The sequence below is a fragment of the Nonomuraea salmonea genome (genome assembly GCF_042428605.1).
Taxonomy (GTDB): domain Bacteria; phylum Actinomycetota; class Actinomycetes; order Streptosporangiales; family Streptosporangiaceae; genus Nonomuraea; species Nonomuraea salmonea.
In genome coordinates, this window is record NZ_JBHMCF010000038.1 from 279,273 (window position 1) to 487,096 (window position 207,824).

General features: G+C 71.3%; 184 protein-coding genes, 2 tRNA genes and 1 riboswitch. Of the genes, 71 read left to right on the forward strand and 115 right to left on the reverse strand.

Annotated features, from left to right (window positions below):
* Positions 1-573: 573 nt before the first annotated feature.
* Positions 574-2,055, reverse strand: coding sequence for a bifunctional lysylphosphatidylglycerol synthetase/lysine--tRNA ligase LysX (lysX, locus tag ACFFR3_RS33640; RefSeq protein WP_364367622.1), 1,482 nt, complete (start codon positions 2,053-2,055; stop codon positions 574-576).
* Positions 2,056-2,199: 144 nt separating this feature from the next.
* On the opposite strand from lysX, the gene ACFFR3_RS33645 reads away from it, so the two are divergent.
* Positions 2,200-2,682, forward strand: coding sequence for a hypothetical protein (locus tag ACFFR3_RS33645; protein ID WP_345392353.1), 483 nt, complete (start codon positions 2,200-2,202; stop codon positions 2,680-2,682).
* Between the two features lie 64 nt (positions 2,683-2,746).
* Here ACFFR3_RS33645 and ACFFR3_RS33650 read toward each other — a convergent pair whose 3' ends face one another.
* The 3 genes from ACFFR3_RS33650 to panC all read right to left on the reverse strand — a co-directional run bounded on the left by ACFFR3_RS33650 (position 2,747) and on the right by panC (position 6,983).
* Positions 2,747-3,529 carry a type III pantothenate kinase gene (locus tag ACFFR3_RS33650; RefSeq protein WP_364063997.1) on the reverse strand — a complete coding sequence of 261 codons (783 nt, stop codon included), beginning with the start codon at positions 3,527-3,529 and terminating at the stop codon, positions 2,747-2,749.
* A gap of 3 nt (positions 3,530-3,532) precedes the next feature.
* Positions 3,533-6,058, reverse strand: a complete 2,526-nt coding sequence (locus tag ACFFR3_RS33655) for an L-aspartate oxidase (protein WP_379484447.1) — start codon at positions 6,056-6,058, stop codon at positions 3,533-3,535.
* 76 nt (positions 6,059-6,134) lie between these two features.
* The gene (gene panC, locus ACFFR3_RS33660; protein WP_379484448.1) at positions 6,135-6,983 is read right to left on the reverse strand and encodes a pantoate--beta-alanine ligase; all 849 of its coding nucleotides are present in this window, start codon (positions 6,981-6,983) and stop codon (positions 6,135-6,137) included.
* A gap of 413 nt (positions 6,984-7,396) precedes the next feature.
* Between panC and ACFFR3_RS33665 the strand changes: the two genes are divergently transcribed.
* On the forward strand, positions 7,397-8,566 hold the full coding sequence (locus ACFFR3_RS33665; RefSeq protein WP_379484449.1) for an RNA-guided endonuclease InsQ/TnpB family protein: 1,170 nt from the start codon (positions 7,397-7,399) through the stop codon (positions 8,564-8,566).
* A 58-nt stretch (positions 8,567-8,624) separates the two neighbouring features.
* Here ACFFR3_RS33665 and ACFFR3_RS33670 read toward each other — a convergent pair whose 3' ends face one another.
* Positions 8,625-9,515: a Rossmann-like and DUF2520 domain-containing protein gene (locus tag ACFFR3_RS33670; protein WP_355412625.1), complete on the reverse strand. Its 891-nt coding sequence runs from the start codon at positions 9,513-9,515 to the stop codon at positions 8,625-8,627.
* A gap of 317 nt (positions 9,516-9,832) precedes the next feature.
* Positions 9,833-10,060, reverse strand: a complete 228-nt coding sequence (locus ACFFR3_RS33675) for a chaplin family protein (RefSeq protein WP_345392362.1) — start codon at positions 10,058-10,060, stop codon at positions 9,833-9,835.
* Positions 10,061-10,249: 189 nt separating this feature from the next.
* Between ACFFR3_RS33675 and ACFFR3_RS33680 the strand changes: the two genes are divergently transcribed.
* Positions 10,250-11,212, forward strand: coding sequence for an SAM-dependent methyltransferase (locus ACFFR3_RS33680; protein WP_379484450.1), 963 nt, complete (start codon positions 10,250-10,252; stop codon positions 11,210-11,212).
* 78 nt (positions 11,213-11,290) lie between these two features.
* Here ACFFR3_RS33680 and ACFFR3_RS33685 read toward each other — a convergent pair whose 3' ends face one another.
* Positions 11,291-12,487 (reverse strand): cytochrome P450, encoded by a 1,197-nt coding sequence (locus ACFFR3_RS33685; protein WP_364367641.1) that lies wholly within the window; start codon positions 12,485-12,487, stop codon positions 11,291-11,293.
* Positions 12,487-13,230, reverse strand: a complete 744-nt coding sequence (locus ACFFR3_RS33690) for a TerC family protein (RefSeq protein ID WP_364367644.1) — start codon at positions 13,228-13,230, stop codon at positions 12,487-12,489. Before ACFFR3_RS33690 ends, ACFFR3_RS33685 begins: the two co-directional genes overlap by 1 nt.
* 113 nt (positions 13,231-13,343) lie before the next feature.
* A riboswitch (SAM riboswitch) is annotated at positions 13,344-13,459 on the forward strand.
* Between the two features lie 44 nt (positions 13,460-13,503).
* Here ACFFR3_RS33690 and ACFFR3_RS33695 point away from each other — a divergent pair.
* On the forward strand, positions 13,504-14,799 hold the full coding sequence (locus tag ACFFR3_RS33695; RefSeq protein ID WP_345392372.1) for an aminotransferase class V-fold PLP-dependent enzyme: 1,296 nt from the start codon (positions 13,504-13,506) through the stop codon (positions 14,797-14,799).
* 102 nt (positions 14,800-14,901) lie between these two features.
* Here ACFFR3_RS33695 and ACFFR3_RS33700 read toward each other — a convergent pair whose 3' ends face one another.
* Entirely contained in the window at positions 14,902-15,588 is a 687-nt protein-coding gene (locus ACFFR3_RS33700) for a DoxX family protein (protein WP_345392374.1), read from the reverse strand.
* Positions 15,589-15,710: 122 nt separating this feature from the next.
* Between ACFFR3_RS33700 and ACFFR3_RS33705 the strand changes: the two genes are divergently transcribed.
* The 3 genes from ACFFR3_RS33705 to ACFFR3_RS33715 are packed head-to-tail and all read left to right on the forward strand — an operon-like array spanning position 15,711 to position 18,158.
* The gene (locus ACFFR3_RS33705) at positions 15,711-16,856 is read left to right on the forward strand and encodes an NADH-quinone oxidoreductase subunit D (RefSeq protein ID WP_364367650.1); all 1,146 of its coding nucleotides are present in this window, start codon (positions 15,711-15,713) and stop codon (positions 16,854-16,856) included.
* On the forward strand, positions 16,853-17,980 hold the full coding sequence (locus ACFFR3_RS33710) for an acyltransferase family protein (RefSeq protein WP_345392380.1): 1,128 nt from the start codon (positions 16,853-16,855) through the stop codon (positions 17,978-17,980). The genes ACFFR3_RS33705 and ACFFR3_RS33710 overlap by 4 nt, the downstream gene beginning before the upstream one ends.
* Positions 17,973-18,158: a hypothetical protein gene (locus tag ACFFR3_RS33715; protein WP_345392383.1), complete on the forward strand. Its 186-nt coding sequence runs from the start codon at positions 17,973-17,975 to the stop codon at positions 18,156-18,158. Before ACFFR3_RS33710 ends, ACFFR3_RS33715 begins: the two co-directional genes overlap by 8 nt.
* Here ACFFR3_RS33715 and ACFFR3_RS33720 read toward each other — a convergent pair.
* From ACFFR3_RS33720 to dacB, 11 genes are all read right to left on the reverse strand, one after another.
* A complete protein-coding gene (locus tag ACFFR3_RS33720) occupies positions 18,155-18,613 on the reverse strand; it encodes a DUF3180 domain-containing protein (protein ID WP_364367656.1) in 459 nt (152 codons plus the stop codon). The genes ACFFR3_RS33715 and ACFFR3_RS33720 overlap by 4 nt on opposite strands.
* Positions 18,610-19,113, reverse strand: a complete 504-nt coding sequence (gene folK / locus ACFFR3_RS33725; protein WP_345392386.1) for a 2-amino-4-hydroxy-6-hydroxymethyldihydropteridine diphosphokinase — start codon at positions 19,111-19,113, stop codon at positions 18,610-18,612. The genes ACFFR3_RS33720 and folK overlap by 4 nt, the downstream gene beginning before the upstream one ends.
* Positions 19,110-19,475, reverse strand: a complete 366-nt coding sequence (folB, locus tag ACFFR3_RS33730) for a dihydroneopterin aldolase (RefSeq protein ID WP_345392389.1) — start codon at positions 19,473-19,475, stop codon at positions 19,110-19,112. The genes folK and folB overlap by 4 nt, the downstream gene beginning before the upstream one ends.
* Complete coding sequence (locus ACFFR3_RS33735; protein WP_345392392.1) at positions 19,465-19,911, reverse strand: nuclear transport factor 2 family protein; 447 nt, start codon at positions 19,909-19,911, stop codon at positions 19,465-19,467. The genes folB and ACFFR3_RS33735 overlap by 11 nt, the downstream gene beginning before the upstream one ends.
* Positions 19,908-20,765: a dihydropteroate synthase gene (gene folP / locus ACFFR3_RS33740; protein WP_446686060.1), complete on the reverse strand. Its 858-nt coding sequence runs from the start codon at positions 20,763-20,765 to the stop codon at positions 19,908-19,910. The genes ACFFR3_RS33735 and folP overlap by 4 nt, the downstream gene beginning before the upstream one ends.
* 69 nt (positions 20,766-20,834) lie before the next feature.
* Entirely contained in the window at positions 20,835-21,413 is a 579-nt protein-coding gene (gene folE, locus ACFFR3_RS33745) for a GTP cyclohydrolase I FolE (RefSeq protein WP_345392395.1), read from the reverse strand.
* On the reverse strand, positions 21,410-23,404 hold the full coding sequence (ftsH, locus tag ACFFR3_RS33750; RefSeq protein ID WP_355412651.1) for an ATP-dependent zinc metalloprotease FtsH: 1,995 nt from the start codon (positions 23,402-23,404) through the stop codon (positions 21,410-21,412). The genes folE and ftsH overlap by 4 nt, the downstream gene beginning before the upstream one ends.
* A gap of 251 nt (positions 23,405-23,655) precedes the next feature.
* Entirely contained in the window at positions 23,656-24,207 is a 552-nt protein-coding gene (gene hpt / locus ACFFR3_RS33755; protein ID WP_364367661.1) for a hypoxanthine phosphoribosyltransferase, read from the reverse strand.
* A gap of 10 nt (positions 24,208-24,217) precedes the next feature.
* Positions 24,218-25,210, reverse strand: coding sequence for a tRNA lysidine(34) synthetase TilS (gene tilS / locus ACFFR3_RS33760; RefSeq protein ID WP_364367664.1), 993 nt, complete (start codon positions 25,208-25,210; stop codon positions 24,218-24,220).
* Positions 25,211-25,495: 285 nt separating this feature from the next.
* Complete coding sequence (locus ACFFR3_RS33765) at positions 25,496-26,572, reverse strand: Rv3626c family coenzyme F420 biosynthesis-associated protein (RefSeq protein WP_364367667.1); 1,077 nt, start codon at positions 26,570-26,572, stop codon at positions 25,496-25,498.
* 130 nt (positions 26,573-26,702) lie between these two features.
* Positions 26,703-28,127, reverse strand: a complete 1,425-nt coding sequence (dacB, locus tag ACFFR3_RS33770; RefSeq protein WP_364367670.1) for a D-alanyl-D-alanine carboxypeptidase/D-alanyl-D-alanine endopeptidase — start codon at positions 28,125-28,127, stop codon at positions 26,703-26,705.
* A gap of 84 nt (positions 28,128-28,211) precedes the next feature.
* On the opposite strand from dacB, the gene ACFFR3_RS33775 reads away from it, so the two are divergent.
* Complete coding sequence (locus ACFFR3_RS33775) at positions 28,212-28,703, forward strand: inorganic diphosphatase (protein WP_355412661.1); 492 nt, start codon at positions 28,212-28,214, stop codon at positions 28,701-28,703.
* Positions 28,704-28,710: 7 nt separating this feature from the next.
* On the opposite strand, the gene ACFFR3_RS33780 is transcribed toward ACFFR3_RS33775, so the two are convergent.
* The 4 genes from ACFFR3_RS33780 to ACFFR3_RS33795 form a co-directional block, all read right to left on the reverse strand.
* Positions 28,711-29,814: a C40 family peptidase gene (locus ACFFR3_RS33780; protein ID WP_379484451.1), complete on the reverse strand. Its 1,104-nt coding sequence runs from the start codon at positions 29,812-29,814 to the stop codon at positions 28,711-28,713.
* A gap of 115 nt (positions 29,815-29,929) precedes the next feature.
* Positions 29,930-31,447 carry an RNA polymerase sigma factor gene (locus tag ACFFR3_RS33785; RefSeq protein WP_379484452.1) on the reverse strand — a complete coding sequence of 506 codons (1,518 nt, stop codon included), beginning with the start codon at positions 31,445-31,447 and terminating at the stop codon, positions 29,930-29,932.
* A 135-nt stretch (positions 31,448-31,582) separates the two neighbouring features.
* Complete coding sequence (locus ACFFR3_RS33790; RefSeq protein ID WP_364367678.1) at positions 31,583-32,386, reverse strand: hypothetical protein; 804 nt, start codon at positions 32,384-32,386, stop codon at positions 31,583-31,585.
* Positions 32,387-32,463: 77 nt separating this feature from the next.
* Complete coding sequence (locus ACFFR3_RS33795) at positions 32,464-34,074, reverse strand: ABC-F family ATP-binding cassette domain-containing protein (protein WP_364367680.1); 1,611 nt, start codon at positions 34,072-34,074, stop codon at positions 32,464-32,466.
* Positions 34,075-34,199: 125 nt separating this feature from the next.
* On the opposite strand from ACFFR3_RS33795, the gene ACFFR3_RS33800 reads away from it, so the two are divergent.
* The 5 genes from ACFFR3_RS33800 (at position 34,200) to ACFFR3_RS33820 (ending at position 38,699) form a co-directional block, all read left to right on the forward strand.
* Positions 34,200-35,321: a DUF5005 domain-containing protein gene (locus tag ACFFR3_RS33800; RefSeq protein WP_364367683.1), complete on the forward strand. Its 1,122-nt coding sequence runs from the start codon at positions 34,200-34,202 to the stop codon at positions 35,319-35,321.
* Complete coding sequence (locus ACFFR3_RS33805) at positions 35,318-36,328, forward strand: DUF4432 family protein (RefSeq protein WP_364367686.1); 1,011 nt, start codon at positions 35,318-35,320, stop codon at positions 36,326-36,328. The genes ACFFR3_RS33800 and ACFFR3_RS33805 overlap by 4 nt, the downstream gene beginning before the upstream one ends.
* Entirely contained in the window at positions 36,325-37,095 is a 771-nt protein-coding gene (locus ACFFR3_RS33810) for an SDR family NAD(P)-dependent oxidoreductase (RefSeq protein ID WP_345392419.1), read from the forward strand. Before ACFFR3_RS33805 ends, ACFFR3_RS33810 begins: the two co-directional genes overlap by 4 nt.
* A gap of 270 nt (positions 37,096-37,365) precedes the next feature.
* Positions 37,366-37,785, forward strand: coding sequence for a peptidase inhibitor family I36 protein (locus ACFFR3_RS33815; RefSeq protein ID WP_364367689.1), 420 nt, complete (start codon positions 37,366-37,368; stop codon positions 37,783-37,785).
* Between the two features lie 71 nt (positions 37,786-37,856).
* Complete coding sequence (locus tag ACFFR3_RS33820) at positions 37,857-38,699, forward strand: hypothetical protein (RefSeq protein ID WP_364367692.1); 843 nt, start codon at positions 37,857-37,859, stop codon at positions 38,697-38,699.
* Here ACFFR3_RS33820 and ACFFR3_RS33825 read toward each other — a convergent pair.
* From ACFFR3_RS33825 to ACFFR3_RS33880, 12 genes are all read right to left on the reverse strand, one after another.
* Positions 38,658-40,094, reverse strand: coding sequence for a S10 family peptidase (locus ACFFR3_RS33825; protein ID WP_364367695.1), 1,437 nt, complete (start codon positions 40,092-40,094; stop codon positions 38,658-38,660). The two genes, ACFFR3_RS33820 and ACFFR3_RS33825, sit on opposite strands and share 42 nt — an antisense overlap.
* 9 nt (positions 40,095-40,103) lie before the next feature.
* Entirely contained in the window at positions 40,104-41,330 is a 1,227-nt protein-coding gene (locus ACFFR3_RS33830; RefSeq protein WP_379484453.1) for an enolase C-terminal domain-like protein, read from the reverse strand.
* The gene (locus ACFFR3_RS33835; RefSeq protein WP_364367701.1) at positions 41,327-44,263 is read right to left on the reverse strand and encodes a glycoside hydrolase family 38 N-terminal domain-containing protein; all 2,937 of its coding nucleotides are present in this window, start codon (positions 44,261-44,263) and stop codon (positions 41,327-41,329) included. The genes ACFFR3_RS33830 and ACFFR3_RS33835 overlap by 4 nt, the downstream gene beginning before the upstream one ends.
* The gene (locus ACFFR3_RS33840; protein ID WP_345392437.1) at positions 44,260-45,072 is read right to left on the reverse strand and encodes a carbohydrate ABC transporter permease; all 813 of its coding nucleotides are present in this window, start codon (positions 45,070-45,072) and stop codon (positions 44,260-44,262) included. The genes ACFFR3_RS33835 and ACFFR3_RS33840 overlap by 4 nt, the downstream gene beginning before the upstream one ends.
* Positions 45,069-45,920: a carbohydrate ABC transporter permease gene (locus tag ACFFR3_RS33845; protein ID WP_345392440.1), complete on the reverse strand. Its 852-nt coding sequence runs from the start codon at positions 45,918-45,920 to the stop codon at positions 45,069-45,071. The genes ACFFR3_RS33840 and ACFFR3_RS33845 overlap by 4 nt, the downstream gene beginning before the upstream one ends.
* Before the next feature lie 23 nt (positions 45,921-45,943).
* Entirely contained in the window at positions 45,944-47,194 is a 1,251-nt protein-coding gene (locus tag ACFFR3_RS33850; protein ID WP_379484454.1) for an ABC transporter substrate-binding protein, read from the reverse strand.
* 19 nt (positions 47,195-47,213) lie between these two features.
* Complete coding sequence (locus ACFFR3_RS33855; protein WP_364367713.1) at positions 47,214-47,912, reverse strand: FadR/GntR family transcriptional regulator; 699 nt, start codon at positions 47,910-47,912, stop codon at positions 47,214-47,216.
* Positions 47,913-47,990: 78 nt separating this feature from the next.
* The gene (locus tag ACFFR3_RS33860; protein WP_345392452.1) at positions 47,991-48,515 is read right to left on the reverse strand and encodes a DUF305 domain-containing protein; all 525 of its coding nucleotides are present in this window, start codon (positions 48,513-48,515) and stop codon (positions 47,991-47,993) included.
* Between the two features lie 19 nt (positions 48,516-48,534).
* A complete protein-coding gene (locus ACFFR3_RS33865; protein ID WP_379484455.1) occupies positions 48,535-49,521 on the reverse strand; it encodes a phosphotransferase in 987 nt (328 codons plus the stop codon).
* Entirely contained in the window at positions 49,518-49,997 is a 480-nt protein-coding gene (locus tag ACFFR3_RS33870) for a GNAT family N-acetyltransferase (RefSeq protein ID WP_345392458.1), read from the reverse strand. Before ACFFR3_RS33870 ends, ACFFR3_RS33865 begins: the two co-directional genes overlap by 4 nt.
* Positions 49,998-50,037: 40 nt before the next feature.
* Positions 50,038-50,751: a transglutaminase domain-containing protein gene (locus ACFFR3_RS33875; protein WP_379484456.1), complete on the reverse strand. Its 714-nt coding sequence runs from the start codon at positions 50,749-50,751 to the stop codon at positions 50,038-50,040.
* A gap of 572 nt (positions 50,752-51,323) precedes the next feature.
* Positions 51,324-51,977: a hypothetical protein gene (locus ACFFR3_RS33880; RefSeq protein WP_345392461.1), complete on the reverse strand. Its 654-nt coding sequence runs from the start codon at positions 51,975-51,977 to the stop codon at positions 51,324-51,326.
* A 360-nt stretch (positions 51,978-52,337) separates the two neighbouring features.
* Between ACFFR3_RS33880 and ACFFR3_RS33885 the strand changes: the two genes are divergently transcribed.
* Both ACFFR3_RS33885 and ACFFR3_RS33890 read left to right on the forward strand, forming a co-directional pair.
* Positions 52,338-52,700, forward strand: a complete 363-nt coding sequence (locus ACFFR3_RS33885; protein WP_379484457.1) for a peptidase inhibitor family I36 protein — start codon at positions 52,338-52,340, stop codon at positions 52,698-52,700.
* Positions 52,701-52,738: 38 nt separating this feature from the next.
* Positions 52,739-53,596, forward strand: coding sequence for a hypothetical protein (locus tag ACFFR3_RS33890; protein WP_379484458.1), 858 nt, complete (start codon positions 52,739-52,741; stop codon positions 53,594-53,596).
* A 100-nt stretch (positions 53,597-53,696) separates the two neighbouring features.
* Here the strand turns inward: ACFFR3_RS33890 and ACFFR3_RS33895 are convergent, their stop codons facing one another.
* The 10 genes from ACFFR3_RS33895 to topA form a co-directional block, all read right to left on the reverse strand.
* The gene (locus tag ACFFR3_RS33895; RefSeq protein WP_379484459.1) at positions 53,697-53,828 is read right to left on the reverse strand and encodes a hypothetical protein; all 132 of its coding nucleotides are present in this window, start codon (positions 53,826-53,828) and stop codon (positions 53,697-53,699) included.
* A 239-nt stretch (positions 53,829-54,067) separates the two neighbouring features.
* Positions 54,068-54,141, reverse strand: a tRNA-Thr gene (locus tag ACFFR3_RS33900).
* A gap of 158 nt (positions 54,142-54,299) precedes the next feature.
* Positions 54,300-55,130, reverse strand: coding sequence for a PSP1 domain-containing protein (locus ACFFR3_RS33905; RefSeq protein ID WP_379484460.1), 831 nt, complete (start codon positions 55,128-55,130; stop codon positions 54,300-54,302).
* Positions 55,131-55,434: 304 nt separating this feature from the next.
* On the reverse strand, positions 55,435-56,457 hold the full coding sequence (locus tag ACFFR3_RS33910; protein ID WP_379484461.1) for a permease-like cell division protein FtsX: 1,023 nt from the start codon (positions 56,455-56,457) through the stop codon (positions 55,435-55,437).
* Positions 56,454-56,981, reverse strand: a complete 528-nt coding sequence (locus ACFFR3_RS33915) for a SigE family RNA polymerase sigma factor (RefSeq protein ID WP_364367730.1) — start codon at positions 56,979-56,981, stop codon at positions 56,454-56,456. Before ACFFR3_RS33915 ends, ACFFR3_RS33910 begins: the two co-directional genes overlap by 4 nt.
* 53 nt (positions 56,982-57,034) lie before the next feature.
* Positions 57,035-58,207 (reverse strand): DNA polymerase III subunit delta', encoded by a 1,173-nt coding sequence (locus ACFFR3_RS33920; RefSeq protein WP_345392482.1) that lies wholly within the window; start codon positions 58,205-58,207, stop codon positions 57,035-57,037.
* A gap of 59 nt (positions 58,208-58,266) precedes the next feature.
* A complete protein-coding gene (gene tmk / locus ACFFR3_RS33925) occupies positions 58,267-60,309 on the reverse strand; it encodes a dTMP kinase (protein ID WP_379484462.1) in 2,043 nt (680 codons plus the stop codon).
* Between the two features lie 138 nt (positions 60,310-60,447).
* Positions 60,448-61,008 carry a helix-turn-helix transcriptional regulator gene (locus ACFFR3_RS33930; protein WP_345392485.1) on the reverse strand — a complete coding sequence of 187 codons (561 nt, stop codon included), beginning with the start codon at positions 61,006-61,008 and terminating at the stop codon, positions 60,448-60,450.
* 74 nt (positions 61,009-61,082) lie between these two features.
* Positions 61,083-62,426 (reverse strand): metallophosphoesterase, encoded by a 1,344-nt coding sequence (locus ACFFR3_RS33935; RefSeq protein WP_379484463.1) that lies wholly within the window; start codon positions 62,424-62,426, stop codon positions 61,083-61,085.
* A gap of 55 nt (positions 62,427-62,481) precedes the next feature.
* Complete coding sequence (topA, locus tag ACFFR3_RS33940; protein WP_345392491.1) at positions 62,482-65,172, reverse strand: type I DNA topoisomerase; 2,691 nt, start codon at positions 65,170-65,172, stop codon at positions 62,482-62,484.
* Between the two features lie 189 nt (positions 65,173-65,361).
* On the opposite strand from topA, the gene ACFFR3_RS33945 reads away from it, so the two are divergent.
* A complete protein-coding gene (locus ACFFR3_RS33945) occupies positions 65,362-65,547 on the forward strand; it encodes a DUF5703 family protein (protein ID WP_103957247.1) in 186 nt (61 codons plus the stop codon).
* A 107-nt stretch (positions 65,548-65,654) separates the two neighbouring features.
* Here the strand turns inward: ACFFR3_RS33945 and ACFFR3_RS33950 are convergent, their stop codons facing one another.
* On the reverse strand, positions 65,655-67,733 hold the full coding sequence (locus ACFFR3_RS33950) for a chaplin family protein (RefSeq protein WP_379484464.1): 2,079 nt from the start codon (positions 67,731-67,733) through the stop codon (positions 65,655-65,657).
* Positions 67,734-68,077: 344 nt separating this feature from the next.
* Positions 68,078-68,701 (reverse strand): hypothetical protein, encoded by a 624-nt coding sequence (locus ACFFR3_RS33955; RefSeq protein WP_364367749.1) that lies wholly within the window; start codon positions 68,699-68,701, stop codon positions 68,078-68,080.
* A 330-nt stretch (positions 68,702-69,031) separates the two neighbouring features.
* Here ACFFR3_RS33955 and ACFFR3_RS33960 point away from each other — a divergent pair.
* A tRNA-Leu gene (locus ACFFR3_RS33960) sits at positions 69,032-69,117 on the forward strand.
* A 26-nt stretch (positions 69,118-69,143) separates the two neighbouring features.
* On the opposite strand, the gene ACFFR3_RS33965 is transcribed toward ACFFR3_RS33960, so the two are convergent.
* Positions 69,144-70,493: a recombinase family protein gene (locus ACFFR3_RS33965; protein ID WP_345392497.1), complete on the reverse strand. Its 1,350-nt coding sequence runs from the start codon at positions 70,491-70,493 to the stop codon at positions 69,144-69,146.
* Between the two features lie 88 nt (positions 70,494-70,581).
* Here ACFFR3_RS33965 and ACFFR3_RS33970 point away from each other — a divergent pair, with 88 nt between their 5' ends.
* From ACFFR3_RS33970 to ACFFR3_RS33995, 6 genes are all read left to right on the forward strand, one after another.
* Positions 70,582-71,283 carry a DUF433 domain-containing protein gene (locus tag ACFFR3_RS33970; RefSeq protein WP_345409446.1) on the forward strand — a complete coding sequence of 234 codons (702 nt, stop codon included), beginning with the start codon at positions 70,582-70,584 and terminating at the stop codon, positions 71,281-71,283.
* Positions 71,258-71,674 carry a PIN-like domain-containing protein gene (locus tag ACFFR3_RS33975; protein ID WP_379484465.1) on the forward strand — a complete coding sequence of 139 codons (417 nt, stop codon included), beginning with the start codon at positions 71,258-71,260 and terminating at the stop codon, positions 71,672-71,674. The genes ACFFR3_RS33970 and ACFFR3_RS33975 overlap by 26 nt, the downstream gene beginning before the upstream one ends.
* 137 nt (positions 71,675-71,811) lie before the next feature.
* Positions 71,812-73,074 (forward strand): hypothetical protein, encoded by a 1,263-nt coding sequence (locus ACFFR3_RS33980; RefSeq protein ID WP_364367761.1) that lies wholly within the window; start codon positions 71,812-71,814, stop codon positions 73,072-73,074.
* 163 nt (positions 73,075-73,237) lie between these two features.
* Complete coding sequence (locus ACFFR3_RS33985) at positions 73,238-75,442, forward strand: 2OG-Fe(II) oxygenase (RefSeq protein WP_379484466.1); 2,205 nt, start codon at positions 73,238-73,240, stop codon at positions 75,440-75,442.
* Positions 75,443-75,526: 84 nt separating this feature from the next.
* Positions 75,527-75,916 carry a type II toxin-antitoxin system RelE/ParE family toxin gene (locus ACFFR3_RS33990; protein ID WP_345392509.1) on the forward strand — a complete coding sequence of 130 codons (390 nt, stop codon included), beginning with the start codon at positions 75,527-75,529 and terminating at the stop codon, positions 75,914-75,916.
* Positions 75,798-76,166, forward strand: a complete 369-nt coding sequence (locus ACFFR3_RS33995) for a helix-turn-helix domain-containing protein (RefSeq protein ID WP_345392512.1) — start codon at positions 75,798-75,800, stop codon at positions 76,164-76,166. The genes ACFFR3_RS33990 and ACFFR3_RS33995 overlap by 119 nt, the downstream gene beginning before the upstream one ends.
* Before the next feature lie 206 nt (positions 76,167-76,372).
* On the opposite strand, the gene ACFFR3_RS34000 is transcribed toward ACFFR3_RS33995, so the two are convergent.
* Together ACFFR3_RS34000 and ACFFR3_RS34005 are read right to left on the reverse strand one after the other, a co-directional pair.
* A complete protein-coding gene (locus tag ACFFR3_RS34000) occupies positions 76,373-76,789 on the reverse strand; it encodes a Dabb family protein (RefSeq protein ID WP_364367767.1) in 417 nt (138 codons plus the stop codon).
* Positions 76,786-77,142, reverse strand: a complete 357-nt coding sequence (locus tag ACFFR3_RS34005) for a hypothetical protein (protein WP_364367770.1) — start codon at positions 77,140-77,142, stop codon at positions 76,786-76,788. Before ACFFR3_RS34005 ends, ACFFR3_RS34000 begins: the two co-directional genes overlap by 4 nt.
* A 122-nt stretch (positions 77,143-77,264) precedes the next feature.
* On the opposite strand from ACFFR3_RS34005, the gene ACFFR3_RS34010 reads away from it, so the two are divergent.
* The gene (locus ACFFR3_RS34010; protein WP_379484467.1) at positions 77,265-79,910 is read left to right on the forward strand and encodes an ATP-binding protein; all 2,646 of its coding nucleotides are present in this window, start codon (positions 77,265-77,267) and stop codon (positions 79,908-79,910) included.
* Positions 79,911-80,092: 182 nt separating this feature from the next.
* Here ACFFR3_RS34010 and ACFFR3_RS34015 read toward each other — a convergent pair whose 3' ends face one another.
* The 3 genes from ACFFR3_RS34015 to ACFFR3_RS34025 all read right to left on the reverse strand — a co-directional run bounded on the left by ACFFR3_RS34015 (position 80,093) and on the right by ACFFR3_RS34025 (position 84,819).
* A complete protein-coding gene (locus ACFFR3_RS34015; RefSeq protein ID WP_379484468.1) occupies positions 80,093-82,306 on the reverse strand; it encodes an N-6 DNA methylase in 2,214 nt (737 codons plus the stop codon).
* Positions 82,303-82,947, reverse strand: coding sequence for a hypothetical protein (locus ACFFR3_RS34020; protein WP_364367779.1), 645 nt, complete (start codon positions 82,945-82,947; stop codon positions 82,303-82,305). The genes ACFFR3_RS34015 and ACFFR3_RS34020 overlap by 4 nt, the downstream gene beginning before the upstream one ends.
* Positions 82,948-83,286: 339 nt before the next feature.
* On the reverse strand, positions 83,287-84,819 hold the full coding sequence (locus ACFFR3_RS34025; RefSeq protein WP_379484469.1) for a hypothetical protein: 1,533 nt from the start codon (positions 84,817-84,819) through the stop codon (positions 83,287-83,289).
* 517 nt (positions 84,820-85,336) lie between these two features.
* On the opposite strand from ACFFR3_RS34025, the gene ACFFR3_RS34030 reads away from it, so the two are divergent.
* The gene (locus ACFFR3_RS34030; RefSeq protein WP_379484470.1) at positions 85,337-88,135 is read left to right on the forward strand and encodes an AfsR/SARP family transcriptional regulator; all 2,799 of its coding nucleotides are present in this window, start codon (positions 85,337-85,339) and stop codon (positions 88,133-88,135) included.
* A 167-nt stretch (positions 88,136-88,302) separates the two neighbouring features.
* On the opposite strand, the gene ACFFR3_RS34035 is transcribed toward ACFFR3_RS34030, so the two are convergent.
* The 16 genes from ACFFR3_RS34035 to ACFFR3_RS34110 all read right to left on the reverse strand — a co-directional run bounded on the left by ACFFR3_RS34035 (position 88,303) and on the right by ACFFR3_RS34110 (position 113,739).
* Positions 88,303-98,553: a hypothetical protein gene (locus tag ACFFR3_RS34035; protein WP_379484471.1), complete on the reverse strand. Its 10,251-nt coding sequence runs from the start codon at positions 98,551-98,553 to the stop codon at positions 88,303-88,305.
* A 16-nt stretch (positions 98,554-98,569) separates the two neighbouring features.
* Complete coding sequence (locus ACFFR3_RS34040; RefSeq protein ID WP_345392563.1) at positions 98,570-98,908, reverse strand: hypothetical protein; 339 nt, start codon at positions 98,906-98,908, stop codon at positions 98,570-98,572.
* Positions 98,905-99,306 carry a YbaB/EbfC family nucleoid-associated protein gene (locus ACFFR3_RS34045; RefSeq protein WP_364367791.1) on the reverse strand — a complete coding sequence of 134 codons (402 nt, stop codon included), beginning with the start codon at positions 99,304-99,306 and terminating at the stop codon, positions 98,905-98,907. The genes ACFFR3_RS34040 and ACFFR3_RS34045 overlap by 4 nt, the downstream gene beginning before the upstream one ends.
* Positions 99,307-99,357: 51 nt before the next feature.
* Positions 99,358-99,738, reverse strand: coding sequence for a UCP033725 family protein (locus ACFFR3_RS34050; protein WP_379484472.1), 381 nt, complete (start codon positions 99,736-99,738; stop codon positions 99,358-99,360).
* Positions 99,735-100,592, reverse strand: coding sequence for an SseB family protein (locus ACFFR3_RS34055; protein WP_345392572.1), 858 nt, complete (start codon positions 100,590-100,592; stop codon positions 99,735-99,737). The genes ACFFR3_RS34050 and ACFFR3_RS34055 overlap by 4 nt, the downstream gene beginning before the upstream one ends.
* Positions 100,593-100,616: 24 nt before the next feature.
* On the reverse strand, positions 100,617-101,795 hold the full coding sequence (locus ACFFR3_RS34060) for an ABC transporter permease (RefSeq protein ID WP_364367800.1): 1,179 nt from the start codon (positions 101,793-101,795) through the stop codon (positions 100,617-100,619).
* Positions 101,795-102,478, reverse strand: a complete 684-nt coding sequence (locus tag ACFFR3_RS34065) for an ABC transporter ATP-binding protein (protein WP_345392580.1) — start codon at positions 102,476-102,478, stop codon at positions 101,795-101,797. The genes ACFFR3_RS34060 and ACFFR3_RS34065 overlap by 1 nt, the downstream gene beginning before the upstream one ends.
* Positions 102,471-104,216, reverse strand: a complete 1,746-nt coding sequence (locus ACFFR3_RS34070) for a peptidoglycan-binding protein (protein WP_379484473.1) — start codon at positions 104,214-104,216, stop codon at positions 102,471-102,473. The genes ACFFR3_RS34065 and ACFFR3_RS34070 overlap by 8 nt, the downstream gene beginning before the upstream one ends.
* 7 nt (positions 104,217-104,223) lie before the next feature.
* Entirely contained in the window at positions 104,224-105,123 is a 900-nt protein-coding gene (locus ACFFR3_RS34075) for a hypothetical protein (protein WP_364367809.1), read from the reverse strand.
* A 34-nt stretch (positions 105,124-105,157) separates the two neighbouring features.
* The gene (locus ACFFR3_RS34080) at positions 105,158-106,213 is read right to left on the reverse strand and encodes a hypothetical protein (protein WP_364367812.1); all 1,056 of its coding nucleotides are present in this window, start codon (positions 106,211-106,213) and stop codon (positions 105,158-105,160) included.
* Positions 106,210-106,533: a PadR family transcriptional regulator gene (locus ACFFR3_RS34085; protein WP_345392595.1), complete on the reverse strand. Its 324-nt coding sequence runs from the start codon at positions 106,531-106,533 to the stop codon at positions 106,210-106,212. The genes ACFFR3_RS34080 and ACFFR3_RS34085 overlap by 4 nt, the downstream gene beginning before the upstream one ends.
* A gap of 38 nt (positions 106,534-106,571) precedes the next feature.
* Complete coding sequence (locus ACFFR3_RS34090) at positions 106,572-107,186, reverse strand: response regulator transcription factor (RefSeq protein WP_364367815.1); 615 nt, start codon at positions 107,184-107,186, stop codon at positions 106,572-106,574.
* Positions 107,187-107,252: 66 nt separating this feature from the next.
* Positions 107,253-109,502, reverse strand: coding sequence for a sensor histidine kinase (locus ACFFR3_RS34095; protein WP_364367818.1), 2,250 nt, complete (start codon positions 109,500-109,502; stop codon positions 107,253-107,255).
* A 336-nt stretch (positions 109,503-109,838) separates the two neighbouring features.
* A complete protein-coding gene (locus tag ACFFR3_RS34100; RefSeq protein WP_345392601.1) occupies positions 109,839-111,350 on the reverse strand; it encodes a SagB/ThcOx family dehydrogenase in 1,512 nt (503 codons plus the stop codon).
* 18 nt (positions 111,351-111,368) lie between these two features.
* Positions 111,369-113,555, reverse strand: coding sequence for a TOMM precursor leader peptide-binding protein (locus tag ACFFR3_RS34105; protein WP_379484474.1), 2,187 nt, complete (start codon positions 113,553-113,555; stop codon positions 111,369-111,371).
* Between the two features lie 7 nt (positions 113,556-113,562).
* Complete coding sequence (locus tag ACFFR3_RS34110; RefSeq protein ID WP_345392604.1) at positions 113,563-113,739, reverse strand: hypothetical protein; 177 nt, start codon at positions 113,737-113,739, stop codon at positions 113,563-113,565.
* A 280-nt stretch (positions 113,740-114,019) separates the two neighbouring features.
* Here ACFFR3_RS34110 and ACFFR3_RS34115 point away from each other — a divergent pair, with 280 nt between their 5' ends.
* Positions 114,020-114,268, forward strand: coding sequence for a hypothetical protein (locus ACFFR3_RS34115; protein WP_345392607.1), 249 nt, complete (start codon positions 114,020-114,022; stop codon positions 114,266-114,268).
* The gene (locus tag ACFFR3_RS34120; RefSeq protein WP_379484495.1) at positions 114,268-115,026 is read left to right on the forward strand and encodes an LmbU family transcriptional regulator; all 759 of its coding nucleotides are present in this window, start codon (positions 114,268-114,270) and stop codon (positions 115,024-115,026) included. The genes ACFFR3_RS34115 and ACFFR3_RS34120 overlap by 1 nt, the downstream gene beginning before the upstream one ends.
* A gap of 92 nt (positions 115,027-115,118) precedes the next feature.
* Here the strand turns inward: ACFFR3_RS34120 and ACFFR3_RS34125 are convergent, their stop codons facing one another.
* Genes ACFFR3_RS34125 through ACFFR3_RS34155 form a run of 7 tightly spaced genes read right to left on the reverse strand, consistent with a single transcriptional unit; the run spans position 115,119 to position 123,630 of the window.
* On the reverse strand, positions 115,119-116,306 hold the full coding sequence (locus ACFFR3_RS34125; RefSeq protein ID WP_345392613.1) for a cytochrome P450: 1,188 nt from the start codon (positions 116,304-116,306) through the stop codon (positions 115,119-115,121).
* A gap of 2 nt (positions 116,307-116,308) precedes the next feature.
* The gene (locus tag ACFFR3_RS34130) at positions 116,309-117,040 is read right to left on the reverse strand and encodes a thioesterase II family protein (protein ID WP_345392616.1); all 732 of its coding nucleotides are present in this window, start codon (positions 117,038-117,040) and stop codon (positions 116,309-116,311) included.
* Entirely contained in the window at positions 117,037-118,743 is a 1,707-nt protein-coding gene (locus tag ACFFR3_RS34135; RefSeq protein WP_379484475.1) for a non-ribosomal peptide synthetase, read from the reverse strand. Before ACFFR3_RS34135 ends, ACFFR3_RS34130 begins: the two co-directional genes overlap by 4 nt.
* Complete coding sequence (locus ACFFR3_RS34140; RefSeq protein WP_364367832.1) at positions 118,740-119,294, reverse strand: flavin reductase family protein; 555 nt, start codon at positions 119,292-119,294, stop codon at positions 118,740-118,742. Before ACFFR3_RS34140 ends, ACFFR3_RS34135 begins: the two co-directional genes overlap by 4 nt.
* Positions 119,294-120,892, reverse strand: a complete 1,599-nt coding sequence (locus tag ACFFR3_RS34145; protein ID WP_345392625.1) for a tryptophan halogenase family protein — start codon at positions 120,890-120,892, stop codon at positions 119,294-119,296. Before ACFFR3_RS34145 ends, ACFFR3_RS34140 begins: the two co-directional genes overlap by 1 nt.
* 24 nt (positions 120,893-120,916) lie before the next feature.
* Complete coding sequence (locus ACFFR3_RS34150) at positions 120,917-122,395, reverse strand: aldehyde dehydrogenase family protein (protein WP_364367835.1); 1,479 nt, start codon at positions 122,393-122,395, stop codon at positions 120,917-120,919.
* Positions 122,396-122,397: 2 nt separating this feature from the next.
* A complete protein-coding gene (locus ACFFR3_RS34155) occupies positions 122,398-123,630 on the reverse strand; it encodes a cytochrome P450 (protein ID WP_345392631.1) in 1,233 nt (410 codons plus the stop codon).
* A 98-nt stretch (positions 123,631-123,728) separates the two neighbouring features.
* On the opposite strand from ACFFR3_RS34155, the gene ACFFR3_RS34160 reads away from it, so the two are divergent.
* From ACFFR3_RS34160 to ACFFR3_RS34185, 6 genes are all read left to right on the forward strand, one after another.
* A complete protein-coding gene (locus ACFFR3_RS34160) occupies positions 123,729-125,153 on the forward strand; it encodes an MFS transporter (RefSeq protein ID WP_364367841.1) in 1,425 nt (474 codons plus the stop codon).
* Between the two features lie 14 nt (positions 125,154-125,167).
* Positions 125,168-126,256: an LLM class flavin-dependent oxidoreductase gene (locus ACFFR3_RS34165; protein ID WP_364367844.1), complete on the forward strand. Its 1,089-nt coding sequence runs from the start codon at positions 125,168-125,170 to the stop codon at positions 126,254-126,256.
* Positions 126,257-126,259: 3 nt separating this feature from the next.
* The gene (gene asnB / locus ACFFR3_RS34170; protein WP_364367847.1) at positions 126,260-128,095 is read left to right on the forward strand and encodes an asparagine synthase (glutamine-hydrolyzing); all 1,836 of its coding nucleotides are present in this window, start codon (positions 126,260-126,262) and stop codon (positions 128,093-128,095) included.
* Positions 128,096-128,186: 91 nt separating this feature from the next.
* Positions 128,187-128,381 carry an MbtH family protein gene (locus ACFFR3_RS34175; protein WP_345392643.1) on the forward strand — a complete coding sequence of 65 codons (195 nt, stop codon included), beginning with the start codon at positions 128,187-128,189 and terminating at the stop codon, positions 128,379-128,381.
* 22 nt (positions 128,382-128,403) lie between these two features.
* On the forward strand, positions 128,404-129,039 hold the full coding sequence (locus tag ACFFR3_RS34180; RefSeq protein ID WP_364367850.1) for a DUF2461 family protein: 636 nt from the start codon (positions 128,404-128,406) through the stop codon (positions 129,037-129,039).
* Position 129,040: 1 nt separating this feature from the next.
* Positions 129,041-129,865, forward strand: coding sequence for a class I SAM-dependent methyltransferase (locus tag ACFFR3_RS34185; protein ID WP_364367853.1), 825 nt, complete (start codon positions 129,041-129,043; stop codon positions 129,863-129,865).
* Between the two features lie 68 nt (positions 129,866-129,933).
* On the opposite strand, the gene ACFFR3_RS34190 is transcribed toward ACFFR3_RS34185, so the two are convergent.
* The 3 genes from ACFFR3_RS34190 to ACFFR3_RS34200 are packed head-to-tail and all read right to left on the reverse strand — an operon-like array spanning position 129,934 to position 134,439.
* Entirely contained in the window at positions 129,934-131,307 is a 1,374-nt protein-coding gene (locus ACFFR3_RS34190; RefSeq protein ID WP_345392652.1) for an FAD-dependent oxidoreductase, read from the reverse strand.
* Positions 131,255-133,255 (reverse strand): molybdopterin oxidoreductase family protein, encoded by a 2,001-nt coding sequence (locus tag ACFFR3_RS34195; protein ID WP_379484476.1) that lies wholly within the window; start codon positions 133,253-133,255, stop codon positions 131,255-131,257. Before ACFFR3_RS34195 ends, ACFFR3_RS34190 begins: the two co-directional genes overlap by 53 nt.
* Entirely contained in the window at positions 133,252-134,439 is a 1,188-nt protein-coding gene (locus ACFFR3_RS34200) for an MFS transporter (protein WP_379484477.1), read from the reverse strand. Before ACFFR3_RS34200 ends, ACFFR3_RS34195 begins: the two co-directional genes overlap by 4 nt.
* Before the next feature lie 221 nt (positions 134,440-134,660).
* Between ACFFR3_RS34200 and ACFFR3_RS34205 the strand changes: the two genes are divergently transcribed.
* The 11 genes from ACFFR3_RS34205 (at position 134,661) to ACFFR3_RS34255 (ending at position 152,622) form a co-directional block, all read left to right on the forward strand.
* Positions 134,661-135,902 (forward strand): cation:proton antiporter, encoded by a 1,242-nt coding sequence (locus ACFFR3_RS34205; protein ID WP_379484478.1) that lies wholly within the window; start codon positions 134,661-134,663, stop codon positions 135,900-135,902.
* A 57-nt stretch (positions 135,903-135,959) separates the two neighbouring features.
* Entirely contained in the window at positions 135,960-136,976 is a 1,017-nt protein-coding gene (locus ACFFR3_RS34210) for an LLM class flavin-dependent oxidoreductase (RefSeq protein ID WP_345392661.1), read from the forward strand.
* A gap of 41 nt (positions 136,977-137,017) precedes the next feature.
* Positions 137,018-137,206, forward strand: coding sequence for a tautomerase family protein (locus ACFFR3_RS34215; RefSeq protein ID WP_345392664.1), 189 nt, complete (start codon positions 137,018-137,020; stop codon positions 137,204-137,206).
* Positions 137,207-137,211: 5 nt separating this feature from the next.
* Complete coding sequence (locus tag ACFFR3_RS34220; protein WP_379484479.1) at positions 137,212-143,448, forward strand: non-ribosomal peptide synthetase; 6,237 nt, start codon at positions 137,212-137,214, stop codon at positions 143,446-143,448.
* Positions 143,445-145,907, forward strand: coding sequence for an AMP-binding protein (locus tag ACFFR3_RS34225; RefSeq protein ID WP_364367872.1), 2,463 nt, complete (start codon positions 143,445-143,447; stop codon positions 145,905-145,907). The genes ACFFR3_RS34220 and ACFFR3_RS34225 overlap by 4 nt, the downstream gene beginning before the upstream one ends.
* Positions 145,904-146,704 (forward strand): alpha/beta fold hydrolase, encoded by an 801-nt coding sequence (locus ACFFR3_RS34230; RefSeq protein WP_345392676.1) that lies wholly within the window; start codon positions 145,904-145,906, stop codon positions 146,702-146,704. Before ACFFR3_RS34225 ends, ACFFR3_RS34230 begins: the two co-directional genes overlap by 4 nt.
* On the forward strand, positions 146,685-147,080 hold the full coding sequence (locus tag ACFFR3_RS34235; RefSeq protein ID WP_345392679.1) for a RidA family protein: 396 nt from the start codon (positions 146,685-146,687) through the stop codon (positions 147,078-147,080). Before ACFFR3_RS34230 ends, ACFFR3_RS34235 begins: the two co-directional genes overlap by 20 nt.
* Entirely contained in the window at positions 147,077-148,252 is a 1,176-nt protein-coding gene (locus ACFFR3_RS34240) for a SagB family peptide dehydrogenase (RefSeq protein ID WP_364367875.1), read from the forward strand. The genes ACFFR3_RS34235 and ACFFR3_RS34240 overlap by 4 nt, the downstream gene beginning before the upstream one ends.
* On the forward strand, positions 148,252-149,286 hold the full coding sequence (locus tag ACFFR3_RS34245) for a zinc-binding dehydrogenase (protein WP_364367878.1): 1,035 nt from the start codon (positions 148,252-148,254) through the stop codon (positions 149,284-149,286). Before ACFFR3_RS34240 ends, ACFFR3_RS34245 begins: the two co-directional genes overlap by 1 nt.
* A gap of 124 nt (positions 149,287-149,410) precedes the next feature.
* Positions 149,411-150,895, forward strand: coding sequence for a DHA2 family efflux MFS transporter permease subunit (locus ACFFR3_RS34250; protein WP_364367881.1), 1,485 nt, complete (start codon positions 149,411-149,413; stop codon positions 150,893-150,895).
* A 437-nt stretch (positions 150,896-151,332) separates the two neighbouring features.
* Complete coding sequence (locus ACFFR3_RS34255; RefSeq protein ID WP_379484480.1) at positions 151,333-152,622, forward strand: MFS transporter; 1,290 nt, start codon at positions 151,333-151,335, stop codon at positions 152,620-152,622.
* Here ACFFR3_RS34255 and ACFFR3_RS34260 read toward each other — a convergent pair.
* Both ACFFR3_RS34260 and ACFFR3_RS34265 read right to left on the reverse strand, forming a co-directional pair.
* On the reverse strand, positions 152,583-153,743 hold the full coding sequence (locus ACFFR3_RS34260; RefSeq protein ID WP_364367887.1) for a globin domain-containing protein: 1,161 nt from the start codon (positions 153,741-153,743) through the stop codon (positions 152,583-152,585). The genes ACFFR3_RS34255 and ACFFR3_RS34260 overlap by 40 nt on opposite strands.
* Positions 153,744-153,882: 139 nt before the next feature.
* Entirely contained in the window at positions 153,883-154,320 is a 438-nt protein-coding gene (locus ACFFR3_RS34265; RefSeq protein ID WP_345392700.1) for a hypothetical protein, read from the reverse strand.
* A gap of 281 nt (positions 154,321-154,601) precedes the next feature.
* Between ACFFR3_RS34265 and ACFFR3_RS34270 the strand changes: the two genes are divergently transcribed.
* Genes ACFFR3_RS34270 through hypF form a run of 5 tightly spaced genes read left to right on the forward strand, consistent with a single transcriptional unit; the run spans position 154,602 to position 158,812 of the window.
* Positions 154,602-155,036, forward strand: coding sequence for a PadR family transcriptional regulator (locus ACFFR3_RS34270; RefSeq protein WP_345392703.1), 435 nt, complete (start codon positions 154,602-154,604; stop codon positions 155,034-155,036).
* On the forward strand, positions 155,033-155,599 hold the full coding sequence (locus tag ACFFR3_RS34275; RefSeq protein ID WP_345392706.1) for a D-sedoheptulose-7-phosphate isomerase: 567 nt from the start codon (positions 155,033-155,035) through the stop codon (positions 155,597-155,599). The genes ACFFR3_RS34270 and ACFFR3_RS34275 overlap by 4 nt, the downstream gene beginning before the upstream one ends.
* On the forward strand, positions 155,596-155,805 hold the full coding sequence (locus ACFFR3_RS34280) for a HypC/HybG/HupF family hydrogenase formation chaperone (protein WP_345392709.1): 210 nt from the start codon (positions 155,596-155,598) through the stop codon (positions 155,803-155,805). The genes ACFFR3_RS34275 and ACFFR3_RS34280 overlap by 4 nt, the downstream gene beginning before the upstream one ends.
* A complete protein-coding gene (locus ACFFR3_RS34285) occupies positions 155,802-156,530 on the forward strand; it encodes a D-sedoheptulose-7-phosphate isomerase (RefSeq protein ID WP_379484481.1) in 729 nt (242 codons plus the stop codon). The genes ACFFR3_RS34280 and ACFFR3_RS34285 overlap by 4 nt, the downstream gene beginning before the upstream one ends.
* 5 nt (positions 156,531-156,535) lie before the next feature.
* Positions 156,536-158,812, forward strand: coding sequence for a carbamoyltransferase HypF (gene hypF, locus ACFFR3_RS34290; protein ID WP_379484482.1), 2,277 nt, complete (start codon positions 156,536-156,538; stop codon positions 158,810-158,812).
* A 107-nt stretch (positions 158,813-158,919) separates the two neighbouring features.
* On the opposite strand, the gene hypE is transcribed toward hypF, so the two are convergent.
* The 13 genes from hypE to ACFFR3_RS34355 form a co-directional block, all read right to left on the reverse strand.
* Positions 158,920-160,005 (reverse strand): hydrogenase expression/formation protein HypE, encoded by a 1,086-nt coding sequence (gene hypE, locus ACFFR3_RS34295; protein WP_364367902.1) that lies wholly within the window; start codon positions 160,003-160,005, stop codon positions 158,920-158,922.
* The gene (hypD, locus tag ACFFR3_RS34300) at positions 160,002-161,141 is read right to left on the reverse strand and encodes a hydrogenase formation protein HypD (protein ID WP_345392730.1); all 1,140 of its coding nucleotides are present in this window, start codon (positions 161,139-161,141) and stop codon (positions 160,002-160,004) included. The genes hypE and hypD overlap by 4 nt, the downstream gene beginning before the upstream one ends.
* Before the next feature lie 11 nt (positions 161,142-161,152).
* A complete protein-coding gene (locus ACFFR3_RS34305) occupies positions 161,153-161,425 on the reverse strand; it encodes a HypC/HybG/HupF family hydrogenase formation chaperone (RefSeq protein WP_345392733.1) in 273 nt (90 codons plus the stop codon).
* Between the two features lie 17 nt (positions 161,426-161,442).
* The gene (locus ACFFR3_RS34310; protein WP_379484483.1) at positions 161,443-161,553 is read right to left on the reverse strand and encodes a DUF6893 family small protein; all 111 of its coding nucleotides are present in this window, start codon (positions 161,551-161,553) and stop codon (positions 161,443-161,445) included.
* 25 nt (positions 161,554-161,578) lie between these two features.
* Complete coding sequence (locus ACFFR3_RS34315; RefSeq protein WP_345392736.1) at positions 161,579-161,788, reverse strand: hypothetical protein; 210 nt, start codon at positions 161,786-161,788, stop codon at positions 161,579-161,581.
* Between the two features lie 10 nt (positions 161,789-161,798).
* Positions 161,799-162,395 carry a DUF5947 family protein gene (locus ACFFR3_RS34320; RefSeq protein WP_364367909.1) on the reverse strand — a complete coding sequence of 199 codons (597 nt, stop codon included), beginning with the start codon at positions 162,393-162,395 and terminating at the stop codon, positions 161,799-161,801.
* Between the two features lie 104 nt (positions 162,396-162,499).
* A complete protein-coding gene (locus ACFFR3_RS34325; RefSeq protein ID WP_345392742.1) occupies positions 162,500-162,883 on the reverse strand; it encodes a NifU-related iron-sulfur-binding protein in 384 nt (127 codons plus the stop codon).
* A complete protein-coding gene (locus ACFFR3_RS34330) occupies positions 162,876-164,669 on the reverse strand; it encodes a nickel-dependent hydrogenase large subunit (protein ID WP_345392745.1) in 1,794 nt (597 codons plus the stop codon). Before ACFFR3_RS34330 ends, ACFFR3_RS34325 begins: the two co-directional genes overlap by 8 nt.
* 36 nt (positions 164,670-164,705) lie before the next feature.
* Positions 164,706-165,764 carry an NADH-quinone oxidoreductase subunit B family protein gene (locus ACFFR3_RS34335; RefSeq protein ID WP_364367912.1) on the reverse strand — a complete coding sequence of 353 codons (1,059 nt, stop codon included), beginning with the start codon at positions 165,762-165,764 and terminating at the stop codon, positions 164,706-164,708.
* Complete coding sequence (locus ACFFR3_RS34340) at positions 165,761-166,120, reverse strand: hydrogenase maturation nickel metallochaperone HypA/HybF (RefSeq protein ID WP_345392751.1); 360 nt, start codon at positions 166,118-166,120, stop codon at positions 165,761-165,763. The genes ACFFR3_RS34335 and ACFFR3_RS34340 overlap by 4 nt, the downstream gene beginning before the upstream one ends.
* Complete coding sequence (locus ACFFR3_RS34345; RefSeq protein ID WP_345392754.1) at positions 166,113-166,607, reverse strand: hydrogenase maturation protease; 495 nt, start codon at positions 166,605-166,607, stop codon at positions 166,113-166,115. The genes ACFFR3_RS34340 and ACFFR3_RS34345 overlap by 8 nt, the downstream gene beginning before the upstream one ends.
* Positions 166,604-167,908, reverse strand: coding sequence for a hypothetical protein (locus ACFFR3_RS34350; RefSeq protein ID WP_379484484.1), 1,305 nt, complete (start codon positions 167,906-167,908; stop codon positions 166,604-166,606). Before ACFFR3_RS34350 ends, ACFFR3_RS34345 begins: the two co-directional genes overlap by 4 nt.
* 204 nt (positions 167,909-168,112) lie before the next feature.
* On the reverse strand, positions 168,113-169,351 hold the full coding sequence (locus ACFFR3_RS34355; RefSeq protein ID WP_364367918.1) for a riboflavin synthase: 1,239 nt from the start codon (positions 169,349-169,351) through the stop codon (positions 168,113-168,115).
* 303 nt (positions 169,352-169,654) lie between these two features.
* Between ACFFR3_RS34355 and ACFFR3_RS34360 the strand changes: the two genes are divergently transcribed.
* Genes ACFFR3_RS34360 through ACFFR3_RS34370 form a run of 3 tightly spaced genes read left to right on the forward strand, consistent with a single transcriptional unit; the run spans position 169,655 to position 170,846 of the window.
* Positions 169,655-169,882, forward strand: a complete 228-nt coding sequence (locus tag ACFFR3_RS34360; RefSeq protein ID WP_345392763.1) for a hypothetical protein — start codon at positions 169,655-169,657, stop codon at positions 169,880-169,882.
* Between the two features lie 40 nt (positions 169,883-169,922).
* Positions 169,923-170,048: a hypothetical protein gene (locus tag ACFFR3_RS34365; RefSeq protein ID WP_345392766.1), complete on the forward strand. Its 126-nt coding sequence runs from the start codon at positions 169,923-169,925 to the stop codon at positions 170,046-170,048.
* 9 nt (positions 170,049-170,057) lie between these two features.
* Positions 170,058-170,846, forward strand: a complete 789-nt coding sequence (locus ACFFR3_RS34370) for a hypothetical protein (RefSeq protein ID WP_379484485.1) — start codon at positions 170,058-170,060, stop codon at positions 170,844-170,846.
* A gap of 11 nt (positions 170,847-170,857) precedes the next feature.
* Here ACFFR3_RS34370 and ACFFR3_RS34375 read toward each other — a convergent pair whose 3' ends face one another.
* Positions 170,858-171,778: an NADP-dependent oxidoreductase gene (locus tag ACFFR3_RS34375; RefSeq protein WP_345392772.1), complete on the reverse strand. Its 921-nt coding sequence runs from the start codon at positions 171,776-171,778 to the stop codon at positions 170,858-170,860.
* 102 nt (positions 171,779-171,880) lie between these two features.
* Between ACFFR3_RS34375 and ACFFR3_RS34380 the strand changes: the two genes are divergently transcribed.
* A complete protein-coding gene (locus ACFFR3_RS34380; protein WP_364367927.1) occupies positions 171,881-172,720 on the forward strand; it encodes a helix-turn-helix transcriptional regulator in 840 nt (279 codons plus the stop codon).
* Here the strand turns inward: ACFFR3_RS34380 and ACFFR3_RS34385 are convergent.
* Positions 172,717-173,190: a MarR family winged helix-turn-helix transcriptional regulator gene (locus tag ACFFR3_RS34385; RefSeq protein WP_345392775.1), complete on the reverse strand. Its 474-nt coding sequence runs from the start codon at positions 173,188-173,190 to the stop codon at positions 172,717-172,719. The two genes, ACFFR3_RS34380 and ACFFR3_RS34385, sit on opposite strands and share 4 nt — an antisense overlap.
* Before the next feature lie 95 nt (positions 173,191-173,285).
* Here ACFFR3_RS34385 and ACFFR3_RS34390 point away from each other — a divergent pair, with 95 nt between their 5' ends.
* Together ACFFR3_RS34390 and ACFFR3_RS34395 are read left to right on the forward strand one after the other, a co-directional pair.
* A complete protein-coding gene (locus tag ACFFR3_RS34390; protein WP_364367930.1) occupies positions 173,286-173,708 on the forward strand; it encodes a Rid family hydrolase in 423 nt (140 codons plus the stop codon).
* Between the two features lie 46 nt (positions 173,709-173,754).
* Positions 173,755-174,708, forward strand: coding sequence for an SMI1/KNR4 family protein (locus ACFFR3_RS34395; protein WP_379484486.1), 954 nt, complete (start codon positions 173,755-173,757; stop codon positions 174,706-174,708).
* A 415-nt stretch (positions 174,709-175,123) separates the two neighbouring features.
* Here ACFFR3_RS34395 and ACFFR3_RS34400 read toward each other — a convergent pair whose 3' ends face one another.
* From ACFFR3_RS34400 to ACFFR3_RS34410, 3 genes are read right to left on the reverse strand one after another with little or no spacing between them, the layout of a single operon-like run.
* A complete protein-coding gene (locus tag ACFFR3_RS34400; RefSeq protein ID WP_364367936.1) occupies positions 175,124-176,176 on the reverse strand; it encodes a LacI family DNA-binding transcriptional regulator in 1,053 nt (350 codons plus the stop codon).
* Between the two features lie 42 nt (positions 176,177-176,218).
* The gene (locus tag ACFFR3_RS34405; RefSeq protein WP_364367939.1) at positions 176,219-176,554 is read right to left on the reverse strand and encodes a hypothetical protein; all 336 of its coding nucleotides are present in this window, start codon (positions 176,552-176,554) and stop codon (positions 176,219-176,221) included.
* 4 nt (positions 176,555-176,558) lie between these two features.
* Positions 176,559-177,521 (reverse strand): DUF6772 family protein, encoded by a 963-nt coding sequence (locus ACFFR3_RS34410; RefSeq protein WP_345392790.1) that lies wholly within the window; start codon positions 177,519-177,521, stop codon positions 176,559-176,561.
* A gap of 533 nt (positions 177,522-178,054) precedes the next feature.
* Here ACFFR3_RS34410 and nikB point away from each other — a divergent pair.
* Genes nikB through ACFFR3_RS34450 form a run of 8 tightly spaced genes read left to right on the forward strand, consistent with a single transcriptional unit; the run spans position 178,055 to position 186,114 of the window.
* Entirely contained in the window at positions 178,055-178,978 is a 924-nt protein-coding gene (nikB, locus tag ACFFR3_RS34415; protein WP_345392793.1) for a nickel ABC transporter permease, read from the forward strand.
* 2 nt (positions 178,979-178,980) lie between these two features.
* Entirely contained in the window at positions 178,981-179,898 is a 918-nt protein-coding gene (locus ACFFR3_RS34420) for an ABC transporter permease (RefSeq protein WP_345392796.1), read from the forward strand.
* Complete coding sequence (locus ACFFR3_RS34425) at positions 179,898-180,902, forward strand: ABC transporter ATP-binding protein (RefSeq protein WP_379484487.1); 1,005 nt, start codon at positions 179,898-179,900, stop codon at positions 180,900-180,902. Before ACFFR3_RS34420 ends, ACFFR3_RS34425 begins: the two co-directional genes overlap by 1 nt.
* Positions 180,886-181,899, forward strand: a complete 1,014-nt coding sequence (locus ACFFR3_RS34430) for an ABC transporter ATP-binding protein (protein ID WP_364367947.1) — start codon at positions 180,886-180,888, stop codon at positions 181,897-181,899. Before ACFFR3_RS34425 ends, ACFFR3_RS34430 begins: the two co-directional genes overlap by 17 nt.
* Positions 181,896-182,543 carry a histidine phosphatase family protein gene (locus ACFFR3_RS34435; RefSeq protein ID WP_364367950.1) on the forward strand — a complete coding sequence of 216 codons (648 nt, stop codon included), beginning with the start codon at positions 181,896-181,898 and terminating at the stop codon, positions 182,541-182,543. The genes ACFFR3_RS34430 and ACFFR3_RS34435 overlap by 4 nt, the downstream gene beginning before the upstream one ends.
* A 19-nt stretch (positions 182,544-182,562) precedes the next feature.
* Positions 182,563-183,372, forward strand: a complete 810-nt coding sequence (locus ACFFR3_RS34440; RefSeq protein ID WP_364367953.1) for an endonuclease/exonuclease/phosphatase family protein — start codon at positions 182,563-182,565, stop codon at positions 183,370-183,372.
* Positions 183,373-183,384: 12 nt separating this feature from the next.
* Complete coding sequence (locus ACFFR3_RS34445) at positions 183,385-184,896, forward strand: ABC transporter substrate-binding protein (protein WP_345392808.1); 1,512 nt, start codon at positions 183,385-183,387, stop codon at positions 184,894-184,896.
* 24 nt (positions 184,897-184,920) lie between these two features.
* Positions 184,921-186,114, forward strand: coding sequence for a phospholipase D-like domain-containing protein (locus ACFFR3_RS34450; RefSeq protein ID WP_345392811.1), 1,194 nt, complete (start codon positions 184,921-184,923; stop codon positions 186,112-186,114).
* Between the two features lie 55 nt (positions 186,115-186,169).
* Here the strand turns inward: ACFFR3_RS34450 and ACFFR3_RS34455 are convergent, their stop codons facing one another.
* From ACFFR3_RS34455 to ACFFR3_RS34465, 3 genes are all read right to left on the reverse strand, one after another.
* Positions 186,170-187,612 (reverse strand): dihydrolipoyl dehydrogenase family protein, encoded by a 1,443-nt coding sequence (locus tag ACFFR3_RS34455; protein ID WP_345392814.1) that lies wholly within the window; start codon positions 187,610-187,612, stop codon positions 186,170-186,172.
* 1 nt (position 187,613) lies between these two features.
* Positions 187,614-188,174 carry a hypothetical protein gene (locus ACFFR3_RS34460; protein ID WP_345392817.1) on the reverse strand — a complete coding sequence of 187 codons (561 nt, stop codon included), beginning with the start codon at positions 188,172-188,174 and terminating at the stop codon, positions 187,614-187,616.
* 72 nt (positions 188,175-188,246) lie between these two features.
* On the reverse strand, positions 188,247-188,675 hold the full coding sequence (locus ACFFR3_RS34465; RefSeq protein WP_345392820.1) for an organic hydroperoxide resistance protein: 429 nt from the start codon (positions 188,673-188,675) through the stop codon (positions 188,247-188,249).
* Between the two features lie 235 nt (positions 188,676-188,910).
* On the opposite strand from ACFFR3_RS34465, the gene ACFFR3_RS34470 reads away from it, so the two are divergent.
* The 3 genes from ACFFR3_RS34470 to ACFFR3_RS34480 are packed head-to-tail and all read left to right on the forward strand — an operon-like array spanning position 188,911 to position 191,355.
* On the forward strand, positions 188,911-190,224 hold the full coding sequence (locus ACFFR3_RS34470) for a molybdopterin-dependent oxidoreductase (protein ID WP_379484488.1): 1,314 nt from the start codon (positions 188,911-188,913) through the stop codon (positions 190,222-190,224).
* The gene (locus tag ACFFR3_RS34475) at positions 190,221-190,700 is read left to right on the forward strand and encodes a hypothetical protein (protein ID WP_379484489.1); all 480 of its coding nucleotides are present in this window, start codon (positions 190,221-190,223) and stop codon (positions 190,698-190,700) included. The genes ACFFR3_RS34470 and ACFFR3_RS34475 overlap by 4 nt, the downstream gene beginning before the upstream one ends.
* A 43-nt stretch (positions 190,701-190,743) precedes the next feature.
* The gene (locus ACFFR3_RS34480) at positions 190,744-191,355 is read left to right on the forward strand and encodes an SAM-dependent methyltransferase (protein WP_345392836.1); all 612 of its coding nucleotides are present in this window, start codon (positions 190,744-190,746) and stop codon (positions 191,353-191,355) included.
* On the opposite strand, the gene ACFFR3_RS34485 is transcribed toward ACFFR3_RS34480, so the two are convergent.
* From ACFFR3_RS34485 to ACFFR3_RS34515, 7 genes are all read right to left on the reverse strand, one after another.
* Positions 191,350-192,693: a glycosyltransferase 87 family protein gene (locus ACFFR3_RS34485; protein ID WP_379484490.1), complete on the reverse strand. Its 1,344-nt coding sequence runs from the start codon at positions 192,691-192,693 to the stop codon at positions 191,350-191,352. The genes ACFFR3_RS34480 and ACFFR3_RS34485 overlap by 6 nt on opposite strands.
* Before the next feature lie 84 nt (positions 192,694-192,777).
* Positions 192,778-193,767: an NAD-dependent epimerase/dehydratase family protein gene (locus ACFFR3_RS34490; protein WP_379484491.1), complete on the reverse strand. Its 990-nt coding sequence runs from the start codon at positions 193,765-193,767 to the stop codon at positions 192,778-192,780.
* Positions 193,764-194,408: a TIGR04282 family arsenosugar biosynthesis glycosyltransferase gene (locus tag ACFFR3_RS34495; protein ID WP_345392848.1), complete on the reverse strand. Its 645-nt coding sequence runs from the start codon at positions 194,406-194,408 to the stop codon at positions 193,764-193,766. Before ACFFR3_RS34495 ends, ACFFR3_RS34490 begins: the two co-directional genes overlap by 4 nt.
* Complete coding sequence (locus tag ACFFR3_RS34500) at positions 194,405-195,070, reverse strand: glycosyltransferase family 2 protein (RefSeq protein WP_345392851.1); 666 nt, start codon at positions 195,068-195,070, stop codon at positions 194,405-194,407. Before ACFFR3_RS34500 ends, ACFFR3_RS34495 begins: the two co-directional genes overlap by 4 nt.
* A gap of 104 nt (positions 195,071-195,174) precedes the next feature.
* Entirely contained in the window at positions 195,175-195,351 is a 177-nt protein-coding gene (locus tag ACFFR3_RS34505) for a glycine zipper domain-containing protein (RefSeq protein ID WP_345392854.1), read from the reverse strand.
* Between the two features lie 69 nt (positions 195,352-195,420).
* Entirely contained in the window at positions 195,421-195,768 is a 348-nt protein-coding gene (locus ACFFR3_RS34510; protein ID WP_345392857.1) for an STAS domain-containing protein, read from the reverse strand.
* A 23-nt stretch (positions 195,769-195,791) separates the two neighbouring features.
* Positions 195,792-196,856: a helix-turn-helix transcriptional regulator gene (locus ACFFR3_RS34515; RefSeq protein ID WP_364367986.1), complete on the reverse strand. Its 1,065-nt coding sequence runs from the start codon at positions 196,854-196,856 to the stop codon at positions 195,792-195,794.
* A gap of 112 nt (positions 196,857-196,968) precedes the next feature.
* On the opposite strand from ACFFR3_RS34515, the gene ACFFR3_RS34520 reads away from it, so the two are divergent.
* Complete coding sequence (locus ACFFR3_RS34520; RefSeq protein ID WP_345392863.1) at positions 196,969-198,444, forward strand: nitrilase-related carbon-nitrogen hydrolase; 1,476 nt, start codon at positions 196,969-196,971, stop codon at positions 198,442-198,444.
* Here ACFFR3_RS34520 and ACFFR3_RS34525 read toward each other — a convergent pair.
* The 4 genes from ACFFR3_RS34525 to ACFFR3_RS34540 form a co-directional block, all read right to left on the reverse strand.
* Complete coding sequence (locus tag ACFFR3_RS34525; protein ID WP_345392866.1) at positions 198,398-199,453, reverse strand: AraC family transcriptional regulator; 1,056 nt, start codon at positions 199,451-199,453, stop codon at positions 198,398-198,400. The genes ACFFR3_RS34520 and ACFFR3_RS34525 overlap by 47 nt on opposite strands.
* 110 nt (positions 199,454-199,563) lie before the next feature.
* On the reverse strand, positions 199,564-200,388 hold the full coding sequence (locus ACFFR3_RS34530) for a patatin-like phospholipase family protein (RefSeq protein WP_364367995.1): 825 nt from the start codon (positions 200,386-200,388) through the stop codon (positions 199,564-199,566).
* Between the two features lie 41 nt (positions 200,389-200,429).
* On the reverse strand, positions 200,430-202,631 hold the full coding sequence (locus ACFFR3_RS34535; protein ID WP_345392872.1) for a polysaccharide lyase 8 family protein: 2,202 nt from the start codon (positions 202,629-202,631) through the stop codon (positions 200,430-200,432).
* A 33-nt stretch (positions 202,632-202,664) separates the two neighbouring features.
* Complete coding sequence (locus ACFFR3_RS34540; RefSeq protein WP_379484492.1) at positions 202,665-203,081, reverse strand: ATP-binding protein; 417 nt, start codon at positions 203,079-203,081, stop codon at positions 202,665-202,667.
* 246 nt (positions 203,082-203,327) lie between these two features.
* On the opposite strand from ACFFR3_RS34540, the gene ACFFR3_RS34545 reads away from it, so the two are divergent.
* Positions 203,328-203,486, forward strand: coding sequence for a hypothetical protein (locus tag ACFFR3_RS34545; RefSeq protein ID WP_345392878.1), 159 nt, complete (start codon positions 203,328-203,330; stop codon positions 203,484-203,486).
* Positions 203,487-203,490: 4 nt separating this feature from the next.
* Here the strand turns inward: ACFFR3_RS34545 and ACFFR3_RS34550 are convergent, their stop codons facing one another.
* On the reverse strand, positions 203,491-205,776 hold the full coding sequence (locus ACFFR3_RS34550; protein ID WP_345392881.1) for a xanthine dehydrogenase family protein molybdopterin-binding subunit: 2,286 nt from the start codon (positions 205,774-205,776) through the stop codon (positions 203,491-203,493).
* Between the two features lie 73 nt (positions 205,777-205,849).
* On the opposite strand from ACFFR3_RS34550, the gene ACFFR3_RS34555 reads away from it, so the two are divergent.
* The 3 genes from ACFFR3_RS34555 to ACFFR3_RS34565 all read left to right on the forward strand — a co-directional run bounded on the left by ACFFR3_RS34555 (position 205,850) and on the right by ACFFR3_RS34565 (position 207,735).
* Positions 205,850-206,329, forward strand: a complete 480-nt coding sequence (locus tag ACFFR3_RS34555) for an MSMEG_6728 family protein (protein ID WP_345392884.1) — start codon at positions 205,850-205,852, stop codon at positions 206,327-206,329.
* Positions 206,330-206,405: 76 nt separating this feature from the next.
* A complete protein-coding gene (locus tag ACFFR3_RS34560; protein ID WP_345392887.1) occupies positions 206,406-207,005 on the forward strand; it encodes a sulfite oxidase-like oxidoreductase in 600 nt (199 codons plus the stop codon).
* A 1-nt stretch (position 207,006) separates the two neighbouring features.
* Positions 207,007-207,735: a ferredoxin reductase gene (locus ACFFR3_RS34565; RefSeq protein ID WP_364368007.1), complete on the forward strand. Its 729-nt coding sequence runs from the start codon at positions 207,007-207,009 to the stop codon at positions 207,733-207,735.
* Positions 207,736-207,824: the final 89 nt, after the last annotated feature.

Here is a 207,824-nt window from a genome sequence, read left to right on the forward strand (position 1 = left end):
GAGCCCTCCCCCCCAACAGCAGAACGTGGGCCTCTCGACCGGACCCAGGTTGCTCCTCGCAGACCGTAAACGCATTCTGGAAAGGTCGTCAAGCAGGACAACCGTGTGGCTTGACCAGCACTATTGACATGATCCGAAATATGTGACGCCCTGGCGATAAAGCACTACAGAACGCCGTCGATTAAGCAGCCCACACAACGCGAAAATCGGCGCTGAACGCCTTTCGATCTTTCTCATCGCACCCATGAGAAGCCGCCCGGCCGACGTACGGGCAGCACGACGGAACGGCCGGTCGGCGAGGTGTTCCAGGGCGGCGCGGCCTCGTCGCGGGCCGGCTCGCGACGGCCCGCGACGGCCGCCCCTGGCCACGCGGCGGAGCCGCCCGCACCTGCGCGCCCGACCCGCCTGCGGGCCTGCGAACTTGACCAGGTGCTTACAGACGATCAGATGTCGGAAAGCGGGCCGACCAGAATGCGGTTCGGCGCAGGCGTCCAGAAGTGCCCTGACCGCGCACGCGAAACGGCGGCGCCGCCCTCAGGGCAGCGCCGCCGCACATGTGCTCAGTGGCAGGACTCAGTGGCTGGGCTTGACCAGCGGGAACAGAATGGTCTCGCGGATGTTCTTGCCGGTGAAGGCCATGATCATCCGGTCGATGCCGGCGCCCATGCCCCCGGTCGGCGGCATGGCGTATTCGAGCGCCTGCAGGAAGTCCTCGTCGAGCTGCATGGCCTCGAGGTCGCCGCCGGCGGCCAGCAGCGACTGCTCGACCAGCCGGCGCCGCTGCTCGATCGGGTCGATCAGCTCGGAGTAGGCGGTGCCGAGCTCGGTGCCGAACCCGATGAGGTCCCACTTCTCGGTCAGCAGCGGGTTGTCGCGGTGCTGGCGGGTCAGCGGCGAGGTCTCCAGCGGATAGTCCATGACGAACGTCGGCTGCACCAGCGTGTGCTCGACCAGCGCCTCGAACAGCTCCTGCACGAGCTTGCCCGAGCCCCACTTCGGGTCCCAGTGGACCTCGCGGCGGTCGGCCAGCTTGCGCAGCTCCTCAAGGGTGGTGGAGGTGGTGATCTCCTCGCCCACGGCCTGCGAGACCGCGCCGTAGAGCGTGATGCGCGGCCACTCGGCGATGCCGAGGTCGATCTCCTGCCCGTCGTGCACGACCACCGTGGTGTCGAGTGCGGCCACCACGGCCTTCTGGTACATGCGCTGCGTCAGGTCGGCCATGTCGTTGTAGTCGAGGTAGGTGCCGTAGGCCTCGAGCATCGTGAACTCGGGGTTGTGGGTCGAGTCGGCGCCTTCGTTGCGGAAGTTCCGGTTGATCTCGAAGACCTTCTCGATGCCGCCCACCACGAGCCGCTTGAGATAGAGCTCGATCGCGATGCGAAGGTAGAGCTCCATGTCGTAGGCGTTGATGTGAGTCTTGAACGGCCTGGCCGCCGCGCCGCCGTGGATCGGCTGCAGCATCGGCGTCTCGACCTCGAGGTAGCCCTCTTCGTGCCAGAAGTCGCGCACCGCGCGCACGGTGGCGCTGCGGACCCGGGCCATCTTCCTGGCCTCGTCGTTGACGATGAGGTCGACGTAGCGCTGGCGCACCCGCGCCTCGGGGTCGGTGAGGCCGATGTGCTTCTCCGGCAGCGGGCGCAGGCACTTGGCGGTGATCTGCCAGCTGTCGGCCAGGATGGACAGCTCGCCGCGCCGCGAGGTGATGACCTCGCCGCTCACGCCGACGTGGTCACCGAGGTCGACGTCGCGCTTCCAGCTCGCCAGCGACTCCTCCCCCACCTTGTCGAGGGAGATCATCACCTGCAGGTCGCCGCCTCCGTCGCGGAGGGTGGCGAAGCAGAGCTTGCCGCCCACGCGGTTGAGCATGACGCGCCCCGCGACCGCGACCCTGTCGCCGGTCGAGGTGTCGGGCTCCAGGCCCTGGTATTTCTCCCTGACCTCGGCGTTGGTGGCCGTGCGTGGGAAATTCACCGGGTAAGGGTCGACGCCCTCGCTGCGAAGGCGGTCGAGCTTCTCCCTCCGGATGCGCATCTGCTCGGGAAGTTCGTCGCTCACAACATCAAAGGGTAGGGGATATGGCGAACTGCAAGGGCTCGTCGGCCTGCTGTAGATCCTCTGCAAGAGCCCTGGCTTACCAATATCTCACGAGCTCAGGGGGGAGCCGGTAGGGAGCCGGCCCAGGGAGCTCAAGGAGAGAAGATGTTCAAGAAGATCGCCACAGGGCTCCTGGCCGCCGCCGCGACGACCGCTCTCGCCCTGTCACTTCCCACCGCCGCTCAGGCTTCCAGCTTCGACCACCACCGGGACTCCTCCGACAGCTGGGGCCCCGTCCACGCCAAGTTCGGCCTGGCCAAGGCCGAGGGCTGGATCGGCGTCGACTGGAACCGGCGCGGCACCCACAACGAGGTCAGCGTCGCCGGCCGCCTCTACGACCGCGACAACCGCACCTACCGCCGCGGCGGCAAGTGCGCGTTCGTCACCTTCCAGGCCCGCGAGTTCCGCAGCGGCTGGGACACGGTCTACACCGACAAGTACTGCGGCTACCCCGGCTTCGAGCGCTTCCGCTTCGAGGTCGAGGACGTCTCGGCCGTGCGGGTGAAGGTCTGCCAGGCCGGCCCGCAGCGCAACGCGTGGCCGACGAACTGCGGCCGCTGGGACTACATCTACTCCGCCCGCCACTGACCGTGGCAGGCACACGAGCGGCCCCCCGCATCGGCGGGGGGCCGCTCTTTCACGTGTACGGGGGTCAGCCGGCGTTCCTGTGGTAGATCAGCCGCAGCCCGATGAGGGTCAGCCACGGCTCGTGCACGTCGATCGAGCGCGACTCGCCCACCACGAGCGCCGCGTGGCCGCCGGTGGCCACCACGGTGACGTCGTCGGGGTCGTCGGCGAGCTCGGCGGCCATGCGCTCGACGATGCCGTCCACCTGGCCCGCGAAGCCGTAGATGATGCCGGCCTGCAGCGCCTCGACGGTGTTCTTGGCGATCACCGAGCGCGGCCTGACCAGCTCGACCTTGTGCAGCTGGGCTCCGGCCGCGGCCAGGGCGTCCACGGAGATCTCGATGCCGGGCGCGGTGACCGCCCCGACGTACTCGCCCTTGGCGGAGACCGCGTCGAACGAGGTGGCGGTGCCGAAGTCGACGATGATGCAGGGGCCGCCGTACTGGTCGATGGCGGCCAGCGCGTTCACGATGCGGTCGCTGCCGACCTCTTTGGGGTTGTCCATGCGTACGGGCACGCCGGTGCGGATGCCCGGCTCCACGATCACCGCGGTCACGTCGCCGTAGTAGCGGCGGCACATCTCGCGCATCTCGTTGAGCACGCTCGGCACGGTGGAACAGATGGCGATGCCGTCGACGTCGGCCCCCTTGAGCAGTGGCGACTGGGCCAGCAGCCCCTGGAGGACGACCGCGATCTCGTCGGCGGTGCGGCGGGCGTCGGTGGCGAGCCGCCAATGCTCGATGACGTCCTCGCCCTCGAACAGTCCCAGCACCGTGTGCGTGTTGCCGACGTCGATCGTGAGCAGCATCAATTACCCCCGCAGATCCAGTGCGATGTCCAGGGCCGGCGCTGAGTGCGTTAGCGCTCCCACCGCAAGGTAGTCGACGCCAGTGTCCGCCACATCACGGGCCGATTCCAAGGTCAATCCCCCACTCGCCTCAAGAGCAACCCTGTTTTTCGCCCGATTTTTCACGACTTGTACGGCACGCGCGGTGTCCTCGACCGTGAAGTTGTCCAGCAGGATCAGCTCCGCGCCCTCGTCGAGCACCGGGTCGAGCTGGTCCAGCCGGTCGATCTCCACCTCGATCGGCAGGTCCGGGTACCGCTCCCTGACCGCCCTGAACGCCTCGGCCACGCCTCCCGCCGCCACCACGTGGTTGTCCTTGATCAGCGCCGCGTCCGACAGCGACATCCGGTGGTTCACGCCGCCACCGCAGCGCACCGCGTACTTCTCCAGCGCCCGCAGCCCCGGCAGCGTCTTGCGGCTGTCGCGCACCCGCGCGCCCGTGCCGTCGATCTCCTCCACCCAGCGGCCGGTCAGGGTGGCCACCCCGGACAGGTGGGTGAGCAGGTTGAGCGCGGTGCGCTCGGCCGTCAGCAGCCCGCGCACCGGGCCCTCCAGCGTCATCAGCACGTCGCCCGCCCTGACCCGCTCGCCGTCCTTGGCCGCCCGCTCGGCCCGCGCCGCGCCCAGCCGGACGAACACCGCCTCGGCCACCGCCAGCCCGGCCACCACGCCGTCCTTACGCGCCACCACGTCGGCGACCGCCCGCTGCTCCGCCGGGATCGTGGCCAGGCTCGTCACGTCGCCAGCCTCCTGGAGGTCCTCCTCCAAGGCGCGGGTGATCAGCGCGTCCACCTCGGCCGGGTCGAGCCCGGCCGCCGTCAGCTCCTGCGCCAGGCGCGCGGGCATCGTGTCCTCGTGCGGCGTGTACGTCATGCGCAGCCCCTCCTCGGTCAGCGTCACGTCCAGGTGGCCGAGCCACTCGTTGTCGTCGCGTACGTCGTGGTCCTCGCGCCAGTGCGAGCCGCGCGTCTCCAGCCGGGCCGCCGCCGCACCGGTGAGCGCGGTGGCCACCGTGAGCAGGTTCGTGGCCTCCCACGACTCGGTACGCGGCGGCACCGCCACCGGCGTCCACCGGGCGTCGCGCAGTGCCCTGGCGGTCTCCATGAGCGACTCGCGGCTGCGCAGCACGCTCGCGCCCGCGCTCATGTGGGCCTGGATCCTGGACCTGACCCGGGGGTCCACCAGCCCCTCCTGGGCGGTGGCGGGCACCGGGTCGCCGGGCGACGGGCGTACGGCGTGGATGTCCTCCGCGATGCGCTCGGCGAAGACGAGCCCTTCGAGCAGCGAGTTGGAGGCCAGCCGGTTCGCGCCGTGCACGCCGGTGCAGGCGACCTCGCCGCAGGCGTACAGGCCGTCGATGCTGGTACGGCCCCGCAGGTCCGTACGGACGCCGCCGCTGGCGTAGTGGGCCGCGGGCGCGACCGGGATGGGCTCGGTCACCGGGTCGATGCCGTGCTCGCGGCAGGCCGCGTAGATCGTCGGGAAGCGCGTCTCCCACATCTCGCGGCCGAAGTGGCGGCCGTCGAGGTAGACGTGCTCGCGCCCGGTCTCGCGCATCCTGCGGGTGATGGCCTTGGTCACGACGTCGCGCGGCGCGAGGTCGGCCAGCTCATGCACGCCGGTCATGAACCGCTCGCCCTCGTGGTCGATGAGGAAGGCCCCCTCGCCCCTGACCGCCTCGGAGATGAGCGGCTGCTGCCCGGTCGAGCCCGCGCCCAGCCAGAGCACGGTGGGGTGGAACTGGACGAACTCGATGTCGCGCACCACCGCACCCGCGCGCAGCGCGAGCGCGACGCCGTCGGCGGTGGAGACGACCGGGTTGGTGGTGACCGCGTAGACCTGGCCCATGCCGCCGGTGGCCAGCACCACCGCCCTGGCGTGCACCGCGCCCACGCCGTCGCGCGCTCCCTCGCCCATCACGTGCAGGGTCACGCCCCTGGCCCGGCCCTGGGCGTCCTTGATCAGGTCGAGCACCAGGGCGTGCTCGATGACCTCGATCGAGCCGGCGCGCACCGCCTCGACCAGGGCCCGCTGCACCTCGGCGCCCGTGGCGTCGCCGCCGGCGTGCACGATCCTGCGCCGCCGGTGCCCGCCCTCCCTGCCGAGCTGGAGCTCTCCGTCACCGGTGCGGTCGAACCGCGCGCCCCTGTCCATCAGCCGCCGCAGCGCTCCCGGGCCGTCGGTGACGAGCGTGCGCACCGCCCGTACATCGCACAGCCCCACCCCTGCGACCAGCGTGTCGTTCAGGTGTTCCTCGGGGGTGTCATGCGGGTCGAGCACGGCGGCGATGCCGCCCTGCGCCCAGCGGGTCGAGCCGGACGACAGGCCGTCCTTGGTGACGACCAGAACCTTGGCCGCCGGCTCCAGCTCGGCGTAGCGCAGGGCCACGGTCAGGCCCGCGACGCCGGAGCCCACGACGACCACGTCCGCGTCCACGGTCCAGCCCGGGTCGGGAGCGGTCAGACGCAGGGGAATCGCCGGTGCACTCATGGGGGTCTCCTCACTGAGGCGATTTCGTCACTATGACGATAACGCCTGGGCGCGCGTGAGCATGCCCCGGGGGTGGTCAGGACGGACGGTCGGCCGGGCCCAGCGTGAGGGTGACGTTGTCGATCAGCCGGGTGCTCCCCACCCTGGCCGCCACCGCGAGCACGGCCAGCCCCTCGAAGTCGTCATCGACCTCGCCGAACGTGGCCGGATCGACCAGCGCCAGGTAGTCGAGGTCGAGCGCGGGACCCGCCGCGTCGAGCAGCTTGCGCGCCTCCGCCCTGATCTCGTCGGGCGTGAGCTGTGCGGCGCCGGCCCGCAGCGCCCGCGACAGCGCCAGGGCGACCTGCCGGTCGTCCTCCGACAGGTAGCGGTTGCGGCTGGACAGGGCCAGGCCGTCGGGCTCGCGTACGGTGGGGGCGCCGAGGATCTCGATGGGCAGGTCGAGGTCGGCGACCATGCGGCGGATGAGCGCGAGCTGCTGGGCGTCCTTCTGCCCGAAGACCGCGAGGTCGGGCTGCACCAGGTTGAACAGCTTGAGCACGACCGTCAGCACGCCGTCGAAGTGCCCCGGGCGCGCGGCCCCCTCGACGACGCGGCCCATCTCGCCGGAGGAGACGGCGACCTGGCGGTCGGGCGGATACATGTCATCGGCGGAGGGGTGGAAGACAACCTCGACGCCTTCGGCCCGGCACACGTCCAGATCGGCATCGAATGTACGGGGATAGCGCGAAAAATCCTCATTAGGGCCGAACTGCAGAGGATTGACGAAAATGCTGACCACGACCTGATCGGCGCGCACCCGGGCCTGCCTGATCAGTGACCGGTGCCCCTCGTGGAGCGCGCCCATGGTGGGCACCAGCGCCACCGTGCCACCACGGCGCGCCTTGACCAGGTCCTCCCGGTTTCTGGCGACGATCAGCTCCATCAGAGTCTCCCGAGGGGACCGTCGCCTATAGGCGACGGGGGAATGGGGAGCGGGAGGGCCGTCAAGGCTCGGGCGTGCAGTGATCTGTCAGGTCCGCGCATCAGAGATCTCCGTTCATCGCGCATTGGATGGATGACACTGTTTCAATGACCGTGTGACTCGTCAGGTGCGCACTTCCCCAGGCGCGGCGTACGACCTCGGACACCACGTGGTGTGGTGCCCAAAATACCGCCGCCCGGTCCTCGGCGGACGGGTGAAGGACCTGCGTTTCCGGTTGCCCACGCTGTGGTCGCGGTCCTGCTTGGTGGCCATGGTCGGCGCTGTGTCGGCCGAGACGGTGCGGCGCTGCATCGAGACGCAGTATGAGCGGGCACCCAAGGCGGGTGGCCGTGCGTAGGTCTTACAAGTTCCTCATGCGTCCGACCGCGCACCAGCGGATCGCGCTCACCGCGTGCCTGGACGACCACCGCGCCCTGTACAACGCGGCGCTTGAGGAGCGGCGTGAGGCGTACAGACGGTCCAAGGTGTCGATCCGGTACGGCGACCAGTCCGCCCAGCTGAAGGAGATCCGCGCCGACGACCCCGATCAGGCGCGCTGGTCGTTCTCCTCTCAGCAGGCGACCCTGCGCCGCCTGGACAAGGCGTTTCGCGCGTTCTTCGGCCGCGTCAAGGCCGGTCGCACTCCGGGCTTTCCGCGTTTGAAGGGCCGGGGCTGGTTCGACACGGTTGAGTGGCCCAAGGACGGCGATGGCTGCCGCTGGAACTCCCAGCCCGAGCATCCGTCCGCCACGTTTGTCCGCCTTCAAGGTGCCGGGCATGTCCGTGTCCACCGGCACCGCCCGGTGCGGGGCCGGGTGAAGACGATCAGCGTGAAGCGGGAAGGCTCCCGCTGGTTCGTCGTCTTGTCGTGCGACGACGTGCCCGCCGAGATCCTGCCCGCCACGGGTGCGGTCGTCGGCGTGGACATGGGCGTGGCGTCGTTCTTGACCACCTCGGATGGCGAGCAGGTCGGCAACCCTCGACACCTCGCGGCGTCCGCCGGGAAGCCGGCAACCGCTCAGCGGGACCTGGCCCGTAAAAAGCGCGGGTCCACGCGCCGCCGTAAGGCGGTCGCCCGCGTCGCGGCCCTGCACGGCAAGGTCCGGCGTCAACGACTCGACGGCGCGCACAAGGCTGCGAACGCCCTGATCCGCGACTACGACATGATCGTGCACGAGGACCTGCGGATCACGAACATGACCAAGAGTCCGGCCCCGAAGCCGGATGGCGAGGGCGGGTTCCTGCCCAACCGCGCGGCGGCCAAGGCCGGACTGAACAAGAGCATCCTGGACGCGGGCTGGGGGGTGTTCCTGACGGTCCTCGCGCACAAGGCTGAAAGCGCCGGTCGAGAGCTGATCGCGGTGAACCCCGCCGGCACCTCCCGCACGTGTGCCCGTTGCGGGCACTGCGCGAAGGACGATCGTCTCACCCAGGCATCGTTCGTCTGTACGGCGTGCGGTCATGCCGCGCACGCCGACGTGAACGCGGCCGTCAACATTCTCAGGGCAGGGCTTGCCCTTCGCCAGGCTGCGCAAGCGGCTTAGCGAGAAGCCGCTCCCTCCAGGGAGCGGAGGAGTCACAACAGCCCTCCGAACGCGACGGTCAGGTCCATATATTGCCCCCCAGTGCGTCGAGCAGCCGCTCCGCCTCCTCCGGCTTGAGCAGCCCGGCCGCCAGCGCGCGGTCGGCCGTGAGCCTGGCCAGCGCGATGTAGGCGTCGGCCGCCTCGGGCGCGGCCAGGATGAGCGCGTCGACGTGTTTGCGTACGGTGCCGGCGTCTCCCCTGACGACGGGACCGGTCAGGCCCGCGATGCCGAGCCGCAGCACGTTGTCGAGCGCGGCGCCGAGCAGCGGGCCCAGCATCCGGCCTGGATGCTCGACCCCGATGCCACGCAGCAGGTCGCCCGACTCGGCGATGAGCGTGACCATGTGGTTGGCGGCGCCGGCCAGGGCCGCGTGGTAGAGCGGGCGGTCGGAGTCGGCGATCCAGACCGGCTCGCCGCCCATCTCGATCACCAGCGCCTCGGCGACCGGCCGCAGCACGTCGGGGGCGGTCACGCCGTAGGAGATGCCGGTGAGCTTGTTGAGGTCGTCGTCGCGGCCCGTGAACGTCATCACCGGGTGCAGCGCCAGCGGCAGCGCGCCCGCCTCGGCCGCCGGGTCGAGCACCGACAGACCGTACGCCCCGCTGGTGTGGACGAGCATCTTGCCCCGCAGGTCGGCGCCCGTGCTGGCCAGGCCGCCGACCAGGTCGGGCAGCGCGTCGTCGGGCACGGTGAGCAGGATCAGCTGCGCCGCCGCCACCACCTCGTCGGGCCTGGACGGCGAGACGCCGAGGCGCTCGGCCGCCCATCGCTGGGAGTTGTCGGAAACGCCGCTGGCGGCCACCACCCGGTGGCCCGCCTGCGCGAGCGCCGCGCCGAGTGCGGAGCCCACCTTGCCGGCCCCCAGCACGCCGACGGTCAGCCGTGCCGGGCGGTCCCCTGCGTCCATGACGTCTCACCCCTGACCAACGTGATGGCACTGCCGACCAGGGTAACGGCCTCGGGGAGTGGCGAGCGTGACCGGAGATTTGCCGCGCGTTGAGTTACCGACAAAAGGGACAAGGGCATGCGAATGGGTGCACCCCCTGTCGGAAGAGATGAGGAGAGGGGCCATCGCAGAAAGGCAGCGGGCGCCGAGTCCTCTGTGGACCCGACGCCCGCGATCGCGCTGACCCCTTGGGAGTGCGCCGGCCGGTCATCCGCCGACTGACCAGCCGGGACATGAACCCGGGCCGGCCTGCGCCGGCCCGGGCTCTATGAGTGCGGTCAGTGGTGGCTGGGCGCGTAGGCGTTGGCACCGCCCTTGCAGCCCGCGACCGCGAGGCCGATGACGGCGACCGCGTTGCCGCAGACGTTGATCGGGGCGACGATCGGGACGTGGAGCTGGTTGCCGGAGATAACGCCGCCGGTGCCGTTGGTGATGTCGGCGTGCGCCGGGGCGGCCAGCGACAGCATGGCGACGGCTCCGGTGACGACCATGACCTTCTTCAGCACGAGGGCTCCTCTCTTTCGCGGCCTGCACGACCGCGGGGTGCTTCTTCGGCGAGTGAAGGCCGCACCGCCCGATGGTCGACGCAGGGCAATCACTCGATGACAACAGGTAAACGCTAGCGCAAGATTGCGACATTGAGTAGTCATTCAATGACAGTGCGTCGCGATGGGAAGTCATGAGATAGTCCAGGCATGTGGCTCACATGGCGCGCGGCGACGGAGCGCGCGCTGTACGGCGAGGAGGGCTTCTACCTCCGCGAACGCCCCTCGGGCCACTTCCGCACCTCCGTCAGCGCGTCCCCGGCCTTCGCCGAGGCGGTGCTGGCGCTGCTCGCGGAAGTGGACGCCGAGCTGGGCAAACCCGACGCGCTTGACCTGGTCGACATCGGGGCGGGCGAGGGCGTGCTGGTCGCCGAGGTCCTCGAACGCGCCGAGCCCGCGCTGCGCGACCGGCTGCGCGTCACGGCGGTCGACCTGTCGCCCAGGCCCGCCGGCCTGCCCGAGGAGATCGCCTGGTCGAGAGAGCTGCCGTGCTGCTTCACCGGGCTGGCCGTCGCCAACGAGTGGCTCGACAACGTGCCGCTCGACGTGGTCGAGCAGACCGCCGACGGGCCCCGGGTGGTGATGGTGGAGGTGCACACCGGCGAGGAGCGCCTGGGCGGGCCGCTGCGGCCGGCCGACCGGGAGTGGCTCGACCGGTGGTGGCCGCTGACACGGATGGGGGCGCGGGCCGAGGTCGGCAGGCCGCGTGACGAGGCGTGGGCGTCCGTTCTCGTCCGTCTCACCAGGGGCCGGGCGATCGCCATCGATTATGCACATCCTGTGGATAACCGTCCGCCCTGTGGAACGCTGACCGGATACCGGGACGGGTCGGTCGTGACCCCCGTACCCGACGGGAGCTGCGACATCACCGCACACGTCGCACTCGACGCGTGCGCCGAGGCCGGGCGGCGGGCCGGCGCGATATCCACAGCCTTGTCCACACAGCGCGAGGCGCTGCGCGAGCTGGGGCTGACCGGCGCGCGGCCGCCCCTCGACCTGGCCCGCACCGATCCGCGCCGCTACCTTCGCGCGCTCGCGCGGGCCTCGGAGGAGGGCGAGCTGCTGGAGGCGACCGGGCTCGGGGGCTTCGGCTGGCTCAGCCAGACCAAGTGACCCCCGCCACGCCCCCGGGCGAAGCCCAGCCGGGAGCGTCCGCCGCTTCAGGCGGCGGCGACGTGCTCGTTCACGCCTTCATGCGGGGGTGGCCGTCAGGTTCAGCGCGTGGAGGCCGCGGATGACGTAGCCCGGCTTCCATTCGGGCTCTTCCCGCAGCTCCAGCTTCGACGTGCGGTCGAGCAGGGCGCCGAACGACTCCGCCAGCTCGATCCTGGCCAGCGGCGCGCCCAGGCAGAAGTGGATGCCGGCGCCGAACGAGATGTGCGGATTGTCGGCGCGGCCCACGTCGAGCCGGTCAGGGTCGGCGAACACCTCGGGGTCCCTGTTGGCCGAGCCGAACAGCAGGGCCACCTCCGAGCCGCGCGGGATGCGCACGCCGTGCACCTCGATGTCCTCAAGCACCCACCGCTCGAACATCTGCAGCGGCGTGTCCCACCGCATCAGCTCCTCGACCGCGGTGGGCAGCAGCGAGCGGTCGGCGCGCAGCCTGGCCAGCTCGGCCGGGTTGCGGAACAACGACCACCAGCCGTTGCCCGTCACGTTCACGGTGGCCTCGTGACCGGCGTTGAGCAGCAGCACGCAGGTGCCGACCAGCTCGTCCTCGGTCAGCTCGCCGATCTGGGTGAGCGCGCTGACGAGGTCGTCGCCGGGGTTGGCGCGCCGGTCGGCGGCCAGGGCCTTGAGGTAGTCGGAGAACTCCGTGGCCGCGCGTACGGCGGTGTGCTGGGCCTCCAGGGTGGGGTTGAGCTCGTACATGCCGCAGATGTCGGCCGACCAGGGGCGCAGCAGGTGGCGGTCACCGTCGGGGATGCCGAGCATCTCCGCGATGACGGTGACCGGCAGCGGCTCGGCGACCTCGGCGATGAGGTCGCCGCCGCCCTTCTCCACGTACGCATCCACGAGCTCGCCCGCCATGGCCCTGACGCGGGGCCGCAGCGACTCGACCATGCGCGGCGTGAACGCCTTGGAGACCAGCCGGCGCAACCGCGTGTGCACCGGCGGCTCCACGTCGAGCATGCCCGCCCTGATCACGCGCCAGAACGGCTCCTGGAACTCCGGCTCAGCCGGCCTGCCGAACTCCTCGTGGCCTGCCACGTGCAGGTACGAGCGGCCCAGGCGGCGATCCCTGAGCAGCGCGTTGACGTCGGCGTGCCGGGAGATCAGCCATTGGCCCGTCGGCTCGAAGTAGCTGACGGGCGCCTCGCGCCGCAGCTCCTCGTAGACGCGGTACGGGTACGCCACGAATTCCGGATTCCAAGGATCAAAGCCCACTATTTCATCTTAGAAGCGGACGCCTCCCTCTTCGCGTTCCTGCTCCGCACCCGGATGTTGAGCAGCTCGACCACGACGGAGAACGCCATCGCGAAGTAGATGTAGCCCTTGGGGATGTGCTGGTCGAGACCCTCGGCCACGAGCATCACGCCGATGAGCACCAGGAACGCCAGCGCCAGCATCTTGATCGTGGGGTGGCTGTCCACGAACCGGCTGATCGGCCCGGACGCGAACAGCATCACGACCACGGCCACCACGACCGCCGCGATCATGACGCCGAGCTCGTCCACCATGCCGACCGCGGTGATCACCGAGTCGAGCGAGAACACGATGTCCAGCACCATGATCTGCAGGATCACGGAGGTGAAGGAGACGGCCGCGGGCTTCTTGCCGTCCTTGTCGTGAGGCGCCTCCATGTTGTGGTGGATCTCGGTGACGCTCTTGCCCAGCAGGAACAGGCCGCCGAACAGCAGGATCAGGTCACGTCCCGAAATCTCATGACCGAGGACCTCGAACAACGGCTCGGTGAGCTGCACCACCCACGACAGCCCCAGCAGCAGGAGCAGCCGGCTGACGAGTGCCGCGCCCAGGCCGAGCACGCGGGCCCGGTCGCGCTGCTCGGGTGGCAGCTTCCCGGCGAGGATGGAGATGAAGATGATGTTGTCGATCCCCAGCACGATCTCCAGGGCGACCAGGGTTAAAAAGCCGATCCAGATCTGCGGATCGGCCACCCAGTCGAGCATCGGGTACCTCCATGACTCGAGGGCAGGCGGGTTTCCGGTAGCAACGAGCCGGAGGCCGCAGAAGTTCACGGCTTGCGATTTCCGCCCGGGTGTCGGTTATAGTTCCCCTCGTAGGTCATGAGTGCCAGCGTCAAGCCCCGGCTAGCTGGCCGGCAACCCTCGCGTCCGCGGCGGGGTGCCCCGGGTGAAGACCTGGTCCGTCACGAGGTGTGGCGGGCAAGCGCGGGCTCCTCGGCTGCTTCCAGGGGTCCGATGACCCCGAGGAGGTTCGCCGTGTCCACTCTGACGATCTTCAGCAACGCCCGCGCCGCCGAGGAGACCCCGGCGCCCGCCACGCAGGCCCGGCCGATCCCCGCCGTCCTGGGCGCCGACCTCGAAGTGCCGGTCAAGGGCGGCCGCCTGGTCGGCTACGCCAACCTCGACTACGCCGCCAGCGCCCCCTGTCTCGAGCCGGTCAGCGCCGCCGTCACCGCCGCGCTCCCGGCCTACTCCAGCGTCCACCGCGGCGCCGGCTACGCCTCCCAGCTCACCACCGCCCGGTACGAGCAGGCCCGCCACACCGTACGCGCCTTCGTCGGCGCCCGCCCCGACGACGCGGTGATCTTCACCCGCAACACCACCGACGCCACGAACCTGCTGGCCGGCTGCCTGCCCGAAGGCACCACCACGGTCGTCTTCGACACCGAGCACCACGCCTCCCTGCTGCCCTGGCCGAACGCGGTCCGGCTGGCCCCGCCCGCTTTCCCCGGCGAGGCCGTGCGCGCCGCCGACGAGACGCTCGCCGCCATCGAAGGGCCCAAGCTGCTCGTCGTCACCGCCGCCTCCAACGTCACCGGCGAGCTGTGGCCCATCGCCGCCCTGGCCCACATCGCGCACCGGCACGGCGCGCGGATCCTGGTGGACGCGGCGCAGCTCGTACCGCATCGGCGGCTCAACCTGACCGCGCTCGACCTCGACTACGTGGCCTTCTCCGGCCACAAGCTGTACGCGCCGTTCGGCGCGGGCGCGCTGGTCGGGCGGCGGGACTGGCTGGCCGCGGGCGAGCCGTACCTCAAGGGCGGCGGCGCCGTCCGCTCGGTCGGCGAGAGCGCCGCGAACGTCGAGTGGCACGACGACCCCGAGCCACGCCACGAGGCGGGCACCCCCAACGTGCTGGGCGCCATCGCGCTGGCCGCGGCCTGCGACGCGCTGACCGCGACCGGCTGGACCGAGCTGGTGCGCGAGGAGGAGCGGCTGATCGCGCGGCTGCGTGCCGGGCTGGCCTCCATCGACGGGGTACGCGAGCTGTCCCTGTGGGGTCCCGACCACCCCCGGGTCGGCATCGTGTCGTTCACCGTGGCCGGGTACTCGGCGCGGGAGGTGGCCGAGGTGCTGTCCGGCGAGTACGGCATCGGGGTGCGCGACGGGAAGTTCTGCGCGCACCCGTTCGTCCGTCATCTGCTGGGCGCCTCCGACGGCGGCTGCGAGGACGGCACCGCGTCCGCCGTGCGGGCCTCGATCGGCATCGGCACGACGCAGGAACACGTGGACCGGCTGGTGTCGGCCCTGCGCGACCTGGTCGCACGCTGACGCCCAGCGGCCTCACCGAGCGGCCTTTCCGGGCGGCCTTTCCGGGCGGCCTTTCCGGGCGGCCTTTCCGGGCGGCCTTTCCGGGCGGCCCGTCCGCCGGGCTCAGCGGTTCGGTGGCTTACGGTGCTGGGGCGGCTCGTCGGCGACCAGGGAGTCGATCTCCCGCATGTCCTCGTCGTTGAGCCGGCTCTGCCGCGGCTCCTGCTGGGGCGCGCCCGGCTGCCTGGGGACGTCGGGCGGCTCCTCGGTGGTGGACCGGGCGGGCGTGGTGGGCCCGCCGTAGGAGCCGGTGTCCGTGGTGCCGTAAGAGCCCGTGGTGGTGTCCGTCCTGTTCGGCCGGTACGACACCAGGTCCTCCTCGGCGGCCCGGCGGTCGTGCCGCCGCCGGAACATCGACGACAGGATGCCGTCGATCCCGATGCGCCCGCCGCCCAGTGCCAGGAACAGCAGACAGAGCGCGCCGAGCGCCGCCGCGAGCTCCCAGCCGCCTTCCTGCACCATGATGCCCTTGTCCCAGTGCGCGAAGATGATCGCGCCCAGCATGTTGAGCAGCAGCAGCAGCGCCACAGGGCGGACCGCCAGCCCGATGATCAGCAGCACCCCGCCGATGAGCTCGACGACCATGGCGTACCCGGCGGCCAGCTCGGGCATCGGGATGCCCATCTCGCCGAATCCGCTCGCGATCGCGGAGTGCCCGCCCTGCCACTTCTGCCAGCCGTGCGCGACGAAAATCACGCCGGTGATGACGCGCGCGATCAGGGCCGCGATGTCGAAGAGAACTCTCTTCATGGTCCTATCTCCCCCCGTTCCAGCTATTCCTCCCCCTGTCCGGCTATGGGATGTCATCGCATGCCATCTCTTGACCAACCCCCTAGCTGGATCACCAGCGACGACGGTGGCAGCATGGCCGTATGACGGAACGTGTGGTCGGAATCGGCGCGGGCGCGAAAGAGCTGGCCACCGAGGACATGATCCTCAACATCGGGCCGCAACACCCCTCCACCCACGGCGTGCTGCGGCTGCGGCTGACGCTCGACGGCGAGCGCATCGCCACCGCCGAGCCGATCATCGGCTACATGCACCGGGGTGCGGAGAAGCTGTTCGAGGTGCGCGACTACCGTCAGATCATCATGCTCGCCAACCGGCACGACTGGCTGTCGGGGTTCGCGAACGAGCTGGGCGTGGTCATCGCCGCCGAGCGCATGCTGGGCATGGAACCGCCGGTGCGCGCCGTCTGGGCCCGCACGCTGCTCGCCGAGCTCAACCGGGTGCTCAACCACCTGATGTTCCTCGGCTCCTACCCGCTTGAGCTGGGCGCGATGACGCCGCTGTTCTACTCCTTCAACGAGCGCGAGCGCATCCAGGCCGTCATGGAGGAGATCTCCGGCGGGCGCATGCACTACATGTTCAACCGGGTCGGCGGGCTCAAGGAGGACCTGCCGCTGGGCTGGCTCGACCGGGTGTCGGCGGCCGTCGCGGAGACCCGCCGCCGGGTGCCCGACATCGAGAACCTCATCCTGCACAACGAGATCTTCATCGCCCGCACCAAGGGGGTGGGGGTGCTGACCCGGGAGCAGATCCTGCAGTACGGCGTCAGCGGCCCCATCGCCCGTGCCTCCGGGGTGGACATCGACCTGCGGCGCGACGATCCGTACCTGGCCTATGGGGAGCTGCCGGTGAAGGTCGTCACGCGGAGCGCGGGCGACTGCCACGCGCGCTTCGAGGTGCTGCTCGACCAGCTCAAGGTCTCGCTCGACCTGGCCGAGGTCTGCGTCGAGCGGCTGCGCTCGCTGCCGCCTGGGCCGATCAACCAGCGGCTGCCCAAGGTGCTGAAGGTGCCGGAGGGGCACACGTACGCGTGGACCGAGAACCCGCTCGGCATCAACGGCTACTACCTGGTCTCCAAGGGCGACAAGACGCCGTGGCGGCTCAAGCTGCGCTCGGCGTCGTACAGCAACATCCAGGTGCTGCGGGAGATCCTGCCCGGGCACCTGGTGGCCGACATGGTGGCCATCCTCGGCTCGATGTTCTTCGTCGTGGGTGACATCGACAAGTGAGCGGGCAACAACGGGACAAATACGTCGACTGGCTGCGGGCGCTCAGCCTGATCGTCGTGGTGGTCTGGCACTGGGCGTTCACCATCCTCGAATGGAAGCCGCACGGCCCCGAGCCGACCAGCCCGCTCGGCTTCACCTCAGGGTTATGGATTCTCACCTGGCTGCTGCAGGTGCTGCCGCTGTTCTTCTACGTCGGCGGGCACGTGCACCTGCTGTCGTGGCGGCGGGCCAAGGGGCGCGGGACCGGCATCGGGGCGTTCGTGCTGCGGCGCATCCGCGCGCTCGCCTTACCCGCGCTGTTCCTGTCCGGGGTGTGGGTCGTCATCGGGGCGGTGGTGACGTACACGTTCGGGGTGGACTGGATGTGGCGGGTGGTGCTGCTGGTGCTCAGCCCGCTGTGGTTCCTCGGCGTCTACCTCGTGCTCATCGCGCTGCTGCCGGTCGCGCTGTGGGTGCACCGCCGCTACGACGTGCTCGCGCTGATCTGGCTCGGCGGCACGGCGCTCGTCGTGGACGTGCTGCGCTTCCGCTACGGCATCGAGTGGGCCGGCTGGCTCAACATGATCGTCGTCTGGGGCCTCGCCCACCAGGCCGGCTTCTTCTACGACCGGGTCGTGGAGCTGCCGCGCCGCTACGACGCCGCCCTGCTGTGGACCGGGCTGTTCGCCCTGTTCGGGCTGGTGTACTCGGGCATCTACCCCGGCTCGATGGTCGGCGTGCCGGGCGACAAGTGGTCGAACATGGCACCGCCCACGTTCGTCATCGTCGCGCTGCTGCTGTTCCAGATCGGGCTCGTCGAGGTGCTGCGCCCGGCCATGGAGCAGGTGCTGGAGCGGCCGCGCTGGCGGCGGCTCAACGACTTCATCAACCGGTACTCGCTACCGCTGTTCCTCTTCCACACCACCGGCATGGCCATCTCGCTGGGCCTGTCGTGGTGGCTCTTCGGCACGCTCGGCGACCAGATCCCGCCCGACCTGAAATGGTGGCTCGAACGCCCGATCGCCATCATCGGGCCGCTGATCTGCACCACTCCGGTCATCTACCTCTTCGGCCGGCGCCGGGCTTCCGTCCGGCAAACGCAGGACAAGGGTGTCGGCGGATCCATAAGCTCGACGCATGGCTGAGATCGCCTTCCGGGCCAACGCCGAAGACGAACGGATCATCCGTACCGCGTTGCGGGAAGGTGAACGGCCCAGCGACGTGCTGCGTCGCGCACTGCGCCTGCTGCAGCGGGAGATCTGGCACGACCGCCTCGCCGCCGCCGAGCAGCGGGCCGTGGAGGGCCTGCCCGACGAGCGCTAGCGGCGCTCCTCGTCCTCCGGCTTCTTCGGCACCCGGCAGCAGTGCTCCAAGTAGAGGGCCGCGCAGACGAGCAGCACGCAGGAGACGAACGAGCCGGTCGAGATGAAGAACTCGCCGCGCGGCGTCTCCCTGTCGAGGAGCTGCACCGTGTGGAGCGCGAAGCCGGCGAAGACGCCGCCGAACACCGCGCCCGCGTACGCCGACGCCTTGCCCAGCGCCGCCAGCCTGGCCACCGCGAGCGGCTCGACCGGCTTGGTGCCCGGCTTGCGGGCGAGCCTGGCCTTGGTGGCCCAGCCGCTGTAGCCCTCGCCGAGCGCCAGCAGGAGCAGGGTGGGGATGGCGGTCCACGGCAGCAGCGGCAGCCTGCCGTAGTCGCTCATCATGATCGCCGCCCAGGTGGCGAGGGCGACGACGACCAGGATGCCGACGAGGGGGCCGGGGGACGTGGGCTTCAATCGGGCCTCTGCAGCTTGAGATCCTCGCGCAGGCGTACGCCCCGCCGGTCGAGCCCTTCGAGCAGCCCCGCCACCGCGCCCTTGCCGGGCAGCACCCCCTCGGGGTCGCAGTCGGCCCACGGCACCAGCACGAACGCCCGCTCGTGCGCCCGGGGATGCGGCAGCGTCAGCTCGGGATCGTCGGAGACGACGTCGCCCACCACGATCAGGTCGATGTCGAGAGTGCGCGGGCCCCAGCGTTCGAGGCGCTCACGACCGAACGCGTTCTCCACGCCCAGCGCCCGCTCCAGCAGCGTCTGCGGCTCCAGCGTGGTCTCCGCGATGACGATCGCGTTGAGGTAGGGCCGCTGCCCGCCCGGACCGCCCACCGGGTCGGTCTCATAGACCGGGGACGCCTTGACGAACTCCAGGCCAGGCGCGTCGAACAGGGTGTCCAGCGCGTCCTGCAAGGTCGTGAACCTGCGTCCCAGGTTGCTGCCGAGAGAGAGGACCACCTTCATCCGCGGCTCCGCTCGATGGTCACGATCACGTCGTCGAACGGCACCGGGATCGGCGCCGCCGGTTTGTGCACGCTCACCTCGGCCTTGTGCACCAGCTCGTTGGCCAGGCACACGTCGGCGAGCCGCTGCGCGAGCGTCTCGATCAGCTCGACCGGCTCGCCCTCCACCACCGCGGCCAGCGCCTGCGCCAGCTCCCCGTAGTGGACCGTCTTGGTGAGGTCGTCGCCGGCCGCCGCCGGCGCGGTGTCGAGGAACAGCGTCGCGTCCACCACGAACTCCTGCCCGAGCTCACGCTCGGCAGCGAGCACGCCGTGCCGGCCCCGGGCGCGCAGGCCCTTGAGGGTGATGCGGTCAGCGCTCAAGCTCGCCTTCCTCCTCCTCGTCGTCGTCGGCCTGCAGCACCGGCGACCCGTGGTGCATCCACAACCGCCAGCCCTGCGCGGTGCGGATGTAGACGTTGCTGGCCACCACCTTGCCCGCGGCGAAGCTGGCCTCACCCTCCTCCCCCGCGGTCAGGATGTTCTCCACACAGGTCAGCACGGCCACGTCACCCAGCACCGTCGTGTTGACGTCGGTCAGCACGAACTGGATGTAGGTGGTGTTGGCCATGATCAGGGCCCACGACCGCAGCACCTCGGAGCGGCCCGACAGCAGGGTCCAGCCCGGGTGTACGCAACTCACCTGGTCGTCGGTGGTGTCCTCGGCCCAGATCTCGGTCATCTTGTCCAGGTCGCCGCTCTCGATGGCGGTGTAAAACTCCTGGTTGACCGTCTCGATGGCGGCGGTGTCGACGCTCATGTGCCTGCTCCGGCTCTCTTCCATGCGGCGGCCACGCGCACGGCATCGGCATTGGGACCTACTTCGTGCACGCGTACGCACCAGGCTCCGGCGTGCGCGGCCAGTGCGGTCACGGCCAGCGTGGCGTCGTCGCTGCGACTGAACGGCCGGGGCGTGCCGTCGGGTTCGGCCAGCAGGCGCCCCAGGAACCGTTTACGTGAAGCCCCGATGAGCAGCGGGAAGCCGAGCTCCGCGAGTTGCGGGATGCCGGCCAGCACCGCCCAGTTGTGTTCGGCGTTCTTGGCGAAGCCCAGGCCCGGGTCGAGCACGATCTGCTCCTCCGTGACGCCCTCCGCCATCACCAGATCGACCCGCTTGCTCAGCTCTTCGCGCACCTCCGTCACCACGTCGGTGTAGACGGCGCGGGACTCCATGTCGTGGCTGTGCCCCCGCCAGTGCATCACCACGTAGGAGACGCCGGTGTCGGCCACCACGCGCGGCATCTCCGGGTCGGCCAGGCCGCCGCTGACGTCGTTGACGAGCCGCGCGCCCGCCTCGACCGCCGCCCGCGCCACCTCGGCCCGCATCGTGTCGACGCTGACCACCACGCCGTCGGCGGCCAGCGCCCTGATCACCGGGACGACCCTGGCCAGCTCTTCGTCCAGCGGCACCCGGGCCGCGCCAGGGCGGGTGGACTCGCCGCCCACGTCGACGATGTCGGCCCCCTGATTCACCAGGTCGAGGCCGTGCTGGACGGCGGCGTCGGCGCCGAACCACTTGCCGCCGTCAGAGAACGAGTCGGGCGTCACGTTGACCACACCCATGACGAGGCACCGATCCGCACCTCCCGGCACGTTGATGGGCACGCTAGTCATGGGCCAAGCCTAGGCGCTTCCCCACACCTGCTGACATCGTGGGTACCCCGTTCGCCGCTCGCGACCTGATCAGCGCCCCAGGATGAGCGCCATGGCCTCGGACCGGGTCTTGTCGCTCGTACGGAAGTCGCCCCGCACGGCCGACGTGACGGTCTTGGCGCCCGGCTTGCGTACGCCGCGCATCGTCATGCACAGGTGCTCGCACTCCACCACCACGATCACCCCGCGCGGCTCCAGCACCCGCATGAGCGCGTCGGCGATCTGCGAGGTCATCCGCTCCTGCACCTGCGGCCGGCGGGCGAACACGTCGACCAGCCTGGCCAGCTTCGACAGCCCCGTGACCTGGCCCTTCGCGTTGGGGATGTAGCCCACGTGGGCCAGGCCGTGGAACGGGACCAGGTGGTGCTCGCAGGTCGAGTAGACCTCGATGTCACGCACGAGCACCATCTCGTCGTGATCGACGTCGAAGACCTTGTTGAGCACCTCTTCCGGCGTCTGGCCGAGCCCGGAATACTGCTCGGCCATCGCGCGGGCGACCCTGGCGGGCGTCTCGACCAGGCCGTCGCGGTCGGGATCCTCGCCGATGGCGTAGAGGATCTCGCGTACGGCCTTCTCGATCCGCCCGAGGTCGACGTCGTGCTGCGTCACGTACTTTCCCCGGAGGGCAGGGCGTCCTGGTGGCCCGAGGTGAGCGAGCCGTTGGCCGACTGCTCCTTCGGGGTCAGGATCGGCGGCCGGTCGGACGGCAGCCGCTTGCCGTAGCCCGCGTAGGACGGGCGGTGCTCCTTGACCACCACGGGGGCGAAGATCTGCAGCACCTGCTCGCGGGAGAGCGTCTCCTTCTCCATGAGCTCCAGCACCAGGTTGTCGAGCACGTCGCGGTATTGGACCAGGATGTCCCACGCCTGGTCGTGCGCCGTCTCGATCATCCGGCGGACCTCCTCGTCGATCGTGGAGGCGATCTTCTCGGAGTAGTCGCGCTCGTGGCCCATCTCGCGGCCCAGGAACACCTCCGCCTGGCCGGTGCCGAACTTACGGGCGCCGAGCTGCTCGCTCATGCCGTACTCGGTCACCATGCGGCGGGCGACGGCCGTGGCCTTCTCGATGTCGTTGGAGGCGCCGGTGGTGGGCTCGTGGAAGACGAGTTCCTCCGCCGCGCGGCCGCCGAGCAGCATCGCGAGCTGGTCCATCATCTCGGACCTGGTGGCCAGGAACTTGTCCTCCATCGGCAGCGTCATCGTGTAACCGAGCGCGCGGCCGCGGGACAGGATCGTGATCTTGTGAACCGGGTCGGAGTTGGGCAGCGCGTGCGCCACCAGTGCGTGACCGCCCTCGTGGTAGGCGATCATCTTCTTTTCCTTGTCGGACATGACCCGCGTCTTGCGCTCGGGCCCTGCCATGACGCGGTCGATCGACTCCTCGAGGACGTCCATCGTGATGAGCTTCTGGTCGGCCCGCGCGGTGAGCAGGGCCGCCTCGTTGATCACGTTGGCCAGGTCGGCGCCGGTGAACCCGGGGGTGCGGCGCGCGATGACGTCGAGGTCGACGTCGGGAGCGAACGGCTTGCCGCGGCCGTGGACCTTGAGGATGCCCTTGCGGCCCTCGAGGTCGGGGCGGTCGACCGTGACCTGCCGGTCGAAGCGGCCGGGACGCAGCAGCGCCGGGTCGAGGATGTCGGGCCGGTTGGTCGCGGCGATGAGGATCACGCCGCCCTTGACGTCGAAGCCGTCCATCTCGACGAGCAGCTGGTTGAGGGTCTGCTCGCGCTCGTCGTGACCGCCGCCCAGGCCGGCGCCGCGGTGGCGGCCGACGGCGTCGATCTCGTCGATGAAGATGATCGCGGGGGCGTTGGCCTTGGCCTGCTCGAACAGGTCGCGCACACGGGAGGCGCCGACACCGACGAACATCTCGACGAAGTCGGAGCCCGAGATCGAGTAGAACGGCACCCCGGCCTCGCCGGCGACCGCGCGGGCCAGCAGCGTCTTACCGGTGCCGGGCGGGCCGTACAGCAGCACGCCCTTGGGGATCTTGGCGCCGATCGCCTGGAACTTGGCCGGGGCCTGCAGGAACTCCTTGATCTCCTGGAGCTCCTCAATGGCCTCGTCGGCACCCGCGACGTCGGCGAACGTGGTCTTGGGGGTGTCCTTCGTGATGAGCTTCGCCTTCGACTTGCCGAAGTTCATCACCCGCGAGCCGCCGCCCTGCATCTGGTTCATGATGAACAGGAAGATCAGCACGATGATGACGATCGGCAGGAAGCTCACCAGCAGGCTCAGCAGGATGTTCTCCTGCGGCACCTCGGTGGTGAAGCTCTTGGTCTTGCCGGCGTCGACCTGAGCCTGCAGCTCGTCGGTCAGCTTGCTGCCGTAGCCGGTGACCCAGTCGGACTGGATGAGGTTGGTCGGAGTGCCGCCCGGCTCAACCGCGACCGGGTTGACGAGCTTCACCTCGATCCGGTTGTCCTTGTCGACAATCTTGGCGTTGCTGACGTTTCCGGCGCGAATCTGCTGCAGAACCAAGGACGTGTCGGCCGACTTGTAATTTCCACCGCCACTCCAGAGCTGAGTGACGAGGAGGAGCAGCACGACGATGCCCAGGATCCACAGCAGTGGCCCACGTGTAAATCGCTTGAGATCCATCCGATGCGGAACCCCTTGCGGGCCCGTCCCTTCCTGACCATGGCCTGGAACCCCGGGCACGCCCGGGGCCGCGGCATCCGGCACCGCGACTTCTGACTACCCGAAGGGGACACGTGGTCACCCTCCCGGAGTCTGAAGGTACACCGGCAGAGCGCACGGAGGGACCCGCCCGCTACACCGGTCTTGCCCTATCAACGTACGTCACGTTGCGCCATGTTCCCGGCCATTGCCGGAAGGGAGGGCCCGAAGCGCTATCGATATACGTGCGGCGCCAGGGTGCCGATGAACGGCAGGTTGCGGTAGCGCTCCGCGTAGTCGAGCCCATAACCGATGACGAACTCGCTGGGAATGTCGAAGCCCACGTATTTGACGTCGATCGGCACCTTCACCGCGTCGGGTTTCCGCAGCGCGGCGCAGATCTCCAGCGACGCCGGATTGCGCGACTTCAGGTTTTCCAGCAGCCAGTGCAGCGTCAGGCCCGAGTCGATGATGTCCTCGACGATCAGCACATGACGGTTCAAGATGTCGGTGTCGAGGTCTTTCAGCACGCGTACGACGCCGGACGACTTGGTGCCCGCGCCGTACGACGACACCGCCATCCAGTCCATCTGCACCGGCACGTGCAACGCTCTGGCCAGGTCGGCCATCACCATGACCGCGCCCTTCAGCACGCCGACGAGCAGCACTTCCTTGCCCGCGTAATCCTCGTCTATCCGGGCCGCGAGTTCTTTGATCTTCGCCTGGAGCTCGTCCTCGGGAATGAGCACCTTTTCCAGGTCATTGCCCATGTCGGCAGCGTCCACCTGTGGTTCCTTACGGGATGGGACTGATGGCGAATATCAGGGTGCCATACCGCCGGACGGCGGACAGACCCCCGGGCAGATCCACGGCTTTCTGCCCGTGCCAGTGCGTGAGCAGCCGGTCCACCGCCAGCACGTGGGTCGCCGACAGGGCTCCGGACGGCGCTCCCGCCGCGATCGCCGCCCTCCGCACCATCCGCCGCCTCACGGCGCCGGGCAGCTTCTCCAACTCCGTCACCGGCAGCCTCACCGACCCGCCGATATCGCTTAGAGCGCAATTTTCGTACGCGGAATCGGCCCACTCGTCGAGCGCGTCCGCGTCCTCCCGCGCCATGGCCGCCGTCCGCGCGAGCGCCTCCGCCACCCCCGGCCCGAGCTCCGCCTCCAGCACCGGCAGCACCCGCCGGCGGACCCGCACCCGGGTGAAGCGCGGATCCTCGTTGTGTGGATCATCCCAGGGCCGCAGACCGAGCGCGCCGCAAGCCGCCACCGTGGTCGCCCGAGGGATGCCCAGCAGCGGGCGCCGATAGATCGCCGCGACGGATGCCATCCCCGACAGACTCCGAGTGCCGCTCCCCCGGGCCAGCCCCAGCAGAACCGTCTCAGCCTGATCATCCCTGGTGTGCCCCAGCAACACCGCCGCCGCCCGCAGCCTCTCCGCCGCCTCGCTCAGCGCCGCATACCGCGCCTCCCTGGCCGCCGCCTCAGGCCCTCCTTCAGTACCGACGGTGACGGTCAGCACCTCGGACGGACCGAGCCCCATTTCCGACCCGATCCGCGCCACAGAGACGGCCCGCTCCCCCGACCCCTCCTGCAGTTGATGATCAACGGTCACCAGCCCGGCCCTGAGCTCGGCCCGAGGCGCCACGAACGCGGTCGCCGCCGCCAGCGCCAACGAATCCGCCCCACCACTACAGGCGACGAGAACGAGCGCCCCCTGCGGCAGATCGGCCAACGCCTCCCGCACAGCCCTACGTACATCAGCAACAGCCGGATGTGGACCCACGCACGCATTCTCCCGCCTGCCCCGCCCCACCCCCGACAAGCACCGGCCCCTGCGCACCCGCGCCACCGTGGCTTCCCCGCTCCAGCCGACGCGCGCCGTCTCTCACGAACGGCGTGGACGCGGACCGCCGACCACAGGCGCCGGCCTCCGCCGTACCCCATCCCGCCGACGCGGCGCTCGTGAGAACCCCGAGGAGCGAGGGCTCCCGTCGCTCAGCGGCGCCGCGGTGATGTGGGCGCGTGCCGCTGCTGCGGGGTCGTAAGGCTTTGTTGTCCGACTCCTCTGCTAGGCGGGGAGGGCCGGGGTGCCTATTACGCGGCTGATCCAGGACGTCGGGTCGGCTATCTCCGGGGTCGTGGGGAGGGTTTCGGGGGATGTCCAGATTTTGTTGAAGCCGTCCATGCCCACTCGGTCCACCACCGTGCGGACGAAGGCGGAGCCTTCCGCGTACTGCTTCATTTTGACTTCTATGCCCAGCAGGCGGCGGACCGTGCGGTCGAGGCGGGAGCCGCCCTCGCGGCGTTGCGCGAACTTGGCGCGGATGTCGGCCACCGAGGGGACCACGGACGGCCCTACCGCGTCCATGACGTAGTCGCCGTGGCCCTCCACCAGCGTCATGACGGCCGTGAGGCGGTCGAGGATCTCCTTCTGGCCGGGCGACTGGATGGCGTCGATGAGGTTGCCCTCGCCGCCGCGCACCACGTCGGCGACGGTGTCGGCGGCGTTGCGGAGGCGCTCGAGCAGGGTGGGCAGGTCGAGATCGGACGCGAGCAGGAACTCGGTCATCTGGGAGCGCACGTATTCGCGCAGCCAGGGCACGCCGGTGAACTGCACGCGGTGGGTCTCCTCGTGGAGGCACACCCACAGGCGGAAGTCGTGGGGGTTGACGCCCATCTCGCGCTCGGCGTGGACGATGTTGGGCGCGACGAGCGTGAGCCGCCCCGCGGGCTCCTGACCGGTGGGGTCGGGCGGCAGGAACAGCTCGTACTGCCCCAGCACGCGGGAGGCGAGGAAGGCCAGCACGGCCCCGACCTCGACGCCCGTGATGCGGGAGCCGACGGCGGTGACGATGGCCGGCGGCTGGTTGTCGGAGTTGCCCATGCGCTGCGTGAGCGGCTCGAGCACCACGCGGAAGCCCTCGACGTTGGCCTTGATCCAGCCGGGCCGGTCGACGATGGTCGCCGGCTGCGGCGCGGTCTCCGTGTGGATCTTGGTGAACTGCCGCACGTGCCCTTCGGCCTCGCGTGACAGGGTGCGGAGCTCGGCGACGGCCTGCCTGGCCTCCTCCCGGCTCACCTGTGGGCCGGGGCGCACGAGGCGCGTGCCGGTCGTGACGGCCAGATCCCAGTCGATCACCTGCATACCGTCCACGGTACGTGCTTCTGGTCCGGGCCGCGAAGGACCGTGCGGAGGAACGTGCCGAGGACCGTGCCGAGGACCGTGCCGAGGACCGTGCCGAGGACCGTGCCGAGGACCGTGCTGGGGAACGTGCTCAGGAACGTGCGACGATGGCCGCGAGCCGGTCGAGCACGGGTTCGGCGTTGACCGGCACCTGGTCGGCCATGAAGGCGTAGGTGACCAGCCGCCCGTCCTTGGTGGTGGCGAGCCCGGCGAGCGTGTTGATGTGGTTGAGCGTGCCGGTCTTGGCGCGGACGAGCCCGACCTGGTCCTTGCTGTCGCCGCCGGTGAAGCGCCGCCCGTTGCCGAGCGTGCCGGAGAAGCCGGCGATCGGCATGCCGGTGGCGACCGCGCGCAGCTCGGGGTGCTGCGGCGCGCCGGCCAGGGCGATGGCCTTGGCGAGGGCGTGGGGGCTGATGCGGTTGCGGATGGACAGGCCGCTGCCGTCGGAGAGCGAGACGTTCTGGGCCAGTCCGAGCCGCTGCAGCACGGCGTTCACGGCCTTGCCGCCGCCGCCGAACGACGGCTGCTGGCCCTCCTTGATGGCGACGTGCCGCATGAGGGCTTCTGCGAGGTCGTTGTCGCTGCGGGTGAGGGTGTGCTCGACGAGCGCGTAGAGCGGGGCGGAGTCGACGCGGCCGAGCTCGGCGGCGCCGGCGGGCGCCTTGGCGGGACGTACGGACTTGGCGACGGAGACGCCCTGCTCGGCGAGGAGCCTGGCGAAGGCGTCGGCGGCGTATTGGGGCGGGTTCTGGACCCGGGGGGCGCGGAAGCGGGGGTCCTGGCGGCCCTCGTCGATCATCAGCGCGTGGACGGGGGCGACCTCGCCGTCGGGGATGTAGTTGGGCTTCCAGCCAGGCGCTTTGGGGTTGCCGGTGAACAGGCTGTCGTCGTAGGAGAGGGTGACCTTGCGCACACCCCGCGCCTTGAGCGTGGCGGCGGTGCGCGCGGCCAGGGTGTTCAGGCTCGCCTGCTTCGGGTAGTCGGACGACCTGGCCTGGGGGCCGGCGAGCATGGGGTCGCCGCCTCCGACGAGGACGATCGTGCCGGGCTTGGTCCCCTGGACGACGCGGGTGGACAGCCGGGCGTCGGGGCCGAGCGCGGCCAGGGCCGCGGTGCACGTGATGATCTTCGTGGTGGAGGCGGGGGTGATGGCGGTGTCGGGATTGGCCGCGAAGAGCTGCTCGCCTGTGACGGTGTCGAGGACGACCGCGCCCACCCGTCGGCCGAGCGCATCGTCACCCAGCGCGCTGGCCAACTGCTTCGTCAAAGTACCCTTAGTCGGGAGAGGTCCGTCTCCTGACTTCGCCGAAAGCTGGGCCAGCACAGGCCCCGCGGTGACCACGGGGACGGGGGGAGAGCCTTCCGCCGGGGACGCCGTCGGATCGGTCGGCGCAGACCCGCTCGTCAGCGCGCTCAGGTTGAAGTCGGTGGTCATCGCGTAAACGCCGATGACGATCGTCAGGACCTGGAGCACGGCGAGGGTGGTCAGCATCACCAACCGGTCGCGCCGCGCCACGTCGCCTGCCCTCTCTCCTGTGTTCGCCTACGAGACATTAACGCCCGCCCGGGGGTGCCCGGGGGCCTGAGCGGAGGAACCGCGGTGGAGTTCGACGTTGTCGTTGAGATTCCCAAGGGACAACGGAACAAGTACGAAGTCGATCACGAGACCGGCAAGATCAGGCTTGACCGGCTGCTGTTCACCTCCACGCAGTACCCCGCCGACTACGGCTTCATCGAGAACACCCTCGGTGAGGACGGCGACCCGCTCGACGCGCTGGTGCTGCTGCAGGAGCCGACGTTCCCCGGGTGCTACATCACGTGCCGTGCGGTGGGGATGTTCCGGATGACGGACGAGAAGGGCGGCGACGACAAGGTGCTGTGCGTGCCGTCCACCGACCCCCGCATGCATCACATCCAGGACATCCACCATGTCTCGGAGTTCGACCGCCTGGAGATCCAGCACTTCTTCGAGGTCTACAAGGACCTCGAGCCGGGCAAGTCGGTCGAGGGCGCCAACTGGGTGGGCCGCATCGAGGCCGAGGCCGAGATCGAGCGCTCGTTCCGCCGGGCCAAGGAGCACGGTCACCACTGACCTGCCGTCAGCGGGGCCTGGTGGCGCCCACCAGGTCCCCGCGCCAGATCGAGGCCACCCGTACGACGTCGCCGGTCTGCGGCGCGTGCACCATCTGGCCGCGTCCGACGTAGATGCCGACGTGGTGGATGGTCGAGGGGTCGCCGCTGACGTGCGCGAAGAACAGCAGGTCGCCGCGGCGCAGCTGGTCGAGCGGCACGTGCGGGCCCGAGGTCCACTGGGTGCCCGTCCAGTGGTCGAGCCGCACGCCCACCTTCTCCCAGGCCCGCATGGTCAGCCCCGAGCAGTCATAGGTCTCGGGGCCTGCGGCGGCCCACACGTACGGCTTGCCGAGCTGGGTGAGCGCCCAGTTGGCGGCCACGTCCCCCATCCGCGAGCCGCCCGCGACGAGCCCTGACAGGGCCGCCGCGCGCCGCCTGGCGAGGAGCTGGGCACGGGTGCGGGCGGCGTTCACCTTGCGCTGCAGGGTCGTCTTCCTGGCCATCAGCTGCCGGGTCTCGCGCCGCTGGCGGGCGACTGCGGTCTGGGCGGCGAGCTTGGCCCGGCGGGCGCTCTCCGCCGCCGCGAGCCGCTCGGCGTGCGCCCGCCCCGCGTACGTCCGCAGGATCGCGGCCACTTCCTGGGCGTCGCGCAGGCGCCGCATGACCGCGCCCTGCTCCTCCTCCAGATAGCCCAGCACCATGGCCCGGTGCAGGAACCCGTCCGTGCCGCCGCGGTCGGCCAGCATCCCCATGTACGGCTTGACCGTCCCCAGGCCGCCGTAGTTCTCGGCGGCGAGCAGCGCGACGTCCTGCCTGGCCCGTTCGACCTCGGCGTCGGCGGCGGCGAGCCGGGCGGTGGCCTGCTGCTGCGCCTGCTCGGCCCTGCGCAGCCGGACGACCTCCCCGTTGTACGCCTCCACCAGCCGCTCCACCTCGGCCGCCAGCCGGTCGAGCCGCGACTGGGCGGTCACCAGGGCGGCGGTGGTGCGGCTGAGCTGGTGGGAGCGCTCGCGTACGGTCTGGCGGGCCCGCTTGACGTCGTGACGGGACGGACCCGGCTCGGCGAGTGCGGGCGGGCACGTGGCCACCAGCAGGCAGGCAGCGAGGAGCCCGGCCCGGAATGCGCGCATAGGTCCCCCTGAAACCGTTGGTTACTCTATGCGCACGATTCCCCCCGGTTAACTCACGTAACGTGACCACACCGAGCCTCAATCGCCCCTTTCCGAAGCGCTGGCAGAACGCGGTTCAGCTGCGGTTCTCCGTTGGGGTGGCGGACGGCTCGTCCGAGGGCGTGGGGGTGGCCGGTTCCGACGGCGTGGTGGTGGGCGTGGGGGTCTGGGTGGGGCTCGGCGAGGGGGACGGGGTCGGGCAGGGGGTGCGGGGACCGCAGGGCCGGGGCTTCGGCGGGTGGGGGTGCGGGTGTTTCGGGGGGCGCGGGTGCTTCGGAGGTGGGGTCCGGGTCGGCGGGGTCTGCGCCGGCGGGGCCTGCGTCGGGGGCTGCTCGGGCGGCTCTTCCGCGGGCGGCGTGAGCCGCGTCGGCGGCTCCTCCGGTGGCGCGGGCGGGGAGGGCGGTGGCGAGGCGGGCCGGGAGGGCGGCGTCTCCGGCTCGCCAGGCCCTGACGACGGCGGAGCGCCGCCGGTCTGCGTGGCCACCACGGGGACCACCGGCGGCGGCTGCCCCGGCGTCCCCGTGACGCCGAGCGGCTGCGCGGTCGTGCCGTCGAGGATGGGCAGCACGGTCAACGGGACGTCCTCGGGGTCGGCCTGCCAGGGCAGGCGGATGCCGGGCGGTTCGCCCGTGGCCGGGAACGCGGCCGTCGCGACACCTGTCACTCCACCGTTCTCCCTTCCGATGTGCTGGAAGATGACCGCTATCGCCACCACGGTCGCGACCGCCGCCAGCGCGCCCGCCACCGCCTGAGGCCACCTCCTGCCGTGGAGCGCGCCGGGAACGGGAAACCCGGCGGCGCCGAGCGCGGCCGTGCGGCGGGCGACGTAGCGGCGGTAGGGCAGCAGCTCGGGGTCGGCGAAGCAGCTCATCACGCGCACCCGCAGCGTCTCGGGCAGCGCGGGCTCGGGCAGCAGCTCGTAGACCTTGGCGACGGAGACCTCGCGGCTGCGGTGGGGCGCGCAGACCTCGCACCGCGGCAGGTGCCTGACCAGGTGCTCGCGCATCTCCGTGGTCAGCGCGCCGGAGAAGCCGGACAGGATGCGGGCCCTGCGCGGGCAGTCGTAGGGGCCCTTCCTGGCCAGCACCTCGGCGGTGATGGCGTCGCGCAGGCTCTCGCGGGCCTGCTCGTGCAGCAGCTCGACCTGGCGTACGGGCTGCGCGACCACCTGCGCCAGCTCGGCGGCGGGCAGCCGGTGGCGGTGGACGAGCTCGAGCACCTCGCGCTCGGCCGTGGGCAGGCTCTGGACGGCGTTCCAGGCCATGATGCGCAGGTCGGCGTCGGCGGGGTCGTCGAGGACGGGCGCCTCGGCCAGTCCCTCGTCGGCGCCCGTCGGCTCGGCGGCCCTGCGGCGCAGGCACTCGGCTCTGGCCAGCGCGTAGAGCCAGGTGCCGAGCCTGTCGGGGTCGGCCAGGGCGCCGGCGTGCGCCTCGGCGGCGATCAGCGTGTCGCGCAGCGCCACCTGGGCGCTCTCGGCGCTGAGGAGAAGGGACCAGCAGTAGCGGTAGACGCTCTCCGCGTACGCGTCGTAGAGCGTGGCGAGTGCCCCTGGATCACGGGCGCGGAGTGCTTCCACCAGGACGCGGTCAGTCATGTGACCGAAGGTAATGGATCGGTAACTAGTAGTTCCACCACTTCCGGGCTTATGGCCGGTTCTTGTCTGGGAGCGGGCGGATTCCCGTACGGAAATATCGCTCCGCACAGCATTACCGCCCGAAATTTGCGGAAATTACTGCTTGTGTTCGGAGAGGACGGCTGTGCTCCTGTCCACCGCGAACGGCTCGCTGGTCGGCTTGACCGTGTGCATCGGCATCGCGCCGGCCAGCGCCAGCTCCTCGTAAGGACGCCCGGTGGACCCCCAGGTCCTGGCGGTGATCTCGGTCTTGGCGACCTTGGCGTTCTTCGGCAGGCCGAGCACCGACAGCACGAACCTGGGCGCGCTGCCCGCCTTCACGTCGTCCACGAACGTGTCGCCACCGCCGAGGAGTTTTCCGGATTTATCACGCAACATCGCCGTCACGACCAGGCTGCTCACCGGCATTTGATAGGGATTATCGACATATCCGGTAATGAGGTAAGAGCCGTCTTTCTGGGGCAGGGTCTGCACCCGGCTGATCGGGAACGGCTGGAACGACGACACGATCCGCGCCGCCTGCCGCCACCGCGCGGGCCGGTATTGGATCGTCACCTTCGCCGGCTTCACCGAGGCCGGAGCCTGCCCGGTGAAGGCCAGCGAGCCGCCCGGCGGCACCGCGTCGAGCGGCTGGTCCAGCTTCAGCACCTCGGCGCCCTTGGCGTCGTGGCCGACGATGGTGGCGACCACGTGCTCGCCGAAGTGCCACGGGTTGGCGTTGGTCAGCACGCCCGCCCAGTTGACGGCGTACCCGTCGGCGGACTTGACGATGTTGGAGACCTGCTCCTTCATCGCGAGCGGCTTGAGCTGGGGCTGGACGGGACGTTCCTCGCTCGCGCACCCGGCGAGGCAGATCGCCCCGAGTGCGAGGAGGCTGACGGTTCGGCTACGCGGGATCACTTTGCCGTGATAACCCGAACATGGCACGACCGGCAGCGGACACGCGCCAGCCGTACCAACTCTTTAACGCGGGTCTCTCACCGGGGACGCACCACGCGCGACTCGTCCCAGACCGGCTCGGGCGACTCGTAGACCATGCCGTCGGCGCCGAAGACGAGGTAGCGGTCGAAGTCGGCGGCGAACCACCGGTCGTGCGTGACCGCCAGCACCGTGCCGTCGAACGCCTCCAGGCCCGCCTGCAGCGCCTCCGCGCTGGCCAGGTCGAGGTTGTCGGTCGGCTCGTCGAGCAGCAGCAGCGTGGCGCCCGACAGCTCCAGCAGCAGGATCTGCAGCCGGGCCTGCTGACCGCCGGACAGCGTCTCGAAGCGCTGCTCGGCCACGCGGCCGGCCAGCTCGTAGCGGGCCAGCGCCTTCATCGCCTCGTTCTTGAGCCTGGCGTGCTCGGTCATGACGATCTCGACCGGGGTGCGGCCGCGCAGGTCGGGACGCGCGTGGGTCTGCGCGAAGTGGCCGGGCACCACGCGGGCCCCCAGCCTCGCCACGCCCTCGTGGGCGACCTGCTCGCCGGCCAGCAGGCGCAGGAAGTGGGACTTGCCCGAGCCGTTGGAGCCGAGCACGGCGACCCGCTCGGCGTACCAGACCTCCAGGTCGAACGGGCGCATGAGGCCGCTGAGCTCGAGCTGCTCGCAGATCACCGCCCGCTTGCCGGTGCGGCCGCCGCGTAGCCGCATCGAGATGTGCTGCTCGCTCGGCGCCACCTCCGGCGGCCCCGCCTCCTCGAACTTGCGCAGCCTGGTCTGGGCGGCGTGGTAGGCGGCCGCCATGCCGTCGTTGTAGCGCGCCTTGTTCTTCAGCATGTTGACCAGGGCCTTGATCTTGGCGTGCTCTTCGTCCCAGCGCCTGCGCAGCTCGTCGAGGCGCTCGTTGCGGGCCCTGCGCGCCTCCGCGTACGTGGCGAAGCCGCCGCCGTGGATCCAGATGTTGCCCGACTCGACGGTGACGATGCGGTCGGCCGCGTTCGCGAGGAGCTGGCGGTCGTGGCTGACCAGCAGGACGGTCTTGGGGGTCTCCTTGAGCTGCCGCTCCAGCCACTCCTTGCCGGGCACGTCGAGGTAGTTGTCGGGCTCGTCGAGCAGCAGGGTCTGGTCGGGGCCGCGCAGCAGCGCCTCCAGGACCAGGCGCTTCTGCTCGCCGCCGGACAGCGTGGCGACGTCGCGGTATTGCACCCGGTCGAACGGGACGCCGAGCGCGGCGACCGTACAGGTGTCCCAGAGCACCTCGAACTCGTAGCCGCCGGCGTCGGTGTAGTCGCTGATGGCCTGCGCGTAGCGGAGCTGGGTCTTCTCGTCGTCGCGCTCCATCATGGCCAGCTCGGCCTCGTCGAGCCGCTGCGCCGCCTGCCGCACGGCCGGTGGCGCGACGCCGAGCAGCAGGTCGCGTACGGTGCTGCCGTCGCGCACGCTGCCGATGAACTGCCGCATCACGCCGAGCCCGCCGGAGCTCGCCACGCTGCCCTCGACCGGCTGCAGGTCGCCGGCGATGAGGCGCATGAGCGTGGTCTTGCCCGCGCCGTTGGGCCCGACGAGCGCCGCCTTGACGCCCTCGCCGACGCGGAAGGAGACGTCGTTGAGCAGCGGCCGCCCGTCAGGCAGCACGTACGTCAGATGTCCTACTTCCACGTGGCCCATCCCGGCAGGGTAACGGGCGCCCCGCCAGCCGGTCATCCGGATTTCGCCGCCCTCACGAGGGGCCTGGACACCAAGTGATCTAATGACTAGAACTGTAGGGAACTCCCCTCCCCCTAGGAACTCTCATGACGCGATTCCGCAAAGCCCTCGCCCCCCTCGCCATCGCGTTGCTCGGCTTCACCGCCGTCCCTCAACCCGCCTCGGCGGCGCAAGAGGCTTCCACCTGTGCGCCCACGGTCCTGAGCGCCACCCCTGACGCCCGGCTGACCAGCCTGTTCACCAACCACGGCAACGACAACAACCGCCTGGACGACTGGACGGGCGCCGACGGCACGTACTCGCTCAAGCTGCCCGGCGGCAAGGAGCTGTGGGTCTTCTCCGACACGTTCCTCGGCCGGGTCAACGAGGACGGCTCCAGGCCCCCGGTGGTCGAGGAGGGCGGCTCGACGGTCTTCCTCAACAACACCTTCGCCGTCGAGCGCGACGGCCGGCTGTCCACGATCCACGGCGGCACCGAGGCGAAGCCCAAGGCCGTGATGCCGCCGCGCGACGCGAACCACTGGTACTGGGCCGGCGACGCCACGCTGGCCGGCGGCCTCGTGGAGGTCACCTACCAGGAGTACGAGCGCTTCGGCGAAGGCGCGTGGGACTGGCGCTGGCACCGCAACGTGGTCGCCAGGTTCGCGCCGGGCCGCCTTGAGCGCCCGATCAGCGTGCACGACCTGCCGAGCGGCCACGGCGTGGCCTGGGCGTCGGGCATCCTCAGGGACGGCGGCCACACCTACGTCTACGGGGTCGAGGACCTCGGCTCGCCGAAGTACATGCACATCGCCAGGGTCAAGGGCGACAGCCTGCTCGGCCGCTGGGAGTACCGCACGGCCGACGGCGGCTGGTCGGCGAACCCGGCCGACTCGGCGCGGGTGATGGACGGGGTGGCGAACGAGTACAGCGTCAGCAAGGTCGGATCCGGATATGTCCTGATCACGCATGACACGACCGTGGCGCTCAACCCGAACATCGTCGCCTACTCCGCCTGCTCACCCGCCGGCCCCTTCACCGCCAAGCAGCACGTCTACACGACCCCCGAGACCAACGGGAACATCTTCACCTACAACGCCCACGCGCACCCGGAGATCGACGGGCCGGGGCTCGTGGTGTCGTACAACGTGAACAGCTTCGTCAACACCGACCACTACGACGACGTCTCCATCTACCGCCCGCGCTTCCTGGACGTGACGTTCCAATGAGGCGCAACTGGGCGGCCCGCCTGCGGCAGGGCACGATCGAAGGGCTGGCCGCGGTCACCCTGGAGAACGAGCGGCTGCGCGTGACCGTGCTGCCGGGCAAGGGCGGTGACGTCGTCGAGTTCCTGCACAAGCCGACCGACACCGACCTCGTCTGGCTCACGCCGCGCGGCCTGCGCGACCCGCGCGAGCACCTCCAGGGCGCGCCCGACGACGTCGCCCCCTTCATCGACCACTACGAGGGCGGCTGGCAGGACGTCTTCCCCAACGGCGGCGCGCCCAGCGAATACCGCGGCGCGCGGCTGGCGCAGCACGGCGAGGTGGCGGGGCTGCCGTGGGAGTGCGCGGTCGTGGCCGACTCCCCCGAGGAGGTCGCGGTACGGCTCAGCGTGCGGACGCGGCGGCTGCCGTACCGGATGGAGAAGGTGGTGCGGCTGCGCTCCGGCACGGCCGCGCTGGAGATCGAGGCGCGCGCCACCAACGAGTCGGGGCTCCCGCTGCACGCCATGTGGGGCCAGCACATCGTGTACGGCCTGCCGTTCCTGCGGCCGGGCGGCCGGATCAGGCTGCCCGACGGCGTCACCGTGATCCCGCACGAGACCCCGATCGCACCCGGCGGGCGCCGGGTCAAGGCGGGCGGCCCATGGCGGTGGCCGGTGGTGCCCGCCGACGGGGGCGGCGAGGTGGACCTGAGCGTGGTGCCCGAGCGCGGCCAGCCGAGCGACATCGTCTACCTCACCGGCTTCGACGAAGGCTGGTACGAGATCACCGGCGCGGTCGGCTTCCGGGTGGAGTGGGACGCCACGCTCCTGCCCTACCTGTGGATGTGGCAGGAGCTGGGCGCCACCACGGGGTACCCCTGGTGGGGTCAGGCGTACACGGTCGGTCTTGAGCCGTTCGCCGGCATGCCGACCGACGGCCTGGCCGCGGCAGTGGACAACGGGACGGCCATGGAGCTGGGCCCGTACGAGACGAAGGTGTTGAAGATGCGCGCCGAGGTGGTGGCATGACCGAGTTCGACGGCAAGGTGGCGCTGGTCACGGGCGGTTCGATGGGCATCGGGCGGGCGGTGGTCGAACGGCTCGCGGCCGGTGGCGCGTCGGTGGTGTTCTGCGGTGTGGACAAGGACGCCGAGCAGGACGGCGAGCGCGTCACCGGCCGGGTCGCCGACGTGCGCCGCGCCGACGACCTGCGCGGCCTGGTGGACCTCGCGGTCTCCCGGTACGGCGGCCTGGACATCGTGGTGACCAGCGCGGGCGTGCAGCGCTACGGCACGGTCGAGGAGACCCCCGAGGAGGTCTGGGACGAGGTGCTCGACATCAACCTCAAGGGCGTCTACCTGACCTGCAAGGCCGCGATGCCGCAGCTGCGCGCCCGTGGCGGCGGCTCGATCGTGGTGGTGTCGTCGGTGCAGGCGTTCGCCTCGCAGGCGCAGGTGGCGGCGTACACGGCGAGCAAGGCAGCGCTGAACGGGCTGGTCAAGGCCATGGCGCTGGACCACGCCAAGGACGGCGTCCGGGTGAACGCGGTCTGCCCAGGCTCGGTGGACACGCCGATGCTGCGCTGGGCGGCCGACCTGTGGCGGGGCGAGCTGTCGCAGGAGGAGCAGGTCGCGCAGTGGGGCAGGACCCATCCTCTGGGCCGCGTGGGCCGCCCTGAGGAGGTGGCCGAGGTGGTGGCGTTCCTGGCGGGGCCGCGCTCGTCGTTCGTCACCGGAGCCGAGCACCGCGTGGACGGCGGGCTGCTCGCGCAGAACCCCGCGGCGCTTCCCGAGTAGCTTTCGGAGGAGTTTCCCGAGGAGTTTCCCGAGGAGCTTCCCGAATAGGTCGAGCGCAGACCACGGGTTCCTCCACGAGGGCCAACACTTCTGCCAACGCGGCGAAACCGCAGGGCAGGGCCCTGATAGCAGTGAGTGCGGCGGGCCGGGCCCGCGCCCCGTTCCAGAGGCGCGGCGCCCTTGGAAATCGACGCGGGTCATGGCCGCTCGCGTGCGATTCCGGCGCGCCGGGTTCCCGGCAGAAACGACTCACTGATCGGAGATACACCTGTGAGGCTCACCAAGAAGGCCGCCGGTCTCATCGCCGCGGCCACGCTGTTCACCGTGGTCGCCCCCGCTGCCGCCGCGGTGGCCAGCCCCCGCTCGACCTGCTACGGCGGCCGGGTCTGCCTGTACGCCGGTTACGACTACAACCGCGGCCAGGTCGACCACTGGCGGGACTTCATCTCGGACGACTCCAACTTCGCCGACAACAACTGGCTGAACTGGGACTTCAGCAACTCCTGGCACAGCATGGACAACGAGACCAGCTCGGTGCGCAACCGCGTCGGCTGCAGTGCGACGCTCTGGCAGCACCCCGGTTACACGGGTGCGCACAGCACGTTCACGCACAACTCGAACGACGGTTTCCTGGCGAACAACGCCATCGGCAACAACCGCGCCAGCGCGCTCGACATCTGGTGCCGCTGAGCGATAAAGGGAGTGCCGGTTTCCGGGCTTGGCCCTCGGAAACCGGCTGCCGCCGGCTCATCGCGAGCACTTTGGTGCTGGCGGCGGCCGCGGCCTGCGGCGTCGAAGAGCCGGTGGCACCGCCCGCGCCCACCAAGGGCGTCACCTCGGTGTCACACCTCGTGCTCCCGTTCGACGCCTACAAGACCACTCCCGAGCAGCGGGCCGTGCTGGGCAACGCCCACAACCGTCTCGTCGTCAGGTGCATGCGCAAGCGGGGCATCACCATCGACCCGCCCGCCGAGAGCGCGGCCGCGATCGCCGCCGTGGATCCCGGCAACTCCCGCCGCTACGGCGTCACCGACCCGGACGCGGCCAAGCGGCACGGCTACCACCTGGCCAGGCCGCCCTCTCCCGACACGACCGGCGCCTGGGCCGGCAAGCTGCCCAAGCGCACCCGCCACCGCCTGTACGGCACCGCGGCCGACCGCGGCTGCCTCGACCGCGCCACGCTCGCCCTGGACGAGGGGGCGCGCAAGGCGGACTGGCCGTGGCTGGCCCTGCAGGACTCGCTGACGCTGGAACAGGCCGCCAAGCACCCGACGGTGACGGCGGCGGTCAAGCGCTGGCAGTCGTGCATGAGCCAGGCCGGCCACTCCTACCCCGCGCCCGAGGCCGCCATCGCCGACAGCCGCTGGAACCTGGACGAGCCCACGGCGGTGACGGAGGAGGAGCGGCAGACCGCGACGGCCGACACCACGTGCAAGTGGGCGTCGGGCCTGGTCGCGGCCTGGTACGCGGCCGACGCCGACCTGCAGAACGCCCTCATCCGCGACAACCCCGACCGCTTCGCCGCGCTGCGCCAGAACCTCAGGCAGCGCCTGGCCAGAGCCTCACGCCTGCTCTCCGAGGACGAACGCCGCCAGGTGAGCTGACTGGGCGAGCCTGCTGGGCTCGTGCACGTACATCATGTGGCCGGCCTCGTAGTACTTGAACTCGATGTTGCCGGTCAGCTCGGGCGGCACGGGCAGGTGGGCGAAGGTGTGCTCGGCGGCGAAGTACGGCGTGGCGCCGTCGTGGTAGCCGCAGGCGACGTGCACGCGCAGGTGCGGATTGGCCCGCATCGCCGCCCCCAGGCGGGAGGCGACCTGCACGTGCGCGTTCTCGAACTCCTTGTACGACCACGGCCGCACCCGCGAGGTGAGCACCTCGTACGGCAGGTCGTTGGCGTAGCCCAGGTCGGTGCGCAGGTAGTGGTTGAGCGCCGCGCTGTACGGCCCCATGATCGCGTCCATGCTGGGGTCGGCGGCGAAGTGCTCGCGGCCGGCGTCGGGGTCCCAGCCGGTGAAGCGGCCGTCGAGCCTGCCGACGACCTGCCGCCGGTGGCGCAGCACCTCGGTGAAGAACCTGATGTGCTCGATGCGCAGGTCGACCCGGTCCACGTAGTCGGTGCTCAGCCCGGTCAGCCCGGCGACCTTGGCGACGGCCGCCGCGCGGTCCTCGGCGGTGAGCCGGTTGCCCCTGGCCAGCGCCCACAGGTAGTCGCGGTCGGCGTACTCCTCCGCCTCGCGCAGCACGTCGGCCAGCGGCCGGTCGCCGTGCAGGCCGTGGTGGTGGGCGATGGCCGCGTACGTCGGCAGGTAGAGCGCGTAGGCCAGGTCGTTGCCCTCGTTGAACTCGCCGGTGATGAAGTCGAGCACCGAGGAGATGAGCATGACGCCGTTGAGGTACATGCCGTAGCGCGACTGCAGGTGCTCGGCCAGCCCGGCGGCCCGCACGGTGCCGTACGACTCGCCGGCGAGGAACTTCGGCGACATCCACCGGCCGTTCCTGGTGGTCCACAGCCTGATCACCTCGCCGACCGACTCCAGGTCGCCGGTGAAGCCGTGGTACGGCTCCGCCTTCTCCCCCTGGGCGGCCCGCGAGAAGCCGGTGGAGACCGGGTCGATGAAGACCAGGTCGCTCACCCGCAGCAGGCTCTCCTCGTTGTCCACCAGCCCGTACGGGGGCGGCAGCAGCGCTCCGGCGTCGCCCATGACAACCCGGCGGGGCCCGAGCACGCCCAGGTGCAGCCACACGCTGGAGGAGCCGGGCCCGCCGTTGAAGGCGAACGTCACCGGCCTGCTGCCGGGGTCGGCGCCGTCAAGGGTGTAGGCGGTGATGAACACCTCGGCCTTGGGGCGCAGGCCCTCGAACGTGCCGTCGGTGGTCACCTCCTCGCGCAGCACCATCGTGCCGGCGGTGGCGGTGTACGCCTGGCCGGACGGCAGGGTGTGGGAGGAGGTGACGAGGTTGTCGGCAGGGGCGGCAGGCTTTGACTCTTCAGACATATCGCCCCATTATGGTGCGATTTCCACCGCGGGATCCGCGAACCTCTCGTTGGGGACCGTCGCGTACCAGCCGGGACGCCCCGGATCCCGGTCGTACGGGTAGCCGCCCAGCTCCTTGTAGAGCTCGGCGTAGCGCGCCACCTGATCCCGGTCGAGCCGCACGCCCAGCCCTGGACCGGTCGGGACGGCGATGGCGCCCTCCGAGTACGCCATCTTCCCGCCCTCGATCACGTCGTCCCTGAGCTGGTGGTAGTGGGCGTCGGCGGCGTAGGTGAGGTTCGGCAGCACCGCGCCGAGGTGCAGCATCGTCGCGAGCTGGATGCCCAGCTCCCCCGACGAGTGCACGGCCACCCCGAGCTGGAACGTCTCGCACACCCCCGCCGCCTTGACGCACGGCCTGATGCCACCCCAGAACGTGGTGTCCAGCAGGATCACGTCGGCGCTCCTGCGCAGCACGTTGGAGGCGAGCTGCTCGAAGTTCACCACGACCGTGTTCGTCGCCAGCGGCACGCCGACCTGCGCGCGCACGGCCCGCAGCCCTTCGAGCCCCCAGACCGGGTCCTCCAGGTAGTCGTTGTTCAGTCCCTCGATCGCCTTGCCGAAGCGCAGCCCCTCGGCCACCGACAGCACGGCGTTGGGGTCGTACCTGAGCCGGTCGCCGGGGAACGCCTCGGCCAGCGCGCGGTAGCACTCCAGCTCGTGGTCCGGCGGGAAGACGCCGCCCTTGAGCTTGTGGACGGTGAACCCGTGCTCCTCCTTCAGCCGCGCCGTGTGCTCGACGAGCTGGTCCGGGGTGCGGATCTCGGGGTGGGCGTCGGAGGCGTACCGGAAGAACAGGTACGACGCGAACGGCACCGCGTCCCTGATGCGCCCGCCCAGCAGGTCGCTGACCGGCACCCCGAGATGCTGCCCGACCAGGTCGAGGCAGGCGAACTCGATCGCCGCCAGCAGCTGCGTGCGGTTGTTGTAGAGCGAGGCCGTCGGGTTCGCGATCTTGAAGCGCAGCGCTTCGAGCTGGAACGGGTCGTGCCCCTTCAGGTACGGCATGAGCGCGCGGAAGGCCGCTTCCGCGCTCTCGCCGCCGCCGCCCATCTCGCCGAGCCCGATCAGCCCGTTGTCGGCCTCGACCTCGACGATCGTCCGGACGAAGCGCCCCCAGTGCGCGCCGTTGCTGTGCCGCAGCGGCGCCTCCAGGGGCACGGCCACCGTCGTGGCCCTGATGTCGACGATCTTCACTGGCGCGTCCCCCTGACCACGGCCACCCCGCACGCGGGCAACCGCACCTCGACCGGCTCCTGCCCCGGCAGCGTCACCGTGGTCTCCACCGGCTCGGCGGCCAGCGACTGCAACCGCACGCCCTCCCAGCCGATCGAGGTGACCAGCACGTCGGGATGGTCGACGCGCACGTACGTCTCCGACACCCCGGGGCTGTCGGTGATCAGCGCGCCCACGAACGGCTCGCAGAGCCCCGAGGCGGCCGCCGCGCCGAGCCGCCGCCCGCCCGCGCCCGTCTCGGACGTCACCGCGTACCGGAACGTCGTCTCGCCCTGCTGCTGGGCCGGGAAGTTGGTGTCCCAGATGTTGTTGAGCGCCCACGAGTAGACCGTGCCGTCCTCCTGGTCGAGGGTCGGCGGGAACGGCGCGTACGGCATGTGGATGGTGCCGAGCTGCACCAGCGGCGCCTCCAGCGTGGCCCAGGCGATGGTCAGCTCAGGGTCCTCGAAGGCGATCCAGTGCCTGATCGGCAGCATGTACTCGGCCGAGCCAGGCACCCTCGGCACGTCGGGCCCGCCGACGCCGCCGGTCAGCTCCCAGGCCGTGGCCTGGCCCGCGGCGAACGGGAAGGCCAGGAAGACCGCCTCCTTCGCCGGGGTGCCCTGCTTGGCGAGCTGGTAGGTCAGGTCGAGCCTGGGCACGCCGTGATGCAGCTCGATCGTCGCGCGGATCCAGTCGACGCCCTTGCCGCGCAGCTCCACGACCAGCTTGTCGCCCACGGCCGTGCGCCTGGCCTCGGTGATCCTGGCGTGCTCGCCGATCGCCCGGTCGCCGAGCAGCGTGCGGTCGTGCGCGCCGACGTGGCCCGACAGGTGGTTGAAGTGCGGGGCCGTGGCGTAGCGGTCGTAGACGTACTGGCCGAAACCGGCCGCCGCGTCGCCGTTGACCAGCTCGCGGCCCGCCCGCTTGTCGAAGATCGAGCCGATGTAGCCCTCGCGGACGTCGTACGCCACGCGGTAGAACTCGTTCTCGATCACCCCGCTCTCCTCCAGCTCGACCGGCTCGGGAGCTTGCGTCTCGCCGGGCACGACGTCGAGCCGGACGTAGCCGAAGCCGGGCACGTCGGGCACGACCGCGTGCACGTGCCGGCCGATCGGCCTGGTCGGCCAGTCCGCCGGGTCCACCAGCTCCTCGTGGTGCGGCAGCCGCTCGCCGGTCCGCGCGTCCACGAGCGCGATCGGCACCTCCACGCCGACGACGTCCCGGGGCAGGAAGGCGCGCACGACGTCGGTGCGCGTCCACGTCGCCGGGTTGAAGACGGCGAACGACGACAGCGCGCCGCCCTCGGCGGCACCCGACTCCGACAGCGCCGCGCCGAACCTCCTGGCCGCCGCGTGCAGCAGGTCGGAGGCGTCGTCCTGGGCGTCGTACGCGCCGGACGACTTGCGCGTCCACTGCAGGCCGCCCGAGTCGCCGCCCTCCTCGGCGTCCTCCCACGGGTTCGCCGCGCCCCACGTGTGCTCGTTGAACAGCGCGACCTTGTCGTACGCCGCGTCGATCCGCTCGGTCGCGTCCACCCCGGCCAGCGTGTGCAGCGTCTCGGCCACCCGCAGCGCCGACTGCGCCCTGCGCACGTATCCCAGCGGGCGCGCGCCCGAGCCGAGCCCGTCGGCCCACCAGTCGGTCCAGTCGCCCTCGTGCACCGCGAGACTGTCGTGGTAGCGCTCCTCGACGTGCTCGAAGAAGTCGCTGTTGACCGCGCTGCGCAGCCGCGGGTAGGCCCACTGCTCGTTCCACCGCCGCGCGATCGACGCCGGCACGATCGACGGCCCCGCGTTGTCGGCGTGCGCGCCCTGCACCCGCAGGTGCAGCACGTCCAGCTCGTACGGCTCCTTCGGAGCGTCGGGCCCCTGCCAGCCGAACGTGCCAGGCCCGTACGGGTAGCCGCGCGTCGCCAGCGCCGACAGGTAGCGCGGCAGCAGGTCGTCGGCCAGCTCGTAGGAGTCGGTCAGCCCGACCGTGTTGCCCTCCATGTACGCCATCCCGTGCGGCGTGTCGGTGAACCACACGAGGATCTCGTTGCCGCTCGGCGCCCGCCAGCGGAACGGCCTGCTCAGCTTGTCACCGCCGTGCAGGTACGGCACCGACCGCCCGGCCCAGTTGTGCGCCGCCGCGAGATAGCGCACGCCGTGCTGACTGAGCGCGTCCACCAGGCCCACGACCGCGCCCGGCACGTCGGTGTGCATGGCCGACTTCGTGGCGAAGCCGTAGCGGCGTTCGAGCTGCGCGGTGAAGCGCAGCTGCCGGTGCAGCTCCTCGGTCGAGCACGCCTCGGTGTGCAGCTGGAACGGCAGCGCCGTCACCTCGATCAGGCCCGCCCTGGCCAGCTCGGCGAAGGCGTCCACCATTTCCTTCGGCCGGTGCTCCAGCCAGCGCAGCGCCGGCATCGACGACTCGACCGTCCAGCGGAACTTGGCGTCGTCCGGCCAGGACGCGGTCTCCTGCCCCAGGCGTACGGCCGCGTCGAGGTAGTCGAGGTGGTGGCGCAGCACCGTGCCCTGCGGGTCGGTGTAGCCGATGTCGAGATGCGAATGGTGCACCACGAAGACGCTCCACTTGCGCTGCGGCGTCACCGTGATCTGCGCGCTGCCCACCACGCCCGCGTCGTCGCGGCACTCCAGCGTGAACTCGCGCGGCGCGTCCACCTCCGGCACCAGCAGCGTCACGTCGCGGCCCGACGCGCTGTCCACGCCCACCAGCACATGGGTCAGCGGCTCGGTGCTGGAGACCCGGACCGCCTGGCGGCCGTCGTGGGTGAACAGCGGCAGCACCGCGACCCTGACCTCCAGCCCGCGCACGCTGAGCACGGGCGTCGAGGTGTCGTCTCGCAGCGCCTGCCTGATCCCGTCGTAGTCGGGACTTCCCAGGCTGCGCTGGAGCAACCGGCTGGTCATTGAACACTCCCTAGAGACAGGCCCCTGGCGAAGAGGCGCTGGGTTGCCAGGAACAACACCACGGTCGGCAGTGAGACCACGAGCCCGGCGGCCAGGCCGACCGGGACCGGGGTGCCGGCGTACACGTCGGTCATGAGGCCCGCGATGGCGGTCATGACCGGACGTACCTCCTCGGTCTGGCTCAGGGTCAGGCCGAAGATGAGGTCGTTCCAGATGAAGGTGAACTCGAGGATGAACACGGCGGCCAGCGCCGTGAACGAGATCGGCAGGTAGATGCGCCAGAAGATGCGCCACGTCGAGGCGCCGTCCATGCGGGCCGCCTCGAAGACCGAGAACGCGACGCCGCTGTAGAAGTTGCGCAGCACGAACGCGGCCAGCGGCACGTTGATCGCCGTATAGATGAGGATCATGCCGAGGCGGCTGTCGTACAGACCGGCGTCGCTGTAGCCGACGAAGAGCGGCACCAGCAGCATCTGCGAGGGGAAGATCGTCCCGCCGAAGATCAGCAGGAACCACCAGAACCCGTGGCGCAGCCGCAGCACCACGATCACGTAACCCGCCAGCGCGCCGACGAGCACGCCGAGCAGCGGCGAGACGATGCTGTAGAGCGCGGTGCTGGCCAGGCTCTGCGTCAGGTTCGCGCTGTCCAGCGCGGTGGCGAAGTTGTCGAACAGGGCGAAGTCGCCCGAGGGCACCCACGCGCTGGCCGGGTCGTACGAACCGGCCGGCCGGGAGGCGTTGACGAGCAGCAGGTACGTCGGGCCGAGCCAGATCAGGCCGAGCACGACGAGCACGGCGCGGCGGATCACGTGGCCGTCACCTGCCTGCGCAGATAGAGGTAGGAGGCCAGCCCGGTCACCACGGTCAGCAGCACCGCCACCGCCGAGCCGTAGCCGTAGTCGCTGGCCACGAACGTCTCCTTGTACATGGTCACCGCGAGCGTCTCGGAGTTGCGTCCAGGGCCGCCCTGCGTCAGCACCCATACGATGTCGAACGTCTTCAGCCCGGCCACCAGTGCGAGCCCCACCACGACCGCCGTCAGCGGCCGCATGAGCGGCCAGATCACGTGCCGGAACAGCCGCCACCCCGACGCGCCGTCCAGCCGCGCCGCCTCGATCGGCTCCTTGGGGATCGACTGCAGGCCGACGACGAACAGCAGCGTGTTCACGCCGAGCTGCTGCCAGGTCCAGACCGCGAGCATGGCGAACGTGTTCACCGGCGCGTCTTGGAGGAACGCGGCGTCCACGCCGAGCAGCACGTTCGCGATGCCGCCGTGCGACAGGATCGGGCTCCACACCATGGCGAGGCCCGCGCCGCTCAGCGCGTACGGCAGCATGAACGGCACCCGGAACCAGGCGCCGCCCCTGATGTCGTACGACAGCACCGCGACCAGCAGCCCGAGCCCGACCGGCAGCACCATCGTGCCGATCACCCAGATCAGCGTGTTGCGGATCGAGGTCAGCAGCGCCGCGTCATCGAAGAGCTTGCCGAAGTTCGCCAGGCCGTTCCAGACCGGCGGCTCCAGCCCGTCGTACGTGGTCAGGCTCAGGTACGCGGTCCACAGGAACGGCGCGTAGAGCAGCACCGCGACCAGCAGCGCCGCGGGCGCCACGTACCCGTGCCGGAACCGGCCGAGCAGCGGGGCGCCCCGTCTCACCTGCGACTGGGATGGCACCGCACTCACTGATGCGTGCTCCAGTACTCGTCGGCGGCCTTCTGGATGGTCTCCAGGACCTCCTTGTACGACGCCGGCTCGGTGACGAACTTGCTGAACCCGTCGAGCGCGGCCGTCAGGATCGGCGGCGGCGTCGCCTCGAAGTAGCGGTTGACCAGGCGGTACTTCCCGCCGCCCGCGTCCTTGGTGACCGTGCCGAGCACCTTGTCGTCGATCGTCACCTTCGGGTTGGCGCTGACGTCACCGCGGCTCTTGGCCCACTTGTCCTGCGCCTCCGAGGTGGTCCACCACTTGAGGTACTTCATGCCGGCGTCGGGGTCGGCGGCCTTGGTGAGCGAGCACAGCGGGCCGCTCTCGAAGATCATCGACGTCTTGGGCAGGGCCGGGTTGACGTTGGGGATGACGAAGAAGTCGTAGTCGGTGCCGGCCTTCATGTCGCGGCTGGTCATGCTGGTGTTGAACCAGGTGCCGAACGTCACCATCGCGGCCTTGCCGTTCTTGAGGACGTCGCCCGGGTCCGTTTTATCGCCCGGATTGATGAAATATCCGGCGTCGATGAGCTGCTTCCACCGCTCCATCACCTGCACCACACCCGGGTCGGTGTACTTCGCCTTGCCGGTGGCGAGGCGGTCGTACAGGTCGGGGTCGGTGCCGGCCAGGAGCTGCTCGAACCAGACGAAGGAGAACAGCACGCTGGTGTGGTAGAACGCCTTGACCCCGTTCTTCTTCAGGGTCTCCGCCGCCTGGACGAGCTCGTCCCAGGTCTGCGGCGGCTTCAGGCCGTACTTGTCGAAGATCTTCTTGTTGTAGAACATCCCCCAGTAGGCGACGTTCATCGGCACGCAGTACTGCTTGCCGCCGACCGTGTAATAGGGCAGCAGGTCCTGCGACAGGTCGCCCGCCTTGATCGCCTCCTGCCAGATGGCCGAGGTGTCGGCCACCTGCTTCTGCTTGACGATCTCCTCCAGCATCCCCCCGGTCTGCCAGGTGAACAGGTCCGGCTTGACGTTCGTGCGGAACGACGCCTTGATGAACGCCTGGTACTGCGCCGAGTCCGTATAACCCGTCGGCTTCATGCCCAGGCCGATCCGCTGCTTCGACAGCGCGCCCATCTCGTCGAAGAACTTCGACCACGCGCCCTTGTCGTTGTAGAGCGTCAGCTCCGTCTTCTTCTGCTGCTCGCCGGCGCCGTTGCCACCGCAGGCGGCCAGGACGAGCGCCGCCACGCCGAGCGTGGCCACACGTGACCGGAACATGAGCCGGCCTCCTTGGATCTCATCGGGGGGATTGCAACCTGTGCTCGATAACGGTCTTCACCTCGACCAGGTGGGCCCGCATGCGCTCCTCGGCCTGCGCCGCGTCGCGTGCTTCGATGGCCCCCAGGATCGCCAGGTGCTCCTCGTAGTCACGGCGCCGGTCGTCGAAGATCTGCAGAATCTCGCGCTGCTCCGGGCCGTGCACGGTCAGCAGCGAGTCGACCACCTCGTGCAGGACGCTGTTGCCCGCCAGCCGGGCGGTCGCCCGGTGGAAGGCCATGTTCGCGTCGTGCAGCTCGGCGTCCTCGCCGCGCAGATGCCTGCCCGCCTCGTCGAGCACCCGCCGCAGCGCCGCCAGCTCCTCACCGGCGGCGTGCTCCGCGGCCATCGCGGCCAGCGGCGGCTCGATCACGATCCGCGCGCCGAGCAGCTCCAGGAGCTGGGGGGCGTGCATCTCGCGCATGTTCGGATTGGGCAGCACCAGCCGCTCTATCGCGGGCCCGACATAGATGCCGGAACCGTGCCGCATCTCGATGGCCCCGGTGGCCTCGAGCCTGCGCAGCGCCTCGCGCAACGTCGGGGTGGTGACGGCGAAGCGCTGGGAGAGCTCCCTGGTCGAGGGCAGCCTGTCGCCGGGCCGGTGCCCGCCCGTACGGATGAGCTCCAGCATGCGCTCGGTGAGCGCGTCGGAAAGCGAGGGCCGCGTTACCTCGGACATATCAAGTGATCTAATCACTTTTCCGGGATGGCGTCTATGAGGGATACCGTTTCGTCACAGACAGCGTTGTTAGCGCTGTTAGCGCTTGAGCAGCTTGAGCATCATGTCGATCTGTCCCTTACGGGAGCTCTGCACCTGCGCCGCCCACTTCTGCACCTCGGGGTTGGCCCCCTTCGCCACCTCGGACGACGCCATCTGCACGGCGTCGTCCTGGTGCGCGATGAGCAGGTTGAGCAGGTCGTACTCGAAGTTCTTCGACGCCTTGAGCTCCTGGATGCGCTTGGCGTCGGTCTCCGGCATGCCGCCGTGGTGGTCGTGCGCGCTGGTCGGCGGCGTGAGCGGCTGGTCCCAGTCGCGCAGCCAGCGCGTCATCATCTCGACCTCGTCCTGCTGCGTGGTCTCGATGGCCGAGGCCAGCGTCTTGACCTCCGGGTCGGTGGCCTGCGACGTGCCGACCTTGGCGATCTCGATGCCCTGCCGATGGTGCTGCACCATCATCTGCACGAACATCACGTCCTCGGCGTTCACCGGGGGCTCGTCCCCCTGCCCGCCGCCGCAGGCCGTGATGAGCAGGAGCCCGAGGACCGCTAAGACCGTACGCAACCGCCTCAACTCCCGCTTATCAGCCAGGAAGCCTTCCTATTCGAAGATCCCCACCCACGCAAGGGCCCCGAACGAAGCTCAGCGCCTCCCCGATGTGCCGCCGGACGATGCCCATCATGGCCTCCCGATCGGGGAAGTCCCCGTCGAGCAACCGCAGCGGGCCCGCCACCAGCGACAGGTGCTGCGCCAGCCGGTAGAAGCGCATCCTGCCCTCGTCCAGCCCCTCGACGCGCAGCCTCGGATAGTGCTCGCCGAACCTGATGCGCAGGAAGACGTGCTCCCACTCGACGTCGAAGAACTGCGCGCCTTCGATGTCGATGAGCACGGGCTCGCCGCCGTCGTCCATGAGCACGTGGTCGGGCCCCAGCTCACCGTGAATCAATGAGTGTTCGGTACGCGGCTCGACGCCGCCCGCCATGCCGCGCAGCAGCTCCTCGAACGCGGCCCGCTTGTGCCCGATGGCCTCAACCCGTCCGGCCGCCTCCCCCAGATCCTTGAGCGCCCACCCCAGCACCACCTCAGGACACGTCGTGCGCCTGCCCTCCCCCGCCTTGACCGGCCCGACCTCGCCGAGCCCCGCCGACCGGTGCCCCGCCATCCTCTGGAGATGCTCCGCCAGCCGTTCCAGACCGCCGTCGTCGCTCCCGAGCCGCTGTTCGAGCGTGCCGCCACGAACGTCCTCGACGACCGCCACCTCACCCGGATAGAGCCGCCCACTCCCGTCCGCGAACCGCAACTCCGGCACCCGCACACCCAGCTCGCTGAACTCCCGATGCGCCGCCAGAAACAGCCCCATCTCCGACTTTTCGGCGCCCGGCCCCCAGAAGTTCTCCGTGTCGGCCCACACGTAGAGGACGGCACTCGGCCCGCGCTCGAACGTCAGCCGATAGACCCCCTTCTTGGTGCCGCCCCGCAACCGCTCCACCCGTTCGAGCCTGGTGCTGAACGCCTCCCGTGCCAGGGGACCGAGGTCTTCCACAGCAGCGAACCGCCGTTCCCTGCTCACAGGGCCTGCTCAAGGACGTGCCGCATCGGCCGGAACCCCAGCTCGGTGAAGAAGGCCAGCGACGCCTCGTTGAAGTCCCACACATCGGTGAGCACGGAGGTGCACCCCGCCTCTCTGCCGACTTCGCGTACCGCCCGGGCGAGAGCCGACCCGACCCCCGACCTCGCCACCCCGGGATCGACCGCGATGTGCTCGATGGACACGAAACTCCGCGCCCGCAGCATCACGTCACCTTCGCGCCGATGCACGACCCCGGTCACGTACCCGACCGCCCGCCCCGCTTCCTCGGCCAGGAACACCAGCGCCCCCTCCCTGCCCAGAAACCGCACGAAGAGCCGCGCCACCTCCTCCTTGTCCCCGGCCGCCACGAACACATCGGGCCGCGCCTCGACATGCAGCGCATGAACGATCTCATTCAACCGGGCCAGCACCACCGCATCCGCCTCAGTGGCCCGCCGCACTTCGATCTCCGTCACCGCGCAATGGTCCCCACCCCAGCCAAGGACCGCCACCGGTTTACCCGCGTACACCCCGCCAGCTCATCATCAGATCGACCACCCACCGCACCCCGGGCCGCAACGTCTGCCCGTACTCCCGGAACAACTCATCCCGCGTCCCGAAATATCCGAGATCAGCCACCACCCGCGCCGACAGATCGCAGGTCGGCGCGACGGTGCCGTCCCAGTCCACGGCCGTCCTGGCGACGGCGTCGAACAGCGTCTCAGCGCCGGCGTTGTCGAAGCCGGAGCCCACGCACAACCCGTCATAGATCTCCGACACGGCGACCCACCGCCCCTCCACCCGGAACTCGGGCCATGCCAGCACCACCTCGTCAGGCACCAGCGCCCGCAGGCCGGGGAACCGCGCGTACCAGAAGGCCCCGTCGATCACCCGCCCCCTGACCCGCGTGGCGATCCCCCGAGCCCGAGCCACCGCCTCGAGCACCGCCATCCGCTGGCTGCACGACCCCCGCCCCCGCCGCACGGTCACGGACACCGGCTGCTCGTCGTTCATGGCGTAGACGGGACGAATGCGGTCACCGATCAGCCGATGCGCCTCACGCACCCACTCCCGCTCCCCCACACCCCTGACCTCGTCCGCCAGGCACGCCACCCGAGGATGCCCCCAGTCGAGGATCCGCGTCGCCGCCACCCCACCCGCGACTTCGAGTTCGGGACCGTCCCCAGACGCTGGTAATCGCCGCCGGGGCATGAGCAGCCGCGAAGTCACGATCCCCTCCTGGGTCCACTCACCGCATCAGCAGCATCAGACGCCGCAAACAGAAAGCCAAACCCCAGAAGATCCCAGACACGGACACGCCCCCTTCATTCCAGCACCGACCCCCGATCCCGCCATCATGCCGACCCTGCCGGGGTATGGCGACCCCTGCCGGGCATCGGCGATGCCGGGGCGCGTGGAGTACGTGTCCAGAGTGCCGGAACCACCGTGGGACAGTCTGATCGACGACCTCTACTACCTGGCGGGCGCGCCCCCGTACCCCAGGCTCACGCTCCCTCCGATGCCGTCCGCCGTGCTCACGAGCGGCGTCATGGCGGCGGCCATGGGAATGGCCGATGGGCCCTCACCAACGACATGCACGGCACGGTCCCCACCACCCCCACCCATCGCTGCCCGACCGCTGACCCCGCGGACGGACGCCCCCTTGTTGTCCCGGCCGGAGTACGCATACCAAGCGACGCCCGACCGCTCGGCCACCCCCACGTCCTCCGCGAACATCCCCTGAATCTGCTCATCCAGCCGGCGTGCGCTGTCGCGCCTGCGACAGCGCACGCCGTCGCTGATCAGGCTTTCATCGTGCATTCGACCTTGTCGCAGGCACCACGGAGCTTCGAGCCCGCGTTCATGTTGCAGTTGATCTTTCCGGTCACCCATTCGAACAAGACGTGGACGAACCCGACGCGACCGAGCGTGGACATGAGCTGGGCGCCACCTCCCTGGTCGTCGTTCCAGTAGAAGACGACGGTCTTGATGATGCGGGCGGTGAGGTCGTTGATCTTGTTCAGCACGGCCACATGCTGCAAATCCTCCCTGCGCAACGCCTCGAAGTGCACGATCTGCCCGTCAATCGCGTTGGCCTTCTCCAGCTCCGCGGCGAGGTTGCGGAGCACGACGCGGCGCGGCTCCAGCGTGCTCAACGTCTTCGCTTTCGCGCTGAAGCCCTTCGCCGCGGAGCGCTCCATGGCGGAGGCGGGCTTGGTGAACAGCTCGAGCAGCTCGAACGAGACGTCGTACAGCTCATTCGCCGGCGCGGCCGACGCGAGCGCTTCCAGGCGCGCCGCCAGATCGTCGTAGTCGGTGAGGACGGCGTTGCCTGCGTTCAGCTGATGCAACCCCTGAACATAGGCGTTGCGCCAGACGAAGTCCGGACGCGTGGTCGCGATCTCGCTGACCAGATCCTGCACGCCATTGAAGCCCTTGCCTTGGACAGTGATCATGAGTCCCCCTCCGGTCCGTGTCCGAACCCCCAGAAGAACGTACGGGCATCCTCTGTTACACGACCAGCGGCAGTCCGCTGTCGCCGGCGAGAAAGAACTGTGGCAGACCGGCAGTACCGACGAGCACTGCGCGTGACCCGGCTCTCGTGCCTTCACCGGGCCGGCCGAGCTCCTGGACGGCGTCCTCGCCTCGGCCACGCTCCCCAGGATCCGGTAGGAGATCGGGAACAGCGGCGGTCGCAGCTCCTGGAGTCGTTTCGCCTGCCTTTTAGGCTGTCTCGAAATATGGCTTCTGGGTGCACCGGTCACCTCATGTGGCTATGATCCCGCCTAATTTCGATCTTCAGACGAAGGGCTTCTATGAAGCGGCAGATCATGCGCACAACCGGCGTCGCAGCTCTGGTCCTGACCGGGGTCCTGGGGGTCAGCCCCAGTGCGCAGGCCGACATCTACGCGTGCAAGTACAGCCTCTGCGTGTACGAGCACGACAACTTCAAGGGAGACATGTGGGTCTTCACCATCAGCGGTAACGAGTGTCAGACCACGGGCAGGCTGAGCGACCGGGTGAGCTCCATGAGGAACCCCTCCGGCGCCCGGGTCCGGTTCTACAACGCCTCCGGCTGCGCCGGTTCCTACGGCTACACGGCCCAACGCTGGTCGGAAGACGCTGACCTGTCGAACAACGGCTTCGACAACAAGGCCAGCTCCATCAAGCCCGGCTGATCACAGCGTCCACCCCCGTACCCACCAGAGGAGTTCGCGTGTCGCTTCGGCTGCTGGGCTCGGTGGTGGTCCTCCTGGCCGCGGTGGCGGCCTGCGCCACCGCGGAGGGAACGGAACCCGCGCCCCCGGTGCCGATGCCGGGGGCGGAAGCACGCGAGCTCTCCGTGCCCTTCGACAGGTACAACTTCTCTCCGGCGGACATCATGATCCTGGAGGCCGCCGAGGACCTCCTGATCCGCGACTGCATGCGGCGGCGGGGCATGGAGTGGGAGGTGCTGCCACCGGCCGTGGCCGACGACGTCGAACCGCCCAACCGGCGCCGCTACGGCGTCGTGGAGGCAGAGGTCGCCGGCCTCTACGGGTTCCGCGTCCCCCCGGACCGCCCCTCCGTGGCCCGGCGCTTCGCCGCGCGGGAGACCCGCACGCGACGTCTGCCGGCGGCGGCGCGGGAGGCGGCGTACGGCAAGACGGGCAGTTGCCTGGGGGAGGCGCGCGATCACCTCGAACGCGGGACGCCGCAGGTCGACGAGGCGTTGTTCAACCGGCTCATCACGGAGACGTTCGAGCGGTCCCAGCAGGACCCGGAGGTCCAGCGGGTCTTTCGGGCATGGAGTGCCTGCATGTGGGAGCACGGCCTGCGCTACGCTGATCCGCTCGCCGCGGTCGCCGACGAACGATGGACGGGCGACGGCGCCCCCACCCGAGAAGAGATCCGCGCGGCACAGGCGGATGTCCGGTGCAAGGCGGAGACGGCTCTCATCTCCGTCTGGTCCGCTGTGGAGAAACGCATCCAGGACGGTACCGTCCGCGCGCACGCCGCCGAGTTCCAGGCGCTGCGGACGGCCAAGGATCAGCAGCTCGCGGCCGCCCGTCGCGTCCTCTCCGCCCAGGACTGACACCCTGTGCCGCGCGGATGGCGGCTGAGCCAACGGCGCGACCCCCGACAGAGATCCACCGGGCTGGCGTGATCAGCGGGTCAGCAGCGCGTGACGAGCGTCAGGAGCGGTCGTCGCCGATGACGAACCCGGTGTCCACGTCCACGTCCACGGCCACGTCCACGGCCACGTCCACGGCCGAGTGGGCGAGCGGCCGAGCGAGCGGGCGAGCGGCCGAGCACGGCGCCGTCACGGACCAGGGCGGTCCTTTAGACGCGTGCTCCAACAGTCGCGGGCCGTGCAGTAATCCGGTCCTCTGGCCGAACTCAGTGAAGTTTTCGACGGCCTTCGGGGCAGTCTCCAAGCAGTGCAGCGCATGAGCGGTGCTGGCCGCGACCGGTCGGAGAGCGTGAGAACCCGTAGCCGTACTTCGCTGCTGTACGCCCATGCAAAAGGCCCTCTCGGATCATCCGGGAGGGCCTTTGAGCTGGGAGCCGCCTTGGGGATTCGAACCCCAGACCCCTTCATTACGAGTGAAGTGCTCTGGCCGACTGAGCTAAGGCGGCATCTGCCGTGCAGCGTGAGAGAGTCTACAGGAGCCCGAGGGGTTCTCGCTCCCATCGGTCCGCCGATGTCAGGAAAGCTTCCTGCGGCGGACCGGCCCCCTCACGGCTCCGGCCACAGCCTCACCGCCTACAAGGTGTGGCCCGCGTCCCCGCCGCCCCTATGACGTGCCGTCCCCGCCGCCCCCGTACGTAGAGTCGTACGCCTTCCTGGGCCCGCACACGCTGGCCCGGGAGCACGAGCACCGCCGGCCCCCGTCGTTGAGCCGCACCACCACGGAGTCGGACGGCACGTTGTGGCCCACCACCGTTCCGGGCCCCTCGGGGGTTTCCACGCTGGTGCCCGTGCGCGGGGCTGAGGCGCGGAACTCCTGGTACAGCGGGTGTTCGTACTTGAGGCAGCACATCAGCCGGCCGCACGCCCCCGCGATGCGCAGCGGGTTGACCGGGAGGTCCTGGTCCTTGGCCATGCGTACGGAGACCGGCTCGAAGTCCTTGAGGAAGGTCGCGCAGCACAGGTCGCGGCCGCAGGGGCCGATGCCGCCCTGGAGGCGGGCCTCGTCGCGGGGGCCGATCTGGCGCAGCTCGACCCGGGCCCGCAGGTTGCGGGCCAGGTCGCGGACGAGGGCACGGAAGTCGACCCGGTGTGGCGCCGAGAAGTAGACCGTGTAGACGTTGTCCTCATCGAGGTAGTCGATGCCGACGACCTTCATAGGCAGCGAGTGCCGCTTGATCAGCCGCTTGGAGACGCTGCGAGCCTCGGCGCGGCGCCGCTTGTTCGACTCGTCACGCGACAGATGTTCCTCGCCGGCGGGCCCGGCGCACACCGGGAGCCCCTCTACGTCTTCGCTCGTGTACTGCGGCGCCCAGACGCACTCCGCCACCTCAGGTCCCGAATCCGTTGGTACGAGCACTTTGTCGCCCACCTTGTAGGTGTGCTCGCCGGGATCGAGGTAGTAGAGCCTCCCGTAACGGGTGAAGCTCACGGCCATGATCATTCCCATGGGCTCGAGCTCGCCTCCTGACGGCCTAGGGGTCATTTACCGTCTTCCCTGCCACATTACGTGGGCAGGCCCGCAGTGGTGAGGGGTGGCGGCGGCAGATCTTGAGCTGGGGCCCCGCCGACGCTGACCCCATGCCGTCGATCAGCCACCACCGACGGTGGCCCCACGCCGGTCGATCAGCCGCCGCCGCACTCGGCTCCGGCCGCAGCAGCATCCCGCGCCTGTTCCTGGAGTACGAGCTGGTGCTCGCCCTCGGCTGCGGCCGGGGAGCGGTGCTGCGCCGGCCGCAGGGTCAGCCCGTGCCCGGGCACATCGTCGTCGCCGGCAGATCGAGGCCGAAGTCGATGAACAGCGTATGTCGCGCGGGCACGCACGCCTGATAGACCACCGCCGCCACCCCCGGCTGCCGCTTCAACCGCTCGACCACCTCGCCCCCCTCCATCTCGTTCTTCAGCGCGATCTTGAAGCTGTCCGGCAGGTCCCCCACCCTGGTCGCATCGACGAGCGCCGGATTGCTCTCCTGGAACGACTCCTTGAAACGCTCGTAAGACACCTCCTTGCTCTCGAAGATGTGCTCCGCCACCTGCGGCGACGTGCCGATCAGCTTGTCGATCGCGCGCTTCTGCGCGGCCGTCGCGGCCTGCCCCTCCTTGCGGCCGGCACCGCATGTGGGCACGCGTGCGCCCTCGTTGCACAGGAAGACGCTGACCTGCCACTTGAGATCATCGGCGGTCGGCACCTTGGTGATGTCGGGCGAAGCCCGGTCGACGACCGTATGGAGCCCCTCCAGCCTGAAGACGGCTTGGTTCACCTGCTCCCGATCTCCACCCTTCTTGATCTTCAAGTGGAACGAGGGCGGCAGATCACCCGGCTTGACCGCGTCGAGCACGGCGGGGTTGCCCGCGTAGCTCTTCCTGAATCGCTCGTAGGCCGCCGCCTGGTCCTCGAAGGACACCTCGTTGACCTGAGGGAGCCCGCGCAGCACCGCCTCGATGGCCTCGACCTGCTGAGGGGTGGCGTCACGGCCACTGCACGGCGCCTCGGTCACTGCCTTCGAGCACACGAAGACCGCCATCTCGGCCGCCTCGCTCTGCGCGGGCTCGACCGCCGCCACGTGATCCCGGCCGCCGGTGCCCAGGGCCACGGCGGTCGCCGCCCCTGCGAAGACCACCACCGCCGCCGCCACGCTCAGCAGCCGGTAGTCCACGCGCCACCGCCGCTCGGGGGCGCGAAGGGGACGCAGAGTGGCGGGGTCAAGCGAGGCGCCGGCCTCGGCGAGGGCCTCGCGCAGCCGGTCTTCCACGGGACTGTTCATGATTGCTCCCCAAGTGCCCGGCCGAGCGCCGCCAGCCCACGCGTGACCGTGGAGCGTACGGTGCTCGCATTGATCTTCATCGTCTCGGCGATCTCCTGGTCGGTGAGGTCGAAGTAGTAGCGCAGCGTCAGCGCCTCGCGCTGCCTGCCGGGCAGCTCGCGCAGCGCGAGCAGGACCTCTCTGCGCTCCTCTCCCAGCAGCGCGGCGCTCTCCGCGGACCAGACGGGCGGCTCGTACGGCGGCGCCTTGCGGAAGACCGTCGCCCGCCGCCGCAGCACGGAGCGGCACCCGTTGAGCACCGCGGAACGCACGTAGGACAGCAGCTTGTCGGCCTCGCGCAGCCGGACCCGGCCGGCGCACGTGCGCTCGAACGCCTCCTGCACGACGTCTTCCGCGGTCGCCTGGTCACCGACCATGATGAGGGCCAGCCGGACGAGCCCGACGTGGTGCTCGGCGAAGATCGACGCGACGTCGACCCGGCGCCGCGCCAGATCCTCTTGCTGGGTGAGTAGTTCGGTTTCCACGCAACAGAGACGCCCGGCGGGCTCATCTGCTGCTTCGGCCGGCCAACTGTTTTTCAGCGCAGTGCCAGCATCATCGCCTCGACGGCCATCTGCGGGTTGACACTGGCCGCGAGGCGTTCGCGGCACTGCATGATCGCGTCGATGCGCCGCAGCGTCTCCTCCGGCGTCGTCGACTTGGCGAGCTGGTCGAGGTCGAAGCGCAGGTCGTCGTTGGCCAGCTCGACGCCCTCGGCCCCGAACTGCATGGTGAGCACGTCGCGGTAGAACGACACGAGCTCCAGCAGGGCGCTGTCGAGCGAGTCGCGCTTGATGCGGGTGGCACGCGACTTCTGCCGGTCCTCCAGCTCCTTGAGCGCCCCGGCACCACCCCTGACCAGGCCCCGGTTGAGCCCCTTGCCGGTGGACCCCTCGCCGTACAGCTTGCGCAGCTCCGCCGTCTCGTTCTCGTTGAGCGCGGCGGTGGCGGCGGCGGCCTCCTCCTCGGCGGTCTTCACCAGGCGTTCGGCCGCGGCGATGCACTCGCCGACGCCGGTCAGCGCGCGCGGGATGCTCAGCACGGCCTCTCGCCGCCGCCTGACGCCCTCGTCGAGTGCCAGCGCACGCGCGCGGCTGATGTGCCCCTGCGCGGCCCTGGCGGCGGATCTGGCGGTCTCCCAGGGCACGCTGTCGCGGGTGGCCAGCACGTGGGCGACGGCCTCGGTGGCGGGCGTGGTGAGGGTGACCTGGCGGCAGCGGGACCTGATGGTGATCATCAGGTCGTCGGGTGCGGGGGCGCAGAGCAGCCACACCGTACGCGGCGGCGGCTCCTCGATGGCCTTGAGCAGGGCGTTGGCGGCCGACTCCGTGGCCCGGTCGGCGTCCTCGAACAGGATGACCCGCCACCGCCCCTGCGTCGGCGCCCCGGCCGCGCGCAGGATCAGCTCGCGGGTCTGCTTGACGCTGTAGGACAGCCCCTCGGGACGTACGGACTCCAGGTCGGGGTGCGAGCCGATGAGCACCTGGTGGCACTGGTCGCAGTGGCCGCAGCCGCCGTCGGGGCAGAGCAGGGCGGCGGCGAAGGCGCGTGCGGCGTCTTCGCGACCGGCGCCCGGCGGGCCGGTGAACAGCCAGGCGTGCGTCATGCCGGCGCCGCGCCCGCCCGAGACGACCTCTCCGGCCGCCGCCGCGGCCCGCGACAGCACGGCGATCGCCTGGTCCTGCCCCACGAGGTCATCGAAAACCGTCACGGGGTCAAGGCTAACCGCGCCCGCCACCCCGGAGTACGCCTGAAGCCAGGGATCAGGTGTCAGTCTCGGATGGCGGGCATGGTGCCCGTGGCGTCTTCGGACTCGCGCGGCACCGGGTCGGGCAGGATCTCGCGGACCCGGTCGTGGATCTGCCGGGTGATCGTCTCCTGCGGCAGCGTGCCGTCGACCACGAGGTAACGCTCGGGCGCCGCAGCCGCCAGCGCGCGGAACTCCTTGCGTACGCGATGGTGGAACTCGAGCGGCTCGGACTCGATGCGGTCGGCGGCCCCGCCGAGCCGGGTCAGGCCCACCTCGGGCGGGGTGTCGATGAGCACGGTCAGGTGGGGCACCAGCCCGCCGGTCGCCCACGCGTTGACCTTGGACACGTCTTCGGGGTCGAGGACGCGCCCCGCCCCCTGGTAGGCCAGCGACGAGTCGACGTAGCGGTCGGTCACCACGATCGAACCCCGGTAAAGGGCCGGCCTGATCACCTTCTCGACGTGCTCGGCCCGGTCGGCGGCGTAGAGCAGCGCCTCGGACCGCGCCGACAGGCCCCGCTCGGCGGCGTCGAGCAGGATGGCCCGCAGCCGCATGCCGACCTTGGTGGCCCCGGGCTCGCGCGTCTGCACGACGTCGTAGCCCTGGTCGCGCAGCCAGATGGCGAGCAGCCGCGACTGGGTGGTCTTGCCCGACCCCTCGCCGCCCTCGAACGCCACGAACAGTCCTGGCACGTGCTCGGCGGCCCCCTTGGGGAACCGCTCGCCGCGCACCGCCGCGATCAGGTCGGCGGCCAGCGGCACGCCCTTCCTGTCGTCCATGTGGCGCAGCGCCAGCAGGCCGACGACGATGGCCAGCGCCCCGCCGATCACGAGCACGACGTTGGTGCCGTCGAAGCGGTAGCTGATCTGCCCCATGCCGAGGACGTGCACCCCGAACAACGCCGCCAGCGGGTTGGCCACGGCCACCACCAGCAGCAGCGTCACCCGGGCCGTCGATTGCAGGAACGCGAACGTACGGCCGCGCAGCGCGTCTTCGACCTCCAGCCCGATCAGCGTGTAGCCGATGATCCAGGCGATGCCCGCGCACGCCCCCAGCAGCACGGTCAGCATGACCACGATGACGAGGTTGTGCACCAGCGCGATCGCGATCAGCACCAGCCCCGCGACGGTGATGGCCAGCCCGAACAGCCGCCGCCGCGACAGCTCGCGCAGCAGCCTGAGCCCGAAGAACATGCCGAGCGCCATGCCGACGAAGACCGCGCCGAACACCACGCCGTAGGCCGCGTCGCCGCCGCCCAGCGCCTCGACATAGATCTTGGCCACGCCCACCACGGCGCCGCCGGCCGCGAAGGCGCCGAGCATGCCGATGATCAAACCGCGCACCAGGCGGTTGCCGCCCACGAACCGCCAGCCCTCGACGACCTGCTTGAGCACGGACGGCGTGGAGATCGCCCCGTCGCGCTTGGGGATGTCGCGCAGGGTGAAGATGAGGACGGCCGAGACGAGGTAGGCGCAGGCGTTGACGATCAGCGCCAGGCCGGTCGCGCCGTGGCCGGTGAGGAACGGCACCGCCCCGCCGATCAGGTCGCCCGCCACCGACAGCGCCGCGAAGAGCATGGCGGCGACCGGCGCGGTGCCGTAGGTGACCAGCAGGTTGAGCCGGTTGGCCGCCTCGAGCTGCGCCTTGGGCACCAGGTTGGGCACCGTGGCGTCCTTGGCCGGGACCCAGAACAGGTTGACGCACTCGACCAGGATGGTCGCGACGATGACCCACTGGTAGCTGTTGACGAACGGGATGGACAGCACGACCGCGAACCTGGCCAGGTCGGCCGCGAACATGGTCAGCCGCCGGTCGAACCGGTCGGCGAAGACCCCGGCGAGCGGCCCGAGCAGCACGGCGGGCAGCATCTTGGCGACGAACACGCCACCGACGGCCAGCGACTGCACGCGGTAGTCGCCCTCGGTGAGATTGCCCGCGAGGGCGGTCAGTGCCAGCAGGTTGAGCCAGTCGCCCAGGCTGCACACCGACATGGCCGTCCAGAGCCGTCGAAACGGCGCATTGGCCAGCACGTGGGCCGGGCGACTCCGGCCAGGGGCAGTCATGATTTCAGCGTATCCAGGTGTCGACCGGAAGGGGGTGGTCAAGAGACGGCCCGGATATTCCCGGTCGTCCGTGGCTGAGGGTATTACGACAACAGAGTCGGGCGCAGGTTACACACCTCGAATAGGCCCGCGAAAACCTCATCGACGGGTCACTCCGGCCTCTTGCCGCGCCGTTTCCACCAGGGGCCGCCACGCCGCCGCGATCTCGCCGGGCAGGTCGAGCTCGCTCCACAGGTCGATGAGCAGCACCGCGTCGATGTGGGCGAGCAGCTCGTCGGGCCCGCCGCCGCACAGCAGCGCGGTGTAGGCGGCCCGCCGCTCGTCGCGGTCGGCCAGCTCGTACGTGCGCCCGCCCACCCGCGCGACGCCCAGCGCCGCCGAGACAGGCAGCCGCCGCAACCGGCTGGGCACGTGGAACGTTTGCCCGTCACCCGTCGTGCGGGCGACGCACTCGACCTTGGCCTCCAGCACCAGCTCGAACCCGGCCGCGTCGAGGATGCGCCCCGCGGTCTCCAGCGTCGGCGACTTCCTGCCGTGCTCGTAGGCCGACAACGTGGTGCGCGACGTGCCGCTCACGCTGGCCAGCGCCTTCTGGTTGAGATCTGCCGCCCGTCTGGCCTGACGGAACAGCAGCCCGCCGCGCCGGGCCCAGGACGCGACCTCCTGTCCGAACGCCCGCTCCACCGGGGAAGAAGCCATGACCGCCCTCCGAGAGTATCCGCGCGGATACTCTACGCCATCAGAGCATCACGTGACCACTTCATTACCCGAAGTCAGCTCCGCAACTCCACCAGACTGATCTCGGGCGGCGCCCCCACGCGTACGGGCGGCCCCCAGAACCCGGCGCCCCTGGTGACGTAGACCTGCACGCCGTCGACCGTGGCGAGCCCCGACACGACCTGCTGCTGCAACCCCACGACCAGGTTGAACGGCGCGATCTGCCCGCCGTGCGTGTGACCGGACAGCTGCAGGTCGACGCCGTGGCGGGCGGCCTCGCTCACCTGGATCGGCTGGTGGGCGAGCAGCACCGTGGACCGGCCTGCCGCGCGTCCGCCGAGCGCCTTGGCGAAGTCGGGGCCGTCGCCGCTCGACACGCCGCCGACGTCGTTGACGCCGGCCAGGTCGAGCACGGCCCCCTGGTGCGCGATCTCGACCCGCTCGTTTCGCAGCGAGCGTACGCCCAGCTCGCCCAGCTCCTCGACCCACTCCTCAGGGCCTTCCGGCGAGAAGTATTCGTGGTTGCCGGTGACGAAATAGGCCCCGTAACGGGACTCCAGGCTCTTGAGCGGCCGCGCCAGCGAGCCGAGCTGGGCCACCGAGCCGTCGACCAGGTCGCCCACGATGGCCACCACGTCGGCCTCGAGCCCGTTGATCATGCGGACGATGCGCTGGGTGTGTCCGATGCCGGTGAGCGGGCCGAGGTGGATGTCGCTGACCACCGCGAACCGCAGGCCGTTGAGACGCGGGTCGAGCTTGGGCAGCCTGACCGTGACCGGCTCGATCACGGGGTCGCCCAGGGCGCTCGACATGCCGTACCCGACCGTGCCGACCGCGCTGACGCCGGCGATCGCCGCGGTGGCCCGCCCGAGAAAGAGCCGCCTGCTCATGTCCCCGCCGGCCGGCGGGGAACCGGTCGGCGCGGAACCAGCGGGCACGGAACCAGTGGGCAGGGAACCAGTGGGCAGGGAACCAGCGGGCACGGAACCAGCGGCCGAGGATCCGGTCAGAGCCTCGGCCGCCGCCGGGTCCCCGGTCAAGGTCGCCGTGCCACCGCCCGCCTCACTGGCGAAAACCGGCTCAGGCGCCGCAACGGGCTGAGGTGCCGAAGCCCTCCTGCGCAGCACCGCCCCCACGACGGCCCGCGGAATCTCCAGCACCGCCAGGATGATCACCAGGTAGAACATCACCGCCAGCCAGACGTAGCCCGCCCAGGCGATCCAGCTCTCCAGCCCCAGCCGCGACCCGATGAACGTCCCCATGAGGACCGCGAGCAGCAGCACCAGCGCCAGGGTCAGCGACACGCGCAGCCGACCGGGCCCGGTGGTGCCGCGCACCAGCCGGCGCCACAGGTAGTAATGCGCGAGCAGCACGCCGCCGGCGAAGATCAGGACGAACACACTGACGATGCTACGTCCGGCGGCCACCACCTGATGACCGCCGAATCCGACGAAGCTACGACTTGGTCGCGGGCTTCTTCGCCGCGGGCTTCTTGGCCGCCGTCTTGCGCGTGGTCTTCTTCGGCGCGGGCGCCCGCTCACGCCGCTCGGCCAGCAGCTCGGCGGCCCGCTCGATGGTGATGTCCTCGACGGTGTCGCCCTTGCGCAGGGACGCGTTGGTCTCGCCGTCGGTCACGTAAGGGCCGAAGCGCCCCTCCTTGACCACCACCGGCTTCTTCGAGTTGGGGTCGTCGCCCAGCTCGCGCAGCGGCGCCGCCGCCGCTGCCCGCCCCCTGCCGCGCTGCTTGGGCTGCGCGAACAGCTCCTTGGCCTGGTCGATCGTGACCGTCAGCAGGTCCTCTTCCGAGGAGAGCGAGCGGGAGTCGGTGCCCTTCTTCAGGTAGGGGCCGAACTTCCCGTTGTGCGCCACGACCTCCTCGCCCTCCAGCTCGCCGACGACCCGCGGGATCGACAGCAGCCTGAGCGCGTCTTCCAGGGTGATCGTGTCGAGGGACATCGTCTTGAACAGCGAGCTCGTACGCGGCTTCGGCGCGTCGGCCTTCTTCGTCCGCTTCTTCGGCGCGTCCTCGTCGGCGGCCGGCTCCGGCAGGACCTCCGTCACATAAGGCCCGTAACGCCCGTCCTTGGCCACGATCATGTGCCCGGTCGCCGGATCCTGACCGAGCTCACGATCACCGGTCGGCCGCGAGAACAGCTCCTCGGCCTTCTCCGCCGTCAGCTCGTCGGGCGTCATGTCCTCGGGGACATTCACGCGAGCGCCGTCGCGGTCGAGGTAGGGGCCGTAGCGCCCGACCCGCAGCACGATGTCGGTGCCCTTGACCGGGAACGAGCTGATCTCCTTGGCGTCGATGTCGCCGAGGTCGGTGACCATCTCCTTCAGGCCCTCGTCGCCGTCGGCGCCGTAGTAGAACCGCCGCAGCTCCGGCTCCCGCTCGGCCCGGTCGTTGGCGATGTCGTCGAGCACCTTCTCCATCTCGGCGGTGAAGTCGTAGTCGACGAGGTTGCCGAAGTGCTGCTCCAGCAGGTTGACCACGGCGAACGCCAGGAAGGACGGCACCAGCGCCGTGCCCTTCTTGAACACGTAGCCCCGGTCGAGGATGGTGCCGATGATCGAGGCGTAGGTGGACGGCCGCCCGATCTCGCGATCCTCCAGCTCCTTGACCAGCGACGCCTCGGTGTAACGCGCGGGCGGCTTGGTGGAGTGTCCGGCCACGTCGAGGCGCGACACGCTGAGCGCGTCGCCCTCCTCCAGGTTGGGCAGCCGCTTCTCGGAGTCGTCGCGGTCGGTGGACGGGTCGTCGGCCCCCTCGACGTACGCCTTGAGGAACCCGTAGAACGTGATCGTCCGGCCGGAGGCGCTGAACTCGACGTCCTCGCCGGCCGACGACCTGCCGCCGACCTTCACGGTGATCGACTCGCCGACCGCGTCCTTCATCTGGGACGAGACCGTACGCTGCCAGATCAGCTCGTACAGCCGGAACATGTCGCCGGAAAGCCCGGTCTCGCCCGGCGTGCGGAACTCCTCGCCCGACGGCCTGATCGCCTCGTGCGCCTCCTGGGCGCTCTTGACCTTGCTGGAGTAGACGCGCGGCTTGTCGGGCACGTACGCGGAGCCGTACAGCTTGATCGCCTGCGAGCGCGCCGCGGCCACCGCCGTCTCCGACAGCGTGATGCTGTCGGTACGCATGTAGGTGATGAACCCGTTCTCGTACAGCCGCTGCGCCACCTGCATCGTGTACTTCGCGGAGAACCCCAGCTTCCGGCTGGCCTCCTGCTGCAACGTGGTCGTCCGGAAAGGCGCGTACGGCTTGCGCGTGTACGGCTTGCGCTCGACCGACTTGACCGCGAACGAGACGCCCGCCAGCCGCCCGGCCAGCTCGCCCGCCGCCGCCTCCGACAGGTGCAGCACGTCGGCGCCGCTCTTGAGCTGCCCGGTGCTGGCGAAGTCGCGCCCCTGGGCGACCCGCTTGCCGTCGACCGAGGTCAGCGTGCCGGTGAAGTCGCGCGGCCGCTCGTCGGCCTTGCCGGTGTCGAACAGCGCCTGCAGGTCCCAGTAGTGGGCGGACGTGAACGCGATGCGGTCGCGCTCGCGCTCCACCACCAGCCGCGTCGCCACCGACTGCACCCGGCCCGCCGACAGCTTCGGCTTGACCTTCTTCCACAGCACGGGGCTGACCTCGTAGCCGTAGAGGCGGTCGAGGATGCGGCGCGTCTCCTGGGCGTCGACCAGGCGGAGGTTGAGGTCGCGCGGGTTGGCCACGGCGTCGCGGATCGCCTGCGGAGTGATCTCGTGGAAGACCATGCGGTGCACGGGGACCTTCGGCTTGAGCACCTCGCGCAGGTGCCAGGCGATGGCCTCGCCCTCGCGGTCCTCGTCAGTGGCGAGATAGAGCTCGTCGGCGTCTTTGAGCAGCTGCCGCAGCTTGGCCACCTGGGAACGCTTGTCGGGGTTGACGACGTACAGCGGCTCGAACCCGTGCTCGACGTTCACACCGAGACGTGCCCAAGGCGCCCCCTTGAACTTCTCGGGGATGTCGTCGGCCTTCTCCGGCAGGTCGCGGATGTGACCGATGCTCGATTCGACGATGTAGCCGCGCCCCAGGTACCCGGCGATCGTCTTCGCCTTGGCGGGCGACTCGACGATCACCAGGCGTGTTCCGCCGGCGCTGCCGTTCTTGGCTGGCACGCTGCTTCCTACCTCGCTGTTCGCTTGCAAATCCCCCTGCCGGGAGTCGGCACAGACTGAAAGGTAACCCGACTCGCGGAATTTTCCTTCCCCCGGGCTACCCACTAGCTTCCGGGTCCACCCACAAGCACGCAGAATAAGGCTCATCGAGCGGCAAGGCGCCCTGACCCACCCTGGAGACTAATCGTTGTGCTCGACTACTCCTACATGGATATCTTCATTCCGCGCGACCTCACCCGCGAAGCAGCACGTCAGCTGCTGACCGAACACGCAGAGTACGGACAGTGGGAGCTGGCGCGCGTGCGGGTGCACCCCGACGGCAGCCGTCACGTACGCCTGCGCAGAAAGATCATGCGAGTCCGCCGCACGCTGTGACCACCGGGCATGACTTTGCCCGTCCCGGGCCGCGCCCCCGGAACGGGCAAAGTTCAACCAGGTAGTGGATGAACGTCGAGGTACCTCAGATAAGTACCTCCTTTCTGCTACTTACGGCCGAGCCGGAACCGGCGCGCAGAGGCGAACAGCGTCGCGGAGGCGGCCAGCATGCCGCCGAACACGAGGGCGATCAGGGATCCGCTGTTCATCCCGGTGACGCCCGCCGGCTGCTCGGCGCTCATGAGGCCGATGCCACCGATCGGCAGGCTGCGGGTGGCCGAGGCGATGGTGCTGCCGGCCGGGGTGGAGGCGACCAGGTCGGTCGCCGGGGAGAGCGCCGAGATGGGGCTGGACGGAGCGGTGCGGCGCTTGTGGTCGGCGGGGGCGGCGGCGTGCTTGCGCTTCGGCGTGGCCGGGGCCTGGGTCAGGCCGGGCAGCTCGGGGAGCGCGGGCAGGCCGAGGGTCTTGGAGATGTCCTCGACGACGGGGACCTGCGAGGTCGCGGCGGGCTTGGTGGCCTCCTTGACGTTGCCGACGCCTTCGAGCCCGCGGGTGACGCCGCTCAGGTCGCCGGCGCCGGGCAGGTGCTTGGTGACCTCGGTGGCGGGCAGCCCCTGGGCGAGGCCGGCCGCCGCGGCGCCGACCTCCTGGCCGCCGCCGCCCAGCACCGGCAGGGCGGGCGCGATGGGCAGCAGGCCGCCCTTGGCCGCCGCGAACTTGGTCGTGGTACGGGCGAAGCGGTCGAACCTGCTCGGCCCTTCGTGGCCCGGCTTGCCGACCCGGGCGCCGCCGAGGCAGCCGGCCGCCGCGTCACCGAGGACCGCCGCCGCGTTGCCGCAGACGTTGACCGGCGCGGTGATCGGCGCGACCACCTGGTTACCGCTCAGCACGCCGCCCGCACCCGAGGTGCGGTTGTTGCCGCCGCCGACCCCGTGCTGCGGGTGGACGCCCGCACCGCCGTGGCACTGGGCCCGCGAGAGGCCGAGCACGGCGGCCGCGTTGCCGCAGGCGTTGACGGGGGCCGTGATCGGCGCGACCGCCTGGTTGCCGGCCAGCACGCCGCCGGCGCCCGACGTGCGGTTGCCGCCCGCGCCCCGCGCCGAGTTCTTCACCGTGGCGCCGCCCTTGCACCCGGCGAACGCGTGCCCGACCAGTGCCACCGCGTTGCCGCAGACGTTGACCGGCGCGGTGATCGGCGCGACCACCTGGTTACCGCTCAGGACACCGCCCGCACCCGACGTACGGTTGCCACCGGCGCCCGACTGCCCCGACTGCTCCACCTTCGCCCCGCCGCGGCACCCGGCCGAGGCGTTGCCCACGGCGTTGCCGCAGACGTCGATCGGCACGCTGATCGGCGCGATGACCTGGTTGCCGCTCCCGACGCCGAAGCGCCCGTCGGTGTCGTTGCCCCTGGACCCCGGCGCCTGGTGGCGGGTGTGGTAGCGGTGGCCCGGCCCGCCGTTGTTGGTGACCGACGAGCCGCCCTGGCAGCCGGAGAACGCCCGGCCCACCGCGGCGACCGAGTTGCCGCAGATGTTGATCGGCACACTGACCGGCGCCACCACCTGGTTGCCGCCGCCGACGCTGCCGTTGCCCGACGTACGGTTGCCGCCCGCGCCCTTGCCGGTGTTGTGCACCGTCGCGCCGCCCTTGCAGCCCGCGGTCGCGTCGCCGAAGATGGCCACCGCGTTGCCGCAGGCGTTGATCGGGGCCGAGATGGGCGCGGTGATCTGGTTGCCGCCGAGCACGCTGCCGTCACCCGACGTGCGGTTGCCGCCGGCCCCGCCCTTGCCGTGGGTGCGGACGGTCGAGCCGCCCTTGCAGCCCGCGTCGGACTTTCCGATCAGGGAGACGGCGTTGCCGCACGCGTTGACCGGGACGCTGATGGGCGCGTTGACCTGGTTGCCGCCCAGCACGCTGCCGTTGCCCGACGTCTTGTTGGGGATGCCGTTACGGCCGGTGTTGACGACTTCCGCGCCGCCCTGCGAGGTCGCCTCCGACTTGCCGACGGCGGCGATCGCGTTGCCGCTGATGTCGATCGGCAGCGAGATCGGCAGGTCGACCTGGTTGCCGCCGCCGACGGACCCGTTGCCGGAGGTGTCGGCGAGCGCGGTGCCGCCGCCGAACGACATGACGGCCACGGCCAGCAGAGCAGCAGGGCTCGATGCCTTCGCCCACGTACGCATGATGGATGCTCCTAGTGGTTCTGGGGGGATGATGTGAATCGGTCTCGCGCGCCTTGCCCGGGGCACGGCTGTTGGGACGCCGTACGTTCCACGCGTTGTCACCGCGTGCAGCGGGAGACCCAGGGGATGCGCGAACCGCGTGAACTGACGTTGGTCTCACCCGCGGGCGGCGATGCGGTGGCGCCTTGATGCGCCTGCGCTACCGGTGAACCGGCACGCTTCGCCGCCGCGTTCGTACTGGGAAGCAGCGCTCGCTCCGGAGAGCTCGATCCGGGAAGCCGCGCTCTTCGCGGTCCGGTGGGCGGCCGGGCTGTGGCCGGCCCGCGCCCCGGACCTTCGCGGGATCAGTCAGGTGAGAAAGAGGGGTCGTCCGCCGCTGTGCGGACGACGGGGGGAAGCAGACGCGCCAGAGGTGCGCGACCGGCCTCGAGCCGCGGGTCGAAAGCGGACCTCGCGACGTCCCCCGCAACGGACCCGAACGGCCCGCTGCCACCGCCGTTGGGCACCAAACCGTTGGTGTCCAGGATCTTTCCGGCGCTGGACGGTGACGGCAGGCCAGGATCCTGCTGGCTGTTGAGGCCGTCGACCGTGCGCCCCGCCATGGCTTCGGCGTTGACTGACGCCGTCACGGGGCTGGTGAGTGAACGATGAGCCTGGGACGCGGTCTCATCAAGAGAGCCGGCCTCCGAAGCCTGGGATCCGGTCTCTGCCGCCGCTCCTGTCGCCGCGGTGGAGTCCGCGGCCGCCGGAGCGGCGGTGAGCATGCCGAACAGAACAGCGAGCAGCCACCCTGCGGCCACGAGGACCCCGGTGGCGGCTGCACGAAGGATGACTCGCCGGGCGCCGGCCGCGAACCGCGCCATCCGGTCCGCCCGGTCGATGGTCACGCCCTGTGCTGAGCTGGCGACACGCGGGCGGCGAGCAGCCCGGGCCGAAGCCCGCACCTGCCTGTCCGCCTCGCGCGTCATGTGCCCTCCAAAGCTCCAGAACCGGCCTCACGATGTGAGGCCGGTCCGTGGACTCACCCCTCAACGATCCGTAACCGTAGCAGCACCCAAAGTTGCCGCAAGCACTTTTCAGCCGACGACCAGAATTTCCCCAACTCCCCAGTACGCAGACCCACCCCAACCCACCCATCCCCCACCTCCGAGCCCCACGGAACCCCCATCCCGAGCCCCCGTTCCCCCCACCCCACCCCCTCGACGAACCGGCCCCGGTTTCTCGGTATGACTCAGTGCTCAGAGTTTGCTAACCTTACGGAGCCGACGCGGGATGACGGTCTCGCGTGCAGGCACCAAGTCCGGGTGGCGGAATAGGCAGACGCGCTAGCTTGAGGTGCTAGTGCCCAGTGATGGGCATGGGGGTTCAAGTCCCCCCTCGGACACAGGATTACCCCATGAAGAGCCTGCCCTAAGGGGTGGGCTCTTCAGTGTTGAGCTCAGTCACCACACGGGTCGCCGCGTGGCAGATGATGACCAGGCCATTGGCTCGTAACGCAGAGACGATCTCTGCAGGCTCCTTCTGTGCTTTGCCGCCGACGTGCGCTGACAATCCTGCCAGCAGTCGGTCCTCACGTATATACAGATACTTCGGGCTGGACACCTCGCGAGGTCTGGCGCTGGTGTAGCCGTGGCGGCACCGATAGCCAGGACGTCCGTTCGCCCAATGCGAATCCAGACGGCGCCCGCAGAAGCCGCACTTCAGCAGGCCCGCGAGTAGATAGACGCGCGGACTGCCGTCCTGGGCGGGTCGAGCGGCTCGGATGGCCTGCGCGGCGACGAAGTCTTCGTCGCTGACCAGTGCTGGATGGCTCCGCTTCGTCGAGATCGCCCACTCCTGAGGAGCGTTCCAGCCGCGCGCCGTTGCATCGGTGGCGCCGCTGTTCTGGCGGTTCCAGACCTGGCGACCGGTATAGCGCGGATTGCCGAGGATCGCAGCGACGGTCCGTAGCGTCCAAGCATGTCCAGACCTGTGTGTGTTGCGCTGGCGATCCACGTCCGAGGGGCACGGTACGCCGCGTTCGTTCAGCATCCGGGCGATCCCCGCCACGCTGACACCCGCAAGTCGCTGCGCGAACATCCACCGTACGTGCGGTGCCGTGGCCGGGTCGGCATCAAGCTGGTGCAGACGGCGCCCCCAGCGGGCGTGTGTCCGGTTCGGATGCGGACCCGCGTCGACCAAGCGGTAACCGTACGGCGGCCGCCCACCGAGAAACCGTCCCTGGTCGGTAGCCTGATTGCGCATCGCGGCCAGCACGCGGTAGCGGGCACGCAGCACCTCCCGCTGTGATTGCCCGCCCAGCAACAGCATCAACGCCTGATGCATCGGGCTTGCTGGATCTACCGGCCCACCTGCCTCCGGCAGCCACAGCTGGACGCCATGGGACTGAAGGAGCGGCAGAAGCTGCGCGAGCTGATCCCCGCAGAACGCTCTTTCGTACTCGCCAACCACGATCGCGTCCCAGCCACGGTCCGGATCGGTCAGAGCCATCAGCAGTTCGGCGGACTGCGGCCGCTCTTTCCATGGTAACCGCCGCGAATATCCGACATCCACGAACTCGGCCACAATCACGCCCAGGCTTGTGACCAGGATCTGCGCCGCCTCACGCTGCCACCCACACGAGGAGACCGGGTCCTGGAAATCCTCGGTGGAGGTCCGCGCGTAGAGGGCGAACCGCAACGGCCCGTCCTTCGAATGACGACGAGAAGATCGCGGACTGATGACCTTGTGCTGGACCCAGCTGTCGAACAAAGAGGACATACCTAGTTGACGCAGGAATGCGCCGCCTGTGATGCCACGTCATGAGGCATCATGGAGAGGCTTAACGACGTGATCCCGGGAGGTGAGCATGGCCATCGATCGGTTCACCACGCCGCTGTACGGCATCGCCGAAGCTGCCGGCTACCTCGCGATCCCCGCCTCCACCTTCACCAGTTGGGCCTTCGGTTATCGACGCCGTCAACGCGACGGCCGTGCGATCCGCGCTGAGCCGGTCATCACCGCCACCCGGGCAGAGCGGCCGAACGAAGCGTCCGTGCCGTTCATCGGCTTGGCCGAGGGCTATGCCCTGGCCGCGTTCCGGCAGGCCGGCGTACCACTGCAGCGCATCCGGCCGGCAATCGACGCATTGCAGCGGGAACTCGGCCTGGAACACGCTCTGGCCAGCCGCCGGCTCTTCACCGACGGCGCCGAAGTCCTCTACGACTACGCCGAGCACGTCGGCGACGACTCGGCCCGCGAACTGGTCGTCGTCCGCAACAACCAACGAGTCTTCACCGAGATCGTGCAGAACTACCTGCGCCGCGTGCACTTCGCACACGACGGATACGCCGAAGTGATCACGCTTCCGCAATACCGCGTCGCCGAGGTCACGATAGACGCCCGCCACGCCTTCGGCCGGCCCCGATTCGCCCGCGGGGGCGCCAAGATCGAAGACGCGATCGACCTGTTCCGGGCCGGAGAGCCCGTCGATGTCGTGGCAGAGGAGTACGGGCTCACCCGCGACGAGATCGAGGATGTCCTGCGTGTCGCCACCCGAACAGCCGCGTAGGTTCTTCATCGATCGCAGTCTCGGCCGGGTCGCCGTACCCAAACTGCTGCGCGAAGCCGGATGGGACCTCATCACCCTGGCCGAACACTACGGCGTCCCCCAAGACGAGACCATCGAAGACACCCGCTGGATCGAAGACAGCGCCAAGCTCGGCTGGGCCATCCTCATGAAGGACAAACGCATCCGCTACCGGCAAGCCGAGATCGACGCCGTCATAGGACACCGGGCCCGCTGCTTCGTCGTCACCCGCGGCGATCTCACCTCCGCCGCCTACGCCGAACGCTTCATCACCAACCAACAGCCCATCTTCGCTGCCTCCGCTACCCCTGGGCCCTTCATATTCGCTGTCCACGCCGACCGGCTGGAGCGTCTATATCCCCCGCATCACTGATTCCCGCACTTGCTTCCGGACCCTGCTGTTCATCGCAACCGGGCGTACATGAGTTCATTGAATCCGACCATGTCGGCGAACCTCGATCGTGCGACCCAGCCGGCCGCCTTGGTCAGGATGCGGCTCGGTCACCGGCTGTGGTGGACTGGAGCATGCCTAAGAGCCGCGGCCGCCGCAAGGCCACCGGCAGCAAGCCGGTCTGTCGTTCGCCCCTGCCGCCGCGCCGATCTGACCTGCTGCTGCGTGACGCACGGCAGCTCACCGGCCCGACTGATCCACTGATGGCCGAGGTCTGGGCCAGCAGTTGGCTCGGTCAAGCATGGGTGACCGCGGAGCTGAGCGAACGCGAGGCCGAGCATCGGTTGTGCATGGAGGTGACCGGCCGGGCATGCACCAAGCCCACACCGCACGGCTTGGCCGCAATCGCCGCGCTTGCGCGGGTCGCACCCGCCACCGACATCACCATGCTGGCCGAGACGATCGACATCCTGACCGAGACCCAGCCGCTGCCTCCCTGGTACACCGCCATGTCCGCGGACGCGGCATGGACCGCGACATCGGCGTGGCGAGCGGTGGACGTGTGGGACCGCGAACAGGTGCTGCTCGTCGATTACGACGGCCCGCATCCCCACACGTTGATGGTCCAAGTCCTCAAGCCCGGTGGGCTGATGATCGGCAAGATCGCGGTCCTGGAGCCCGGCGCCGCCGCGCAGTGGGACCAGCGGCACGAATCCGATGAGGTGCCCATGCCGATCACCCAGGCTCCGGTGGCTGAGGTGCTCGCCGACCTGGCCGACGCGTTGCGCACCACGGATATCACCTGGCCGCGCAACGACGACGAGGACTTCGTCGACAATCGGGCACTGGCCTGGTCCCGCTGCCGCGATCACTTGCCCGCCTGGCCCGAACGAGACGGCCTCCCCGAGGCCGAACGCCACCGCCTGATCCAGGAGTTCACCAGCACCAGTCATACGGACGACGACGTGAGCAGGTCACTGGCCGAGCTGTTCCTGGACTACGGCGAGGGCTACATGATCTCCGGCCCGCTGACTTGGAGCCCGGACGAGGTCATGCTGCTGCTCACCGACTGGCTGCCCCGCAAGGCCGTTCTCGACGCCGAGCAGCGGGCGGCGCTTCCCGACGTTCTGCGCCGGTGGGTGGCCTACGCTCTTGTCCGGCGCGGCGTCGATGCACCCTGGATCACCCCGGTGGTCGACGCCGTCGACGCCCACCTTCCCGCGTTCCGGCAGGCGTTCGATGACGGCACCTCCTGGGGACCCGCCAAACAGATCGCCGCCGCCCTCACCGACCGCGGCATCGACCTCACCGATCGGCAAGCCGTCGACGATGCCATCCACGCCCTCAACGCCGAACGACTCGCACGCCGCCTCCTCCCGTGATCAAGTGCGGGTACCGGTGAGCCGCGTCGCGGTCTCGATAGCGGTCCAAAGGAGGAATTCCGTGCCCGGCATCGCTCGTGAACAAGTGGCCGAGTTGCTCGCCACGTCGGCGGAGTCCGCTGCGTCCAGCGCCTCGCGAAAGCTTCCCGCAGCCGATCTCTCGGTGGCGGTCGATGGACTCGGCCCACTACGGTTTCCCATCGCCGATGAGCAGGCCGTCCAGCTACGCGAGCTCGGCCGCCGCGCGCGGTTCGGGCGGGGTGAGCAGACCCTGACCGACCCGGAGGTGCGCGACACCTGGGAGATTCCCAAGGAGCCGGTGCACGTCGAGTGGACGGAAGCGTTCACGGCCGTCCTCGACGGGATGCGCGCGGAATTGGGACTGCCACCGCACTGCCAGCTCATGCCCGAGCTGCACTCCGTGCTCCTGTACGAGACCGGGCAGTTCTTCGTCCCGCACCAGGACTCCGAGAAGGACGATGCCATGGTCGCGACCTTGGTGGTGTCGCTGCCGTCCGCGCACACCGGCGGCGAGCTCGTGGTCGAGCATCAGGGCCAGAGCAAGAAGTACCGGGGACTGAAGACCGCGGTCTCGCTGGTGGCCTTCTACTCCGACTGCCGGCACCAGGTTCTGCCCGTGAAAAGCGGCAACCGCGTCACCCTCACCTACAATCTGCTCCTGAGGGGAGACAACCAGGTCTCGGCGACCGAAAGTCCGCTGGTCGGCGACCTCGCGACTGCCCTTCTCGCGCACTTCGCCACCCCGGTCGTCCTGCCTTACAGCTCCCGGAAGGGGAAACCGCCGGCGCGACTGGCGTACCTGCTCGACCACGAGTACACCGCCCGAGGGCTGAGCTGGTCCCGGCTGAAAGGGTCAGACTCCGCGCGGGGCGCCCTGCTGCGGGCCGCTGCCGAGCGGGCGGACTGTGAGATCGCCCTGGCCCTCGCGGAGATCCAGGAGACCTGGGACGCCTACGACGAGGACGAGGACGCGTGGTACGGCGACCATGAGGACGAGGATCCCGACGGCTACCAGGACCCCGGCAGCACGGACGACAGGCAGTACGTGCTCCAGGACCTGATCGAGACCTCCACCACGCTCACCCACTGGATCGGCCCGGAAACAGGGCGGCTGGAGGACATCTCGCTGGACATCAGCGACGCCGAGGTGGCCTCGACGACCCCGACGACCGACATGACGCCCTACTCCTCCGAGTACGAGGGCTACATGGGCAACTACGGCAACACCCTGGACCGCTGGTACCGGCGGGCGGCGCTGGTCATCTGGCCCCGGAACCAGGGCTTCGCCAGCCGCGCAGAGGCGTCTCCAGGATGGGCGCTGGACGAACTCGCCGCGACGGCCCGTGCCGGCAAGATCGCGGAGGCTCGTGAGGCGGCGCGGTCGCTGGAGTCCTTCTGGCACGCCGCCGGCCGTTACCCCGGCCAGGCCGAACTTCTGGGCAAGGCGTTGGAGGCGGCCAGGGAGCTGGATGACGCGCAGGTCGCGACCATGCTGCTGCGGCCGTTCGCGCTGGAGCGGCTGATCCCTCCTCATGGTCCGGCATTCGCGGCCCTGGCCACGCACTACGGCGACATCTGGATGGACGGCCTGCTGCGCTACTGGACAGAGGGCTGGCGGCCCAGCTCCTACGGCCTCGCCCAGGCACCGTCGGAGTGGTTCGAAGATCTCCCACGCCTGTGTGCCGCGCTCTCGACGGGGGGAACCGCGTCCACCGCAGCCGCCCGCCGCATCATCGAAGTGTCATGGACGATGTTCACGGGCCAGGTCGCTCCGGCACTCGACGGGCCGCTCACCTCCCGGCGGGAAGCATGGCTGACCGCCTTGGGGGCGCCATGCGCCGGGATCATCGCGGCCGCGGCCAGGCTGGGATCGACGGACGTTCTCCAGAACGCCCGCAAGCTCACGCGAACGGCTGGTGATCGGGCGCACGCCCTGGCGATGGCGACGCTGCGTGCCGCCGGGACGCGCCGAGCGGGCTTCGGCGAGCTGGCCCTCTCCTGTGCCGATCGAATCCGCGCATTACTGGCGCAGCCACAACGCGCGCCGGGCGACTGGTCGATCAAGCTGCCCACCGGATGCGCGTGCGAGCTGTGCGAGACGCTCGGCACGTTCCTCCGAGACCCTGAGCGACGCGCGCTCGACTGGCCGCTCGCGAAGGACAGGCGCAGGCATGTCCACGCCAGGATCGATGAGGCCGAGCTGCCTGTCCATCACGAGACCAGGCGGCAGGGCCGCCCGTACACCCTCGTACTGACCAAGACAGAAGCCCTGTTTGAACGTGAGCGTCTCGCCCGTGAGCGCCACCAAGCGGATCTGGCCTGGCTCACCGATGAATGGAAGGTCTGAGCTCTCCTTTACCAGCGGCACGATCCATCACAGCTGGAACTCCTCACCGACCGGCACTACGACAAGGCCGAGCGAGCCGTCGACATGCTCGCAGCCCGGCCGACCACCCTGGGCGAGCCCTATTCACGCCACCTCGGCGGCGAGGTCCGCGAATTGCGCTTCATCCTGGACGGCAACGCCGTCCGCATCACCTACTGGCTCGCACCCGAGCAGCGGATCATCCTGCTCACGGTGTTCCGCAAGACCCGGCAACGAGAAGAAGCCGAGGTCGAGCGGGCACGACAAGCACAGAAGGTCTGCGAAGCAGAGCACGGCCCCGCAGAACACACCTACGACAGGCGAAGGAGGACACGCCGTGAACCACTCCCAGTGGAAGACCCGACGAACCAAGAAACTTCTGGGCGAAACAGTGGACGAATCCCCCGCCTACGTCGAGGCCGGATACGCGCTGGCGCTCGGACAGGCCGTCTATGACCGCCGCACCGCACTCGGCCTCTCCCAGGCCGAACTCGCCCGCCGCGCGGGCATGACCCAACCCCAGATCTCCGTCATGGAAGGCGGCGACTCCAGCCCCACCCTCCCCCTCCTCACCCGTCTCGCCAAAGCCCTGGACGCATCCCTGACCATTCAACTGGACGACGACACCTCGGCATTCGTCTTCACGCCCCACCACAACCCTCAACCCAGCAAGCCATCCACTGACGGCCGCATCTCAGCAGCCTGACCCAGGCAGAGGGTTGTCACTTCAACCTGTACGGACATCGTCAGGCCAGATGAAGTGGCACACGGGAATAGGGATCGCGACAGGCCATGTGCGATTGGTGACGCTCACCCCTCGGACACACCAAAAGGGTCCTGGTCACGCACAGACGTGACCAGGACTTTCTGCTTTCCGGGGCGGTACGGCGGAGACCAGGTCGGTCCTCGCGGTCAGCCCCCGTGCGGGCCCGGCGCGCTGCTGCCCTTGTAGGACGCGAGGTCGGACACGAGCTGCGTGAGCGCGCGGTCCTCCGCGTAGCGGCGCTCGTGCAGGGCGGCGATCTTCTCCGCGACCTCCGGGTCCTCGTCGTCGGTGACGTCGAACGACACGAAGTTCTCGACCAGCGGGAGACCGATCTCGTCGGTGTGCCGGTGGGCGGGGTGCTTCAGGTACGCCCAGTAGCCGTCCAGGTCCTTGATCACGAAGGTGGCGCCCCACGCGAACTCGCCGCCGACGTCGCGGCCGACCACGAACGAGACGACCTCCGGGATGACCCGCCCCTGGTTGCGCAGGCTCTCCAGCGCGGCGTCGACCTTGTCGGTGGGGGCGTCGGGCCGCAGCGTCATGCGGACGGTGTGGTAGATCATCGGATTTCCTTTCCTCGGTGTGAACGACGGACCGCGATCGAGGCGACGAGCACGCCCGCGAAGGCCACGATCCCGGTCGATGTGAAGGTGTCCGCGATGCCGGGCACCTCGATCAGGGGCTGTGCGGCGAGCGGCGAGAGGAACTGGCCGAGGAACACGGCGGCGACGAATCCGCTGAGTACCCGGCCGCGGTGTTCGGGCGGCGCCGGCTCGGTGAGCCGCAGGTTCAGGTTCGGTACGGCGAGCCCCACCCCGGTGCCGCCGACGAGCAGGCCCGCGACGACCAGCGTCGCCGCCGCGAGCACGATCGCCTGGGCGGCGCGGGTAGGTGCCTCGCGCACTGCCGTCGACATCAGGGCTCCCCTCCTGGGGTTCGTCCGGGTACGTCCCTCAGACTCACACCGGGGCCGTCCGCCGGCATCGGCGAGAACCACCTACATCGGCGGCATCGGTGATGCGCGATACCGTGGCCACCGTGGGGACAGCGGCTCGGACGATCGTGGGCAGGGACACCGAACGCCGCAGGCTGGACGAGCTGGTCGGGCGCGCACGAAACGGCGAGGGCGGGGTGCTGGTGCTTCGCGGCGAGGCAGGCATCGGCAAGAGCGTGCTGCTGGACCATGTACGGGGCGCGGCGCGCGGGATGCGGGTCGTCGAGGCGTCAGGTGCGGAGTTCGAGACCGAGTTCCCGTTCGCCGGCCTGCATCAGCTGTGCGCGCCGCTGCTCAGTGACGTCGACCTGCCCGAGCCGCTGCGTACCGCCCTCGACGCCGCGTTCGGGCTCGCCGAGGGCACACCGGAGATCTTCCGCGTCGGCATGGCGGCCCTGGAGCTGCTGACCTCGGCCGCGGACGCGCACCCGCTGCTGTGTCTCGTCGACGACGCACACTGGCTCGACGACGCCTCGCTGCGGGTGCTGACCTTTCTCGCCCGCCGGGTCGCGGCCGAGCCGGTGGTGATGGTGCTGGCGGCCCGCCACGGGCTCGACGACCTGCCCGGCGTCGAGCTGACCGGTCTCACCGACGACGACGCGCACCGGCTGCTGGCCGACACCCGTACGACGCTCGACCAGGCCGTGCGCGACCGCGTGCTGGCCGAGGCGGGCGGCAACCCGCTCGCCCTGCTCGAACTTCCCGGCGCGGGCGGCTTCGCCATGCCGGCCACGTCGTCGGTGGCGAGCCGGGTCGAACGCAGCTTCTCCGACCGGCTCGCCGGGCTGCCGCCGGACGTACGGCTCCTGCTCACGGTGGCGAGCGCCGACCCGACGGGCGATCCCGGCCTGCTGTGGGCCGCCGCGGAACTGCTCGGGGTAAAGGCCTATGCCGGTGCGCACGCGGAGGCGTCCGGCCTGGTCGTGCTCGGACCCGGGGTGCGGTTCTGCCACCCGCTCGCCAGGTCCGCCGTCTACCGGGCGGCGGCCGTCGACGACCGGCACGCCGTGCACGCGGCGCTCGCCGGCGTCACGGACCCCGTACGCGATCAGGACCGGCGGGCATGGCACCGCGCCATGGCCGGTTCAGGACCGGACGAGGACGTCGCCGCCGAGCTTGACCGCTCCGCCGCCCGCGCGCTCGCACGCGGCGGAGTGGCTGCGGCGGCGGCGTTCCACGAGCGCGCGGCCGCGCTGTCCCGCGACCAGGACCGCCGCGTGGAGCGCACCCTCGCCGCCGCACACGCCCACCTCGACGCCGGTGCCCCCGACGAAGCCGCCCGCCTGCTCACGACCGTCGCGTCCGACGATGACGCCACCGTGGCCAGGGTGGAGCTGATGCGCGGCAGGATCGCGTTCGTGCGGCACCGCGACGGTGACGGCCCGGCGTTCATGCTGAGCGCGGCCCGCCGCCTCGCCGCGACCGACCCGAGGCGGTCGCGGGACTGCTATCTCGACGCCGTGGAGATGGCCCTGGTCGTCGGCAGGGCGAGCGGTGTCATGGACATGGTGGTCGAGGCGGCGCGCTCGGCGCCGGCGGTGCCCGGACCGCCCGACCTCCTCGACGCGCTGGTACGCCTCGCGGCGGAGGGGCACCGCGCGGCGTCGCGGCCGGTACGCGAGGCCGTCGCCGCGAGTCCCCTGTGGACCGAGCGGCCCGCGCTGGCCGGCATGCTCGCCGTCGAGCTCTGGGACGTCGGCACCCACGGCGTGATCACCGACTGGGTGCTGGCCAGAGCCCGTGAGACCGGGTCGCCGCTCATGCTCCGCCTCGGTCTCGGCATGGCGGCCGCGAGCGCGGTGCACGTCGGCGACTTCAGTGCCGCCACATCGGCGATCGCCGAGGAGGAGGCGGTGGCGGACGCGATCGGGGTGGCGCCGCTGGGGTATCCCCGGCTGCACCTGGCCGCCATGCGCGGCCGGGCGGCCGAGGCCAGGACCATGATCGGGACGTTCACCGCCGAGGCCGCCGCGAGCGGCACCGGGCAGACGATCGCCAACGCCCACTGGGCCGCGGCGGTCCTCGCCAACGGTCTCGCCGACTATCCGGCGGCACTCACCGCCGCCAGGGAGGCCACCCGCCACGGCGACCTGTTCGTCACCGCGATCGCCCTGCCCGAGCTGGTGGAGGCCGCCGCCCGCAGCGGCGATCACGAGACGGCAGAGGCGGCGCTGACCTCGCTCACCGAACGCACGGAAGGCAGCGGCACACCGTGGGCGCTGGGGGTCGGCGCCTACGCCCGCGCGCTGGTCACCGGTGACGAGGCCGACCATCGCGCGGCGCTCGACCACCTGGAGGCGACCAGCCTCGCCCCGTACCTGGCCAGGGCACACCTGCTCTACGGGGAATGGCTGCGCCGCCAGGGCAGGAGACGGGACGCGCGCACCCGGCTGCGCGCCGCCCGCGAGCGGCTGTCGGACATCGGCATGACCGCCTTCGCCGACCGCGCCACCGCCGAGCTGCGCGCGGCGGGCGAGGACGTCCGCGGCCGCACGACGGGCGACACCGACGACCTCACCGCCCAGGAGACGCACATCGCCCGCCTGGTCGCGGGCGGCGCCACGTCCAAGGAGGTCGCGGGGCGCCTGTTCATCAGCCCCCGCACCGTCGACGCCCACCTGCGCAACATCTTCCGCAAGCTCGGCATCACCTCCCGCCGTCAGCTGAGGGAACTGCCCACGCTGCGGTGACCAGGTGGCGAAGTAAGGCGCCGTCCGAACGGGAGGAGTTCTTCGGCTCCTCCCGCTTGGACGCTTCAGCGCACGTGGTTACCAGGAGGACGAGCCCGGCAGCTCGTTCCTCATTTCTGGTTCGGAGTGCATGGTGAGCCGGTGCTACGGCCTTCGTCATCTTGACGAGGGGCCGAGGCATCTTATTCGGGCGGACTGACTCTCCCCGAGGTCAGGAGAGGATAGAGCGAGTCTCGGAGAGCCGCGGTGGCCCGTGCGATCTGCTCATGCGTCGTGATCTTGTCGTCCAAGGCTTGAAGGACACGGCCGATCTCCCCCTGTGCCTCGGCGGGAGGAAGCACCACAGGCAAGGTTCCTAGGACGCGAGTGTTGATGCTGGGAAGCACGCTCCCAGCAGAATGGCGAGTCAGCCAGTCGAGCACCGATGGTGAGTTCAGATAGTCGCTCAGGTATTTCGGGTCAATTCCCTGTCTGGGACGAATCCTGATCAGCCCGGTGCCGCACATCCACCCTTTGTGTGCGGAGGTCACCAAGGCGTGTCGGCCGACCACTCCGGTACGCGTGCAAAGGATGTCGCCCTCCGCGAGCCGATGAGTCTCCAGTTTGCCGGCTGTGCCCTCGTCGATGCGATCGAAGCTTCCTGTGATGCGCCCGCCGACGAGGTTACGCGGTCTGACGACGCCCACAGACCCGTCGTCCGAGGCCCGGGCGGAGGGGCCTGCGGTGAGTTCGCTGATGTCGGCGAGGCGTACTTCCTGCCAGCCCGGCGGCAACTCCTGGACCGGAGGTTCGAGTATCTGAGCTCGGCCGATCATCTGATCCATGACCATGTCCACCCTCGCCGACCGCTCTCCCAGACGAGCCAGCTCACGAAGCAACGTCTCGATGCCTTGACGGCCGTCGTCTGTCCTGGCCGCGGCCTCGTTGAGGGCGTACTTCTCGGGGGTGAGGTCGTAATCATTCTTCTTCAGGTCCGCAGCAGTCACGACGGCGGTGGGCAGCGCCTCGTGGGCGGGGGTCACACCCGCGCGCCAGTCGGTGAGAACCGCGCGAATCACCTCATGGTCCTGCTCCGACAACTCTCGCTGAGCACGCTGTGACAACCTGCCCAGCCCGGTCGCGTCTACCAGGAGCAACTCCCGCTGCGGATTAGAGGAGCGACGCAGAACCCATATCGTGGCGCCGATCGCCGTGTTGTAGAACAGCATTGGAGGCAGTGCTATCACCGATTCGATACAGCCGTCCGCCACCATGGCCTGCCTGATCACGCGCTCGCGTCCCCCGCGGAAAGCGGCTCCGGCAGGCATGACGACCGCGGCACGCCCACCTGGCGCCAGCCGCTCCAGCACGAACTGCAGCCATGCGAAGTCCGCGTTGCCACGAGGCGGTGGTCCATAGAGCCAGGACCTTTCCAGCGCCGGATCTTCCCGGGACCAGCCGCGTAGGCCGAACGGGGGGTTCGCGACGATGTAGGAATAACTGGAGTCGCCATTACCGGGACGACTGAGGACATCGATCGACTGCCTGCCGAGTCGAGAGTCGATGCCATGCAGCGCCAGGTTCATCCGCGCCAGGGTCAGGGCCTCGGCATTGAGACCGTCACCATGAACGGCAAGACCGGGAGTTTGAAGGGCCGCTGTGAGCAGTATCTCCCCCGAGCCGCAGCATGGATCGTAGATGGTCCCGGGCGCTTCGGCGGCGAGGGCCTCCACCAGAACGCGGACGATGGAAGGAGGCGTGTAGAACTCCCCTCCACGCTTGCCTTCCAGCATGGCGAAGCGATCCAGCAGAGTACGGAAGGCGGCGGCGCCACCCAATTCGTCGACAGCGACATCCGCGAACTCGACGAGCTCTGACGGGATCTTCGCATCCACTTGAAAAGCGATCGGCGGCGGCGCGTCGCCGGTTCCGAGCTTGTTGTTGATGGAGGTCATCAGCGACGCCGGATCACTGCGGTCGCCAGTGAGAACGGATGACCATCCATTTCGATCCTGCGCACGCATAAAAATCAGGCTGAGCACCAGATCGCGGTACCTCAGGATGTCATACGCGCCTCTCAGCTGGTCGAGCGTCCGCCACAAGTCGTTCGTCTTGGGACGCTTAGTGCTGACCGGCTGCGCCTGCGGGCTCTGTGCCGCTGGTCCTGCGAGATTCCTGCGGAACCGTTGGCCGAAGGTCGCACCCGACCGCTCGTTCGGCAGGAGCGCGTTGCTCGCGATCCTGCGCTGGTCGAGCCACTCCAGAACCGCCTCGACCTCGAACAGTTGCTCGCCTCCGACGAGTCGCGGCCGTGGATAATCTTCGTGTCGGCGCTCCCAATTGCTAACGGCGGGGCGTTTGACCTCAGCCAGCCGTGCGATCTCGGCTCGCGAGACGAAACCTTGGGGCGAGGTCATCGTCTCGTCCCTTCCGGCCGTCGGGCCAGCACCTCAGGCACCCGGTCAAAGGCACGCAGCCAGCTGGCGAACTGCGGCTCGACATAGCCCAGCAAGGTGTAGATCTTGACATGATCCGCCGCCAGATGACGGTGGTGGATCGGCTCGTGATGCATGATGCGATTACGCAGAAAGACCATGGCCTGCAAGTTGTCGCGTAGCGATTCTCTGCTGCCCGAATAGTACGGGAACGCCCGGTGCAAGGCGGGGACCCACAAGTGCCTGTCGTACTTCCTGCTGAGAAGTGATACCCAGAAGCCGAACGACAGCTCAGTGACCACGTCATCGGCAGAGGGCCGGCGGACGTCCTTCCTGGCCAGCTTTTGCTTGGCGGCAGTGACCTTGGCCGCCTCGGACATGTTCAGAGGCGCCACCCGCCACCAGTCGTCCGTTCCGAACCGGTTCCGCAACTGGTCGTGCTCGGCGTTACGCAGGCAGATCTCCAGGCAGTGCAGCGGCCCGTAGAACGCCTCGGACACCTGGACGTTCCACTGATACAAGTCCCATGCCACCAGGCGATCTCCTGAAAGCGCGCCGAGGTACGGGGCGAAGCGCGGTACCGAGATCACCCGCTCAACCCATCGGGGCAGATCAGTGTGCAAGACGACACCTCCGAAGGCATGGCTGTCATACGGCGGTGCCTCGGGGTATGCTCGAAGTCGTAAGCCCCGGGTCCGCCTCTGCTTCGCATGCCGCCCGGGGCACGGCTTTTTCTGAGCCGTAGCCGTTACACGGCCCGCCTCGAAAGGCTCTCCGCTGTACCCCGAAGGTACAGCTATACGATCATCAACACAAGTGTAGTAAGCCTACAAAAAACTGTTAATCTAACCTCTCCGCCGGTGGGGACGACATGCGTGGCAGGGTTCAACGGCCATCCCCACACCGTCGGCGGCACGCAGTCACGCCCGCGCTTCGAGCAAAGACGACGGCCCAGCCGGCGATCACGCCACCTTGTCACCGGCAAGCAGGGCGTCCATGGCTCGAAGGATGATGTGGGAGGCGTCAGGCTTCGCCAGAGCCAGCGTGATGGATGACGGCCTCCTCGCGTAGTCGGCCGCGGCAAGGCGCTCCGGGAGGTCCGCCCATCCGGGAAGTACGGAGAGGGCACGGGCGAGTCGCTCCAGGCGATCCATCGGCACACCCCTGTTGCGCATCCACTCGAAGTTGATCGACAGCACCGACTTGCTCACGCCGGTATAGATGCTCCACACCGCCGCCTCGTCCTGGCCGGTACTGAACCAGGCAGTGGCTGATGGGTGGACGCCTTGCCCGAAGTAATAGCCGCGGAAAGCCGGATGGCCCTCCGCATGCCGGTACACAGCGAGGAGTGTGTCGGCCACTTCAGGAGGACAGTATTCGTCGAGGGCGTGGAGAAGGCTCTCCTCGGTCCATTTCGACAGCCCCCGGATCACACCCCTGCGTTTCGCATCAGCCACGACCGGAGCCGCCCCCAAAGAGCCGACTTCGGCTGGGGGAATGCTGGGATCCGTAGCCGGCGGCAGGTCACCAAGCGCCTGGAGTATCGCGATCACCACCGACTCGAGTACATCGATGGTCTGCTCGGCCTCCCGCGCGGTGATTTTTTTCTTACGGCGGAAGCTGTCCGGGTCGTGATCAGCAGTGTGCGCGATGTTGTTCCGGCGCCTTGCGATCTCGGTGAGTTGCGCGCGTATCTCATCGGCCGCGATCGGCATACTCGGATCTTGGTCAGTCAGCTTGTCAGCGACCGACTTCCACAGTTTGATCTTACTGACATGGGAGAAGCCCTCCGCGATCTTGTCCGGATGCTGGAAGGTCTTGTACTCGAAGAACCCCTCAAGAGCGGCGCGGAACGCTTCATCCAACGGTTCGCCGTTACGGTGTACTTTTTCTACCAATTCGACTGGCATGGACAGCTTGCTGAAGTTGTTCGGGCGAGGAACTTCTGGCCTCTGTGCGAGGGCTACTGCTCGGTCGATGATCTCTTGAGTGACCCAGTGATCAAGTGCCGCGACCGCCTGGGTCCATGCCGCCCTGTAAAGATCGGTGACATCGAAGGCGCCGACACCCAACCTTTCCAAGTTACGACCGCCGTGCACGAGCTGCCGCGCATAGCCGAGATTGCGTTGATATTGCTCGAACGCGCTGGGAAACTCTCCTGCCCTGAAGAGTCGCCGATTGTGGTATTGACGGCGCAATTCCTGACAGATGACGTCACCCGGGAAGTCCTCCAGCGCCTTGATCCCGTCGCTGGTGATCGACCAGCCGTTCCTCTTGGCCATCCAGCCCAAGGAGGCCGCCTCGCCGGTGCGGAAACCGACCTCGGTCCACCACCGGATCTCGCCATGTGCATCAGGACTCTGCAGGTCACGAGGTATGGCAACGCGTTCGATCACCGCATCGCGTACGACACCGGGGGGCACCGCGCCCCCGGCTTCACGCAGCACCTCCAGAGTGACGCGGAAGATCGGCATGATCTGTTCGGTGAAGGACACTCGGCACACCTCTCCATGTTCGGTTATCGGTCTCGGTCAGCGGCGGAAATACTCATGCTCCTCAATACACGGCCTGCTGACAGGGTACGGCCATCGCACGCACGGATAGGCGGCGAGTGCGACAAATCCCGTGCTCCACAATTCCATGGCTCCAGCGTGATTCGTGAGATAGGGACGCCTGGCCGTGCGCTTTGTCTGGATGCGCATATAAGCTCTCATAACAGGCGAATGTGGAGCATTAGCCGAGGAATGGTTGTGGACCATGTACGACCAGCGGCGCTCAGCCTTCGGACGCCCGTACGGTGTCGATCGCTGTCTCCGCTCCTGAGCGCTCGCCGGTGCGGGGGCCGCGGCGAGGGGACGCCGATATGCGTGATCTTGTTGCGGAACCCGTGAGGCGGGGTGGACCATGTGCGTTCGGTGGCGCTCGGTCCTCGGCCGCCGACAGCGTGCAGCGCCACGTCTCTGACGTGGCGCTTTCGGCGGAGTGATCGCAGCGGCCCTGATGGGAGGGCGGATGGCCATCGAGTTCCGGTTGCTGGGGAGCATCGAGGCGTACGTGGACGGGTGTCCGCTCGACGTGGGGCCGGCGCGGCAGCGGTCCGTGCTGGCGGCGTTGCTGATCAGTCCCAACGAGGCCATTCCGGCGGATCGGCTCGTGGAGCGGGTGTGGGCGGATCGTGCGCCCGGTCAGGCCAGGGGGACGCTGCGCACCTACATCGCTCGGTTGCGGCATGCCCTCGGCGGCTTCGACGAGGTCGGGATCGTGCGTCACGCCAGCGGTTACATGGCCTGCCTGGAGCGAGGGCTGGTAGATCTGCACCGGTTCTACGAGCTGATCGGCGAAGCCCGGGCCACGGATGACGGGGTGGTGGCCATCGATCTGTTCCGCCGGGCGCTGGCGTTGTGGCGGGGGGAGGCGTTCGCTGAGCTGGACACGCCCTGGGTGCGCACGCTGCGAAGCGAGCTGGAGACCGCGCGGATCGGAGCCGAGCTGGACCTCAGCGACCTGCTGCTGGCCCGTGGCCGGCATGACGAGGTGCTGGCCGCGCTGCACACGGCGGCGGCGGCGCGGCCGCTCGACGAGCGGCTGGCGGGGCAGCTCATGCTCGCGCTCTATCGCGGCGGCCGGCAGGGTGACGCACTCGACCGCTACCAGAGCCTGCGCGACCGGCTGGCCGAGGAGCTGGGCGCCGATCCGAGCCCGCCGCTGCGGCGGCTGCACCAGCAGATCCTGACCGCTGATCCGGCGCTGGACCTCCCGGACGGCAGGTCGGAGGACGGGACGTCGCCGACGCCGCGGCAGCTTCCCGCGCCGCCCCGGTTGTTCACCGGCCGGGAGCGGGAACTGCGTGCGCTCACCGCCGCGCTGGACGACGCGGCCAGGGACGGGACGTCCATGGCGGCCTTCGCGATCGAAGGCGCGGGCGGGATCGGCAAGACGTGGCTCGCCCTGCAGTGGGCGCACGAACAGGCCGGCCGGTTCCCCGACGGGCAGCTGTACGTCAACCTCCAGGGCTTCTCCCCCGGCGCGCAACCCACGTCCCCGGTCGCGGCCGTGCGCGGTTTCCTCGACGCGCTCGGCGTCGACCCCAGCGCGGTCCCGAAAGACTTCGACGCGCAGGCGGCGCTGTATCGCAGTCTCGTCGCGGGCCGGCGGATGCTGGTCGTCCTGGACAACGCCGCCACCAGCGGTCAGGTGGTGCCGCTGCTGCCAGGCAGCCCCACCTGCACCGTGGTCATCACCAGCCGTAACAAACTGACCGGTCTCATCGCCGCCCACGGCGCCCGCCCGATCATCCTGGACGTGCTCGGCGAGGCCGAGGCGCACGAACTGCTCACCCGCCGGCTCGGCGCGGACCGGCTCGCCGCCGAGCCGGAGGTGGTGCGCGACCTGCTGCGCTACTGCTGCGGCCTGCCCCTGGCGCTGGGCATCGTCGCCGCCCGCATCCTCACCCATCCCGGCCTGCCGCTGTCGGTGTTCGCCGAGGAGCTCCGGGATCACTCGACCCGGCTGGACGCGCTGGACACCGGCGAGGCGGACACCGACGTGCGGGCCGTGCTCTCCTGGTCGAAGCACGGCCTCAGCGCGGACGCCGCCGAGTTGCTCGCCCTGCTCGGCCTGGCCCCCGGGCCGGACGTCAGCCTCGCGGCCGCCGCGTCCCTGGCCGGATGGCCGCCGCCCCGTACCGCCAAGGCGCTGCGGGAGCTGGACGGTGCGCATCTGGTCCAGCAGCACGTACGCGGCCGTCACCGGATGCACGACCTCATCCGCGTGTACGCGTCCGAGCAGGCCCGGCGCGGCCTGTCCGACGACGCCTGGGCCGCCGCCCTGCGACGGCTGGCCGACTTCTACGTCCACACCGCCTACGCCGGCGACCGCCTGCTGCAGCCGCACCGCGAGCCGATCGAGATCGGCGCCCCGGCCGAGGGCTGCCGCCCCGAGCCGTTGGAGGACCAGACGGCGGCGCTGTCGTGGTTCGACGCGGAGCACGACTGCCTGCTCGCCGCGCACCGCATGATGGCCGACGAGGGCATGCACGCCTCGGTGTGGCAGCTCGCCTGGGCGTCGCGCACCTTCCAGCGGCGGCGCGGGCGCTGGCACGAGGAGCTCACCATCTGGCAGGCCGCCCTGGCCGCCGCGGAACGGCTGGGTGACGTCGCCGCCCAGATCGAGGCCCATCGCTACCTCGGCGGCACCTGGGCCCAGCTGGACGGGCACGCCGAAGCTGTGCGCCACCTCGAACACGCGCTGTCCTTGGCCGAGCGCGCCGGCAACACCGCGGCCCAGGCTCACACGCACATGGCCTACGGGTGGGTGGAGAAGGCGCGGAGCGCCGACGAGTCGGCGGTGGAGCACGTCATGCGCGCCTCGCACCTGTACCGGACGCTGGACAACCCCGTGTGGGTGGCGGACGCGCTCGCCACCGCCGGCTGGTTCCACGCCGAGCTGGGCCGGTACGACACGGCGCGCGGGCAGTGCGAGGAGGCGTTACGCATCTATCAGCGGCACGGCGATGTCGAAGGCGAGGCCGACACGCTGCACAGCCTCGGGTACCTCGCCCACCACACCGGCCGTCACGTCGAGGCGCTCGGCCACTACGAGCGGGCCCGCACCCTGTTCCAGGATCTCGGTCACACCTACAACGAAGCGGACGCCCTCGACCGGATCGGCCACACCCAGGCGGCGCTCGACCGTCCCGAACCGGCCCGGCAGTCCTGGTGTCAGGCTCTCGATCTGTACCGGGCCCAGCAGCGCGGCGCCGACGCAGAACGGGTTCAGATTCAGCTCGCGGCCCTCGACGACCCCATCTAGGGCTCAGCCCCCGCGAGGGTCTCTTCACGGCTGGGCGACGTTGACCACGGCGCGTGCCGTCCATGTCGCCGAACAGCTCTCCGGCGGCGCGCCGGAGTACATCCACGCCCTGTGGCGAAGCGCCACCAAGCGGATCTGGCCTGGCTCACCGATGGCTGGAAGGGCTCTCACGGTTTCCGGTTGATCAGCAGGTCGATCCGGTTCGAGGTGCCGCCGGTCTCGGGTTCCTGGTCCTGCTCGCGGCTGAAGAGTCCGTCCAGCTCGTCACCGACCAGGACGGCCAGCATCTCGCCGCCGGACCAGGCGTAGCGCAGGATGCGCAGGTCGTCCTCGGCGTGGATGACGTGGAAGCCGGCGCTCTCCAGCTGCTCCTGGGGGGACTGCCGGCGCTGGGCGTACGTGATGGTGGGGCTCTGCGTCTGTTGCGCGCCCGCCCGTACGTCGCCCATGGGGATCAGGTACGACTCGTCGCTGTAGGAGTCGAGGGTGACCAGCAGGGCCGGACCGCCCTCTGCTCCGGGCTCCACGTCCAGCCGCACGATGCCACGGTCGAAGACCTTCAGCTCTCTCTTCAGATAGAGCACGGGATCGCCGTCACCGGACCGTCCGACGAGCTGCGACACGCCTCTCCAGTACGGACTGGCGCCGAGCCGGCCGCCGCCGGGCCGGTCAGGCCCGGAGGCCGTGGCCGAGCCGGGCAGGAGCCCTGAGATGCCCGCATCGGTGGGCGCCGCCCACGGGAACATGACCGCGATGGCCTGTGGGTCCACGCGCCGCATGTACGTGTTGTCGCCGTAGAAGCCGTGCGCGGCGATCAGTTCGCCGGCCCGGCCGGGGAAGCGCAGCTCGGTGCCGTCGACGAGGTTCGTGACGACGTAGTCGGGGCTGTAGTCCAGCAGGTCACCGTACGGGGATCGCGGGGGGAACAGCGGCATCTCCCGTCTGACCGCGTACCCCTGCCCGCCGATGGTGACGCGGTCGAAGCCCGGCAGCACGTCGTCCAGGTGCCTGATCAGGCGCAGCGGCAGCGCGTGCTGGGCGTGCGTCGCTCCCTGCGTCCGTACGAGGTGGTCGTCGTGCCGGACCACCCCGGGCACGTCGCTCCGCCAGCCCTGCGTGACCTGGTAGGCGAACTGCCGCTCAAGGGTGCGGATGTCGTCGAGCCGGCCGGTCGGCGCGGCGTCCAGCGCGGCCTGGAGCGCGTCCGGGCCGGCGTGCACCACCAGGTCGCGAAGGTGCGGCTCCGCCGGGTGGATCGTCCACTCCGCCAGGGCGTCGCCCAGCCGCACCCCGTCGGCGGAGCCGCCGATCAGGCGGGCGCCGCGGGCGGGTACCCGCTGGTACAGGGTCTCGGGCTGCCCGTCCACGGTGATCGCCAGAGTGGTGTCGGCGCCGGCTCTGATGCGCAGTCCCGCGCCGTCGTCGTGGACGTCATGGAGGTCTTCCTGCCGGGCGGCGGCATCCGTGGTCCGCCGGTACAGCACGACGCGGGAGTCCGCTCCCTGGCGGAGTACGAACGGCCCGCCCTGCCAGAACGGGGTGGCTCCCAGCTGCCGGAAGCCCGGCAGGTGCGCGGGCGAGGCGGCCACCTGGCCGAGCGATTGCTCGATCCGCGCGGCCTCGTCGGCCGCCACGGGACCGGACGCTCTCGGCGAGGCGGCAGGCAGGTCGAGGTAGACCGAGCCGCCCCGGTGGTTGGGGTTGTACAGGCGGCTCCCGGCCTCCTGGCCGGCCGGGACCCGGAGCTGGAAGGGGAGGCCGTTGACCTCCAGCTCAAGCCCGCCGTCGGCGTCCGCGTGGATCGTCGCCGCGTTCATCAGCCGCTGCTGCGACGGGGTGAGGGGGACGCCGGTGTACAGCCCGGTCAGCCGCCGGCCGTTCAGCACCGCGAGGATCGTCGTGGTGCCGTGCGTGAGCCGCATGATCCGCAGCCGGCCCTCGTCGATCAGCGGCTGGAAGCCGAGCGCGCGTAGATTCCGCTCGTTGGCGTTGACGAACCCTTTGGTGGGCAGGAACACGTCCCACATCTTCGCCAGGCCGTGGTCTTCGAAGGACCACCCGGCCCGCGCCTTTCCGGTGCGGTACTCCACGGCGATCATGCCGTCGACCTGGATGCGGGAGATCTCGTCAGGGCTGCCGAGCCGGGCCCACAGGCTCCGCCCGCCGTCACCGAACTCGATCAGCACGTTGTCGCTCCCCACGAACCTGCCGCCCAGGAGGCGCGTTCCCGCGGGCGGGGCCGCGACCGGCGCGGGCAGGACGGGGAGCTCCGGCGCGCGGGTGCCGGGCGGCGTGGTCGCCGCGACGACGGCGACCACGCCGGAAGGGCGGTCCAGGTCCCTGTCGGCGTAGCTGACGAGCTGGTCCAGGTGGCCGTCCGGCAGGCGCTCGTTCAGATGCGTCAGCACGCGGATGATCTGTTCCGGGGAGAGTCGGGCCGGGGATCTCCTGCCTCCGTAGAGGCCGTGCGAGGCGGCCGTCTCCGCGACCAGCGGGTGGAAGGTCAGCCGCTCCCCGGTCGTCACGTTGGCCACCTCGATGAGGTCGTCCGGCGCGGCGGGACCGAGAGGGTTGCCGGCCGGGCCGGACCTGCGCAGCACGCGCGTGTCGTACGCGTGGCCGTCGATCCGGACGCGGGCGCGATCGACGTGACGCAGGACGTGGGAGATGCGGCGCAGCGGCTGGGCCAGGTCGTGGTGGGTCCGCCCGGCTCCCAGCACCAGCGTGTTGTCCCTGACCAGCACGTCGCGCACGTCCTCTGCGCGGCCGAGCAGGCCGTGCTCGCGCAGGCGCTGCTCGACCTCGGTCCTCGGCGTGCCGTCGAAGAGATCGAGGTTCGCGATGACCGCGTTGTCGTTGACGCCGCCGCGGGCGAATCCGGTCGGCTCGTTGACGACCTCCGTCCGTCGCATCCCGGGCAGGTCCTGGGAGAGGTCCACGAGCAGGACCTCGGCGTCCACGACGGACGCGTCCTCCAGCACCGTGAACTCCATCCAGCCGTTGTTCACCCTGACGCCTCTGAGCCCGGTCGCCGGATGGGTGAGCGTGCCCAGGGCGGTGGCTCCGGTCAGCAGTCCCGCCAGTCGCTCGTCGCCCACCGGGACGTGCAGCCCGACGAGGCGTCCCTGGGAGAAGGAGGCGATGACGTCCGCGGTGGCGTGGCGGATGCTGCGCAGGCCCGGCTCCTCGTGCACCGTGACGTAGAAGCCCTCCGGTACGCCGACGATGCCGGGCGGCTGCCGCAGCCGGTCGGCCATCTCCGGCGTGAGTTCCGCCGGTGGGACGCCGCGCAACCGCGGGCCGCCCGTCTGCTCGACCCGGAACCACCCATCGCCTTGGAGCACGTGCAGGACGCCGTCGAGGACGTGCACGCCGTGGATGCCGCGAAGGCGCAGCGGGCGGTAGAGCCGGAGCGTCCCCTCATCCCGGTCCCTCGTCGCCACCCAGCCGTCGCCTTCCTTCCACGCCTCCTCGTTCATCTGCCAGGTCGCCGGCGGGGCGAAGGGGGTGAGTGCGGGCCGGTCGCCGCCGGGCGGCTCATCCCGTGCCGTGTTGCGCGCCGCCGGCGCCGGCGGCGGACCGCTGATGGGCGGGCGGGTGGCGGGGCCGTCGGACAGGATGATCCGCCGCTCCTCGGGGACGAACGTGACGTGGAGCCTGGTCCCCGGCTCGGCCAGCACCTGGCGGAGGCCCGCCTGCCACGTGATCGGCCCGAGCTCGCGCGCGCCCGCCACGTCGAAGTCGAACCGGTAGCGCACCGTGCCATCGGGCACCCTGGTCGCGGGGTGCGCCGCCTGGGCGGTCACGAGCATGAAGGCGTCCAGCATGAAGTCCGGCACGGCGGTCCACGCGCTGAGCTCCTGCGGTGTCAGGTCCAGCCAGAACGAGACCGGATGAGCCAGGCGCGGCAGCAGCCGCCACGCGGCCCACATCTCCGCCACCGAGCCGTCGATCGAGCCGTCGATCGAGCCGTCGATCGAGCCGTCGATCGAGCCGTCGATCGCGCCCCGTCCGGAGCCCGGCGCCTGCCTGATCGCCGCGTTGACCTCCGTGTCGTGTCCGGCGGTGAAGGCACGCAGCGCGACAACGCCCTCGGGCCGGGTGGCGAAGCCGGGTGCGTACCGCCGGATCAGCTCCGGGTCCGCGGCCTGCAGGTCCCACAGGCCGCTCACGAGCCGGTCGAACTCGGTGACGGACAGCCACTCGCGCACGTCCTGCCGGGTCGTCGCGTCGATGCGCGCGTACCGCGTCTCTCCGCTCGCGGTGCGGGCCGCGGCGTGGGCCAGCAGGGCGCCGCTGAACAGGAGGTGATCCCCCGTGGACAGGGCCTGCGTGATCTCCGGGTTTCCTGAGTTCAGCGCCTCCAGCGCGCTCTCGTACACGCCGCGCCGGCCGCCGAGCCGGAACTCGGCCCGCCGCATGGCCGCCTGGCGGTCGCGGGTGCGGGCGTCGTACAGGGCCTCGAGCTGGCCCAGTTGCCGGAGCCGCAGGTCCGGCAGGCCGGTCCAGCCCATCTCGATGGCAACCTGCCGGCCCCTACGCAGCGCCGTGTCGCCCGGCTGCCACCCAGGCGGCGGTTCCGCCGTACGGGTCTCGGTGCCCGCCGTGGACGCGGTCTCGGGGAGGGCCTCCGCCACCAGCGTGGCGAGATCGTAGCCGGACAGGTACTGCCCGGGCGCTCGCGCCGCGAGTGCCTCCCCGATGCGCTCCGCCACGACCGCGAACCGGTCTCCCGCGTGGCCGAGGGCGATGTGGGGCGAGTGGTCGGCCGCCGCGGCGAACAACTGGGCCACCTTGACGACGGCGCGCGTGCTGTCCATGTCGCCGAACAGCTCTCCGGCGGCGCGCCGGAGCACGGCCACGCCCTGTTCGCCCGGGTAGCGGTGGCCGCCGGTGAAGCGGAACCATTCGACGAAGCGGGCCAGGCCGTCCACGTCCAGGACGGAGAGCCGGTCGCGGCCCATGGCCTGGGCGATCATGCGGAGGAAGGCGTGGGCGCGTGGCGGGGCGCCGTCCTGGTCGGTGACCAGCTCGACCAGCGCGCGGATCCTCCTGAGGTCGGCTCCTCTGAAGGGGAACTCGGGCGAGGTGCCGTACATGGCGGCGGCGGTGGAGAGCAGCGCGTCCGTGTAGGCGAGGTGGTGCCGGGTGAGGTCGCCGACCGTGACCTCGCGGTGCACGGCCGCCATGCGTTCGAGCCGCAGCACGTGGTCGAAGAACTCCCGGCCGTGGGCGGGGAAGGCCGCCAGGAGCTCGCGTACGTGCTCGGGCAGCCGGATCGTGTCCGGCGTGGGCGTGGCCGGGCTCATGGTCTCGTACGGGACGGCGGGCTCGGCCTGGCCCCTGGCGACCGGCAGCCGGCGCGGCCGGGTCTCCGTCCGCGCGGAGGAGAGGTCGAAGGCCCCGGGACGCATCGCGCCGGGGCGCCGCTGGACGGTGACCTCCATGGTCTCGGCCAGGGCCGACAGCGCCATGAGGTGACGGTGGCGAATCCCGGCCCTGGCGGGGAACGGGCTGCCGGACACGTCCGAGACGGAGTCCTCGGCCCACCAGAGCCGCTCCGAGCCCATGAAGCTGGGATCGCGCCGCACCAGGGTGCCGGCGAGCGTGCGCCGGTCCTGCTTGGCCGCCTCCATGTAGTCGTCGTCGAAGCCCAGATGGTGGCCGAGCTCGTGGGCGGCGAGTGCGAGCCCCCAGCCGGCGTAGAGGTGCTCGGCGTTGGGGCGGGCGCCTGGGGTCCTGGGGTGGAAGGTGACCCTGGGCTCGTCGCCCTGGGCCGGCACGAACCGCAGCCTGACGTGCAGCTGGGAGCCGTCGCGGAGGCGGTGCTGGTGGTTGTAGTAGACGTCCACCGCGTCCAGCATGTTCGACTGCTCAAGGAGCAGCTCGGCCTCGCTCATGGCGGGGTCGGCCGCGTACCGGAGGATCAGGGTGAACTCCGTGACGGCGTGCGTCGTGCCGGCCTCGTCCACCACGCGCAGCGAGCGCACCTCCAGCCGGGACCTGCTCCGCTCCCACGGGTGCCGTTCCTCGACCTCCTCGCCCGCGTACTGGCGCAGTCGCGCCCACTGTGACGCTCTGACCGCCTGGCGCGGGTCCAGGGAGTAGGCGTTGCCGTCGCGCAGGACGTCCAGGGTGCGTTCGTCGTGCAGCGGCAGCAGGGGTGGGCGCGTGTCGGGGTTGAGGTCGGTGCTGCGCGGTTCCGGCGCCGGAGGGGCGGGTGCCGGCGTGGCTGGTGTGGGGGCCGGTGTGGGGGCCGGCGGTGGTTCTGCCAGGGTGCGGAGCCTGTCCAGGCGCTCGCGGCCGGCTCCCTCGGGGACGCCCTCGGTGAAGGTCGCGAGGACGGCGTCGAGTCTGGCCCGCAGCTCGGCTCTGGCCTCGGGGGTGCTCGCGGTCCTGTACTGGCGCGACAGCAGGCGGAAGACGTTCTGGCGGGCGTTGTGCGAGGTGTCGCGGCCGTCCGGGTGGCCGGTCAGCGCCGCCATCGTGGTGCGCGGGGCGGTCAGCTGCTGGAAGACGTCGGAGACGACGGCCAGGACGGTGGGAGCCGCCTGGTCGGGCGCGATCCTGGCGGCCAGGCGTACCCGGTCGGGAGCCTGCGCGGTGCCCTCGCCCAGCTGTACGTGGCTCAGCGCGGCGCCGTCGACCGGCCCCACCTCGAAGGTGATGTGCCGGTCGCCGATGAGCAAGGTGGTGTCGTCCACCCAGCTCCAGGTCATGGACCGGCTGCCGAGGTCGGCCGGCTCGACCTCGGCGTCGAAGGCGGCGCGGGCCTCGGCGACGGTGAGGTCGTCCAGCGCGGCCCGCCTGCCGTCCGCGACGAACCAGTCCCCGATCGGCCGGACCTCGACCTCCCGCGCAGGCCGTGGCGCTCGCCACCCGGCCGGATCCGGCCGGTCCGGGTCGTGGTGGAAGGCCACCGCGCCGGTGGGCAGCCCGGCGAAACCGGCGCGTCCTCGCGGGCCGCGCACGGGTGACCCGGTGAGCGGATCGACCGGGTTCTCCGGTGCGTACGCGGTGGCGCCCGGGCCCGGGGTGTCGCGTGCCACGGGGGCGGCGGTCCGTGCGTTGGTCACGGCGCTCTCGACCAGCTGAGCCAGGTCGTAGCCCGACAGCTTCGTGCCCGGCTCCCTCGCGGCGAGCGCCTCGCGGACCGCGTCCACCACGACGCCGAAGTGCCTGCCCACCTCGCCGTACGCCATGGACGGTGAGAGCTCCGCCACGGACGCGAACAGGTGCGCGACCTCGACCACGGCCCTTGTGCCCTCGACGTCGCCGAACAGCTCACCGGCGGCGCGCGTCAGCGCCTTCACGCCCCGCTCGCCGGGGAAGCGCTGGCCGCCCGTGGCGCGGTACCACTCGGCGAAGCGCGACAGCCCTTCCACGTCACGGATGAGGAACCGGTCCACGTCCATCGCATCCGCCAGCTGACGGACGAGGGTACGGGCGTCCGGCACCGCGCCGTCCTGGTCGGCGACCAGCTCCAGCAGAGCACGGAAGCGGGTGAGGTCGGGGCCGTCGAAGGCGTGGTCGGGCACCGCGTTGTACATGGCGACCGCCGTGGAGATCAGCGCGTCGGTGTAGGCGAGATGGTGCCGGGTCAGGTCCGCGACCGGGACGTCCCGGTGCAGGGCCGCCATGCGGTCGAGCCTGAGCGCGTGCTGGAAGAACTCGGGCCCGCTGACCGGGAACCTCTCCAGCAGGTCGCGTACGTGGTCGGGCAGCCTGGTGCTCTCCGCCGTGGGCGCCGGCAGGTGGATCGTCTCGTGCGGCACCGCCGGACTCGCGGGACCGGCGACGACCGGCAGGTCGCGTGACACCGTCGTGGTCCGATCGGTGCGCCGGCGGCTGTCGCGACGCCGGGGGACGGTGACCTCCTTGGTCTCCGCCAGGTCGGAGAGGATCTCCAGGTGACGCGGGCGCAGGCCGACCACCGCTGGGAACTCGCGTCCCTGGTGGTCACGCACGACTCTTGCCGATGAGGGCCAGAAAGGCCGGTCGGCGCCCATGAGGGTGCGATCCCGCTGGACGTAGGGGGCGGTCAGCGTGCGCCGCCCGTATGCGGTCTCGTCCACGTAGTCGTCCGGGAAGCCCAGATGGTGGCCCAGCTCGTGAGCGTAGAAGGTGATGGCCTGGCCGACGGCGAAGTGGGCGTAGTCGGGTCGTCGCCCGGTGTCGGGGGCCAGCAGGACGGCGGGCTCGTTCCCCTGGGCCTCCACGAGCTCCACCCGCAGGTGCAGCTGGGAGCCGTCGCGGAGCCTGTGCTGGTGGTTGTAGAACAGATCGATGGAGTCGAGGAGGTCCGACTGCTCCTTCAGCAGTTCCTCCCTGCTCAGGTCGGGAGCCCTGAACCGGACCCGGAGGGTGAACTCGGTGATGGGGTGGGTCGTCCCCGCCTCGTCGGTCACGTCCATCAGGCGCACTTGGAGCAGCGACAGCACTCGTTTGCGGTGCTCCCGCTCCTCGACCACCTCGCCGGGGAACCGGCGGAGGCCGGCCCACTGCGATGCCTTGAGCGCCTTCTTCGGGTCGATGGCGTACGCGTTGCCGTCGCGCAGCGCGGCCAGGGTCCGCTCGTCGTGCTGAGGGAGCAGCGGTGGCCGGGTGTCGGGGTCGAGGTCGGTGTTGCGGGGCCCGCCCTGCGCGGCCGCGGCCGGACCGTCCGGACGGTGACTCGCGGCCTGTGCGTGCCGGCCCGCGGCCGGGTCGTCCTGCGACGGGCGGTCGGAGTCGGCCTGCGTGGACAGGTCCGTGACAGTCACGGGGGGTGCGGCCGTGACGTCGGCTGTGGCTGCGGTACGGCCGTCCGGCTCGGCTTGGGCGCGCTGCTCGGCTTGGGCGTCCGGCATGGCTTGGGCGTTCTGCTCGGATGGAGCGGGTGCGAGGGGGGTGGCGGTTTTCGGCTGGGGCGTGGTTTGGCCCTCAGCGGGCTGAGTCTGGTTCTGGGGGTGCGGCGGGGCCTGGTGCCGGGCCGGAGCGCTCGGGTGCTGGACGTCGGGAGCCGGCGACATGTGCGGCGTCGGTGAGGTGGGGCGCGGCGAGCGGTCGCCGTTCAGCAGGCGCTGCAGGTCACCGGTGGTGAGCCGCTGCTGAAGGGTGTCCGTGACGTCGCGGGTGGTCTGCACCGAGAGGTCCGGCGTGGCCCACTGGTGCGGGACGACCTGCGGCGGCGCTGTGGCGGCCGGCCGGGGCCCGTCCGGCGACGGTCCGGTCCCGTGCGTGGCCGGGCGGTACCCGTCCGTGGTCGTCCCGGCGAGGTGCGTCCCCATGCTGGCGGCGTAGTTCGACAGGGTCGTGGTCGGGCGGACGGCCGCGCCCATGACGTGCACGTTGAACGGGCTGTACGTGTTCGCCCGGAACCCGCCGGCAGCGGCGGCGCCCACCAGCGACTCCAGGGTGATCCGTCCGGGATCGCCGTACACCAGGACCCCGGCCCCGACCTGGCCCGCCACGGAGCCGGGCACGTTCGGCAGGGCAGTGGCGAGCACGGCCCTCGGATAGCGCTGGAACGCGGGCAGCACCCCGGTGCGGGCGCCCGCCGTCCGGTACAGCGTGCCGATGCCGGGCAGCCGGTCGATGTACCCGGCCATGTGGCGACCGAGCCAGACGCCGGTCGCGGTGCCGATGACGGTGCCGACGATGATGGCGTTGGTCAGCTGCCAGTCCCACTCGTCCCGCAGCCCCTCCTTGATCTGGTCGCGCTGGGCCTTCAGGCTGGCCAGACCTTCCAGGAGCTCTTCTGGCATCTCCGTCGCGAGCTCCAACGCGAGGAAGCGGCTGCCGGCGCCGGCCGCGAGCACGGTCCGGCCGGCGCCCGTGGCGGGTCCCGCGCGGCCGGCGACGAGCAGCAGCCGGCGCAGCAGCAGCTGGGCACGGACGCTGCCCAGCTGCGCGGACAGGCGTACGACCAGCGCCGCGAAGGGGCTGCTGACGGCCACGATGCCGAGCGCGGCCGCGGTGACCGACACCCAGAAGGCGATGTTGATCGACCGTTTGGTGAAGTCGGCCTCCAGCGCGAAGGAGGCGAAGTGCTCGGCCAGCTGCGCGGCCTGGTTCGCCTTGGCGACGACGCCGGTTTTGTCGTCGAACTGCCGGCGGATGACCGTGAACGCGGGCGGTTTGGCCGGGGAGGTGTATCCGGCGTCGATGGCGCCGACGGCGGTGCCTGTCTTGTCCACCGCGTCGCCCATGGTGGCCGCCAGGGAGTCGAACAACTGGGCCGCCCGGCCCAGCTCCACCGTCCTGGTGTCGGCGGGCCACGGCTCGCCCGCCGTGAACAGCGGGATGAACGTGTAGTTGACCCAGTCGGGCAACGCCGACGTCTCCCAGGCCGGGCGTACCTCGGTGGTGGGGACCCGCCGGAGCGGCGCGCCTCTGCCTGGGACGTAACTGGGGTTGACCGGTTTCGTTGTCGCCATCCGACGTCGCGCTCCGTCAGGCGGGGCCGAGCATGCGGGCCGTGCGCTGGGCCAGCGCCGCGTCGGTGCTCAGCGAGTTGCCGACGGCCTTGCGTAACTTGGCCGGTGTCCTGTTGATGTCCTGCACGAGCGCGCCGGTGTCGTAGAGCCACAGGTCCAGGCCGCCGTTCGCCTCAAGGGCCTGGATGAACGCGGTGCCGGCCGCTCCCGTGCCCCAGATCTTGGCCGCCAGCAGTCCGCGCAGCTCCGTCTCGTCCGACCGGTAGGCGGTGTCCAGATCACTCGCCATGAGCTCGAACTGGGAGATGCCGGTCGAGATCGGCTCGGTGATCTCGGTGCCCTCCTCGTTCCTCACCGGTGACCGTCCCCCTCGGCCATCTGGCCGGCCAGCTGCCGCATGAGGGCCTCGACGTCGCCTTCGACGTGCGCCCGCATCTGCTCGGCGGGCACGATCGAGGCGAAGATCTCCACCACCCTTTCCTGGGCCGCGAGCGTGGCCCGGTGGATGGTGTCCTTGATCGTGTCCGCGAGTCCGCGGGCGTCGGGGCGGCGGAACACGCGGGGGTCGAGGTCGAGGCTGATCAGCTCGCCGCGGGCGCCGACGGTGGCGGAGACGAGGCCGTCCGCCGACTTCTCCGTGACCTCGACGGCGCGGGCCTGCTCGTTCAGGGACAGCGCCTCGCTCTGCAACCGCATGAACCGGGCTTGGAGCTCGTCGGTGTAGGCCTGCAGCCCGCCCGCATCAACGTTCATCGACATATCCCCCAAAGTGTCTGCCCGGTAACGTACCAATGACAACACCCGTCACAACAGGACATCCACCGGCAGCTCCTGCACCTCCGCGACCTCGGCCCTGGGCACCCACAGCCTGTGGACACCGCGGTCGATCCGGTCGAGGTCCAGCTCCCTGGCCACGGTGACCTGCGCGCCGACGTACTCGATGAGCACTTTGTCCCCCCGCTGCGCGCACAGCCGGAACGGCGCGTCCCGCCAGGTGCAGACGGTGATGACGTGGCGTACCCAGGCGCACTCCGCGGCGGGGACGGGCCTGACGTACAGATCGTCCGCCAGCCGCTCGAACCCGGCGGCGGGCGACGCGCGGCGCAGCCGGATCCACAGCCCGTCCTCCAGCAGCTGCGGAGCGGCGTCGTACACGGCTCCCCTCCAGGAGGCCCGATAGCTCATCCGGGCTCCTCCACCAGCCACTTCCCGCGATCGGCGTCGAACTGCGCGCGCAGCCGCTCCACGCCGTCGGCACCCAGCTCCAGGATCTCCGCCCCGTACGGCAGCAGGATGCCGTCGATCTTGTACTCCCTGACGATCTCGTCGGCGCTGGGCGCGAGGCCCATCCCGACGAACGGCGGCTCCTCGACGACCCACCCGGCGACGGCCCGCATGCTCTGCTCGTCCGTCCCGCCGTAGGGCGTGCGGTAGAGGGACAGGCCGACGGCCGGCCAGCGCAGGATGTTCACGGTGCCGTCGCGGGTGAGCGCCTCGTCCCTGGCCAGGGCCTCCGCCAGGGCGGCCGGCCGCGTGAGGTGCGCCACGTCCGTCGCGAGGTGGCAGTAGCCGGACACCCGCGGCTCCCCCGTGCTCAGCAGCTCCAGGACGTCGAACGGGCGCAGCAGCTTCTGCACGATCGGGACGCCCGCGTCCGGCGCCGCTGCCACGACCTCCCGCAGCGTCGGGGCGGCGAGCCTGGCCACCGTCCCCGGCTCCAGGATGAAGCAGACCGGCCGTCCCGGGTTGACCGCCAGCCCCCAGTGCGGGTTGGGCCAGCGGGCCGCCAGCTCCGGCAGGGTCACGACCCGGAAGTGGGAGGCCACCTCACCCATCGACTCCGGCGAGGTGAACACGGCCAGCCACGTGCGCCCGTCCGCCGTGAACGTGGGCCAGACCGCCGGCGTCTCACCCCGCGCCGCCTCGTCGCCGATCGGGAGCGCGAAGGCGGCGGTGCGCAGCAGCTCCGAGCAGGCGGACCAGTCGCCACGGGCGTGCGCCCTGCCGAGCGCCTCCTCGAACGTGCTCGCGACCTGCATGGCGTCACCTTAATGGTGTGCAGTTCACCGCAGGGCGTCCACCGGCTCCATCCTGGCGCCGCGCAGGGCCGGGTAGAGGCCGGCCAGCAGGCCCACCACCGCGCCGGCGACGGGCGCGGCGATGGCGAGGCGGACGTCCAGGAGCGGCGTCCACTGCTTGGCGGCCGCCACGGCGACCACGGTGACCACGCCGAGCGCGGCGCCGACCACGCCGCCGATCAGCCCGATCAGCGTCGACTCCAGCAGGAACTGCGCGGCGATGTGCCGGCGGGCGGCGCCGAGGGCGCGGCGCAGGCCGATCTCCGGCACCCGCTCCATGACGGTGACCAGGGTGACGTTCGCGATGCCGACGGCGCCCACCACCAGCGAGACCAGGCCGAGGATGAGGAAGAGCGCGTTCACGTCGTCCTGCGCCTGGTCGCGGGCCCTGGTGGGGCTGGGCGGCGCGACCACGTGCAGCATGTCCGCGTTGCCGGGGCTGAGCGCGGCGGGGGCCTGGCCGGCGATCAGCCCGGCGGCCCCCAAGGTGGTGTTGACCAGCACCCGGGTGACGTCGCGGAGGCCGAACTGCCGGCCCGCCGTGGGCGGGACGATCACCGCCGTGCTGAGGTTCCGCTCGCGGCGCAGGTCGCCCATGATGCCGATCACCGTGTACGCGTGCCTGCCGATGAAGATCGCCGGTGACCGGTCGAGCCGGGTGACGCCGAGCGCTCTGGCCGCCTGGTCGCCGATGACCGCCACCCGGTCGCCCCGCCGGACGTGTCCCGTGTCGTAGAAGCGGCCCTGCAGCATCCGGCCGCGCGCCGCCTCGGGCAGCCCGGTCGTCGCGGCCAGCACGGTCAGGGACTGCGTGGTGACCCTGGACGGGTCCACGATGTCGTTGGAGCGCACGGACAGGTTGGAGCCGTCGTCGCTCTCGGCCACCGCGGCGGCCGACTCGACGCCGCGCAGCCTGGTCAGCCGGTCGATCGCGGTCCACTCCACGAGCGGCTCGAACTCCTGCTCCGGCACCTCCACGGTGATGGCCGTGGCCACCAGCTCGTCGAAGCGGCCGACGATCTGGTTGCCCGCCGTCGCGGCCACGCCGAGCGTGACGACGAGCGTCGTGATGCCGAGCACGGTGCCGAGCGTGGTGAGCGCCGAGCGCACCGGCCTGGCGAGCATGCCGGCGACGGACTCGCCGATCAGGTCGCGTACGTGCATCACGCCTCCTCCACCGGCACGCCGTCGGTGATGCGCACCCGCCGCCCGGCCCGCGCGCCGACCTCCTGCTCGTGCGTGATCACCACGATCGTCAGCCCTTGCCCGCGCAGCTCGTCGAACAGGCCGAGCACCGCCTCGGTGTTGCGGCTGTCGAGGTTGCCGGTGGGCTCGTCGCACAGCAGCAGGGACGGCTCGCCCATGAGGGCTCTGGCGATGGCCGCGCGCTGGCGTTCGCCGCCGGACAGCAGGCCGGGCGCGAAGCCGGCGCGATGGGCGACGCCGACCCGCTCCAGCGCGGCCATCGCCCGCGCGCGCCGCTGCCTGATCGTGCCCGGCCGCCGGCGGTAGACCTCGGCGAGCATGACGTTCTCCACGACGCTGCGGTGGGACAGCAGGTGAAAGGCCTGGAAGACGAAGCCGATGCGGTCGGCGCGCAACCGGGTCCTGGCGCCGTCGCGCAGGGTCGTGGTCTCGACGCCGTGCAGCCGGTAGCTGCCGGTGCTCGGCCGGTCGAGCAGGCCGAGCACGTTGAGCAGGGTCGACTTGCCTGACCCCGACGGGCCGGTGATGGCCAGGTAGTCGCCCCTGCACACCCGCAGCGTGACGCGGTCGAGTGCGCGGACCGGCGGCTGCGCGGGGAACTCCCTGCACACCTCCGTCAGCTCGATGACCGGCTCAGGCACCGCCGACCACCACCCGGTCGCCCTCCTTGAGCGCGCCGGTGACCTCGACGTTCCCGTCCGCGGTCAGGCCGGTGCGCACCTCGACGTCCTCGGTCTCGTCGGGCGCGTGCTCGACGCGTACGCGGGCCTTCCCGTCGGCCGAGGTGATCACCGCCGCCACCGGGACCACCAGCACCGGCTCCTCGGTCGCGCCCACGGTGACCCGCGCCGTCACCGCCGTACCGGCCTTGAGCGCCTTGCTCGTGGCGGGCGTGAGCAGGATCGGTACGGCGCCTTCAGGCGGCTCCTCGGCGTCCGGCACCTTCGCCCGGTCGCCGACCGCTGCGAGCGTGGCCCGATACGTCCTGCCCGTGCCGAGCTCGATGCTCGCCTCCATGCCGGCGCGCAGCAGCTCCGACTCCGCCGCCTCCACGCTCGCGGTCACCATGAACGACGAGCTGGTGACGGTGGCGACCTCGTCCTCGACGCGCTGCCCCGCCTTCACCGACACCTTCTGCACCCGGGCGGGCAGCTTCGGCAGGAACACCACCTCGCCGGGCGGGACCGAGGTGCCGTACGTGCGGGCGTACTCGGCCAGCATCTCCTCGGCCGCCGCCACGTCCTTCCTGGCGCCCGCCACCTTGAGCCTGGTGGGTGACAACCTCCTCGCCTGCCGCAGCGCCTGCTGGGCCGTGACCAGGCTCTCCTTGGCGGTGCGTACGGCCTTGCGCAGCTCCTCCAGCCGTTTCTCCCTGGCCTGCCGCGCCTCCTCCATGGCCAGGCCGCGCGCCTCGTGGGCGGCGGCGAGGTCGGCCCTGGCGTTGTCGACCCGCATCCGCAACAGGCTCGTGTCAGCGGGCGGCTGACTCGCGGAGATGAGGGCGGGGGTGGAGGTGAGGCTGGGAGTTGGGGCGGGGGTGGGGGTGGGCGTCGGCCGGGTCCTGGCCGCTTCCAGCTCCTGCTCGGCCGCCGCCAGCTTCTCCTCCGCCGCGCGTACGGCCGCGTCGGCCGCCGCCAGCTTCGCCTCGTCCTCGGGCGTCAGCCGCCGCTCCTCGGCCTGCTTCAGCGCCCGCTTCGCCGCCGTCATGTCCGCCTCGGCGTTGTCGAGTTTCACCTTCAGCGGCAGCACGTCACGGCCCTGGTCGAGCGCCTGTTGCTCGGTCGCGAGGGTCTCCTGCGCCGTCTGTACGGCCTTGCGCAGCGTGTCGTACGCCTGCCGGTCGGCCAGCGACGGCTGCTGGGCCTCGTACCCCTTCTTCGTGTACATCCTGGTGACGGCGGCGATCGTGGCCTGGTCGAACACGCCCGTCAGCGGCCCGCCGAAGCCCAGCCTGCGCAGCGCCCGCTGCAGCTGCCTGACGTCGGCGCCCTTGCTGCCCGGGGCGATCGTGCGGTGCATCGGCACGGAGCCGCGCAGCGCGAACACCGGGCGGCCGTTGACCTCCATCAGCACCGCCCCCTCCTTGATGCGGCCCTTGCGCGGCGCCCTGGTCGCCCTCTGCAGCTCCGCCGCGCCGCCGACCGCTCCGGCGAGGGTGATGGGCAGGGGCGAGCCGTACTCCAGGGTGCCGCTGGTCACGACGGTGCTGACGAGTTTGCGGCGCTCGACGGCGGCGGTGACGAGCGAGGGCCTGGGCGCGGCTCTGCGGGCCGCCTCGTCGGCGGGCGAGCGTAACCGGGTGCTCAGCGCCCAGCCCGCGGCGGCGATGACGACGACGCCGGCGATGACGCCGGCCAAGAGCCTGCGTGGCGACTTCATGGCGGCTTCACATGCCGAACCGGTCGTTGACCTGCTCGTCGATCGCCGCCTGGCGCGGCAGGTAGGCGGGGTAGAAGTCCCTGCCGCACTCCAGGTCGTCGAGCGCCGCCTTGATCTCCCTGTTCAGATAGGGGCGCGCCTCCTCCGGGGTGAGGGTGGGCGCGTACGTCATGGGCGGCTCGCCCTCCTTCGCCGGAGGCGCGACGTCGGGCACGTCGTCCCGCTGCGCCCGGCCCAGCCTGTCCTCCTGGACGCGGAACGTCTCGGGCCCGCGCTCGGCCATCGCCAGCGGCGTGGCGTCGCTGATCGCGTGGCCCTTGCCCTTCAGGCAGGCGGCCATGGCGCCGGCCAGCCTGATCAGCTCGGGGTCGCCGTCGACGCCGCTCTTGAGCTCGCGGCGGCGGGCGTCGTACTGCTCGGCGTAGTAGTCGGTGCCCGGCTTGAGCTTCAGGCCGAGCACCTGGTTGGCCGCGGTGACGACGCAGGTGTCCAGGGCCTTCCTGTAGGCGCCCATCTGGGCCTTCGAGAGCGAGGACTGGATCGCCCAGTTGGGGTTGACCTGGGGGTCGTCGGGCTTGACCGCCGGGTTGCCCATCTCCTTGGGATAGACGTACGTCGCGAATATCCCGAACCCGTATTTCTGGCGGAATTTCCGCATTGCTTGGTAGTCGCCTGCGGCGCGCTTGCGGCTCTCGTCGGTGTCCTGCACCTGGGGGTGCGAGACGTACGGGACGTACTTGAAGCCCTGCTGCTTCATGCAGTCGGCCTTGGCCGCTTCGAGCCGGTGCTTCTTGTCGCTCGTCGCGCTCGGCGACGGCGCGGCGGTCTCTGCGGCGCCCCCGCAGCCGCAGAGCAGGGCCAGGGCGGCCAGGGGCAGGAGCGTGCGCACGTGGAGTCTGTACGGCATGGTGCCCGACCATACTCCGTTCAACGGAGCATGGTCAATCCAGGCAGTGCCGCCGCTGTCTCAGGGGCGTGCCGGCGGCCCAGAGCGCCAGCACGGCGAGCACGCCCCAGTAGGCCAGGTGCTGCCCGGTCAGCTCGGACGCGTGCACGACCAGGTCACCCGAGGTCACCGCCAGATAGATGCCGGCGGCCAGCGCCCACCGGTGGTCGCGCGTCAGATATCCGGCCCAGGCCGCCAGCCCGAACGCCACCGCCTCCACGGCCATCCTGCTGAGCGAGAGGGACAGCGGGCCCTCCTCCACCATCCAGTGCGGACCCGACCACGCCGCCGCCAGGACCGCCGCGCACCACCACCACGACCGGGCACGCAGCGGCCGTCCGCGCGCCGCCAGCACCCCCAGGCCGGCCAGCGTGACCGCGTATCCGCCCGCCACCACGTACGGGTCGCCGTCGGCGAAGAGCGCGTGATCGCCGAGCGGCGACGGATAGACGGGCAGCAGCGTGAGGTCGAAGATCTGCCGGCCACCCGCGATCGCCACCGCCTTCATGCCGACGGCCAGCGTGAGCGGAACCGCCGCCCACACCCACCCGCGCAGGACGGCGAGCAGGGCGAGCGCCGACACCGCCGTCCACAGGGGCAGCGACCCCGCGTACGGCAGCAGCGCCGCCAGCTGCACCGCCGCCAGGGCCGTCACGCCGAGGTGCAGGCCGTCCTTCCAGGGACTGCCGGCCGCCAGGTGCACGACACGGCTGCGCACGCCGCCCGCCAGCAGGCCCCACGCCTCCCTCGGCACGGGCACGGTCCTGCCGGGGTCCGCCGACTCCAGCAGGACGTCGAGCAGCTCGTCACCGTGCGCCGCGCGGTAGGAGCGCGGATAGGCCCGCAGCAGCGCGCGGTAGCGGCGCTCCAGCGCCCCGCCCTGCGGGCTCTCGGGGCTTCGCGGACCCTGAGGGCTCTCCGGACTCTCCGGACTCTCCGGACTCTCCGGGCTCTCCGGGCTCTCCGGGCTCTCCGGGCTCTCGGGGCTTCGCGGATCCTGCGAGCTTCGGGGGCTCTGCGACGACTGTGGGGCCTGCGGGACAACCGTCATGAGCTGGAGGGCCGCAGGACGAGCGCGGCGGCCTCGTGCATCCGCCTCGCCTCGGCCTCCACGAGCGCCTGGCCCTCGTCGGTGATGCGGAAGTAGCGGCGGTTGCGGCCGTTGACCGTCTCCTCGCGGTCGACGGTGATCACGCCGCGCTCGTTGAGCCGCTCCAGGATGCCGTAGAGGGTGCCGACCGACGGCTGCACCCTGCCTGCGGACAGTTCCTTGATCGACTTGCTGATCGCGTGTCCGTGCAGCGGGCCCGCACGCAGGGCGGTGAGCACGAAGTACATCGGCTCGCTGACTTCAGAAGTTCCCCTCGGCATGGGGCGACAGTATTCCGTTGAACGAAGCGTCGCAACGCTCAGTGGACCCAGCCGGCCTCGGTGGCGATGCGGATGGCGTCCACGCGGTTGCGGGCGTTGAGTTTGGTGACGATCTTGGTCAGGTGGTTGCGCACCGTGCCCACCGACAGGTGCAGCGTGGCCGCGATCTCCTCCGCCTCCGCCCCCTTGGACGCCAGGTGCAGGACCTCGATCTCGCGCCCTGACAGCGGGTTCTCGCCGATGTCCCAGGCGGACAGGGCGAGCTGGGGGTCGACGATGCGGCGGCCCGCCGCGACGCCGCGGACGGCGGCGGCGAGCTGGTCGGCGGGCGCGTCCTTGAGCAGGAAGCCGGACACCGACACCGCGAGTGCCCGCCTGAGCGTGCCGGGGCGGCCCATGCCGGTGAGGATCAGCGTGCGGCAGGACGGCAGCTTCTCGTGCAGGATCTGCGCGGCGGTCAGGCCGTCCATGCGCGGCATGTCGATGTCGATGACGGCCACGTCGGGCTTCGTCTTGAGCGCCGTGGGAACGACCATGTCACCGCACTCGACCTCGGCCACCACGGAGATGTCGGGTTCCAGAGTGAGCAACGCGGCCAGCGCTCCCCGCACCATGTGCACGTCTTCGGCGATCAGGACCTTCAGCTCCAGCATTCCGCCCCCTGCACGTCACCCCTAAGCAACCTATATGCCACAGCGGCAGGCGCAAACGCGCCGCCGTCACAAACGAGCGGTCACCTTGAACCACCCGTCCTCGACGCGTGCCTCCAGCTGACCGCCGACGCCGTCCAGGCGCCGCTCCAAATCGCCCAGACCATGCTGGTTGTGGACCGTACGGGGGCCGGAAGGAAGGTCCACCCCGTCGTTGGCGATGGTCAGCCGGCCGTCCGCGCCCTCGATGACGCAATGGCGGGCGGTGCTGTGGCGCAGGATGTTGGTGACCGCCTCGCGCAGCATGGTCGCGAGCACCGTGTCGGTCCTGTCGTCCAGGGCTCCGAGCCGGAGATCGGCCCTGACCTCGATCCCGGCCGCCGTGAGTATCGCCTGCGCGGAGTCGACCTCGCCGGTGAAGGAGATGTTGCGGTAGTCGCTGGCCACATGGCGTACGTCGGCCAGCATGCGTCTGAGCGAGTCAAGGATCCGCTCCAGCTCCGTGTGCGCCCGGGAGGGGGACGTGCTCATCAGGCGGCACGCCAGCACGCCCTTGAGCGCCACCTGCGACAGGCCGTCCACCAGCACCTCGTTCAGCTCGCGTGCCATGCGCAGCCGTTCCCGTTCGACGGCGGCGTCCGCCAGCTCGCCGCGCGCGGCATGCGTCTCGGCCACCATGATGAGCAGCCAGCTCACGGCGTACACGACGAGGCCGGTGAGCAGCGTCGAGATGGTGAGCCAGGCGACCATGCTGATGCTCGTCCCGGCCAGCACCGCCAGCGTCAGCACGGCGGCGCCCAGGGCGGCGTACAGGATCCAGCGGGCCCTGCCGGACACCACGAGCAGCACGCCCGCCGCCACGAACCCGCCCATGCCGCCCCACGGGACGTGCAGCCAGGCCAGCGGCAGGAAGGCGGCGGCGGCCTCCACCACCAGCGCGGCCCAGCGCGCCCGGGGCGTGCGCAGCATGCCGAAGGTGAGCGGCACCTGCATCGCCAGCATGACCGCCAAGCAGGCCGCGGCGCCCAGCACGTCCGCCGTGCCCTGGTACGTCCAGACGATGTTGAGCAGGATGGCGAGCGCGTAACCGGCCAGCACCACGGCGACGATCCAGGCTGCCGTCCTCGGGCCCCACCGGTCCGCGACTCCGGCCCCCTGCCTCCAGCCGCCGCGCGGGGAGGCGTCCTGCGGGTGACGGTCGGGCGGGGCGGACTGGTGGCGCAGCGGGGCCTCGGCCGTCAGGTGGAACCAGTGGCCCTCCCCCCTGGCCGTCAGCCGGCCGCCGATCTCCGCCAGGCGGGCGGTCAGGTTGCCCAGGCCGTCGCCGCGGTCGGTGAGGTCCGCGTGGACCGCGTCCACGCCGTCGTTGGCCACGTGCAGCCTGACCGTACCGTTCTCGACGGCCAGCTCGACGTCGCAGTGCTGCGCCTTGCTGTGCCGCAGCACGTTGGTGATGCCCTCGCGCAGCACGATCGCCATCACCTCGTCGAGGCGGCCGGTGAGGGTGACGTCGGGGATGCGGATGCCGGCCTCGATCTGGGCGGCGGACAGGGTGGCGGCGGCGTCGGTCCGCTCCTTGGCCAGCGACATCTTGCCGTAGCCGCCGGTCACGGACTGGGCGCCGACCGTGGCCTGGCGTACGACGTCGAGGGCGTGCCGCATCTCCTCGAGTGCGCGGGCGCGGGCGGCGGGCAGCAGCCGGTACGCCAGCTCGTACCGGAGGGTGATCGCGGACAGGTCGTGCCCCACGAGGTCGTGCAGGTCGCGGGCGACCCGCAGGCGTTCCTGCACGACGGCCATGCGGACGAGGTCGGTACGGGAGTCGTGCAGCTCGGCGGCGATCGTCGACAGGGAGCCGACGGCGTACAGCATGAGGCCGGTCAGCAGCGTGAAGTGCACGGCGTAGATCAGGTTGAGCGGCTCCCACGGCTGGCCCTGCAGCAGCGCCGCGACCAGCACCGCGGCGCCCACGGCGGGATAGAGCACCCACCGAACGCCGCCCTTGATCACCACCAGTGTCGAGCCGGCGAGGAAGCCGGCGGCGGCGCCGAACTGCGGCCCCACCCAGGCGGCGGGCGCGAACGTGGCGACGGCCTGCAGCGCGAGCGTGAGGAAGCGGACCCGGGCCGGCCAGCCGAGCGCGCCCTGGCTGTAGTGCGCGAGCTGCAGGGACACGACGACGGCGAGACAGCCGAGAAAGGCGAGCAGGCCCGCGCCGCGCAGGCCGCCCGCCACCACGGCGATCACCGAGTTGGTGGCATAGCCGACGGCGACGGCGGCGGTGACGGCCCACGCCACCCGCCGTGTACGCGGCTCCAAGGGCCTGAGCCGCTCTCCCTCATGACCCAGTAAGTGCGGGCCCATCCCCTTGCCCCCTTAGCGGCTCGGCTGCCTTCCTCTCAGCGCGCGGGCAGCGGAACGCACGTTGATAGGAAAATCGGAACAGCCCCCGTCGGGCGAAGAGGCGCCGGCATGAAAGGCTCTGGCACTTAGGAAAACGGGAACCTCATCGTGAGCAGCGCGCCGTTCGTCATGATCGGGTGCCACGTCCGACCCTCACCTCGCCCGTGAACGGATGTGAAAACATCTTGCCACACGGACCGATCGGACTTCATGGCCGCCGCATACGCGCACGTGACCCATCAGGGGCGGTGATCAGGCGGTCTCTCCGGCCGGGGTCAGCCGGTGCGCCAGGTCGGGCCAGTGGGCGTCGTTCACCGGCTGCCAGCCGCTCGCGAGCTCGCGCGGCGGCTTCCTGCCGAGCACGAGGGCGCCCACGCTCGACTCGACGCGCCAGTCGGCGTCGAGGGCGTCGGCCCACAACTCGACGTCCACGCTCTCCAGCGGGTGCGCGCCCAGCCCGAGCCCGGCGGCCACCAGGCACAGCGTCTGGGTGAGCATGCCGACGTTCTTCAGCATCATGGCGTAGCTGAGCCCGTTGTACTTCCACGACAGCCGGCGGAAACGTGCGGTGATGATGACGAGGACGGGCGGCGGATCATCCATCTCGGCGGCCAGCCGCGCGTTCTCCAGCGCCGCGCCGACGTCGGCCGGCGCGCCCGGCAGCCTGCGCAGGCCGTGATCGAGCGGGTCGTAGTGGTAGACGCCGCGCGGCATGTCGCCGCAGTCGCCCGCGACGACGTACAGCTCCAGCTCATAGCGGGAGCCGACGCTCGGATAAGGGCGGTCGCTGGTCTCCTCGGGCGAGCCGGGCGGGCCGCTCACCGAGCGCACCCTGGCCGTGCGGTAGAGCAGCTCGCCGAGCTCCCGCGCGGTGAGCGGACCAGGGGCGGGGGGCGCGCCGTTCGCCGCCTCCACGGCCGCGCCGAGCGGCGGATCGGCCGCGACCAGGCCCTCCCACGTGGGCCGGTACAGCGTGACGAGGCCGCTGTCGCGGCGGTCGGCGACCACGGGCTCGACGCCGCGCCGGTCCCCCACCGGATGCGTGGCCCCGAAGTCCGCGTCGTGCCTGCCCAGCGTGGAACGGCTGTGGAAGAGCAGGTTGACCGGCGACCACGCGACCAGCACGTCGTCGGTGTCCTCGGCGAACTCCGCCGGGCGGAACGGCTCGACGCGCTCCGCCAGCACGACCATCCCCGTCGCCACCAGGTGGGCGACGAGGGTGGCGAAGTACGGCGGAGCGTCGCCGATCGCGTCCAGCCTGGTCGGCCGCCTGAGGTGGCCGACCAGGCCCATGGCCTCGGGGGTGTGCAGGACCACCCGGTGCAGCGCCAGGGGCGATTCGAGCCGGTAGTCCATGCCGTCGGAGCTGATGATCGCGAACCTGGACAGCCGGACGGGGACGTCGCCCGGCACCGGCGGCACCCTCAGGCGCGAGCGCGGCGTGAGCGGGACCAGCGACACCAGCGGCTGCTCCTGGTCCGCGCCCAGGGAGCGCACGACCAGGGGTTCGAGGCGTTCCAGCAGGCGGTGGAGGTTGGCCAGGTCCGCCGCTTCGCTGATGACGTTGTCGAGGCGGATGGGCCCCAGGACCATCCGCTGGAGCGCCTCGGCCACCGTCCGCCCCGGATGCGGCACCTTGATGTCGTCCCAGCGGCTGTGCAGCACCAGGGTTCCTGCGCGGGAGTCGGCTTCGAGGTAGACGTCCTCGCGAAAGGACCATAACGCGTGCAGTTCGCGTCTCCTGTGGCCGAATCCGGCAGCCATGATCGGTCACTCCTGCGACTAGAGGAACAGCGGGATGGGATTGAGGTCGTGGTAGGCGGTGGCCCGGCGCAGCCGGCCCAGCCGGACAGGGACGTCGTACAGCCGGCCTGGGGCGAAACGGGCCCAGAAGTGCCGCAGGCCGGGCACGGTCACTTTGACGACCGGCATGCCGATGTCGGGCCTGGTCTGGTCCAGCACGAGGATGTCCAGGCCGTGCCGCTCGGCGATGGCGTGCATGGCGGCGACGTCGGTCTCCAGGCCGCCGTGCCCGGTCTCGCCGTAGTCGGCGAGGCGGCGTGGCGCCTGGCCGGGGTCGGGCAGCAGGTACGGCTGGTTCGCCGTGGTGGCCTCGCGCCACCACGTCACGAGGTGTGGGTCGGCCAGCGCGTACCCGGTGCCGTCCGGCCCGGCGTCGGCCACCGCGCTGAGCATCTGCCCGAGCTCCGTGAGCGCCCTGCGCACGGCGATGCGCACGTCGAAGTGGGCGCCGAAGCCGAGCATGATGTCCTGGGCCGGCTTGTCGGTGCGGCGCGAGATCGCCGCCACGACGGGCACGCCGAGGTCGGAGGTGAGGTCGAGCAGCCACAGGGCCCGGCCGATGCCCGCGTGGCCGTCGAAGACGCCGGAGATGAACGGATCGCCGAAGGACGCCTGGTCGATCACCGGCTGCCGGGTCATGTTGTACCACCACAGCGCCACCGCGTCGCGTTCCACCAGTTCGAGGAAGCCCTGGACGGTCGCGTCGGCGAGGCTCGCGCCCGCGGCGTTGCCGTTGGAGGTGGCCTTGAGCGAGGGCTCGCCGGCGCCGCCGGTGAAGTAGAGCAGGTCGGTGGGCAGCAGCCGCTCGGCCCCCGTCGTCAGCGAGCGTACGGGGGTCCAGTCGATGACCGCCCGATCGTCGAAGGGCTCGGGGACCTGCTGGAACGGCGTGGCGCCGGCGTTCCAGCGGGCCCGCTCGGCGTATTGGCGCTCGTGGAACAGCTGGCAGCTGTCCGGGTGGACGGCGTCCGCGCGCAGGTCGTGGTAGCTGCCGCAGACGACCTGCTCGTCGCCGAGCCTGGTGCCGCAGTAGCGCTCCACGGCCTCGGCGAGCGCGCTGACCCGCGCCTCCAGATCGGTGCAGCCCTTGCCGCCGCTCCACTGCCGCACCCCGCCTGCCTCGTCGTCGAGCGCGAGGTTCCTGCCCGACAGGTAGCAGTGGACGAAGCCGGGGCTGCGCGGGTCGGGCCTGATGGGGTCGGTGATGCCGGTCACCGGGTCGGCGAGGTGGCGGTAGCGCTCCCACACGTCCTCGAGCGGCATCGCTCGATGGCTGTTGCCCGGCCTGCTGCCCGCCGGCGCCACCGAGGCGGGGACCACGCGCACGCGGTTCGCGGCGGGGTCCCCGCACGCGGCGCACTGCGGACGCCGCGTGACCGGGTGGCAGGACAGCGCCAGATTCACCGTGTCCAGCGTCCACACCTGCTCGCGCAGCCCGCTCGCCGCGCCGGCCAGCCATTTCGTCAGCTCGAGTACCGCCAGGTGCAGGCCTGCGGCGCGGGTCGGCGCGAGCGACGCCTCGGGCGGCTCCGGTGTGCCGGACCGGCGGCGGCGCAGCCGCGCGGCCAGACACTCCCAGCACGGGCCCGTCCCCGGCTCGAAGGCGGGGCCCACCCACACGTCGGGTCCGCAGACGCTGGCCAGCAGCCAGGGCGTCCCGTCGGACAGCCGCCGCGCGTTGATCTCCGCCAGGCGCGGGTCGAGGTAGTCGGCGCAGAGCACGAACAGGGCGTCGGCGCGGGATTCGTCCTGTGTGACGGTCAGCCCGGCGGCCCGGCAGGCGTCGGCCGCGGGCTGCGCGCCCGCGAGCGCGACGACCGCGACCGACGTGGGATCGGCGCCGGTGTCCGGCCGGTCGACGCCGGCGAGGTCCCAGTAGGCGTCGGCGGCGGTTCGCGACGTCGTCTGAAAGCCGACGAGGTTCGCCCGCGCCAGGCGGCCCAGCATGTGGCCGACCCTGTCCTCGGACGCGAACGGCGCCATCGCGCGGCGGATCTCGGACTCGGTACGGGTGCCGTCGAGCAGCGGCGCCAGCCGGTGGACGAGGGCGCCCTGCAGGGTGGTCGTGCCCCGCGCCGAGGTCACCCGGATCGCACCGCCCGGAGCCTGCTCCACCCTGAGGTGGCGCTTGAAACCGAGGAACAGCCGGTCTGCCTGGGCCGCCATGGCCGCCTCACGCAGCGCAGTACGTGGGGAAGGCCGGACGCGTCTGCTCGGCCGGGTCCTCGATGACGAGGTCGGCCGCCCACGCCGCGGGAACGTCCGCGTCCGTCATGGTCCATGCGGTGATCGTGGTGGAGCGCTCGCGCTTCGCCTGGGCGTCGGGGCGCGAGAGTACCGATGCGGTCATGACCCCTCCTCGGGAACCGGAAAGCAACTGGACAGCCAGATCGTGTGCCGATCCAGCGGAGATTCCTAGTTATCTCCTCATTCGCCGACCGTGAATTATTCACACCGCATGCGTGATCCATTCCGTCGATCCCGAGCCGCCGTGACTTTAGTCTGGGCGGAAAATGACCGGAAATGGAAGGAATTGCGATGTTCACCGTCCATCGGCGCAGGCCGCGCGCCTGCCGGACCGGTGGGCCGGACGCTGCGGGAACACAGATCAGTACGAAACGAGGAAGACCATGACGCAAACTCTGGACCCCACCCATCGAGTGGTCGGAAGTTACCGCGAGTACGCCGTGATGTTCACCGACCAGCAGCAGACCATGGTTGAGGACTTCGGCATGGACAGGGAAGCGGCCGAGTGCGCGCACCGCGAGATGGAGGCCATGGGCACGGCCAACGCCGAGGTGGTCGCCCGCGACATCACCGTCGCCTACGGCCCTTGGGAGCCGGTGGCCGGCGAGACCTCGAACGGGAACGCAGCGTGATGGACGCCATGCGCCGCAACGAGCCCGCGATGCCGGGCCGCCGGCCGCCGGCCGCCCCGAGCCGGCTCGGCCTGCCGAACACCGTGCTCACCAAGCGAGTCGGGCTGGTGCTGCCCCAGGCGATGCCGTTCACCTCGTGGGAGCGGCTGGGCAAGCAGATCGCCCTGATCACTGACTCATCGACGTGGTGGCTCGGTGACTGGCTCAACTACGGCGAGAAGACCTTCCCCGACCGGTATCAGCGCGCTATCGCCGGCACGTCGCTCAACTACCAGACGCTGCGCAACTACGCCTGGGTTGCGCGGCGCTTCCCGATGCACCGCCGCCGCGACAGGGTCAGCTTCCAGCACCACGCGGAGCTGGCCTCGCTGCCGCCCGACGAGCAGGACGAGTGGCTCGACCGGGTGGAGCAGCACAGGTGGTCGCGCAACCAGCTCCGCCAGCAGCTGCGCAACCGGTGCGTCGGCGCCCGCGAGCGCCCGCAGGAGACGCCGGTGACGCTGCGCCTCGACCACTCCAGGGAGGAGCGCTGGCTGCAGGCGGCCGGGGAGAGCAGGCGCAGCCTGCACGAGTGGATGACCATGGTCCTGGACCAGGTGGCCGATCTGCTGCTGCTGCCCGAGCGGCGGACGCGGAACCTCGCCCTTCCCGTCGGCGACGAGACGATCGTGCTGACGCCCGCCCTGCCGGGCACCGTCAAGGTCCCTGAGCCGGGAGAGGCGCTCGTGGTGTCGGGAGGCGAACGTTCCCTGGCATGACCATCGGCCCCGCCGCTCCCGGCGGGGCCTTCCTTTTCGTCCTGAACACGGCACAGCGCCCGGCGGTCGCCGGGCGCTGTGCTCGTCAGGGGTCAGGACGCGAGCCGGATCGGCAGGCTGCGCAGGCCCCAGGTGAAGTTGGAGGCGTTGTAGCGGGGCTCCCCGGTCAGCTCCATCGTCCGCACCTGGCCGATCAGCTCCTCGAAGAAGACCTTCAGCTCCAGGCGGGCCAGCCGGGCGCCCAGGCATAGGTGACGGCCGGCGCCGAACGTGATGTGCCGGTTGGGCGAGCGGTCGACCCGGAACTGATCGGCGTGCTCGAAGACCGATTCGTCCCGGTTGGCGGAGACGTTCCAGAGCGTCACCCGGTCGCCGACCGCGATGCGCACGTTGCCGATCTTGGCAGGCCGTACAGCTGTGCGCATCGCGTGCACGCCCGGCACCGTCCAGCGCAGCACCTCCTCCACGGCGGCGGGCACGCCGGAGGCCCCCGCGGAACGCAGCAGCTCCCATTGGTCGGGCCGCTCGATGAGGGCGAGCACGCCGCCGGCGGCCGAGTACCGGGTGGTCTCGTTCGCCCCGGCCAGCACGCCGTTGCAGTTGAAGATGATCTCCTCGTCGGTCAGCGGCCGCTCCTCGCCCTCACCGACCAGCCTGCGCTCGGCGGCGATGCGGCTGACGAAGTCGTCGCCGGGGTTCCGCCGCCGCTCGGCGAGCAGTTCGGCGAAGAAGAGGAAGATCTCGCTGTGGGCGCCCGCGCGAGCCGCCTCGTCGTCCCCCTCGAACGCCTCCGTGGTGATCGAGCCGACCCACTCCCACTCGCTGCGCGGGATCCCCATCAGCGCGCACACCACGTTGTTGGGGATCTGCTTGGCCACCTCCAGGAACTCGACCTCGCCCTGGGCGATCGCGTCCCGCACGACGGCGCGCACGACCCGCTCGACCAGCGCCTGCAGCCGCGGCACCTCGGCGTGGCCGAACTCCTTGGCCAGCACGCTCTTGAGCTGGGTGTGGTCGGGCGGGTCCGAGACGATCAGCATGCGCTGGGCGACGGCCGACACCGCGCCGGGGTCGCTGTCCAGGCGCATCCCGTAACGCGAGCTGTAGGACTTCTGGTCGGTGTAGACCCCCACGACGTCGTGGTAGCGGGTCACCGCCCAGAACCCGGGGCCGTCGTCCTCCTCGTGCCAGTGCACCGGGTCGTGCTGCCGCAGCCAGGCCAGCACCGACCAGAACCCGCCCCTGCTGAACAGCTCGGGGTCTTTGAGATTCACCTGCATGGTCAGCTCCAGTACGCCCCGAGCGCGGCGACCACGTCGTCCGCCCGCTCCAGGCAGAAGTAGTGTCCGCCGGGGAACGTCCGCCGGCGGAACCCGCCTCCCGCATAGGCCCGCCAGCCGTCGAGGTGGCCGGGCGTGACCGTCTCGTCGTCCTCGCCGCCCCACGCCTCCAGCGTGGCCGGGAGGGCCACCGCGTGATGGGTGTAGGTGAGCGACAGCCGCGCGTCCTGCCGCAGCACGTCGAGCATCAGCTCGCGGCTGTCCTCGTCGAGGTCGTCCTCGTCCAGGGCCCGTACGTCGAGCAGCTTCGTCAGCTCGGCGTCGTCCTCCGCCAGGCCCCGGCCGGCGCCCACCCACATGTGGGGCGGGCGGCAGCCGGCGACGACCAGCGCACGAGGACGCCTGCCGTAGTCGTCGGCGAGCCTGCGGACGATCTCGTAGCCCAGCAGGCCGCCGAAGCTCTGGCCGAAGACGATCAGTGGGTCGTCCGGCTTGAGCAGCGCGGTCAGCTCGCCGAGCACGCCGGTGACCACCTCGTCCACGCTGCTCGCCGGCGGCTCGGCCCAGCGGGTCTCCCTGCCGGGCAGCTGGACCCCGACCACGGAGACCTCGGGCCCCGCCATGGCCTGCCACGGACGGTACTGCCCGCAGCCGGCCCCGGCGGGCGCCAGGCACAGCAGCGTCGCCGGCGCCGGCGGCCCCGCGTGGAACGGCAGCAGCCAAGGCCCGCTCACGACACCTCCTCTGTGACGACCCAGCCCAGCCGGTCCAGCTCGGCGGCGAGGCCCGCCACCGTGGGGTTGCCCAGCAGCTGCGCGACCGTGAGCCGGACGCCCGTCGCCCTGCGCAGCGCCGCCACGGCCCGCGCCGCGAGCAGGGAGTGGCCGCCCAGCTCGAAGAAGTCGGCGTCCACGTCGTGCACCGGCTGCGGCAGCAGGCCGTTCCACACCTCGCGGACCACGCGTTCTGCGGGCGTGCCAGGCTGCCGCCCACCGGTCGCGGTGGCGGCCGTCATCCTGGCGAGCGCGGCGCGGTCCACCTTGCCCGTGGGCGTGGTGGGCAGTGCGGGGACCGCCGTCACCTGGGACGGGACCACGGCCGGCGGCAGCCGGTCGGCGCAGGCCGTACGGACCGCCTCCAGGCGCTCGCCGGAGTCCACGACCACGGCGAGCCCGAGCGCGTCCAGACCGGCCAGCAGGTACGCGGCGGCGCCGCGGACGCCGTCGATCTCCAGGGCGACGCGTTCCACCTCCGAGAGCTCCACCCGGAAGCCGCGGATCTTCACCTGCTCGTCGCAGCGGCCGCGGTACTCCAGCAGGCCGTCGGGGCGGCACAGCGCGAGGTCGCCGGTGCGGTACAGCCGGCCGCCGTCGCCGGAGAACGGGTCGGGGACGAACCGCTCGGCGGTCAGCCTGGGCCGTCGCCGGTAGCCGGCCGCCACGGCGGGACCGCCGATGAACAGCTCCCCCTGAGTGCCAGGGGGGACGGGCCGCAGCTCGTCGTCCAGGATGTGGACGGTGTAGCCGGGGAGCGGCCGGCCGATCGTCGTCACGTCGTCGCCCCTGGCCGTGTCGGCGCAGGTGGCCGCGATGGTCGCCTCCGTGGGCCCGTACACGTTGAGCATCCTGCCGGTGAAGCGGGCCGCCAGCGCGGCGGGCAGCGGCTCGCCGGCCGCCACCAGCACCTCGGCTCCCGCGACCTCCTCGTCGCAGGCCAGCAGCAGCGACGGCGTCATGCACACCACGTTCGGCGCCGCCGCCGCGACGCTCTCGGCCAGGTCGGTGTCGATGATCGTCATGCCCTGGCCGTACCTGAGGTACAGCAGCGCGCACCACAGCCAGCCGTCGAAGGCCGGGGACACCGCGTTCACGCCCGTGCCGCCCGTGGGCAGGCCGAGCCCGCCCAGCGCGGCGACGAACGCCCCGAGCCCCCGGTAGGACACCTCGACGCCCTTCGGCCAGCCGGTCGTGCCCGAGGTGTAGATGACGTACGCGACGCCGGAGGGGTGCGGGTCGCCCCGGCGCGGCGCCGGATCGTCCCCGTTCAGCGCGGCGGCGGGCAGCACCCGGCACCGCTGCGGCACGGCTCCCGCCGGCACGCGGTCACCGACGATCAGCTGGGTGTCGGAGTCGCGCAGCACGAAGCTGAGCCGGTCGGCGGGGTGCCGCTCGTCCAGCGGCACGGCAGTCGCGCCCGTCCACCACACGGCGAGCAGCGCGGGAAGCGACAGATGGCTGCGGCCGAGGCAGAGCCCCACCTGGGTGCCGGGGCCCGCGCCCTGCGCGGCCAGCATGCCCGCGATGGCCGCCGCGCGCTCGGCGAGCTGGGCGAACGTGAGCGTCCCGTCGGGTGCGCTCACCGCGGTCTCGGACGGGCGGGTGGCAGCCCAGCGGTCGAGGGCGGCGAAGATCTCGGTCACACCGTTGTTCGTCGTCATGCGCTCATGTCCTTCATCTCCGCCGGGCGGGCCGGCGATGACGGGCGCCACGCCGAGTACGACCGCATGCCGTACAGCAGCGGGGTCCCCGGCTGCTCGGCCACCCGCAGCAGCCGCCCGAACAGCACTTCGTGGTCGCCGTCGCGGATCACCCTGCTCACCCGGCACTCGGCCATCGCCAGCGCGTCGTCCACCAGCCACGGCAGCCCGTACTGCGACCTGATCCAGCGCACGCGGGAGAACCGGTCGGGCACCGGCCCCGAGAACAGCTCCGCCGTGTCGCGGGCCCCCGCGTCCAGCAGGTTCACCGCGAAGGCGCCGCGCTCATGGACGGCACGCAGCGTGGCGCTGCCGATCCGCAGGCACACCAGGATCGTCGGCGGCGACAGGGTGACGCTGGTCACCGACGAGCACGTCATGCCGTGCGGGCGGCCGACGGTGTCGACGGCCGTCACCACGGCGACCCCGGTGGGGAAGCGGCTCATCAGCGCCCGATGGTCGCCGGCCGACGCGACGGGCCCGTCGAGGACAGGGAGCTTCTTGGCGCCCATCAGCTGTCCCCGTGCAGCTGCCGCAGGTACTCGTAGTTGCTGGGCAGCGAGGAGACGAGGTCCGCCTGGCGGTGCTTGACGTCGGCGAAGAGCCGCTCGGCCGCCTCGATGGCCTCCGGCTTGTACGTCAGCGACGGCAGCGGCTTGTCCGGCCGCAGGCCCATGCCGGAGAAGATGCAGTAGTAGCTGCCGTTGGTCCAGAAGTTGCGGAACTCGGCCTCGAAGTTGCCGTAGTAGCCGCGCTCGTCGGTGATCGGCAGGTTGATCGGCAGGCCCGCTTTGAACATCGCGATCTTCTGCTTGATGCCCTCGGCCAGCTCCAGCTCCTTGTTCGCGCGCCAGAACGGCGTGTCCGTGCGCGGCGAGAGAGAGAAGTGGGCCTGGATGAAGTCCCTGGTGTCGTCGAACATCTCCTCGATCTCGCGGTTGAAGCTGTCGATCAGCACCGGGTCGAACGTGCGGTCGGGGAAGTGCTTGGCCAGCTGGTAGATGGCCGCGTAGATGAAGTAGATGCCGGTGGACTCCAGGGGCTCGAGGAAGCACGACGCCAGCCCGATGCTCACGCAGTTGCGCACCCAGGCGCGCCGGTTGCGGCCCACCCGGAAGCGGATCTTGTTGAGCGGGGCGGTCTCGGGGTCGAGGCCCCAGAGCCGGCAGAGCTCCTCGGTGGCCTGGTCCTGGGTGGCGAACTGGCTGGAGTAGACGTAGCCGGTGCCGAAGCGGCCGAGCATCGGGATCCGCCAGGTCCAGCCCGACGACATCGCGATGGCGGAGGTGTAGGGCTCGACGCCGTTCGTGGCGTCGTCGTGCGGGACGGACGTCGCCACCGCGCTGTCACAGAGCAGGTGGTCGTTCATGTCGATGAACGGCTCCTCCATCGCCTGGTTGATGAGCAGGCCGCGGAAACCGGAGCAGTCGATGAACAGGTCGCCCTCAAGGAGCCGCCCGCCGGCGGTGCGCAGGGCGGTGATGAAGCCGCGCTCGTCGCGCAGGACCTCGGTCATCTGGTCCTCGACGTGCTCGACGCCCTGCTTGTCCACCGCGAACTTCCGCAGGAAGCCCGCGACCTTGGCGGCGTCGAAGTGCCAGGCGTAGTAGGTGGCGGGGGTGCCGTCGAGATGGCGCGGCGCCCGGTTGGCGTCCATGATCGCGGTCTCTTTGAAGCACGCGTAGTCGAACGGCTCGTCGGTCTCGCCTTTCAGCAGCTTGGCCGCCCAGTAGTGCGACAACGGGATCTGGTCGGCGGACGGGAGCAGGCCGAAGGGGTGGAAGAACTGGTCGGTGCGCCCGCCGAGCGGCTGCGGCGTCGGCGAGCTCTCCCCCGGCGTGCGCCAGTTGATGAACTTCACCGCCACCTTGAAGCTGGCGTTGCACTCGCGCATCCACTCCTCTTCAGGGATCCCCAGGTAGTTGAAGAAGGCCCGCTGCAGGTTGGGCACCGTGGCCTCGCCCACGCCGATGCGGGGGATCGCCGGCGCCTCCAGCACGGTGATCTTCACCGTCCGCTGCAGGGCCTTGCCCAGGTAGGACGCGGTCATCCAGCCTGCCGTACCGCCGCCGAGAATGACGATGTTGCGCACGCGGTTGTCGTGGGACATGTTGGTGACTCCTTCTGTCTCGAACTATGCGTGTGCGCGCAGCCGGGGCCCGACGGGCTCCGCCACGTCCACCGGGAGCTGCAGCGACTTGGTCTCGCAGAACTCCTCAAGCCCTTCCACGCCGCATTCGCGGCCGATGCCCGACTGCTTGACCCCGCCGAAGGGCGCCAGGATGTTGAACGGCCCGCCGTTGATGTCGACCTGGCCGACCCGCATCCGCGTGGCGACGTGCCGTGCCCTGGCGATGTCGGCCGACCAGACGGCTCCGTGCAGGCCGTACGGGGTGTTGTTGGCGATCTCGATCGCCTCGTCCTCGTCCCGGTACGGCATGATCGACAGCACCGGGCCGAAGATCTCCTCCTTGGCGATGGTCATGGTCTCCCGCACGTCGGAGAACACGGTCGGACGCACGTAGTAGCCGCGCTCGCGTCCCTCCGGCGCCTCCTCGCCCCCGGCGAGCAGCGTGGCGCCCTCCGCCACTCCGGAGGCGATGTAGCCGCGGACGCGCTCGCGCGCCTGGTCGCTGATGAGCGGCCCGAGGTCGGTGTCGGGGTCGCGGGGGTCGCCGACCCGGTAGCGGCCGGCCAGGCCGGCGGCCAGTTCCGCCGCCTCGTCGTGCCGGTCGGCGGGCACCAGCAGCCTGCTCCACTGCAGGCACGCCTGCCCGGTGTTGAAGCACATCTGGTCCACCGTGGCGGCCACCCCGAGCCGCAGGTCGGCGTCGTCCAGCAGGATGCCGGCGTTCTTGCCGCCCAGCTCCAGGTGGACGCGCTTGACCCTCCTGGCCGCCATCGAGGCGACCTGGCGGCCCGCGCGCACGGAGCCGGTCAGGGAGACCATGTCCACGTCGGGGCTGCGGACGAGGTCGGCGCCCGCGCCCTCACCCGTGCCCACCACGACGTTGAAGACGCCGGGCGGCAGGCCGCACTCCGCGGTGATCTCGGCCAGCAGGTAGGCGTTGAGCGGGGTCAGCTCGCTGGGCTTGTGCACGACCGCGCAGCCGGCCAGCAGCGCGGGGACCACCTTCTGCAGAGTGAGCAGCAGCGGGACGTTCCACGGCGTGATGGCCGCGACCACCCCTGCGGGCTCGCGCAGCACGAGCGAGTTGCCCGCCCGCCGTTCGAAGGCGAACCCGGACGCCAGCTCCGCGAACGACTCCGTCATGGCGACGGCCAGGCCGACCTGCGCCTGCCGCGCCACCGTCACGGGCGCGCCGACCTCGGAGACGATGACCTCGGCCAGCTCACCGGCCCGCTCGGAGAGCCTGCGGGCGAGCCGTTCGACGAACGCGATCCGGTCCTTGACCGGGGTCGCCGCCCATCGGGGCTGAGCCGCCCGCGCCGCCTGGGCGGCCCTGCGCGCGTCGTCCAGCGTGCCGGCGGGAACGACCGCCAGCAGGCTCTCGTCGCTGGGGTCGAGCACGTCGATGCCGTCCACGGCATCGGACGGCCGCCAGTCGCCGTCGATCCACTGTGCGGTGAAGACCTGCGCGGAGCGGCCCATGGCTACCGCTCCCTGCGTACGGGGAACTCGGCCAGGCCGCGGAACTGCGGGGTGTCCGCCTTCCACCGGTGCGGCCGGTCTGGCACGAACGACAGGTTGGGCACGCGCTGGGTGAGCACCTTGACCGCCGCGCCGGTGACGACCTGCGCCAGCCCGGCGCCGAGGCAGCGGTGGATGCCGACCCCGAACCCGACGTGACCGCCGTCGTGGCGGCGCACGTCGATCCTGTCGGGGTCGGGCCACCGCTCGGGGTCGCGGTTGGCCGCGCCGCGGACCAGGTAGACCAGCTCGCCGGCGGCGATCGGCTGCCCGGCCACCTCGATGTCGCGGGTCACGAGGCGGTGCGTGAGCTGCACGGAGGCGTCGTAGCGCAGCAGCTCCTCCACCGCGGAGGGGATCAGCTCCGGGTCCTCCCGCAGCAGGTTCCACTGGTCGCGCTGGGTCAGCAGGCCGAGGACCCCGTTGCCGATGAGGTCCATCGTGGTGCCGAAGGAGGCCAGCGGCAGCAGCAGCAGGTGCGCGAACATCTCCTGCTCGCTGAGCCGCAGCCCCTCGTCCCTGCCCCGCTCGGCCATCGCGATCACCCGGGTGACCAGGTCGTCCTTGGGGCGGCTGCGCCGGTCGCCGATGAGCTCGGTCAGGTACGGCGTCATCGCGCTGAACGCCTCGGCGGTCGCGCTGCCGGTCGGCGCCACCGTGGTGGGGTCGGCGCCGAGGAAGACGCGCTGCATGTGCCGGATCTCGTACCACCAGTCGGTCAGGCGGACGCCCTCACTGGCGGGCAGGCCGTACATGGTCGCCAGCACCCGCCCGGGCAGCTGGTAGGAGAAGTCCTTGACCAGGTCGAACTCGCCCTTCTCCGCGGCCCGGTCGATGACGCCCTTGGCGATCTCCTCGATCGCGGGGCGCAGCGCGCGGATGTCCCGCCCGCGGAACTCGCGGTTCATGAGCTTGCGGATGCGGGTGTGGTCGGGCGGGTCGCGGAACAGCATCCACTCCGGCGCGAGGTCCATGAACCTCTTCATCTCGTCGGACGAGCCGGGACCGACCCTGTTGGACACCATCGCGCCGAGACGGTGCGAGGAGTACGTCTCGGGGTCGAGGTGGGCGGCGTACACGTCGCTGTGCCGGGTGATGACCCAGCCGTTGAGCCGGTCGTCCCAGTGGACGGGCTCCTCCTCCCGGAGCCTGGCGTACGCGGGATAGGGGTCGTTCAGGAATTCCTTCCCGAACATGTCAACCCGTACCTTCTGGGATCTAATGTCGGCGCCGACCGTCATCAGGGATCACTTCCTTTTGGGCATGCCGATAGCGCGAATAAACAGCGGGGGGCATGGAGATTAGGCGCGAATCCTGCGCTTACTTTCGACTAAGGTCGGCCGCTTTCCGACATTTGTCAAGCCGCCGACAAGGCACGCACGATGGTGACGTCCCGAACGAAAGGAGATTGCCGGTGAAAACAGAGAAAGCCGTCATCGCCGAGGGGACCGGGAGGCGAGCGCATGGATTCAGGGCGACGATTTCCTCCGTCATCGGATTCGCCCTTGACCTGTACGACCTTTATGTGATCGTATTCGTCGCGCCCGCCATCGCGGCGGTGTTCTTCCCCCTCGAGAACTCCGCGTTGGCGCTGGCCGGCAGCTATGTCGCGCTGGCCGCGACGCTGATCATGCGGCCCGTCGGCGCGGCGCTGATGGGCGTCATCGGCGACCGGCACGGCCGCAAGCGGGCCATGGTCGTGGCGCTGCTCGGCGTGGGCGGCGTGACCGCCGCCATGGGCCTGCTGCCCGGCGCCCAGGCCATCGGTCTCGCCGCTCCCCTGCTGCTCCTGGTCCTGCGCCTGGCCCAGGGCCTGTTCGTCGGCGGCGTCTTCGCCTCCACGCTCACCCTGGCCACGGAGTCGGTGCCGGCGCGCTGGCGCGGCCTGGTCTCCGGGGTGGTCGGCGGCGGCGGCACCGCGATCGGCAGCCTGCTGGCCGCGCTGGCCCTGTTCACCACGACCAGGATCTTTCCCGGCGAGGCGTTCGACGAGTGGGGCTGGCGGGTGATGTTCCTGGCCGGCGGCCTGCCCGTGCTGGTCAGCGTGCTCGTGGTGAAGTACGTCGACGAGTCGCCGCTCTGGCGCGCCAAGGAGGACGGCGCGGAGAACCCGCTGACCCCGCTGCTCTCCCGTGGGCCGCACAGGAAGGTGCTGGCGGCCAACATCGCCGTGGTCTTCGGCGTCGCCACGTTCTTCCTGCTCACGCTGGGGCTGCTGCCCAGCTTCCTGCAGGTGGTCAACGGGCTGAGCGTGGCGACCGTGAGCGTGGTCCTGGTCTGGGTCAACCTCGCGGCCTTCGCCTTCGCGCCGCTCAGCGGCCATCTCAGCGAGCGGTACGGCAGGCGCCGCGTGCTGCTCTGCGCCTCGGCGCTCAACATGGTGGCGCTGCCCTGCCTGTACCTGTGGCTGGCCGGCGTGGGCTCGCCCCTCCTGGTGGCGCTGCCCGCGCTGCTGCTGTCGGGGCTGACCATCGCCGCGTTCGGGCCGCTGCCCATCTTCCTGAACGAGCGCTTCCCCACCGCGATCCGCGCCTCGGGGACGGCCCTGTCGATCAACGGCGGGTTCGCCCTGGCGGGGCTGGTGCCTCCGGTGGTCAACGCTCTCAGCGGCGGCCCCGCGCAGCTGCCCGTCTACGTGGCGGCCGGCCTGGTGCTGGCCGGCGTGGTGAGCGTGGCCACACTCTCCCGCACCTCGGAACCGAGACGCGGGCTCACCTGACCGAGAGGACGATCATGACAACACTTTCCGGGACCCGGCCTTCGGGGGTCCAGATCGCTCCGTGGGTTCCCGCCGACGAGATCCTGGCCGCCAGCTCGGTGCTGAGCAGCGGGTTCAGCACCATCTGGGTGCCCGACCAGATGCTGGCGCGCAACTCCCACGTGCTGATGTCGGCGATCGCCGCCGGCCGGCACGTGGGCGTGGCCAGCGGCGTGACCATCCCGTTGTCGCGCAACCCCATCGACATCGCCGCCGCGATGGCCACGATCGCCGAACTGGTGGCGCCCGGCTACGCGGTGCAGATGGGCGTGGGGACGGGCGGCTCGCTGGTGACCAGCATGTTCACCAGACGTTCCGTGCTCACCCTGCTGCGGGAGAGCATCGGGCTGATCAGGCGGCTGTGGGCGGGCGAGATCGTGCTGCTGCGCGACTACCCGTCATTGAGCGAGCGGCTGGGCTGGCGCGACGACGCCATCGCGCGGCTGTCGTTCCCGCTGACCAGGGACATCCCGATCCTGATGGCCATCGGCGGGCCCAAGAGCAGGGCACTGGCGGAGGACCTCGCCGACGGGCTGATCTGCACGAGCACCTACCCGGCGGTGTCGTACGCGGCCCTGGAGGCCGGCGACCACGAGACCGTGCGCGACGTGGTGGCGCTGGCACGGCGGCGCGCGGCGGCCGGCCGGCCGTTCCGCCTGCTCTACGGCCTCAACTGCTGCGTCTCGAACGACGGCGCCGCGGCCAGGGAGTTCGGCCGCAGGCAGGCGGCCATCGTGGCCGGCAACCCGGTCCTCTGGCCCGACCTGGAACGGGCCGGGTTCGACATGGAGTCGGCGGCCATGGTGCGCGCGGCCCTGCGCGGCGGCAGACCGCTGCCCGAGGCCGCCCAGTACGTCTCCGACGACCTGCTGGACGGGCTCATCGTGTCGGGGACGCCCGAGGCGTGCGCCGCACGCCTGGAGACCCTGGCGGGGCTCATCCACTCCATCGGCTTCGACGACTTCTACATCGGCTCGCCGCTGGGCCCCGACATCGCCGAGGCGTCCCGGCTGCTGGTCGACAAGGTGCTGCCTGCGGTGTGGCCGCAGGAGCTGGGGAGGTAACGCATGTGTGGAATCACCGGATGGGTCGCCTTCGACCGCGACCTGCGCCATGAGCGGCCGACGCTCGAGGCGATGACCCGCACGATGACCTGCCGCGGGCCCGACGCGGAAGGGCTGTGGACGGCCCCGCACGCCGCTCTGGGGCACCGCCGCCTGGCCGTCATCGACCTGGAGGGCGGCGTCCAGCCGATGACCGCCTCCGTGCCCGGTGGCGAGGTGTGCCTGGTCTTCAGCGGCGAGGTCTACAACTTCACCGAGCTGCGCGGCGAGCTGGAACGGCTCGGCGAGCGGTTCACCACCTCCAGCGACACCGAGGTCGTCCTGCGCGGCTACCTGCGCTGGGGCGAGCAGGTGGCCGAACGGCTGAACGGCATGTTCGCCCTGGCCATCTGGGACGACCGCGTGGAGAAGCTGGTGCTGATCCGCGACAGGCTCGGCGTCAAACCGCTCTACATCGCCCCCACCAGGGACGGCCTGCTGTTCGGGTCCGAGCCGAAGGCGATCCTGGCGCACCCGGCCGCCGAGCGCGTGGTCGACGCCGAGGGGCTGCGCGAGTGGCTGTCCTTCGTCATGACGCCCAGGCACGCGATCTGGCACGGCATGCGGCAGGTCGAGCCGGCGACCGTGGTCACCGTGGACGCCTCCGGCGTGCGGGAGCGTACGTACTGGCGGCTCGCGACGCGGGCGCACACCGACGACCTGGAGACCACGATCGCCCAGGTGGGCGACCTGCTCGGCGACACCGTGCGCCGGCAGCTCGTCGCCGACGTGCCCCGCTGCGTGCTGCTGTCCGGCGGCCTCGACTCCAGCGCGCTGACCGTGCTGGCCGCCGCGCATCTCGGAGCCGAGGCCGTGCCCACGTTCTCCGTGGACTTCGTCGGCCAGTCGGACGGCTTTCTGCCCGACGACCTGCGCGGCACCCCCGACGCGCCGTTCGTGCACGCCGTGGCCGAGCACGTCGGCGCCGACCACCGCGACATCGTGCTCGACCACGCCGCACTGGCCGACCCGCAGGTGCGCCGCAAGGCGCTGGAGGCCCGCGACCTGCCCGTGGGCTTCGGCGAGATGGACTTCTCCCTCTACCTGCTGTTCAAGGCGATCGGCGAGCGCTCGACCGTCGCCCTGTCGGGAGAGGCGGCCGACGAGGTCTTCGGCGGCTACCGGCAGTTCCACGACGACCGGATCCGGTGGGCCGACGAGTTCCCGTGGATCGCGGTCAACGCGGGGCCTCTCGACAAGGACGCGCTCTGGCTGAAGCCGGACGTACGCGCCGCGCTCGACCTGGACGGATACCGGCGCGACCGCTACGCCGACGCCGTACGCGAGGTGGAGCGGCTGGACGGCGAGAGCGACCTGGAGTTCCGCATGCGGCTCATGAGCCACCTGCACCTGACCCGGTTCGTGCGCTTCCTGCTGGAGCGCAAGGACCGGCTGAGCATGGCGGTGGGGCTGGAGGTCCGGGTGCCGTTCTGCGACCACCGGCTGGTCGAGTACGTCTACAACGCCCCATGGGCCATGAAGAACCACGACGGCAGGGAGAAGAGCCTGCTGCGCAGCGCCGTCCGCGACCGGCTCCCCGCGGTCGTGGCGGAGCGGGTGAAGAGCGCCTACCCCTCCACCCAGGACACCTCGTACGTCAAAGCGCTGCAGGAGCAGACCAGGGAGCTGCTCAGGCAGCCGGGACACCCGGTGTTCGCCCTGGCCGACCGGGGCCGGCTGGAGGCGGCCATCCGGCAGGAGCCTTCCGCGGTCGACAAGCTCGCCAGGCTCGGCATGGAGCGCGTGCTCGACGTCATGCTGTGGCTGGACATCTACCGCCCTGACGTGCGGCTTCCCTGACGGGCGTACCGCCGGCAGGACACATCGATGACGGGCGGCTTCGCAGAATGGCATCATGCGAACACCGCTCCCCTTACTTAAGGAGTTCCGCATGCCCGAGAATTCATTTGCAGTCGTGCGCAACCACGAGGAGCAGTACTCCATCTGGCCGGCCGGTCAGGATATTCCGGGCGGCTGGGAGCCCGTCGGCGTGGAGGGCACGAAAGAGTTCTGCCTTTCCCGCATCCAGGAATTGTGGACCGATATGCGCCCGCTGAGCCTGCGCACCGCGTCGGCGGACGCCTGACCTGAAAGAAAGGGGGATCCAGGTGACCGCGTTCACCGGCTGGAGCAGCGAACTCGTCACTTTCTTCACCGGCCTGCAAAAAGACAATTCGCGAAGTTACCTGGACGCCCACCGCGACCTCTACCGGCGAGCGGTCTTGGAGCCTGCCGAGGCGCTCGCCGCCGCACTCGAACCCACGTACGGTAAGGCGCACATCTTCCGGCTCCGCAAGGACGCCCGGTTCGCGGACGGCCGGCAGCCGTACCACACCCATCTCGGCGTGCAGTTCGCGGGAGACGGGACGCACCACTACCTGTCGGTGTCCGCGCACGAGCTGATCGCGTCCGTGGGGGTCGTCCGCGCCCGCGGGGCCTGGCTGAGCCGCTTTCGCGCGGCGGCGGCCGGCCCCGCGGGCGCGCGGCTCCTGGACATCATCGCGGACCTGGAGGCCGACGGCTTCACCGTGCCGGGAGAGACGCTGAAGACGGCTCCTCGCGGCTACCCGCGGGACCATCCCCACATCGCCCTGCTGCGCCGCACCGGTCTCGCGGCCACCCTGCGCCGGCCGGCGTCGCTCTGGCTGGACGACCCCGGGGTCACCGAGCTGATCACCGGGGCGTGGGAGCGTGCGGCTCCGTTGAGCGGCTGGCTGCGCCGCTATTCGCCTTTGGAGGATTGACGTGCCCATCTCCCCTGCGACGGTCCGTTCATCGTCGCTCAAGCACTATCAGCGTTCCGCGTGGTCGGCGGGTGACTACACCTCCGTCGCCGGCACCACCACGATCGCCAGCGAGCTGTTGATCGAGCACCTCGACGTACGGCCGGGCGAGCGCGTGCTCGACGCCGCCTGCGGCAGCGGCAACGCCACCATCGCCTGCGCGCGGCGCTTCGCCGACGTCACCGGGCTGGACTTCTCCGCCTCGATGCTGGAGGACGCGCGGCGGCGGATGGAGGCTGAGCGGGTGTCCGCGCGGCTCATCGAGGCCGACGTCGAGAACATCCCGCTGCCCGACGGGGACTTCGACGTCGTCGTCTCCGCCTTCGGCGCCATGTTCGCGCCCGACCAGAAGCGCACCGCGGCCGAGCTGCTGCGGGTCTGCCGTCCCGGCGGCCGGATCGGCCTGGCGTCCTGGACGGCCACCGGGTCCCTGGGTGGCCTGTTCGAGATCATGTCCCGCTACATCCCGCCCACCCCCGGCACGCCGCAGCCCACCGGCTGGGGCGACCCCGACCGGCTGCGCGAGCTGTTCGGCGACGGGATCGCCGGCATCAGGACGGCCCGCAGGGACTTCGTCTTCCGCTACCGCTCCCCCGAGCACTGGCTGGAGCACTTCAAGACCAACTTCGGGCCCACCAGCATGGTCTTCTCCGTGCTGCCGCCACGTCAGGCGGCGGCGCTGGAGCGGGACCTGATCGAGATGTGGGCTCCGTGGAACAGGGCCACCGACGGCGCGCTGATCGCGCCCGTCGAGTACCTGGAGGCCATCCTGGTCAAGCAGCCCTGAGGCGAGTAGGAGAGGCCGGCCGCACGTCGCGGCCGGCCTCTCGTCGTGCCTGCCGGTTCCCCGTGATGTCAGCCGGCCTCGGCGATGGGGGTGAGCGGGGCTCCGAAGGAGCCGAGCAGGGCCTCGATGGCGGGCAGGCAGGTGCCGCAACCGGTCCCCGCGTGGGTCTCCCTGCCGATGGCCGCCGCCGTGTCGGCGCCCGCCAGCCACGCGGTCCTGATCCGTTCCTTGGAGACGGCGTTGCAGTGGCAGACCGTCGCGGCGCCCGGCAGCCGGGCCGGATCGTGCGCCGGTTCGCGAGCGGCCAGCTCGGGGAAGAGCAGGCTCTCCGGCCCGGCGGGCAGGGGGGCCTGCCGGTCGTACAGCTGGGTGAGCGTGCCCGCCGCGTCGCCGCGGCCCAGCAGGATCGCGCCGGCGAGCCGGTCGTCACGGATGACCAGCTTCCTGTAGACCCCGGCGGCGGGATGGCTGAAGGTGACGGTCTCGCCGTCCGCGTGCACGTCGCCCAGCGAGGCCACCTCCAGGCCGGGCGCCTTGAGCCTGGTGACCAGCCGCGACCCGCGATAACGGTCCGGCTCGCCCGCGAGGTGCGCGGCGAGCACGGCTGCCTGCTCCCAGCAGGGCCCGACCAGGCCGTAGACGACGCCGCGGTGCTGGGCGCACTCGCCGATGGCGTACACGTGCGGGTCCTCGGTGCGCAGCAGGTCGTCCACCACGACGCCACGCTCGACGGCCAGGCCCGACTCGCGGGCGAGCGACGTGACGGGACGCACCCCGCAGGAGGCGACCACCAGGTCGGCCGCGATCGGCGTGCCGTCGCTGAGCACCACCCCCTCGGGCTCGACCGCCGCGACGCTGACGCCGACGCGGACGGTGATGCCGAGGCCGGCCAGCGTCGTCGCGAGGATGTCGCCTCCGTGGGCGTCGAGCTGGCGTTCCATGAGGTGGCCCGCGAGGTGCACGACGGTCACCCCGACGCCGCGTACCGCGAGCCCGCGTGCCGCCTCGATGCCGAGCAGGCCGCCGCCGATCACCACGGCGTGGCGCGCGGTGCGGGCGCCGGCGACGATACGGTCGCAGTCGTCCAGCGTGCGGAACGGCAGGGCGCGTTCGATGCCGGGCACGGGCGGCACGAGCGGCTCGCTGCCGGTGGCGAGGACGCAGACGTCGTAAGGGGTGCGGCCGCCGTCCTCGGCGACGACCTGCCGCGCCGCCCGGTCGATCGCGGTGACCCGCACGCCCGCGCGCACCTCGACGTCGCCGGGCAGCGGAGTCGCGAGCTGGCTCGCGCGGGTGGCGCCGGCGAGCACGCCGGACAGCAGCACCCTGTTGTACGGCAGGCGCGGCTCCGCCCCGAACAGGGTGATGTCCGCGCCCCGCAGCCGTGCGTCACTGACCAGCCGGGCGCCGGCCATGCCGCCGCCTATCACTACCACTCTCACGGACGGCCTCCACGCGTACGGCGCACACCTTCAGCTCCGGCATGCGCGACAGGGGATCCAAAGCCGGATTCGTCAGGAAATTGGCTCCCGGCCAGTGGAAGGGCATGAACACCGTGTCGCGACGGACGCCGGCGCTGATCCTGGCGGGCACGACGACGCTGCCCCGCCTGCTGCTCACGCGGACGGCGTCGCCCTGCGCCACGGACAGCCGGGCCGCCAGCTCGGGGTGCAGCTCGACGAACGGCCCTGGGACGGCACGGTCGAGGTCACGGACCCGGCGGGTCTGCGCGCCGCTCTGGTAGTGCTGCAGCACCCGTCCGGTGGTCAGGTAGACCGGGTAGTCGGCGCAGACGTCCTCGGCGGGCGGGCGGAACCCGACGGGCACGAAGCGCGCCCTGCCGTCCTCCGTGGCGAAGCGGTCGAGGAACAACCGGGGCCCGCCCCAGAAGCCGCCGGTGTCGTAGTCGATGGGCGTGTAGTCGACGGGGCCGCCGGCACTGGCCCGCCGGAGCTCGGCGAAGACGCGCCGGGGGTCGGGGGTGAAGTCGCCAGGGGCGTCCAGCCGCCGCGCGAGCTCGTGCATGACCTCCAGGTCCGAGCGCACGTCCGGCGGCGGTACGGTCGCCCGGCGGCGGCGGACGACCCTGCCCTCCAGGGTCGTCATGGTGCCGTCCTCCTCCGCCCATTGGGTGACGGGCAGCACCACGTCGGCCATGCGGGCGGTCTCGGACGGGACGACGTCGCACACCAGCAGGAAGTCGAGGGCGCGCAGCCGTTCCCGTACGCGGGCCGTCTCCGGCGCGGAGACCGCCGGGTTGGAGCCGAACACCAGCAGCGCCCGCGGCCCGTCCTCGGTGCCCAGCGACTGGAGAAGCTCGTACGCCGACCGCCCGGGTCCCGGCAGGTCCTCGGGGCGCACTCCCCAGACGCGGGCGACGTGCGCGCGGGCCTCGGGGTCGCGGATGTCGCGGCAGCCGGGCAGCTGGTCGGCCTTCTGCCCGTGCTCGCGCCCGCCCTGGCCGTTGCCCTGCCCGGTGAGCGTGCCGAAGCCGGAGCCGGGACGGCCGGGCAACCCGAGTGCGAGCGCCAGGTTGACGAAGGCCGTCACCGTGTCCACGCCCTTGGCGTGCTGCTCCGAGCCGCGCGCGGTGAGCACGACGGCGGGCCGCCGCGCGAGCGCGCGTACCGACTCGCGCAGCAGCCGCACCGGCACCCCGGTGATGCGCTCGGTCCGCTCGGGCCAGTACGCGTTGGACTCCGCGACCGCCGCGGCGAATCCGCGGGTCCGGTCGGCGATGTAGCCGGCGTCGATGAGGTCGTCGGCGACCGCGATGTGCAGCAGCCCCAGCGCCAGCGCGAGATCCGTGCCGGGGGTGAGCTGCAGGTGCACGTCCGCGAGCCGGGCGGTGGCCGTCGCCCGCGGATCCACCACGATCAGCCGCTTCGCGCCGCGCAGCCGGCGGACGAGGGGCGGCATGGTCTCGGCCGGGTTGGCCCCGGCCAGCAGCACCGTCTCCGCCCGCGCGAGGTCGTCGGCGGGGAACGGCAGGCCGCGATCGGCGCCGAAGGCGCGCCGCACCGCGACGGCCGCCGACGACATGCAGAAGCGCCCGTTGTAGTCGATCTGGCTGGTACGCAGCGCGACCCGGGCGAACTTGCCCAGCAGGTACGCCTTCTCGTTGGTCAGCCCGCCCCCGCCGAACACGGCCACGCCGTCAGGCCCGTGGGCGTCCTGGATCTCCCGGATGCGCGTGACGGCCAGATCGAGCGCCTCGTCCCACGTCGCCGCCCGGCCGCCCACCAGGGGCGTGGTCAGCCGGTCGGGCGCGCGCAGGACCTCGGCCGCCGTCCAGCCCTTCTGGCACAGGCTCTCGGCCGAGATCAGCCCGCCGGCCGAGACGTCCATGCCGCACTGGAGGGCGCAATAGGGGCAGTGCGTCCTCGTCATACCCGCGCCTCGGCCAGGCTGGGCCGCCACCACAGCAGCACCGTGCGCAGGTAGCACCACCACGTCACCCCGCAGCAGGCGAGGTAGAACAGCACGAACGCGGCCAGCGCCGCGCCCGCGCCGCCGAAGGCCGCGTACGACTCGCCGAACGCCCGGTTGATGAAGAAGCCGCCCAGCGCGCCGACGGCCGACACCAGGCCGAGCGCTGATGAGGTCGCCCGCCTGCCGCCCTCCACGCTGCCTTCGACCGCGGTGAAGATGGCCGGGATCATCCGGTACGTGGAGCCGTTGCCCGCTCCCGACGCGACGAACAGCAGCATGAACGCCGCGAAGAACGCCAGGAACGCGCCGGAGGCGAGCGCGGCCCACACCGCCAGCGCGCCGGCGCCCATGACGGCGAAGGTCCAGAAGGTCACCTTCGCGCCGCCGTACCGGTCGGACAGCCAGCCGCCGAGCGGCCTGGCCAGCGACCCGGCCAGCGGGCCCGCGAAGGCCGGCGCGCCGACGGCGACGTACGGGAACTCGTTGCTCATCAGCAGCGGGAAGGCGGTGGCGTAGCCCATGAACGAGCCGAACGTGCCGATGTAGAGGAACGACATGATCCACATCTGCCGGTGGCGCACCACCCGGAACTGCTCGCGCACGCTCGCCCTGGCCGAGGCCAGGTTGTCCATCCCCCACCAGGCGGCGAACGCCGCGACCAGCAGCAGCGGCACCCAGACCCACCCGGCCGCGGCCACCCCGTAGGCGGCGACCACCGCGGGGATGAGCACCTGGACGGAGCTGACCCCGATGTTGCCTCCCGCCGCGTTGAGTCCCAGGGCGACGCCCTGCTTGCCGGCGGGGAAGAAGTTCGTGATGTTGGCCATGCTGGAGGCGAAGTTCCCGCCGCCGAGCCCGGCCGTCGCCGCGATCACCACGAACATCCAGTACGGCGTCCCGGGGTCGCGTACCGCCACCGCGAGCAGCAGGGCGGGCACCAGCAGCAGCAACGCGCTCAGGACGGTGAAGTTCGCGCCGCCCATCCGCGCGGGCAGGAACGTGTAGGGGATCCGCAGCACGGCGCCCACCAGATTGGGCAACGCCACCAGCCAGAACAGCTGGTTCACCGAGAGATCGCGGCCGCCGAGCTCCAGAGTGACCACACTCCAGACCGTCCACACGGCGAATCCCAGATGTTCCACGACTATCGACAGCACGAGATTGCGCCAGGCGACTTTCCGGCCCACCGCCCGCCAATAAGCCGCGTCCTCGAGTCGTAAATCGTCGATACCGCGACGCCGGGAAAGACGAATCACCATGTTTTCTATAATGAGGCAGATCGCGGGCGCGAAAACAATCACAGACACAAAGGATGGTCGTGGTGATAGAATCCCCCGTCGCGCTTATCCCCCATCATCAGCTCTTGATCTTCCTGTTGCAAGGCTGCGCGTTGTTAGTGGCGGCCCGGTTGCTCGGCGCGCTGGCCAGGTCCGTCGGGATTCCCGCGATCGTGGGCGAATTGACGGCGGGCGTGCTGCTCGGACCGACCGTGCTCGGCAATGCGGCACCCGAATTCTTCGCGTGGTTGTTTCCGCGCGATCCCGCCCAGTTCCACCTGCTCGACGTCGTGGCCCAGCTCGGCGTGCTCCTGCTGGTCGCGCTGACCGGCGCCGAGCTGGACGCCGGCGTGCTGCGCAGCCGCCGCCGCGCGGTCGTCGCCGTCAGCGTCGCGGGGATGCTCGTGCCGCTCGGCCTGGGCGTCGCGACGGGGTTCCTGATGCCGGCCTGGCTGCGGCCCGACAGCGCGGATCCGCTGGTGTTCGCGCTGTTCCTGGGCGTGGTGACGGGCGTGAGCGCGCTGCCGGTCATCGCGAAGACGCTGATGGACCTCGGCCTGCTCGGGCACCGCGTCGGCCAGCTGATCATCGCATCAGGCGTGCTGCAGGACGTCGCCGGCTGGCTGCTGCTCATGGTCGTCACGGCGCTGGCGACCTCCGGCCTGTCGGGGGGCGGCTGGGCCGTGTCGCTCGCCGCCCTGCCCGTGCTGGCGTGCGTGCTGCTCGTCGGCAGGCCGCTGGCCCGCTGGACGGTCCGTACCGCGCCGAGCTCCGGGGTCACCGCGATCGTCGCCATGACGCTGGTGGGGGCGGCGACGGCGCACGCCATGGGGCTGGAGCCGGTCTTCGGCGCGCTGCTCGCGGGCCTCGCCATCGGCTCCGTACGCGCGCACGTCGGCCAGGCGCTGGCCGTGGTGCGTACGTGGGTGATGTCGGTGCTCGCGCCGCTGTTCTTCGCCACGGTGGGCCTGCGCATGGACCTGACGGCGCTGGCCGAGCCCGCGATCCTGGCCGTGTCGGCGGCGGTGCTCTGCGTCGGCGTGACGGGCAAGTTCGCCGGCGCCTGGATCGGGGGCGCCTGCTCCGGCATGGACCGCTGGGAGCGCCTGGCGGTGGGCGCCGGAATCAACGCCCGCGGCGTGGTCGAGGTCATCATCGCGACGGTCGGCCTGCGCCTCGGAATTCTCGACGCCACCATGTACACGGTCATCGTGCTGTTCGCCATCGCCACGTCATTGGCCGCCCCGCCGATCCTGCGATTCGCGACCCGCAGGATGCCCGCGGGCGAAATGGCGGTGTCCCGCCGGCGAGACCTCGTCGTTGACTGAATGGCCCTCCCGAGTATCGTCGTGGCCACATGAATTTGTTTCCCCGTGGAGCTGCTCATGAAATTCGGGATTGGCATCGGCCGCACTTTGTCGGCCTATCAGGCGGCTAATGTCGCGACGCTTGCTGACGAACTTGGATACGAGCACTGCACCTTCATCGAGTCGCAGAACCTGTGTCGCGACTCGACCGTCATGATGGCGCTCGCAGCCGAGCGCACGACGCGCATCAAGCTCGGCCACGCGGTCACCAATCCGTATATCCGGCATCCCGCCGTATTGGCCAACACCATTGCCACGATCGACGAGCTGTCCGGCGGCCGTGCCTTTCTCGGCATCGGCGCGGGCGGCAGCGCGGTCGCCATGGTGGGCCGCAGCGCGCGCCCGCTGGGCGAGCTGCGTGACATGGTCTCCTTCTTCCGCTCGTTCGTCGCGGGTGAGGAGGCGACCTGGCACGAGGCGCCGATGCGGTCGGGATGGTCGCGCAGGGACATCCCCGTCGTGCTGGGCACCCACGGCGCGCGCAGTTGCCGGCTGGCGGGAAGCATCGCCGACGGCGTGTTCCTGCCGGGCCTCGACCCGCGCATCGCCGCGTGGAAGCGGGAGCGAGTGGCCGAGGGCGCCGCGCAGGCCGGCCGGACGCCGGCCGACCTGCAGCTGTGGAGCAGGGGCGCGGTGTTCGTCCATGAGGACGTGGACTACGCCAGGGAGTTCGTCCGCTCCTACGCCGCCACCTCGGCCTTCTTCCTGTGGCGCTCGGCGGTCAGCCGCCCTGAGCCGGTGAACCGCCTGCTCGCCTCCGCGCTGCCCGCGGGCGTGGTGGAGGAGATGGCCAAGCTGGCCGAGCGCTACCAGTGGGAGCAGCACGAGGCCAAGGGCGCGGCACACGCCCGCGACCTGTCCAGCGAGCTCATCGACTGCTTCGCGATCTACGGCCCGCCTGAGCGCTGCGTGGAGCGCTTGGCCGCCCTGGCCGACGTCGGCGTGGACGCGGTGTCGTTCACCCTGTACGGCGTCCCGGACAAGGCCGACATGATCACCCGCATCATCCACGACGTGGCCGGTCAGCTCCGCTGACGACCGGTCGGCTCCGCCGACGATTCGGAAGGAATGCGCCAATGCCGTTCATCACGGTGCTCATGCTCAGCGGCAAGGATCTCGACCAGCGCCGCAGATTCGCAGAAGAGGTCACCAAGTCGGCCGAGGCGACGCTGGGCGCCAGGCCCGAAGAGGTGCGCGTCCGGTTCGTGGAGATGACACGCAGCGATTTCGCCCGCGCCGGACGACTGATGTGTGACGAGGTGTGAGGAACATGGGTGTGGCTACGCTGACCGGCACGAGGGCCCGGGCGTCGGCCCGGCAGTCCCGGTTGTGGTACTTGCAGCATCTGCACGACGCCGTCGCCCCCTTCACCACGGGCGACGCGGTGATCGTCGAAGGCCCGCCGCGCGAGGAACGGCTGCGCGCCGCGATCGCCCAGCTCCATCTGCGGCACGCGGAGTTGCGCTCCGGTCTCGCCCCCTCCGACGGAGTGATCCGCAGGGTGCCGGCCGACCAGCCGCCCGCCGTGGTCGTGGAGGAAGGCGAGGAGTCCGCCGTCGCGCGGTGGGCGGCGCAGGCGGCCAGGATCCCCTTTGACATCGCGGGCGGCCCGCTGTGGAGAGTGCGCGTCCTGTCGTTGCCGGACGAGCGGCACGTGGTGCTGCTCGTCGCCCACCATCTGATCGCCGACGACTTCCGGGTCCGTGACCTGCTGGACGAGCTGCTCACCTGCTATGACGGCGGCTCGCCAGGTCCTTGCGCCGACCCGGTGCCGGCGCGGGAGTCGGATGACGCCGTCGAGGCGGCGGCCCGCCGGCTGCACGGCGCGCCCACCGGCCTCGAACTGCCGGCGGACCGGCTGCGCCCGCCCGTGCTGAGCTACCGGGGCGGCCGGGCCCGCGCCGACGTCGAGGCGGCCGTGCTGGAGCGGGCCGGCGGCGAGGATGCGCTGCTCGCCGCGTTCGCGGTGCTCGCCCACCGCTACACCGGGTCCGAGGAGGTCGTCGTCGCGGTGCACGACCCGGCGGTGACCGTCGAGGGCGCGGTCAACCCGCTGCCCGTGCGCATCGACCTGACCGGCGACCCCGTCTTCGCCACCGTGCTGCGGCGGGTGCGCGACGCCGTCGAGGAGGCGCGCGTCCACGGCACCGTGCCGTTCGAAGCGGTGATCGGCCGCGTGGAGCGCGAGCACGACCCCAGCCGACGGCCGCTGTGCCAGCTCGCCTACTTGACGTCGCGGTCGTCGCGGCCGCGGCACCGCGCGGTGGAGGTGGACACGGGCGTCGCCCTGTTCGACCTCGCCCTGTCCGCCCGGCCGCACGAGCACGGCGCGTCCCTGACCCTCGGCTACGACGCCGACCTGTTCACGGCCGAGACCGTGCGGCGCTTCGGGGCCAACCTGGTCACGCTGCTGACGAGCGTCGCGGAGCACCCCGAGGTGCCGATCTCCCGGCAGCGGATCCTGACCGGCGAGGAGAGCGCGCTGATCGCCCGGCGCCAGGACGGCGGCCCCGTCGCGGGTGACGCGCCGGTGCACCGGCTCATCGCCGAGCAGGCCGCGCGCCGCCCCGACGCGTGGGCGCTGATCTCCGAGTCCGCGCGGCTGACCTTCGCCGAGCTGAACGGCCGGGCCAACAGGATCGCCCACCACCTGCGCGACCTCGGCGTGCGCCGCCAGACCCCGGTGGGCGTGTGCCTGCCCAGGTCGGCCGAGATGGTCGTGGCCGTGCTCGGCGTGCTCAAGGCGGGCGGCGCGGCCGTCCTGCTCGATCCCGCGCAGCCCGCGCGGCGGCTGGCGATGATGCTGGACGACTCCAGGCCGCTCGCCGTGCTCACCGCCGAGGAGCAGCTCGGCAAGGTGCCGGGCACGTACGCCGGGCACATCTGGTGCCTCGACCGCGACGGCGACCTGCTGAACCGGTCGTCCGCCGCCGACCCCGACGAGTGGGCGCACCCGCTGTCGGTCTGCCAGATCGCCTACACGTCCGGCTCGACCGGCGAGCCGCGCGGCGTGGCGTTCAACCACGCGGCGGTGGTCAGGGGCGCGATGGGCACCCGGCGGTGCTACCGGCTGAGCGAGGCCGACCGGGGCACGTGGATCTCGGCGCCCGGGTTCGGCATCTCGTTCGTCAACGAGCTGTGGCCGTTCCTGACCGCGGGCGCGGCGGTGCACATCGCCGGCGAGCTGACCGTGAGCACGCCGTTCCGGCTGCGGGACTGGCTGGTGGACAACGGGATCACGGTGTCGCTGGTGACCAAGGCGCTGGCCGAGCGGCTGTGCGCGGTCGACTGGCCGGAGGAGGTGGCGCTGCGGACGCTGCTGGTGTCCGGTGAGCGGACCGGCTGGCTGTCGTCCACGGTGCCGTTCGAGGTGGCCGTCATCTACGGCTCGACCGAGACCACGAACGCCACGACCTGCCTGAACGAGACGGCGGGCACCCGCATCACGCCCAGGCGGATCCCCGAGGAGGAGCGGTGGTCGATCTCGTCGCCCATCGGGCTGCCGGTGCCGGGCGCGCGCGTGTACGTGCTGGACGCCAACCTGCAGGTCGTCCCCATGGGCGTGCCCGGCCAGATCCACGTGGGCGGCGAGCTGCTGCAGAGCGGCTACGTCAACCGGCCGGGCCTGACCGCCGCCAAGTGGCTGCCCGACCCGTACGCGGGCCGTGCCGGCGCCCGCATGGTGGCCAGCGGCGACATCGGCCGCATGCTGCCCGACGGCTCGATCGAGATCCTCGGCCGGGTGGACGATCAGATCAGCCTCAACGGCTACCGCGTCGAGCCCGGCGAGGTGGCCGCGCGCCTGCTCGAACATCCGGCGGTGCGGCACGCCGCGGTCGTCGTGCGCGAGGACGAGCCGGGCGAGCGGCGGCTGGTCGCGTACGTGGTGCCGGAGGTCAACCGCCGGGTGCACAAGTCGGAGCTGCTCGAACTGCTGCGCGAGCAGCTGCCCGGCTACATGGTGCCGGGGGCGTGCGAGCTGATCGACGCGCTGCCGACGCTGCCCAACGGCAAGCTCGACAAGAGCCGCCTGCCCGCGCCCGACCGGGGCGGCCGCTCGGTCACCTACGAGGAGCCCGCCACCGAGGTGGAGCGGGAGCTGGCCGAGATCTGGCGCTCGGTGCTGCGCACCGACACCGTGGGCGCCGACGACAACTACTTCGAGCTGGGCGGCGACTCGCTGACCGGCATGGAGCTGATGGCCGCGATCAGCGCCGCCTTCGGCGTCGAGCTCGCGCTGTCCGTCCTGTTCGAGGCGCCCACCGTCCGGGAGATGAGCCGGGCGATCGAGCGGGAGCGCGACGGTGACGGGGCCCGCGCTGCGGACAAGGACGCGCTGCCGGTGATCCGCACCGACCCGGCCGCCCGGTACGAGCCCTTCCCGCTCACCGACATCCAGCACGCGTACTGGATCGGCCGGCTGACCGGCATGGAGCTCGGCGACGTCGGCTGCCACGGCTACCAGGAGTGGGACGTCGCCGACCTCGACGTCGAGCGCCTGCGTGAGGCCATCGACCGGCTGGTGCGCAGGCACGACATGCTGCGCGCGGTCGTGACCGGCGACGGCCGCCAGCGGGTGCTGCCCGAGGTGCCGCCGTACGAGGTGGAGGTGACCGACCTGCGCGGGGCCGGCGCGTCCGAGCGCGCGGCCGCGCTGGCCGAGATCCGCGAGCGGCTCTCCCACGAGGTGCTGGCCGCCGACCGGTGGCCGCTGTTCGGCGTGCGGGTGACCCGGGTGGACGAGGTCGTCTCCCGCGTGCACATCAGCTTCGACCTGCTGATCTTCGACGCCAGGAGCGCCCGCGTCTTCACGCAGGAGCTGTCCAGGCTCTACCGGGATCCCGGCGTGCCGCTGCCGCCGATCGAGCTGTCGTTCCGCGACTACGTGCTGGCGGAACGCGCCGCGCGGGAGAGCTCCCCGCTCTACCGGGCCGCCCGCGAGTACTGGGAGGGCAGGCTGGCCGAGCTGCCGCACGCGCCCGAGCTGCCCTACCTGCGCAGCCTCGGTTCGGTCGAGAACCCCAGGTTCGAGCGGCACGCGGGCCGCGTCGAGCCCGACGTGTGGCTGCGGCTGCGGCACGCGGCGGCCGGCGCCGGCATCACCCCGTCGGCGCTGCTGCTCGCCGCCTTCGCGGAGATCCTCGCCACCTGGAGCTCGGGGCCGCGGTTCACCGTCAACATGACGCTGTTCAACAGGCCGCCGCTGCATCCGCAGCTCAACGACCTGCTGGGCGACTTCACCTCCGGTCTGCTGCACGCGGTCGACCATCGCGGCGCCGACTTCGCCGCCCGCGCCCGCGACGTGCAGGAACGGCTCTGGCAGGACCTGGAGCACCGGCACGTCGGCAGCGTGCAGGTGCTGCGGGAGCTGGGCAGGCGGCAGGGCGGCGCGCCCAGGGCCGCCATGCCGGTCGTGTTCTCCAGCCTGGTCGGGGTGCCCCGCATGGACTGGGGCAACATCGGCCGCTACGTCTTCGGCGTCACGCAGACCCCGCAGGTCGCGCTCGACCACCAGGTGATGGAGGTGGACGGCGGGCTGGACTACTGCTGGGACGCGGTGGCCGAGCTGTTCCCTGCCGGGCTGATCGGCGACATGGCCGAGGCGTACGGCCGGCTGCTGCGCCGCCTCGCCGACTCCCCCGAGGCGTGGCGGGAGCCCAGCCCGGTCACGCTCCCGCAGTCCACCGTCGAGCGCCGCGCCGCGGTGAACGCCACCACGGCGGAGGTGACGGCGGAGCTGCTGCACGAGCCGTTCCTGCGGCAGGCCGCGCGGACGCCCGACGCCGCCGCGGTCATCGACGAGCGGGTGATCACGTACCGGGAGCTCGCCGACGCGTCGTCGGCACTGGCCGCCCGCGTGATCGACGCGGGCGGCGGGCCCGAGCGGCTGGTCGCGGTGCTCATGCGCAAGGGCTGGGAGCAGATCGCGGCCGTGCTCGGCGTGCTGCGGGCCGGCGCCGCCTACCTGCCGGTCGATCCCGACCTGCCGGCCGAGCGCATCGCGTACCTGCTCGAGAACGGCCAGGCCGACATCGTGCTCACCCAGGAGGGCATGGACCTCCCGTCGGCCGCCAAGGTGATCGACAAGGTCATCACGGTGCCCGGCGACCCCGCCGCGCTGCGGCCGGCGGCGGTGCCCGAGTGCCCCGCCACGCCCGACTCCCTGGCGTACGTCATCTACACCTCCGGCTCCACCGGCAGGCCGAAGGGCGTGATGATCGAGCACAGGGCGGCGTGGAACACGATCGCCGACATCAACGAGCGGGTCGGCCTCGGGCCCGGCGACCGCGTGCTCGCGCTCTCCTCGCTCAGCTTCGACCTGTCGGTCTGGGACGTCTTCGGGCTGCTCGCCGTCGGCGGCGCCCTGGTCGTGCCGCCGGTCTCGGCGAGCCCGGACCCGCGCGCCTGGGCCGGCCTGGTGGCCCGCGAACGCGTCACGATCTGGAACTCGGTGCCCGCGTTGTGGCAGATCCTCGCCGACTACCTGCGCGGGCGCGGCGAGCGGGTCGCCCCGAGCCTGCGCACGGTGATGCTCAGCGGCGACTGGATCCCGCTCACCACGTACGAGCACCTGACCGAGGTCTCTCCCGGCACCCGGCTGATCAGCCTGGGCGGCGCGACCGAGGCCGCCATCTGGTCCATCGCGCACGACGTCGGCCCCGGCACGCCGGACTGGCCCAGCGTGCCGTACGGCAGGCCGCTGCGTAACCAGCGCTGGCACGTCCTGGACGACCGGCTGGAGCCCTGCCCCGACTGGGTCACCGGAGCGTTGTTCATCGCCGGTGACGGGCTGGCCCGCGGCTACTGGGCGCGGCCCGAGCTGACCGCCGAGCGGTTCATCACGCACCCGCGGACCGGCGAGCGGCTCTACCGGACCGGCGACCTGGGCCGCTACCGCCCGTCGGGCGACCTGGAGCTGCTGGGACGCGAGGACTTCCAGGTGAAGATCCTCGGCCACCGCATCGAGCTGGGCGAGATCGAGACGGCGCTGGCCGCCCACCCGCAGGTCGCCGCGTGCTGCGTGGTGGCCGTGGGCGAGCGTACGGCGAAGCGGCTGATCGCCCACCTGGTGCCGGAGCCGGGCGCCGAGCCCGATCCCGCCGAGATCAGGGAGTTCCTGGCCGGCAAGCTGGTGCGCGACGTCGTGCCGACGCACTACAACGTCCTCACCGAGTTGCCGCTGACCTCCAACGGCAAGGTGGACAGGCCCGCCCTGGCCGCGCTCGGCGCACCCGAGCGCAGACGCTCAGGCGGGGGCGGGCCCGCGTCACCCGCCGAGGCGGCGCTGGCCGGCATCGCGGCGGAGATCCTCGGCGTCGACGAGCTCGGCCCCGAGGAGGACTTCTTCGCCGCGGGCGGCGACTCGCTGCGGGCCATCGCGTTCATCAACGAGGCCGCGAACGCGGGCTACGACATCCCCGTCGAGTCCTTCTTCCAGTTCCCGACCATTCGCGCCGCCGCGGCCGCGGGGCCGGTCGTGGTGGACATGAGAGGAGAGTCGGCGTGAGCGTACACGCCCTGATCGAGGAGCAGGCCAGGCGCGGCCCGCACCGGCCCGCCGTGGTGTCCGGCTCCACGGTGCTCGACTACGGCCGGCTCAACGGCCGCGCCAACCAGGCGGCCCGCCTGCTCAGGAAGCTGGGGGTGAGCGCCGACGAGCCCGTGGGCACCTGCCTGTCCCGCTCGCCCGACGCGGTGGTGTCCGCGCTGGCCATCGTCAAGGCCGGCGCGGCGCCCGTCCTGCTCGACCCGGCGGCGCCCCTGGAGCGCACGGTCGCCCAGATCCGCGCCTGCCGCGTCAAGGTGCTGGTCACCTCCACGGTGAACGGCGACGTCGCGGCGCGGCTCCAGTCCGCGGTGGCGGAGCTGGGGATGCGGGTCGTACGGCTGGACGCCGACCGGGAGCAGATCGACGAGCTGCCCGCCGACGACCTCACGGACGTGCGCGTCACCCCCGACAGCGCCGCGCACGTCGTCCACACCTCCGGCTCCGTCTCCACCCCCAAGGCGGTGGTGGCCAGGCACGAGACCGTCAGCGAGTGCGTGGCGCTGGCCCGCGAGGAGTTCGGCTTCTCCGACGAGGACCGGGTGGCCTGGTGCTCCTCGCCCGGGTTCGGCGTGTCGCTGGTCAACGAGTTGTGGCCGGCGCTGGCATCGGGCGCCGCCGTGCACATCCCGGACGCCGAGACGCTGCTGGTGCCGCAGCGGCTGCAGGAGTGGATCCGGCGGTCGCGGATCACCGTGGTGCACCTGGTGGGGACGCTCGCCGTACCGCTGTGCGAGCTGAGCTGGCCCGCGGACACCCCGCTGCGGCTGCTGCTCACCACAGGCGAGCGGTTCCGGCTCGGGCCCGACGCGGCGCCGCCGTTCGCGATCGCCGTCACCTACGGCTCCACCGAGACCACCCACATCACCGGGCGGACCGGCCCCCGCGAGACGGTCGGCCGCCCGCTCGGCGGCGCCGCCGTCCATCTGCTGGACGAGGCGGGCCGCCCGGTGCCCGACGGCGAGGTCGGCGAGGTGCACGTCGGCGGACGGCGCCTGGCGCGGGGCTACCTGGACGACCCCGCGCTGACCGCGGCCAGGTTCCTGCCCGACCCGTTCTCCGGCGAGCCGGGCGCCCGCATGTACCGTACGGGCGACCTCGGCAGGTTCGACGCCGAGGGTGAGCTGGTCCTGGTCGGACGGGTGGACCGGCAGGTCAAGATCCGGGGCGTCACCGTCAACCTGGACGAGGTGGAGGCGGTCGTCGCCGCGCACGCGGGCGAGGCGGCCGTGGTGACCGCCGGGGACGAGCCACGGATCGTCGCCTACCTCGCCGATGTCGCGGGCTCCGGCGTGACCGCCCTGCACAGGGCGCTGGCCGCGCGGCTCCCGCGTACCCACATCCCCGCCGAGTTCGTGCTGCTCGACCGGCTGCCCCGCACCGTCACCGGCAAGGTGGACAGGGCTGCGCTGCCCGCGCCGCGCCGCTCCTCCTCCCCTGCGGACGCGCCGCAGGAGCACGGCGACCTCGCCGCTCTCTGGCGCGAACTGCTCGAACGCGACCGCGTCGGCATCGACGACGACTTCTTCGAGCTGGGCGGCCACTCACTGCTCGCGGCCCGCATGGTCATGGAGATCCAGGAGCGGCACGGCGTCAAGGTCGACCTCACGGCCTTCTACGAGCGGCCCACCATCCGCGCGCTGTCCGGCCTGCTGGCCGCCGCCGACCAACCGGACAACGTGCTGGTCCGGGTGAGCGGTCCGGAACGGCCGCTCGTCCGGCTGGTGTGCTTCCCCTACGCGGGCGGCGGCGTCAACGCCTACTCCACGTGGGGCGAGCTGCTGCCGCCCCACGTCGAGCTGGTCTGCGCGCAGCCGCCGGGCCGCGGGCCCCGGCTGACCGAGCGGCCGCTGGAGTGGGTGGCCGAGCTGGTGGCCGGGCTGGGACCGCGGCTGGCGGCCGACCCGCATCCGCGTACGTTCCTGTTCGGGCACAGCCTGGGCGCGATCGTGGCCTTCGAGGTGGCGCGCTGGCTGCGCAGGAACGGGCACCCCGAGCCCGCCGGGCTGCTGGTCGCCGGTTCCGCCTCCCCCCAGACGCCGATCACGGCGCGCGTCCACCTGCTGCCCGACGACGACCTGCTCGCGCACGTCGGCACGCTGGGCGGCACCGACCGGCGCCTGGTCGACGACGAACGGCTCCGCCCCGTGCTGCTGCCGGCCCTGCGCGCCGACTTCACCATGCACGAGACCTACCGTTACACGCCGGACGAACCCCTGGACTGCCCCGTCACCGCGTTCGCGGGCAGCCACGACGACGACGCGCCGGTCGAGGACGTGCTGGGCTGGCGGGAACAGACCGGCGGCACGTTCCGGCTGGAGGTGCTGGACGGCGGCCACTTCTTCATCGCGTCGGAGCGGGAGCGCCTGCTGGCGCTGATCGGCGACGCGCTCGCCGTGGAAGCGGAGCCGGTGACATGAGGATCGCATCGGGACACACGTCGATCGACGTCGCCTCCACCGGCACCGGGCCCGCGATCCTGCTGGTGCACGGGACGGGCGACGACAAGACCTGCTGGCGGCAGGTGGTTCCGCTGCTCGCCGGCCGCCACCGCGTCCACGTCATGGACCGGCGCGGCAGGGGCGGCAGCGGCGACGCGGGCGGGTACGCCATCGAGGCGGAGGCCGGCGACATCGTGACCGTGCTCGACCACCTCGGCCCCGCGACGCTGGTCGGGCACTCGTACGGCGCGATCTGCGCGCTGGAGGCGGCCTCCCGCGCACCTTCCTCGGTCACCGGGCTGGTGCTGTACGAGCCGCCCGTCCCCGTCCCCGGCACGCCCGACTTCTCGGGCGTGGCGGCCAGAGTCGCCGGCCTGTGCGCCCAGGGTCTCAGGGAGGAGGCGCTCTGCGTCTTCCTGGTCGAGGTGACCGGGCTGGATCCGGGGCTCGTCCGGCTGCTCAGGCGCGTACCGGGGTTCGCCGAACGGGCGGCGGTCGCCGACACCGTCGCCCGCGAGATCGACGCCACCCACCGCTACGTCCTCGACCGCGCGCGGCTGGCCGCGCTGGACGTGCCCACCCTGCTGCTCAAGGGCGACAGGAGCGCGCCCGGCCTGCACGACGCCGTCGCGATGATCGCGGAGCTCGTGCCGCGCGCGGTCACCGAGGTGCTGCCCGGGCAGGCGCACCGGGCCATGGAAGGAGCGCCCGCCCTGCTGGCGGACGCCATCGACACCTTTGCTGGGAGGTACTCACATGAAGCGCACACCCGTTGACCCGTGGGAGTGGAACATCAAGTTCGGTTTCCACCAGGGCGAGGTCGTCGAGGGGCACCGCAGGATCCTCGTGTGCGCGGGCCAGACCGCGCTGGACGAGAACGGCGAGGTCGTCCAGCCCGGTGACATGGCCGCCCAGATCGGGCTTGCCCTGGACAACGTGGAGGCCGTCCTGCACGAGGCCGGCATGCGGCTGTCGGACGTCGTCAGGCTGAACCAGTACACCACCGACATGGAGCTGTACCTGCAGCACGTGGGCGTGATGGGCAAGCGGCTCGAGGCCGCCGGCATCGCCCCGCCCGGGACCCTGCTGCAGGTCTCCGGGCTGGCCTTCCCCGGTCTGGTGGTGGAGCTGGAAGCCACCGCGGTGGCATGAGCGTCCATGAGACGGTCGTGCCCCGCCCTGGCACGGCCCTGGAGCGCCTGACCGCCGCGGACGACGACCTGTGGCGGCGCGGGCTGCTGTCGCTGGTCGTGAGCAGGGACGACACACCCGTCCTCACCCTGCACCCGCACGCCGCCCCGCCGCCGCGCCCGTCGCACGGCGGGACCGGCCGCCCGGTCTCGGAGCTCACGGTGCTGCGCCGGGTGGGCGAGCAGTACGCGCTGGAGTCGGCCCGTGCCTGGTGCTCGGTACGCGTGGAGCAGCCCGACGAGCTGCCCGCCCTGCTCACGGGGAAGGGCGACCTGTGCCACTACCTCGACTGGGCCTGCCTGACCGCCGACGAGAGCGAGTCGGCGCAGTTGTCGCTGGCCCAGTGGACGCCGCACGAGCTGGCCTTCCACCAGCAGACGCGTGTCCCCGGCGTCCACCGGGACGCCGGCTTCGGCCGCTCCCACTGGGGGGCGCGGTTCGCCGCGCTGCCGGCGCGCCACGAGCGCTTCAGCGGCGAGGGGATCGAGCTGGCCAAGCCGGACCTCGCCGAGCTGCGGCGCTCGGACCCGACCGTCACGGCCGTGCTGGAGCAGCGGCGGAGCATCCGCGAGCACGACGACGGTCATCCGCTCACCGCCGCGCAGCTCGGGCACTTCCTGTTCCGCTGCGCGCGCAACCGGTGGCTCGTGCAGCGGAACGGGTCCGAGTATCTGAGCAGGCCGTACCCGGCGGGCGGCTCGGCGTACGAGCTGGAGATCTACCCCGTGGTGCGGAACGTCGCGGGGCTCGATCCAGGCCTGTACCACTACGACCCGCAGGACCACATGCTCAGGCGGGCCGGTGAGCGCACCGGCGAGCTGCTCGCCCACGCCGCCGTCGTCGCGGGCACCGAGCGGCAGCCGCAGGTCCTGCTGGTCATCGCGGCCCGGTTCGGCCGGGTCATGCGCACTTACCGGGGCATGTCGTACGCCCTGATTCTCAAGCACGTCGGCGTGGTCCAGCAGGTCATGTACACCGTGGCCACGGCCATGGGACTGGCGGTCTGCGCCCTGGGCGACGGCGACGCCACGGCCTTCGCCGACGCCACGGGCCTGGATCCGATGAGCGAGGCCAGCGTGGGCGAGCTCGTCCTGGGGAGCAGGCCGGCTCGTACGAACGCGGGAGGAGTCTGATGTCCACCACCATGGTGACCAGCCACGGCCGCTGTGCCGTGCTGGAGGAGCCCCGGGGGCCCAGCGGCATCCGCATGCACAAGCGCGCCGTGCCCGACCCGCCTCCTGGGAAGGTGAACGTACGGCTGCGGGCCTCCGGGCTGAACCATCTCGACCTGTGGGTGGTGAACGGCGCCCAGCGGGTCAGGACGCCGCGCGTCATCGCCGCCGACGGCGCGGGCGAGGTCGTGGCCAGCGCCGCGGAGGGCTGGTCGGCGGGTGACGAGGTGGTGCTGTACCCGGTGGCGGCCTGCTGGACCTGCGCCGACTGCAAGGCGGGCCGCCACATCTACTGCAGCGGCTTCGCCGTCCTCGGCGAGCACGCGGACGGCAACGCCTGCGAGGTGGTGCAACTGCCCGCGCGCAACCTCGTCCGCAAGCCCGCGGCCCTGTCCTGGGCCGAGGCCGGCGCCCTGCCGCTGGCCTTCCTCACCGCCTGGCGGATGCTGGTCTCGCGGGGCCGGCTGTCCGCCGGCGAGACGCTGCTGGTGGTGGGGGCCGGCGGAGCGGTCGGTACGGCGTCGGTGCTGATCGGCGCGCACCTCGGCGCTCGGGTCCTGGCCACCACCCGCGACCTGGGCAAGGCCGATGAGCTGCGGGCGCTCGGCGCGGCCGACGTCTTCTCCTCCGACGGGTTCTCCAAGAAGGTCGTCGACCGTACCGACGGTGACGGCGCCCACGTCGTGATCGACCATGTCGGAGCGGCGACGTTCGACGAGTCGCTGCGCTCGGCGACGGTCGGCGGCCGGGTGGTGACCTGCGGCGCCACGACCGGGGTGAGCGTGCCGCTGAACCTGCCGCGGGTCTTCGTACGCCAGCTGGAGATCCTGGGCTCGACCACGGGGACGCTGGCGGAGTTCGAGGACCTGGTCGCCGCCACGGAGGCGGGTTTGCGGCCGGCCATCGCGCGTGAATTCGGACTTGACGAAATTCGGGAAGCCCTGGCGTATATGGAATCGTCCAGCAATATTGGCAAGGTAATTCTGCGGCAATAGTGGCGCGTTGTGATGGTTCGTCATAGGCGTATCCGGCCGGCCGTTCGTGATGCCGCGGGAAATTGTCGGACCCACCGCCTACTGTCACCCGTACGTGATCCCTCATTCGACAGGAGGAAGTCTCATGACGGCCCCCCAGCAGACGGGCCCGGTGCTGAGGCACAGTCCGTGGCTCGCGCTGATCACCATCGCGCTCGGCTATTTCATGAACGTGCTCGACAGCACGGTGGTGAACGTCGGAATTCCGCACATCATGACCGATCTGGGCGCCGCGATGGGTCACATGCTCTGGGTGGTCAACGGATACCTGCTGCCCTACGCGATGCTGCTGCTCGTCGCGGGCAGACTGGGCGACCTGCTCGGGCACCGGGCCGTGTTCGTCTTCGGGCTCGGCGTGTTCGTGGTGGCCTCGCTGCTGTGCAGCCTGGCCACCGCGCCCGAGCAGCTCATCGCGGCCCGGGTGCTGCAGGGCATCGGCGCCGGCATGGCCGCGCCCCAGGCGCTCGCGATCACCGCGGCGGTCTTCCCGCCGCAGCGCAGGGGCATGGCCTTCGGCGTGCTGGCCTCGATCATCGGCACCGCCGCGGCCATCGGGCCGTTCCTCGGCGGGCTCATCACCCACGTGCTCGACTGGCGCTGGATCTTCCTGATGAACCTGCCGATCGGTGTGGCCGGGCTGGTCTGCACCTTCATCTTCGTGCCGAAGACCCGCCTGGGCGGCCGGCCTCGGCTGGCGCTCCTGCCCGTCGTCCTGGCCACCGCCGGCCTTCTCGGGGTGCTTTACACGCTGATCGACGGTCCGCGCGTCAACTGGGGCGTGATCGCCGCCGGTGTGCCCATTGGTGTCGTGTTTCTCCTCGGGCTGGTGATTTTTGCCGGTTTCGTCTATTGGGAATGGTCGCGCAGTGACGGATTGCTGCCGCGCGCGCTGTTCGCCAACAGAAACTACGGCTTGATGGCATGGGCCTCCTGGGCCACCTATTTCTGCATTTTCGGCACGCAACTCGCCATGACCCTCTATCTGCAGGCGGTCCTGCACATCAGCGCGCTTGAAGCGGGTCTGGTGCTGTCGCCGATGTGGCTGGCGTCCTCACTGGTGGCTCCGCTCAGTGGCGCGCTGATGCAGCGCGTTCAACCGCGCTGGATCCTCGTCGGCGGCTTCGCGGCCTTCTTCCTCGGCACCGTTCTCACCGCGCTCCTGGTCAGCCCCGAGGCGCCGTGGGGCGTGTTCGTCGTGACCCTGCTCGTCGCGGGCGCCGGCGCCGGCTTCACCTTCGCCCCGCTCACGACCGTGGCGATGGGCGAGGTGCCGCCGCAGGAAGTGGGCGGCGCCTCGGGGACGCTGGAGATGGCCCGCATGCTCGGCAGCGCCGTGGCCACGGCTGTGGTGGGCGCCGTCCTGGGCGGCACCGCCGCCTCCTCCCTCGCCACGCTGTCCGCCGACTCCCGCAACGCCCTGCTGGTCACCGCCCTCGGGGTCGCCGCCGCCATCGTCACCACCCTGTTCCTCAAGAACGGCGGCCTCCCCGGTGCGGCCCCTGACACGCAGGAGCAGCACGACGACACCCCCGAGTCCGCCGCCCCAGCAGGCCGCCCCATCAAGCCCTGAGGCATGTGCCCCGCCGGGGTTTCCGCCCCGGCGGGCGCTTGTTTCCGGCCCCTGATCGCCGGCGTCGCCGTCCTCACCGCCACTGCCGCCACCCAGACCTGAGTTCGACGACGGCCTCCGCCCCGGCCTCAACTCCGGCGGGCCCGCCCTGCTCATGCCGCCGCACGAGCCTGGACACCGACGACGGCCCCGCTTCTGGTGCTGGCCGTACCTCGGCTCCCGCGCCTACCTCGGCTCTCCGCGCCTGAACGGGTGGTTGCCGCTTAGCGGACATACGTCCGATCCCATGCCACCCGGCCTCCTCACAAGCCTCATCGCCCCCTTGACAGGTGTCGTGCCACGCATCATTCTGAGGCCAACCTGTGCCGACCGCTGTACGGACGAGTGTCCGATAGCGGGGTGCGGGTTCACCCCCTGCACCGCTGAGGAGCCACTTGATGAGCAGCGCCACCGAGGGCGGAAGTGCCCCCACGAGCTCCGACCACTTGACGAAGACCTCCATCGCGATCGGCTTCGCCGTGCTGTGCGCCTCGTACATGCTCAACGCGATGGACCGGCAGATCTTCTACCCCCTCCTGCCCGAGATCAGGAACGAGCTCGGCTTCTCCCTCGAACAGGGCGGGCTCCTCGCCACCGGCTTCACCCTCGGCCTAGCGCTCGCTGGACCGCCTGCCGGATACCTGGCCGATCGGCTCTCCCGTAAGGCGATCGTCGTCGTCAGCGTGCTCGTCTACTCGCTCGGCACCCTCGCCATCCCGCTGGCCGTGGGCTTCGTCGACATGAGCATCTACCGGCTGGTCTCCGGCGTCGGCGAGGGCGTGCAGGCCACCGCCCTGTACGCGGTGATCGGCGCGTTCTTCTTCCACCGCCGCGCGCTGGCCGCCGGCGTCGTCGGCGTGGCCTTCGGCCTGGGCGTCTTCCTTGGCCCGCTCCTCGGCAACGGGCTCGCCGCGGGCTGGGGCACCTGGCGGGCGCCGTTCTTCCTGTTCGCCGCCGCCGGTCTGCTCATGAGCCTGCTCATCGCGGCGACGGTGTCGCGCAGGATGACCGAGGCGGTGACCGGCGCCGCCACGGAGACGGCAGGGGCGACGTACGAGCACGTGCCGGCCTCGCCGTACAACCGCAACACGCTCGGCATCGGCATCGCCTGTGCCGTCTCCGGCCTGGTCTTCTACGGCTACCTCGGCCTCTACCCGACGTTCCTGCGCGAGGCGCTCGCCTTCACGCCCGACCAGGCCGCGTTCGCCGTGTCGATGGGCGGGCTCGGCGCCATGATGGCCCTGCCGGCGGGCTGGCTGGGCGACCGGTACAACCAGGCGCGCCTGCTGATGTTCGCGATGGTCGCCACGGGCGTCACCGCGTACCTCATGTACCAGATCGCCACTTCGGCGCCCGCCCAATATCTGCTGTCGTTCCTGATGGGCACGTTCGCCAGCGGTTTCCTGTTCACCAACTGCAGCACGGCCATGCAGCGAGCCGTCCGCCCGCACCACGTGGGCCGCGGCGCCGGGCTGTTCATCCTCACCTACTACGTCGCCGCCGCCTTCTCGGGGCTGCTGTTCGCCCGCCTGGTGGGGGCGCTCGGCTGGGACGGCGCGGGTCTGTGGCAGCTCACCCTGCTGCCGATCATCGGGATCGCCGGTCTCCTGCTGGTGGACGCGTCCAGGATGGTGCTGCCGAAAGCGGCTCAGCCGGCCAGCCAGAGGTCCGGGCCGAAGACCTCGTAGTTGATGTCGCGGGCGGCCACCCCTGCCTTCAGCAGCTGGGCGCGTACCTCGCGCATGAACGGCAGGGGGCCGCACAGGTAGGCGACCGCGCCGGCGGGGATCTCGACGTCCGTGAGGTTCATCAGGCCGTCGCGGTCGGGGGTGGCGGCGCCCTGTTCGTACCAGAAGATGCGCTCGTCGGCGAGGTTCGCCATGTCCTCGCGGAGCGCGTGGTCGGCGGGTGAGCGATCGGCGTGCAGCATCAGGACGCGGCGGTCCGAGCCGCTGGCGGCCAGGTGCTGGAGCATCGCCACGATCGGGGTGCCGCCGATGCCCGCCGAGGCCAGCACGAGCGGCGCGGCGCCGTCGTCCAGGGTGACGTCGCCGAACGGCGCGGACAAGGTCAGCTCGTCGCCCGCGCGTACGGTGTCGTGCAGCAGCGTCGACACCTCGCCTTCCGGGACGCCCGTCACGCGCTTGACCGTGATCCTGCGCAGGTCGCCCGCGTCGGACAGGGTGTACTGGCGTAGCTGGTGCACGCCGTCGGGCATGCGGACGCGGACGCTGACGTACTGGCCGGGACGCGCGGGCGGAACGGGGGCGCCGTCGAGCGGGCGCAGCAGGAAGGAGACCACGTCCGGCGTCTCCTCCCGGCGGGCCACCACCCGCCACCGCCGCCACGTGTCGCCGTTACGCGCGTGGGACGCGGCGTAGAGCCTGGCCTCCTGGGCGATCAGCGCACCGGCCATCAGCCAGTACACCTCGTCCCAGGCCGCCGCGACCTCCGCGGTGACGGCGTCCCCCAGCACGTGCGCGATCGCGGCGAAGAGGTACTTGTGCACGATCACGTACTGGTCGTCGGTGACGCCCACGGCGGCGTGCTTGTGCGCGATGCGGGTGAGCAACGCGTCGGGACGCTCGTCCGGGTGCTCCAGCAGCCGCGTGGCGAACGCGGCGATGGACCCGGCCAGCGCCCTGCGCTGCTCGCCGTTGGCCTGGTTGCCGCGGTTGAACAGGCCGTCGAGCAGCTCCGGTCGATCGGCGAACATCGTCTCGTAGAAACGCGCGGTGATGGCGTCGAGCGAAGCGCCGATGACGGGCAGCGTGGTACGGACGATCGCCGCCGAATCCGCGGACAACATGGAACCCCCCAGAGAGCAGATGGACACGGCCCACGGAAGCGTGCGGGCCGGGATCCAACCTACGAACCAGGACAGGTGCCTTCATCAGGGCGAACGTCCGTATTCGCAGGGCCGAAAGTCCCTAATCGGACCGCCCCGATCAGGTGGCGGGCAGCGCGGCGGCCAGCAGGACGACGCCGAGCGACCCCGCCAGCGAGCCCACCGCCATGACCCGGGCCAGCAGGGGACGGCCCGCGCCGCTCGCCCAGCCGTGCACACCCGCAGCGGCCATGACCGCGCAGAACACCAGGAGCTTGGCGGCCAGGATCCGGCCATAACCGGGCTCGGCGAGCGAGGCCCAGGTGACGCCCTTGTGCCAGGCGATGGCCACGCCGGTGGCCAGCTGCACGGGCAGGAACACGGCCACGGTGAGCAGGCCGAAACGCCGGCCCACCGCGTTCAGCACCTGGCCGCGCCGCTCGTCGTCCAGCAGGCGGCGGGCCAGCGGCAGCACCACCAGCGACACCGTGAGCTGCCCGCCCACCCAGAGCGCGGCCCCGAGCACGTGCAGGAACCGCACCACCGACCACCACGTCATGACGCGCCCTCCCGGCATACGCAGTGCGACGCCCCGAGCTCTGGCGCTCTGGCCGGGGCACCGGATCGGACCAGGATATGACCACGCTCCGCCGGGCCCCCGGCCGAGGAGGGCACGCCAGCCGGCCGGCTGCCCGGCCGGCTGCGCGGGGCGTTCGGGAGATCCTTGGCCTGCCCACGGCGATGAGTCGTGCAAATGCCGGACGTGCCGCCCTGGCCTGTGGCATGCGGCGGCCTACTGTCCTTACCGACCGGCCGTTCCCGCACCGGAGGAGGGAATTCATGTCGGGCAGTGACGTTCGCGGACTGCTCTCTCCCTTCCTGTTGCTGCTCATCTGCGAGCGGCCCGGTCACGGGTACGACCTGATCGAGCGGCTGGCGCGGCTGGGGGCGTCCGACGCGGAGCCGGGACAGGTCTATCGGGCTCTGCGCTCGCTCGAACGCGCCGGCCACCTGGCCTCCGACTGGGTCGCCTCCGAGGCGGGGCCCGCCCGCCGGCGCTACGAGCTGACCACCGGCGGGATGGCCGAACTGCAGGCGTGGATGCGGCGGTTGACTGAAGTGCGCGGGTTGCTGGAGACCTGCCTGGACAGATGGACGCGGATCAGCTCAGAAGCCGACACCCCAGGCGTCTCAGGCGGTGCGGGTGGGCGGGGCTCGGGTGTGCGGGAAGGGGCGGGGTGGGAGGAGGCGTCGTGGGCGAGGACTCAGCGATGAGCGCCGTGTCCGCCGCGTTCGAGCGGCGGGCGCAACCGGCGGCGGCCGTTGGTGCGGACGCCGAGCTGATCGTCCGCGCCTGCCAGGAGATGGCGGGACGGTTCCGCGCGGGCGGCAAGTTGCTGGTGTTCGGCAGCGGCGGGTCGGTGGCCGATGCGCAGCATGTCGCTGTCGAGTTCGCGCATCCTGTCGTCGTCGGCAAGCCGGCGCTCCCTGCTCTCTCGCTGGCCACGGATCTGGCTCTGGCCACGGGGATCGCTCGCACCCAGGGTCTGGACGGGATCTTCGCCGCCCAGCTGCGGCTGCTGGCCGCGCCGCACGACATCGCGCTCGCTCTGTCGGCCGAGCCCGGCTGTCCTGCCGTGCGCGATGGGCTGGCGGCGGCGCGCGAGCGGGGCCTGCTGACGGTGGCGCTCGCCGGCGGGCAAGCGGCGCCTGAGGCGGATCACGTGGTGGTCGTGCGCTCCGGCGATCCGCTGGTCGTCAAGGAGGTGCACATGACGATCTATCACGTGCTGTGGGAGCTGGTGCACGTCTTCTACGAGCTGGAGGCGGTCCGATGACGGAGTCGTGTCACGACGGGGTCTGCGTCACGTGTTCGGACGTGGCGGTGCCGGTGCGCGTGGTGCGGCTCATGGAGGACGGGATGGCGCTGGTGGAGACGGAGTCGGGGACGGCGGAGGAGGTCAGCGTGGCGCTGGTGGACGCGCGGCCTGGTGACGTCGTCCTGGTGCACGCCAAGGAGGCCATCGCGAGGAGAGACCCTTGAGTACGGTCGATGACCCCGGCGGGATCGAGGCCCTGTACCCGTTCCTCGCCCCGGCGCCGGTGGACAGGGAGGCGGTCGTCGCCGACCTGTGCGCGTCCACGCGGAGGAAGGCCGGCGAGATCGTCGCGTTGCGCCGGTCCCTGGTCGCCCTGCACGGCGAGCGGCTGGTGGCGTGCGCGCGGGCGATGGCGGCGGCGATCGAGGCAGGGGGCCGGCTGTTCGCGTTCGGCAACGGCGGCAGCAGCACGGACGCCCAGGCCGTCGCCCAGCTCTTCGCCGCCCCACCCGAGGCAGCCCGCACGGCCGCCGCCCCGCCGCGACCGGCCCGCACGGCCGCCGCCCCGCCGCGACCGGCGCGGGCGGTGGCGGCGGTGGCGTTGGCGCAGGATGTCGCGCTGGTCACGGCGTTGTCGAATGACGTCGGGTATGAGCTGGTGTTCGCCAGGCAGCTCGCCGCGCTCGGGCGGCGGGGTGACGTGGCCGTGGGGTTGTCCACCAGTGGAGGGTCGCGGAACGTGGTCGATGCCATGGGGGAGGCGTCCAGGCGCGGCATGGTGACCGTGGGGATGGGGGGCTATGACGGCGGGGCGATGGCGCAGGAAGGGCGGGTGGCCTACCTGTTCGTGGTGCCGTCGGCGTCCGTGCACCGCATCCAGGAGGCGCAGATCACGCTCTGCCACGTGCTGTGGGAGTTGACCCAGCGGGTGCTGGCCGGCGAGATGTGACGGGCATGGCCGGTACGGGGGTGCGCCGGGTCAGGGTGCGGGTCGAGGGGCTGGTGCAGGGGGTGGGGTTCCGGCCGTTCGTGTGCGGGCTGGCCGGGACGTACGGGGTGTCGGGGTTCGTCGGCAACGACCCCGGCGGGGTGTTCATCGAGGCGGAGGGCGAGCCGGGGAGGCTGGAGGCGTTCACGGCCGGGCTGACGGGTCAGGCGCCGCCGCTCGCGCTGGTCGAGCGGGTCTCGGTGGAGGCGGCGGAGCCGGTGGGCGAGCCGGGTTTCCGCATCGTGCCGAGCAGGCGCGGCGAGCGGCCGAACCCCGCCCTGGTGCCCCCGGACGCCGGTACGTGTGCCGCCTGCCTGCGCGAACTGCGCGACCCCGGCGACCGCAGGCACCGGTACGCGTTCGCCAACTGCACCGGCTGCGGGCCGCGGTTCACCATCGTCACCGGCGTCCCGTACGACCGGTGCGCCACCACGATGGCGGACTTCGCGATGTGCGCCGCCTGCGCGCGTGAGTACGGCGACCCCGGCGACCGCCGCTTCCACGCCCAGCCGGTGTGCTGCCCCGCGTGCGGCCCCGAGCTGCGCGCTCTCGACGCGGCCGGCCGGCCGGTGCCCGGGGATCCGGTCGAGGTGGCGGCCGGGTGGCTAAAGGAGGGGCGGGTCGTGGCGATCAAAGGGCTGGGCGGGTATCACCTCGCCGTCCTGGCCGCCGACGGCACCGCCGTTGCCGTGCTGCGGGCCCGCAAGCGCCGCGAGTCCCGGCCGTTCGCCGTGCTGGCGCAGGACGTGGCGGCGGCCGGGACGCTGGTCCACCTGGACCCGGCGGCCGAACGGCTGCTCACGGGCACACCCCGCCCGATCGTGCTGGCCCCGCGCCGCCGCGACGCCCCGGTGGCCGACGCCGTGGCGCCCGGGGCCCGCGACCTGGGGGTGATGCTGCCGTACACGCCGCTGCATCACCTGCTCGCCGACCGGCTGGCCACGCCGTACGTGCTGACCAGCGGGAACCTCACCGACGAGCCGATCGCCCACCGCGACGAGGACGCGCTGCGGCGGCTGGCCGGCGTCGCCGACGGGTTCCTCGTGCACGACCGGCGGATCGAGGCGCCCGCCGACGACTCGCTGGTGCGGGTCTTCCGCGGCCGGGAGCTGGTCGTACGCCGATCGCGCGGCTACGCCCCCGCCCCCCTCTCCGTGCCGTGGCGCTTCCCCCGGCCGGTGCTCGCCTGCGGCGCCCAGCTCAAGAACACCTTCTGCGTGGCCAGGGGCGACCAGGCGTTCCTGTCGCAGCACATCGGCGACCTGGAGAGTTACGAGACCCTGCGCCTCTTCACCGAGTCCGTCGAGCGCTTCTGCCGGCTGTTCGGCGTCCGCCCCGAAGTGGTCGCCCACGACCTGCACCCGGAGTACCTGTCCACCGCGTACGCGCGCGACCGCACCGGCGTGGACCTGGTCGCGGTGCAGCACCACCACGCGCACATCGCCTCCTGCCTGGCCGAGCACGGGCATGGCGGTCCCGTCATCGGGGTGGCGTTCGACGGGCTGGGCCTGGGCGACGACGGCACGCTGTGGGGCGGGGAGCTGCTGGTCGCCGACCTGCTCTCCTACCGGCGGGCCGGGCACCTGGAGGCGGTGCCGATGCCGGGCGGCGCGGCGGCGGTACGTCAGCCGTGGCGCATGGCGGCGGCCTGGCTGGACCGGCTCCACGGCGACGCGCTGCCCGATCTGGCGGTGGCCGCGCGGCATCGGGAGCAGTGGCCGGTGGTGGCCGGGATGGCGCGGTCCGGGCTGAACGCGCCGCTCACGTCCAGTGCGGGGCGGCTGTTCGACGCGGTGGCGGCGATCGCGGGGGTGCGCGATGTCATCGGGTACGAGGGGCAGGCCGCCGCCGAGCTGGAGGCCCGGGTGGATCCCGGGGAGCGGGGGGCGTACCCGGCGCGGGTGATCGCGGGTGAGCTCCTGGTCATCGCCGCCGGTGACCTGGTCGGGGCCGCGGCGGAGGACGTCGCGGCCGGTGCGGGCGCGGGACGGATCGCCGCCCGCTTCCACCACGGACTGGCCGCTGCGGTGGTCCGCGCGGTCACGATCCTGGGCGAGGAGACGGGCCTGCGGACGGTGGCGCTGTCCGGCGGCGTCTTCCAGAACACGGTCCTGCTGGAGGCGGTGGTGTCGGGCCTGGAACGCGAGCATTTCCAGGTCCTGACCCATTCGCGAGTCCCGCCAGGCGACGGGGGCATCGCCCTCGGCCAGGCCGTCATCGCCGCCGCCCACGACCGCCGCTGACGACCGCCGCTGACGACGCCGCCGGTCGGCGCGCGGCGCCCCCGCTGAACAGCACACCCACGCCCGGCACCTGCGCGCGCCATCCCGTAGGCGCCGGCGGGCGGTGGTCAGCAGATGCGTGGGAGGGGGTCGCCGACCAGGAGGTCGACGATCCTGGTGCCGCCGAACGCGGTGTTGAGGAGGACCATTCCCGCGGGGTCGGGCTCGATCGTGCCCACCACCGCCGCGCCCTCGCTCACCGGGTGCCGCCGGAGCGCCGCGACAGCCGCGTCGGCGTGTTCCCCGTCCACGACGGCCACGAACCGGCCCTCGCAGGCCACGTACAGCGGGTCGAGGCCGAGCAGTTCGCAGGCGCCGCTCACGATCGGGCGGACCGGCACCGCGCGTTCGTCCACCCGCACGGCCACCCCGGCGCCGCGCGCCACCTCGTTCAGGACGGTCGCGACCCCGCCCCTGGTGGCGTCGCGCATCATCCGCACGGGGGCGGCGTCGAGGAGGGCGGCGACGGCGTCGTGCAGGGGCGCGGTGTCGGAGGTCAGGTCCGCCTCGATGTCGAGGTCGCCCCGGGCGATCATGACGGTGATGCCGTGCTCGCCGATCGGCCCCGACACGATCACCGCGTCCCCTGGCCTGACCTGCGCGTCGCCCAGCGTGACCGGCCGTTCCAGTGCTCCGACGCCGGACGTGGTGACGTAACAGCCGTCCGCCTTGCCGCGCTGCACCACCTTGGTGTCGCCGGTCACCACCCGCACGCCGGCCCGCTCGGCCGCGGCCGCCATGGACGCGGCGATCCTGCGCAGGTCGGCGATCGGGAACCCCTCCTCCAGGACGAACGCCGCCGACAGGTACATCGGCCTGGCCCCGCACACCGCGAGGTCGTTGACGGTCCCGTTGACGGCGAGGTCGCCGATGTCACCGCCGGGGAAGAACAGCGGCGAGACCACGTACGCGTCGGTGGTGAGGACCAGCCGACCGGTGCCGAGGTCGAGCGTGGCGCCGTCGTCGAGCGGGTCGAGCGCCGGGTTGCGGAAGGCGTCGGCGAAGACCGCCTCGATCAGCGTCCGCGACGCCTTGCCGCCCGCGCCGTGCGCCAGCGTGACCCGCTCCTCGGTGAGCTTGGGCCTGCGACGGCGGGCCCGTTCGATCCGCTCCAGCACCTGGACCTCACGGGAGGCCACAGCTTCGTCGTTCAAGGCCGGCTCCCCAGAGTCAGCGGTACGGGCTCACGCCGCCGGGCGAAGCGGCCGAAGTTGTAGTAGGCGGCGCAGGCCCCCTCGGACGACACCATGCAGGTGCCGATGGGCGTCTCGGGCGTGCAGGCGGTGCCGAAGACCTTGCACTCCCACGGCTTCAGCACACCTTTCAGCACCTCACCGCACTGGCACGCCTTGGGATCGGCCACCCGCACCCCCGGTACGGCGAAGCGCACCTCGGCGTCGTACGCCGCGTAGGCCTCCCGCATCCGCAGCGCGGAGTGCGCGATGAACCCCAGCCCGCGCCACTCGAAGTGCGGCCGCAGCTCCATCACCCGCGAGATCGCCGACAGCGCCCGCGGGTTCCCCTCCCACGGCACCACCCGCGTGTACTGGTTCTCCACCTCGGCCCGCCCCTCGGCGAGCTGGCGGAGCAGCATGTAGACGGACTGCAGGACGTCCAGCGGCTCGAACCCGGCGCACACCAGCGGCTTGCCGTAGTCGCGGGCGATGAAGGAGTAGGGCGTGCAGCCGATGACGGTGGAGACGTGGCCGGGCCCGATGAACCCGTCGATCCGCTGGTCGGGCGAGTCGAGGATGGCCTTGATCGCCGGGATGATCGTGACGTGGTTGCAGAAGACGGCGAAGTTCGGGATGTTCTCGGCGGCGGCCCGCAGCACGGTCATCGCCGTGGACGGGGCCGTGGTCTCGAAGCCGATGGCCATGAAGACGACCGTGCGGTCGGGGTGCTGCCGGGCGATCTTGAGCGCGTCCAGCGGCGAGTACACCATGCGGATGTCCGCGCCCGCGGCCTTGGCGTCGTAGAACGAGCCCTGGCCGCCGGGGACCCGCATCATGTCGCCGAACGACGTCAAGATCACGCCGGGCTCGCGGGCGATGGCGATGGCGTCGTCCACCCGCCCCATCGGGATGACGCAGACCGGGCAGCCGGGGCCGTGCACCAGCGACACCGGCTCGGGCAGATGGTCCTCAAGGCCGTGCTTGTAGATGGTGTGCGTGTGGCCGCCGCACACCTCCATGAACGTGTAGCGCCGCCCTGGCTCGCACAGGTCGCTGATCCGCGCCGCCAGCCGCCTGGCCTCGCCCGCGTCGCGGTACTCATCGACGAACCGCACTGTCCCGCCTCTCAGGTGATGTCGGATTCCGCGAGCGCTTCGAGCTCGTCGGTGTACGCCTGCCCGAGACCGCGCAGGAGCGCGAGCGTGGCCGCCGCCTCCCGCTCGTCGATCTTGGACATGGCGAAGCCGACGTGCACGAGCACCCAGTCGCCAGGACGGATGCCGTCCTGGTCGACCAGCCCGACGTTGATGACCCGCCGCACGCCCGCCACCTCGACCTTGGCGAGTTCGGGCTGTCCGGGGATGAGTTCGACGATCTCGCCGGGAATGCCCAGGCACATCGGCCGCCTCGCTCCTCTCACATTCGTCGCATGGTGATGTAGCGCTTCAGGGCGGGCAGTTCCCGCCAGATCATCGCGATGACCGCGGCCCCCGCGAACAGGGCCAGCAACTTGCCTAGCTGCCGCATGTCGGCTTTCACCTCCTCTCGTGTCTCAGCTGGGAGACAGGTTCGGCATGGTCCGCGCGATCGGGTTCGCGTGACGGGGACGTACGCCGGTCGAGCGCCGCGCGTCGGCGGTGCCGTCCTTGTGGTGGCCCCGCTGACGGCGGTAGGAGCCCTTCGCGTTGCCCTGGGGCACGCCCTTGACGTGCGAAGGCGTGTCGGGCGCCACGTCGGGTACGCCTACGCGAATCCGTGCCATGTCGTCCTCCTCATCGGTCGAGTTCGGCGAAGAAGGCCGCGATCCGGTCCCAGAGCTGGGGACCGCCGGACATGCCCGTCCATTCCTGGCGTACCAGGGCGACGAGCCGGTGACAGTCGTCGATCGGGACGACCCAGCGCTCGTCCAGGCCGCGCACGACGGCGACCAGGAACGCCTCCACCGCCGGCCGCATCGACGCCAGTTCCGCGTAGTGGCCGGCGAGCCGCTCCCATGCGTCGGTGTCCACGTCCCAGCGGGTGGCGCCCACCGGGCTCGGATAGTGCGCCACGACCGTGCCGTCGGAGCGGCGGACGAAGAACGCCAGGCCCACGGGCACGCCCAGCTCGGACGGCGGCGGCCCGGTGAGGCGCAGCCGCCGGTCGGGCACCAGCAGGAACCTGCCGGGACCGTTCGTCCCGTGCTCGAACAGCAGCGCGCAGGCGCGGCAGGCGCACAGCACCAGGTCCTTGCGCTCCTCCAGCAGATGGGCGTGCGTGTCTCGCAGCGGCTCCCCGCACAGCTCACACGGCTCGGCCGCCCGCCGCCCACCGACCGGCCGCCTGACCACCCGCCCAAGCGCCCCCGCCCCGACCGCAGGGCCGGTCACAGCACCGGTCGCAGCGCCGGTCACAGCACCGGTCACAGCACCGGTCACAGCACCGGTTGCGCGGCTGGTCACGGGGCCGGGCGCGGCGCCCGTCCCGGAGGCGGTCATGGGGCCGCCCTTGAGGTGGCGGGGCGGCGGGTGAGCGCGTCGAGCGGGATGAACGCCGCACGACCGGCAGCCGCCGCACTCCCCTGGGCGGCGGCGCCGCTTCCCTGAGCCGCGCCGACGGACACCCCGTGCAGCACGAACAGGTGCGCCAGCAGGACGTCGTCCGCCAGCGCCGCACCCACCTCGGGTGCGGCGGCGACGACCCGCTCGGCGATGCGGGCGAGCGCCTCCCCGTACACCCCGGCGAGCGTGGCGAGCGCGTCGAGCGCCAGGTCGGCCGTGGGCCCGGAGGCCGACTCCAGCTCGCTCAGCAGCTCGTCGAGCAGTTCCAGATGCCCGGCGACGGCCCGCTCGTCCAGCCTCGGCCGGCCGTCAGTCATGGCCGCCGCCGAACATCGGCGAGTGCAGCTTCCGCACCGTACGCCCCTTACCGACGTACATGTGGACGCCACACGGCAGGCAGGGGTCGAAGCTGCGCACGGCGCGCATGATGTCGACGCCCTTGAAGTTCTCCGGCCCGTTCTCCTCGAAGATCGGCATGTCCTGGACGGCGTCCTCGTACGGCCCAGGAGTGCCGTAGCGGTCACGCGGGCTGCCGTTCCACGGCGTCGGCGGGTACGGGTGATAGTTGGCGATCTTCCCCTTCTCGATCACCAGGTGGTGCGACAGCACGCCGCGCACCGCCTCGTGGAACCCGACCCCGATCGCCTGCTCGGGCACGTCGAAGTCCTGGAACACCTTGGTGTCCCCGCCGCGCACCCGCTCCAGCGCCCGCTCGATGAACCACACCGCCATGGCGGCCGCGTAGGCCACGAAGTACACGCGGGCCCGGTTGCGCTCGAGGGCGTTGGACCACTGCGGGATCCGCCACTCCAGCGTCACCTCGGGCAGCTCGGGCCCCTTGGGCAGGTTGATCTGCACGCTCGACCCGGTGGACTTCACGTACGGCGTGTCCACGAGCCCGGCCAGCGCGGTGGTGTAGAGGCGCGCGAACGGGCCGCCGCCGGTGTCCAGCGCCAGGTGGTCGCCGGTGCGCGGGTCGAGCCAGCGCGGGCTCATCACCCAGCTGTAGTTGCCGTCGAAGTCGCGCTTCTGCGGGGCGGGCAGCGTGGTCTGGTTCCACGGGTGGCGCATGTCCACCGGGTTGCCGAGCGGGTCGTGGGTGACGAACGGCTCCTCGTTCACCCAGTCCTCGTAGTAGGAGCTGCCGAGCAGGATGCGGATGCCGAGGTTGATGTCCACCAGGTTCGTCGTGATGAGCTCGCCGTCCACGACGATGCCGGGGGTGACGTACATCGCCCTGCCCCACTCGTTCATCGTCTGGTAGCGGTAGTCGACCACCTCGGGGTCCTGGAACGCGCCCCAGCAGCCGAGCAGCACCCTGCGCCGGCCGACCTCCTCGTAGCCGGGCAGCGCCTGGTAGAAGAAGTCGAAGACGTCGTCGTTGAGCGCGACGGCCTTCTTGACGAAGTCGATGATGTTCATCAGCCGCGACAGGTAGTCGGTGAAGACCGACGGCGACGGCATCGTGCCGACGCCTCCCGGATAGATCGTCGAGGGGTGCACGTGCCTGCCCTCCATCAGGCAGAACATCTCCCGCGTGACCCGGCTGACGGTCAGCGCCTCCTTGTAGGCGTCCCCCTCGAACGGGTTGAACGCCTGCATGATGTCGGCGATCGTGCGCTTGCCGTGGATGGCGGCGTTCGGCGCCTCGGTGGTGGTGGCCCGCTTGAGCACGCTCGGGTTGGTGCCCTTGACCATCGCCTCGCAGAAGTCGACGAACACCAGGTTGTCCTGGAAGAGGGTGTGGTCGAACATGTACTCGGCGGCCTCGCCGAGGTTGATGATCCACTCGGCGAGCTTCGGGGTCTTGATCCCGTACGCCATGTTCTGCGCGTAGACCGAGCATGTCGTGTGGTTGTCGCCGCAGATGCCGCAGATGCGGCTGGTGATGAAGCCGGCGTCGCGCGGGTCCTTGCCCTTCATGAAGACCGAGTAGCCGCGAAACAGCGAGGACGTGCTGTGGCACTCCACCACGCGCTGGTTCTCGAAGTCGATCTTGGTGTAGATGCCGAGGTTGCCGATGATCCTGGTGATCGGGTCCCAGGACATGTCGACGAGCTGGCCCTTCGTGGGCGCCGCTTTCTCCTGCTGTTCGATGGCCATCGGCCGTGCTTTCCTCTCTCGTCGGAGCCGACGGCTCTACGGGCGCCAGCGCGGGTCGTAGCCGGTGGTCAGCGCCTCACGGTTGTGCCGCCACCGGGGTTCCCTGTTGACGGTGTGGTTGGTGATGCCGCGCATCCGGCGGATGAACGCGCCGTACGGCTTGATGAGCATCGAGGACAGGCCACCGCCGGGCGGCATGTCCATGAACGGCATGAACTTGTCGGGGAAGCCCGGCATGGTGCAGGCGATGCAGATGCCGCCCACGTTCGGGCAGCCGCCGATGCCGCGCATCCACCCGCGCTTGGGCACGTTGCAGTTCACCACCGGGCCCCAGCAGCCCACCTTCACCTGGCACTTCGGCGAGTTGTAGTCATGCGCGAAGTCGCCCTGCTCGTAGTACGAGCCCCGGTCGCACCCCTCGTGGACCGTCTTGCCGAACAGCCACTGGGGACGCAGCAGCTCGTCCAGCGGAGGCGGCGGCGCGCTGCCCGCGGCGTGATGGAGCACCCAGGTCAGGGTCTCCATGAAGTTGTCCGGCTGGACCGGGCAGCCGGGCACGTTCACGATCGGTAGCCCGCCGGTCGAGCGGAAGTCCCAGCCGAGGTAGTCGGCCAGGCCCATGCAGCCGGTCGGGTTGCCGGCCATCGCGTGGATGCCGCCGTACGTGGCGCACGTGCCGATGGCGACGACCGCCCACGCCCTCGGCGCGAGCCGGTCGATCCAGGAGTTCAGGGTCAGCGGCTGCCCGGTGCTCGGGTCGTTGCCGAACGACGTCCAGTAGCCGTCGCCGTTGATGTTCTCGTTGGGCACCGAGCCCTCGATGACGAGGATGAACGGCTCCAGTTCCCCGCGCGCGGCGGCCCTGAACGGCGCCAGGTAGTCCTCGCCGCCGAGGCTGGGCGAGAGCACCTTGTTGTGCAGGTGCACCTTGGGCAGGCCGGGGATGGTGCCGGCGACGACGTCCTCGATCGCGGGCTGGGTCGCCGCGGTGATGGACACGGTGTCGCCGTCGCAGCTCATGCCCTCGGATATCCACAGGATGTGCATCTCGTCGTAGCCGGCGGCCTGACCGCTCTTCTGCTCCGTCTGCGTCATGCGCGCACCTCGTCCTGCTGGTAGGTGATCGACTCGACGACGACCCCGGTGTCGGGCGCGAGCTCGACGTCCACGCCGCCGCAGCGCGGGCAGGCGACGAGCGCGAGCGCGTCGGTCGCGGGTGTCCGCGCGCCGCAGCCGCCGCAGCTCACCGCGGGCGGCTCGGCGACCAGCTCGACCCGCGCGTCCTCGGCCGGGGTGCCGGCCGCGGCCACGCGGAAACCCTGCTCGACGACCGCCGGATCGGGCCGGTGCCCGGCGAAGGGGGCGCGGACGCGTACCGCGGCCACCTGCCGTCCCTCCGCTTCGCGCAGGACCGCCTCCACGATCTCGTCGCACATCCCTGTCTCATGCATCGGCGCGCTCCCTGTCGGTTCGTCGGTACGCCTCGTCACGCGCCAGCGCCGTCACCGCCGCCACCGCGCCTTCGACGGCTGCGGCCACCGGCTCCGACAGGCCCATGACCTCGTCGACGGTCTGGGGCCTGCAGCCCACCAGCAGCACCCTGGGCACCCGGCCGCCCAGCCGGGCGAGCAGGTCGAGGACGGCCTGGGGATGCATGCCGTGCCCGTCGACCTGGGCCACGTCCACCGGCTCGTCGTCGATCTCCAGCACCGCGACGGTGCCCGGCGGGCCGTCGATCTCGACCGCGTCCACCATGATCAGCGTGTCGTACGCGCCGCCGAGCAGCTCGTACGCCAGGTGCACGCCGCGGATCCCGTAGTCCGACACCGACACCGAGCCGGGCAGCGCGGCGGCGTCCATCCGCCTGACCACCTCGACGCCGAACCCGTCGTCGCCCAGGAACACGTTCCCGATCCCGGCCACCAGCACCCTGTTCATGCGGGCTCACCCTCCAATGGCTCGGTCTCCTCGGGGGCGAAGTAGCGGTAGCGGCCGTACCACTGGTTCAGCTCGGCCGCCGGGTCGTCCTCCAGGGTCACGGCGAGGTGGCGGGCGCCGTCCACGTCGAGCAGCACCGCCTCCACCACGGCCGTCCTGCCGTCGAGGAACATGTCCTGCGGGTCGGTGCCGCGCAGCCGGGGCCGCAGCCGCACCCTGCTGCCCTTGCGGACCAGCGTCCCCGCCACCTCGACGACGTCCGTGCCCGCTTCCGTGTCCTGATCCCTGATCGTGCCGTGCAGGCGGGCGAGGTCCTCAGCGGTCATCGCCTCGACCCGGTCGATGATGTCGGCGGCGCGCGGGTCCGTGGCGCGCGCCTCGCGCTTCTCCGCGTCGGTGAGCGTCAGCGTCCGCAGCGACAGGATCTCGTCGATCTCCGCCGCGTCGTGCAGGTCGCCGTGGCTCTCCGGGGCCACGCGCGGGTTGTCGTAGAGCAGGATCGGCGACGACAGCACCACCTGGTCGCCGCTCAGCACCGGGTACGTGTGCGCGTTCACGCACTCGGCCGCCGCCTTCTCCGCCCAGTCAGGCGGGTCGAGCAGCGAGACGAACCGGCCGCCCGGCACGGTCAGCAGGGTGTGGCAGGCGATCAGGGCGTGCCGGAGCGCCTCATCCCTGGGCGTGTCCGGCGACGGCTCCCGCGCGGCGTTCTCCGTGCGTACGCGGAGCCTGAACAGCGACTCGTCCTCGCACGGGGTCAGCGACAGCGTCACCCGGGCGGTCAGCGGCCACGTGCGGCGGCGCGTCCGGCCGGCCGAGCCGGGCAGCGGGGTGACCGTGTCGGAGCCGGGAACCCGCAGGTCGAGCCGCTTCTCACCGGACAGGAGCTCCGCCACCGACGCCTGGACGTCCAGCTCGCACGGCACCCCCTCGTCGAAGCTCAACGCCTCACCGACCCGATCCGCCGCGCGGTGACCGCCGTCGGGCAGCCGCTCCTCGGGCGTACGGCGGCGCAGCTGCAGGAAGCGGAGCCTTCCGCTGACGACGGCGTCGGAGGGCGCGACGAGCAGGCACTCGGTCTGCTGCCACCACGACTCGGCGGAGCCCGCGACCCCGCCGCCCTCCAGCCCGTGCGCCCTGGCCCACCGCTCCGGCAGCAGCACCCCGAACTGCCACCTGACCTGGTTCTTCGGCGAAGATCGCCGGTAGGGGTAGAGCAGGTAGCCCTCGTACAGGACGGAGTCAGCCACCGCCAGCGCCGCGCGGAAACCGGGCGCGGCGTCGATGCCGTTCGCGTCCACGGCGAGTGGCCCCCTTGCTGCCCTGGTCGTACGTGACCCTTTCGGTATAGCCACGCCGTCCCAGGCCAAGTAGGTGGGCCACTCCCCTAGGTGCGGACCGCACTTAGCGGCTCTTGGTGCTCCACCCGGGCGGGCACCGGCACTCGCGCCGCCAAGCCCCGCTCAACCCCAACAGGATTTGAACGTCGCCTTGCCGAGACCGGCTCACAACCACGTACGCAGGTCGTCGATGTCGACCAGGGGCAGGCCCCAGCGGAGCGCGGAAGCCTCCAGATCGGCCGCGCCGGCCATCGTGCCGTCGCGGCGCATCACCTCGCAGCACACGCCCACCGGCGGCAGGCCCGCGGCCAGGCACAGGGCGACGGTCGACTCCGTGTGACCGGCGCGCTCCTGGAGCAGGCCCGGGCGGGAGGCGATCGGGATGACGTGGCCGGGTGCGGTGAAGTCGGCGGGGGTGGAGTCGGGGCGGGCGAGGTGGCGTACGGTGGCGGCGCGCTCTGCGGCGCTGACCCCGGTACCGGTGGCGGCGGCCAGGTCGACGGGCGTGTGGAAGGCCGTGCCGTGGCGGTCTCCCGTGCCCTGCAGTGCCGGGATCTCCAGCCGGTCGAGGACCTCGGGCGCGCACGGGACGCACGGGTAGCCGTACACCTCGGTCAGCAGGAACGTGAACGCGGCGGGACGCAGGTCCGCGCCGGCGAAGATGACGTCGCCCTCGGCCTCGCGCGCCGGGTCCCACACCATGACACCGCCGCCGGCGGCGAGCTGGCGTACCACCTTCTCCACCCCGACCCGGCCCGGCAGATGCCCGGCCCAGCCCAGCGCGGCGACCGCCTTGGCGACGTGCGCGCTCGCGGAGGCGGGGCCGCCCGCCGCCAGCCGGCTCACCAGGTCGGACTCCAGGTTGACGCGGTCGCCCACGGACAGCGCGGCCAGGGTCGTCCCGGCGAGCGTGGACGGGATCAGCGCCACCGAGAAGCGGTCCTTGACGACCTCGGCCACGGTCAGGCTCACGCCGTCGACCGCGATGGAGCCCTTGGCCATGACCTTGCCGATGAACCGGTCAGGCGGCCTGATCCACAGCCGCCGCCCCAGCCCTGGGTCGTCGTCGACGCGCACGACCTTGCCGACCCCGTCGACGTACCCCTGGACCAGGTGCCCGTCGAGCGGGTCGCCGACGGCGAGCGGCGTCTCCAGGTTCACCCGCCGTCCCGGCTCCCGCATCTCGTCGAACGTGGTGTCGAACGTGGTGCGGCGCCGGGTCTCGGTGCTGACCGACACCCTGATGAGGTCGTCCTCGACGTGCTCGGCGGTCAGCTGGACGCCCGCGACGTTCAGCGAGCCGCCCTTCGCCAGCCGTTCCGCGCTCTTGGCCGCCCGGATCTCGACGGCGTTCGCGCCGACGGACTCGATCAGGCCGATCTCGTGGATTCTGCCGGTGAACATGCCCTTCCCCTTCGCACAAGTGGCTGATGGCGTCAGGGACCCGGTCTTCGGAGTCCGAGAAGGGGCGGGGTATCACCGCATGGCTCCGGAATCGCACCGGATCGTTCCTCCGCGGGGAGGAACCGGCGGGCTGTCACCGCCGCACCTGGCTTCGCACCACCGTCCACGATAACCGCCCCGGCCGTACTGAGGAAGGGGCCTCTTCCACGCCGGGAAATGTCCGCTGAATGCCCTGCTTATTACCTGACATTATTTCGCGGCGCCCATTAGCGTTTCCAGAACAACGACGAGAGGATGTGCGAAATGAAACGGAAAGTCGCCGGAAGAATCGCCGTAGCCGCGGTCGGCGGGCTCGCGGCCCTCGTGGTCTCCGTCAGCCCCGCGCAGGCCAAGGAGGCGGCGGGCCACTGGTACGGGCCCTACTCCACGCAGGGCATCTGCGAATACTGGAGAAACGGCGTGCAGGCGGGCGGGACACAGACCCATCCCTGCTTCTATGACATCGGCTGGTATTTCTGGGCCGCGGCCTGATTCCGGCATCTCCGCGCTCGCCCCCCGGCTCCTGGTGCTCGTGCTCGGGCGGATCGTGATGGGGGTGGGCGCCGCCGGGTACTCGGACGCGTTCCTGGCCAGGACCGCGGTCGTCGTCCTGGCGACGATCGCCGCGTCGAGAATGCGGGTCAAGGCGCTTTTGTAGCATGGCCGGATGTTGCGCTTCCCGGTTGTGGCGGCCTTCTTACTGGTGCTCGCCACGGGTTGCACCACGGCCGCCGACCGACGGGCTCTGGTGTGGGTGAACGCCTTGGCCGTCGCCCGGCCGGACTATCACGTCGTGCACGAAGAACACCTGCTCAAACGCCATCAGCTCGAAGACGACGAGGCGGTCCGCGTCATCGTGGAACCGCGATGGGCCAACTGGTCGCATACCGAGGTCTTCGGCCGGCGAACCCTGGAGCTGCGCGACGGTCACCTCAGCGGCGCCGAGCTGCCCGGCTGGAAGTTGACCGGCGTCATCCGTGCGCTCTCCGGTGCGGGCGACGACCGTCACCTCGTCCTGAAGCGTCTCGATGCGCTCGCCGAGGTGGAGGACATGAAGGTGACGGTGGTCGTCGGCTTCAGGAAGCCGATGCAGGAGGACGACGTACGTCGATTGTGGGAGAAGGTCCCCGACGTGGCGCTGTTCTCACCGCCCGAGCCTGACGGCCTGCCGACGTCATGGGATTACTCCGGCTATTGCCACGCCCGCGGCTTCGACGACTGCGATCCCGATGTCCGTTCCTCCCTCACCTCGTCGTTCCGCCTGTGGACGAGCCTGCTGCGGGAATCCGACAGAGAGGCGCTGGCCGCGTTCGGCGTCGACCTGGACGACGTCCGCATGAGGGCGGAACAGGGTCTCTGGTACGGGATGATCACCACCGCGTGGCCCGAGGACGCGAAGGAGATCGTCGAGGACCCGCGGGTGGGCTTCTTCGCGATCGGGCAGGTGGCGCTCTGAGCTGACCCGCCTCAAGAGGCCGGCAGGCGCTGGACGACGACCTTGCCCTTGGCATGGCCCGCAGCGACGTGGTCGTACGCGGCGGCGGCGTCCGTCAGCGGGACGACGCGGTCGACGACGACCTCCAGGCCCGCCGCGGCCACCTTGGCGAGGCGGGCGGCGTCCGTCTCGTGGTGCACGAACGCGGCGCGCAGGCCGTGGGCGGCGGCGCGGTCCGCGTCCGGGGGGACGTTCAGGGCGAGCAGCAGGCCGCCGGGGACGAGGACGTCGAGGGAGGCGGTCTCCACGTCGCCGCCGATCGGGTCGATGACCACGTCCACCCGCGAGGCGCGCTCGCGGAAGTCGGTCGCGGTGTAGTCGATCACCTCGTGGGCGCCCAGCTTCCCAGCGAGCGAGGCGCCCGCCGGCGAGGTGGTGGTGAGGACGTGGGCGCCCGCCTTCCTGGCCAGTTGCAGGGCGAAGCCGCCCACTCCCCCGGCGCCGCCGTGGATCAGCACCCTCTGGCCGGGCCGGAGCCCGGCCACCTCGTGCACCGCCTGCCAGGCCGTCGCGGCGGCGGTCGCGAGCCCTGCGGCGAGGCCGAGCGGGAGCGCCGGCGGCGCGGCGGTGAGATGGGTGACGGGGACGGCGGCGTACTCGGCGACGGCCCCGCCCGCCGTCGGATCCGTACGGGCGAGCACCGCGTCGCCGACGCGCGGGCCGGTGACGCCCGGCCCGAGCCGGACGACGGTGCCGGCGAGGTCGGTGCCCACCACAGAGGGGAAGGTGACCGGGAAGAAGTCCTTGACGAGGCCGTGGCCGATCTTGACGTCCAGCGGGTTGAGCGCCGCCCCGGCGATCGCGACGAGGACCTCGCCTGGGCCGGGCTCCGGCCGGGGGACCTCGGTGACGACCGGGCGGACGCCGTACGCGGTGTACTGCAGTGCTTTCATGCGACCCACGCTCGCCTGGCCAGGGTCCTCACGGGAAGGCGGAGCTCACACTGGTGATGACGGCGCCTGTCTCCACCCCGGCCGTGGGGCGACAATGAAGGCATGGATCTGCAGGAGTTCGGGGCGTTCCTGAGGTCGCGGCGCGACCGCATCAAGCCGGGCGAGGTGGGGCTGCCGCCGGGGACGCGGCGCCGGGTGCCCGGGCTGCGCAGGGACGAGGTGGCGGTGCTGGCGGGGGCGTCCACCGACTACTACAACCAGCTGGAGCAGGGGCGCGGCGCGCAGCCGTCCGAGCAGATGGTGGCGGCGCTGGCCCGCGCGCTCCGGCTCACCGCCGACGAGCGCTCCCACCTCTACTTCCTCGCGGGACGCCCGGTGCCGCCGCGGCACAGCCTGTCCGCCCACGTGCACCCCGGCATGCTCGACCTCCTGGAACGCCTGCCCGCGACGCCCGCCGCGGTGATCACCGACCTGCACGCCGTCCTCGTCCAGAACCGCCTGGCCACCGCGCTCCTCGGCCCGATCCCGCCCGTTCAGGGCCGCGCGGCCAGCTTCGTCCACCGGTGGTTCACCGACCCGGACGCCCGTTCCCGCTACCACCCGGACGAGCACGATCATCAGTCGCGCGTGTTCGTCGCCGACCTGCGGGCCGTGGCGGCGCGGCGCGGCGGTGACGAGCAGGTGAGCGGGCTCATCGACGAGCTGCTCGCGACGAGCGCCGAGTTCGCCGGGCTGTGGGCGCGGCAGGAGGTGGCGGTACGCCGCGCCGACCGTAAGCGGCTCGTCCACCCCGAGCTGGGCGTCATCGAGCTCGACTGCCTCAGCCTGCTGAGCGAGGACGGGTCGCAGCGCCTGCTGTGGTTCACCGCTCCGGCCGGGGGCGACGCGGCCGAGAAGCTCGCCCTGCTCGACGTCCTCGGCAGCCAGGAGGTCGGAGCCTAGGCCAGGTCGACGGGACGGATGCGCAGCTTGGCGGCGATGCGGGCCAGCGCCTTCTGGTCGGCGGCGGTGAGCGGGTCGAGCACGAAGCGCCGCACCGAGCGTACGTGCGTGGGCGCGGCGGCGACGACCACCTCATAACCGGCGTCGGTGAGCGCGGCGATCGTGTAGCGGCCGTCCTCGGGGTCGGGCGAGCGCTCCACCCAGCCGCGCTGCTCGAAGCGCTTGACCACGTTGGACAGGCGCGAGAGCGAGCCGTTGGCCAGGTAGGCCAGCTCGCTCATGCGCAGGCGGCGGCCTGGTGCCTCGGAGATGTGGCTGAGCGCCAGGTATTCGAACAGGCTCAGGCCGGAGTCGTGCTGCAGGGGCGCCTCCAGCCTGCCGGGCAGCAGGAGGACGAGGGAGACGAGCCCGGTCCACGCCTCTTTCTCGTCCGGGGTCAGCCACAGCGGCTCGTCAGGGGTGCTGGCCATGAGGTTCAGCCTATCGGGGGATCGTCACTTCACGCTTGAAGTGAATAGGTGGTAGCTTTCACTTCAAGGATGAAGTAAATCAGTGAGGAGTCGTGATGAGTGAGCCGGAGTTCTTCGCCACCCCCGGGTACGGCGATCGGCAGCTGACCACCATGCACTACAACCAGGCGGTGCGCATCGGCGACCGGGTGGAGATCTCGGGGCAGGGCGGGTGGGACGACGACTTCCGCTTCCCCGAGTCCCTGGAGGACGAGATCGTGCGGGCCTTCGACAACGTGGAGCGGACCCTCGCCACGGCCGGCGCCACCTGGCGCGACGTCGTGGCGGTGGACTCGTACCACATTCCGGACTCGCCGGACTTCATCGGCGAGGTGCACAACCGGGTGATGGTGGAGCAGTTCCGCAAGCGCATGGGCGACCGCGCCCCCATCTGGACGGAGATCGGCGTCGCCGCACTCGGCGCCCCGAAGATGCGCGTCGAGATCCGCGCCACCGCCGTGGTCGGAAGCGGCGCCTGAGCGAGCTCATCGCGGGGGAGGCGGGGCTGCCGTATCGTACGCGTGCATGATCGGCTTACCCCGGCCCCTCGCCCTCGGGCTCACGGTCGTCGTGCTGCTCGGCGGGCTCGCCTCCGACGCGCGGCGCGCGGACGAGAGCTACTTCTGCGGTTTCGTCGGCGACACGGTGTCCTGCGGCACCCCCGAGCGCGACGCCGCCATGGCCGCCGCCGTCCTCACCCCCGACGAGGCCCTCTCCGTCGGCTGCCCACCGCTCTACGTGGGACGACAACCGGACTCCGGCGGGCCGCCGCAGGGCCCCCAGCCCGTGTACACCGCACGAGAGCCCGACCCGGCGCTCGCGGAACGGGTGGGCGTGGCATGGGAGCGGATCGAGCGGTGGCTGGCCGCGTACGCCTCGGCGTCCCTGCGCAAACTGCACGCCGGCGCCGAGCCCGAGCGGCTCGCGGCCTGGGAGCACCACGCGGGCCGCCTGCCCGACGACCTGTACGCCTCGTTCCTGCGCCACGACGGCGCGGACGGCAACCTCGGCGACGGCTTCAGGCTCCCCGGCGGGTACGGCCTGCTGGACGCCGGCGGCATGGCCTCGGTCAAGGCGTACAAGTGCCACGACCTCGTCATGGGCGGCGACCTGGCGAACGCCGATCCCGAGCGCGGCACCTGGCACGGCAGCCTGCTGCCCATCGGCACCGCCGCCACCGGCGGCGACCTGTTCGTCGAGCCGCGCACCGGGCGGGTGGGCGAGATCGCCGTACGCGAGAAGATCCGCTACGACGGCCCGATGAGCTTCCCCTCCCACGTGGCCCTGCTGGAGGCCCTGGCCACCGCACTGGAGAGCGGCACCCCGCTGGCGGGCACGTACCCGGCGGTGACGCGGGGCTGCGAGCTGCACTGGTCTGCCGAGAAGGCCCCGCTCCCGGGCGGCTGCGCGGGCCAGGCGACCCCGACACCCACGCCCACGCCCACGCCGACGCCGACGCCGACGCCGACGCCGCAGTAGCCCACGAACGCGGAGAAGCGCGCCACCGGCTGCCTGCCCGCCCGCCGCGAACCGGTCGTCCGGGTCCCACCGGCCGCCGTGACGGCCGAGGTGAACGCCGCCTGGCGGCGCATCGAACGCTGGCTCAGGCGGCACGCGCCCGCCTCGACGACCCGAGCATGAGCCCGTACTACTGGCATGGCCGCCTGATCCCCATCGGCTACGACGGCACGGGCGGCACGCTGTTCATCGACCAGGAGAGCGGCCGCACCGGCAGCTATCACAACGAGGACGGCGTGCACACAGGCGAGTCGCACGTCTGGCCGTCGTACGGGGCCCTGCTCGAAGCGACCGCCCGCGCCCTGGAGCGGGGCGAGCCGGTGCGCGGGCTGCGTGCCGACGTCGAAGCCGGCCGGCTGGCCTGGCGGGCGGTGGATCAGGCGCGCAACGTGGAGCCGCGTTCGACCAGGGTGGGGGCGATGAGCTGCTTCAACGGGCGGGCGTTGCGGCCGCCCGCGATCTCCTCCAGGAGCAGGTCCACCGCGATGGTGCCGATCTCGTCGGCGGGCAGGCGCACGGTGGTCAGCGGCGGGGAGAGGAAGGCGGAGAAGGGGTGGTCGCCGAAGCCGATCACCATCATGTCGTCGGGCACCTTGAGCCCGTGCTCCTCCAGCGCGCGGTAGAGACCGAGCGCGAAGTAGTCGTTGCCGACCACGACCGCGTCGGGCAGCCGGGAGCGGCGCAGCATGCGGCGGGCCACCTGGTACGCCTGCTGCGGCTGCCACGGCAGCGCCACGTGCTCGTGCCGGCGGGTGGGGACCCGCATGATGCTGCCGCGCGGCACCGGCAGCCCCGCCTCCGCCATGGCGCGGCGGAAGCCGGCGATGCGGTGGTCGATGGTGGTGATGGGCAGGTCCTCTTCGAGCACCACGATCGAGCGGGCGCCACGGGCGATGGCGTGCGCGGCGGCGCGGTGGCCGCCCAGCTCGTTGTCGGTGCCGACGAAGCGGTAGCCCAGGTCGGGCAGGTCACGGTTGATCAGCACGGTCGGGACGCCGACCGAGCCGAGCCGCCGCCACGCGTCGGCCCCCGCCTGGACGGGCACCACGATCGACCCGCTGACCGAGGAGCGCAGCAGCGACTCGGCGGCGCGCATCTCGTGCTCCTCCGACTCCTCGGTCACCGTCAGCAGCAGCGAGTAGCCCTGGGCGCGGGCGCGCAGCTCGATGGTGGAGATGAGCTGCGCGTAGAAGGGGTTGGACGGGTTGGTGATGACCAGGCCGAACGTCATCGCGGAGCCCAGGACGAGCGACCTCGCCATGGAGTTGGGGACGTAGCCGACCCGTTCGGCCTCTGCGCGTACGCGGGCCCTGGTCTCCTCCCCTATGCCGTCCTTGCCGGAGAGGGCACGCGAGACGGTGTTGACGGAAAGGTTCAACGTCGCGGCGATGTCCCGCAGGGTGTGACGCCGAGCCCCAGCCATTCGCATGCCCTCTCTCGTTGGAACTCCGCTAGAAGTCCGCGGCCGTTCTCAGCTCTTGACCGTGAGATAGATGCGCAGTTTGGCGGACGGGTCGGCCCCCGTCACCGTGCCGCGCAACCGTAGCCATTGTCCGAAATGATCGACCGGCCATGTGACCAAACCGGGTTCTGTGATGACATGTTCTTCGCCGTCCAGGTCACACCAGGTCAGGCCGTCGGGCGAGATCTGGGTGACCAGCCGCACCTCGGCGTCGTCGCCGGACGTCGCCAGGGTGTGGACGAACCACCGCGCTTCGCCGGCCCACGCCACTTCGTAGGGCTCCGTCGCGAAGTCGGAAACGAACGTCGTGTCCCGTTCGAGGACCGCCGTCTGCACCTGCCGCATTACGTCACCACTCCGTGGAAATGAGGACCGAGTCAAGGAAGAGGAAGTTGCGGACCTTCGAGTGGGTCCGTACGGAGAAGTAGAAATTCAGGAGGTTCTCCAGAGAGTCGTACCGCTCCTTGTACGGCGGGACCGGGACGTCCGACATGTCCATGACCCGATCGTTGATCTGCAACTCGACGTTACGCCGGGCCTCGGTGTCGATGACCCAGCGCAGGTAATGCCAGTTGACCTTCGTCGGCACCTCGTTGTAGCAGAGTTCCTGCGGTTCACCGAACGGGTGCCAGTCATCGGGATTGGGCGCGGTGAAGTCGGCCCCGTACTTCAGCTTGATCTTGCCTTCGAGGTGCTCGCGCGGCGTCGGCTCGGGGACGCTCGGATAGACCCACTGCCGGGCGAGCTTGTTGTCCAGCGACGTGTTCAGGTAGCGGGCCACCGTGTGATAGCGCAGGCCGCCGTCGCCGCACAGGTCGGTCGCGACGGTGAAGCAGCCGAACTGCGCCTCGGAAGGGTGCAGGTTGCCGTCCCAGGTGACGTCGCCGAACTCGTCGCTCGCGCTGCCGTCGATGGTCGCCTCGGCCTTGTAGGTGAAGTACGCCTCGAGCTGCAGCAGGCCGCGCCCGCTCATGGTGAGCCGGCGGATGGCGGTGGCGGTGTGGCCCTGGTAGGGCCGGGTGGCGAGCTTGAGCGCGTACGAGCCGGTCATCGCGCCGTGGCTGCCGATGTCGAAGAACGTGCAGTTCGACAGCTGCGGGGGCCGGAAGTCCCGCATGTGGTCGTCGACCGTGGACAGGTCGCCGTTGCCGTTGTAGTTGCCCAGCAGCTCCGTCCAGCCGTGGGTGCCCGAATTGAAGTCGTCGTACGCGAGAATGCGCCGAAGCGGGTTGAACTTCGACAGCCTCGGATCCGCCGACAAAATGGCGGAGCGAAGTTCTGCGGCCAGGTCGGGCCGCTCCATCGTGGTCATTGCCGAATGCTCCTGAAAAGGTCTTGGCAAAAGAAAGTAGCGAATGCCTACGCCTGACCGATCGACCGGAGTGAGTCATGCGGTCGCAGTCGGACGTTAACGTTAATGTTTCGCGGCAGTCAACCCCGCCGCCTACCGTGCAGGGGGTGCGCCACCCCCTGCCGACAGTCGTTACGAACCGTTACGATGCCACGTTCATACAGGTCAAGACCCTAGAACCAGGTTCGGAAGAGCCGCATGAGCGGCAGGAGATGTCGGCGGGACCCTTGACGCTCAGGGCCGGTCACCCTAGCATCGGCGATCAATCGCATTAACGTTAATGTTCCCGGCGCGAAACCCGGCCGCCACACCGGTGACCGACGATCCGCCGCCTCCGCACCGCTCCCCCTCACGGCCGGACGGCCCCGCCGCCGGCCCCGCCCACCCTTCGAAACCCGAAAGCCCCCGCCATACGCCCACGGGCGTCGTGGCTCGATCAGGAGTTGCCTGTCGATGCTGAAACGGGATGCCGACCGACAGCGATCGGGCCGGCCATGACCGCGTACCTCATCCGGCGCACGCTCTTCGCCGTGTTCGTGTTGTGGGGCGCCGTCACCATCGTCTTCCTGGTGCTGCGGCTGGTGCCCGGCGACCCCGCCCTGCTCATCCTCGGCTCCGACGCCACACCGGTCGAGATCGCGGAGCTGCGCGAGCAGATGGGCCTCAACCAGCCCATGCTCGTGCAGTACGGGATCTACCTGGCCGACGTGGCCCGCTTCGACTTCGGCGACTCCTACCGCTACCACGCCGACGCGATGGGGCTGGTGCTGGACAGGTTCCCGCTCACCCTGCAGCTGGCCGTCGTGGCGATGGTGATCGGCATGGTGCTGGGCATCGCGCTCGGCGTCGTCGGCGCGCTGCGGGTGAACCGGCTGGCCGACCGCATCGTGTCGGTGTTCGCGCTGCTCGCCCAGTCGATGCCGTCGTTCTGGATCGGCATCATGTTCATCCTGGTCTTCGCCCGGCAGCTGCACATCTTCGCGAGCGGCGGTCACGGCGGGCTGGACAAGCTGATCATGCCGGGCATCACGCTGGCGCTGCCGCTGATCGCGATCCAGATCAGGCTGACCCGCAGCGGCCTGCTCGACGTCGTGCACGAGAACTACATCCAGACCGCGCGGGCCAAGGGCCTGTCGGAGCGGGTGGTCATCTTCCTGCACGCCATCCGCAACGCGATCATCCCGATCGTGACGGTGGCCGGCCTGGAGTTCGGCAAGCTGCTCGGCGGCGCGGTCATCGTCGAGACGGTCTTCTCCTGGCCCGGCGTCGGGCGGCTGCTCATCGACTCCATCTCGGCCCGCGACTACAACGTCGTGCAGGCCTCGATCCTGCTGATCGCCGGCGGGTTCGTCCTGATCAACCTGGTCGTGGACGTCCTGTACGGCTACCTCGACCCGCGCATCCGGCTGGGACGGTGACCATGGACAGGCCAATGGACCAGGTGCTCGCCGACGGCCCGATCGCGCCGGCGGACACGCCCGCGCCCCGCCCCGGCAAGACCCGGGTGAAGCTCGGACGGCTGCGCATCATCGTCTCGCTGTCGGTGATCGGCTTCTACGTGCTCGCCGCCATCGTGGGCCCGATCCTGCTGAAGTACGACTCGGTCGCGACGAACCTGAGCGCCCGGCTGAAACCGCCCGGCACCACGCTGCCGAACGGCCAGCTCGCCCTCTTCGGCACCGACCAGGTCGGCCAGGACGTGCTCGCCCAGATGATGCAGGGCGCGCGGGTGTCGATCACCGTCGGCGTGGCCACGCTGGTGCTGGCCGGCGTCATCGGCGTCGCCGCCGGCATCGCGGCGGGCTATTTCGGCGGCTGGCTCGACATGGTGCTCATGCGCCTCGCCGACGTGCAGCTCACGTTCCCGTCGATCCTGCTCGCCATCCTCATCGCGGCGATCCTCGGGCCGAGCGTGGTGAACGTCGTCATCGTCCTGTCCATCTCGAACTGGGTGACGTTCGCGCGGGTGACCCGCAGCCAGGTGCTCGGGCTCAAGAACAGGGACTTCGTGGACGCCACCCGCACGCTCGGCGCGCGGACCTGGCACCTGCTGACCCGCAGCATCCTGCCGTCGATGATCGCGCCGATCCTGGTGGTCGCCACCGTCGAGCTCGGCCACGTGATCCTGGCCGAGGCGTCACTGAGCTTCCTGGGCCTCGGCACCCCGGCCAGCACGCCGAGCTGGGGCATGACGATCGCCAACGGCCGGGACTACCTGTCCAACGCGTGGTGGATCTCCACGATCCCCGGCATCGCCCTGGCCGTGCTGGTCATCAGCTTCGGCGTGCTGGGCGACGCCCTGCGCGACCGGTTCGACCCGCGGCTGAGGAGCATGTGATGGCCGACCCCCTGCTGTCGGTGCAGGACCTGACCGTACGGTTCCGCACCAGGGCGGGCACGATCACCGCCGTCGACAAGGTGAGCTTCGACCTCGCCGAGGGCGAGACGCTGGCCATCCTGGGCGAGACGGGCAGCGGCAAGAGCGTCACCGCCCAGGCCCTGATGGGGCTGGTGCCGCGCCCGGCGGGCGAGGTCGCCGGCGGCCGGATCGTCTACGCGGGCCGGGACCTGCTGGCCCTGCCCCGCTCGGAGACCCGCAAGCTCAACGGCACCGACCTCGCCATGGTCTTCCAGGACCCGCTCAGCTCGCTCAACCCGGTCTTCCGGGTCGGCGCGCAGATCGGCGAGCTGTTCCGGCGCCGCCAGGGCCTGTCCAGGGCCGAGGCGCGGCGCAAGGCGATCGAGCTGATGGACCGGGTGGGCATCCCGGCGCCCGACCACCGCGTGGACGACTACCCGCACCAGTTCTCCGGCGGCATGCGGCAGCGGGTGATGATCGCGATGGCGATCGCGCTGAAGCCGCGCGTGCTCATCGCCGACGAGCCCACCACCGCCCTCGACGTCACCGTCCAGGCCCAGGTCATGGCGCTGCTCGCGGAGCTGAAGGCGGAGCACCGCATGGCGATGATCCTCATCAGCCACGACCTCGGCGTGGTGGCCGGCGTCGCGGACCGGGTGCAGCTCATGTACGCCGGCCGGGTGGTCGAGACCGGCGACCTGCGGGAGGTCTACGAGACGACCGGGCACCCGTACACGCGGGGCCTGATGGCCTCGATCCCCGAGCTGGACGGCCCGCGCGAGCGCCTGACGCCCATCAAGGGCTCGCCGCCCGACCTGACCCGGCTGCCGTCGGGCTGCGCGTTCCTGCCCCGGTGCGGCTTCGCCACCGACCTCTGCGGCGCCGAGCGGCCCGAGCTGGCGCCGGTGCCGGGCCGCCCCACTGCGCACCGCGCCGCCTGCCACCACGCGAAGGAGGTCGTCACCGATGTCGTCACCGGCTGAGCCGCTGCTGTCGGTCAAGGACCTGCACACCAGCTTCCCCGTACGCTCCTCCCTGCTGCGCCGCAAGATCGGCGCCGTGCACGCCGTGTCGGGCGTCTCGTTCGACCTGCCCAAGGGCCGTACGCTCGGGCTGGTCGGCGAGTCCGGCTCGGGCAAGACGACGCTGGCGCGCACGGTCATCGGCCTCGCGCCGCCGGAGTCGGGCCAGGTGCTGTTCGACGGCCAGGACCTGCTGACCCTCTCGGGCGACGAGCTGCGACAGGTGCGCAGGCAGATCCAGATGATCTTCCAGGATCCGTACGCGTCGCTGAACCCCCGCCTCACCGTCGAGCAGATCATCAGCGAGGCCTGGCTGGTCAACCCCGGCGTGCTGCCCCGCGACAAGTGGGCGTCCGAGGCGCGCGAGCTGCTGGTCAGAGTCGGGCTGAACCCGGACCACGCCGACCGCTACCCCCACCAGTTCTCCGGCGGGCAGCGCCAGCGGGTCGGCATCGCGCGGGCGCTCGCGCTGCGGCCCCGGCTGGTGATCTGCGACGAGGCGGTCTCCGCGCTGGACGTCTCGGTGCAGGCGCAGGTGCTGAACCTGCTCGTCGACCTGCAGCAGGAGATGGGGCTCAGCTACCTGTTCATCGCCCACGACCTGTCGGTGGTGCGGCACATCAGTGACGAGGTGGCGGTGATGTACCTCGGCAAGGTGGTCGAGCGGGGGACGACGGAGGAGATCTTCGCCGCCCCCGAGCACCCGTACACGCAGGCGTTGCTGTCAGCCGTGCCGGTGACCAGGCCGTGGGCCGCGCCGCCTCGGGAGCAGATCATCCTCACCGGCGACATCCCGTCACCGGTGTCGCCGCCGTCCGGCTGCCGGTTCCGTACGCGGTGCTGGAAGGCGCAGGAGCGGTGCGCCACGGAGGAGCCGGCGCTCACCGACCGGCTGAGCGCGCACGTCTCCGCCTGCCACTTCCCCGAGCTGCCCGCGGCCTCGGCAGGTGCCCGATGACCGCCCCCGTACGCCTGGTGCTGGTCCGCCACGGCGAGTCGCACTGGAACGTCGAGGAGCGCTACCAGGGCCAGGCCGACTCCGGGCTCACCGGCACCGGAAGAGAGCAGGCCGAGGTGGCCGCGGCGGCGCTGCTCGCCCGCTTCCCGAAGCCCGACCTGGTCGTCTCCAGCGACCTGCCGAGGGCGTGGGACACCGCGCAGGCGTACCTGCGCCACCTCGACATGGAGGCCGAGAAGGACGCCCGGCTGCGCGAGGCCGACATCGGCACCTGGGTCGGCCGCACGTTCACCGAGATCGCCGCAGAGCACCCGGACGTCCTCGCCGAGGCCGCGCGCGGCGGCGACCCGCGCAGGGGCGGCGGCGAGACCTTCGCCGACCTGCGCCGGCGCGTGTGGGCCGCGCTCGTCGACGCCGCCGCCAAGGCCGGACCCGGCGCGACCGTCATCGTGTTCTGCCACGGCGGGCCCATCAGGGTCGCCGCGGCCGCCGCGCTGGGCCTGCCCGAGCCGGGCCACCTCAGCTTCGCCCCGCCGGTGAACACCTCGCTGACGGTCATCGGCTACGCGGGCGAGCGGGGCAACGCGGTGGCCGAGTACAACGCGCCGACCGCGTGGGCGGCGCACGCCACGCGTACCGACTGATCGGAAGGACCTTCCCAGCATGCTGACCGGATCGTTCACCTTCGTCGCGATGACCTACAACCTGTGGGGCGACGCGCACCTGGAGCAGCGAGAGCCGGCGATCCGCGACCTGTTCGCCACCCGGCCGCCCGACCTGCTCGCGACCCAGGAGCTGCGCCCCCGCTCGCGCGCGGTGGTGGACGAGATGCTGCCGGGCCACGCGCGGGTGCACGACGACTTCCCCGGCTGGGGCACGCAGAGCAACCTGTGGTGGCGGGAGGAGCTGTTCGAGCTCGTCGAGTACGGCACCCGCGACGTCGGCATCCTCGCCGAGCACGCCGAGCTGTTCTGGGTGCGGCTGCGGCCGAGGACCGCCGGCGCCGAGCCGCTGGTGTTCTCCACCGCGCACCTGACCTGGCCAGGCCACCCCCAGGAGCGGGCCGACGGCCGCAACCTGCGCGCCGGCCAGGCCGAGCGGGTGGTCGCGGCGCTCGACGAGATCGCCGGAGACGCGGCCTGCCTGTTCACGGTGGACATCAACGACATCGGAGCGCCGCTGTGGGCGCTCGGCAACGGCGGCTTCCTCGACTCGTTCACCGCGCTCGGCCGCACCTCGCCGGTCACCCACCCCGTCTCGCCGATGCCGTGGGTCGCCGAGCGCGGGACACGGCTTTCACCGCTGATGTCACCGTCGAAGGCCATCGACTGGATCTTCTCCCGTGGCCCCGTGGTCACCAGGGCCAGCGAGGTCGTCGACTTCTTCTCCGCCGGGAACGCGCCGTCGGACCACAAGCCCGTCGCGGCGACCTTCACCCTGTCGCCCGCCGCGGCTGTAGCCAGAACGAAATGAAGGAGAGAGGCAATGATCTCACGATCCCGGGCCATGGGCTGTCTCGTCGCAGCCGCCCTGGCGCTCGGCCTCGCGGCCTGCGGCGGCTCCGGCGGCACCGGTGACTCCGCCGGCGGCGAGCAGGTGCTGCGCTACGCGCCGCAGCTGTTCCCCGTCTCGCTGGACGTCCAGCAGTACCCGGCGGAGGAGGCGGTGCAGACCACGGTCCAGCAGAGCCTCGAGACGCTGACCGTCATGAAGGACGGCAAGCCGGAGCCGAAGCTCGCCACGTCGTGGGAGAGCCCCGACGACAAGACCTGGGTGTTCCACCTGCGCGAAGGGGTGACCTTCACCGACGGCACCCCGTTCACCGCCAAGGACGTCAAGGGCTCGGTCCAGCGGCTGATCGACCTCAAGGGCTCGCTGACCCCGCTGCTCACCGGCATCGAGGAGATCGAGGCCACCGACGACCACACGGTGACGTTCAAGACCTCGTCGCCGCTCGGCACCCTGCCCAGCACGCTGTCCCTGGTCTTCATCGGCCAGGGCGACAAGGTGACCAGCGACGCGTACTGGCAGAAGCCCATCGGCACCGGGCCGTTCGTGTTCGACTCCTTCAGCCCCGACGACAAGGTCGTGCTCACCCGCAACGACAAGTACTGGGGCGCCAAGGCCAAGGTGAACCGGCTGGAGATCCTCAACATGCCGGAGGTCTCGGCCAGGATCACCGCGCTGAACAACGACGAGGTGGACGTGCTGGCCGCGATCCCGCCGGACCAGGTGCCCGAGGTGCAGGACGTGCCCGGCATCGCGTACGGCAACGGCCCCAGCTACAACTACTACTTCCTGTGGTTCAACCAGAACAACAAGCCGTTCGACAACGTCAAGGTCCGCCAGGCCATGCTGCACGCGGTGGACGTGAAGAGCATCGTCGGCGACCTGTTCGGCGACCTCGGCGCGGTCGGCCAGGCGCCGATCACGCAGGCGGTCTTCGGGGCGGCGCAGCTGGAGCCGTACTCGTACGACCCTGAGCTGGCGAAGAAGCTGCTCGCCGAGGCCGGCTACCCGCAGGGCATCACGACCACGGTCCAGTGGCCGCTGGAGGGCGGGCCGAACATCAGGCCCATGGCGCAGGCGTTCATCTCGGCCTGGGAGAAGGTCGGCATCAAGGTGCAGCCGCAGGAGAAGGAGCGGGCGACCTGGCTGAAGGACCTCAACTCCCTCAACTGGGACATGAACCTGCAGACCAACACCACCGGCACCGGCGACGCCGACTTCACCCTCAACCGCCTCTACAACTGCGACGCCAAGCGCATGGGCTACTGCAACAAGGACCTGGACAAGGTGCTCGGCAAGGCGCGCGAGTCGCTCGACCAGGAGGAGCGCAAGACCCTGTACGCCCAGGCCGCCAAGATCATCTGGGATGACGCGGTCGGCCTCTACCCGGTGGACCTCAAGAACAACTACGCCGTCCGCGACGACGTCAAGGGCCTGGAGATGCCGGCCAGCGGACGGCCGGACTTCTCGCAGGTATCCGTCGGCTGACCTTCCCCATCTTGGAGACCCCCCATGCCTCGTAAGCGTTCCCTCCTGATCGCCGGCCTGGCCGCCGCGGTGACCCTGTCGGTGCAGCCGACGGCGGCGCAGGCCGCGCTCCCCGAGCCGGCCCGCAGCGCGTGCCGCAATGCCGCGACCGTGCCGGTCGAGACCGGCGCCGCGTTCAACGACCCGGTCGCGGGCACCGCTACCGCCGTCGTGGAGCGCCTCTGCTCGCTCATCAAGCAGGCGCCCGCCGGATCGTCCATCGAGATCGCCGAGTTCGTCATCTCGGGCGACGCCGGCGCCGACTACGTGGCCGTGCTGCTCGACGCCTACCGCCGCGGCGTCGAGGTGCGCATGGTCATCGACGGCTACCAGATCGACAACCCGGCCGCGCAGGAGCTGATCACCACGCTCGGCACCGACAAGTCGGCCACGTCGTGGGTGCACGTCTGCGGCCACCTGAGCCCGGAGGGCAACACCTCCTCCTGCCAGGGCACCAAGGGCATGCACAACAAGTTCTCGCTGTTCTCGGAGACCGGCGGCCGGCGCGACGTCGTCGTCCAGGCGTCCAACAACATCACCGACGTCAACTCCACCAGCTACTGGAACAACCTGGTCGTGCTGCCCGGCAACCGGGGGCTCTTCCAGGGCTACGGGAAGTACTTCGACGACCTGGCCGCCGAGGTGCAGAACCCCGACTACGACACCACGGTCGTCACCGGCGGGCCGGCCGGCAAGGTCACCGCCCAGTTCTACCCGGTCGCCGACCGCGACCCGATCGCGCAGCGGCTCGCCGAGGTCGGCTGCAAGACCAAGGGCCGCACCAGCGTCGAGATCGGCCAGTCCGAGTGGGACGGCACCCGCCTGGCCATCGTGGACGAGCTGGCGAAGCTGGTGGCGGCGGGCTGCGAGGTGCGGGTGGTGCACGGGCTCGCCGACGCCGAGGTCACCGCCGCGCTGGACGCCGCCGGCGTGCAGCGGCGGGTGCTCGACGGCAAGACGCCCGCCGGCCGCATCCACTCCAAGTACATGGTGGTCACCGACTCGACCGGCCCCGGTTCCGGCCGAGGCTGGGTGCTGACCGGCAGCCACAACTTCAACGCCACCTCGCTGCGGCGCAACGACGAGGCGATGGTCGAGCTGTCCGAGCGCGGCGTCGTCGCGGCGTACGCGGCCAACTTCGCCCGGCTGTGGGAGGCCGGGGTGACGCCGCAAGCCTGAGCGTGCCCGCCGGCTCGTTCCGCCGCCCCCTCCCGGCGGGACGAGCCGCGGCGGGTCAGCGGCCGTAGGCTTCGAGCAGCCGCAGCCAGACCTCGCTGACCGTGGGGTACGACGGGATCGCGTGCCAGAGCCGGTCCAGCGGCACCTCGCCGACGATCGCGATGGTGGCGGCGTGCAGCAGCTCGGCGACGTCCGGCCCGACGAGCGTGAAGCCGACGATCACCTTGCGGTCCTCGTCGACGACCATGCGGGCCTGGCCCTTGAACCCCTCGGCGTGCAGCGCGGAGCCGGCGACGGCGCCGAGGTCGTAGTCGATGACGCGGGTCCTGATGCCGGCCGCCTCCGCGGCGGCGGCGGCGGTGAGGCCCACGGAGGCGATCTCCGGCTCGGTGAAGATGACCTGAGGCACGGCGCGTGCGTCGGCGGTGGCGGCGTGCCGGCCCCAGCGGCCGTCCTCGACCCGCTCGCCCTTCGCCCTGGCCACGATGGCGTCGCCGACCGCGCGGGCCTGGTACTTGCCCTGGTGGGTGAGCAGGACGCGGCGGTTGACGTCGCCTGCCGCATAGAGCCAGCCGTCCCCGACCGGGGTGCCGCCGGCGCCGAGGACGCGCAGCGTGTCGTCCACGGTGAGCCAGGAGCCCGGTGTCAGGCCGACGGTGTCCAGCCCGATGTCCTGCGTGTTGGGGACGCGGCCGGTCGCGACGAGCACCTCGTCGGCCTCGACCTGCTCGCCGTCGGTGAGGGTGAGGTGCACCTTGCCGTCGCCGTCGCGCTTGACGGAGGCGGTCTCCGCGCCGATCCGTACGGAGACGCCCGCCTCGCGCAGCGCCTCGGCCACCCGCTCACCGGCGAACGGCTCGGCGTGGGGCAGCACGCCGTCACGGGCCAGCACCGTCACCGACGAGCCGAACGCGGCGAACGCGGTGGCCAGCTCCGACGCCACGACACCGGCGCCGATGATCGCGAGCCTGCCCGGCACGGCGCTCGCGGCGACGGCCTCGCGGCTCGTCCACGGGGACGACTCGCGCAGGCCGGGAATGTCGGGGACCAGCGCGCCGCTGCCGGTCGCGACGACGACGGCGTGCCGCGCGGTCAGCGTCGTGACGGTGCCGTCGCCGCGCACCTCGACGGTCTTCTCCCCGGTGATCCTGCCCTGCCCGCGATGGAGCGCGATGCCGGCCTGGCCGAGCCAGGCCACCTGGCCGTCGTCCTGCCAGTTGGAGGCGAAGGAGTCACGGCGGCGCAGGACGGCGGCCACGTCGAGGTCGCCGGTCACCGCCTCGCGCGCCCCCGGCACCTGCCGGGCCGCCCTGAGTGCAGCGGCGCTGCGCAGCAGCGCCTTGGTCGGCATGCACGCCCAGTAGGAGCACTCGCCGCCGACCAGCTCGCGCTCGACGATGGCGGCGGTCAGCCCGCCCTGGACGACGCGGTCGGCCACGTTCTCCCCTACCGGGCCCGCGCCGATGACGATGACGTCGTACGTGGTGGTGGTGTCCATGTCACTTTCCCTTCGCGGCGCGGCCGAGGCGCAGGGCGGAGATCAGGAAGAAGATGCCGCCGAGGACGGCGTAACCCGCGATGTTGGTGAGCATCGGGTTCGGCGCGGCGGCGCCCATGAAGAACGAGGCGCCGGCCAGGACGGAGATGCCGCCGCTGAGAATCATCGGCCACTGGCCGCCCATCTTGCGCCGGACGACGCCCACGACGAGCTGGACGATCCCGGAGACGATGGCCCAGACACCCCACACCCGCAGGATTCCGGGGACGCCGGCGGTGCCGGCGACGCCCAGGCCGATGGCGGCCAGGGTGCTGATGGCGATGTTGACGTACAGGCCGTAGGGGGTGCCCGCGGCCTTGGACGAGCGGGCGTCCACGATGGCCGCGCCCACGTCGAACAGCGGGTAGATGACGACGAGGGCAATGCCGAGCGGGCCGAGCTGGGAGGCGGTGGCGAACACCAGGCCGGCCCAGACGAGCTGGAAGGCGAAGCGCACGAAGTAGAGCTTGCGCAGGGCCTGGGCGACGCTGCTGGTGGTGGCGGGCGTGTCGACGGTGGTCACGATGATCCTTTCAGGGGGTCGGATGGGAGAGGCGGCCGGGCCGGTGGGTCCGTCACGGCCCGGCCGCCGGGTTCATGCGACGGTCGCGTCCACGGTGACCGGGATGTTGCCGCGCGTGGCGTTGGAGTAAGGGCAGATCGCGTGGGCGGCCTCGACGAGCTGGTCGGCCACCTCCTGCTCGATGCCGGACAGCTCGGCGTGCAGGGCGGCGCTGAGCGTGAACCCGCCCTCCGGGGTCGGGTGCACCTGCACTTCGGCGATCACGGCGGAGTCGGTCACCGGGGTCTTCCGCTGCGCGGCGACGGCCTTGAGCGCCGAGTGGAAGCACGAGGCCCAGCCGGCCGCGAACAGCTGCTCCGGGTTGGTGGCGCCGCCGGGGCCGCCCATCTCCTTCGGGATGGCCAGGGTGACGTCGAGCAGGCCGTCGCTGGTCCTGGCCTGTCCTCCCGCCCTGCCGTCGCCGGTGGAGGTGGCGATGCCGGTGTAAAGGGTGTCGCTCATGGTGTGCCTCGGTTTCGGTAGACCGAACGTTCTATCTCCCACATCATGCACCCGGGAGAGCCGAGACGTCAAGACCGAACGTTCTACTTCTCTGGAAGTGGCCGCGCGCGACGTCCAGGCCGCCGCGCCCGGGCAGTCTGGCGCAATGTTTACCGAGGTCAGGCATCGAGGACGACGCTTTCGGTAAGGACACCTGGCAAACGCATGACACCGTCCGGGGGAGCCAGTGCCTGACATGCCGCCTGAGAGGGAAGCGCCGGGACGGCTCGCGCGGTGGTGGCGGACGGGACCGCCGGGGCCGTTCCGTCCGGGGTTCTGGCGCAGCCCGCTGCGCGGGCCGTGGCTCACGGCGGTGTTCGGGATGGTGCTGCTGGTCGGGCTGGCCGTCGTCGTGGTCACCGGGCTGTTGTCGTACGCGGCGTACGAGCCGCGGCTGCCGGGCAACGACACCACCCCGGGTAGGGGGCTGCTGGGTTTCTACCTGTTCGAGTGGCCCACTGATCCCGCCTGGCTCTACCGGGTCACCCAGGGGGCGCACGTCATCCTCGGGCTGACGCTCGTGCCGGTGTTGCTGGCCAAGCTGTGGTCGGTGATCCCCAAGCTGTTCGACTGGCCGCCCGCGCGGTCGGTGTCGCAGGCCGTCGAGCGCATCAGCCTGGTGCTGCTGGTCGGTGGGGCGGTCTTTCAGTTCGTCACCGGGATACTGAACATCCAGCTCTTCTACGTCTTCCCGTTCTCCTTCTATCCGGCCCACTTCTACGGGGCGTGGATCTTCCTGGCGGCGCTCGTCGTGCACGTCGCCGTGAAGCTGCCCACCGCCGCGCGCGCCCTGCGGTCCAGGGGCTTCCGGCGTGAGCTGCGTACCGGGCTTGCCGACACCCGGCCTGAGCCGCCCGACCCCGACGGGCTGGTGGCGGCCTCCCCGGCCGAGCCGACGATGTCGCGGCGCGGGATGCTGGGGTTCGTCGGTGGCGGGTCGCTGCTGATCTTCGGGCTGTCGGTGGGGCAGACGCTGGACGGGCCGCTGCGGCGTACGGCGTTGCTCGCGCCGCACGGCCGCGTCTACGGGCCAGGGCCGAACGACTTCCAGATCAACAAGACCGCCGCCGGCCTGGGGGTGACCGCTGCCGACACCGGTGACGCGTGGCGGCTGACCCTCGCGGGGTCTCGTCCCGTGGCCCTGACCAGGGCCGAGCTGCTGGCGATGCCGCTGCACACGTACGCGCTGCCGATCGCCTGCGTGGAGGGCTGGTCCACCGAGCAGGAGTGGACGGGCGTCCGGCTGGCCGACCTGGCCCGGCTGGCCGGCTTCGCGCCGGGGACGGTCGGGGTCACCGCCACGTCGGTGCAGCGGGTCGGCTACTTCGGCTCGGCGTCCTTCAGCCCCCGCCAGGTGGCCGACCCGCGCTCACTGCTCGCCCTGCGCGTCAACGGCGCCGACCTCTCACTCGACCACGGCTTTCCCGCCCGGATCATGGTGCCGAACGCGCCCGGCGTGCACACCACCAAGTGGGTGCACAGACTCGACTTCCACCAGGAGCTCTCGTGAGCGGCCCCGGTCCCGACCGGCGGCGGGCCTCCGGCGGTCGGTGGCGGCGGGTTTACGGTGCCTCGCCGTGGCATCTCGTCGGGCTCGCGGCCTGCTTCGCGGTGGCGGGGTACGCCCTGACGCGGGTGGTGGGGGCGGGGATCCTCATGGGGTTCGCCGTGTGGTTCGTCGGCGCGATCATCCTGCACGACCTGGTCATGTGGCCGCTCTACACCGCCGCCGACGGTGCGCTGCGCGGGCGGAGGCGTCGCCCGTGGCTCAACCACGTGCGGGTGCCCGCCGCGCTGTCGCTGCTGCTGTTGCTGGTGTGGTTCCCGCTCATCCTGGGCGGGGCCGAGGCCAACTATCGGACGGCGGCGGGGCTGAGCACCGCCCCCTACCTGCTGCGGTGGGCGATCGTCACGCTGGTGCTCTTCGCCGGCTCCGGCCTGCTCTACGCGATGCGGCGGCGGGCCGCGGGACGGCCGGATCGTTGAGCGGCCGCGCGACGAGCGCGAGCCACGAGGACGGCGCAGCGGCATGATCGGCGCCTTCTACGAGCACGGCCTGCGCGGCGGGTACGTCGAGGTCGAGTACGCCGACGGCCGCGTCACCCCGCTCGGCGCCGAGCGGTGGCTGCGTCCCATCGAGGGCGACGAGGGCGTGCTGGCCCGCTGCGGCGGCCCCACCCTGGACGTCGGCTCCGGCCCCGGCCGGCTGACCGTGGCGCTCACCAGGCGCGGGGTGTTCGCGCTCGGCATCGACGTCACGCCGCTCGCCGTCGAGCTGACCCTGCGGGCCGGCGGTCTCGCCCTGCAGCGTTGCGTCTTCGGCCCGCTCCCCGGCGCGGGCCGGTGGGCCGAGGCGCTGCTGACGGACGGCAACATCGGCATCGGCGGCGACCCGGCGGCGCTGCTGCGCCGGATGCGGCAGCTCGTCAAGCCCGGCGGGACGGTGCTGACCGAGGTCTGCCCGCCCGGCTCCAAGAGCTCCGTCGACCGGATCAGGCTGCGGTACGGCGGGCGGGCCGGCGACTGGTTCACCTGGGCCACCGTCTCGGCCGACGACATCGGGCCGCTCGCCGGGCGCTGCGGTTTCCCGCACGTCGAGCAGTGGAGCGTGGCCCGGCGATGGTTCGCCGCCCTGTCATGACCGGCTCCTGCGGACGACGGCTCCCGTCACCACGGCGATCGCCGCCAGCGCGTACGCCACCGTACCGACGTCTTGCTGGATGCCCAGGTAGGCGGCGGCCCCGGCGAGCGGGACGCCCAGCCACTCCCACCGGCCGTCCAGCGCGACCAGCGCCACGACCAGCAGGGCGTACCAGGGGTAGCCCGGCGTGAACGCCAGGAACGCCACCCCCGTCACCACCAGCGCCCCCTGCCACGGCCGGTCGGGGTCGGCGCGGCGGAGCACGAGCAGGGCCGTGACCGCGAGGACCGCGAGCGCCGCCGCCGGCGCCGCCGCGTCGGGCAGGAGCAGGCGCAGCAGCGCGTACCGGGTGCCGCCGCTGCTCGCGTAGCCCTCCTCGTCCAAGTAGCCGGACAGGTAGCCGAGGACGGAGGCGCCGGACGTGAGCGCGTACGGGAGGTAGGCGAGGGCGACGACGAGCGCGGCGGGGACGAGGACCGCCGCCGCGTCGCGTACCCGCCGCCGCAGTGGCACTCCCCCGGCGAGCAGCCCGGACAGCGCGCCCGGCACCGCCAGCGCGGGCACGAACTTGACCGCGATCGCCGCCCCGAGCAGCGCGCCCCTGCCGCGCGTGACGACCCCCAGGGCGAGCACGGTGAGCAGCACGCCGAGCACGTCCACGTGGGCGTTGTTGACCGCTTCGAGCGGCACGGCCGGGCACCACGCCCAGCACGCCGCCGTGACGGGATCCCGCCCGCGCCCGCGCAGCGCCGCGAGCAGGGCCAGCGACGTCCCCACTGCCAGCAGCGCGCCGCCTGCCTGGAGCGCCTTGTGGCGGCTCGCGTCGGGCGAAAGCAGGTGCACGACCAGGAAGTACGCCTCCGCCAGGGGCGGGTAGACGGTGTGGACGGCCGGACGGTTGATGCGGGTGCAGCCCTCGGGGTCGTGGACCGGGTACCGGTAGGGGTGGTGGCAGGCCGTGCCCCTCGGGAACAGCCAGGGGTCGCGCAGCGGGGCGAGGGCGGGGTCGCCGGGCGCGTGCGCGTACGGGGAGATGCCCGCCGCCTGCACCCGCCCGTCCCAGACGTACCGGTAGGAGTCGGTGCTGGTGGTCGGCGGCGCGAGCAACCCCGTGGCGGGTACGAAGACGGCCCCCGCGACCAGCAGGAACACCGCCCACCGCCCCGGCACCTCGCGCACCGCCCACACGGCCGCCGCGAACAGCACCCAGGACACCGCATACCAGCGGATATGCCGCGAGAAGTCCCCCGTGAGCGATCCCGCCGTAACCGTCAGAACGAGCGCACCGACCAGCCCGAGCAGCAGCACCCCCGCCCCCACGCCCCACCCCCACGGCACGGCGCCGCGCGTCGCCTTCCCCTGCCGCCCTCTCCTCAGGTGGGGCTCGTTCGGACGGATCGCATACTCCTCCACGGTCGGGCCTCAGGCGAGGGGGGCGGTGGCGAACTCCTTCATGCCTTCCGTGAAGCCGATGCGGGCCTGGAAGCCGAGGTCGGCGGCGGCGCGGCGGGGGCTGGCGACGATGTGGCGGACGTCGCCGAGCCGGTACTCGCCCGTGACGACCGGTGCGGGGCCGCCGCGTTCGGCCGCCAGGGCCTCGGCGAGGTCGCCGACCGTGTGCGGGACGCCGCTGGCCACGTTGTAGGCCGTCAGGGTGCCGGGAGTGCCGCCGCCGAGAGCGGCCACGTTGGCGTCGGCGACGTCGCGGACGTGGACGAAGTCGCGCGTCTGGCCCCCGTCCTCGAACACGCGCGGCGCCCGCCCGGCCTCCAGCGCCGACCGGAAGATCGCCGCCACCCCCGAGTACGGCGTGTCACGCGGCATCCCCGGCCCGTACACGTTGTGGTAGCGCAGGGCCACCGCCGTGCCACCGGTCTCGCGGGCCCAATTCGCGGCCAGATGTTCCTGAGCCAGCTTCGTGCTGGCGTACGCGTTGCGCGGGTCCACCGGCGCGTCCTCGTCGATCTCGGCCAGGACGAGCTGGTCACCGCAGCGGGGGCAGCGCGGCTCGAACGACCCCCGCGCCAGGTCGTCGGCCGAGCGCGGGCCGGGGCGCACCCGGCCGTGCCGCGCGCAGTCGTACGCGCCCTCGCCGTAGACCACCATCGACGAGGCCAGCACCAGCCGCCGCACCCCGTGCCTGGCCATCGCGGCGAGCAGGACCGCGGTGCCGTACACGTTGACCGACGCGTAGTCCGGCAGGTCGGCGACGTCCACGCCGAGCCCCACCTTGGCCGCCTGGTGCACGACCGCGCCGACGCCGGGCAGCAGCCCGTCGAGCCGTTCCGCGTCGCGTACGTCGTCGCCCGACCGCAGGTCGAGCCCGGTCACCCGGTGGCCCTGCGCCTCCAGCGCCGCCACCACGTGGCCGCCGATGAAGCCATCGGAACCGGTCACCAGCACCGTCGTCATCGTCGTGCTCCCATTCCGGCGAGCGCGGCCGCGTACCGGGAGCCCCGGGCCAGCGCCGCCACCTCGATCGCGTCCTCCATCGTGTCCACATCGGTCAGGCACGGCATCAGGGCGACGCTCATCCCGGCCTCCCAGAGTCTGCGCAACTGCACCTCGCCCGTGGTGGGCGCCGACATCGGCACGCCGACCAGCAACCCCGGGTCGGGCGCGCGCAGCCCGAGCAGCCAGAAGCCGCCGTCGACCGCCGGGCCGAACACCGCGTCGTACTTGTCGAGCAGCGCCAGGGCGTCGGCCAGCAGGCCGGGGCCGACCTGCGGGGTGTCCATGCCGATGAGCACCATGGGGACCGGCCGCAGCCGGTGCGCGTCCTCGAAGGCCGCCGCCAGCCGCTCGTCCAGCCCGTCCCCACGCTGGGGAAGCACGGTGAACCCGGCGGGCAGCCAGGAACCCGGCGCCCCGTCGAGCGCGAGCACCCGCCCGGCGCCGGGGACGCGGGCGACCGTGCGCAGGGTGTCCTCCAGCGCGGCCCCGGCCAGCTCGGCCGCCTCCTCAGGCGTGAGCGGTGGCACCAGCCGCGTCTTCACCCGCCCCGGCACCGGCTCCTTGGCGATCACGATGACCTGCCCGTCAGGCGGGGTCATGCGGCGGTGCGGTGGCGGGTCATGACGCGGCGCATGTCGCCGACCGCGCGGAGCGTGCCGCGTACCGTGCCGGTCACCTTCGAGCGGCCCCTGCGCGGCAGGTAGGCGACGTCGGTCTCGCCGATGCGCCAGCCCGCCGCGCCGGCGCGCAGCACCATCTCCAGCGGGTAGCCGAAGCGGCGGTCGATCAGCCCCAGGTCGAGAAGGGGTACACGGCGGGCCGCGCGCATCGGGCCGAGGTCGCGCAGCGGCGCCCCCGTACGCCGGCGCAGCACCGAGGCCAGCACCGCGTTGCCGAGCCTGGCGTGCACCGGCCAGGAGGCGCCGGGCGCCAGAACGCGGCGGCCCAGCATCAGGTCGCGCTCCCCGGCCATGACGGGCCCGGCGACGCGGGGCAGCTGGGCGGGGTCGAGCGAGGCGTCGGCGTCCATGAAGCACACGACGTCGGAGGCGGCGGCGGCCAGCCCCGCGTGGCAGGCGGCGCCGAACCCGCGCCTGGGCTCGCTCACCACCGTCGCGCCCAGCTCGGCGGCGATCCGCGCGGACCCGTCGGTCGAGCCGTTGTCCACCACGATCGGGTGGAAGTCATCCGGCATGCGCCCGAGCACCCACGAAAGGGCGGCCGCCTCGTCGAGGCAGGGCAGCACCACGTCGATCTTCATGCCGCCGACGCTAGGCCGACCGGCACCCGCACCCCACGACGGGACGTGGCGGTCTTCCCGAGAAATTACCTGCTATGAGGGCATTGCTGGGGCCGAGCGGGCGCCTAGGACTCGTCCTCGGCCGTCTCACCGAACGCGTACGACAGGGCGACCGCGAAGCACATCGCCATGGACAGCCCCAGCAGCAGGTTGTCCACGGCAAGCCCGAAGCCGAAGCCGATGGCCACACCGGTGGACAGGCCGAGCGTCCAGTTGGGGGAGGTCTTGTTGCTCTTGGTCATGGCACCATCCTGGCCGGGCGGGCCGGTGGCGCAGTAGAGGACATCATCACGGAAGTCGAATGACAGGTGTCATGTGGTGCCGTGGGCGTGCATGGCCGTCTGGGCGTCCGGGTGGATGTCGAAGGCCGGCCAGGCGCCGGAGATCCGCAGCACGCGCGCGGGCGCGTCCTGGACGGCCGCCAGGCGCAGCGCGCCGCCCCGCTCGCGCATGGCGGCGTCGAGGCGGAGCAGCAGGTAGAGCCCGCGGCTGTCGATGAAGGTGAGCCCGCCGAGATCGAGGATCAGGTCCTGGCCCAGGCGGTGGTGCTCGTGGACGAAGGACTCCAAACCGCGTTCGTTGGTGGAGTCGAGCTCGCCCGCCACGGTGATGAGCAGGCCGCCGGGCAGGTCACGGCGATCGTAGGTCAGAGGCGACATGGCGGTGCGGGTTTCCGTTGCAGCTAGGGCTCCGTGGTGCTCGTCGTTTCCTTACCGTCCACTGTCGTCCCGGTTCGGGGGCAGGTCAGCACGTCAGGCGAAGCGCCGAGTGGCCCGCCGTCCACGGAACGAAGGCCGTGCAGGGTCTCGCTCGGCGTACGGCCGTAGACGGCCCGGTAGGAGGCGGCGAAGCGGCCGGGGTGGAAGAACCCCCAGCGGGCGGCCACCGACGTGACGGTGAGGGTGGCGGGGTCGCCGGCACGCAGCTCCTCATGGGCCCCGGCCATGCGGACCTGGCGCAGGTAGCCGAGCGGGGTGGTGTCGAGGTGACGGCGGAAGGCGTATTGGAGCGCGCGGGGGCTGACGCGGGCGGCGGCGGCGATCTCGGCGATGCCGAGCGGCGCGTCGGCGTGCTCGTCGATGAAGGCGACCGCGCGGCGCAGCGTCTGGGTGTGGGCGTCGCGGCGGTCGGCGGCGACCTCGTCACCAGGCAGCGCGGCGTTGCTGGGCAGCGTGGTGAGCACGGTGGCGGCGAGCAGCTGCCCGGCGCCGGCGGCCACGAGCGGCTCCGCGGCCAGGCCGGGGTCCGACAGGACGTCGTCGCGTACGTACGTCAGCGTCCTGTACAGGTGGCGCGCGGCGGCGGCGGAGACGGGCCGGTGGCCGAGCACCTGGACCGGCCCCGGCGGCCGGCCCGGCAGGACGGCCGCCACCTGCTGTAACAGGCCGGTGTCGAACATGATGATGGTGAAGCCGGCCCGGCTGATGAGCCCCCTGTAGGGCCGGTCGGGCGGGGTGATCAGCACCGCGTCACCCGGCCGGAAGACGTCCTCCTCCGCGCCCTCGACCCGCTGGTCGATGCGGCCCGACTCGACCACGCACAGGCACACCTTGCCGAGCGGGTCGACGGCGTAGCTCATGTGGAAGTCGAACTCCACGTGATCGACGCTCACCGGCCCCGCGACGTGGCGCGAGACGCGGGTGTGCGGGCGGTCGACGTCGGAGCCGATGCTCATGCTGGCGTACGCCCTGCTGAGGAACTCCTCGGCCTGGCCGAGATCACGGCTCTCGAAGGTCAACGGCTCCATCGGTCGCTCCGCTCGTCAGCCCCTTAACGAGATGGTACGGCGCGCCTCGGTCACGGATCACGCGTGTTCCTGTCACAGACCGGCGCCGGACCGCGCACTTAGCGTCGCCGGCATGGTGAAGAGACTCGACCGGCGGTGGCTGTGGCTGGCCGCCGGAACGTTGTTGTGGTTGTTCTCCGTGCACGGGCGGTTCGACGTCCCCGTGGCGGCCTGGCTGTCGCCGGTCTTCCTGCTGCGGTTCGTCAGGACGGGTCCCGCGCTCACCGGGCTGCTCGCGGTGTGGGCGGCGTCGGTGGTGTCGGGGCTGTTCTGGCTGGTGGAGACGGCGGTGCCGGTGGCGCCGCTGGTCGTCGTGGGCATCATCGCCCTCGGCACGCTGACCGTGGTGCCGTACGTCGTTGACCGGCTCGTCACCCCGCGCGCCGGTCCGCTGACCGGCCTGCTGGCGTTTCCCGCGGCGTCGGCGGCGTGCGCGTTCCTGATGACGGTGCTCAGCCCGTTCGGGACGGCGTTCGGGGTGCCGGCCGCCACCCAGCACGGCAACCTGGCGCTGCTGCAGGTGGTGGCCGTGACGGGGCCTTATGGGATCGGGTTCCTCATCGGCTGGTTCGCGACCGTGGTCAACCACGTGTGGGCGCGCGGGGCAGCGAAGCGGGTCGTGGGCTCGTACGCGGCCGTGCTGCTCGTGCTGCTGCTGGCGGGCGGGGCGCGGCTGGCGTTCGCCCCGGTCGGCGAGCCGAGCGTGCGGGTGGCCGGGATCAGCCCCGACACCTCGGTGACCCGCGAGCTGCGCGGCGTGATCGGTGACGACTTCACCGCGCGCGGCGTGGTGGAGCAGGACCGGCAGGCGGTGCGCGCGGCGTTCGCGAAGGCCAACGACAACCTGCTGACCAGGACGCGGGAGGCGGCCCAGGCCGGGGCGCGGATCGTGATCTGGTCGGAGCAGGCGGCCAACCTGCTGGAAGGGGACGAGGAGGCGTTCCTGGGGCGGGTCACGGCGCTGGCCAGAGAGCAGCGGATCTATGTCCAGGCCGCCGTGTACCACTTCCTGCCGGCCGAGCCGTACGCGGCCAACCGCACCTACCTGTTCGGCCCCGACGGCGCCCGCTTGTGGCGGTACGACAAGTCGCACCCCATCCCGGGGCTGGAGTCGTACCCGGCGGGGCCTGGTGTGGTGCCGGTGGTGGACACCCCGTACGGGCGGCTCGCCACCGTGACCTGCTTCGACGCGGACTTCCCCGAGCTGATGCGGGTGGACGCGGACATCATGATCGTCCCCGCCCGCGACTGGGCGGAGATCGGCCCTGTGCACAGCCAGAAGGCGAACCTGCGCTCGATCGAGAACGGCTACGCGATGATCAGGCAGGCGGAGTTCGGCGTGTCGGGCGCCTTCGACGCGCGCGGCAGGAGTCTGACCATGCACGACCACGGCGGCTCCGAACGGCACGTGGTCTTCTCCGACGTGCCCACAGGCGGCGGCGCGACGCCCTACCGGCTGATCGGGGACGTCTTCGCCTGGGCGTGCCTGGCCGGCGTGGCCGTCATGATCGCGCTCGCGGTCCGGAAGCGGCGAGTCCGGACGCAGTGACTCCGGAAGCGGTGGGTCCGGAAGCGGTGGGTCCGGAAGCGGTGGGTCCGGAAGCGGTGGGTCCGGAGGCGGTGAGCGCGGCACGGTACTCGCCCGGCGGGCGGCCCGTCCAGCGCGCGAACGCCCGGCGGAACGCGCTGGGCTCGGAGAAGCCGAGCCGCCGTGAGATCTCCTCGACCGACGCGCCACCGAGCCTCAGGTCCGCGACGGCGAGGTCGCGCAGCACCTCCTCCTTGATGCGCTGAAACGAGGTGCCCTCCTGGCGCAGCAGCCGCCGCAGGTGCTGAGGGCTGATCGACAGCCGGGCCGCCACGTCGGCGGCCTGGGTGCGGCCGGCGGCCTGCGCGCGTTCGATGATCGTGCGTACGCGGTCGGCGGTCGTCGTACCGTAATCGCGGTGGTGGATGAGGTCTGCGGGCGACCTGCAGAGATACGCCAGCAGGTCGCCCTCCTCGCGGACGACGGGAGCGCTCAGCTCGCGGGCGTCGAACTCGATGGCCGCCACCGGCGCGCCGAAGGCGGCCACGACCCCGAAGACGGACACGTACTCGGCGCTGTGGCCGGGCTCGGGAAAGGACAGCTCCAGAGCCGTCAGCGGCACCCGCCGCGCCGCCAGCCACGCCGCGAACCGATGCACGAGAGCGAGCATCAGCTCGGCGGCGAGCGGCCTGACGACAACGCCCGGCTCAGCGGCGATCTCGATGCGGCACGTCCCGCCGCCGACGACGAGCCGGCTTCGTGAGAACCCGGTGGTGAGCGCAGCGAACTGGACAAACCGGTCGAGCGCCGTCCCCAGGTCAGGAGCGTGAATCACGCCGAGAAAGATCATCCGAAACGTGCCCGGAGGCACCGGACGCGGTCCGAGGGCCAGCAGCTCGTCACCCGTGCGCTGCCAGAGCTCCCGCACCAGCTCGATCGCCTCGTCACACGCGACGCGGGTGGCGCCGGGCCGCCACGGCGAAGGCAGATCCGCCTCCGCAGCGGCCACCGCCTCACGCACGAACTGCACGGCGACCCCACGATCCGACGCCATGTCGGCCGCAGCGCGAACGGCGGTCCCGTGATGCGGCACCGCGTCTGGCGCCGCGCGGACGGCGCTCCCCTGACCCGGCACCTCCGTCAGCCCCAGAGGGCGGCGACCTTGGCGGCGATGGCGCGGCCCTGGGCGTGGCCGGCCTTGGCGCTCGGGGTGCGGGAGGAGGGGGCGAGCGCGTTCGTGCCGAAGGCGGCCAGCGAAGCCTCGTCGGGCTCGATCACCTCGACCGCGCCCGTCAGCCCGGACCAGGCCGGCTCGCCCATCTCGGGCGTGGGCGCCAGCACGAGCACCCGCTCGAACCCGGCCGCCAGGTCGGCGTTGGTGCTGGAGCGGATGCCGCCGTCCATGTAGCGGGCGCCGCCGATGGTCACGCACGGCCACACGGCCGGCACCGCGCAGCTGGCCGCCACCGCGTCCACCAAGGGCACGCCGTCGTCCGGCCCGAACAGGCGAGGCTCGCCCGTCCGCGCGTCCACGGCGACGACGACGAGATCACGCTCGGGCCAGTCGTGCACGGGCAGCCGCGCCTCGATCACGGCCCTGCGCTCCGCCTCGGCGACGGTCTCGGCGGCCAGCGCCTGCGCGCCGATCTCGCGCCGCTGCGCCTCGGGGTCAGGCGTGCTCTCGGCGATCTGCTGGAAGCGAGCCCACAGCTCCTCCATCGGCACCCCGGAGTCCAGCTCGGGCGTGTGCAGAGCGGGATCGATCTGCCGGGCGAGCAGATCGGGCAACGGAACACCGCTGGTGATCTGCGCGCCCACCGTGGACCCCGCCGACGTGCCGATGATCCGATCGGCGCCCAGCACATCGACGCCCTGCTCCGCCAGCCCGGCGATCACCCCCGTCTCCCACGCGATGCCGGCGATCCCGCCGCCGCCCAGAACCAACGCCCGCCCGTTCCCGCTCATCCGTACCTCCATAGATCGGTCAACCCAGGCGCCCCCGGTTCTCATCCCGTGTCGAGGCGCAAGGTGACGGTCACCGACCCGCCCTCCAGGTCACCGAGCCGCTCGAAGGTCAGCGTCCTTCCCGAGTACCGGGCGGGTCCGCGCAGCAGCCCGGTCACCGGAGCCGCCAGGGTGACGGCCAGTTCGGCGAGGTCGCGGCGGGGGTCGGCGACGGTCAGCGTCGCGGTGCCGTCGGCGTGCTCCTGGGCCAGGACGGCGCACGGTGCGGACGCGGTCAGGCCGCCTGCGGTGCCCGCGTTCCAGAAGCAGGCGGCGGTGAGACGCCGCGCGGGCACGTGGACGGCCTGGAGCCGGGCGGTGTTGGCGAGCACCCGCACCCGCCCGGGGTCCGCGGCCCAGGCGCGGGTCCGCTCCAGGTCCGCGCCGGGCAGCAGGGTGTACTGGTAGGAGGCGGCGCGCGGATCGACGCCGTGGTCGAGCCAGAGCGTCACGTAGTCGCGCCGGACTCCGCCGCCGGACCGGCTCTCGCGCAGTGTGCGGAGCTGCTGCCCCGGAATGACGTAGCCGCCGTGGCCCTCAAGGTGGGCCCAGCCGTCGGCGGCGGTGAGCGAGGCGGTGGTTCTGCGGTTGTCCAGAATCGTCTCGACCGGTACGCCGTCGCGTGCGGTGATGCCGGCCCCGAGGCAGATCACGGCGTCGTCGAGGAAGAACCACGACTTGAACGCCTCCATCGTGCTCTCCAGCCCGCTCAGGTGCTGGCCCACCGCCGCATACGTGCCGTCGGTCGCGCCGCCCACCCACCGCCACGGCGTCCGCGTGCCGCCCCACGCCTCCCCCGCCCCGTCGGGCAGCCGCCGGGTGGAGACCGTCGTGCCGGGCAGCCGGTAGGGGTCGACGGTCGCCCAGAAGCCGTCGGAGTAGTGGTCGCCGTGCCCGTCCGCCCACCAGTAGAGCAGGCCGGAGCCGGTGTGCCAGCCGCGCGGGTTCTCGCCGTTGCCGTGCTCGTAGTGGCCGATGCGGTCGGAGGCCATGCTGAGCGCCGCGCACCAGCCCGGCCTGCGGTGCACGGCTCGGGCGCTCATCGGCAGCAGCCGGTGACCGACCGGCTCTGGCGCGGCGGGCACGGCGGCGTCGGACATGATCGGCGCGAGCCGGGCGCGCAGGGCCGGCGCGGCGTGCTCCAGCATCGGCCGGTACGTCCCGCGCACCGCCCACCCCTTGACCATGGCCTGCCACCGCTGCCGGTACGCGGCCGGCGCGCTCTCGCCCAGCAGCAGCACGGCGGCGGCGATCTCCCTGCCGCGCTCGTGGTCGCCCCACGACCTCCTGCTGATCCCCCGGCCGCGTACGAGATCCATGCACGCCCCGTCACGAACGAAGGGCGCGAAGGACCGCTCCACCAGGTCGAACACCCTCCCGTCCGCGAGCTCCCACGGCGTGCCGCGCAGCACGGCGTACAGGGTGGCGAGGCCCGACAGCAGCGTGACGCCGTAACCGCCCTGGTAGGGCACGGACGTGTGCTGCACGAACGAGCCGTCCCGGTAGAAGCCGTCGCCCTCCGACACCGGCACGAGCACCGGCGCCAGCGCCGAGACGGCCAGCTCGGCGCGGGCGTGGTCGTCGGTGAGCATGGCGCGCAGCAGCGTCACCAGGCACAGGTCCACCCGGTTGGCGGCGGTGCTGGTGCCGGTGTAGTGGCGCAGCCGGCGCGGCGGCACGAAGTGGTCCGCCGACTCGGCCAGCGCCGGATCGTCCGCCCCGGTCAGGACGACGGCGTCGAGCAGCGCCCGCGGGATGCCGATCTGCCAGTGCCACCAGTTGCCGACCGGGTCCGCGCCGGCGGCGTAGACGTGGCGGCGGTAATGGGCGACGCCCTGCTCGACCGCCGCGGCGAGGGCCGGGTCGCCGGTCAGGCCGGTGCCGTCGATCACGTACGCGTGCGCCATCGTCCGCAGCCGCCCAGGCGTGACCGTGGACGAGGGGAAAGGCTCGTCGGGCCAGAGCGAGGAGGAACGAGGGGCCATCGTGGCGAGGTGGCGGGCGGCGGCCCGGCCCAGCGCCCGGTAGGGGCGGGCCCGCGGATCGTGCGGCGGCCCCGCCGTCACCTCCCGCCAGCGGCGGCGCAGCAGGACGAACGCGGTGTCCGGCGTGTACGCCGCCCGCGCGGGCGCCAGCGCCCCGACCGTCCCGGCCGCGGCCACGCCGCCGAACCGCAGTAAGGAACGCCTCGATGGCCGCAGCACGCCTCGATTATCGCGCCGCGGATCACCGCCAGGTCAGAGCCCCGTCCTGATCGGTACGACGTTGCCCGCCGCCCCCTGGCGCGGGATCGCGAACCAGGTGGCCTTGCCGACCAGGTCGGGCCGGGTGACGTAGCGCTGGGGATGGCAGCCGTAGAAGCCGTCGGACAGCCGCGCCACGATGCGCAGGCCCCGCCCGTGCTCGGCGGCGAGGTCGTGCGGCGCGGGCGCGGGCAGCACGGGGCTGCCGTCCACGACGACGCACATGACCTCCCTCGGGTCCACCAGGAGCAGCAGCTCGTACGGGTCGTCGCCGTACATGAGGGCGTTGGTGACGAGCTCGCTCACCATGAGCACCGCGTCGTCCACCAGGGAAGGAGGGAGGGCGAGTTCCGACAGCTGTTCCCGCATGAGGGCTCGGGCGTGGCCGGCCGTCCGTGCGTCCTCGCGCAACGGCCACGCATACTGCTGACGGCTCCGGCGAGTCGATCGCAGCCTGGTCATGGCGTCTCTTTCCGATGCTGAGGGGCGGCTGACGCGCTTGTCGCTCAACAAGAGGACCTGCCTAGGGGTTGACGTACACGGCCGTCGAAACGTGTACGTACGAAAGGCCGCAACGGGTCAAAGTTTCGGGGAGAAATCGGCAGGGATTTGCCTGTCGCCGCGCACGGCGGCGACAGGCCGGGTACGCACACCCGCATGAGCAGTGCAGACCACAACGCACCCAAGAACGACGCCAAGCGCCGCAAGCGGCCGGAGGCCGAGCACAAGCCCGCCGGCCGGCAGGCGCTGGAGCGAGCGCTGTCGGAGTCGGGCAAGGCCCTGGAAGACCTCATCGGCGGCCCGGCTCCGGCCTGACGCCTCAGGACCGTTGGAGGAGCGACCAGACGGTGGACGGGGTGAGCGGGACCTGGGTGATCGCGCCGGCGATCTCCGGGAGGGCGTCGGCGACCGCGTTGGCGATGGCCGCGGGCGGCCCGATCGTCCCGGACTCACCCGCGCCCTTCATGCCACCGGGCGTCACCGGCGACGGCGTCTCCATCATCACGACCTCGATGTCGGGTATCTCGCGCGTCGTCGGCAACAGGTACTCGGTGATCGGCTGCCCCTCCTCGGTGTAGACGATCTCCTCGGTCAGCGCCTGCCCGATGCCCTGGGCCACGGCGCCGCGCAGCTGCCCCTCGACGACGGTGGGGTTGACCAGCACGCCGGAGTCGTTGACCACCCAGTAGCCCTCGACCTCGACGGCCCCGGTCTCGGGATCGACGGCCACGGCCGCCGCGTGCGCGCCGTACGCGAAGGTGTAGGCGGGCGGGTCGTAGCTGACCCGCTCCTCCAGGCCGGGCTGCATGCCGTCGGGCAGGTCCCAGCCGCGCCAGGCCGAGGTGGCCAGCTCGCGCAGCGTCAGCGCGGCCCGCGGGTCGCCCTTCACCCGCACGGCGCCGTCGGCGATCTCCAGGTCGTCGGCGGCCGCTTCGAGCCGGTGCGCGGCGATGGCCAGCAGCTTGCCGCGCAGCCGGTCGGCGGCCTGGGTGAGCGCGCCGCCGCCGAGCGGCAGCGAGCGGCTGGCCACCGACCCGACCGACGAGTACGGGGTCGCCGCCGTGTCGCCGAGCACCACCCGTACGGACTCGATGGGCACGCCCATGCGGTCGGCGGCGAGCTGGGCCAGCGTCGTCTCGATGCCCTGGCCGATCGAGACGACGCCCGAGGTGACGACCACGGAGGCGTCCTGGTCCATGCGCAGCACGGCGCTCTCGTAGCCGGCGGCCAGCATGCCGATGGCCTTCATGTCCATCGAGGGGCCCAGGCCGGTGGACTCGACGTGGCAGGAGTAGCCGATGCCGCGCCTGCGCCCGTCGTCCTTCACGACCGGCCTGACCAGGTCCTTCACCGTGCTCAGGGCGCGCGGGTAGTCGCCCGAGTCGTACGTCTGGTACACCCGGGTCGTGCAGGGCAGCTCGTCCGGCCGGTACATGTTGCGCAGCCGCAGCTCGACGCGGTCGATGCCGAGCCTGCGGGCCGCCTCGTCGATCAGCCGTTCCCTGGTCAGGGTGGCCTCGGGCATGCCGAAGCCGCGGTAGGAGCCGGTCGGGGTGGTCGTGGTGAGGACGCCGCGCACGCGGACGGCGACCCGGTCGAACCGGTACGGCCCCGGCAGCAGCGTGGCCGTCACCGCGAACGTCGAGCAGCCCACGTTCGACGGATGGGCGCCGAGGTCGCCGAGCACGTTTACGTACATCGCGACGAACCGCCCGTCGTCGTCGAGCGCCAGCCTGGCCCGGTGCACGGCTTGCCGGGCGGGCAGCGTGGCGATCACCCGGTCGCCCGGCGACTCCGTCCAGCTCACCGGGCGGCCGGTGCGCATCGCGGCCAGGCAGATCAGCGCCTCGTCCGGATAGACGTGCTCCTTGCCGCCGAAGCCGCCGCCGGTGTCGCGGCTGATCACGCGTACCCGGTCGTGGACCATGCCGAACGCGTCGGCCAGGTGCTCGCGCACGTGGTGGGGCGCCTGGGAGGAGATGTACAGGGTCAGCTCGTCGCCGTCGTACGCGGCCACCACGCCGCGCGGCTCCATCGGGTAGGGCGAGACCCGGCCCATCCTGAACGTCATCTCGACGACGTGCGCGGCCCCGTCCACGGCGGCCCGGCAGTCGTCGTCGCCCACGGTGTAGTCGGCGAGCACGTTGCCGCCCAGTTCGGGGTAGATGGCGGGCGCGTCGTCCTCCAGGGCGCGTTCGACACCGACGACGGCGGGCTGCTCGTCGAGGTGGAGGTCGAGGAGGTCGGCGGCGTCCCTGGCGGCCTCCGGCGTGCGGGCGACGACGACGGCGAGCGGCTGGCCCGCGTACCTGATCGTGTCGTCGAGCACCGGGTAGGAGTCGAGTCGCTGCCCCGGCGTCACGCTGACGCAGGGCAGGCGCAGACCGGCGGCCTCCTCGGAGGTGATGACGTCGATCACCCCCTCCAGGGCCCTGACCGCCTTGGCGTCGCAGCCGAGGAACCGGCCGTGGGCGATGGGGCTGCGCAGCACGTACGCGTGGAGCGTGCCGGGCAGGCGCACCGCGCCGACGTAGCGTCCCTTTCCGGTAAGTAGCCTGGCGTCTTCCCGTCGCGGCGTCCGAGCACCGACATAGGCGTCTCCCATGGCTCGATTGTGAGCGCCGGGCGGCGGCCGGTCTATACGATCCGCGAGGAGGGGCACGTCAGCGGGGGGACCGATGCAAACATTCCTGCCTTATCCGGATTTCGCGGCATCGGCGGCGGTTCTTGACCCGCTGCGGCTGGGCAAGCAGCGCGTCGAGGCGCTCCAGGTGCTGCGCGCCCTCACCGTCCCCGGCTACGGCTGGCGCCACCACCCCGTCGTCAAGATGTGGACCGGCTACGCGGAGGGGCTCGTCCGCTACGGCCTCGAGGTGTGCGTGCGCTGGTGCTCCCTGGACCGCTCCGACACGTGCGCGGGCACGATGACGACCGAGCTGGCCGCGCATCTCGGCAGGCCGGGCGTACGCGACCAGAGCGAGCTGGCGGCGGCCGGCGAGCTGCCGCCCTGGCTCGGCGACGAGGCCCTGCACCTCAGCCACCGCTCGGCGCTGCTGCGTAAAGACCCGGACTTCTACCGGCCGGTCTTCGGCGACGAGCCGGACGACCTCCCCTACGTCTGGCCGCGCTCCGACCGCCTGCCCGACCCCGCGCCCTGACCCCGCGCCCTGACCACCGCGCGTCGCCGGCGACCATCGGTGCGGATCGTGGTGAAATGGTCTCGGGAGGCGGACAGTGGCCATCATTTCGCGCGGTTTCACAGGTAGACACAGGGACGAGAGCGAGCGGCTGCCGCCCGGCCAATACCTGGTCGAGGACTTCCCCGTGCTGTCGGCCGGCCCGACGCCGCGGATCCCGCCCGACCGGTGGGAGTTCGCCATCGACACCGAGGACGGGCAGACCCACCGCTGGTCGTGGCCGGAGTTCATGCAGCTGCCCACCGAGACGCCGACCGTCGACATCCACTGCGTGACCAAGTGGTCGAAGCTCGACACCACGTGGGAGGGCGTCTCGCTGGACGTGCTCTTCGAGGACGTCGAGTCGGCCGCCGAGTACGCCCTGGTCTACTCCTACGGCGGCTACACCACGAACCTGCCGGTCGAGGACCTGCTCGACGGCAAGGCGTGGATCGTGCACCGCTTCGACGGCGAGGAGCTGGAGCCCCGCCACGGCGGCCCCGCCCGGCTGATCGTGCCGCACCTGTACTTCTGGAAGTCCGCCAAGTGGGTACGCGGCATCCGCCTGCTCAACGAGGACTGGCCGGGCTTCTGGGAGACCGCCGGCTACCACAACTACGGCAACCCGTGGCGCGAGCAGCGCTACGAGGGCGACTGAGGTGCGCCGCCGCCTCATCTGGCGGCCGGCGGAGCTGGTCGCCGCCACGGCCGAGACCCCGAGCGCGCGCACGCTGCGCCTCCGGGTGCCCGACTGGCCTGGACACCTCGCGGGCCAGCACGTGGACGTGCGGCTGACGGCCGAGGACGGCTATACCGCGCAGCGCAGCTACTCGCTGGCCGCTCCGGCCGACGGCGACATGATCGAGCTGACGGTCGAGAGCGTGCCCGACGGCGAGGTGTCCCCGTACCTGACCGAGGTGATGGAGGTCGGCGACCAGGTCGAGATCCGCGGCCCGGTGGGCGGCTGGTTCGTCTGGCGTACGGAGAGCAAGCCGCCGGTGCTGCTGGTCGGCGGCGGGTCGGGCATCGTGCCGCTGATGGCGATGATCAGGGCGCGCCGGCAGGCGGGCAGCCGCGTGCCGTTCAGGCTGGTGTACTCCCTGCGCGCACCCGACCGCCGCTACTACGCCGACGAGCTGCGCAGCCCCGACCCCGGCCTCGACGTCTCCTACCTCTACACCCGCTCGGCCCCCGGCGGCGCGTCCCGCCCCGCCCGCCGCATCATGCTGGACGACCTGGCCGAGGGCGGCTGGCCGGCCACGTTCGAGCCCGACTGCTACGTGTGCGGGCCGACCGGGTTCGTGGAGGCGGCGGCCGACCTGCTGCTCGCGCTCGGCCACGCCCCCGAGCGCATCAGAACCGAACGATTCGGTCCCACCGGAGGCTGACTTGACATCCTCCCCCTCGTAAACGAGGCGGATTCCCACGGTCGCCCGTGAGGGTTCCTGCTTCACAGCCGGTCGCCCCGTCCGAGAGG

What these genes read in the sequence shown, in the direction of transcription:
- ACFFR3_RS34135 (WP_379484475.1), bottom strand. Translation starts at nt 118,743, where the DNA reads ATGACGACGAACAACGGTGTGACCGAGATCTTCGCCGCCCTCGACCGC.
- ACFFR3_RS34165 (WP_364367844.1), top strand. Translation starts at nt 125,168, where the DNA reads ATGACAACACTTTCCGGGACCCGGCCTTCGGGGGTCCAGATCGCTCCG.
- ACFFR3_RS34195 (WP_379484476.1), bottom strand. Translation starts at nt 133,255, where the DNA reads ATGACGAGGACGCACTGCCCCTATTGCGCCCTCCAGTGCGGCATGGAC.
- ACFFR3_RS33700 (WP_345392374.1), bottom strand. Translation starts at nt 15,588, where the DNA reads ATGAAGAGAGTTCTCTTCGACATCGCGGCCCTGATCGCGCGCGTCATC.
- ACFFR3_RS34120 (WP_379484495.1), top strand. Translation starts at nt 114,268, where the DNA reads ATGGACGCCATGCGCCGCAACGAGCCCGCGATGCCGGGCCGCCGGCCG.
- ACFFR3_RS34465 (WP_345392820.1), bottom strand. Translation starts at nt 188,675, where the DNA reads ATGAGCGACACCCTTTACACCGGCATCGCCACCTCCACCGGCGACGGC.
- ACFFR3_RS34155 (WP_345392631.1), bottom strand. Translation starts at nt 123,630, where the DNA reads ATGTTCGGGAAGGAATTCCTGAACGACCCCTATCCCGCGTACGCCAGG.
- ACFFR3_RS34045 (WP_364367791.1), bottom strand. Translation starts at nt 99,306, where the DNA reads ATGAACGTTGATGCGGGCGGGCTGCAGGCCTACACCGACGAGCTCCAA.
- ACFFR3_RS34425 (WP_379484487.1), top strand. Translation starts at nt 179,898, where the DNA reads ATGGCCGACCCCCTGCTGTCGGTGCAGGACCTGACCGTACGGTTCCGC.
- ACFFR3_RS33645 (WP_345392353.1), top strand. Translation starts at nt 2,200, where the DNA reads ATGTTCAAGAAGATCGCCACAGGGCTCCTGGCCGCCGCCGCGACGACC.
- ACFFR3_RS34315 (WP_345392736.1), bottom strand. Translation starts at nt 161,788, where the DNA reads ATGGCACGGATTCGCGTAGGCGTACCCGACGTGGCGCCCGACACGCCT.
- ACFFR3_RS34410 (WP_345392790.1), bottom strand. Translation starts at nt 177,521, where the DNA reads ATGACCACGATGGAGCGGCCCGACCTGGCCGCAGAACTTCGCTCCGCC.
- ACFFR3_RS34545 (WP_345392878.1), top strand. Translation starts at nt 203,328, where the DNA reads ATGAGCAGTGCAGACCACAACGCACCCAAGAACGACGCCAAGCGCCGC.
- ACFFR3_RS34390 (WP_364367930.1), top strand. Translation starts at nt 173,286, where the DNA reads ATGAGTGAGCCGGAGTTCTTCGCCACCCCCGGGTACGGCGATCGGCAG.
- ACFFR3_RS33835 (WP_364367701.1), bottom strand. Translation starts at nt 44,263, where the DNA reads ATGACCAGCCGGTTGCTCCAGCGCAGCCTGGGAAGTCCCGACTACGAC.
- ACFFR3_RS34080 (WP_364367812.1), bottom strand. Translation starts at nt 106,213, where the DNA reads ATGACGGTTGTCCCGCAGGCCCCACAGTCGTCGCAGAGCCCCCGAAGC.
- ACFFR3_RS34520 (WP_345392863.1), top strand. Translation starts at nt 196,969, where the DNA reads ATGGTGAAGAGACTCGACCGGCGGTGGCTGTGGCTGGCCGCCGGAACG.
- ACFFR3_RS34055 (WP_345392572.1), bottom strand. Translation starts at nt 100,592, where the DNA reads ATGCAGGTCGCGAGCACGTTCGAGGAGGCGCTCGGCAGGGCGCACGCC.
- ACFFR3_RS33785 (WP_379484452.1), bottom strand. Translation starts at nt 31,447, where the DNA reads ATGACTGACCGCGTCCTGGTGGAAGCACTCCGCGCCCGTGATCCAGGG.
- ACFFR3_RS34445 (WP_345392808.1), top strand. Translation starts at nt 183,385, where the DNA reads ATGATCTCACGATCCCGGGCCATGGGCTGTCTCGTCGCAGCCGCCCTG.
- ACFFR3_RS33850 (WP_379484454.1), bottom strand. Translation starts at nt 47,194, where the DNA reads ATGTTCCGGTCACGTGTGGCCACGCTCGGCGTGGCGGCGCTCGTCCTG.
- ACFFR3_RS34395 (WP_379484486.1), top strand. Translation starts at nt 173,755, where the DNA reads ATGATCGGCTTACCCCGGCCCCTCGCCCTCGGGCTCACGGTCGTCGTG.
- hypF (WP_379484482.1), top strand. Translation starts at nt 156,536, where the DNA reads ATGGCCGGTACGGGGGTGCGCCGGGTCAGGGTGCGGGTCGAGGGGCTG.
- ACFFR3_RS33970 (WP_345409446.1), top strand. Translation starts at nt 70,582, where the DNA reads ATGGCCATCGATCGGTTCACCACGCCGCTGTACGGCATCGCCGAAGCT.
- ACFFR3_RS34140 (WP_364367832.1), bottom strand. Translation starts at nt 119,294, where the DNA reads ATGGGCGCCAAGAAGCTCCCTGTCCTCGACGGGCCCGTCGCGTCGGCC.
- ACFFR3_RS34230 (WP_345392676.1), top strand. Translation starts at nt 145,904, where the DNA reads ATGAGGATCGCATCGGGACACACGTCGATCGACGTCGCCTCCACCGGC.
- ACFFR3_RS34305 (WP_345392733.1), bottom strand. Translation starts at nt 161,425, where the DNA reads ATGTGCCTGGGCATTCCCGGCGAGATCGTCGAACTCATCCCCGGACAG.
- ACFFR3_RS34220 (WP_379484479.1), top strand. Translation starts at nt 137,212, where the DNA reads ATGGGTGTGGCTACGCTGACCGGCACGAGGGCCCGGGCGTCGGCCCGG.
- ACFFR3_RS34340 (WP_345392751.1), bottom strand. Translation starts at nt 166,120, where the DNA reads ATGCATGAGACAGGGATGTGCGACGAGATCGTGGAGGCGGTCCTGCGC.
- ACFFR3_RS33690 (WP_364367644.1), bottom strand. Translation starts at nt 13,230, where the DNA reads ATGCTCGACTGGGTGGCCGATCCGCAGATCTGGATCGGCTTTTTAACC.
- ACFFR3_RS34100 (WP_345392601.1), bottom strand. Translation starts at nt 111,350, where the DNA reads ATGGCTGCCGGATTCGGCCACAGGAGACGCGAACTGCACGCGTTATGG.
- ftsH (WP_355412651.1), bottom strand. Translation starts at nt 23,404, where the DNA reads ATGGATCTCAAGCGATTTACACGTGGGCCACTGCTGTGGATCCTGGGC.
- ACFFR3_RS33680 (WP_379484450.1), top strand. Translation starts at nt 10,250, where the DNA reads ATGTGGCTCACATGGCGCGCGGCGACGGAGCGCGCGCTGTACGGCGAG.
- ACFFR3_RS34255 (WP_379484480.1), top strand. Translation starts at nt 151,333, where the DNA reads ATGAGCAGCGCCACCGAGGGCGGAAGTGCCCCCACGAGCTCCGACCAC.
- ACFFR3_RS34150 (WP_364367835.1), bottom strand. Translation starts at nt 122,395, where the DNA reads ATGGGCCGCTCCGCGCAGGTCTTCACCGCACAGTGGATCGACGGCGAC.
- ACFFR3_RS34530 (WP_364367995.1), bottom strand. Translation starts at nt 200,388, where the DNA reads ATGAGCGGGAACGGGCGGGCGTTGGTTCTGGGCGGCGGCGGGATCGCC.
- ACFFR3_RS34260 (WP_364367887.1), bottom strand. Translation starts at nt 153,743, where the DNA reads ATGTTGTCCGCGGATTCGGCGGCGATCGTCCGTACCACGCTGCCCGTC.
- nikB (WP_345392793.1), top strand. Translation starts at nt 178,055, where the DNA reads ATGACCGCGTACCTCATCCGGCGCACGCTCTTCGCCGTGTTCGTGTTG.
- ACFFR3_RS33655 (WP_379484447.1), bottom strand. Translation starts at nt 6,058, where the DNA reads ATGAGTGCACCGGCGATTCCCCTGCGTCTGACCGCTCCCGACCCGGGC.
- ACFFR3_RS34110 (WP_345392604.1), bottom strand. Translation starts at nt 113,739, where the DNA reads ATGACCGCATCGGTACTCTCGCGCCCCGACGCCCAGGCGAAGCGCGAG.
- ACFFR3_RS34335 (WP_364367912.1), bottom strand. Translation starts at nt 165,764, where the DNA reads ATGACGCAGACGGAGCAGAAGAGCGGTCAGGCCGCCGGCTACGACGAG.
- ACFFR3_RS34280 (WP_345392709.1), top strand. Translation starts at nt 155,596, where the DNA reads ATGACGGAGTCGTGTCACGACGGGGTCTGCGTCACGTGTTCGGACGTG.
- ACFFR3_RS33810 (WP_345392419.1), top strand. Translation starts at nt 36,325, where the DNA reads ATGACCGAGTTCGACGGCAAGGTGGCGCTGGTCACGGGCGGTTCGATG.
- ACFFR3_RS33795 (WP_364367680.1), bottom strand. Translation starts at nt 34,074, where the DNA reads ATGGGCCACGTGGAAGTAGGACATCTGACGTACGTGCTGCCTGACGGG.
- ACFFR3_RS34480 (WP_345392836.1), top strand. Translation starts at nt 190,744, where the DNA reads ATGATCGGCGCCTTCTACGAGCACGGCCTGCGCGGCGGGTACGTCGAG.
- folP (WP_446686060.1), bottom strand. Translation starts at nt 20,765, where the DNA reads ATGACTAGCGTGCCCATCAACGTGCCGGGAGGTGCGGATCGGTGCCTC.
- ACFFR3_RS34030 (WP_379484470.1), top strand. Translation starts at nt 85,337, where the DNA reads ATGGCCATCGAGTTCCGGTTGCTGGGGAGCATCGAGGCGTACGTGGAC.
- ACFFR3_RS34495 (WP_345392848.1), bottom strand. Translation starts at nt 194,408, where the DNA reads ATGACCCCGCCTGACGGGCAGGTCATCGTGATCGCCAAGGAGCCGGTG.
- ACFFR3_RS34380 (WP_364367927.1), top strand. Translation starts at nt 171,881, where the DNA reads ATGGATCTGCAGGAGTTCGGGGCGTTCCTGAGGTCGCGGCGCGACCGC.
- ACFFR3_RS34470 (WP_379484488.1), top strand. Translation starts at nt 188,911, where the DNA reads ATGCCGCCTGAGAGGGAAGCGCCGGGACGGCTCGCGCGGTGGTGGCGG.
- ACFFR3_RS34000 (WP_364367767.1), bottom strand. Translation starts at nt 76,789, where the DNA reads ATGATCTACCACACCGTCCGCATGACGCTGCGGCCCGACGCCCCCACC.
- ACFFR3_RS34035 (WP_379484471.1), bottom strand. Translation starts at nt 98,553, where the DNA reads ATGGCGACAACGAAACCGGTCAACCCCAGTTACGTCCCAGGCAGAGGC.
- ACFFR3_RS34090 (WP_364367815.1), bottom strand. Translation starts at nt 107,186, where the DNA reads ATGCTGGAGCTGAAGGTCCTGATCGCCGAAGACGTGCACATGGTGCGG.
- ACFFR3_RS34125 (WP_345392613.1), bottom strand. Translation starts at nt 116,306, where the DNA reads ATGCAGGTGAATCTCAAAGACCCCGAGCTGTTCAGCAGGGGCGGGTTC.
- ACFFR3_RS34070 (WP_379484473.1), bottom strand. Translation starts at nt 104,216, where the DNA reads ATGAAGTCGCCACGCAGGCTCTTGGCCGGCGTCATCGCCGGCGTCGTC.
- ACFFR3_RS33955 (WP_364367749.1), bottom strand. Translation starts at nt 68,701, where the DNA reads ATGACGCGCGAGGCGGACAGGCAGGTGCGGGCTTCGGCCCGGGCTGCT.
- ACFFR3_RS34240 (WP_364367875.1), top strand. Translation starts at nt 147,077, where the DNA reads ATGAGCGTCCATGAGACGGTCGTGCCCCGCCCTGGCACGGCCCTGGAG.
- ACFFR3_RS34345 (WP_345392754.1), bottom strand. Translation starts at nt 166,607, where the DNA reads ATGAACAGGGTGCTGGTGGCCGGGATCGGGAACGTGTTCCTGGGCGAC.
- ACFFR3_RS34400 (WP_364367936.1), bottom strand. Translation starts at nt 176,176, where the DNA reads ATGCGAATGGCTGGGGCTCGGCGTCACACCCTGCGGGACATCGCCGCG.
- ACFFR3_RS34115 (WP_345392607.1), top strand. Translation starts at nt 114,020, where the DNA reads ATGACGCAAACTCTGGACCCCACCCATCGAGTGGTCGGAAGTTACCGC.
- asnB (WP_364367847.1), top strand. Translation starts at nt 126,260, where the DNA reads ATGTGTGGAATCACCGGATGGGTCGCCTTCGACCGCGACCTGCGCCAT.
- ACFFR3_RS34325 (WP_345392742.1), bottom strand. Translation starts at nt 162,883, where the DNA reads ATGACTGACGGCCGGCCGAGGCTGGACGAGCGGGCCGTCGCCGGGCAT.
- ACFFR3_RS33670 (WP_355412625.1), bottom strand. Translation starts at nt 9,515, where the DNA reads ATGGACGCAGGGGACCGCCCGGCACGGCTGACCGTCGGCGTGCTGGGG.
- ACFFR3_RS33930 (WP_345392485.1), bottom strand. Translation starts at nt 61,008, where the DNA reads ATGGCTTCTTCCCCGGTGGAGCGGGCGTTCGGACAGGAGGTCGCGTCC.
- ACFFR3_RS33715 (WP_345392383.1), top strand. Translation starts at nt 17,973, where the DNA reads ATGGCTGAGATCGCCTTCCGGGCCAACGCCGAAGACGAACGGATCATC.
- ACFFR3_RS34215 (WP_345392664.1), top strand. Translation starts at nt 137,018, where the DNA reads ATGCCGTTCATCACGGTGCTCATGCTCAGCGGCAAGGATCTCGACCAG.
- ACFFR3_RS34310 (WP_379484483.1), bottom strand. Translation starts at nt 161,553, where the DNA reads ATGCGGCAGCTAGGCAAGTTGCTGGCCCTGTTCGCGGGGGCCGCGGTC.
- ACFFR3_RS33800 (WP_364367683.1), top strand. Translation starts at nt 34,200, where the DNA reads ATGACGCGATTCCGCAAAGCCCTCGCCCCCCTCGCCATCGCGTTGCTC.
- ACFFR3_RS34360 (WP_345392763.1), top strand. Translation starts at nt 169,655, where the DNA reads ATGAAACGGAAAGTCGCCGGAAGAATCGCCGTAGCCGCGGTCGGCGGG.
- ACFFR3_RS33910 (WP_379484461.1), bottom strand. Translation starts at nt 56,457, where the DNA reads ATGAACAGTCCCGTGGAAGACCGGCTGCGCGAGGCCCTCGCCGAGGCC.
- ACFFR3_RS34005 (WP_364367770.1), bottom strand. Translation starts at nt 77,142, where the DNA reads ATGTCGACGGCAGTGCGCGAGGCACCTACCCGCGCCGCCCAGGCGATC.
- ACFFR3_RS34555 (WP_345392884.1), top strand. Translation starts at nt 205,850, where the DNA reads ATGCAAACATTCCTGCCTTATCCGGATTTCGCGGCATCGGCGGCGGTT.
- folK (WP_345392386.1), bottom strand. Translation starts at nt 19,113, where the DNA reads ATGAAGGTGGTCCTCTCTCTCGGCAGCAACCTGGGACGCAGGTTCACG.
- ACFFR3_RS34510 (WP_345392857.1), bottom strand. Translation starts at nt 195,768, where the DNA reads ATGTCGCCTCTGACCTACGATCGCCGTGACCTGCCCGGCGGCCTGCTC.
- ACFFR3_RS34085 (WP_345392595.1), bottom strand. Translation starts at nt 106,533, where the DNA reads ATGCCGAGGGGAACTTCTGAAGTCAGCGAGCCGATGTACTTCGTGCTC.
- tmk (WP_379484462.1), bottom strand. Translation starts at nt 60,309, where the DNA reads ATGACTGCCCCTGGCCGGAGTCGCCCGGCCCACGTGCTGGCCAATGCG.
- ACFFR3_RS34440 (WP_364367953.1), top strand. Translation starts at nt 182,563, where the DNA reads ATGCTGACCGGATCGTTCACCTTCGTCGCGATGACCTACAACCTGTGG.
- ACFFR3_RS34370 (WP_379484485.1), top strand. Translation starts at nt 170,058, where the DNA reads ATGTTGCGCTTCCCGGTTGTGGCGGCCTTCTTACTGGTGCTCGCCACG.
- ACFFR3_RS34245 (WP_364367878.1), top strand. Translation starts at nt 148,252, where the DNA reads ATGTCCACCACCATGGTGACCAGCCACGGCCGCTGTGCCGTGCTGGAG.
- ACFFR3_RS34210 (WP_345392661.1), top strand. Translation starts at nt 135,960, where the DNA reads ATGAAATTCGGGATTGGCATCGGCCGCACTTTGTCGGCCTATCAGGCG.
- ACFFR3_RS34265 (WP_345392700.1), bottom strand. Translation starts at nt 154,320, where the DNA reads ATGACGTGGTGGTCGGTGGTGCGGTTCCTGCACGTGCTCGGGGCCGCG.
- ACFFR3_RS33950 (WP_379484464.1), bottom strand. Translation starts at nt 67,733, where the DNA reads ATGCGTACGTGGGCGAAGGCATCGAGCCCTGCTGCTCTGCTGGCCGTG.
- ACFFR3_RS34355 (WP_364367918.1), bottom strand. Translation starts at nt 169,351, where the DNA reads ATGTTCACCGGCAGAATCCACGAGATCGGCCTGATCGAGTCCGTCGGC.
- ACFFR3_RS34105 (WP_379484474.1), bottom strand. Translation starts at nt 113,555, where the DNA reads ATGGCGGCCCAGGCAGACCGGCTGTTCCTCGGTTTCAAGCGCCACCTC.
- ACFFR3_RS33825 (WP_364367695.1), bottom strand. Translation starts at nt 40,094, where the DNA reads ATGTCTGAAGAGTCAAAGCCTGCCGCCCCTGCCGACAACCTCGTCACC.
- ACFFR3_RS34175 (WP_345392643.1), top strand. Translation starts at nt 128,187, where the DNA reads ATGCCCGAGAATTCATTTGCAGTCGTGCGCAACCACGAGGAGCAGTAC.
- ACFFR3_RS33855 (WP_364367713.1), bottom strand. Translation starts at nt 47,912, where the DNA reads ATGTCCGAGGTAACGCGGCCCTCGCTTTCCGACGCGCTCACCGAGCGC.
- ACFFR3_RS34515 (WP_364367986.1), bottom strand. Translation starts at nt 196,856, where the DNA reads ATGGAGCCGTTGACCTTCGAGAGCCGTGATCTCGGCCAGGCCGAGGAG.
- ACFFR3_RS33805 (WP_364367686.1), top strand. Translation starts at nt 35,318, where the DNA reads ATGAGGCGCAACTGGGCGGCCCGCCTGCGGCAGGGCACGATCGAAGGG.
- ACFFR3_RS34075 (WP_364367809.1), bottom strand. Translation starts at nt 105,123, where the DNA reads ATGCCGTACAGACTCCACGTGCGCACGCTCCTGCCCCTGGCCGCCCTG.
- ACFFR3_RS34455 (WP_345392814.1), bottom strand. Translation starts at nt 187,612, where the DNA reads ATGGACACCACCACCACGTACGACGTCATCGTCATCGGCGCGGGCCCG.
- ACFFR3_RS34050 (WP_379484472.1), bottom strand. Translation starts at nt 99,738, where the DNA reads ATGAGCTATCGGGCCTCCTGGAGGGGAGCCGTGTACGACGCCGCTCCG.
- ACFFR3_RS33705 (WP_364367650.1), top strand. Translation starts at nt 15,711, where the DNA reads ATGACGGAACGTGTGGTCGGAATCGGCGCGGGCGCGAAAGAGCTGGCC.
- ACFFR3_RS34275 (WP_345392706.1), top strand. Translation starts at nt 155,033, where the DNA reads ATGAGCGCCGTGTCCGCCGCGTTCGAGCGGCGGGCGCAACCGGCGGCG.
- ACFFR3_RS34385 (WP_345392775.1), bottom strand. Translation starts at nt 173,190, where the DNA reads ATGGCCAGCACCCCTGACGAGCCGCTGTGGCTGACCCCGGACGAGAAA.
- ACFFR3_RS33905 (WP_379484460.1), bottom strand. Translation starts at nt 55,130, where the DNA reads ATGGCCGTGAGCTTCACCCGTTACGGGAGGCTCTACTACCTCGATCCC.
- ACFFR3_RS34375 (WP_345392772.1), bottom strand. Translation starts at nt 171,778, where the DNA reads ATGAAAGCACTGCAGTACACCGCGTACGGCGTCCGCCCGGTCGTCACC.
- ACFFR3_RS33780 (WP_379484451.1), bottom strand. Translation starts at nt 29,814, where the DNA reads ATGCGCGCATTCCGGGCCGGGCTCCTCGCTGCCTGCCTGCTGGTGGCC.
- ACFFR3_RS34160 (WP_364367841.1), top strand. Translation starts at nt 123,729, where the DNA reads ATGGAGATTAGGCGCGAATCCTGCGCTTACTTTCGACTAAGGTCGGCC.
- ACFFR3_RS34490 (WP_379484491.1), bottom strand. Translation starts at nt 193,767, where the DNA reads ATGACGACGGTGCTGGTGACCGGTTCCGATGGCTTCATCGGCGGCCAC.
- ACFFR3_RS34450 (WP_345392811.1), top strand. Translation starts at nt 184,921, where the DNA reads ATGCCTCGTAAGCGTTCCCTCCTGATCGCCGGCCTGGCCGCCGCGGTG.
- ACFFR3_RS33765 (WP_364367667.1), bottom strand. Translation starts at nt 26,572, where the DNA reads ATGCAGGTGATCGACTGGGATCTGGCCGTCACGACCGGCACGCGCCTC.
- ACFFR3_RS33650 (WP_364063997.1), bottom strand. Translation starts at nt 3,529, where the DNA reads ATGCTGCTCACGATCGACGTCGGCAACACGCACACGGTGCTGGGACTG.
- ACFFR3_RS34550 (WP_345392881.1), bottom strand. Translation starts at nt 205,776, where the DNA reads ATGGGAGACGCCTATGTCGGTGCTCGGACGCCGCGACGGGAAGACGCC.
- ACFFR3_RS34505 (WP_345392854.1), bottom strand. Translation starts at nt 195,351, where the DNA reads ATGACCAAGAGCAACAAGACCTCCCCCAACTGGACGCTCGGCCTGTCC.
- ACFFR3_RS34270 (WP_345392703.1), top strand. Translation starts at nt 154,602, where the DNA reads ATGTCGGGCAGTGACGTTCGCGGACTGCTCTCTCCCTTCCTGTTGCTG.
- ACFFR3_RS34145 (WP_345392625.1), bottom strand. Translation starts at nt 120,892, where the DNA reads ATGTCCCACGACAACCGCGTGCGCAACATCGTCATTCTCGGCGGCGGT.
- ACFFR3_RS34430 (WP_364367947.1), top strand. Translation starts at nt 180,886, where the DNA reads ATGTCGTCACCGGCTGAGCCGCTGCTGTCGGTCAAGGACCTGCACACC.
- ACFFR3_RS34500 (WP_345392851.1), bottom strand. Translation starts at nt 195,070, where the DNA reads ATGAAGATCGACGTGGTGCTGCCCTGCCTCGACGAGGCGGCCGCCCTT.
- ACFFR3_RS33965 (WP_345392497.1), bottom strand. Translation starts at nt 70,493, where the DNA reads ATGTCCTCTTTGTTCGACAGCTGGGTCCAGCACAAGGTCATCAGTCCG.
- panC (WP_379484448.1), bottom strand. Translation starts at nt 6,983, where the DNA reads ATGGAGCTGATCGTCGCCAGAAACCGGGAGGACCTGGTCAAGGCGCGC.
- ACFFR3_RS34250 (WP_364367881.1), top strand. Translation starts at nt 149,411, where the DNA reads ATGACGGCCCCCCAGCAGACGGGCCCGGTGCTGAGGCACAGTCCGTGG.
- ACFFR3_RS33885 (WP_379484457.1), top strand. Translation starts at nt 52,338, where the DNA reads ATGAAGCGGCAGATCATGCGCACAACCGGCGTCGCAGCTCTGGTCCTG.
- ACFFR3_RS34235 (WP_345392679.1), top strand. Translation starts at nt 146,685, where the DNA reads ATGAAGCGCACACCCGTTGACCCGTGGGAGTGGAACATCAAGTTCGGT.
- ACFFR3_RS33990 (WP_345392509.1), top strand. Translation starts at nt 75,527, where the DNA reads ATGCTCGCAGCCCGGCCGACCACCCTGGGCGAGCCCTATTCACGCCAC.
- ACFFR3_RS34420 (WP_345392796.1), top strand. Translation starts at nt 178,981, where the DNA reads ATGGACAGGCCAATGGACCAGGTGCTCGCCGACGGCCCGATCGCGCCG.
- ACFFR3_RS34405 (WP_364367939.1), bottom strand. Translation starts at nt 176,554, where the DNA reads ATGCGGCAGGTGCAGACGGCGGTCCTCGAACGGGACACGACGTTCGTT.
- ACFFR3_RS33880 (WP_345392461.1), bottom strand. Translation starts at nt 51,977, where the DNA reads ATGATCACTGTCCAAGGCAAGGGCTTCAATGGCGTGCAGGATCTGGTC.
- ACFFR3_RS34060 (WP_364367800.1), bottom strand. Translation starts at nt 101,795, where the DNA reads ATGCACGTACGCGACCTGATCGGCGAGTCCGTCGCCGGCATGCTCGCC.
- ACFFR3_RS33665 (WP_379484449.1), top strand. Translation starts at nt 7,397, where the DNA reads ATGCGTCCGACCGCGCACCAGCGGATCGCGCTCACCGCGTGCCTGGAC.
- ACFFR3_RS34330 (WP_345392745.1), bottom strand. Translation starts at nt 164,669, where the DNA reads ATGGCCATCGAACAGCAGGAGAAAGCGGCGCCCACGAAGGGCCAGCTC.
- ACFFR3_RS34435 (WP_364367950.1), top strand. Translation starts at nt 181,896, where the DNA reads ATGACCGCCCCCGTACGCCTGGTGCTGGTCCGCCACGGCGAGTCGCAC.
- ACFFR3_RS34015 (WP_379484468.1), bottom strand. Translation starts at nt 82,306, where the DNA reads ATGACCTCGCCCCAAGGTTTCGTCTCGCGAGCCGAGATCGCACGGCTG.
- ACFFR3_RS33735 (WP_345392392.1), bottom strand. Translation starts at nt 19,911, where the DNA reads ATGAGCGTCGACACCGCCGCCATCGAGACGGTCAACCAGGAGTTTTAC.